258 protein-coding genes, 2 tRNA genes and 2 pseudogenes (2 of these 262 only partly in view) are annotated in these 217,550 nt (G+C 46.6%); 138 read left to right on the forward strand and 124 right to left on the reverse strand.

The annotated features are described in order from the left end of the window. The 12 genes from dcd to Q8P13_01655 form a co-directional block, all read left to right on the forward strand. Positions 1 to 500, forward strand: the 3' portion of a protein-coding gene (gene dcd / locus Q8P13_01600; GenBank protein ID MDP2671134.1) for a dCTP deaminase. It extends 1 nt beyond the left edge of the window; 500 of the gene's 501 nt are visible here — the last part of the coding sequence; its start codon straddles the left edge of the window (only 2 of its three bases are visible, at positions 1 to 2); it ends in the stop codon at positions 498 to 500. Beyond that, a complete protein-coding gene (locus Q8P13_01605) occupies positions 500 to 1,024 on the forward strand; it encodes a hypothetical protein (protein ID MDP2671135.1) in 525 nt (174 codons plus the stop codon). Before dcd ends, Q8P13_01605 begins: the two co-directional genes overlap by 1 nt. Beyond that, positions 1,014 to 2,579 carry a thymidylate synthase gene (locus tag Q8P13_01610; GenBank protein ID MDP2671136.1) on the forward strand — a complete coding sequence of 522 codons (1,566 nt, stop codon included), beginning with the start codon at positions 1,014 to 1,016 and terminating at the stop codon, positions 2,577 to 2,579. Before Q8P13_01605 ends, Q8P13_01610 begins: the two co-directional genes overlap by 11 nt. A gap of 102 nt (positions 2,580 to 2,681) precedes the next feature. Further along, positions 2,682 to 3,413 (forward strand): hypothetical protein, encoded by a 732-nt coding sequence (locus Q8P13_01615; protein MDP2671137.1) that lies wholly within the window; start codon positions 2,682 to 2,684, stop codon positions 3,411 to 3,413. A 788-nt stretch (positions 3,414 to 4,201) separates the two neighbouring features. Further along, entirely contained in the window at positions 4,202 to 4,630 is a 429-nt protein-coding gene (locus Q8P13_01620; GenBank protein MDP2671138.1) for a sigma factor-like helix-turn-helix DNA-binding protein, read from the forward strand. A gap of 106 nt (positions 4,631 to 4,736) precedes the next feature. Next, the gene (gene tmk, locus Q8P13_01625) at positions 4,737 to 5,399 is read left to right on the forward strand and encodes a dTMP kinase (GenBank protein MDP2671139.1); all 663 of its coding nucleotides are present in this window, start codon (positions 4,737 to 4,739) and stop codon (positions 5,397 to 5,399) included. A gap of 2 nt (positions 5,400 to 5,401) precedes the next feature. Further along, a complete protein-coding gene (locus Q8P13_01630) occupies positions 5,402 to 5,647 on the forward strand; it encodes a hypothetical protein (GenBank protein MDP2671140.1) in 246 nt (81 codons plus the stop codon). A gap of 294 nt (positions 5,648 to 5,941) precedes the next feature. Continuing rightward, entirely contained in the window at positions 5,942 to 6,676 is a 735-nt protein-coding gene (gene rpsB / locus Q8P13_01635; GenBank protein MDP2671141.1) for a 30S ribosomal protein S2, read from the forward strand. Position 6,677: 1 nt separating this feature from the next. After that, positions 6,678 to 7,139 (forward strand): translation elongation factor Ts, encoded by a 462-nt coding sequence (tsf, locus tag Q8P13_01640; GenBank protein ID MDP2671142.1) that lies wholly within the window; start codon positions 6,678 to 6,680, stop codon positions 7,137 to 7,139. An 85-nt stretch (positions 7,140 to 7,224) separates the two neighbouring features. Further along, on the forward strand, positions 7,225 to 7,779 hold the full coding sequence (gene frr / locus Q8P13_01645; protein ID MDP2671143.1) for a ribosome recycling factor: 555 nt from the start codon (positions 7,225 to 7,227) through the stop codon (positions 7,777 to 7,779). Then, a complete protein-coding gene (locus Q8P13_01650; GenBank protein MDP2671144.1) occupies positions 7,780 to 8,922 on the forward strand; it encodes a M50 family metallopeptidase in 1,143 nt (380 codons plus the stop codon). It begins immediately after the preceding gene. A 42-nt stretch (positions 8,923 to 8,964) separates the two neighbouring features. After that, positions 8,965 to 10,167 (forward strand): aminoacyl--tRNA ligase-related protein, encoded by a 1,203-nt coding sequence (locus Q8P13_01655; GenBank protein ID MDP2671145.1) that lies wholly within the window; start codon positions 8,965 to 8,967, stop codon positions 10,165 to 10,167. A gap of 71 nt (positions 10,168 to 10,238) precedes the next feature. Here Q8P13_01655 and Q8P13_01660 read toward each other — a convergent pair whose 3' ends face one another. Both Q8P13_01660 and Q8P13_01665 read right to left on the reverse strand, forming a co-directional pair. Further along, positions 10,239 to 10,475, reverse strand: a complete 237-nt coding sequence (locus tag Q8P13_01660) for a hypothetical protein (GenBank protein MDP2671146.1) — start codon at positions 10,473 to 10,475, stop codon at positions 10,239 to 10,241. Next, complete coding sequence (locus tag Q8P13_01665) at positions 10,472 to 10,843, reverse strand: hypothetical protein (protein ID MDP2671147.1); 372 nt, start codon at positions 10,841 to 10,843, stop codon at positions 10,472 to 10,474. Before Q8P13_01665 ends, Q8P13_01660 begins: the two co-directional genes overlap by 4 nt. A gap of 101 nt (positions 10,844 to 10,944) precedes the next feature. Here Q8P13_01665 and Q8P13_01670 point away from each other — a divergent pair, with 101 nt between their 5' ends. The 6 genes from Q8P13_01670 (at position 10,945) to pth (ending at position 14,286) form a co-directional block, all read left to right on the forward strand. Further along, positions 10,945 to 11,853, forward strand: coding sequence for a PHP domain-containing protein (locus Q8P13_01670; GenBank protein MDP2671148.1), 909 nt, complete (start codon positions 10,945 to 10,947; stop codon positions 11,851 to 11,853). Positions 11,854 to 11,901: 48 nt separating this feature from the next. Continuing rightward, entirely contained in the window at positions 11,902 to 12,213 is a 312-nt protein-coding gene (locus Q8P13_01675) for an HIT domain-containing protein (GenBank protein ID MDP2671149.1), read from the forward strand. 174 nt (positions 12,214 to 12,387) lie between these two features. Continuing rightward, positions 12,388 to 12,570 carry a 30S ribosomal protein S21 gene (rpsU, locus tag Q8P13_01680; protein ID MDP2671150.1) on the forward strand — a complete coding sequence of 61 codons (183 nt, stop codon included), beginning with the start codon at positions 12,388 to 12,390 and terminating at the stop codon, positions 12,568 to 12,570. A gap of 104 nt (positions 12,571 to 12,674) precedes the next feature. Next, positions 12,675 to 13,151: an rRNA maturation RNase YbeY gene (gene ybeY / locus Q8P13_01685; protein MDP2671151.1), complete on the forward strand. Its 477-nt coding sequence runs from the start codon at positions 12,675 to 12,677 to the stop codon at positions 13,149 to 13,151. 67 nt (positions 13,152 to 13,218) lie between these two features. Beyond that, positions 13,219 to 13,581, forward strand: coding sequence for a hypothetical protein (locus Q8P13_01690; protein MDP2671152.1), 363 nt, complete (start codon positions 13,219 to 13,221; stop codon positions 13,579 to 13,581). 180 nt (positions 13,582 to 13,761) lie between these two features. Continuing rightward, complete coding sequence (gene pth, locus Q8P13_01695; protein MDP2671153.1) at positions 13,762 to 14,286, forward strand: aminoacyl-tRNA hydrolase; 525 nt, start codon at positions 13,762 to 13,764, stop codon at positions 14,284 to 14,286. A 9-nt stretch (positions 14,287 to 14,295) separates the two neighbouring features. Here the strand turns inward: pth and Q8P13_01700 are convergent, their stop codons facing one another. Beyond that, complete coding sequence (locus Q8P13_01700; protein MDP2671154.1) at positions 14,296 to 16,929, reverse strand: hypothetical protein; 2,634 nt, start codon at positions 16,927 to 16,929, stop codon at positions 14,296 to 14,298. Between the two features lie 159 nt (positions 16,930 to 17,088). On the opposite strand from Q8P13_01700, the gene Q8P13_01705 reads away from it, so the two are divergent. Next, on the forward strand, positions 17,089 to 18,963 hold the full coding sequence (locus Q8P13_01705) for a CarD family transcriptional regulator (protein MDP2671155.1): 1,875 nt from the start codon (positions 17,089 to 17,091) through the stop codon (positions 18,961 to 18,963). 84 nt (positions 18,964 to 19,047) lie between these two features. Beyond that, positions 19,048 to 19,497, forward strand: a complete 450-nt coding sequence (locus tag Q8P13_01710; GenBank protein MDP2671156.1) for a GNAT family N-acetyltransferase — start codon at positions 19,048 to 19,050, stop codon at positions 19,495 to 19,497. A 33-nt stretch (positions 19,498 to 19,530) separates the two neighbouring features. Here Q8P13_01710 and Q8P13_01715 read toward each other — a convergent pair whose 3' ends face one another. Continuing rightward, positions 19,531 to 19,923 carry a DUF3465 domain-containing protein gene (locus tag Q8P13_01715; GenBank protein MDP2671157.1) on the reverse strand — a complete coding sequence of 131 codons (393 nt, stop codon included), beginning with the start codon at positions 19,921 to 19,923 and terminating at the stop codon, positions 19,531 to 19,533. 186 nt (positions 19,924 to 20,109) lie between these two features. On the opposite strand from Q8P13_01715, the gene dnaX reads away from it, so the two are divergent. The 15 genes from dnaX (at position 20,110) to Q8P13_01790 (ending at position 34,902) form a co-directional block, all read left to right on the forward strand. Beyond that, a complete protein-coding gene (dnaX, locus tag Q8P13_01720) occupies positions 20,110 to 21,699 on the forward strand; it encodes a DNA polymerase III subunit gamma/tau (GenBank protein MDP2671158.1) in 1,590 nt (529 codons plus the stop codon). 21 nt (positions 21,700 to 21,720) lie between these two features. Then, a complete protein-coding gene (locus tag Q8P13_01725; protein ID MDP2671159.1) occupies positions 21,721 to 22,002 on the forward strand; it encodes a YbaB/EbfC family nucleoid-associated protein in 282 nt (93 codons plus the stop codon). 80 nt (positions 22,003 to 22,082) lie between these two features. Continuing rightward, positions 22,083 to 22,997, forward strand: coding sequence for a hypothetical protein (locus tag Q8P13_01730; protein ID MDP2671160.1), 915 nt, complete (start codon positions 22,083 to 22,085; stop codon positions 22,995 to 22,997). 81 nt (positions 22,998 to 23,078) lie between these two features. Further along, the gene (recR, locus tag Q8P13_01735; protein ID MDP2671161.1) at positions 23,079 to 23,675 is read left to right on the forward strand and encodes a recombination mediator RecR; all 597 of its coding nucleotides are present in this window, start codon (positions 23,079 to 23,081) and stop codon (positions 23,673 to 23,675) included. 8 nt (positions 23,676 to 23,683) lie between these two features. Further along, positions 23,684 to 24,241: an AAA family ATPase gene (locus tag Q8P13_01740; protein ID MDP2671162.1), complete on the forward strand. Its 558-nt coding sequence runs from the start codon at positions 23,684 to 23,686 to the stop codon at positions 24,239 to 24,241. Next, entirely contained in the window at positions 24,238 to 24,678 is a 441-nt protein-coding gene (locus tag Q8P13_01745) for a GatB/YqeY domain-containing protein (GenBank protein ID MDP2671163.1), read from the forward strand. The genes Q8P13_01740 and Q8P13_01745 overlap by 4 nt, the downstream gene beginning before the upstream one ends. Positions 24,679 to 26,757: 2,079 nt before the next feature. Further along, positions 26,758 to 27,237, forward strand: a complete 480-nt coding sequence (locus Q8P13_01750; protein ID MDP2671164.1) for a DUF1003 domain-containing protein — start codon at positions 26,758 to 26,760, stop codon at positions 27,235 to 27,237. Between the two features lie 234 nt (positions 27,238 to 27,471). Further along, on the forward strand, positions 27,472 to 28,902 hold the full coding sequence (cysS, locus tag Q8P13_01755; GenBank protein ID MDP2671165.1) for a cysteine--tRNA ligase: 1,431 nt from the start codon (positions 27,472 to 27,474) through the stop codon (positions 28,900 to 28,902). Continuing rightward, a complete protein-coding gene (locus tag Q8P13_01760; protein MDP2671166.1) occupies positions 28,899 to 29,693 on the forward strand; it encodes an alpha/beta fold hydrolase in 795 nt (264 codons plus the stop codon). The genes cysS and Q8P13_01760 overlap by 4 nt, the downstream gene beginning before the upstream one ends. Positions 29,694 to 29,816: 123 nt before the next feature. After that, a complete protein-coding gene (locus Q8P13_01765; GenBank protein ID MDP2671167.1) occupies positions 29,817 to 30,698 on the forward strand; it encodes a type II secretion system protein in 882 nt (293 codons plus the stop codon). Beyond that, entirely contained in the window at positions 30,695 to 31,186 is a 492-nt protein-coding gene (locus tag Q8P13_01770; GenBank protein ID MDP2671168.1) for a type II secretion system protein, read from the forward strand. Before Q8P13_01765 ends, Q8P13_01770 begins: the two co-directional genes overlap by 4 nt. 12 nt (positions 31,187 to 31,198) lie before the next feature. Next, positions 31,199 to 31,768: a type II secretion system protein gene (locus Q8P13_01775; protein MDP2671169.1), complete on the forward strand. Its 570-nt coding sequence runs from the start codon at positions 31,199 to 31,201 to the stop codon at positions 31,766 to 31,768. Between the two features lie 4 nt (positions 31,769 to 31,772). Continuing rightward, on the forward strand, positions 31,773 to 33,563 hold the full coding sequence (locus tag Q8P13_01780) for a choice-of-anchor R domain-containing protein (GenBank protein MDP2671170.1): 1,791 nt from the start codon (positions 31,773 to 31,775) through the stop codon (positions 33,561 to 33,563). Positions 33,564 to 33,601: 38 nt separating this feature from the next. Further along, positions 33,602 to 34,150, forward strand: a complete 549-nt coding sequence (locus Q8P13_01785; protein MDP2671171.1) for a hypothetical protein — start codon at positions 33,602 to 33,604, stop codon at positions 34,148 to 34,150. Further along, positions 34,150 to 34,902, forward strand: a complete 753-nt coding sequence (locus tag Q8P13_01790) for a hypothetical protein (GenBank protein MDP2671172.1) — start codon at positions 34,150 to 34,152, stop codon at positions 34,900 to 34,902. The genes Q8P13_01785 and Q8P13_01790 overlap by 1 nt, the downstream gene beginning before the upstream one ends. A gap of 90 nt (positions 34,903 to 34,992) precedes the next feature. Here Q8P13_01790 and Q8P13_01795 read toward each other — a convergent pair whose 3' ends face one another. Together Q8P13_01795 and Q8P13_01800 are read right to left on the reverse strand one after the other, a co-directional pair. Continuing rightward, complete coding sequence (locus Q8P13_01795; protein ID MDP2671173.1) at positions 34,993 to 35,583, reverse strand: hypothetical protein; 591 nt, start codon at positions 35,581 to 35,583, stop codon at positions 34,993 to 34,995. A 162-nt stretch (positions 35,584 to 35,745) separates the two neighbouring features. Beyond that, the gene (locus Q8P13_01800; protein ID MDP2671174.1) at positions 35,746 to 36,249 is read right to left on the reverse strand and encodes a hypothetical protein; all 504 of its coding nucleotides are present in this window, start codon (positions 36,247 to 36,249) and stop codon (positions 35,746 to 35,748) included. Between the two features lie 192 nt (positions 36,250 to 36,441). On the opposite strand from Q8P13_01800, the gene Q8P13_01805 reads away from it, so the two are divergent. Beyond that, complete coding sequence (locus Q8P13_01805) at positions 36,442 to 36,867, forward strand: PAS domain-containing protein (protein MDP2671175.1); 426 nt, start codon at positions 36,442 to 36,444, stop codon at positions 36,865 to 36,867. Between the two features lie 144 nt (positions 36,868 to 37,011). On the opposite strand, the gene Q8P13_01810 is transcribed toward Q8P13_01805, so the two are convergent. The 3 genes from Q8P13_01810 to Q8P13_01820 form a co-directional block, all read right to left on the reverse strand. After that, the gene (locus tag Q8P13_01810) at positions 37,012 to 37,161 is read right to left on the reverse strand and encodes a hypothetical protein (protein MDP2671176.1); all 150 of its coding nucleotides are present in this window, start codon (positions 37,159 to 37,161) and stop codon (positions 37,012 to 37,014) included. Positions 37,162 to 37,275: 114 nt separating this feature from the next. Beyond that, entirely contained in the window at positions 37,276 to 37,767 is a 492-nt protein-coding gene (locus Q8P13_01815) for a VIT1/CCC1 transporter family protein (GenBank protein ID MDP2671177.1), read from the reverse strand. Positions 37,768 to 38,396: 629 nt separating this feature from the next. Further along, positions 38,397 to 38,807: an NUDIX hydrolase gene (locus Q8P13_01820; GenBank protein MDP2671178.1), complete on the reverse strand. Its 411-nt coding sequence runs from the start codon at positions 38,805 to 38,807 to the stop codon at positions 38,397 to 38,399. A 334-nt stretch (positions 38,808 to 39,141) separates the two neighbouring features. Between Q8P13_01820 and Q8P13_01825 the strand changes: the two genes are divergently transcribed. The 6 genes from Q8P13_01825 to Q8P13_01850 all read left to right on the forward strand — a co-directional run bounded on the left by Q8P13_01825 (position 39,142) and on the right by Q8P13_01850 (position 42,887). Next, complete coding sequence (locus Q8P13_01825) at positions 39,142 to 39,519, forward strand: hypothetical protein (GenBank protein MDP2671179.1); 378 nt, start codon at positions 39,142 to 39,144, stop codon at positions 39,517 to 39,519. Between the two features lie 97 nt (positions 39,520 to 39,616). Continuing rightward, the gene (locus Q8P13_01830; protein MDP2671180.1) at positions 39,617 to 40,174 is read left to right on the forward strand and encodes an alpha/beta hydrolase; all 558 of its coding nucleotides are present in this window, start codon (positions 39,617 to 39,619) and stop codon (positions 40,172 to 40,174) included. Positions 40,175 to 40,325: 151 nt separating this feature from the next. After that, complete coding sequence (locus Q8P13_01835; GenBank protein MDP2671181.1) at positions 40,326 to 40,595, forward strand: hypothetical protein; 270 nt, start codon at positions 40,326 to 40,328, stop codon at positions 40,593 to 40,595. Between the two features lie 28 nt (positions 40,596 to 40,623). Further along, positions 40,624 to 41,091, forward strand: a complete 468-nt coding sequence (locus Q8P13_01840; protein ID MDP2671182.1) for a hypothetical protein — start codon at positions 40,624 to 40,626, stop codon at positions 41,089 to 41,091. A 179-nt stretch (positions 41,092 to 41,270) separates the two neighbouring features. Beyond that, positions 41,271 to 42,122, forward strand: a complete 852-nt coding sequence (locus Q8P13_01845; protein ID MDP2671183.1) for an alpha/beta hydrolase — start codon at positions 41,271 to 41,273, stop codon at positions 42,120 to 42,122. A 393-nt stretch (positions 42,123 to 42,515) separates the two neighbouring features. Beyond that, positions 42,516 to 42,887 carry a hypothetical protein gene (locus Q8P13_01850; GenBank protein ID MDP2671184.1) on the forward strand — a complete coding sequence of 124 codons (372 nt, stop codon included), beginning with the start codon at positions 42,516 to 42,518 and terminating at the stop codon, positions 42,885 to 42,887. Here Q8P13_01850 and Q8P13_01855 read toward each other — a convergent pair. Next, positions 42,884 to 43,552 (reverse strand): Crp/Fnr family transcriptional regulator, encoded by a 669-nt coding sequence (locus tag Q8P13_01855; GenBank protein MDP2671185.1) that lies wholly within the window; start codon positions 43,550 to 43,552, stop codon positions 42,884 to 42,886. The genes Q8P13_01850 and Q8P13_01855 overlap by 4 nt on opposite strands. A 242-nt stretch (positions 43,553 to 43,794) precedes the next feature. Between Q8P13_01855 and Q8P13_01860 the strand changes: the two genes are divergently transcribed. Then, on the forward strand, positions 43,795 to 44,313 hold the full coding sequence (locus Q8P13_01860) for a hypothetical protein (GenBank protein MDP2671186.1): 519 nt from the start codon (positions 43,795 to 43,797) through the stop codon (positions 44,311 to 44,313). A gap of 4 nt (positions 44,314 to 44,317) precedes the next feature. Further along, positions 44,318 to 44,644 (forward strand): hypothetical protein, encoded by a 327-nt coding sequence (locus tag Q8P13_01865; protein MDP2671187.1) that lies wholly within the window; start codon positions 44,318 to 44,320, stop codon positions 44,642 to 44,644. A gap of 74 nt (positions 44,645 to 44,718) precedes the next feature. Here the strand turns inward: Q8P13_01865 and Q8P13_01870 are convergent, their stop codons facing one another. Next, on the reverse strand, positions 44,719 to 44,949 hold the full coding sequence (locus tag Q8P13_01870) for a hypothetical protein (protein MDP2671188.1): 231 nt from the start codon (positions 44,947 to 44,949) through the stop codon (positions 44,719 to 44,721). 141 nt (positions 44,950 to 45,090) lie between these two features. Here Q8P13_01870 and Q8P13_01875 point away from each other — a divergent pair, with 141 nt between their 5' ends. Both Q8P13_01875 and Q8P13_01880 read left to right on the forward strand, forming a co-directional pair. Next, positions 45,091 to 45,390 carry a hypothetical protein gene (locus Q8P13_01875; protein ID MDP2671189.1) on the forward strand — a complete coding sequence of 100 codons (300 nt, stop codon included), beginning with the start codon at positions 45,091 to 45,093 and terminating at the stop codon, positions 45,388 to 45,390. Between the two features lie 50 nt (positions 45,391 to 45,440). Continuing rightward, on the forward strand, positions 45,441 to 45,728 hold the full coding sequence (locus Q8P13_01880) for a hypothetical protein (GenBank protein ID MDP2671190.1): 288 nt from the start codon (positions 45,441 to 45,443) through the stop codon (positions 45,726 to 45,728). Positions 45,729 to 46,129: 401 nt separating this feature from the next. On the opposite strand, the gene Q8P13_01885 is transcribed toward Q8P13_01880, so the two are convergent. The 4 genes from Q8P13_01885 to Q8P13_01900 all read right to left on the reverse strand — a co-directional run bounded on the left by Q8P13_01885 (position 46,130) and on the right by Q8P13_01900 (position 47,391). Further along, entirely contained in the window at positions 46,130 to 46,360 is a 231-nt protein-coding gene (locus Q8P13_01885; GenBank protein ID MDP2671191.1) for a hypothetical protein, read from the reverse strand. A gap of 151 nt (positions 46,361 to 46,511) precedes the next feature. Beyond that, complete coding sequence (locus tag Q8P13_01890; GenBank protein ID MDP2671192.1) at positions 46,512 to 46,658, reverse strand: hypothetical protein; 147 nt, start codon at positions 46,656 to 46,658, stop codon at positions 46,512 to 46,514. Positions 46,659 to 46,679: 21 nt separating this feature from the next. Next, on the reverse strand, positions 46,680 to 46,931 hold the full coding sequence (locus Q8P13_01895) for a hypothetical protein (protein ID MDP2671193.1): 252 nt from the start codon (positions 46,929 to 46,931) through the stop codon (positions 46,680 to 46,682). Positions 46,932 to 47,082: 151 nt separating this feature from the next. Further along, on the reverse strand, positions 47,083 to 47,391 hold the full coding sequence (locus Q8P13_01900) for a hypothetical protein (protein MDP2671194.1): 309 nt from the start codon (positions 47,389 to 47,391) through the stop codon (positions 47,083 to 47,085). A 174-nt stretch (positions 47,392 to 47,565) separates the two neighbouring features. On the opposite strand from Q8P13_01900, the gene Q8P13_01905 reads away from it, so the two are divergent. The 4 genes from Q8P13_01905 (at position 47,566) to Q8P13_01920 (ending at position 49,932) form a co-directional block, all read left to right on the forward strand. Continuing rightward, entirely contained in the window at positions 47,566 to 48,147 is a 582-nt protein-coding gene (locus tag Q8P13_01905) for a hypothetical protein (protein MDP2671195.1), read from the forward strand. A 151-nt stretch (positions 48,148 to 48,298) separates the two neighbouring features. Then, positions 48,299 to 48,679: a Rid family detoxifying hydrolase gene (locus tag Q8P13_01910; protein MDP2671196.1), complete on the forward strand. Its 381-nt coding sequence runs from the start codon at positions 48,299 to 48,301 to the stop codon at positions 48,677 to 48,679. 98 nt (positions 48,680 to 48,777) lie between these two features. Next, positions 48,778 to 49,287, forward strand: coding sequence for a hypothetical protein (locus Q8P13_01915; GenBank protein ID MDP2671197.1), 510 nt, complete (start codon positions 48,778 to 48,780; stop codon positions 49,285 to 49,287). Between the two features lie 99 nt (positions 49,288 to 49,386). Further along, on the forward strand, positions 49,387 to 49,932 hold the full coding sequence (locus Q8P13_01920; GenBank protein ID MDP2671198.1) for a YbaK/EbsC family protein: 546 nt from the start codon (positions 49,387 to 49,389) through the stop codon (positions 49,930 to 49,932). A 243-nt stretch (positions 49,933 to 50,175) separates the two neighbouring features. Here the strand turns inward: Q8P13_01920 and Q8P13_01925 are convergent. Beyond that, positions 50,176 to 50,249 (reverse strand) — tRNA-Thr (locus Q8P13_01925). Between the two features lie 598 nt (positions 50,250 to 50,847). Here Q8P13_01925 and Q8P13_01930 point away from each other — a divergent pair. From Q8P13_01930 to Q8P13_01940, 3 genes are all read left to right on the forward strand, one after another. Beyond that, entirely contained in the window at positions 50,848 to 51,144 is a 297-nt protein-coding gene (locus tag Q8P13_01930; protein MDP2671199.1) for a hypothetical protein, read from the forward strand. Continuing rightward, complete coding sequence (locus tag Q8P13_01935; protein MDP2671200.1) at positions 51,144 to 51,419, forward strand: YdeI/OmpD-associated family protein; 276 nt, start codon at positions 51,144 to 51,146, stop codon at positions 51,417 to 51,419. Before Q8P13_01930 ends, Q8P13_01935 begins: the two co-directional genes overlap by 1 nt. Positions 51,420 to 51,482: 63 nt before the next feature. Then, positions 51,483 to 52,844 (forward strand): hypothetical protein, encoded by a 1,362-nt coding sequence (locus Q8P13_01940; protein ID MDP2671201.1) that lies wholly within the window; start codon positions 51,483 to 51,485, stop codon positions 52,842 to 52,844. A gap of 29 nt (positions 52,845 to 52,873) precedes the next feature. On the opposite strand, the gene Q8P13_01945 is transcribed toward Q8P13_01940, so the two are convergent. The 3 genes from Q8P13_01945 to Q8P13_01955 form a co-directional block, all read right to left on the reverse strand. Then, positions 52,874 to 53,293, reverse strand: a complete 420-nt coding sequence (locus Q8P13_01945) for a DUF1801 domain-containing protein (GenBank protein ID MDP2671202.1) — start codon at positions 53,291 to 53,293, stop codon at positions 52,874 to 52,876. Between the two features lie 29 nt (positions 53,294 to 53,322). Next, positions 53,323 to 54,537, reverse strand: a complete 1,215-nt coding sequence (locus Q8P13_01950) for a DEAD/DEAH box helicase (GenBank protein MDP2671203.1) — start codon at positions 54,535 to 54,537, stop codon at positions 53,323 to 53,325. Positions 54,538 to 54,708: 171 nt separating this feature from the next. Continuing rightward, a complete protein-coding gene (locus Q8P13_01955) occupies positions 54,709 to 55,572 on the reverse strand; it encodes a hypothetical protein (protein MDP2671204.1) in 864 nt (287 codons plus the stop codon). A 254-nt stretch (positions 55,573 to 55,826) separates the two neighbouring features. Here Q8P13_01955 and Q8P13_01960 point away from each other — a divergent pair, with 254 nt between their 5' ends. The 6 genes from Q8P13_01960 (at position 55,827) to ychF (ending at position 60,391) form a co-directional block, all read left to right on the forward strand. Next, the gene (locus Q8P13_01960) at positions 55,827 to 56,264 is read left to right on the forward strand and encodes a vitamin K epoxide reductase family protein (protein MDP2671205.1); all 438 of its coding nucleotides are present in this window, start codon (positions 55,827 to 55,829) and stop codon (positions 56,262 to 56,264) included. Beyond that, complete coding sequence (locus tag Q8P13_01965; GenBank protein ID MDP2671206.1) at positions 56,254 to 56,898, forward strand: thioredoxin domain-containing protein; 645 nt, start codon at positions 56,254 to 56,256, stop codon at positions 56,896 to 56,898. The genes Q8P13_01960 and Q8P13_01965 overlap by 11 nt, the downstream gene beginning before the upstream one ends. A gap of 18 nt (positions 56,899 to 56,916) precedes the next feature. Beyond that, on the forward strand, positions 56,917 to 57,114 hold the full coding sequence (locus tag Q8P13_01970; protein ID MDP2671207.1) for a ferredoxin: 198 nt from the start codon (positions 56,917 to 56,919) through the stop codon (positions 57,112 to 57,114). A gap of 257 nt (positions 57,115 to 57,371) precedes the next feature. Then, positions 57,372 to 58,322: an ATP-binding cassette domain-containing protein gene (locus tag Q8P13_01975; GenBank protein MDP2671208.1), complete on the forward strand. Its 951-nt coding sequence runs from the start codon at positions 57,372 to 57,374 to the stop codon at positions 58,320 to 58,322. Continuing rightward, positions 58,315 to 59,085 (forward strand): ABC transporter permease, encoded by a 771-nt coding sequence (locus Q8P13_01980; GenBank protein MDP2671209.1) that lies wholly within the window; start codon positions 58,315 to 58,317, stop codon positions 59,083 to 59,085. Before Q8P13_01975 ends, Q8P13_01980 begins: the two co-directional genes overlap by 8 nt. A 178-nt stretch (positions 59,086 to 59,263) precedes the next feature. Next, positions 59,264 to 60,391, forward strand: coding sequence for a redox-regulated ATPase YchF (ychF, locus tag Q8P13_01985; protein MDP2671210.1), 1,128 nt, complete (start codon positions 59,264 to 59,266; stop codon positions 60,389 to 60,391). 78 nt (positions 60,392 to 60,469) lie between these two features. Here ychF and Q8P13_01990 read toward each other — a convergent pair whose 3' ends face one another. Further along, complete coding sequence (locus Q8P13_01990; GenBank protein MDP2671211.1) at positions 60,470 to 61,807, reverse strand: hypothetical protein; 1,338 nt, start codon at positions 61,805 to 61,807, stop codon at positions 60,470 to 60,472. 410 nt (positions 61,808 to 62,217) lie between these two features. Continuing rightward, positions 62,218 to 62,532, reverse strand: coding sequence for a zinc-ribbon domain containing protein (locus Q8P13_01995; protein MDP2671212.1), 315 nt, complete (start codon positions 62,530 to 62,532; stop codon positions 62,218 to 62,220). A 159-nt stretch (positions 62,533 to 62,691) separates the two neighbouring features. On the opposite strand from Q8P13_01995, the gene rpsF reads away from it, so the two are divergent. From rpsF to Q8P13_02055, 12 genes are all read left to right on the forward strand, one after another. Continuing rightward, on the forward strand, positions 62,692 to 63,039 hold the full coding sequence (gene rpsF, locus Q8P13_02000) for a 30S ribosomal protein S6 (protein MDP2671213.1): 348 nt from the start codon (positions 62,692 to 62,694) through the stop codon (positions 63,037 to 63,039). 52 nt (positions 63,040 to 63,091) lie between these two features. Next, positions 63,092 to 63,649 carry a single-stranded DNA-binding protein gene (locus Q8P13_02005; GenBank protein ID MDP2671214.1) on the forward strand — a complete coding sequence of 186 codons (558 nt, stop codon included), beginning with the start codon at positions 63,092 to 63,094 and terminating at the stop codon, positions 63,647 to 63,649. Between the two features lie 5 nt (positions 63,650 to 63,654). Further along, positions 63,655 to 63,885, forward strand: coding sequence for a 30S ribosomal protein S18 (gene rpsR, locus Q8P13_02010; GenBank protein ID MDP2671215.1), 231 nt, complete (start codon positions 63,655 to 63,657; stop codon positions 63,883 to 63,885). Positions 63,886 to 63,981: 96 nt separating this feature from the next. Next, positions 63,982 to 65,031, forward strand: a complete 1,050-nt coding sequence (locus tag Q8P13_02015; GenBank protein ID MDP2671216.1) for a hypothetical protein — start codon at positions 63,982 to 63,984, stop codon at positions 65,029 to 65,031. Beyond that, on the forward strand, positions 65,028 to 66,086 hold the full coding sequence (locus tag Q8P13_02020) for a hypothetical protein (GenBank protein MDP2671217.1): 1,059 nt from the start codon (positions 65,028 to 65,030) through the stop codon (positions 66,084 to 66,086). The genes Q8P13_02015 and Q8P13_02020 overlap by 4 nt, the downstream gene beginning before the upstream one ends. Positions 66,087 to 66,088: 2 nt before the next feature. Continuing rightward, a complete protein-coding gene (locus Q8P13_02025; GenBank protein MDP2671218.1) occupies positions 66,089 to 67,318 on the forward strand; it encodes a S41 family peptidase in 1,230 nt (409 codons plus the stop codon). Between the two features lie 279 nt (positions 67,319 to 67,597). Continuing rightward, entirely contained in the window at positions 67,598 to 68,866 is a 1,269-nt protein-coding gene (locus tag Q8P13_02030) for a hypothetical protein (GenBank protein ID MDP2671219.1), read from the forward strand. Between the two features lie 108 nt (positions 68,867 to 68,974). Then, positions 68,975 to 70,123: a trypsin-like peptidase domain-containing protein gene (locus Q8P13_02035; protein MDP2671220.1), complete on the forward strand. Its 1,149-nt coding sequence runs from the start codon at positions 68,975 to 68,977 to the stop codon at positions 70,121 to 70,123. Positions 70,124 to 70,167: 44 nt separating this feature from the next. Beyond that, positions 70,168 to 70,704 (forward strand): dockerin type I domain-containing protein, encoded by a 537-nt coding sequence (locus Q8P13_02040; protein MDP2671221.1) that lies wholly within the window; start codon positions 70,168 to 70,170, stop codon positions 70,702 to 70,704. Positions 70,705 to 70,747: 43 nt separating this feature from the next. Next, positions 70,748 to 72,370, forward strand: a complete 1,623-nt coding sequence (locus Q8P13_02045; GenBank protein MDP2671222.1) for a hypothetical protein — start codon at positions 70,748 to 70,750, stop codon at positions 72,368 to 72,370. A gap of 41 nt (positions 72,371 to 72,411) precedes the next feature. After that, the gene (locus Q8P13_02050; protein MDP2671223.1) at positions 72,412 to 73,752 is read left to right on the forward strand and encodes a hypothetical protein; all 1,341 of its coding nucleotides are present in this window, start codon (positions 72,412 to 72,414) and stop codon (positions 73,750 to 73,752) included. Beyond that, positions 73,749 to 74,693 (forward strand): cohesin domain-containing protein, encoded by a 945-nt coding sequence (locus Q8P13_02055; protein ID MDP2671224.1) that lies wholly within the window; start codon positions 73,749 to 73,751, stop codon positions 74,691 to 74,693. Before Q8P13_02050 ends, Q8P13_02055 begins: the two co-directional genes overlap by 4 nt. On the opposite strand, the gene prmC is transcribed toward Q8P13_02055, so the two are convergent. From prmC to Q8P13_02075, 4 genes and pseudogenes are all read right to left on the reverse strand, one after another. Then, positions 74,690 to 75,418 carry a peptide chain release factor N(5)-glutamine methyltransferase gene (prmC, locus tag Q8P13_02060; protein ID MDP2671225.1) on the reverse strand — a complete coding sequence of 243 codons (729 nt, stop codon included), beginning with the start codon at positions 75,416 to 75,418 and terminating at the stop codon, positions 74,690 to 74,692. The genes Q8P13_02055 and prmC overlap by 4 nt on opposite strands. After that, positions 75,415 to 76,320 (reverse strand): peptide chain release factor 1, encoded by a 906-nt coding sequence (gene prfA, locus Q8P13_02065; GenBank protein MDP2671226.1) that lies wholly within the window; start codon positions 76,318 to 76,320, stop codon positions 75,415 to 75,417. Before prfA ends, prmC begins: the two co-directional genes overlap by 4 nt. 117 nt (positions 76,321 to 76,437) lie before the next feature. After that, positions 76,438 to 76,620: pseudogene (gene rpmE, locus Q8P13_02070) on the reverse strand (50S ribosomal protein L31). A 209-nt stretch (positions 76,621 to 76,829) separates the two neighbouring features. Continuing rightward, positions 76,830 to 77,750 carry a DMT family transporter gene (locus Q8P13_02075; GenBank protein MDP2671227.1) on the reverse strand — a complete coding sequence of 307 codons (921 nt, stop codon included), beginning with the start codon at positions 77,748 to 77,750 and terminating at the stop codon, positions 76,830 to 76,832. An 81-nt stretch (positions 77,751 to 77,831) separates the two neighbouring features. Here Q8P13_02075 and Q8P13_02080 point away from each other — a divergent pair, with 81 nt between their 5' ends. The 5 genes from Q8P13_02080 (at position 77,832) to Q8P13_02100 (ending at position 84,901) form a co-directional block, all read left to right on the forward strand. Beyond that, positions 77,832 to 78,377, forward strand: coding sequence for a hypothetical protein (locus Q8P13_02080; GenBank protein ID MDP2671228.1), 546 nt, complete (start codon positions 77,832 to 77,834; stop codon positions 78,375 to 78,377). Next, positions 78,377 to 80,869: a TraM recognition domain-containing protein gene (locus Q8P13_02085; GenBank protein ID MDP2671229.1), complete on the forward strand. Its 2,493-nt coding sequence runs from the start codon at positions 78,377 to 78,379 to the stop codon at positions 80,867 to 80,869. The genes Q8P13_02080 and Q8P13_02085 overlap by 1 nt, the downstream gene beginning before the upstream one ends. Before the next feature lie 28 nt (positions 80,870 to 80,897). After that, positions 80,898 to 83,873 (forward strand): hypothetical protein, encoded by a 2,976-nt coding sequence (locus tag Q8P13_02090; GenBank protein ID MDP2671230.1) that lies wholly within the window; start codon positions 80,898 to 80,900, stop codon positions 83,871 to 83,873. Then, on the forward strand, positions 83,870 to 84,202 hold the full coding sequence (locus tag Q8P13_02095; GenBank protein MDP2671231.1) for a hypothetical protein: 333 nt from the start codon (positions 83,870 to 83,872) through the stop codon (positions 84,200 to 84,202). The genes Q8P13_02090 and Q8P13_02095 overlap by 4 nt, the downstream gene beginning before the upstream one ends. Before the next feature lie 99 nt (positions 84,203 to 84,301). Next, complete coding sequence (locus Q8P13_02100) at positions 84,302 to 84,901, forward strand: hypothetical protein (protein ID MDP2671232.1); 600 nt, start codon at positions 84,302 to 84,304, stop codon at positions 84,899 to 84,901. Between the two features lie 86 nt (positions 84,902 to 84,987). On the opposite strand, the gene hisS is transcribed toward Q8P13_02100, so the two are convergent. The 4 genes from hisS to Q8P13_02120 form a co-directional block, all read right to left on the reverse strand. Then, entirely contained in the window at positions 84,988 to 86,196 is a 1,209-nt protein-coding gene (hisS, locus tag Q8P13_02105) for a histidine--tRNA ligase (GenBank protein MDP2671233.1), read from the reverse strand. Between the two features lie 110 nt (positions 86,197 to 86,306). Then, the gene (locus Q8P13_02110) at positions 86,307 to 88,388 is read right to left on the reverse strand and encodes a helix-turn-helix transcriptional regulator (protein ID MDP2671234.1); all 2,082 of its coding nucleotides are present in this window, start codon (positions 88,386 to 88,388) and stop codon (positions 86,307 to 86,309) included. A gap of 150 nt (positions 88,389 to 88,538) precedes the next feature. Beyond that, complete coding sequence (locus tag Q8P13_02115) at positions 88,539 to 89,249, reverse strand: DUF5666 domain-containing protein (GenBank protein MDP2671235.1); 711 nt, start codon at positions 89,247 to 89,249, stop codon at positions 88,539 to 88,541. Continuing rightward, positions 89,246 to 89,647 (reverse strand): hypothetical protein, encoded by a 402-nt coding sequence (locus tag Q8P13_02120; protein MDP2671236.1) that lies wholly within the window; start codon positions 89,645 to 89,647, stop codon positions 89,246 to 89,248. Before Q8P13_02120 ends, Q8P13_02115 begins: the two co-directional genes overlap by 4 nt. Positions 89,648 to 89,758: 111 nt before the next feature. Between Q8P13_02120 and Q8P13_02125 the strand changes: the two genes are divergently transcribed. From Q8P13_02125 to Q8P13_02135, 3 genes are read left to right on the forward strand one after another with little or no spacing between them, the layout of a single operon-like run. Beyond that, the gene (locus tag Q8P13_02125; protein MDP2671237.1) at positions 89,759 to 90,409 is read left to right on the forward strand and encodes an MBL fold metallo-hydrolase; all 651 of its coding nucleotides are present in this window, start codon (positions 89,759 to 89,761) and stop codon (positions 90,407 to 90,409) included. Between the two features lie 43 nt (positions 90,410 to 90,452). Continuing rightward, positions 90,453 to 91,808 (forward strand): replicative DNA helicase, encoded by a 1,356-nt coding sequence (dnaB, locus tag Q8P13_02130; GenBank protein ID MDP2671238.1) that lies wholly within the window; start codon positions 90,453 to 90,455, stop codon positions 91,806 to 91,808. A 13-nt stretch (positions 91,809 to 91,821) separates the two neighbouring features. Next, a complete protein-coding gene (locus Q8P13_02135) occupies positions 91,822 to 93,024 on the forward strand; it encodes a PQQ-dependent sugar dehydrogenase (GenBank protein MDP2671239.1) in 1,203 nt (400 codons plus the stop codon). A gap of 257 nt (positions 93,025 to 93,281) precedes the next feature. Here the strand turns inward: Q8P13_02135 and Q8P13_02140 are convergent. Continuing rightward, positions 93,282 to 93,367, reverse strand: a tRNA-Leu gene (locus Q8P13_02140). Between the two features lie 88 nt (positions 93,368 to 93,455). Between Q8P13_02140 and Q8P13_02145 the strand changes: the two genes are divergently transcribed. Beyond that, positions 93,456 to 94,310: a hypothetical protein gene (locus Q8P13_02145; GenBank protein ID MDP2671240.1), complete on the forward strand. Its 855-nt coding sequence runs from the start codon at positions 93,456 to 93,458 to the stop codon at positions 94,308 to 94,310. 98 nt (positions 94,311 to 94,408) lie between these two features. On the opposite strand, the gene Q8P13_02150 is transcribed toward Q8P13_02145, so the two are convergent. After that, the gene (locus tag Q8P13_02150; protein ID MDP2671241.1) at positions 94,409 to 94,708 is read right to left on the reverse strand and encodes a hypothetical protein; all 300 of its coding nucleotides are present in this window, start codon (positions 94,706 to 94,708) and stop codon (positions 94,409 to 94,411) included. Between the two features lie 84 nt (positions 94,709 to 94,792). Between Q8P13_02150 and efp the strand changes: the two genes are divergently transcribed. After that, complete coding sequence (efp, locus tag Q8P13_02155) at positions 94,793 to 95,386, forward strand: elongation factor P (GenBank protein MDP2671242.1); 594 nt, start codon at positions 94,793 to 94,795, stop codon at positions 95,384 to 95,386. Here the strand turns inward: efp and Q8P13_02160 are convergent, their stop codons facing one another. Further along, positions 95,387 to 95,833, reverse strand: coding sequence for a hypothetical protein (locus tag Q8P13_02160; protein MDP2671243.1), 447 nt, complete (start codon positions 95,831 to 95,833; stop codon positions 95,387 to 95,389). A gap of 139 nt (positions 95,834 to 95,972) precedes the next feature. On the opposite strand from Q8P13_02160, the gene Q8P13_02165 reads away from it, so the two are divergent. The 9 genes from Q8P13_02165 to Q8P13_02205 all read left to right on the forward strand — a co-directional run bounded on the left by Q8P13_02165 (position 95,973) and on the right by Q8P13_02205 (position 104,715). Next, a complete protein-coding gene (locus tag Q8P13_02165; protein ID MDP2671244.1) occupies positions 95,973 to 96,620 on the forward strand; it encodes a zinc ribbon domain-containing protein in 648 nt (215 codons plus the stop codon). Further along, on the forward strand, positions 96,535 to 97,668 hold the full coding sequence (locus Q8P13_02170; GenBank protein MDP2671245.1) for a Xaa-Pro peptidase family protein: 1,134 nt from the start codon (positions 96,535 to 96,537) through the stop codon (positions 97,666 to 97,668). The genes Q8P13_02165 and Q8P13_02170 overlap by 86 nt, the downstream gene beginning before the upstream one ends. A 49-nt stretch (positions 97,669 to 97,717) precedes the next feature. Next, positions 97,718 to 99,175, forward strand: coding sequence for a leucyl aminopeptidase family protein (locus Q8P13_02175; GenBank protein ID MDP2671246.1), 1,458 nt, complete (start codon positions 97,718 to 97,720; stop codon positions 99,173 to 99,175). A 12-nt stretch (positions 99,176 to 99,187) separates the two neighbouring features. Next, a complete protein-coding gene (locus tag Q8P13_02180) occupies positions 99,188 to 100,429 on the forward strand; it encodes an MFS transporter (protein ID MDP2671247.1) in 1,242 nt (413 codons plus the stop codon). Positions 100,430 to 100,434: 5 nt separating this feature from the next. Then, the gene (gene lgt, locus Q8P13_02185) at positions 100,435 to 101,262 is read left to right on the forward strand and encodes a prolipoprotein diacylglyceryl transferase (GenBank protein MDP2671248.1); all 828 of its coding nucleotides are present in this window, start codon (positions 100,435 to 100,437) and stop codon (positions 101,260 to 101,262) included. A 1-nt stretch (position 101,263) separates the two neighbouring features. Then, a complete protein-coding gene (locus Q8P13_02190; protein ID MDP2671249.1) occupies positions 101,264 to 101,602 on the forward strand; it encodes a TraR/DksA C4-type zinc finger protein in 339 nt (112 codons plus the stop codon). A 65-nt stretch (positions 101,603 to 101,667) separates the two neighbouring features. Then, complete coding sequence (locus tag Q8P13_02195; protein ID MDP2671250.1) at positions 101,668 to 102,060, forward strand: response regulator; 393 nt, start codon at positions 101,668 to 101,670, stop codon at positions 102,058 to 102,060. Positions 102,061 to 102,114: 54 nt separating this feature from the next. Continuing rightward, on the forward strand, positions 102,115 to 103,017 hold the full coding sequence (locus Q8P13_02200) for an RluA family pseudouridine synthase (GenBank protein ID MDP2671251.1): 903 nt from the start codon (positions 102,115 to 102,117) through the stop codon (positions 103,015 to 103,017). Further along, positions 103,018 to 104,715: a cation:proton antiporter gene (locus tag Q8P13_02205; protein MDP2671252.1), complete on the forward strand. Its 1,698-nt coding sequence runs from the start codon at positions 103,018 to 103,020 to the stop codon at positions 104,713 to 104,715. Positions 104,716 to 104,720: 5 nt separating this feature from the next. On the opposite strand, the gene Q8P13_02210 is transcribed toward Q8P13_02205, so the two are convergent. Continuing rightward, on the reverse strand, positions 104,721 to 105,419 hold the full coding sequence (locus Q8P13_02210; GenBank protein MDP2671253.1) for a hypothetical protein: 699 nt from the start codon (positions 105,417 to 105,419) through the stop codon (positions 104,721 to 104,723). A gap of 75 nt (positions 105,420 to 105,494) precedes the next feature. Between Q8P13_02210 and Q8P13_02215 the strand changes: the two genes are divergently transcribed. The 3 genes from Q8P13_02215 (at position 105,495) to Q8P13_02225 (ending at position 110,562) form a co-directional block, all read left to right on the forward strand. Next, entirely contained in the window at positions 105,495 to 106,514 is a 1,020-nt protein-coding gene (locus Q8P13_02215) for a LytR C-terminal domain-containing protein (protein ID MDP2671254.1), read from the forward strand. A gap of 276 nt (positions 106,515 to 106,790) precedes the next feature. Then, entirely contained in the window at positions 106,791 to 109,739 is a 2,949-nt protein-coding gene (locus Q8P13_02220; protein MDP2671255.1) for a type IV secretion system DNA-binding domain-containing protein, read from the forward strand. Between the two features lie 40 nt (positions 109,740 to 109,779). After that, positions 109,780 to 110,562 (forward strand): hypothetical protein, encoded by a 783-nt coding sequence (locus Q8P13_02225; protein MDP2671256.1) that lies wholly within the window; start codon positions 109,780 to 109,782, stop codon positions 110,560 to 110,562. Here the strand turns inward: Q8P13_02225 and Q8P13_02230 are convergent. Continuing rightward, entirely contained in the window at positions 110,559 to 111,386 is an 828-nt protein-coding gene (locus tag Q8P13_02230; protein ID MDP2671257.1) for a tetratricopeptide repeat protein, read from the reverse strand. The two genes, Q8P13_02225 and Q8P13_02230, sit on opposite strands and share 4 nt — an antisense overlap. A 126-nt stretch (positions 111,387 to 111,512) precedes the next feature. Between Q8P13_02230 and Q8P13_02235 the strand changes: the two genes are divergently transcribed. The 5 genes from Q8P13_02235 to Q8P13_02255 all read left to right on the forward strand — a co-directional run bounded on the left by Q8P13_02235 (position 111,513) and on the right by Q8P13_02255 (position 114,292). Next, a complete protein-coding gene (locus Q8P13_02235) occupies positions 111,513 to 112,256 on the forward strand; it encodes a YebC/PmpR family DNA-binding transcriptional regulator (protein ID MDP2671258.1) in 744 nt (247 codons plus the stop codon). After that, positions 112,253 to 112,549, forward strand: coding sequence for a hypothetical protein (locus tag Q8P13_02240; protein MDP2671259.1), 297 nt, complete (start codon positions 112,253 to 112,255; stop codon positions 112,547 to 112,549). The genes Q8P13_02235 and Q8P13_02240 overlap by 4 nt, the downstream gene beginning before the upstream one ends. Continuing rightward, entirely contained in the window at positions 112,546 to 112,857 is a 312-nt protein-coding gene (locus tag Q8P13_02245) for a MazG nucleotide pyrophosphohydrolase domain-containing protein (protein MDP2671260.1), read from the forward strand. Before Q8P13_02240 ends, Q8P13_02245 begins: the two co-directional genes overlap by 4 nt. A gap of 106 nt (positions 112,858 to 112,963) precedes the next feature. Continuing rightward, the gene (locus Q8P13_02250; GenBank protein MDP2671261.1) at positions 112,964 to 113,515 is read left to right on the forward strand and encodes a crossover junction endodeoxyribonuclease RuvC; all 552 of its coding nucleotides are present in this window, start codon (positions 112,964 to 112,966) and stop codon (positions 113,513 to 113,515) included. Then, entirely contained in the window at positions 113,516 to 114,292 is a 777-nt protein-coding gene (locus Q8P13_02255) for a hypothetical protein (GenBank protein ID MDP2671262.1), read from the forward strand. Between the two features lie 932 nt (positions 114,293 to 115,224). Here Q8P13_02255 and Q8P13_02260 read toward each other — a convergent pair. From Q8P13_02260 to Q8P13_02295, 8 genes are all read right to left on the reverse strand, one after another. Continuing rightward, the gene (locus Q8P13_02260; GenBank protein MDP2671263.1) at positions 115,225 to 116,013 is read right to left on the reverse strand and encodes a hypothetical protein; all 789 of its coding nucleotides are present in this window, start codon (positions 116,011 to 116,013) and stop codon (positions 115,225 to 115,227) included. Beyond that, on the reverse strand, positions 115,992 to 118,220 hold the full coding sequence (locus Q8P13_02265; GenBank protein MDP2671264.1) for a hypothetical protein: 2,229 nt from the start codon (positions 118,218 to 118,220) through the stop codon (positions 115,992 to 115,994). Before Q8P13_02265 ends, Q8P13_02260 begins: the two co-directional genes overlap by 22 nt. A 137-nt stretch (positions 118,221 to 118,357) precedes the next feature. Further along, positions 118,358 to 119,521 (reverse strand): hypothetical protein, encoded by a 1,164-nt coding sequence (locus Q8P13_02270; GenBank protein MDP2671265.1) that lies wholly within the window; start codon positions 119,519 to 119,521, stop codon positions 118,358 to 118,360. A 344-nt stretch (positions 119,522 to 119,865) separates the two neighbouring features. Next, positions 119,866 to 120,078 carry a DUF2292 domain-containing protein gene (locus Q8P13_02275; protein MDP2671266.1) on the reverse strand — a complete coding sequence of 71 codons (213 nt, stop codon included), beginning with the start codon at positions 120,076 to 120,078 and terminating at the stop codon, positions 119,866 to 119,868. A gap of 124 nt (positions 120,079 to 120,202) precedes the next feature. Then, positions 120,203 to 120,763 (reverse strand): DUF4352 domain-containing protein, encoded by a 561-nt coding sequence (locus tag Q8P13_02280; protein MDP2671267.1) that lies wholly within the window; start codon positions 120,761 to 120,763, stop codon positions 120,203 to 120,205. A gap of 168 nt (positions 120,764 to 120,931) precedes the next feature. Then, positions 120,932 to 123,376, reverse strand: coding sequence for an ATP-dependent Clp protease ATP-binding subunit (locus Q8P13_02285; protein MDP2671268.1), 2,445 nt, complete (start codon positions 123,374 to 123,376; stop codon positions 120,932 to 120,934). After that, positions 123,357 to 123,719 carry a hypothetical protein gene (locus tag Q8P13_02290; GenBank protein ID MDP2671269.1) on the reverse strand — a complete coding sequence of 121 codons (363 nt, stop codon included), beginning with the start codon at positions 123,717 to 123,719 and terminating at the stop codon, positions 123,357 to 123,359. Before Q8P13_02290 ends, Q8P13_02285 begins: the two co-directional genes overlap by 20 nt. 232 nt (positions 123,720 to 123,951) lie before the next feature. Beyond that, a complete protein-coding gene (locus Q8P13_02295) occupies positions 123,952 to 124,710 on the reverse strand; it encodes a hypothetical protein (GenBank protein ID MDP2671270.1) in 759 nt (252 codons plus the stop codon). Positions 124,711 to 124,786: 76 nt separating this feature from the next. Here Q8P13_02295 and Q8P13_02300 point away from each other — a divergent pair, with 76 nt between their 5' ends. Then, complete coding sequence (locus Q8P13_02300; protein ID MDP2671271.1) at positions 124,787 to 125,131, forward strand: metallopeptidase family protein; 345 nt, start codon at positions 124,787 to 124,789, stop codon at positions 125,129 to 125,131. Between the two features lie 3 nt (positions 125,132 to 125,134). Here Q8P13_02300 and Q8P13_02305 read toward each other — a convergent pair whose 3' ends face one another. After that, entirely contained in the window at positions 125,135 to 125,779 is a 645-nt protein-coding gene (locus tag Q8P13_02305) for a peptidase C39 family protein (GenBank protein ID MDP2671272.1), read from the reverse strand. A 189-nt stretch (positions 125,780 to 125,968) separates the two neighbouring features. Here Q8P13_02305 and Q8P13_02310 point away from each other — a divergent pair, with 189 nt between their 5' ends. Beyond that, complete coding sequence (locus Q8P13_02310; GenBank protein ID MDP2671273.1) at positions 125,969 to 127,348, forward strand: hypothetical protein; 1,380 nt, start codon at positions 125,969 to 125,971, stop codon at positions 127,346 to 127,348. Positions 127,349 to 127,597: 249 nt separating this feature from the next. Here the strand turns inward: Q8P13_02310 and Q8P13_02315 are convergent, their stop codons facing one another. From Q8P13_02315 to Q8P13_02350, 8 genes are all read right to left on the reverse strand, one after another. Further along, positions 127,598 to 127,807, reverse strand: coding sequence for a hypothetical protein (locus Q8P13_02315; GenBank protein ID MDP2671274.1), 210 nt, complete (start codon positions 127,805 to 127,807; stop codon positions 127,598 to 127,600). Positions 127,808 to 128,021: 214 nt separating this feature from the next. Continuing rightward, positions 128,022 to 128,882 carry a DMT family transporter gene (locus Q8P13_02320; protein ID MDP2671275.1) on the reverse strand — a complete coding sequence of 287 codons (861 nt, stop codon included), beginning with the start codon at positions 128,880 to 128,882 and terminating at the stop codon, positions 128,022 to 128,024. Between the two features lie 94 nt (positions 128,883 to 128,976). Continuing rightward, positions 128,977 to 129,168 carry a hypothetical protein gene (locus Q8P13_02325; protein ID MDP2671276.1) on the reverse strand — a complete coding sequence of 64 codons (192 nt, stop codon included), beginning with the start codon at positions 129,166 to 129,168 and terminating at the stop codon, positions 128,977 to 128,979. Positions 129,169 to 129,237: 69 nt separating this feature from the next. Beyond that, a complete protein-coding gene (locus Q8P13_02330; protein MDP2671277.1) occupies positions 129,238 to 129,537 on the reverse strand; it encodes a hypothetical protein in 300 nt (99 codons plus the stop codon). A gap of 101 nt (positions 129,538 to 129,638) precedes the next feature. Then, positions 129,639 to 130,181, reverse strand: a complete 543-nt coding sequence (locus Q8P13_02335; GenBank protein MDP2671278.1) for a DUF5317 family protein — start codon at positions 130,179 to 130,181, stop codon at positions 129,639 to 129,641. Next, positions 130,166 to 130,420 carry a hypothetical protein gene (locus Q8P13_02340; protein ID MDP2671279.1) on the reverse strand — a complete coding sequence of 85 codons (255 nt, stop codon included), beginning with the start codon at positions 130,418 to 130,420 and terminating at the stop codon, positions 130,166 to 130,168. The genes Q8P13_02335 and Q8P13_02340 overlap by 16 nt, the downstream gene beginning before the upstream one ends. Positions 130,421 to 130,565: 145 nt before the next feature. Continuing rightward, a complete protein-coding gene (locus Q8P13_02345) occupies positions 130,566 to 130,745 on the reverse strand; it encodes a hypothetical protein (GenBank protein MDP2671280.1) in 180 nt (59 codons plus the stop codon). A gap of 43 nt (positions 130,746 to 130,788) precedes the next feature. Beyond that, positions 130,789 to 131,937, reverse strand: a complete 1,149-nt coding sequence (locus Q8P13_02350; GenBank protein MDP2671281.1) for a hypothetical protein — start codon at positions 131,935 to 131,937, stop codon at positions 130,789 to 130,791. A gap of 160 nt (positions 131,938 to 132,097) precedes the next feature. Here Q8P13_02350 and Q8P13_02355 point away from each other — a divergent pair, with 160 nt between their 5' ends. From Q8P13_02355 to Q8P13_02365, 3 genes are all read left to right on the forward strand, one after another. After that, positions 132,098 to 132,508: a VanZ family protein gene (locus Q8P13_02355; protein ID MDP2671282.1), complete on the forward strand. Its 411-nt coding sequence runs from the start codon at positions 132,098 to 132,100 to the stop codon at positions 132,506 to 132,508. 137 nt (positions 132,509 to 132,645) lie between these two features. After that, the gene (locus tag Q8P13_02360; GenBank protein ID MDP2671283.1) at positions 132,646 to 132,858 is read left to right on the forward strand and encodes a hypothetical protein; all 213 of its coding nucleotides are present in this window, start codon (positions 132,646 to 132,648) and stop codon (positions 132,856 to 132,858) included. Between the two features lie 6 nt (positions 132,859 to 132,864). Continuing rightward, positions 132,865 to 133,242, forward strand: coding sequence for a type II toxin-antitoxin system death-on-curing family toxin (locus Q8P13_02365; GenBank protein MDP2671284.1), 378 nt, complete (start codon positions 132,865 to 132,867; stop codon positions 133,240 to 133,242). Positions 133,243 to 133,277: 35 nt separating this feature from the next. Here Q8P13_02365 and Q8P13_02370 read toward each other — a convergent pair whose 3' ends face one another. From Q8P13_02370 to Q8P13_02420, 11 genes are all read right to left on the reverse strand, one after another. Further along, positions 133,278 to 134,051 (reverse strand): hypothetical protein, encoded by a 774-nt coding sequence (locus Q8P13_02370; GenBank protein ID MDP2671285.1) that lies wholly within the window; start codon positions 134,049 to 134,051, stop codon positions 133,278 to 133,280. Between the two features lie 145 nt (positions 134,052 to 134,196). Beyond that, positions 134,197 to 134,652, reverse strand: a complete 456-nt coding sequence (locus Q8P13_02375; GenBank protein MDP2671286.1) for a heme-binding protein — start codon at positions 134,650 to 134,652, stop codon at positions 134,197 to 134,199. Positions 134,653 to 135,124: 472 nt separating this feature from the next. Continuing rightward, the gene (locus Q8P13_02380) at positions 135,125 to 135,772 is read right to left on the reverse strand and encodes a TetR/AcrR family transcriptional regulator (protein MDP2671287.1); all 648 of its coding nucleotides are present in this window, start codon (positions 135,770 to 135,772) and stop codon (positions 135,125 to 135,127) included. A gap of 86 nt (positions 135,773 to 135,858) precedes the next feature. Then, a complete protein-coding gene (locus Q8P13_02385) occupies positions 135,859 to 136,377 on the reverse strand; it encodes a hypothetical protein (protein MDP2671288.1) in 519 nt (172 codons plus the stop codon). 179 nt (positions 136,378 to 136,556) lie between these two features. Beyond that, positions 136,557 to 137,102 carry a hypothetical protein gene (locus Q8P13_02390; GenBank protein ID MDP2671289.1) on the reverse strand — a complete coding sequence of 182 codons (546 nt, stop codon included), beginning with the start codon at positions 137,100 to 137,102 and terminating at the stop codon, positions 136,557 to 136,559. 140 nt (positions 137,103 to 137,242) lie between these two features. Further along, the gene (locus Q8P13_02395) at positions 137,243 to 137,635 is read right to left on the reverse strand and encodes an SET domain-containing protein-lysine N-methyltransferase (protein ID MDP2671290.1); all 393 of its coding nucleotides are present in this window, start codon (positions 137,633 to 137,635) and stop codon (positions 137,243 to 137,245) included. Then, positions 137,632 to 138,036, reverse strand: a complete 405-nt coding sequence (locus Q8P13_02400) for a DNA-binding protein (GenBank protein MDP2671291.1) — start codon at positions 138,034 to 138,036, stop codon at positions 137,632 to 137,634. Before Q8P13_02400 ends, Q8P13_02395 begins: the two co-directional genes overlap by 4 nt. Beyond that, complete coding sequence (locus Q8P13_02405; protein MDP2671292.1) at positions 138,033 to 138,365, reverse strand: tRNA-binding protein; 333 nt, start codon at positions 138,363 to 138,365, stop codon at positions 138,033 to 138,035. The genes Q8P13_02400 and Q8P13_02405 overlap by 4 nt, the downstream gene beginning before the upstream one ends. A 100-nt stretch (positions 138,366 to 138,465) precedes the next feature. Continuing rightward, complete coding sequence (locus tag Q8P13_02410) at positions 138,466 to 138,636, reverse strand: hypothetical protein (protein MDP2671293.1); 171 nt, start codon at positions 138,634 to 138,636, stop codon at positions 138,466 to 138,468. Between the two features lie 11 nt (positions 138,637 to 138,647). Next, positions 138,648 to 139,211, reverse strand: coding sequence for a CAP domain-containing protein (locus tag Q8P13_02415; GenBank protein ID MDP2671294.1), 564 nt, complete (start codon positions 139,209 to 139,211; stop codon positions 138,648 to 138,650). Positions 139,212 to 139,450: 239 nt separating this feature from the next. Then, on the reverse strand, positions 139,451 to 139,930 hold the full coding sequence (locus tag Q8P13_02420; GenBank protein MDP2671295.1) for a DUF5680 domain-containing protein: 480 nt from the start codon (positions 139,928 to 139,930) through the stop codon (positions 139,451 to 139,453). A 223-nt stretch (positions 139,931 to 140,153) separates the two neighbouring features. Between Q8P13_02420 and Q8P13_02425 the strand changes: the two genes are divergently transcribed. Continuing rightward, entirely contained in the window at positions 140,154 to 141,947 is a 1,794-nt protein-coding gene (locus tag Q8P13_02425; protein ID MDP2671296.1) for an ATP-binding protein, read from the forward strand. A gap of 25 nt (positions 141,948 to 141,972) precedes the next feature. Here Q8P13_02425 and Q8P13_02430 read toward each other — a convergent pair whose 3' ends face one another. From Q8P13_02430 to Q8P13_02475, 10 genes are all read right to left on the reverse strand, one after another. After that, a complete protein-coding gene (locus Q8P13_02430) occupies positions 141,973 to 142,260 on the reverse strand; it encodes a GIY-YIG nuclease family protein (protein MDP2671297.1) in 288 nt (95 codons plus the stop codon). A 32-nt stretch (positions 142,261 to 142,292) separates the two neighbouring features. Then, on the reverse strand, positions 142,293 to 142,715 hold the full coding sequence (locus Q8P13_02435) for a GNAT family N-acetyltransferase (protein ID MDP2671298.1): 423 nt from the start codon (positions 142,713 to 142,715) through the stop codon (positions 142,293 to 142,295). A 193-nt stretch (positions 142,716 to 142,908) separates the two neighbouring features. After that, positions 142,909 to 144,261, reverse strand: coding sequence for a replication-associated recombination protein A (locus Q8P13_02440; protein ID MDP2671299.1), 1,353 nt, complete (start codon positions 144,259 to 144,261; stop codon positions 142,909 to 142,911). Between the two features lie 153 nt (positions 144,262 to 144,414). Beyond that, a complete protein-coding gene (locus Q8P13_02445) occupies positions 144,415 to 144,912 on the reverse strand; it encodes a hypothetical protein (GenBank protein MDP2671300.1) in 498 nt (165 codons plus the stop codon). Further along, positions 144,893 to 145,318 carry a hypothetical protein gene (locus Q8P13_02450; GenBank protein MDP2671301.1) on the reverse strand — a complete coding sequence of 142 codons (426 nt, stop codon included), beginning with the start codon at positions 145,316 to 145,318 and terminating at the stop codon, positions 144,893 to 144,895. Before Q8P13_02450 ends, Q8P13_02445 begins: the two co-directional genes overlap by 20 nt. A gap of 114 nt (positions 145,319 to 145,432) precedes the next feature. Beyond that, positions 145,433 to 146,110 carry a hypothetical protein gene (locus tag Q8P13_02455; GenBank protein ID MDP2671302.1) on the reverse strand — a complete coding sequence of 226 codons (678 nt, stop codon included), beginning with the start codon at positions 146,108 to 146,110 and terminating at the stop codon, positions 145,433 to 145,435. A 101-nt stretch (positions 146,111 to 146,211) separates the two neighbouring features. Continuing rightward, positions 146,212 to 146,751 (reverse strand): NUDIX hydrolase, encoded by a 540-nt coding sequence (locus Q8P13_02460; protein MDP2671303.1) that lies wholly within the window; start codon positions 146,749 to 146,751, stop codon positions 146,212 to 146,214. 3 nt (positions 146,752 to 146,754) lie between these two features. Beyond that, positions 146,755 to 147,150, reverse strand: a complete 396-nt coding sequence (locus tag Q8P13_02465) for a VOC family protein (protein MDP2671304.1) — start codon at positions 147,148 to 147,150, stop codon at positions 146,755 to 146,757. Beyond that, positions 147,143 to 147,604, reverse strand: a complete 462-nt coding sequence (locus Q8P13_02470; GenBank protein ID MDP2671305.1) for a pyridoxamine 5'-phosphate oxidase family protein — start codon at positions 147,602 to 147,604, stop codon at positions 147,143 to 147,145. The genes Q8P13_02465 and Q8P13_02470 overlap by 8 nt, the downstream gene beginning before the upstream one ends. 107 nt (positions 147,605 to 147,711) lie before the next feature. Further along, on the reverse strand, positions 147,712 to 148,410 hold the full coding sequence (locus Q8P13_02475; GenBank protein MDP2671306.1) for a hypothetical protein: 699 nt from the start codon (positions 148,408 to 148,410) through the stop codon (positions 147,712 to 147,714). 79 nt (positions 148,411 to 148,489) lie between these two features. Here Q8P13_02475 and raiA point away from each other — a divergent pair, with 79 nt between their 5' ends. Beyond that, positions 148,490 to 148,846 (forward strand): ribosome-associated translation inhibitor RaiA, encoded by a 357-nt coding sequence (gene raiA, locus Q8P13_02480; GenBank protein ID MDP2671307.1) that lies wholly within the window; start codon positions 148,490 to 148,492, stop codon positions 148,844 to 148,846. Here the strand turns inward: raiA and Q8P13_02485 are convergent. After that, positions 148,838 to 149,443 carry a histidine phosphatase family protein gene (locus Q8P13_02485; GenBank protein MDP2671308.1) on the reverse strand — a complete coding sequence of 202 codons (606 nt, stop codon included), beginning with the start codon at positions 149,441 to 149,443 and terminating at the stop codon, positions 148,838 to 148,840. The two genes, raiA and Q8P13_02485, sit on opposite strands and share 9 nt — an antisense overlap. Before the next feature lie 111 nt (positions 149,444 to 149,554). Next, positions 149,555 to 150,724 (reverse strand): hypothetical protein, encoded by a 1,170-nt coding sequence (locus Q8P13_02490; protein MDP2671309.1) that lies wholly within the window; start codon positions 150,722 to 150,724, stop codon positions 149,555 to 149,557. Between Q8P13_02490 and Q8P13_02495 the strand changes: the two genes are divergently transcribed. Continuing rightward, positions 150,708 to 150,872, forward strand: coding sequence for a hypothetical protein (locus tag Q8P13_02495; protein MDP2671310.1), 165 nt, complete (start codon positions 150,708 to 150,710; stop codon positions 150,870 to 150,872). The genes Q8P13_02490 and Q8P13_02495 overlap by 17 nt on opposite strands. A 32-nt stretch (positions 150,873 to 150,904) precedes the next feature. Here Q8P13_02495 and Q8P13_02500 read toward each other — a convergent pair whose 3' ends face one another. From Q8P13_02500 to Q8P13_02515, 4 genes are all read right to left on the reverse strand, one after another. Then, positions 150,905 to 151,045, reverse strand: coding sequence for a hypothetical protein (locus Q8P13_02500; GenBank protein MDP2671311.1), 141 nt, complete (start codon positions 151,043 to 151,045; stop codon positions 150,905 to 150,907). Next, entirely contained in the window at positions 151,042 to 151,404 is a 363-nt protein-coding gene (locus Q8P13_02505; protein ID MDP2671312.1) for a cupin domain-containing protein, read from the reverse strand. Before Q8P13_02505 ends, Q8P13_02500 begins: the two co-directional genes overlap by 4 nt. Positions 151,405 to 151,534: 130 nt before the next feature. Continuing rightward, positions 151,535 to 152,488, reverse strand: coding sequence for a Gmad2 immunoglobulin-like domain-containing protein (locus Q8P13_02510; protein MDP2671313.1), 954 nt, complete (start codon positions 152,486 to 152,488; stop codon positions 151,535 to 151,537). Positions 152,489 to 152,492: 4 nt separating this feature from the next. After that, a complete protein-coding gene (locus Q8P13_02515) occupies positions 152,493 to 152,867 on the reverse strand; it encodes a hypothetical protein (GenBank protein MDP2671314.1) in 375 nt (124 codons plus the stop codon). Here Q8P13_02515 and Q8P13_02520 point away from each other — a divergent pair. Continuing rightward, positions 152,866 to 152,988 (forward strand): hypothetical protein, encoded by a 123-nt coding sequence (locus tag Q8P13_02520; protein MDP2671315.1) that lies wholly within the window; start codon positions 152,866 to 152,868, stop codon positions 152,986 to 152,988. The two genes, Q8P13_02515 and Q8P13_02520, sit on opposite strands and share 2 nt — an antisense overlap. A gap of 275 nt (positions 152,989 to 153,263) precedes the next feature. On the opposite strand, the gene Q8P13_02525 is transcribed toward Q8P13_02520, so the two are convergent. From Q8P13_02525 to Q8P13_02560, 8 genes are all read right to left on the reverse strand, one after another. Beyond that, positions 153,264 to 153,653 carry a hypothetical protein gene (locus Q8P13_02525; protein MDP2671316.1) on the reverse strand — a complete coding sequence of 130 codons (390 nt, stop codon included), beginning with the start codon at positions 153,651 to 153,653 and terminating at the stop codon, positions 153,264 to 153,266. Next, positions 153,650 to 154,291, reverse strand: a complete 642-nt coding sequence (locus Q8P13_02530; protein ID MDP2671317.1) for a protein-L-isoaspartate(D-aspartate) O-methyltransferase — start codon at positions 154,289 to 154,291, stop codon at positions 153,650 to 153,652. The genes Q8P13_02525 and Q8P13_02530 overlap by 4 nt, the downstream gene beginning before the upstream one ends. A 16-nt stretch (positions 154,292 to 154,307) precedes the next feature. Continuing rightward, entirely contained in the window at positions 154,308 to 155,105 is a 798-nt protein-coding gene (locus Q8P13_02535; protein ID MDP2671318.1) for an ROK family protein, read from the reverse strand. Positions 155,106 to 155,125: 20 nt separating this feature from the next. Further along, positions 155,126 to 155,413, reverse strand: coding sequence for a GIY-YIG nuclease family protein (locus Q8P13_02540; GenBank protein ID MDP2671319.1), 288 nt, complete (start codon positions 155,411 to 155,413; stop codon positions 155,126 to 155,128). Positions 155,414 to 155,464: 51 nt separating this feature from the next. Beyond that, entirely contained in the window at positions 155,465 to 156,151 is a 687-nt protein-coding gene (locus Q8P13_02545) for a DUF4352 domain-containing protein (GenBank protein MDP2671320.1), read from the reverse strand. Positions 156,152 to 156,206: 55 nt separating this feature from the next. After that, the gene (locus tag Q8P13_02550) at positions 156,207 to 156,794 is read right to left on the reverse strand and encodes a hypothetical protein (protein ID MDP2671321.1); all 588 of its coding nucleotides are present in this window, start codon (positions 156,792 to 156,794) and stop codon (positions 156,207 to 156,209) included. A gap of 293 nt (positions 156,795 to 157,087) precedes the next feature. Further along, positions 157,088 to 158,269 (reverse strand): zinc ribbon domain-containing protein, encoded by a 1,182-nt coding sequence (locus Q8P13_02555; protein MDP2671322.1) that lies wholly within the window; start codon positions 158,267 to 158,269, stop codon positions 157,088 to 157,090. Between the two features lie 124 nt (positions 158,270 to 158,393). After that, positions 158,394 to 158,645, reverse strand: coding sequence for a hypothetical protein (locus Q8P13_02560; protein ID MDP2671323.1), 252 nt, complete (start codon positions 158,643 to 158,645; stop codon positions 158,394 to 158,396). Here Q8P13_02560 and Q8P13_02565 point away from each other — a divergent pair. Then, positions 158,633 to 158,950 carry a hypothetical protein gene (locus tag Q8P13_02565; GenBank protein MDP2671324.1) on the forward strand — a complete coding sequence of 106 codons (318 nt, stop codon included), beginning with the start codon at positions 158,633 to 158,635 and terminating at the stop codon, positions 158,948 to 158,950. The genes Q8P13_02560 and Q8P13_02565 overlap by 13 nt on opposite strands. A gap of 444 nt (positions 158,951 to 159,394) precedes the next feature. Here Q8P13_02565 and Q8P13_02570 read toward each other — a convergent pair whose 3' ends face one another. Beyond that, positions 159,395 to 159,829: a hypothetical protein gene (locus Q8P13_02570; GenBank protein ID MDP2671325.1), complete on the reverse strand. Its 435-nt coding sequence runs from the start codon at positions 159,827 to 159,829 to the stop codon at positions 159,395 to 159,397. A 37-nt stretch (positions 159,830 to 159,866) separates the two neighbouring features. Beyond that, positions 159,867 to 160,409: a hypothetical protein gene (locus Q8P13_02575; protein MDP2671326.1), complete on the reverse strand. Its 543-nt coding sequence runs from the start codon at positions 160,407 to 160,409 to the stop codon at positions 159,867 to 159,869. 121 nt (positions 160,410 to 160,530) lie between these two features. Between Q8P13_02575 and Q8P13_02580 the strand changes: the two genes are divergently transcribed. Next, complete coding sequence (locus Q8P13_02580; protein ID MDP2671327.1) at positions 160,531 to 160,917, forward strand: hypothetical protein; 387 nt, start codon at positions 160,531 to 160,533, stop codon at positions 160,915 to 160,917. 19 nt (positions 160,918 to 160,936) lie between these two features. Further along, on the forward strand, positions 160,937 to 161,284 hold the full coding sequence (locus Q8P13_02585) for a hypothetical protein (protein MDP2671328.1): 348 nt from the start codon (positions 160,937 to 160,939) through the stop codon (positions 161,282 to 161,284). A gap of 35 nt (positions 161,285 to 161,319) precedes the next feature. On the opposite strand, the gene Q8P13_02590 is transcribed toward Q8P13_02585, so the two are convergent. From Q8P13_02590 to Q8P13_02600, 3 genes are all read right to left on the reverse strand, one after another. Further along, complete coding sequence (locus Q8P13_02590; GenBank protein ID MDP2671329.1) at positions 161,320 to 161,739, reverse strand: HIT domain-containing protein; 420 nt, start codon at positions 161,737 to 161,739, stop codon at positions 161,320 to 161,322. A gap of 462 nt (positions 161,740 to 162,201) precedes the next feature. Further along, positions 162,202 to 162,552 carry a hypothetical protein gene (locus Q8P13_02595; protein MDP2671330.1) on the reverse strand — a complete coding sequence of 117 codons (351 nt, stop codon included), beginning with the start codon at positions 162,550 to 162,552 and terminating at the stop codon, positions 162,202 to 162,204. 191 nt (positions 162,553 to 162,743) lie between these two features. Further along, positions 162,744 to 165,764: an oligonucleotide/oligosaccharide-binding fold domain-containing protein gene (locus tag Q8P13_02600; protein ID MDP2671331.1), complete on the reverse strand. Its 3,021-nt coding sequence runs from the start codon at positions 165,762 to 165,764 to the stop codon at positions 162,744 to 162,746. Between the two features lie 500 nt (positions 165,765 to 166,264). Between Q8P13_02600 and msrA the strand changes: the two genes are divergently transcribed. Continuing rightward, on the forward strand, positions 166,265 to 166,804 hold the full coding sequence (msrA, locus tag Q8P13_02605; protein ID MDP2671332.1) for a peptide-methionine (S)-S-oxide reductase MsrA: 540 nt from the start codon (positions 166,265 to 166,267) through the stop codon (positions 166,802 to 166,804). A 369-nt stretch (positions 166,805 to 167,173) separates the two neighbouring features. Here the strand turns inward: msrA and Q8P13_02610 are convergent, their stop codons facing one another. The 8 genes from Q8P13_02610 to Q8P13_02645 form a co-directional block, all read right to left on the reverse strand. Continuing rightward, positions 167,174 to 167,431 (reverse strand): hypothetical protein, encoded by a 258-nt coding sequence (locus Q8P13_02610; protein ID MDP2671333.1) that lies wholly within the window; start codon positions 167,429 to 167,431, stop codon positions 167,174 to 167,176. Between the two features lie 123 nt (positions 167,432 to 167,554). Further along, a complete protein-coding gene (locus Q8P13_02615) occupies positions 167,555 to 167,737 on the reverse strand; it encodes a hypothetical protein (GenBank protein MDP2671334.1) in 183 nt (60 codons plus the stop codon). 31 nt (positions 167,738 to 167,768) lie between these two features. After that, positions 167,769 to 168,305 (reverse strand): hypothetical protein, encoded by a 537-nt coding sequence (locus Q8P13_02620; protein ID MDP2671335.1) that lies wholly within the window; start codon positions 168,303 to 168,305, stop codon positions 167,769 to 167,771. Positions 168,306 to 168,336: 31 nt separating this feature from the next. Next, entirely contained in the window at positions 168,337 to 168,534 is a 198-nt protein-coding gene (locus tag Q8P13_02625; protein MDP2671336.1) for a hypothetical protein, read from the reverse strand. A 22-nt stretch (positions 168,535 to 168,556) separates the two neighbouring features. After that, positions 168,557 to 168,760 carry a hypothetical protein gene (locus Q8P13_02630; GenBank protein ID MDP2671337.1) on the reverse strand — a complete coding sequence of 68 codons (204 nt, stop codon included), beginning with the start codon at positions 168,758 to 168,760 and terminating at the stop codon, positions 168,557 to 168,559. 207 nt (positions 168,761 to 168,967) lie between these two features. After that, positions 168,968 to 170,119 carry a CapA family protein gene (locus Q8P13_02635; protein ID MDP2671338.1) on the reverse strand — a complete coding sequence of 384 codons (1,152 nt, stop codon included), beginning with the start codon at positions 170,117 to 170,119 and terminating at the stop codon, positions 168,968 to 168,970. Beyond that, positions 170,088 to 170,645 (reverse strand): cob(I)yrinic acid a,c-diamide adenosyltransferase, encoded by a 558-nt coding sequence (locus tag Q8P13_02640; protein ID MDP2671339.1) that lies wholly within the window; start codon positions 170,643 to 170,645, stop codon positions 170,088 to 170,090. Before Q8P13_02640 ends, Q8P13_02635 begins: the two co-directional genes overlap by 32 nt. 388 nt (positions 170,646 to 171,033) lie before the next feature. After that, on the reverse strand, positions 171,034 to 171,678 hold the full coding sequence (locus Q8P13_02645) for a hypothetical protein (GenBank protein MDP2671340.1): 645 nt from the start codon (positions 171,676 to 171,678) through the stop codon (positions 171,034 to 171,036). Between the two features lie 80 nt (positions 171,679 to 171,758). Between Q8P13_02645 and Q8P13_02650 the strand changes: the two genes are divergently transcribed. From Q8P13_02650 to Q8P13_02660, 3 genes are all read left to right on the forward strand, one after another. Continuing rightward, positions 171,759 to 172,292: a mechanosensitive ion channel gene (locus Q8P13_02650; protein ID MDP2671341.1), complete on the forward strand. Its 534-nt coding sequence runs from the start codon at positions 171,759 to 171,761 to the stop codon at positions 172,290 to 172,292. 150 nt (positions 172,293 to 172,442) lie between these two features. Further along, entirely contained in the window at positions 172,443 to 172,856 is a 414-nt protein-coding gene (locus Q8P13_02655; GenBank protein MDP2671342.1) for a response regulator, read from the forward strand. Between the two features lie 60 nt (positions 172,857 to 172,916). Further along, positions 172,917 to 173,948, forward strand: coding sequence for a hypothetical protein (locus Q8P13_02660; protein MDP2671343.1), 1,032 nt, complete (start codon positions 172,917 to 172,919; stop codon positions 173,946 to 173,948). A gap of 292 nt (positions 173,949 to 174,240) precedes the next feature. On the opposite strand, the gene Q8P13_02665 is transcribed toward Q8P13_02660, so the two are convergent. From Q8P13_02665 to Q8P13_02690, 6 genes are all read right to left on the reverse strand, one after another. After that, positions 174,241 to 174,492, reverse strand: coding sequence for a hypothetical protein (locus Q8P13_02665; protein ID MDP2671344.1), 252 nt, complete (start codon positions 174,490 to 174,492; stop codon positions 174,241 to 174,243). A 242-nt stretch (positions 174,493 to 174,734) separates the two neighbouring features. Next, complete coding sequence (locus Q8P13_02670; protein MDP2671345.1) at positions 174,735 to 174,920, reverse strand: hypothetical protein; 186 nt, start codon at positions 174,918 to 174,920, stop codon at positions 174,735 to 174,737. A gap of 16 nt (positions 174,921 to 174,936) precedes the next feature. Beyond that, positions 174,937 to 175,698 (reverse strand): hypothetical protein, encoded by a 762-nt coding sequence (locus Q8P13_02675; GenBank protein MDP2671346.1) that lies wholly within the window; start codon positions 175,696 to 175,698, stop codon positions 174,937 to 174,939. 111 nt (positions 175,699 to 175,809) lie between these two features. Further along, the gene (locus tag Q8P13_02680; GenBank protein ID MDP2671347.1) at positions 175,810 to 176,328 is read right to left on the reverse strand and encodes a hypothetical protein; all 519 of its coding nucleotides are present in this window, start codon (positions 176,326 to 176,328) and stop codon (positions 175,810 to 175,812) included. Between the two features lie 427 nt (positions 176,329 to 176,755). After that, complete coding sequence (locus tag Q8P13_02685) at positions 176,756 to 177,577, reverse strand: hypothetical protein (protein MDP2671348.1); 822 nt, start codon at positions 177,575 to 177,577, stop codon at positions 176,756 to 176,758. A gap of 3 nt (positions 177,578 to 177,580) precedes the next feature. Beyond that, positions 177,581 to 177,877, reverse strand: a complete 297-nt coding sequence (locus Q8P13_02690) for a hypothetical protein (GenBank protein ID MDP2671349.1) — start codon at positions 177,875 to 177,877, stop codon at positions 177,581 to 177,583. A 527-nt stretch (positions 177,878 to 178,404) separates the two neighbouring features. Here Q8P13_02690 and Q8P13_02695 point away from each other — a divergent pair. Beyond that, positions 178,405 to 179,022 (forward strand): hypothetical protein, encoded by a 618-nt coding sequence (locus tag Q8P13_02695; protein MDP2671350.1) that lies wholly within the window; start codon positions 178,405 to 178,407, stop codon positions 179,020 to 179,022. A 104-nt stretch (positions 179,023 to 179,126) separates the two neighbouring features. Here the strand turns inward: Q8P13_02695 and Q8P13_02700 are convergent, their stop codons facing one another. Then, positions 179,127 to 179,702: a hypothetical protein gene (locus tag Q8P13_02700; protein ID MDP2671351.1), complete on the reverse strand. Its 576-nt coding sequence runs from the start codon at positions 179,700 to 179,702 to the stop codon at positions 179,127 to 179,129. A gap of 111 nt (positions 179,703 to 179,813) precedes the next feature. Here Q8P13_02700 and Q8P13_02705 point away from each other — a divergent pair, with 111 nt between their 5' ends. After that, positions 179,814 to 180,299: a hypothetical protein gene (locus Q8P13_02705; GenBank protein MDP2671352.1), complete on the forward strand. Its 486-nt coding sequence runs from the start codon at positions 179,814 to 179,816 to the stop codon at positions 180,297 to 180,299. A 34-nt stretch (positions 180,300 to 180,333) separates the two neighbouring features. On the opposite strand, the gene Q8P13_02710 is transcribed toward Q8P13_02705, so the two are convergent. The 5 genes from Q8P13_02710 to Q8P13_02730 form a co-directional block, all read right to left on the reverse strand. Continuing rightward, positions 180,334 to 180,924, reverse strand: a complete 591-nt coding sequence (locus Q8P13_02710) for a hypothetical protein (protein MDP2671353.1) — start codon at positions 180,922 to 180,924, stop codon at positions 180,334 to 180,336. Between the two features lie 87 nt (positions 180,925 to 181,011). Continuing rightward, a complete protein-coding gene (locus Q8P13_02715; GenBank protein MDP2671354.1) occupies positions 181,012 to 181,695 on the reverse strand; it encodes a DUF5667 domain-containing protein in 684 nt (227 codons plus the stop codon). Next, positions 181,692 to 182,237 (reverse strand): RNA polymerase sigma factor, encoded by a 546-nt coding sequence (locus tag Q8P13_02720; GenBank protein ID MDP2671355.1) that lies wholly within the window; start codon positions 182,235 to 182,237, stop codon positions 181,692 to 181,694. The genes Q8P13_02715 and Q8P13_02720 overlap by 4 nt, the downstream gene beginning before the upstream one ends. Before the next feature lie 169 nt (positions 182,238 to 182,406). Then, on the reverse strand, positions 182,407 to 182,748 hold the full coding sequence (locus Q8P13_02725) for a hypothetical protein (GenBank protein ID MDP2671356.1): 342 nt from the start codon (positions 182,746 to 182,748) through the stop codon (positions 182,407 to 182,409). A 16-nt stretch (positions 182,749 to 182,764) separates the two neighbouring features. Further along, positions 182,765 to 183,088: a hypothetical protein gene (locus tag Q8P13_02730; protein MDP2671357.1), complete on the reverse strand. Its 324-nt coding sequence runs from the start codon at positions 183,086 to 183,088 to the stop codon at positions 182,765 to 182,767. Between the two features lie 330 nt (positions 183,089 to 183,418). On the opposite strand from Q8P13_02730, the gene Q8P13_02735 reads away from it, so the two are divergent. The 3 genes from Q8P13_02735 (at position 183,419) to Q8P13_02745 (ending at position 185,014) form a co-directional block, all read left to right on the forward strand. After that, positions 183,419 to 183,772, forward strand: coding sequence for an STAS/SEC14 domain-containing protein (locus tag Q8P13_02735; protein ID MDP2671358.1), 354 nt, complete (start codon positions 183,419 to 183,421; stop codon positions 183,770 to 183,772). Positions 183,773 to 183,930: 158 nt separating this feature from the next. Beyond that, positions 183,931 to 184,314, forward strand: coding sequence for a hypothetical protein (locus Q8P13_02740; protein MDP2671359.1), 384 nt, complete (start codon positions 183,931 to 183,933; stop codon positions 184,312 to 184,314). Positions 184,315 to 184,618: 304 nt separating this feature from the next. Beyond that, the gene (locus tag Q8P13_02745) at positions 184,619 to 185,014 is read left to right on the forward strand and encodes a hypothetical protein (GenBank protein MDP2671360.1); all 396 of its coding nucleotides are present in this window, start codon (positions 184,619 to 184,621) and stop codon (positions 185,012 to 185,014) included. A 264-nt stretch (positions 185,015 to 185,278) separates the two neighbouring features. On the opposite strand, the gene Q8P13_02750 is transcribed toward Q8P13_02745, so the two are convergent. The 6 genes and pseudogenes from Q8P13_02750 to Q8P13_02775 form a co-directional block, all read right to left on the reverse strand. Then, positions 185,279 to 185,494, reverse strand: a complete 216-nt coding sequence (locus Q8P13_02750; GenBank protein MDP2671361.1) for a hypothetical protein — start codon at positions 185,492 to 185,494, stop codon at positions 185,279 to 185,281. 36 nt (positions 185,495 to 185,530) lie between these two features. Further along, a complete protein-coding gene (locus Q8P13_02755; protein MDP2671362.1) occupies positions 185,531 to 185,797 on the reverse strand; it encodes an RNA-binding protein in 267 nt (88 codons plus the stop codon). A 261-nt stretch (positions 185,798 to 186,058) separates the two neighbouring features. Then, positions 186,059 to 186,247 (reverse strand): annotated as a pseudogene (locus Q8P13_02760) (YwbE family protein). Next, entirely contained in the window at positions 186,240 to 186,494 is a 255-nt protein-coding gene (locus Q8P13_02765) for a hypothetical protein (protein MDP2671363.1), read from the reverse strand. The pseudogene Q8P13_02760 and the gene Q8P13_02765 overlap by 8 nt, the downstream one beginning before the upstream one ends. 70 nt (positions 186,495 to 186,564) lie before the next feature. Next, a complete protein-coding gene (locus tag Q8P13_02770; GenBank protein ID MDP2671364.1) occupies positions 186,565 to 187,197 on the reverse strand; it encodes a M23 family metallopeptidase in 633 nt (210 codons plus the stop codon). A gap of 17 nt (positions 187,198 to 187,214) precedes the next feature. Then, entirely contained in the window at positions 187,215 to 187,685 is a 471-nt protein-coding gene (locus tag Q8P13_02775) for a DUF192 domain-containing protein (protein ID MDP2671365.1), read from the reverse strand. 708 nt (positions 187,686 to 188,393) lie between these two features. Between Q8P13_02775 and dinB the strand changes: the two genes are divergently transcribed. Next, positions 188,394 to 189,665 (forward strand): DNA polymerase IV, encoded by a 1,272-nt coding sequence (gene dinB / locus Q8P13_02780; GenBank protein MDP2671366.1) that lies wholly within the window; start codon positions 188,394 to 188,396, stop codon positions 189,663 to 189,665. Positions 189,666 to 190,820: 1,155 nt separating this feature from the next. On the opposite strand, the gene Q8P13_02785 is transcribed toward dinB, so the two are convergent. After that, positions 190,821 to 191,984 carry a hypothetical protein gene (locus tag Q8P13_02785; protein MDP2671367.1) on the reverse strand — a complete coding sequence of 388 codons (1,164 nt, stop codon included), beginning with the start codon at positions 191,982 to 191,984 and terminating at the stop codon, positions 190,821 to 190,823. Positions 191,985 to 192,028: 44 nt separating this feature from the next. Next, entirely contained in the window at positions 192,029 to 192,598 is a 570-nt protein-coding gene (locus Q8P13_02790) for an HD domain-containing protein (GenBank protein ID MDP2671368.1), read from the reverse strand. A gap of 177 nt (positions 192,599 to 192,775) precedes the next feature. Here Q8P13_02790 and Q8P13_02795 point away from each other — a divergent pair, with 177 nt between their 5' ends. Further along, the gene (locus Q8P13_02795) at positions 192,776 to 193,159 is read left to right on the forward strand and encodes a hypothetical protein (protein ID MDP2671369.1); all 384 of its coding nucleotides are present in this window, start codon (positions 192,776 to 192,778) and stop codon (positions 193,157 to 193,159) included. A 171-nt stretch (positions 193,160 to 193,330) separates the two neighbouring features. Here Q8P13_02795 and Q8P13_02800 read toward each other — a convergent pair whose 3' ends face one another. Then, positions 193,331 to 194,425 (reverse strand): M23 family metallopeptidase, encoded by a 1,095-nt coding sequence (locus Q8P13_02800; GenBank protein MDP2671370.1) that lies wholly within the window; start codon positions 194,423 to 194,425, stop codon positions 193,331 to 193,333. Between the two features lie 162 nt (positions 194,426 to 194,587). Here Q8P13_02800 and Q8P13_02805 point away from each other — a divergent pair, with 162 nt between their 5' ends. Together Q8P13_02805 and Q8P13_02810 are read left to right on the forward strand one after the other, a co-directional pair. Beyond that, positions 194,588 to 195,511: a tyrosine-type recombinase/integrase gene (locus Q8P13_02805; GenBank protein MDP2671371.1), complete on the forward strand. Its 924-nt coding sequence runs from the start codon at positions 194,588 to 194,590 to the stop codon at positions 195,509 to 195,511. A gap of 2 nt (positions 195,512 to 195,513) precedes the next feature. Beyond that, entirely contained in the window at positions 195,514 to 195,789 is a 276-nt protein-coding gene (locus Q8P13_02810) for a hypothetical protein (protein MDP2671372.1), read from the forward strand. Between the two features lie 69 nt (positions 195,790 to 195,858). On the opposite strand, the gene Q8P13_02815 is transcribed toward Q8P13_02810, so the two are convergent. Next, the gene (locus Q8P13_02815) at positions 195,859 to 196,230 is read right to left on the reverse strand and encodes a hypothetical protein (GenBank protein MDP2671373.1); all 372 of its coding nucleotides are present in this window, start codon (positions 196,228 to 196,230) and stop codon (positions 195,859 to 195,861) included. A 94-nt stretch (positions 196,231 to 196,324) separates the two neighbouring features. Here Q8P13_02815 and glyA point away from each other — a divergent pair, with 94 nt between their 5' ends. After that, positions 196,325 to 197,557, forward strand: coding sequence for a serine hydroxymethyltransferase (gene glyA / locus Q8P13_02820; protein ID MDP2671374.1), 1,233 nt, complete (start codon positions 196,325 to 196,327; stop codon positions 197,555 to 197,557). Positions 197,558 to 197,964: 407 nt separating this feature from the next. After that, positions 197,965 to 200,415 carry an ATP-binding protein gene (locus Q8P13_02825; GenBank protein MDP2671375.1) on the forward strand — a complete coding sequence of 817 codons (2,451 nt, stop codon included), beginning with the start codon at positions 197,965 to 197,967 and terminating at the stop codon, positions 200,413 to 200,415. Positions 200,416 to 200,460: 45 nt separating this feature from the next. Here the strand turns inward: Q8P13_02825 and gyrA are convergent, their stop codons facing one another. The 3 genes from gyrA to Q8P13_02840 form a co-directional block, all read right to left on the reverse strand. Then, a complete protein-coding gene (gyrA, locus tag Q8P13_02830) occupies positions 200,461 to 202,956 on the reverse strand; it encodes a DNA gyrase subunit A (GenBank protein MDP2671376.1) in 2,496 nt (831 codons plus the stop codon). A 2-nt stretch (positions 202,957 to 202,958) separates the two neighbouring features. Continuing rightward, a complete protein-coding gene (gene gyrB / locus Q8P13_02835) occupies positions 202,959 to 204,896 on the reverse strand; it encodes a DNA topoisomerase (ATP-hydrolyzing) subunit B (protein MDP2671377.1) in 1,938 nt (645 codons plus the stop codon). A gap of 169 nt (positions 204,897 to 205,065) precedes the next feature. Beyond that, the gene (locus tag Q8P13_02840) at positions 205,066 to 205,701 is read right to left on the reverse strand and encodes a hypothetical protein (protein MDP2671378.1); all 636 of its coding nucleotides are present in this window, start codon (positions 205,699 to 205,701) and stop codon (positions 205,066 to 205,068) included. 148 nt (positions 205,702 to 205,849) lie between these two features. On the opposite strand from Q8P13_02840, the gene Q8P13_02845 reads away from it, so the two are divergent. The 13 genes from Q8P13_02845 to pilM form a co-directional block, all read left to right on the forward strand. Beyond that, positions 205,850 to 207,619 (forward strand): GspE/PulE family protein, encoded by a 1,770-nt coding sequence (locus tag Q8P13_02845; GenBank protein MDP2671379.1) that lies wholly within the window; start codon positions 205,850 to 205,852, stop codon positions 207,617 to 207,619. 97 nt (positions 207,620 to 207,716) lie between these two features. Further along, positions 207,717 to 208,784: a type IV pilus twitching motility protein PilT gene (locus Q8P13_02850; GenBank protein ID MDP2671380.1), complete on the forward strand. Its 1,068-nt coding sequence runs from the start codon at positions 207,717 to 207,719 to the stop codon at positions 208,782 to 208,784. 8 nt (positions 208,785 to 208,792) lie between these two features. Beyond that, the gene (locus Q8P13_02855) at positions 208,793 to 209,989 is read left to right on the forward strand and encodes a type II secretion system F family protein (GenBank protein ID MDP2671381.1); all 1,197 of its coding nucleotides are present in this window, start codon (positions 208,793 to 208,795) and stop codon (positions 209,987 to 209,989) included. Continuing rightward, entirely contained in the window at positions 209,979 to 210,542 is a 564-nt protein-coding gene (locus tag Q8P13_02860) for a hypothetical protein (GenBank protein MDP2671382.1), read from the forward strand. The genes Q8P13_02855 and Q8P13_02860 overlap by 11 nt, the downstream gene beginning before the upstream one ends. 2 nt (positions 210,543 to 210,544) lie before the next feature. After that, a complete protein-coding gene (locus tag Q8P13_02865; protein MDP2671383.1) occupies positions 210,545 to 211,444 on the forward strand; it encodes a prepilin peptidase in 900 nt (299 codons plus the stop codon). Positions 211,445 to 211,525: 81 nt separating this feature from the next. Beyond that, positions 211,526 to 212,059 (forward strand): prepilin-type N-terminal cleavage/methylation domain-containing protein, encoded by a 534-nt coding sequence (locus tag Q8P13_02870; protein ID MDP2671384.1) that lies wholly within the window; start codon positions 211,526 to 211,528, stop codon positions 212,057 to 212,059. 81 nt (positions 212,060 to 212,140) lie between these two features. Beyond that, positions 212,141 to 212,785, forward strand: a complete 645-nt coding sequence (locus Q8P13_02875) for a type II secretion system protein (GenBank protein MDP2671385.1) — start codon at positions 212,141 to 212,143, stop codon at positions 212,783 to 212,785. A 9-nt stretch (positions 212,786 to 212,794) separates the two neighbouring features. Then, positions 212,795 to 213,316, forward strand: a complete 522-nt coding sequence (locus tag Q8P13_02880) for a hypothetical protein (protein MDP2671386.1) — start codon at positions 212,795 to 212,797, stop codon at positions 213,314 to 213,316. 43 nt (positions 213,317 to 213,359) lie between these two features. Then, positions 213,360 to 214,274, forward strand: coding sequence for a prepilin-type N-terminal cleavage/methylation domain-containing protein (locus tag Q8P13_02885; GenBank protein ID MDP2671387.1), 915 nt, complete (start codon positions 213,360 to 213,362; stop codon positions 214,272 to 214,274). Further along, positions 214,274 to 214,933: a type II secretion system protein gene (locus Q8P13_02890; GenBank protein MDP2671388.1), complete on the forward strand. Its 660-nt coding sequence runs from the start codon at positions 214,274 to 214,276 to the stop codon at positions 214,931 to 214,933. Before Q8P13_02885 ends, Q8P13_02890 begins: the two co-directional genes overlap by 1 nt. Beyond that, complete coding sequence (locus Q8P13_02895; GenBank protein MDP2671389.1) at positions 214,930 to 215,703, forward strand: prepilin-type N-terminal cleavage/methylation domain-containing protein; 774 nt, start codon at positions 214,930 to 214,932, stop codon at positions 215,701 to 215,703. Before Q8P13_02890 ends, Q8P13_02895 begins: the two co-directional genes overlap by 4 nt. A gap of 64 nt (positions 215,704 to 215,767) precedes the next feature. Then, on the forward strand, positions 215,768 to 216,799 hold the full coding sequence (locus Q8P13_02900) for a hypothetical protein (GenBank protein MDP2671390.1): 1,032 nt from the start codon (positions 215,768 to 215,770) through the stop codon (positions 216,797 to 216,799). 76 nt (positions 216,800 to 216,875) lie between these two features. Further along, positions 216,876 to 217,550, forward strand: partial view of a type IV pilus assembly protein PilM gene (pilM, locus tag Q8P13_02905; GenBank protein MDP2671391.1) — the 5' portion only. It continues 360 nt past the right edge of the window; 675 of the gene's 1,035 nt are visible here — the first part of the coding sequence; the start codon lies at positions 216,876 to 216,878; its stop codon lies off the right edge, out of view.

Raw genomic sequence — 217,550 nt, forward strand, 5'->3', positions numbered from 1 at the left:
TGATACTCTCAAAGCAAACGATACAAAAATTACTTAAGGAAAAGAAAATTAAGATCAACCCTTTCTCAGAGGCTGATCTTGGAGCAGTCAGCATTGACCTTCATCTTGGTGCTGAGGGGTTGAACCCCGACAGTGGTAAAGAAGTTGATTTAAATGACTACCACCTTTCCTTGGATGAGTTTCTTCTCGCGAACACACAAGAATATGTCGCCCTTCCGGACAATATTGTTGCTCGGGTAGTTCCGCGGAGTTCTTTGGCTCGACTTGGAGTGCTCGCAACTTTTGATGCCGATATTTTGCCCCCAAACTATTCGGGAAAACCCTTGTTAACCTTGAAAAACCTTTCCAAAAAACCAATTTTACTGAAAGCTGGTCTGGCGGTGGCTCAAATCATGTTTGAGCAAGTCGATGCTCCAGTCGAGGGTTACGCGAGCCGTTACAACCACGAAAAGCCAGAAGAAAGCAAACTTTGTGAAGAGATGGTGGAGGAGAAAAACTGATGGCTGCCTTTGAATTTCGCTTGCAATTTCAAGATCCAGAAAAAGCAAAGGCAAGCGTTTCCCAAAAGAGTAAAGTTGTCGAGGAATACGAGATGAAAGAGAGTTTTTTTCAGCCAAAAGACGCCGGCTGGAAATTTAACGAGCAAAATATGCGCCTGCGTCAGTTTAAGGATGGACGAATTCAGCTTATTTATCGAAAAAACGCTTGGCAGGGGCAAATCAAGGAAGAAATCATTCAGTTGCGAGCAGATTTGAGAAGCCTTGCGCAAGGAGAGGAATCTTTGCAAGACTGGGGTTTTGTACCGATTATAAGCTATCAGAAAATCGGTCAGCGTTTTGAACTGGCAAGCGGCAGCGGTTTTGTTTGGGAAGAAATTGAGCATTTGGGCTCTTCGGTTGAGATCGAAGGGGAGAATGAAGAGGAAGCAAAGAAAATTCTCGAAGACGGGTTTTCCGGGATTGAATACAAGCTAATTTCGAAAACAGTTCCAGAGATGGTAATGGAGAAAATCAATGGCAACTAGAAGCCCCAAATGGCCAATTCTTTATGAAAACATCTTGCGAGTTGGAGATCCGGATCAATCTGTTGGGGTGGTTACCCTTTGGACTGAGCGGGATGTGATCAAGGATTCTTTGGAGAAGAAAGATTATGCCGCCATCGGCAATCTTTATTCGGCAGCTGGAATCAACCACATGATGCGCAACGTTCTCGCCAATCCGCACATCAAGCATTTGGTTGTTTGGGGAGCAGATATGTCGGGGTCAGCCTCGTCCCTGCGCAATTTTATGGAAAAAGGGATTGATGAAAACTACAAGATTCAAGGTGCTCCGGGCGAGATCGAAAAAGAAATACCTAGGCAGGCAGTTGAGGATTTTCGCAAAAACGTAGAGCTCATCGATATGCGCGGCAAGCCGAAGGAAGAAGTGGTCAAAGTGGTCAAATCTTTCAAAAAAGAAAAACCTTTTCGGCCTAAAGCGGAAGTCTTTCCAGCCTCGGAGAAGAAAGTTTCGACCTGGCCTTCGGAGCAAGTTAGTTATCGTATCGAAGCTCCAACTGTCGCACAGCTTTGGCTCAAAGTGCTCAACATGGTCACCAAGTACGGCCGGGTTAAAAGTACCAGATATGCAACGACCAACGAGCTCAAAGAGCTTTTAAATCTGAATGCGGTTGTGACTGAGGAAGACCCACTCAACGAGTATTTTCCCGAGTATTTACCCTTCACCATGCAGGAGTTGAAGGCTTATTACCCCGAATGGTTGACCGCTCGGCGAATTCCCGGGACTGCCTACAACTATGGTGACCGCATGCGCAACATGGATGGGATCAACCAAATCGAAGAAATCAAAAAACTTTTGCAGACCAGACCGGACAGCAAAAAGATGATCGCTTCTCTATACAATGTCAAAGTTGACTGGGCGGCTGCCAACACGGGGGACACACCCTGCATTACTCAAGTCATTTGTGGTGTGCAGGACAAAAAACTTTTCATGACCGTCCACGTGCGCAGTCAAGACATGTTCCACGGCTGGCCCCGCAACATGTTTGCTGCTCGCAAACTGCAAAAAGAAATCGCCGATTCGGCTGGCTACCCACTGGGGAAACTGGCGATGATTACCCACAGTGCTCATATGTATGCTGATGACTGGACCACTTCCCAGCAAATTCTTGAGGACTGGTATATCAAAGAAGCGAAGCACAAGGCCGGCTACCGCTTTGACGAAGATCCCCGCGGTAACTGGCTGATTGAGGTAGATCGAGTAAATAGTTTGATCACTGCCAAACTCTATACAGCTGACATGAGTACGCAGTTAGCAATGTTTCACGGCAAGACCGCTGAAGAGGTGGCCTACCAAATCGGGGACTGGGAGCTGATCACGATGACTTCACACGCCGAAATTGTTGGCATTGAGCTAGGCAAAGCCGAGATTGCCCTCAAAGCTGGTCTTGAGTATCGCCAAGATAAACCCTTAGATTTAAATAAAAAATACGTTGCTGAAGAGTTGATTAAACAAGAAGAAATTCCCGCCGAAACCCGTTACGTGCGCAAAGGTAAAAAAGTAATTCCTCTCAAAAACTAAACTTGATTTCCGTGCCTGAGTATACTATACTATGGGACAGAAAACTGAGCGTGGACAACACGAGTTCGTGCTCTTGCATTTGAACAAGAGAGGAAGAGGGAAATGTCGGATCTGTTTTACTACCTACGGTACAACACTGTGGCGGGTGAGGACTGGTGGCTCTTCCGTATCGTGGCCTGGTACTGCCGCAGCCGCAGGATTGACCTGCCGGCAGGACGGTGCCACTTCAGCGAGATCATCTGCCTCTACGTCCCGATCTACGTCGCTCTCGGTCTGCTCTTCAAGCTGATCGTCGGCGTCATCTGGCCGCTTCTTCGCTTCGTGACCCGACCGCTCTGGATGCCAGTTCTTTGGTATCTGAGAAGGTTGGATGAAGAGTTCAGCCATAGGGCAATCCGCAGTTTAACCCTTGCCACCGTGGCGGTCCTTGGGTTGCTCTTCTACACGGGCGTCTCAATCGGCCTCGATCTTAGGGATGGAAGCCTGTCTGATGAAGGCGACGATGCCTCTGCAATGGAGGTGGCTCTGGTAGTGTTGGCCTTCTTCGGCTTTCTGACGGCGGAGTATATTCTTGTCTGGATCTATGATGCCGTTCGGCCGAGATTACAGCCAGCTTTTGAACTCGGTCACGAGGCCTCGGAAGCACTGCATCGGCCCACGGTCCGCCAAGTTGGTGGTGTGGTTGTCTCGCCGTTCAAGATTGTGCCGGCGGGAGCTCGTTTCGGACGCGACTTCGGGGCTGTAACGTTCAGTACAGTCCGCGGAGGTTGGCGGCGGACGGTTTGCCCGCGCTTGACTTACAGGTTCGACACGAGCAAGTACCGGCAGCAATAAGGCGCGAACAGCCAAAGCTCGTGCTCTGAGCAAGAGAGGAGTCAGTCATGAGACAGGTGATGGCCATTCTTTACGCATTGCTGGGCGTAGCCATGGTCTTCGCTTTCTTCTGGGCAGTGGTCCAGGGAGGAAGGACAAGCTGGATCGCCTTCGCGGTCCTCGTCTTGGGGTTCGTAGTGCTGTACCCTTTCGTCGGTAGACTCGTTCCGAAACGGCGACGGGCAGCGGAGCACCACTACCTGCACAAGGTGATGGACTCGACCCACCGACCGCGGCGCTTTGGTTAGGAGGGCAAGCTTGGGCAAGTCTGAACCCGATGAATGGACCGGCGAGCGCCTAGAAAGGTTCCAGGAATGGAAGGAGGAAGTCTAATACGAGCGGGAACGTGAGCGCTACATGGTTTCCTGCTGGCGTTGCGATTTTCGGTTTTGCACCATTCAAGGATACGAATGTCCAGATTGTGGTTGTAAGAACGGAGGTTTATGACGCAGTGGTGGCAAGCTCGAAAGAGAACGACAGCAATATCTGTCTACCTCTTGCCAATACCCTAAACTAAGCAGCAATAACTGGTTAATTTAGGAAGAGAAACGACCTAGCAATGGGTCGTTTTTCTTTGCTTAAATGTCATTCTCGGTTTTGATCGAGAATCTTCCGGAAGATCCTCGTTTTCACGAGGATGACATGAGAAGTTACTCCTAACTTTGTATTCACACCTCTTAATTCAAAACTCATCACTGCTTGCTCGCTAAGCGTATAATATTCCTCAATTCGGCTAGTTTAGTGATCGAATGGAGACGATCATGAAGAAAGGCAGGATCCCCGACCTACGCAAGTGCAAGAACTGTCAGCGACTCTACCGCAAGCACAAATCGGTGAACTACTGCTGTTTTTGCGGGACGAGCTTAGGAGAGAGGCAACTTCCCAAAGTTCGCCTTTCCTGTAGCGCTGATCTGAGCCGGCTGACCCGTGTCCTCTATTACCGACGAGCCGGTCGCAACCAGTACTCGAATCGAAAAGCGGCTCGTTGTCTACAAGCACTGGCTGAAAATGACAGCAAGCAGCTCTACCGCATTGTGGTGCTTCATCTGGAGCTCAACAACCACGGACAGTCCTGGTCCTTTGCAAAGATTGGTCGGCAGACAGGACTCTCAGAATCAACCGTGCGGTCTCGCTATCACATTGCTGTGCGGAAGATGCGCGAGATGATCTGGCAATAAATAGGTAGACGAGATCGGGTGGGGCTTCGGATTAAACTAAACTAATCCCAGCTCCACCCAAGACGAACTTCCCCAAAATTTGTTTCCTATAGTATAGTAATGCAATATGTCAGCTAAGTTCATTGTTTTCGAGGGCTCGGACGGAACTGGAAAAACTACCCAAGCAAAACTTTTAAGAGACTTTTTGGCCAAAAAGGGTATCGACTCGGTTATTATCGATTTTCCTCGCTATTGGAGCAGTTTTCATGGACGTATTATCCGCCGCTACTTGCACGGTGAACTTGGTAAGCTTGATCATGTTAATCCTTATCTGATTTCCTTTGCTTATTCTCTCGATCGGGCCACCGCCAAAGAAGAAATCCAAGGCTGGCTTAACGAAGGAAAATTTGTTATCGCTGATCGTTACGCTCCTTCCAACATGGCTTATCAGGCGGCGAAGCTGCCACCCTCCAAACGTAATCAGTTCATTAAATGGGATTACGATTTGGAATACAAAGAGAATAAAATTGTCCCGGAAGATTTTGTCCTCTATCTTTACCTTCCAATTGATATCACTACCAAACTCTTGAAAAAAAGAAACCGTAAACTAGACATTCATGAAGTTAATGTTGATCTTTTGAGAGAGAGTCAAAAAATGTATTTAAAGCTTTCAAAAAGATTCAAACACTGGGTTGTTATCAACTGTGTCGATGAGCAAGGAAACCTCAAAAGCAGGGAAGAGATTCACGAGAAAATAGTTGCAACTCTGAAAAAGTTAAATATAATTTAATCATGGATCATAATCCTGCCGAAAACCCACTCAATCTTCAAGACGAGACGATCAAAGCTTACCTTGCTAAACACCCTGAAAAGACTGCAGAACTGACTTCAACTCTGATGAGTGCGGAAGAGGAAATTACTCCAAAACAAACAGACGACCCCTTAGGTATTTCCGGAACCAAAATCGGAGTTCTTGCCCTTTTTGGAGTGTTGATTTTAATTGTTGGGTTTGCAATTTTTAAATTACTTTCTGTTTAAACTTGCTTACCCTTGACTGTTTTGCTATACTGAGCCGCGTTACTAAATTTCACACACCTGAGCAAAGAAAAGCCCTGCGCTTTGTCCGTCAGTTTACGAAGTAAACCTGACGAGACGGGCGAACTTCAGGTGGAGGACAGAAAGGGTTTATTCTTTAATTTTAATTACATCGACCTAAATTTAAACCCTTCGGGACTATTTTCCGGAGAAATTAGCTTAGAAAAACTTTAGGTATTGTATGCGGTCGATATTATTCAAAACTAGAAATTGTAGGATTTAAGGAAGTTTTAAATTATGGCAAAAACACCGTCAATGAAAGAACTACTTGAAGCTGGGGCTCACTTTGGGCATCAGACCAGGCGTTGGAATCCCAAAATGGGTAATTATATTTTTGGGGCGCGCGCCGGGGTCCATATTCTCGATCTGGAAAAAACCGAGGAAAAACTCAAAGAGGCAGCCGAATTTGTGCGTGAAACAGTCGAAAAAGGCGGCAGCGTCGTTTTCTTGGCAACCAAAAAGCAAGCCCAGGAAATCGTTAAAACTGAAGCTGAACGAGTCGGGGCAATGTTTCTGGTCGAGCGCTGGCTCGGCGGGCTTTTCACCAATTTCGAGGCAGTCAAAAAGACAATTGAGAAAATTCCCCAACTTGAGGAAAATTTAAAACCGGAGAGCAAATTTACCAAAAAAGAGCAGCTTTTGATCAGTCGCGAACTGGCCAAGCTAAATCGCAATATTGGTGGGATAAAGAATCTTGAGAAGCTTCCTGAGATACTTTTTGTTGTTGATGCGAAGAAAGAAGACAACGCGATCAAGGAGGCCAGAAAAACCGGTGTCAAGGTCGTTAGTATCGTCGATACCAACGCTGACCCGACCAGTGTTGATTTTCCAATTCCCGCCAACGATGACGCGATCAAATCGATCAGTCTGGTTGTGAAAACCATTGCCGACGCCTTTGAAGAAGGGAAGGCAGCAAACCAGAAAAGAATGGAAAAAGAAGCTAAAAAAGTCGAGAAGGAAAAGGAGGATTAGAATGACAGACATTAACGCTGCACAAGTGAAACAACTTCGAGAAGAAACCGGGGCAGGGGTGATGGACGCCCGCAAAGCCTTGCTCGATTCTGATGGAGACATGGAAAAAGCCAAGGACATCCTCAAAGCCGCCGGAGCAGAAAAGGTTGCCAAAAGAGCGCGGCGTGAGACCGGACAAGGCCTGATTGAAACCTACGTCCACGCTGGTGGCAAGGTTGGGGCTATGGTACACTTAGCTTGCGAAACCGATTTCGTTGCCAAAACTGACGAGTTTAAAAATCTCGCCCGCGAAATTGCCATGCAAGTGGCCGCCATGAATCCAGCCGATGTTGACGAGTTGGAAAAACAGGACTACATCCGCGAGCCGGGAAAGACCATCAAAACTTTGATCGACGAGGTCATCGCCAAAACTGGTGAGAACGTACAAGTTAAAAAAATGGTTCGCTACTCGCTCACCGATTAAGCTGTAACCTTATAAAATGTCATCCTGAATTTATTTCAGTATGACCAACTGGATACTGAAACAAGCTAAGTAAAACAAGCCACAGATGGAACAACTTCTTACCCAAACAAAAGAAAAAATGAATAAAGCTCTTTCTCACCTTGATGAAGAGTTAAAAGGGGTTCGCACTGGTCGAGCAACACCAGCTTTGATTGAAGGGGTGAAGGTGGCTGTTTATGGCTCCCCACTAAATTTGCGGGATGTGGCCAGTGTCAATGCTCCCGAGCCAAGAATGCTTTTGGTCCAGCCCTGGGATCCGAACAATACCGACGCAGTCGCCAAAGCTATCCGTGAAGCCGGTTTAGGTTTTAACCCGATTGTTGAGGCAAACTTAGTTCGTGTTCCGGTTCCAGAACTAACAGAGGAAAGAAGAAATGAGTTGACCAAGCTGGTCAGCGAAAAGGCTGAGGGAGCCAGAGTTGCCCTACGCGCGATTCGTCGGGAAGCAATGGAAACAATTGACAAAGAAAAAAAGAATTCGCAAATCAGTGAAGACGAACAAAAACGTCATCAAGAGCAGGTACAAAAAATTACCGACGAGGATATGAAGACTTTAGAAGAAAGAGTAAAATCAAAGCAAGCGGAGCTGGCCCAAATTTAAATGTTACTCACCATTGCTATCATTGCCATTGGAATAGTTGTCACCGCCGCCCTGATCACTTTTCTGGTCACAATCCACGAATTCGGTCATTTTCTGACGGCCAAATTTTTTGGAGTAAAAGTCGAAGAGTTTGGGATTGGCTTTCCTTTTCCGGGGCGACTTTGGAAAAAGAAATTCGGTGAGACGGAATATTCAATCGGAACTTTGCCGGCCGGGGGTTTTGTCAGACTTTTTGGTGAAGAGGAAGAAGAGAACAAGCCCCGCAGTTTTTCTTCCAAACCGGCTTGGCAAAGAGCAGTCATAATAGTAGCCGGAGTTTTTGTTAACTTCGTTTTTGCTTTTGTTCTCTTTACCGCCTTACTTGGGTTTTCTGGCTGGAAAACGCAGATTCCGCAGCTTTTTGGAGTCAACCACTTTCCTTTTGGTAGTCAAGAAAACCAAGTTCTTGTCGTTGACGTTGAAAAAGATTCCGGTGCTGACACGGCGGGAATAGAGGCAGGGGATATCATCTTGAGTGTAAATGAGAAAAAGATTGAGTCAATCGAAGAGTTGAGAGGAGGAACCAACGCTTCAAAAGGACAGGCTTTGAATCTGACACTGGAAAACTCACAAACAGAAGAAAAGCGCCAAGCCCAAGTCACCCCAAGGTACAATGAAGAAGAAAAACGATGGTTGATCGGAGTTGCACCTTCTGAATTGACCGTGCTTTCTTATCCAAGTTTGGCCGAAAAAATCTTTGTCGGGCCACTGCACTCGGCTAACATGTTGCAGTACCAATACGAAGTGATGAAAAATCTCTTTTCCACTTCGGTAAAAGAGGGCAATGCAACCCCAATTACCCAGAATGTCTCTGGAGTTGTTGGTGTAGGTGGAGTCATCACCCAACTGATCCAAGTTCTCGGCTTTGGGGCTGCCGTCCCACTGCTGACTGTCATGGCTCTTTTGAGTTTGCTGCTTGCCATCATCAATGTCTTACCCATTCCAGCGGTTGACGGCGGACGACTCTTTTTTGTTTTGGTCGAGCTTGTCACTAGAAAAAAAGTCAACGCCACGGTTGAGCGTTGGGTCCATACCGCTGGCTTTGGCATCTTGATCGTGCTTTTCGTTCTTATTACTTTTAATGACATCCTTAAGTTTTTCTAGCAAAGCTTGACAGAGCCTCTTTACTTGCTAAACTAAATTCAGATGCGTTTTTCCGATTCCTTTATAAAAACCTTGCGCGAAGCACCGAAAGATGAAACCAGCGCTAACGCTCAACTACTAATTAAGGGTGGGTTTATCGACAAATTGATGGCTGGTTCTTATACGCTGTTGCCTTTGGGTAGGCGAGTTGAGCAAAAGATTGAGGAAATAGTTCGGGAAGAAATGAACGCTACGGGAGCACAGGAAATTCTCATGCCACTTCTTCATCCAAAAGAAATTTGGAATGAAACGGGACGTTGGGACACAGCAGCAGAGGTGATGTATCAGTTTAAAAAAGACGAAAAAGAATACGCTCTATCGTTTACCCATGAAGAGATTGTCATGGATGTTATTCGAAAGCACATCGGTAGTTACAAAGATTTACCCGCCAATCTTTATCAGTTTTCCACAAAATTCCGCTCGGAAAAGCGTCCAAAATCAGGAATCCTTAGGGGACGGGAGTTTCTTATGAAGGATCTCTACAGTGCACATATTAATGAGGAGGATATGTGGAAATATTACTGGCAGGTTGCTGACACATACCTAAAAGTTTTTAAGCGCATGAATCTTGATGCGATTATTACCGAGGCTGGTGGAGGCGTTTTTACCGATAGATTGACACACGAGTTCCAAGTAAAAAGCGAGGTAGGCGAAGACACCATTTATATGGCTGATGGTTGGAAATATGCAAAAAATGAGGAGATCATGACAGATGAGGATAGGAAAGCGAAAGGTTTAAAGTCAATTAAATCAATTGAGGTGGGGAACATTTTTCCATATGGGACTGACAAGTACTCAGATTCTATGAAAGTGCTTTACACGGATAAGAATGGAGACAAAAAGCCTGTATGGTTTGGAGCATACGGTATCGGTATTACACGTCTCATCGGCGTTTTGGTTGAAGTATTTCACGATGAGCACGGTATTATTTGGCCTGAGAGTGTGGCACCGGCGCAAATCCATCTCATTAAAATTGGGGATAACAAAGAAGCCGACGAGATTTACGACAAATTAATAAAGTCAGGCAAAGAAGTCCTATACGACGACCGGGATGTCTCTGCAGGAGTAAAACTTTCCGATGCTGATCTGATCGGACTTCCACAACGCTGGGTGGTTTCAGAAAAAACTCTCAAAGAAGACAGTGTTGAAGTGAAAAAGAGAAGTGAAGAAAAGGTAACTTTGAAGAAGATAAGTGAGTTAGTTTAAGTCCTCCTGCCGGTAGTTCTCGTTAGTTAAAATTTTAACCTTCAAGAACCACCGGCGAAGATCGTCTCTCCTCAAAAATGCGGGAAGAGAAGAATCAGTAGTGCTCCGAGTGCTCCCCCAGCGACAGCCTCCCTTGGCGACAAGAAACCGGCTAGCACCAGTGACGTGGCCACGGCAGCAAAGAGAGTCAGAGCTCCGATCATCGCTACCAAGTCCAGAACGGACATGTGCGGGAAGGTGAAGGTTGACTCTGGCCTTCGACTGTGGAAGAGGCCCCAGCCTTTCTCAAACTTTTTTGTTGGTTTCATGATCTTCCTCCGTTGTCAATGAGCTTGCCGATTCCGTACGAGATAGCGGCGAAGAAGAGCTCTGCGCCGATGATCCAGAGCAGTTCGCTGCGGTCGATGGTTGCACTGATTGCTCTCGCCCAAGCAGTGACCGCGGTGAACAGAATCATGAATTGTGCCGCTGCGGTCCATCCTTTGACTCCCAATCCCAGGAACTTGCCTGTTGTCGTGTCCAGAATCACCAGACTATCTTCGGGACCAAGCATGATCGCCAGGAATTCGAAGAAGACGACCACAACAAAATGAACAGTCCCAGCCGCCAGTCCAACAATGCTAGGAAGCTGCAAATCAGTGCATTCGCCAGAGTTGCTTGGGTAAGGACTCGCCACCGTAGGGAAACTGTTTCCCAGTAAGTCATGATCTGCCTCCTGCTGATCTCTTTTCCAGTTGACCCAAATTATACTTAATTGTGCAAAGATAGTACAATGTCATGATGGCAATTGACTTACACACCCATACAATTTACTCAGACGGTGGTTTGGAACCAGAAGAACTGGTGAGAAAAGCCAAAGAGATTGGTCTTTCGGCCCTGGCCATTGCTGATCACGATTCTGTTTCAGCACTTGAAGAAGGGTTAAAGATTGCCCAAGAAGTTGGTATTGAGCTAGTTCCAGCACTGGAAATCAGCTCTTACCCTGACGAAGAAAACGAGTTTCACATTTTAGGTTACTTTATTGATTGGCAGAACAGCGTTTTAGTTTCGACCCTGAAGCACTTTCAAGAAGTCAGAGATAAGCGGGCGCACAAAATTGCCGAGCGCTTAAACGAGCTTGGCTATCAGGTTAGCTATGAAGAGATACGCAAACAAGCCAAAGGAACTATAGTTCAACCCCATGTCGCGGCGGCCGTGATTGGAAATCCCGCCAATGAGAAAAAGTTAAAACAAGAGTTTGGAGTTTCACCCAAAACCGGAGATTTCATCCGCGAGCATTTGATCCAGGGCAAAGACGCTTACATCACGCGAGAAGCTCTCACTCCCAAAGAGGCGCTTGATTTGATTCACAAGGCAGGTGGAATTACTTCTTTGGCCCACCCATGCTGGAACTTGGTGAAAAAAGACTCAGCAAGCGGAGAATTAGTTTTTGACGATGCGGGCTTGAAGGAACTTGTTAAAATAGGTTTAGACGGGATTGAAGTTTATGCCCATCGGGAAAACGAAGCCGATACGAGAGCGTGCGTTGACCATTACTTGAAACTTGCTACCGAGTTAAATTTGGTTGCGTCCGGAGGAAGTGATTTTCATGGTTATGGATCGGCGGGGAAGAAGCTGGGTTTTGAGGATTTTTACCTTAAGGTGCCGGATGCGGTGTTGGATGAACTTAAGAAATTCAAACGATAGTTGTACGATATAAGATATCCTAAATCTTTTATCTTTAATCTTAGATCTATGGAAGAGTGTTTGTTTTGCCAAATAATTAGAAAAGAAATACCCGCCAAAATTGTCTATGAAGATGAAAATATTATCGTTTTTCCGGATATTAATCCCAAGGCGAGAGTACACTTGCTTATTGTACCTCGCGAGCACATAAACAGTGTTTTGGATTTGACGGACAAACAAAATATGACATTGACAAAAATGTTAAAAGTGGTACAAGAGTTAATAAGGGGTCAGAAAATCGAGGGTGGTTACCAACTTCTTTTCAACGGCGGTAAACACCAACACGTACCTCACCTCCACTGGCATTTGCTGGGAGACTAGTTTGTTAAGTACTAAGTTGTAAGTTTTAAGTTAACTGCTTAAAACTTGCCACATAAGACTTAAAACTCAAAGGGAGGTGTGTTAAGTTTAACGATTTTTATATTGAGCTATTAGGTTGTTTCTGAGAAACCAAAAATCTATATGCGCTCAATATAATTTTCGCAAGCTCAAACTATGACTATTGTTAAGGCTCAAGAGGGCGAGTCAGTTGACGTCTTGATACGGAAATTTAATAAAAAAGTTCAGGCCGATGGTATTCTCACCGAGCTAAAAAAGCGGGAGTTTTACGAAAAACCCTCAGTTGTTCGTAAACGTGAGAAACAAATGCGCGGGCGCAAGCGCCGTGTTGAATATTAAAACCAGATAGCAATTTCTCCCTGTTCATATCTTTTGTTCAGACAAAAATACAGTCTTGAAAAGCAAGTATACTTTTCCTCACTTCTAGTGCATAATAGCCACAAATGCACAAGATTGATGTCTACATAGAACCACACTATCCACTGCGCAAAAAACAGCTCTCGGCTCCAGCATTGGCTACTTTGGAGGAAGCAGGGGTCAAGGGAGACAGTTTGGTCTCGGTTTCAATCGTGGGAGACCGCAAGATGCGAGCCTTGAACAAAGACTATCGTGGTCTTGATCAGACGACCGATGTGCTCGCCTTTCCCTACACTTTTTCATCTGGAAAAGAGAAGTTTGTCGAAGCTGAAAATTCTGAGTATTTAAATTTGGGCGATATCATCATTTCATACCCCCAGCTCCTTGAAAGGGCGGCGAAAGAGGATATGCTAGTTGAGGAGATGGCCGCTTTTCTCGTCATCCATGGAACACTACACTTGCTTGGTTATGATCACGAGCGGGATGAAGAGGCAGCCAAGATGGAACCACTGGAAGACGCGATCCTTTCCAAACTCTTTCCTGCAATACAAGTAGTCCATTAATTGACTTTCAGAAGTATAATTTCAATAACTCCAAATTCGAGAGACAAAGGGAAAGGAGGTTTGCTAAGTGGAAGACAAGTCTGAATTCAGTGGCTGGGTTTACACCTTTCGCTTCACTATACCCATCCAAGCGGGTAAAGGGTTTCGAGAAGCGAACAAACTGGTGGCTGAATGGGTGTGGGACGCCGAAGTGGTCCGTTTCGTTCATGATCACGCCAACCACGTCATGGTCATCACCGATCAGTTCGACCAGAAGTTTTGCGACCAACTAGTTTCTCGGTTGGAAGGTGGCGAGTCAGTAAAACTTCCGGACCAGGTGGTTCAGGACAAAGTCAGAACTTTTGCTCGTGACAAAGCTGTCACGCCACACATAAGGAGGAGGACGAGGTCTCTGCAGAACTGCGCCGGCTTTTCTTTCAGCCGCAACTAAAGTGGGACACGATACAGGACCCGCGTCCCACTTTCACCCCAACTTGCATTTAATTATTTCTAGCTGGTAAGCTCAAGAGGTGAAGATTGTAGTCGGTCTCGGTCCCACCTACCTTGCTTTTCGCCTTTTCAGTACTATTCGTACACGGCTCAAAGGGCGGTTTGGAGGGACCAAGCAAATATGAAATTAATAGTGGGGCTTGGAAATCCAGGTGAAAAGTATGCCAGAAACCGACACAATCTCGGCTTTATGGTCGTGGACGAAATGGTCAAAGGCCAAATTGTTTCTCCCACAGTGGACAAAAAATCCGAATCCAACGTTTACAAAGTGGGTGAGACTATCCTGCAAAAACCGATGACTTTTATGAACCTTTCCGGTAGGGCAGTCAAAGTCATGGCTGACTTCTACAAAATTCCAGCAGAAAATATTTTGGTGATCCATGACGAAGTTGATCTGGAATTTGGCGATATCAAACACCAGTTTGATCGAGGTGCTGCTGGTCACAATGGGGTAGACTCAGTGATTCAGTCTCTTGGTACACAAGAGTTCCACCGTTTGCGGGTCGGGGTTGGCCGAGGGGAAAATCCTAATATTGAAACCGCTGATTGGGTCTTGCAGGATTTTGCCGAAAGCAAAGAAGAAGTGGAAAAACTCATTACTCGCGCTGCCGAAGTAGCGGAAAACTGGATCGGTAAACCGCGTTAAGATCTCTTGCTAAGGAATAAACTTCCCTCGTAGCCAGTTCAAAGTCTTTTCTTTGACAAGATCAGTGTCGGTGTAGTCAGTAGTTGTGGAAACACCCAAGACAGAATTGTAATTGTTGATCTCATCCTTATCAAGTAATTTGTCGATTGCTTCTTCAGCTTCTTTCTTTTCGGGGCCTGGGAGCTCAACAATTTTTGCAAAAGTCGAAATTGAGTAGACGGAGTCTTGCTTTGTGACCAAAGTTCTGATGCTTTTTAGAGTCTTTAGGTAGCCTTTGTAGGCAGTTTCAGTGCTGCTGTTTAAATAAGAAGTGTAGCTAGAATCAAAAGATTTGATGTAATCAACTAAACCCCAAAACTGTATTGGCTCGATAAAAGCAAAACCGCCAATTTTTTCTTTGACTTGAGAGAACTGATCCTTCCAGGAGTCTGACTCCAGAAGAGTTTTGCCACCCTTAGTCTCAAAGTCAATCAATTCCTTGATAGATTTGTCCGTGACTGAAAAATCAAGAATTACTTTCTTTTTTGTGACCGCAAAGTAAAGGTTCAGTTTAAGCTCACCGTAAAAATAAAGTTGAAGGGTGTAAATTTTGACTCCGGAGTAGTCAGAAACTTTTGGAGTGATCCTTCCCGCGGATTTACTAATTTCTCCCGAAAAACTGGAAGCTCCATTCAGGATTGAATAGATCCGACCGTCTTCTAGATTTGCCTTGAGGGTGTAGGTAGAACCGGTAGTAGTATAGGAGTAGTTTGCCTTGGTGGAAGGGTCTTTGGGGATGGTGCGCAGATAGGTGGTAGTTTCAGAAGTCAGAGCTGAAAGAGAGCTGGGGTATTTCGAATGCTTGATAAAATAAACCCCCAAGGCGCTGGCAAGACTGCGCAAATCTGATTGACGAGCATAATCTCGGGATTGGGCTGCATAATCTCGAATAGCCAATTTCGATAGTGAGTTTTCTGCCTTGCTTTGATCTTTGGTGGTTGCCAAGATGATAAACTCTGGGGCAGTCTTGGCACTTCCGGCATTGAAAAGCATTGCGTTTTGACCTTCGAGCCAACTTAAAATATCATCGTCGAAATCCAAGTTAGTAGAGTCTTTGATAGTTTTTTTGTACTCTTCCCAATCTTTGAGAGCTTGCTCAAAAGCTTTGCGTTGGTTGCGGGATTCCGAGTTTTCTGCCAGATCTTTGATTTTATCAATCTGGTCGTTGACGATCTGCTTCAGGTTGCGGGTTTCAGCATAAAAAGCGGGACTGATTCCGTTCAAGGTAGCGGGTATTTGGTTGGCGAGAGACTCAGAAATAAGGAAAGGATCTTTCAAGTTTTCATTCTTAGTTTTAGTCGTATCGAGTTGGAGGGAATCTATCTTAAAGCCATCTTTTTCGGCGACGACAGATATTCCACTGACTACGTGGTCGGCTGTTTTTGAGTTTTCATCAGTTGTGATAGTTAAATCTGTAGCCCCAATACCGAGGTAGGATTGGCTCAGGCCCTCAGCCGGCAAAAAGCTATTGTAAGGTGTAGTCGGTGTGTTTGAATAGTATTTGAGGAAGCTTTGCGAAGGGAAAAACTTAGCGACAGCCTGGTGATCAGGATCATCTTTGATGCTTTTGAGTTTGTTTTTGTTGGAAAGGCCGAAGCTAGCCTTGAGTTTGGCAAGGTCAGAAATCTTTTTGATGTCATCTTCCTTGGGACCGGCGATGATAAATTTGTTGATAGCTTGAGCAAAAATCGTGGGTGGTTTCGCCTTTTCTGGACAAGGAGTCCTTGAGGGGCTATAGATTCCACAGTTAAAATTAGTACTGGGCTGGGCAGAGGTTTCCGCCTCTTTCAAATGCAGATCTAAATAGTTCTGATCCCCATATTTCTTTTTTGAAACAGCGTAGGCATCGTCTTGAGTGAATTTATCAAGTCTTTCTTGCGCTTTTGCCCCGGTCAGTAAGTCAGTGAAGCTGACGATATTCTGCATAGCAGGGTAGGAGGTAGCACCCTTTTCTTGCTTGGAAATTTGGGTGAGAAAAAGCTCGTTTTTTGAGAGGCGGAGAAAATCATCAAAGGGGTTATTCGAGTTACTTAGAGATTGGGTGATTGATTTATCAAGGCTAGTAATGACTTTTTCGCCATTGGGGAATTTCTTGATTAAATCTTTGGCCGCTAGAGCTTGGGGATTGTTTTTAACCGAAAGAGAAAGATAAAACAAAGCGTCATCAGGAATAAGATCAAGCGTGGTGACTTTATCAAGAACAAAGGTTTTTACTCCGAGAAAACCCGCTCCTCCGATTAAGACCAACCCCAAAGCAGCGACTATAAGAAAAAGAGGACCTTTTCCGAACAAACCCTTACTAATTGTGGAGGAGGGAGGGGGTGGCTCTGGTGTATTACTTGAACTAGTTGGGCTCGGTATTGGGGAGGGGGTTACAGTTTCAGGTTCCGTCGTCGAGGTGGTTGCCGCGTTTTCCCAAGGTGTAGAGTAAGCGCTTGGGTCTGTGCTTCTGGTGAGCTGATTAGCTGTTCCAACTGCTGTTTGAGAAGTTTTTTCTGGTGCGAGTGTAGGTGGGTTGTTGACTGATTGGGTGGGAGCTAAGTCTGGGACGGGTTTGGAATTAGTTCCTTGATTTGGGTCGGTGACTTGGTTTAAGTTTTCCATTAAGGCAGAAGTAATTAAATTATTGCACGCTGACTTGAGCAAAAGCAAGCTTTGGCAACTGATATATAATGAGGGTTTGAAAGGAGGCTTATTACACAGCTAGTGAGGAAAAACCAAAAAGATTCACCCACCCCCAAAAGTGCTTTGGGGTCTTTTGTCGTGGAAAAGAATCAAAAACTCTCTTCACAGGACTTTACTAGAAAATTAACTGAACTCGATTATGAGTTTCAGGGGATCAGTCAAGTTTCCAAGACCGGGCAGTTTTCAGTGCGGGGGAGTTTGATTGACCTTTGGCTGGAAAGATACAAAATTCCGGTCCGCTTTGATTTGATTGGAGAAAAAATTGAGGGGATTTACTTGTTCAATCCAATTACTCAAGAAAAGGTAAAAAGTTTGAACAAAGTGTATATCTTTCCTTATAGTTCTTTGCCGGTTTTTGCGCCGAAATGGGCAAAGAAACAAATCGGGAATAGTGAAAAACTTTTTCTTTCCGAGGTAGAAATCGGAGATTTAGTAGTCCATATTGAGCACGGAATCGCCCGTTTTTCCGGGATTGAGTTTCGAGAGCTGCAGCCAAAGGAGGGGAAGACCTACTTAATTTTGGAATATGCTAAGGGTGATAAACTTTTTGTGCCGATTGAGCAGATCGAGCGCGTCACTAAATACCTTGGAGTGGCAGGTAGAAAACCAGCCCTGAATTATTTAGGGACAGGAGCTTGGGAACTGACCAAACAGCGGGTCAAAGAGCAGGTCGTTAGCTTTGCTGTGGATCTGCTTAAAGTTTATGCCAAAAGGGAAGTTTCGGCTCGTAAAGCATACGAAACTGACAACCCTTGGCTCAAAGAACTGGAAAGCAGTTTTGAATTCGAAGAAACTCCCGATCAGCTTCAAACTATTGAGGCAATCAACAAAGACCTGTCTTCAACCAAACCGATGGACCGTCTGCTGGTTGGTGATGTCGGTTTCGGGAAAACCGAAGTGGCGCTTCGTACTGCCTTTAAGGCTGCCGTCGAGGCTCGTCAAGTCGCTTTGCTCGTCCCAACGACTATTTTGGCTGAGCAACATTTTCATTTCTTTCGCGATCGGCTCGCGTCCTTCCCAGTCAAAGTAGCCCTTCTTTCACGCTTTCAGGAAAAAGAAAAGCAAAAGGAAGTTTTGGAAGGGCTAAAAGGCGGTTCAGTTGATATTGTCATTGGGACGCACCGCTTGCTTTCCAAAGACGTGGAGTTTAAAAACCTAGGACTAGCTATCATTGATGAAGAGCACCGCTTCGGGGTCGATGCCAAGGAGCACTTCAAAAAGTTAAGGCCCGAAGTTGACATCTTGTCTCTGTCTGCCACCCCGATACCTAGAACTTTGCAGATGGCGATGGCCAAAATTAGAAAAGTTTCGAGTCTTTCGACTCCACCCTCGGGTCGTCAACCGATCAAAACTTTGGTTGGGTCTTTTGATCAGGACAGAGTCATACAAGCTGTAAAAGCAGAACTGGATAGAAAAGGGCAAGTCTATTACGTTTACAACCACATTCCTCTGCTCGGCCAAAAATCTGCTCAGTTGCAAAGATTATTTCCAGAAGCACGGATCGTCTATGCGCACGGGCAGATGGGAGATCGGCAGTTGGAAGAGGTGATGGATCAGTTCTACTCTCGTGAGGTTGATGTTTTGGTTTGTACCACGATCATTGGCTCGGGACTCGACATGCCCAACGTTAATTCAATAATAATTGAAGATGCACAGAACTTTGGTCTGGCCGATCTTTACCAACTGCGTGGTCGGGTCGGTCGGGCCGAGAGGCAGGCCTTTGCCTTTCTTTTTTACCCGGGGAAGTTTACTCCGAAGGGCTCAGCTTTCGAAAGGTTGCTCGCCATGGCCGAAGCAACTGACCTTGGGGCCGGGTTTAAAATTGCCAAAAAAGATCTAGAGATTCGTGGGGCAGGCAATTTACTGGGCAAAGCTCAGCACGGCAGTATTGCTCTGGTTGGATTTGAGCTCTACATCCAACTACTTGCCCAGGCAGTTGAGCAGCTCATATAAGACTTTACTTTTCTTGATCCAAGATTTATATACAAGTTACCACAAGGCTAATTGTTGGCTAGGAAGCCATTTCAGGAGGGCAAGATGAAGAACAGGGAGCTAATAGTAGAGATTGCCAATGATGAAGGCAAGATGGCTGATGCACTAGCGGTGCGGCACACTGTCTTTGTTGTTGAGCAGATGATTGATGAGGTTCTCGAAAGAGATGAGCTTGACGCGGAAGCGATTCATGTTGTTGGCTACCTTGAGGCTGAGCCCGTCGCCGCCGGTCGTGCAGTCATCGAAGGTGGATCGGCCAAGATCGGTCGGATGGCGGTGCTAAAGGCCCAGCGGGGCAAGGGTTTTGGAGTTGATATTCTTCAGGCCCTGGAGGAGGCCTGCAAGGATCAAGGAATCTGGGTCGCGCGCCTCAACGCTCAGGAACACGCCGCCGGATTTTACTCTCAGGCTGGCTACCATCGAGTTGAAGGAACGCAGCCTTTTCTTGAAGCTGGCATCAGACACATAATGATGAAAAAGGACCTCTCGCGGTAAACATCGGAGTAGAGATCGATCTGAGCCCCCAGTTTAGTTTTGACTGTGGGGCTCTTCGCGTTTTGTTGGTGCATTGACCAGATTGGGATTGTTTTCTCCCATGAAATTGATATAGCCGTCTTCGTGAGGCTCACACTTGCCGTTTTGGCATTCCCCACCATAGTGATGAGTGTTGTGGATCAAACCGCCGTATTTGTTCCAAACATAGCTGCCGTGAACTTCAACTTCTTCTTCAACTTTGACTGGAACCCGATAGGCCCGCTTCAGGTTGTGGGCGACCAAAACCGTGTGCCCACCTTCAGGCTCAATAATGAAACGTTGGTGAGGTGTATCATCAGTATCGTCAGTCAAGATACGAGTGACTTTACCGGAAACGGTGAGTGGGACTCCATGAAGGCGGCGAGCGAAGGCTTCTTCAACTGTCATTACCTTAATTATAGTATTTTTTAGAGAGCTAAGTCGAAACGACGCAAAGATCGAAGAAATTTATATCAAAAAAATCCTGCGACCACTTCGTGGGCTTTGTACCTAAGGGGGAGGTGTCGGGTACCAAGTTTGAAGGGTATTGGCCGGTTGTCTTTAGGGTAAGTTACATTTAGAATAGTTAGCGCAATGGCTGTGCTTTACCGCAAATATCGACCTCAAAAACTCTCCGACATAGTGGGCCAAGATGAGATTACTTCTTCTCTTCTCAAACAGTTGCAATCGGGAAAAATCTCTCACGCTTACCTTTTTTCTGGACCGCGCGGAACTGGGAAAACTTCTACGGCACGGATTCTGGCCAAGGCGCTGAATTGTGAAAAATCGAAAGAGGATAAATATGATGAGCCGTGTGGAAAATGCCAATCTTGTCTAGCCATTGCTGAAGGACGTTACTTAGATTTGATTGAAATTGATGCTGCCTCAAACCGGGGTATTGATGAGATTCGGGAACTGCGGGAAAAGATTCGTCTCGCTCCGACAGAAGGTCGTTTCAAAGTCTACATTATAGATGAGGTCCATATGCTCACCAATGAAGCTTTCAACGCTTTGCTCAAAACTTTGGAGGAGCCTCCGGAACACGCAATTTTTATTCTCGCTACCACTGAACTACAAAAAGTTCCCTCGACTATTCTTTCGCGGACGCAAAGATTTGCTTTCAAAAGACCGAGTGTGAAAGATATTACTCTTTGTTTGCTGCCCATTGCTAAAGCAGAGAAATTTGGTTTTGACAAAGAAGTCTTGGAAGAGATCGCTAGGGCCTCCGATGGGGCCTTTCGGGACGCCCTAGTTTTGCTGGATAAAGTTTCAGCGGTAGATACCAAGGCAGACTTGGCTCGCGTCCGGACTATTCTTGGGAAAAGCCAAGAAAGATTGACTCTGATCGAACAGCTTGTCAGCTCGGATAGCCAGGGGGCGATCCTTTGGCTGAACAATTTTTTGAACCAAGGTGGAAACCCAAGGATTCTCGCGGAAGATATCTTGCAGGATTTGCGAGTACTCCTTCTTTTTAGGCAAGGAGTTGGGGAGAAGATTTTTGCTGACTTTGATGAAGAAAAGACTGTTGAAATTGAAAGATTGGCGGGCAAAATTGCTAAGGAAAAAACCCTCAAATGGGTCAATCTTTTTACAACTGCCTTGGTGGATCTGCGCCAAGCCAGCATTCCTCAACTACCTTTGGAAATGGCGATCATCGAGGCCTGTGGTTTTGAAGCCGAAGTTAAAGAAGTTAAAACTGAAGCTGAGGTAAAAGCGGGTGCTAAGCTAGAGACAAAAGCTGCGCAAGAAGCTAAATTGGGCTCGTCCGAGATGAAAAACGGAGAAACAGGCGAAGTTGGAGAGAGAAAAACTGAGATAGATGTGGATCATCAAAATCTTGTCGCGGTGGATTTTAAAGCGGATATGAAAAAAGTTCTTGGAGCCTGGGATACAATTCTTAAAGAACTCAAACCAAAGAACAATTCGCTCGAGATTTTTCTCCGTGGAGCAACACCAAAAGAAATCGATGAGGGAATTTTACTTATTGAGTTTGGCTACCGTTTTCACAAAGACAGGTTTGATGAGCCCAAAAACCGAGCGATCATCGAGGCGATTTTGCTCCAAGTACTTGGCGAGCCTGTTAGAATAAAGACAGTGGTGGGAACACCAAAACCAAAGGTGATCATTAAGGAAAAGATCGTCGAAGAGTCTGACCCGGTGGAAGTTTTTGGAAAGCTAGATTAAATTTATTTTAGGAGGATAAACATGTTAGATAAATTAAAGCAGCTCTATGAACTAAAAAAACAAGCCGACCAGATGAAAAAGGAACTCGAAGTCGAAGTTCTTGAAGTTGAAGTCGGAGATGTGGTAGTGAAAGTCAACGCCGCCCAAAAAGTACTTAACCTTAGTTATCCGGAAAATACTCATCCGGATCGAGTGCGGGACGCGATCAACAAAGCTATGGACGAAGCGCAAAAAGTCGCCGCCAAAAAAATGCAGGGGATGATGGGTGGCATGGGTGGTATGGCAGATCTCCTCAAGGGTTAGGAAGCCCAAAACTTGTTTCCTAGTAATATAATCTAATTAACCAAAAAGCTATAGGTCAGCTGCTGCAGTGGAGGTGAGAGATGAAGCAGTTATTTGCAAAGGTAAAAGCAGGGTTGACCAGCATAGCTCTCGGCAGCATTGTTTGGCTGCTTCGTGCTGTGATGCGCTGGTTCCCAAAGAATCTGCGCGCCGTCATCCTATTCCAGCTTGGCTTGGGTATCTTGATCTTCGGTTGGTTCTGGATCGGGCGGCGAATGAACAGCAACCTGAGGCTCTTGCGTCCGGACCTGAACTGGGCTCAGAGACTGATGGTGACAGTACGAAATATCTGGACTCTGACTCGGGCTTGGACTTTCCTCTTGAGCAACGAGGAGATTGCTCCTGAAGATATGCAGGCGCGGGTCGAGGGGGCCGAGCCGCTGCTCGAATCCTACAATGCCGGAACCAAGACTATCGTTGCCTTTGTGCACATCGCGGTGAACGAATTGGTACCGGCAGTTTCGGCTCTGGGGGTGAGAGCATTTGCGCCGGCCGAAGCAATTCCGGAGTTACTCTATCAGGCTATGGCGCGACTGCGTGCTCGCCACGGCAATGTTGAGTTCACGCGGATTAGTCGTGGCCAGACCTTGCCAGTCTGTCGGCAAAAACTAGCCGAAGGCTGGATTGTCGTTTTGGCGCTGGACATGATCCGCCAGGCCGGTAGCGGTGGAGTTCTCTGTCGTCTAGGGACTGCCAAAGGGTACTTTCCAGTTGGAGCAGTCAAACTTGCTCTCGAAGAAGAAGCTAGTCTTTGGCTTGCCCTACCGTACTACGACCAGAAGGGTGTGGCCCGACTGCGCATCGAAGGTCCGTTTGAGTTGACTCGTACTGGAGAGGTCGTCGCCGACATCGAGTCCAACACCTGTCGGCTAGTTGCTGCGTACGAGAGTTTCATTCTCGAGCGTCTTGCGGATTGGTGGCAGCTGCCTTGGGTGAAGTTGACGAGGAAGGAGTGATCGCGGGGCGCTCAACGGTTGAAAGACCGGCGAGTGCCCCTTCGCGTTTTCTTCGCGGATATTTTTTGTTACACTAGTAAGGTGCAAATTCCCAAATCAGTTGCCAATGTCATCGCTGAATTTGAAAAATTACCCGGTATTGGGCCGAAGTCAGCACAAAGGCTAACCTACTATTTACTTCACGCTCCGAAGGAACAGTCCGCCGCTCTTTCAGCTGCGGTCGCCGAACTCAAAGACAAAACAGTTCTTTGTAGCACTTGCTTCAATGTTGCGGAAGTTGATCCTTGCGAAGTTTGCAGCTCAAAGATGCGGGACCGCGCGGTCATTATGGTGGTTGAGGAACCGCTTGACGCTCTAGCCCTCGAGCGTTCCCGATCCTTCAAAGGGCTTTATCACGTTCTTCACGGAGCCATCGCCCCACTCGACAACATTGGTCCGGACGAAATCTATCTCAAAGAACTTTTGCCAAGACTAAAAAGTGGCGAAGTCAAAGAAGTGATTCTGGCGACCAATCCGAATATCGAAGGGGAAGCAACCGCGATGTACATTCAACGTTTGATCCAACCTCTTGGGCTGCGGGTGACTCGTATCGCCCGCGGTCTCCCAACTGGTGCAGACCTTGAGTACGCTGACGAAACGACTCTTTCCCGCGCGGTTGAAGGTAGAGTTGATTTTTAAATCCTGTTATGGCAAAAATAATCATTGGTCTGGTTGGTCCTCCTGGATCAGGGAAAACCTCAGCCGCAAAGTATTTAGAAAGCAAAGGCTTTGTGAATCTACGACTTTCTTCTGCTTTGGAACCTGAAATAAAAAAAAGGGGTTTGCCTTTGATTCGTGAAAGTTACCAAGATCTTGGGAACGAATGGAGAAAAGAAAAGATCGATTACCTCAGTGAGATTTTGTTTACGCAGATTGAAAAGCTACCAAAAGAAGCAAAAGTAGTGGTCGAGGGTTTTCGTAACCCAGGAGAAGTGGTACCGTTTAAAGAAAGGAGCAACTTTTTTCTAATTGGACTAGATGCTGGGGTTGAGGAGCGTTTCAAAAGAGTTAACTCATTGGGACGAGATCCTCAAAGTTGGGAGGAGTTTTTGGTACTTGAGAAACGTGACCAAGGAAATGATGAGCCTGAGTGGGGCCTGCAGGTAGCGAAAACTCTAAGTTTGGCTGATATCATTATTGATACTGGCAAAGACAAAACAGCTGTATTTACAGAAATAGAAAATTTTTTGAAAGGAATAAAATGAGTTTAAACGAAAAACTACAAGCAGACATGAAAGAAGCGATGATTGCTAAGGACGAGATGAGATTGTCCACGATTCGCTTTTTGCTCTCCGACCTTAATTACTTAAAAATCGAGAAACAAAGAGAACTGACCGACGAGGATGTTCTGGGTGCGATTGAAAAACAAGTCAAGCGCCACCGCGAAAGCATTGAAGGCTTTGAAAAGGGTGGGAGAGCCGAGATGGCGGAAAAGGAAAAAGCCGAGCTAGCTATCCTGCAAACTTATTTACCCGCGCAAATGAGTGAAGAAGATATACGCAAAGCGGTTGGTGAGGCGATTGCCTCATCTGGGGCTTCTTCAATTCAAGAGATGGGCAAAGTCATGGCTGCACTTTCTAGCCTTAAAGGCAAAGCAGACATGAGTGTTGTCAGTTCCATAGTTAAAGAAAAGCTTTCCTAGATTGTTTTGTTATTTTAAGCCTATTTAGAATTCTTTCTGTCACTTTTTAGAAAAGTGACCAAAACTTCCGCCAGGCTGCGTGCGCTAGCAAGATTTAAGTCGCTCAAGCAAAGTTGTTAAACTCGCCTTCGGCTCAAACAAAACAACTTGTGCTAGGTCGCTTGGTTAAATCTTGCTTAAACGCGTACTCGCAATGGCGGTATAAGAAAATTTTAACTTCGCATTCACAATTCTTAATTCTGGACTCACTTGTTTCCTTGACCCGAAAGGGTACAATTTTAGATGAGACATGGCAGTGTCTTCCGACTTACTTCGTTTTTGGCAGGTTTGCAGTATCACGAAGAAGCCCTAGTTAAAAAAGTAGGTCGGTTGAAGGGGTAGAAGGGTAGGGCAGATTTCCAGAGCAGCTGGTTTCTTGTTCTTTCCTAGGGGAGAACACGTCTGTTCGGTGTACACTCAATCAGCTGTTCTGTCGCATTGGTTTTCCCAAGGTTCAACTATCGGGTTCGAACGGGCAACCAAGGCAAAATGCGGCGAAGTGGGGGTTTTAGTGCTCAATTAGCCTTTGCTTCGCCGTTCCCCAAGGCAAACAATTGACCGCTTGCTTTTTCATTTTTCTAGTAGCATTATCTCAATAACGGTTTGTGGAACGGCCTCGAGTTCCGATTGGAAAAAGACTGATGTCTCTGTCCAAGTCCACGATATCAAGAGGCAAGGAGGTGCTGTCTAGCCAAGTTCTCGGCATAGGCGTGTCCTGACAGGACGTGACTGTACTTCAGGACAATTCCCCCACCAGGGAATGGGCGGAACTGAATGACGTTTTGGGAGAGGCGTTGTTTGGTGCCCCAGAAGATGGTGACTGGAGAGGGCGGCTTTTCTCGAAAGTTACCATTGACTGTTCCTTACCTGACCTGATTTTTGCTTACTTTGTGGGCAAGTCTCAGATCAGTTTCAATACGGTGAATCGGAGGGAGAGATGGATCTTATCTTGGGACTTTGAGCAAGGATGCTCCCGCGCGTAAGTTCCGAGCCCTCCATTCAGGCGAGAGCGAGTGTGTCCACGGATCCCCGAAATTCTTGACCACACCGCTCTCGCCCTCGCTCCTTTTTCCCCACTTGAATTTAAACAAAAAAGGTAGCATATTTAATTTGAAGGTCTGGTTGGGATCCGCATAACCGCACCAAACCTTTACCGTGTCCACACCTTGTGGCTAGCACGGGTGGATGCTCCTGACGGCCAGGAGCGTAGGTCTCAAGGAAGACAGGAGGCAGGGAAGAGTACGGCATTCGCGGAGGCTTGAGAGTACCAGTCAGGGTTTGATGGGATGCGGACCTTTCCCTGACGCTTTCCAGTTGGTGGAGTTTGGTTGCGAAGAAGAAGCACCAAAGCCATGGTGAGACTCCACCCAACTGCCAATTTCCTGATTCGATTTCGCTTGTCCGAAAAGCAGATCGGTCAGTGCGCAATAATTTCGGTTCCTCAAGGACGAGGAGTTTGAGAGCAGACGAAAGAAGGGCCAACCCTGAAGTCCCACCCCGCCACCTAGGACGTTTCAGGCCCTTCCTGCGGTTTCAAGCTGGCAGAAGCTGGCCCCCGCATATCCCCCCTCAAGGCGTCTGGTCTCAACCCCAAACCTTCAGGACAGGGGAGCGTGGTGTGACGATTTTGCGAATCGTTGCTTACGCCCCACGCTCCCCCTCGTCTAGTCTAAAAGCTTGCAATTTCCTTTCACAAAAGTTAAAATTCAAACTGACAAGGGCATCTACGCCGCATCTCGCCGAAAGGGCGGGACCCGACGTTGCTTAACTAAGGTCGTCTTGGAATAGGACGAGCCGACAAAGAGCAGGGAAACCAAAGCAGGCCAGCCTCGACTAGCTCAGCTAGTCGAACTGAATTACCACAAAATAGATGCCTTTTTACGTGCCCGCCAATTTTGGCGAGGTACGGTCAAAATCCCTGTGTGATTAATTTAAAAGTACCCTTTGAAAGGTTTTTAACGTGGCGATTTGTGTCATCCTGAATTTAATTCAGGATCTTCTGAAAACGCCAGGTTAATTGGGTTCTGAAACAAGTTCAGAATGACAGAAGGAGCAATAAAAATGGCTATGTTTAGTTTTTTCGGAAAAGGGTTTCGTGATCTCGAAACCAAAATAGCAGAACTCATTACCAGCTTCGCCGGAAGTATGGCTTTTGTTTACATACATATTATTTGGTTTGGAGCCTGGATAATTTTCGCCAAGCAAATTGGTGATACCTTTCCTTTTGGTTTGCTGACAATGATCGTCTCCCTTGAGGCAATTTTCCTTTCTACCTTGATCATGGTCAAACAAAACCGTCAGGCTGAGATTGATGCCCAAAGAGCTGAAGAAGAGGATGAAGAAAGAGAAGACATTGAAGAAGATATTGAGGATATTCAAGAGGATTTCGATGAGCTACAAAAAGATCTTAGTGAAGTGCGTCGTCTCATTGAAAAAATTGAATCTCGAACTACTAGTTACGACCCTGTTTCCAAACCAGTGCCTTCTAGCATTCGAAACAAGAAAAAAGATTCCGCCTAAACAAACGAGGTTAGTTAAACTTAAATCTTGAGTAGTACAAATTGTACGATCGTGAACTTTGTTCTATCTAAATGCCATCCTGAACACTTCGCTCTCTCACTCTGAAAGTAGTGAAGAGTCTCGAGTTCAAACCCAGTGAGAGATTTTCTGATCTACCCCTAAGTTAATCAAAGAGATTCTTCAGCAGTTTTGGCTGGTTGTCCGGCTCTCTGAATGTGATAATATGATTAGCTAATGTCAGAAATATTTCTCACCAACACTTTGGGTAGAAAAAAGGAAAAGTTTGAGGCGACTAATTCGTTGGTTACTATTTATTCCTGTGGGCCGACAGTTTACCGCAACGTTCATATCGGCAATTTGCGTACCTACATAAGCGTCGATCTTCTTATTCGAGCTTTGAAATACAATGGTTACGAGGTGCGACACGTCAAAAATATTACCGATGTGGGGCACATGCGCAGTACCGGAGCAGACACCGCTTACGATCCGATCATTAACGAGGCCCTCAAAGAAGGCAAGACTCCAGCTGAGATTGCGGAGATTTATACTCAGGCTTACTTTGAAGATCAAAAGAAGCTCAATATTCTCGATGCGCACGTCAATCCCAAAGCGACCGAGCATATAGCTGAAATGATTGCACTGACCGAGGAGTTGGTTAAAAATGATCTTGCCTACGAAGTAGAGGGAACAGTTTACTTCGACGTCAAAAAGTTTAAAGATTACGGTAAGCTATCGGGTAATACCTTGGACAAAATGGGACAGTTGCTCGAAGCGGTGCGAGTTTCAGTTGAGACCGACAAAAAAGACAGCGTTGATTTTGCTCTTTGGAAGTTGTCTAAAGATGACCGCGCCATGGTTTGGGACAGCCCGTGGGGGAAAGGCTTTCCCGGCTGGCACATTGAGTGTTCGGCGATGTCGCTCAAACACCTAACCAAAGCCTTTGAGAGTGGCAAATTTGATCCAGAAGAAGTTAAAACTATAGATATTCACTCCGGTGGAGAGGATTTGATCTTCCCACACCATGAAGACGAGATCGCTCAAAGTCAGGGAGCAAGTGGAAAAGAGTTTGTAAAATACTGGTTTCACGGTGGTTTTCTGACAGTTGATGACAAAAAGATGTCTCGTAGTGCAGGTAATTATCTTGTTCTAAATGATATAGAAAGCAAGGAGTACAAGCCACTTTCGTTTCGTTATTTAACGCTAACTGCACACTACCGCAGTAAACTAAATTTTACTTGGGAGTCTCTGACTGCGGCCCAAATTGCCCTTAAAAATCTTTATCGTGAAATTTCCCGTTACTATCAAGAATCAGAGGCAAAAATCGGTTGTGCTGAATACGAAGAAAGGTTTTTGGCGGCTGTTAATGACGATCTTGACACTCCAAAGGCACTTACGGTTGTTTGGGAACTGGTAAAGAGTGATTATCCAGCTTCAGCAAAGTTAAAAAGCTTACTTAAATTTGATGAATTTTTAGGTTTGGATTTGCATACAGTTTCAAGCGGTAAAATTTCCGACGAGGTTGGCGCTTTGGTTGAAGAACGCGAAAAAGCACGAGCCGCGAAGGATTTTGCCAAAGCTGACGAACTTCGCGCCGAGATTGCCAAAAAAGGTTTTGAAGTAGTTGACGAAGAAGCTGGCCCGAAACTAAAGAAGATCATCCAATGAGCGAAAAAATCGTTAATTTTTCCGACAAACAAGGCAGAAAAATCGTGGGCACTTTGCTTCTTCCTGAGGGTGCAGGCCCCTTTCCCGCGGTTGTAATCTGTCACGGTTTTCGTGGTGATAGAAACCAGGAAAACTTAACTGAAATAACAGAGGAAACAAGCAAAAAGGATATCGTTACTTTTCGCTTTGACTTTACCAAAGTGCCCGGAGAAAGCGATTTACCACTAGAAGATATGACGATAACTTATGAATTGGAAGTTTTGGATTTAGCTCTAGATTTCCTTCGAAAAATTCCAGAAGTTAACAAGGATAAAATAGGTTTGGCCGGACATTCGTTAGGTGGGCTCGTGGTTGCTTGGTACGCTGCAGCTCATCCAGAGATCAAATCTCTAACACTTCTTTCGGCCGTTTACAACTTTTTAATCATGTGGAACCACCGTTATGGTGAAGAAACTGCCAAAGAGATGCAAGAAAAGGGCTTTGCCATGATTTATTCAACCAGGTTTAAAAGAGATTTAAAGATGAAGGTTGGTTTTTATGAAGATGCGCAGAAGTATGATATTGATCAGGTGATTGATACTTTGACTTGCCCAATACTTGTAATCGCTGGAACTGAGGATGAAGCAGTAACTTTGGATCATGCCCAGCATTACTTGGATCGGGCTCCAAGCTTACAAAAAGAGTTAAAGATAATTCGGGGTGCTGATCACAACTACACAGATCCGAAAAATTTGGAAGAAGTCAAAACCGCAGTGGCGGATTGGTTTGAGAAAACCCTGAATAACCCTTAAAAGAGATCTAGCAAGCTAGACTGTTTCCAGTGTCACTGAAGGGAGCAAAGCTACTTGTTTTCAAAACGAAATGAGATGCAGGGGCCTACCATTTTTTGGTAGAATTAAAGAAAGAAACTGCCAATGACCATTTCTGCAAAAAAACTTTCTAGATTTACCTACCAAAGGGGCTTCACCCTCATTGAAATCTTGATTTCCGCGACGGTTATTATTATCCTGAGTTTGATCGCTCTTGCTTCCTACAATACATTTGCTCGGCAAATCAACCTGGATACCACTACCCAAAATGTCATCAGTACCTTACGTTTGGCTCAGACAAGGACGAAAGCTTCAGAGGCAGATACAAGGTACGGGGTGCACTTCGAAACAACAAAGTATGTGCTTTTCTCAGGAGATACTTACACGGTCGGGGCGGTCGGAAACAAAGAGTACCTTCTTAGCTCGGTGGAAATTTATCAGATAAATTTGAACGGTGGTGGTAGTGAAGTAATCTTTGATCGCATTCGGGGTACCACCTCAAATTTTGGTTCGGTTGATCTTCGTTTGATTGACAATCCGGCTCGAAGTCAACAGGTTTTGATTGGCATTAGTGGGGAAGTTTCCCTTGAAAATCCCGTTTCTCCGACAGGGACGAGACTGACGGATAGTCGTCATCTACACTTTGATTTGGGTTGGAGTATACAAAGCAAAACTACACTGACTCTTACCTTCACCGATACACCGAATCCAACTGTTGTCAAAAACATTCCTATGGCGACTTATTTTGACTCTGGAAAAACTGTTTTTGACTGGTCCGGAACAGTCAATGTTAACGGTTCAAATCAGGTTCTGCGGGTGCATACCCATCTTCTTGACGCTTTTAGCACTATCTTGAGTATTCAGCGCGATCGTCGTTACAATGATAAAGCCCTGAACCTGACAATTGATGGTTTGGATATCGTTACTTATACCGCTGCCGGAACGGCCAGCGTTGGCGCTTCCGGTGGCACCATGACTGCTCAATGAAAAAATTTGAAAGAAACAAAAAAGAAAAAGGTTTTGCACTACTTGAGATTCTGATTGCCTTGGTGGTGATCACCATCTCTTTTCTAGCGGGAGTCAGCTTCCTCTTTTTTGCGCGTCAAGCTTCTTCCAAAGCGATTCAAAAAACCGAAGCAGTTTCACTTGCGGAAGAAGCTCTTGAGGCCGTGAGAAATTTACGAGACGAGAGCTGGTCTGGCAACATTGAAGCGCTGGCAGCCGGGACCACTTACTATCCGACTCTTTCTGCGGGGAAGTGGACTCTTTCAACGACAAACCCCTCTAGTAGTTCAACCTACACGACGACGGTTGTTTTTTCCCTAGTAAATCGAGATGCCAGCGCCAATATTAGTGCTGTCGGTAGCAACGACCCCAACACTAGAAAAATTGTTGCTAGCGTCAGTTGGAAAGAAGCAAATACGACCGAAACAGTTGCTTTGACGGCTTATGTGACCAATTTCTTGGGCAATTGAGCGGGAAAATTTATGAAAAGATTGGTTCCAGACAACTTAAAAAACAAAAAAGGTCGACTCCGAGCAGGAGAAGAAGGGTTTACTTTGATAGAAACCCTAGTTTACGTCTTTGCTTTGATTTTCATCATGAGTGTTTTGATAGTGGTTCTCTTTCAGCTCATTGCTTTGAACGAAAGCTCGCGTCGTTCCCGAGAGGCGGTTTCGAACGCCCGTCTTGCTTTGGATGCGGTTGCTCAGGAAGTCCGTCACGCCAAAGGAATTTACACACCAACAAGTGTTTTTGGAACCAACCCTGGACAGTTGAGCTTGGAAACGACTCGGGATCTACCGGCAGAGGAAGACACTACCTACGTAGATTTTTATATTGATGACTCTGGTCTTTATCTTAAACGTGAAGAACAAGCAGCAGTCTTGGTTACCTCAGAAAAAATTAAGATCACCAACTTTGCTGTGACCGAGTTAAACAGTGCTGCGACTACTCCGGCGGTGCAAATTCAGTTGACCGCTGAGTACGACTCACCGGTTTCAGGAAGTAAAAATACAGTTAGTTTAGAAACGACCGCTTCTTTGAGGTCTTATTAGAAAAATGAGAAACAAAAATTTTAAAAAAGAAAAGGGACAAGCCGCGCTCATCACTATTTTGATCATTGCCTCGGTTTTGGCGATTTTGGTGGCTGCTTTTGGAGCCCTGACTGTTAATGATTTGAAGACAATCGACAAAGTAACTTCTTCGTCGCAGAGTTATTATGTTGCCGAGTCTGGCATTGAGGATGCCTTGGTGCGCATCGCCAACAAACTTCCTTACTCGAACAACTATACTTTGGCAGTCGGCAACGGCAGTACCGAAGTAGAGGTGAGTGGGACAGTCAATGCCTTGGTAGTTACTTCCAAGGGTAATGTCAGCAACCATTTTCGAAAACTTTCTGTCAATTTGGACGCCACCACTCACAGTAGCCAGATTGCCTTTAACTACGGTCTTCAGGTAAATTATGGTGGTTTGATTATGTCGAACAACTCAGGAGTGAACGGCAACGTCTATTCCAACGGAGATATTTTGGGTTCAAACGGTGCTTTTATTTCCGGGAGTGCCTATGCGGCCAACTCTCCAGCGTTAGCAGCAGATCAGGTCAATGATTCGCCCCTTCCACCCGGAAGTTCAATTGTTTTTGGCAATGCGACCGCTAGTCAGGATTTGGCCCAAAGTTTTCAAGTCTCAGTAACAGAACCAATCAGCAAAATTCAACTTTACCTCAAAAAAACAGGTTCTCCTACGAATGCTACCGTCAGGATCGTAAACAATAATTCGGGTAGTCCCGGTACCATCACAATCGATTCCGGAACTCTCGCCTCTTCGACGGTAGGCAGTTCCTATAGTTGGATCGATGTCAACATGAACTCTGGAGCTCAACTGAGCAGTGAGACTACCTATTGGTTGGTGGTTGATGCCTCAACCGGCAGCGGAACGAAAAACTTCACTGTTGGAGCAAACAATACCTATAGCCTTGGTCAAGCCAAAATCGGACAATTCTCCGGAAGCTGGAACAATACCTCTCCGTCTGGACTGGACGCCTATTTCAAAGTTTATCTGGGAGGCACCACCGGAGTGATTGACAACGTTAACATTGGAACTTCAGGAGTTGGGGACGCGCACGCGCACGTGATTACAGATTCGACCATAACCGGCAGTGTCTACTGCCAAAGTGGTTCTGGAAACAACAAAGTCTGTGATACTTCCCAACCAGATCCAACTCCCCAAAACCTTCCAATTTCTCAGGCCAACATTGATGATTGGCAGGCAGAAGCGGCGGCGGGGGGAACTTTGAGTGGAAACTATACTCTTGACAATGGCGCCGTTGGTTCTTTGGGGCCGACAGTTATCACCGGGGATCTAAACTTATCGAACAACGTGACGTTTACGATGACTGGGACAATTTGGGTGCAAGGAAAGATCAATTTGGAAAATAACGTCACTATGAAGCTTGATCCGGGCTATGGTTCAAGCGGGGGAATTCTCCTTGCTAGTGGCTATATCAACTTGGTCAACAACGCTATTTTCCAGGGTTCTGGGGACCCAAACAGTTATTTTCTTTTGCTGACGACCAATGATTGTGTTGGTTCGGGGAGCCCGACTGGTCTGACTTGCACCGGGTCAAACTCAGCCATGGATGTTTCCAACAATGTCGGCTCAGTGATACTTTATTCTTCGCGGGGACAGATAAATCTAGCTAACAATGCTGAGGCCAAAGAAGTAAATGGTTACAAGGTTTTCTTGTCCAACAACGCCACCATTAATTATCAAAGCGGATTGGCGAACGCCAATTTTTCTTCTGGTCCTGGAGGTGGCTACAATATTAGCAATTGGATTGAGATTAGCTGATAGAGCTGGTATATTAGAAGAGCTACTTTTATCTGCCTATGCTGTTTTTTGGAAAAAACAACCGACAAGACATCAACCTCATTCCCGAAGAGGAACAGATTCTAAGAAAAAAGAAGAATTTTCGGCTCTTGCTTGGTTTTGCAGTGCTCGTTTTTAGCGTAGTTGCCTTGACACTGGTCGCTATTTTTATTTTGCTCCTCTCTGAGAAGAGCAAAGCCAAGGATGTTCAAGTCAAAACAGAGACTGAACTTTTGAACTGGCAGAAAGTTGCCAGTGCGGCGGCTAGTTTAAACAAAGTCAGCCAGCGTTACAATTCTTACAAGTCTTTTTCTTTGGCTCAATCCAAACTGGAATTAAAGCTGGAAAAATTAGCAAAGAAACTACCGAACAAGGTACAGCTTTTAAACCTCTTCGTAGACAACAGCGGTAAAGCCAAAATTGCGGGCAAAGCTGCCTCTGCCGATGTCGCTTACCAGCTCTTGCAGATTTTCCAATCTCAAAGTGACTTTGCTTCAGTAAGTCTATCTGCTTTGACCAAAGGTCAAAGCAATGATGTGACTTTCAGTTTGGATTTGGTGATACATTAATGGACAAAAGATTACGGAAGCTAGCTAAAGATATTCAAGCAAGCGGTGTTTTTTTTCTCCTTGGTGGGACGAGCAGCTTAGTTATCGGGGTTCTCTTGTTTTATTTTGTTGGGATGCCTCTTTTGAGACAAGTGAATGATTTAAAGGAAAAAAACGCCCAAGCCGATCAAGTTTTGGAAACAATCCGCAACAATGTTGCAGCGGTTTCATCAGTTGATGCGCTGGAAGTTGCCGAGCTAGACGTAGTTACCAGTAAGTTGTTACCCTCGAGCAGCGACCATGTTCGGGTCGCGGCCTTGCTTGATGTGATTGCACTTGCTTCTGGTGGAAGAATTACCAACATTCAAGCAACTGATACAAGTTCGCCTCGTAGCAACCCAAGCACCCCAGTCACCTTGACTCAGGGTAGTGGGACGGGGACTTCAAGCTACACTATGACGGTGAATTTTGAAGGCACCTTTCCTTCTCTACTAAAGTTTCTTACTTCTTTGCGCTGGGCCGATCGTGTCTTTGGGGTCGCTGATTTGACCGCGGCTGGTAGTCAAAATGGTACAAATTTGGTGCAAGTCAAACTGAGTCTGAAGCTGCCTTTAACGCTGACGCAGACCCAGGAACTATCGCCCCAACAAGAGGTTTTACTTCTTTCTAAAAATGACGCCGACGAAATAAAAGCCTTACAGAAAAACATTCTTTTCAGGGTGAAACCAGCTAGCCAACCTCTTTCACGAACGAATCCTTTTGCGAGTTATTGAAAAATATCAATTGAAGAGAAAGGGTGGCTTGGGGTCACCCGGGTTGGAGGATTTCAAGACCAGGCGACCCCAGTTTGCGAAAGCAAACCTTCAGTATCCCCGACTGCCGTTGTGGCGGTTTCGGTCGAGTTTGAAGGCTTCTTCAAGGGTGGTTTCTCTTCTTCTCCGTGAATTGAAGCTGCCGTTGGTAGTACCCGGCCGAGGGTATTCGTTTTGGCGTCTTGATGGAACAACCAGAGACGACTCCCGGGTAAAGACCTCGTAACGGTGTCCGTCTGCAACAGTTGTCCCTCTGCGGCTTGCCTCGGTTAAGCGTTGACCATCGACCCAAACCGCGGCTAGCATCCGCTGCCTGATTAGAAAGCGGACCGCGGTTGGCAGATAGATCAGGTCCAGACCGAAGACTGGAAACTCCTGTACTTCCGTCTGCCCACCTGCTTGGTGAACTACTACTTCTACCTTGCGGGTGAAGAAAAGCCGGTCACCTTCCTCGACTTTCCGTCTGACCACCTCACTTGATGGGGTAGAGAAGGAATCGAAGGCAACGACTTGGTCCAGGTCACCTGGGACTCTCAGTGGTTTGAAGAGTCTCCCGATTTCGACGCCGGCGCTGATTCTCAGGTCCACTCCAGGGCGCTCCGGTCCGAAGAGAACCGAGATGTTGACACTTGATCCAGACATAGATAAGCCCCTCTCTTCTTTTTTGTGAGGCTATTTTAGAATTTTGCAGCCTAGTTGTCAAATTTTTCGTGGGTAAAACGAAAAGATGAAGTGGGCCAGATTCCAGGGTGGTTTCCGGCCCAGAGATGAGTGTTGATCAGATTTGGTCTGGACCCGAGGGTTTTAGGGGTCCCAGGGCTCAATGACCGTGTCGTCGTCAGCGACATAGGTGGTCGACATCTGCTCTTCGGTGAGAACTACTCCGTCGACTCTCACCTGGTTGGTCAGGTGGATTCTGGTTGCCTGCTCGATCGCCGGCACCATCTCCGTGATGGTAAGCCCGACGACAGGTACACTGCGGGCTGCGACCAGTTCCTCCCCGAGAATACCCATGATCCTCACTAGTCGTTTCTTGGTGAGGAAGACGAGATCCCCCTCAGTGAGGACCCGTCTTGATTCGGACAGGGTCACCGGGTTGGCGTAGTCGCCGTTCAGAACAACTACTCGAAGATCGCCGCTATCAACGAAACGAGCGTTGACGAAGTCCGGCAGGGTTGTTCCTTCAGGAATGTTGAGGTACTGCAGCGGCCCGCGTTCGACACGCACCCGAACACAGATCTGAGTCGGTACCCCGGGTTTGGGCGCAGCTGAGCTGGGTTTGGCTCTTGATAAGGTAGCAGTTCCCACAATCTTCTCCTTTGAACTAACTTGCCTGTGGTTGTTACCCCAGTTTGCTTTTGTCTTCCCTCCTTTTCACTCCCGAGCCTTGTTGTGATTTTAGGACTCTTTTTATTTGCTTGTCAATTCCAAAAAGGAAAGCCTCCAGGCGAATTTTTGGTCTCGTTTAACTAATTAGAAAATTTGTGCTATAGTTTTTTTATGGATGAAAAAAACTGGCAAGAGTCAGTTTTGGCTAGCATTCCGGATATTGCTATGGTAGTCAACAAAGACGGCAATATTCTTTACATCAACCACATCTTGCCGCAGTTCACCCGCGAAGAAGTCATTGGCTCTTCGGTGAACAACTATATTCCATCAGCCTATCACGAAACTTACAAAGAGGCTCTCAAAGAAGTTTTCGGCTCAAGTGCTAGTAAAGACTTCATCGTCACCGGCGCAGGACCGAACAACTCGACTTCTTGGTACTTGACGAGGATCGGACCGATCAAATCTGGTGAAACTGTTGAGGCAGCCGCTATCATTTCTACAGATATCACTCCAAGAATGATGATCGATGACGATCTCAAGGCTGCCAAGGCTGAGGTTGACCGACTTCAAACTCAACTCAACGAGCTCCAAAAATAAATTAATTTCCTGATTAGTTAAAAGTGAAAAAGTTTAGGAAAAAGAGGTCTGAAGGCCGGCTAGCTGTGTGTGCTGTACCAGGGAGGGTGCATACAGACACAGACTAGCCGACCCACACCTCATCGGTCTATCACGGCAGAGTGATCAGACCGAAGAAGTCTCGCCGCAGGCCATCCAGTACGGGGATGAGCTGACGGCTTTGGCCTCGTCGGTGGCGACGTGCTTCATCGCGATCACATCGATCGTCGACGAGTTAGTCGGAGAGCCGCGAGGGCCGTGGATGGTGGTCATCATGACCGACCTCCTTGGAACGTTCTCAAGCACGTAGGTTTTTACGTGTGAGAACTCTTGCCGATACTAGAAATTATTAGGCAAGCAGACAGTATTTGTCAATAAAAAGGCAAAGAATTAAATTTTGAGGATCTGGCCGACAATGAGTCCAATGCAAGTAGCGATAGCACCAATGACAAAAAGTTCGACTGCACTTCGCAAAGGAGAAACCCTGACTAGTTTTCCTTTGATATAGCCAACAGCAAAAAGGCCGAGGAAAGCAAAAATTATACTCCAAATTCGTCCGGTGGTTGGGTTGGCAAGGATAAAAGGCATGATTGGTATCAAACCGGAGAGAAAGTAAGCAACAAACATGATCGTCGCCCCCAAAACTAAACTGTCAGTATGTTTGCCACTAGTATCAAGTTGGTGAACCGCCTTTTCAGAGGAATATTGTCCAGCGGCCATTGAAGTGGCTTCGACTGTTACCGCCACGAAAGCTGCCAAAATTATTATCGCTTTTGAATCAACTCCGGTGCTGATGCCGACGACCACACCAGTGGTCGAAACCAGACCATCTTGCAGCCCAAAGAGGGCACTGCGCAGGTAGTCTTCGTGAATTCCGTTCATAATATGATTGTACTACAAAGTTATTAACGTAAATATAAAACCTATAGTGGTTGACTTTTAGCTTCATTTCTGCTATAATTCGTCAGGATTACATTCCGTCGTCTTGTAGCCTTGACAGGATATAATTTCTCTCTAGAAAATTCGAAAACGGCAAACTGTTTATTTTTCCTAAAGTAAATAGCTTGGCGCTTCTGAAAGCGACTAAAGTCAGGGAAGGAGAAAACAAGGTGAAACGTATGTCCATTTTCACGCCTTTTGAGATCATGAACTAAGAAGGACAGCGATAGGGATTTTGTTTTATCTATTTGGGCCAAGCGTCAAGCTACCACCCCCTCGGGGATGACCTAATGGAGGAACAATGTCTCTGTCAAACGAAACTCTCATCGGTCTTGCACGGGTTGAACTGAGCAAGCGGCGGACCAAGACAACAACTAGGTCCAACGCTCTCAACTCGACCATCGGCTGGCTCTGCGTGAACTACCCGGGCTTCAAAAAGGACTGGGACCAGGCCACCAAGGACGAGCGCCGTGCGTGGATGAGAACTGTCGCGCCCTAGACAATCGCGCCACAAGGTAGGTACCCTCCCGGGTTTAAAGTGGTTCTATTCCACGCCTACCACCAACACCAATTTACCCGTTAATTTTTTGTAGATACCTTTCTAAGGTTACTTTAATTGCTGGATCGCACTTTGCTAGTGCTTCCTGAGGTGAAAACCATTTAGAGTCGGTCAGTTCTTCTTGATCAAGCTTGGTTTCCCCGGATTTGATCTTTGCTAAAAAGTGAAAATAGACCAGATGAGCTTGCTTATAAAAAGTGGCTGGGTTGATACGCTCACCAAAGTTAATTAATTCACCCAGTTCAATATCAAGGCCAGTCTCTTCTTTGGTTTCGCGAATACAGGCGTCTTTCGCTGTCTCACCATACTCAACATGCCCGCCGGGCATCATCCAACCCTGCCATTTAGTACTTTTGAAAAGCAAAACTTCGTTTTTGTTGTTAACGATGAGCGATGCAGCTACAACACCAATTTTTTCTTCCATTAGACTTATTCTACCAAAATTTGCACTCAGAGGTTAAAATGTTTTAGTTCGGATAGCGGACGAAGCTCATGGAGAGTAACTGAAACGATCTTGGTGAAAGTACTCACAGCCGTTACGTGTGGGGAGGATAAATCCTTGGGAGGAGTAGGAGGTTGGGTTCGAATCCCAACGTCTGATCGAGAGAAACCCTTGATGTCAATTGTATAGCAAGGAGGGGGACCTGGACGGCAGTGTGGTTGAAACTGAACACCACCCCTGAGTCTAAACTGGAAACCTCCCGGTCAAGGTAAGGTCTCGGTCTCCGAACACTTCACTGTACAGCAAAGGAGGACACATGGAAGAGCCCAACCCAGAACTGATTGGCTACAAGGGAGAGCCAATCGTCAAAGGAAGCGAGACCATCTACGAGATGGTCACAGCCGAAGATGGTTTCGGTTTTGGTGTGGCTTTGGTGCGGATTACGGATCAGCCGAACGAGGGGCACTGGCACGAACACACCCGCGAACTCTATGTCGTGGTTTGGGGTGAGCTCTCGGTTCGTTCTGGTCCGAAGGGTCGTCGAGAAAGTATCACTTCCTCGATCAGGGAAGGTGGGTCGAGATCGATTGAGCCGGGTCATGTCCACCAAAGTCATGCACTTGGTTCGCACGCCTGGTTCTACGTCTTCACCTGGCCGCCCTTTGATCCAGCTGATTACCACCCCGTGGACTAGGTTTCCTTGAGTGAAACCCTTTGGAGGAAAGGGGAGATCACTCAGATTTTTTAGTTATCGTTTGCTTTCCGGAAAACGAAAAAGTATATTTGAAATAATGAAGAAAGTTTTCATTGTTCACGGTGCTGGCGGAGGACCGCACGAAAATTGGATTCCTTGGCTTGGCTCTGAACTAGAAAAGCTTGAGTGTGAAGTGAGCGTTCCCCAATTTCCTATCAAAGAAGGACAAAATCTCAATAACTGGTTAACAACTCTGCAGCCATTTCGGAGAGATTTTGATGAAAAAACTATCTTTGTTGGTCATAGTATCGGCGTTGCTTTCATTTTAAACATCTTAGAAACTCTCAAAAAGCCAGCTTTGGGAAGCTTTCTAGTTTCTGGATTTATCAGAGATCTAAATTTGCCTGAATTTGACACCCTGAACCACACTTTTTATGAAAAAAACTTTGATTGGAACAAGATCAAAGCCAACGGCGGCAAGATCTACCTTTTTCACGGTGACGAAGACCCCTTTGTTCCGCTGGATCGAGCTACGGAATTAGCCAGCCGGTTGGAAATCAACCCGATTGTGATTCCGAACGGGGGGCATTTGAACGAGAAAGCCGGCTTCAAAAAATTTGAACTCTTACTCGAAAAGATCAAAGAAGTCCTCTAGTCCCTGTTTTCCAACACCTAAATTTGTTTACCAAGAGTATAATTGTAGTTAAGAAGAATCATTATAGGCCTTATGGCTGAGCTTAGGAGGAAAGATCGCGATGGTGACAACAGCAAATCCGGCATTCGGTCAGGTTGTTCGTGGGCGCTTGATGCATCGACTGAGTTTCATGCCTGAGTACGGGATGAATTTCCTTCGGGCAGGAGATGAGGTTGAAGTACGTAATGAGTTTGGCAGGGGTTTTCATGCAACTGGCGTGCTGGCTGAAAACCCAAATAGGGGAAGCCATGCCCCGAAGGCCTACAATGTCTTGCTCATCACGATTTACGAGGAAGACAGGGGGCCGCTAACTATTGAACATCCAGAACCGATGCGTGAGGGTAAAGTCTACCTCTTCCCGCCCGAAAGCCTTTGGCGGTAAGCTAGCACTGACTGGAAGGAGAGTCAACGTGGCAGATCGATTCAGCTTTTTCAGTAATCCAAGAAGTAAGAGCATCGTCCTGGTCGCTGACGAGCAGACGATCAACCAACTGACCTTACAACTCGCGGCTGTGGTGATAGGCACAGCGGAAGCTCAGTACTTCGCTGGTAGCGGCAAAACGACTGCCAACTCTTTCGACAAGATCATTCAACTTTACCCGTTGGTCGAGTTTATCCTGGGAGTGGTTGAGACGAGAGTCCTAAATCCTTCGACCATCGTCTTGAGGGATTCTTGGGATCGAATTACGGTCGCCGAGGCCCTCAAGGTCTTTCAGGCCTGGAAGGAGAGAACGCTGGAAGAAAACGAGAAGGAGAGTCCGGGTTGGAGGACTGATCGGGCTCCTCAGGTACCTACCTACCAGGTGTTCTTGAGGGACTGGACGTGCTTGAACGAGCATCTGCTTGCGCAGGATCAGCAGACAGCCGTCTCGTCCTAGCCTGCAAGACGCGAGGGTGGAGAGAAGATCAATTCCTGTTCCACACGGGCTCAACCCATTCTCAATGGTTTGAGCCTTTCGCGTTTTCTTTTCCCCTTTAAGAAAATATATTTGTCCTATAGAAGTATAATATTAAGCGATACAGTGGTATTTCGGCTCGATTAGTCGAGGAGGAGATCATGTCGATAAAGGCCAGTAATGTGCGGTACTACTATGGTAGTAGCTTTGTCCGCCTTGACTGTTTCAGGGTTGAGCGCGCTGAAACAGAAACCTATGACAATTGGTGGATTGAGACGCCGTATGTGGAAGTGCCGGGAAAGGGCGTCGGCGTTTTGATTCAGGGAGGGATTCATTCTTCGTTTTCCCAGCTCTCGCACAAGGTGCGCCGCTTTGGTTCTGAGGGCTTCAAGGTCATCTGCCTCTCGCAGTCAGGAGCTGCCAATGTTCGCAAGGCGCACTTCTATCGTGAGGAGGGCTTCAGAAACTTTATCTCGCGTGATCGGGAGGCGATGAACCGGCTGCGCACTCCCAAGGTGATCCTCTACGGATCTTCCCTTGGGGCAGCGGCTTCGATTGCACTGGCGTCACAGCAGTGGGGCAAAGTGCACGCTGTCATCGTGGTCAACCCGGCTTCACTGATGCGGCAGTCAAGTCTGCGGATGGAGTGGAATTTCCTCTTGTCCGGACTGCGCGACAAGGTGGAGAAGGACTTCGAACCGCCGCCGACTCGAGGTCCTGGACTCTTGAACGCTTTGCGCGAAGAGCTCTTCGGTCCGGTCAGTCGGCTCATGGCCAGCGATGCCGGACTGTGGTATCTAGAGAGAGTTCAGTGCCCGGTCCTGATTTACACTGGTGAGCAGGACCGCGTCTTTCCGGCTGAGAGGTTGATGGAGCTAGGAGAGCGCTACTCTCACGTGGAGGTGATCAAGGTGCCGGACTTCATCCACTCGGATCCGAACAGTGAGGCCAAGATCGACTTTGTCGTTACCGATGCGCTGAAGAAGCTCGCGGAGAAGGGTGTGCGCTTGTGAGGTGAGAAGATCGAAATTGCCCGACAGGGTCACGCAGCAATTACGCTCGTGACCCTTTCGCGTTTTCTTTTCCAAAAAAAGTCGTCTTCAGCTCGGAATCTTGGCAGCAGGTCTGTCGCCCCGTCTGGTCGAGTGACTAACCTTTTCGTCGAATATAGTGGAGGCCTGTCTCAAAACCCACGGGTTTTGGGAACTCCAGCCCCCGAGACAATTTATAGTAGTTAGTTTTCCTAACTCCACTCGGGGCGACTCATCCTATTTTGTAAAGGTCCTCACCTGCTCCTTCCAAACTAAAAATAACACTCGAAGGAGACCCTTGCAGTGACTGTTAAAACGTAAATTCTGTGACTTAAGTCACCGCAAAATTGCTTCTGGACTGCTAACTTTTTCTTGGTGATCAAACTTGAAAGAAGCGGCAACTACAAAATCATAGAAACCTCGGAAGAGACCAGAGTCCTGGCTTTGGATGAAAGTGAAAACTACGCTTGGGTTTACGCCGGTGGTGAAATTGGGGAGATTTTGGTTGCAACCAAGAAAAAGTTTGTCGGGCACTATACCTTGGTGCGAGGCAAATATCGGCTCTACGAAGTAGAAGGAGAATTGGGTTTGAGCACTGGTTTTCACTTGGAGCTTTATGTAGGGGAGGGGTCTTGGCAGGGTTATCTTTTGCCAACCGGTTTGCCCAAAAACAAAAACATTCGCAACAAAATCCTTCCGAGTAGTCAAATCATTACTCAGACTAGCAATTTACATCTCCTCGCTTAGAGGGATTCACTTTCGTGGTAGTGCTTGAGCTCTTCCTCGAGTTTAGCTTTGTCCTTGACAACAATTAAGTGTTTTTCCACTCCGATGATACCGTCTTTTGTTAGCCTTTCTATTTGGCGGCTGACAGTTTCGCGCTTGGCTCCGGTCCAAGACGCAATATCGGTATGAGTCACCGGCAAGCCAATAAGAATTTGTCCGTCCTTTTCTTCTCCAAACCTAATTACCAAATAGGACAAAAGGGAGATCACTTTGGCATAGACGCTACCGATAGAGAGAGTCTCGATCCGTTTGGAAAGGCCGATCACCGCTTGGGCAAAGCGCTCGGATAGATCAAACAAAACGTCCGGGTTTTCTTTCAGAAAAGCAACGACCTCTTCAGGAGGGAGACGAAAAGTCTCGATCGGGGTTTGGGCCTCGAAATAGTAGCGGTTGGGGGTTCCAGCGATGACAAGCATGGTTGGGAAAAAAGCGAGCGGTCGGTAAAGATGAATGGTCACCTCTTCACCTTCTTCAGAGATGAGGTACTGGCGAACGAAACCTTTTTTCAAAAAGAAAATACCAAAGACTGGTTCTCCGGCTCGGAGAATGATTTCACCCTTTTTGTAGCTGACAGTTTTCCCTTGAGAAAAAAACTGATTAAGCTTTTCGACAACTTCGTTTTCCACAGCTCGGAATTATACTGGCTTTGAAGGCAAAAAGAAATGGTGATAAATATTACAAAGGTTTTTGGGATTTTATCACTGTTAGTTCCTTTTTAGCAGGTTATAAACAGGTTGATACCTTAAAATTGCACAGACCCAAAAAAAGTAAGGGCTTCAAAAGGCGCCCCACCACAAACGCTCGCTTCATTTAGCGAAGGGGGATTTACCTTTAAAGGTACTGTGAACTATCCTTAAATAAGAGAAAAATGGGTGAGTTAATTACAAAGCTAATAGAATTACCGTTTTGGGAAAAATTTGCCGACTTCCATGGTTTTCTGGCAATGTTGGCTTTGGTACTCTTCGGAGCTGCTTTTGTACTTTTCTTCATTTCCGGAAAACTTTCTTCGGTCATCAACACTTTCAAAACGATTCTGACCCTCTTATTTCTAAACATACTGGTTCTTGATATCGCTGGAATGTCTGTTTATGTACCTTATCGCGCCGCCACTGGTGGGCCGCGCAAACTATTGTTATCTAGTGAAGATACTGCTTGGTTGCACCAAATAGTCTTTGAGCATAAGGAATTTCTGGCGTTTGCGCCTTTAGTGCTAAGTTTTACGGCCTTGCTAGTAGTAATAAAGTTGGGTGACTCGTTTGGCGACACCGCCAAATTTAAATGGCTGCGTTTAGCCGTTTTTGCCGCTTTGGCCCTATCATTAATATTTGTTTTGACGGTTGCGGCTGAAGCCGTTTTGGTGACCAAGGCAGCGCCAGTGGGTAAATAAACTTATGGAAGAAGCAAGGCTCTACAAGGCAAATGCGATTTTGTGGGCGGCGGGAACCAGCCTTTGGTTCTTTGCTATTCTGAATATTTTTAAAGAAGCGTTTGCGGCGGTGAAAGGTTTCTTAAATTTTTTTCCATCCGTTGGGCCTTTACTTGGGCTGTTTCTTTTTTCTAGTTTAGTTTTGCTTGCCAGTTACTTTTTGTTTCAGGCTCTGAAACCAAAATCCCAAAAAGCGGCTTTTTGGTTTTTCCTTGTATCTTCAATCTTGTTCTTTTTCCTGGTTTTCCCACTAGTTTTTGAGCCAATAGTCGATATTTTGGCAAATAAATAGACGAGGCGACCCCGATTCTGTTTTCCATTTCTGTATTTGTCCCGAAATTTGCTTGTCTGCGGAGGAAAAATTGTTTAAGTGACTTCTAGTTGGGCGAGGCGTTCCTCGTGTTTGTCTACCCGTTTTCTTTCGATATCTAACGCGTCGTTGTAAATTCCTATTTCTTTTTCTAAGTTCATTAGAGAAGTGTTATTTGCGTTTGTAGTTTCTTTAACTTCTTCTAAATCATCCTTCATAGGAGCAAGCTCGGTCTTCAACTCTTTTCGAAGTAAGCCTTGTATTGCTTGTAAATCTTTTTCATCCATGAAGGTAATTAAACATTTAGTTCCAGAAACTGTCAAGAAGTTTTGATTACTACAGGGATTTGCTTTCAAAAAGAAGAAAAAGTACAATCTGCGGTATCGGAAGGAAGTTAATCTGGCGGAAAGCCGGGGAAGGAGTGAGTCGTGTTTGTTAAAGTGGTGAAAGTCCCTGCAGGGGAGGCGCCGTTGCATGTTCGTGAAGCCTGGGTTGGAGCTGTTTTCCCGGCTTATGGTCCGCATGAGCATCTTGTGGAGGGAGTTGTCACTGGAGAAAGTGTTCCTCCCCGTCTCCGCTTCAGTTACGCTGCACCGCAGAGATCTGCGCTGGATGCACTCGAGCAGTTGAACCCGGTGGCAGCTAGTTGGTTTAGAGAGCATCTTCTGATAGCGTCCGACTTCATCTTTGGAGCAGACGAGGTCGAAGAAACCCACAACGAGGTCTAAAGGTGGCGAAAGCCAGGGAGGGATTTGTTGTGTCGCAGAAGCTGGTTAGAGTGATCAAAATTCCGCGTGGAGAGGCACCAAAACAGGTTCGGAGGCAGTGGGTGGGGGCTATTCTCGACGCCACTGGTCCGGCCCATCCGCTTTGGGAGTCGGGGCTTCTGACCCACGAGGACATGCCGGAACGTACTGGATACAGTGTCCCATCCGGAGCTGCTCTTCAGGTTCTGGGGGAACGAAGCCCTGCAGCTGCCGACTGGTTCAAAGAGAACATTCGGCGGATGCCTCCTTACCTGACCTTTGGGGCGGACGAGGTTGAGGAAATCCACAATGAGGTTTAAAGCTGGCTAAAGCCAGGGAAGGAGTATTGATCGTGAGTCCTCAGCAAGCAACGGTACTGCCGACCGTCCAGGTTCGCTGGGCGATCAACAGATCCGCTCAGACCCGACGGTTGTTGAGAGAAGGAGTGCATGTTTGGCGGGAAGAGCTGGTGGGAAACATCGCCTCGCTGGTCAGAGTTGTTTCGATGGGTTCCCCGCGTCAGACGCGTTGTGTGCAGGCGGAGATCGGTCGTATGTTCGAAGCCTTCGGACAGGCCCAATCCACAGAAGCAGCCTGAAGATCGACGCGAAGGGTGGAGAGACGATTCATTTGCCCATCGAGGGTCGTGGAATAACCATGTTCACGACCCTTTCGCGTTTTTATTTCCAAAACGATTGAGTTTAAGTGTCGGAAAAATGGTTTAGTTGGTTTCGAGTTGATTTATGCGTTCTTCGTGGTCTTTGACTTGGGTTCTCACTTCCGCAACATCTTGTCGTAGTTCTAGCGCAGCGTTGATTTTTTGTTCAATTCTCATCACACTTGCGGTATTACTGTCCAATTTTTCTTTTATCGGTTCGAGTTCGCTCCTTAATTCAATTTTTAGGTTTTTCTTAAGTAGGTTGTCGATTGCTTGTAAATCTTTTTCATCCATGAAGGTAATTAAACATTTAGTTCCAGAAACTGTCAAGAAGTTTTGATTACTACAGGGATTTGCGTTCAAGCGAAGGAAAAAGTATTAAAAAAGAGAGAAGGACGGCCAGTGTTGGTCGTCCTTTGTTGTGATCACTCTCGCTATTCGGTTTTCAGAAGATAAGTCCTGGAGGACTGTCGCGTCCGCGAAGGATTGCTTTCAGATCAGCGTCGAGGCGTCTGAGTTCTTCGTTGATCCACTCCAACGTTTTCCCCCTCGCCTCGGCTTCTTGGGTTGGTTTGGTGTTTGTCTTTCTCATCGCTTCTTCCCAGCCTTTCGGCTACGCTTCCTTAGGTCTGAATAGGACGGCGGCCTCTTCTTGGGTGATGGCCACTACTCCTCCAGTTTGCTGACAATCGAATCTATCATGACTGTGCCGTTTTGGCAGATCTGGGTCACAGTTCAGGTAGTGTACCCGGATGGCAACCATACCTTTAGGTGCTGTTCCCTCGGGAATTCCCACTGTGGAAATTGTCCCGAGTCTACGACTTTTGGCCATTTCCTGGATGAAAGACGCGCCGTCACTTGGCATGATCCCTCCTTAGCCTTTCGGTTACTTCTCCCGCTGAATTGCCAGAAGTATACACCTTTGTCAAAAAAGATTGAATTTAAGCGAAGGAAAAAGTAAACCGACTCTCTGTCTGTTTTCCAGAGAGCCGGTCGGGTGCTAACGCGTACGAACTTTATCCGCACAGCGGCAGATTCCAGACGCCGGACGAAACTCGATGTGAGTACCTGTAAGCGGCATCTGAAGGCATGAGTAGGTGTATTTCCGTGGGATCCGGGTACAGGTAGACATTGTCCGGGATCGGTGCCTCGGGAAAGAACCTCTTCGCAAACTCCTCTCGTGCCCGTTCGTGGACAAAAACGAATGCGTCTGCTTCGTACTCGTCTGTGTCACTGACATCGACCTGCAGTCTAAGGTTTGTGTTGCCCCGTATCGTCGAGACTTCCTTGAATCGGAAACCAAAGCAACGGATCTTGTCCACCATGACCTCAACCTCCTAAGTTTGATAGAGTTATTATAACAAACTATATCAACATTTCCTAAAGATTGAATTTAAGTGAAGGAAAAAGTAAACAAGTTTGCATTTACATTGCAGTAAAAGTAAAATCCGAGGTATCGGAAGGAAATCAGCCGGCTGAGAAGCCAGGAGGGGGATTAGATGCTCAGAAGGTTCAGTGACCTCCGGTTCGCTACCTGGTTTTTCCTGGTATTCGTAACGGTTGTCTGCACACCGTTCGGGTTTGTCATGGTCAACTACTTGGACTACACGCGCAAGGAGGCTGTTTTCTACATGGCGCAGCCGTTCGTGATCGGTGTTTGGGTCCTGATCACGGCGTACGGTATTAGAGGACTAAGCGGTCAACATAGCTGGCGGAAAGCCAGAAGGGAGGTCATTGTGGCTGCCCAAACTGAGGTCAAGGTCAAGTCTTTCAGTTGGTTCGCCTATATGGAGTCGGATGGCTCAAAGGCGCGTGCCATCTCTCCAATGCTCGGCCTGCTAGTCGTGCGACCAACGGTGCGGGAAGCAGTTGACGAGATGCTCGGTCTCGCCGAGGACTACCTCAAGTTCGCGATCGAAGCTGGTGATGAGGACGTTTCACGCCCAACCCCGGTGGAGGCTGTGGAAGCGCACCTTCTCAAGTTCATCTGGCAGTGCAGTTCTAGGGCGGAGATGCAGGGACAATTTTGGTCTTGTGGTGTGATTCAGAAGGATCTCTCCAAGGCAGAGTGGGACGAGTAACAAACACATAGTAGTTGGATTTCATTTCCAACTCGAGGGTCGTCGCAGTCATGCAGCGACCCTTTCCAATTCCAAAAAGATTGAATTTGAGCGAAGGAAAAAGTATTATATTTTAAAAACTAAGAATTATAGAATAAGGTTGTTTTAAATTATGAAAACAAAAGTTGAAACTGACGAAGCGCCAAAGGCACCTGGTTTACTTTCCCAGGGAATCGTCGATGGCAATATGATCTACGTTGCTGGGCAAATCCACAGCACGCCCGACGGAAAGGTGATTGAGGGAACCACTGAAGAAAAAACTCACCAAGTAATCAAAAATCTATCCGCAATTCTGAAAGCTGCTGGTGCCGATCTGACCCACGTCGTTAAAGTAACTATTTACGTTACCGACATTGCCGAATTGCCGAAACTCAATGAAGTCTACAAAACCTATTTCACCACTGAGCCCCTGCCGGTCAGAGAAGCAGTCTGCGTCAAAGCCCTTCCTCTCGGTGCAACAATCGAAATGAGCTGCATCGCCTCCAAAGACTGATTGAAGTCTTTCACCCCAGCCAAAAACTAACAAATTCTTGAAGACAAACCCATAGTGTTGTATAATCCTTGGCATCTATACCTGTGTTGGGTGTAGAAATGAAAGGGAGTTGTACTCCCAGAAGGGGAAGAATCGTGAGTAAGATCAGTGTGGAACTGCAGACAGTTGACCTCGGTCATGGTGATGTACGGCCTATACCGGCGGAGTTCGTGGTGAAAGCCTTCCGCGCAGCTCACTTGTGCCAACACCAGTGGTTGGGCAAGTTCGCCGACTTTCTGGAGGCGATCAAGATTCATTGGGGAACTCACTCAACCGAGGTTCAATTCACCTTCTACTTCAAAGGGGCCGTTGCGGGAGGTGGCAAGACGGAGATCGAGGTAGGGTGGAATCGGGCCGGTTGTTTCATCAACGAAAACTACATCAACGATTGGCCTTACCGGAAAGTCGTTTGGGAAAGGGACACACCATTGGACCTATCGTCCCTGCTGGCCTTGCTGGTGAAGCGAGCCCTTCGGCAGGCTTTCGAGGAGCGGGTTCAGAAGGGCAACGATTCACTAGAGATCGTCGAGACAATTCCAGTCACCGACTGGACACCGTCTAACCCGTAGAGTTCGAAAGACTGCAACACACAAGCGCTACGAGCAATCGTGGCGCTTCCCATTTTCAAAGGTTGAATTTAAGCGAAGGAAAAAGTTAAAATTTATGCGATGGAAACAATCAACTTGGGTAAACTTAGTTTCATTCCTTTTGTAGAAGAACCAGAGCTTGTGGCTGCGACTGTAAAAGACCTCATTGAAAAGAATAACCTTGCCGATAAAGTTTGGGTTAGCAAAATTGACCCTGGGCTAGCTGATACGGCTGCTTTTTGTGAGCATTACGAAATTGGCATGGATGTAGCGGCCAACTGTGTGATAGTTGAAGCTAGTCGTGCCGAGCGGTCTTGGTACGCTGTTTGTCTTGTTCTCGCTACAACTCGCGCTGATATCAACGGAGTAGTCCGGAGAAAACTTGATGCAAGAAGAGCCTCTTTTGCTCCGATGGAGACTGCAGTGTCCTTGACAAAAATGGAGTACGGGGGAATTACACCAATAGGGCTACCAGAAGAATGGCCAATTCTGATTGATGAAGCAGTATGTAAACAAGAGCGAGTAATAGTTGGAAGTGGCATTCGCGGCTCGAAACTTTTGGTGGCAACAAGCCTATTTACTGAACTTCCCAACGCTGAAATACTTCCTATCACTAAGACCGAATAATTCACAAGAAGTTGAATTTAAGCGAAGGAAAAAGTGATTACTAATAGTTTGTGTCGATAATGGTGTTGACGTTGACAACAATGTTGGTGTTGTCACCAGTGTTGACAAAAACGTCTATACTGGTAATACTAGAAAAAGATCTGCCTTATGAATTTTCTAACTGTCCAAAAACTCTCTGCAATGTCTCTTTCTGGAATTTCAACTTTAAAAAAAATAAATTTGTGGGCTGACAAGGCAAACCACTGGGGTGGGGTACGGGTTCTGACCCCGTTTCTACCGTTTACAAAACGGTTGCATCACCATTATGCTAACCCCACCGTAAGGTTGGTTTGCCTCGCCAACTCATAAATCGAAAGCTGGTTGACAACCTCAACCACGTCATTAGCTTACTTATTGGCACTTGTCGGGATTAAAAATCCTGATTTGTGCCAACGAAATCCCGCTGGAGCGCGCCGCTTTTTGCGGGATTTCTTGATTGTAATTGATACAATCATTTCAACATCACCTTACCTTTCCGCCCTGTTGGGCTAATGGCTAAAGACCCTTTTAGGGGAAGGTAGGTTAGACGGATTGAGGTTGCCAAGCAACTATCGACTTTTTAAAGCGCAAAAGCCACCCTTTTTTGCGAGTGGCTTTACAGCCCGTCGCAAGAATTTCTTAGTCCTCTTGTTTTGCCGCTTTCTAAAGTTATTCAACTTCTTTAGCGACGGGGCAATCGTTAGATTGCTTCTTTTATTAAAGACATTGAAACTGAGATTGTCAAGGCTAAGGTAGAGTAGTAATTAGGTTCTTAGAGTTGAATTTTCGCTGAATGGGCAGAGTAAATAGTTATGTAGTAAACAGAAAATTTTACTTCTTTTAGACCTAAGTTTTTTGCTCGATCGAGCATCTTTTCTTTTTGCTATACTTTCCCAAATGACAGCTGAAGTGCCGCAAATTTATATTCTCGACAGAAAAGCCTGGAGAGAGTGGCTTAGCCAAAACCACGACAAAGTGGGAAGTATTTGGCTCGTTCACGACAAGGCCTCCAAAGGTGGAAAACTTTCCTACGACGACTTGGTCGAGGAAGCGCTTTGTTTTGGCTGGATTGACGCTACCCTCAAAAGTTTGGATGAAAATCGTTCCATGATTTATGTCTGTGCCCGCAAGCCGAAAAGTATCTGGGCAGCCTCCAATAAAGCTAGAGTTGAAAAGTTAATCAAGAAGGTTTAATGACAAGGCCCGGCCTTGCAGTGGTTGAGAGGGCCAAAGCAGATGGCTCGTGGTCAGCCTTTGATGTGGTGGAGGATCTAGTCTTGCCAGAGCAGTTGCAAGCAGCCTTCGCGAAAAACGCTAAGGCCGCCGAGAACTTTGAAAAACTTTCCCTGTCCGTGCGCAAACAAATTCTCTACTATATTTATAGCGCCAAACAAGAAGAAACGAGAAAGCAGCGGGTGGAGAAACTACTACCTAGTCTGGCAGAGGGCAAGAATCCGTTTATTGGATAAATTTTGAAGTTGCGCAAAGTTTTCAACGGCTAAAGTTTGTGTTACGATAAATGCAGTCTGCCCATGACTTACCTCAGGAAATTTCTTCACAACAAAATTTATTTAGGCTCTGCTCTAGCCGCGGTTCTCCTCTTAAGTATCGGGGGCGGCTACCTTTTACTCGCCAAAAATTCTGCCAACCCCAAAACCAATTCCGCCTCTTCCAGCTCGGCACAAAAAGAAACCCAAGGCGGTTCACGTATGGGGGACCCCAATTCCACTGACCCAGTTGAGAAAGGAAAAGCTTTGTCTGGCGGTAATTGTTCTGGTACCGGAAGCAAGAAGTTAAACTCGGCCCCAATGAGAATCAAGGATATTAGTTACATCCAACCCTACGGACTTTTGGCCGGCCCTCACGTGACGCCAATCGATCACGGTTATTACTGGGGCAAGGTTCCTTTCGGAGATCCAGATCTGTACGACGTTCTAGCACTTTCGGATGGGAAAATCGTCAATATTGGCTATCGGGATCGCAGTGGCGAGGGCAGGAAAGTAAAAGGGGATTATCGGGTTGTGATCAGCTACTCCTGTACGTTTTTCAGTTACTTCGATCTGGCCACCAGTCTGGATCCAGCAATTCGCAGGCAGCTGCCAAAGGATTGGGAAAAAGCTGACAACAAAGTCGTTAATACGGATATAAACATTAAAGAGGGACAAGTTTTGGCGAAATTTGGCGGGCAATCCCTAGATTTTGCAGTTTGGGATACCACCAAACAATTAAAAAACCTGCTCGTTCCAACTGCCTACAACAATGCCGAGCCTTGGAAGATCAACACGGTTAATCCTCTGGAATATTTCTCAGACTCGGTTAAATCACAAATACTACCGTTTTACTTGAGAAAAGTTGAGCCGCTTGATGGGGTGATCGATCAGGATATCGATGGCAAGGCCGCCGGAAATTGGTTTGCCGAAGGGACCAATGGTTACGCTGGAGTTTTTAGCTATGGTAGTGCCGGTGGAGGACAAAACAACTACTGGGCCGGGCACTTGGCTTTGGTACACGATCTTTACGAGCCGAGCGGTTGGGTTTTCTCGATTGGGAATTTAAACGGTGAAGCGAAGCAGTTTGGCATTAAAGCACCAAGTCCAACCCCGGACAAACTTGAAATTGCCAGCGGACTGGTAAAATACGAAATTGGCGCGTGGCAACACGTTGAAACAAACGGCAATGTTTGGCTAGGTAAGGCCTTTCCAACTGGTGGTCTAAAAATGAAAGTGGGGAATAGTCAGGGAACGGTGTTAGTTCAATTATTAGAAAAAAGAAAGCTAAAAATTGAGGTTTTCCTCAATAAGACCCCTTCCCAGGTTTCTGGTTTCACTTCTGCTGCTCGGATCTACGACCGCGGCGACAACGCCAAAATGATTAAATCCAACACTGCCACGTAGCGAAAAGATTCAGACTAAGAGTCTCCAGATCACAAAAGCTTTCTCTTTTTCATTTCTTGCAGATTGTGCTCGATTATCTTTTTGAGAACGGATCCATCCACATCGGAGAGCTTGTTGATGTAGAGACAACCCTTGCTGGTCTTGTGTTTGCCAAGTTTTGCTAGCAGGTTGGGATCGTCCAGACCTAACATTATGTATAGCGTTAGATTTTGCTTGCGGGGAGAAAAGCCGGTCAGTGGCCAGTCGCCCTCCTGAGCGCTGCGTTCGGATTTGTAGTGGTATTGCCCAAAACCGACAATGCTTGGACCCCACATTTTGGGTCTTTCGCCGGTTACTTCCTCGAAAATTTCCAATAGTTTGAAACTGTCTTTTCTTTTGATTTCTTCCGGAACAGCGTTTAAGAAATCTCTGACACTGGCATCATTTACCTTTGTCTTCAGTTCGGCCATCTGCAGAGATTATATTAAGACAAGGGAAATTATTCAACAAAGGTTAAGGCAATACCTTTTTTGTTCGCTCTTCCAGTTCGGCCGATACGGTGAATGTAGTCCTCGTAAGTCTCGGGAAGTTCGTAGTTAATGACGTGAGAAACGTTGTCAATATCTAGTCCGCGAGCGGCCACGTCAGTTGCCAAAAGAACATTAAACTGGTTATTTTTGAAATCTTTCAGAGTTCGTTGTCTTTGACTTTGCGAGCGGTTGCCGTGAATAGCTCCGACCTTAAACCCGCGAGTTTCCAGTTGGCGGGCGAGTTTTTCCACACCGTGTTTGGTACGACCGAAAACCATGACTTTGTCAAATTCCTCTTGAATCAAAAGATCATGCAAACGCTCCATTTTGGTTCCGGGAGTAACTTTGACCACATTTTGGTCGACATTTTCACTAGTTGGTTGAGTTTGCACTGAAACTGTGACCGGATCAGTCACGAAAGCCTGCAGAACTTGTCTGACTTTGGGGTTAATCGTGGCTGAAAAGAAAAGCGATTGTCGAGGACTTGGCAAAAGGGAAATAAAGTATTTCACATCATTGATAAAACCAATATCAACCATGAGGTCAACTTCATCAAGAACAATAGTTCGAAAGTTGCCCAGGTTAAGGATTTTTTGCTGCAGAAGATCTTTCAGTCTTCCGGGAGTGCCGATAACGATGTTTGGATTGCGCTCCAAGTCCCAGCGCTGACGGTTGAGAGAAGCTCCCCCAATACAAACTGCTGAATAAATTTTTAAGCCAAAAGAAAAGCTGCGTAGCTCCTCATTGATTTGGGTAGCGAGCTCTCGAGTCGGAGCCACGATCAAAGCTTTCTGGCTTCGATCACGCCAAATTTTGTTGATGATTGGGATCAAAAAAGCGGCTGTTTTCCCCGTTCCAGTGTTGGCTAGACCAATCAAGTCTCGGCCTTCAAGCATGGGGCCGATGGCCTTGTCTTGAATTGAAGTAGGTTGAGTGTAACCACGATGCGCGATATTACTTTTTAGTTCTGGGGCAATCGGGAAGCTTGCGAAAGAGTTGCTCGCTTGATAGCTTTCCGCCTGCAAAACTTCAGCGGCTTTTTTGATAAAGATACTGTGATCAGCACCAATCAATTTACTTTTGTTTTTTCCAGCAAAGCCAACGGCTTGATTGCCGGCAAATTTGTTATAAAGTTTTCGGCCCTGGTTTGGACGCCCGAATCTACTTCGTTTTTGTCTATACATATTGTTTTTTTGAAAAGAAAAACTAAGTTGTTAGATGCTTGGTAAAAAGCAAAAGATATCTTAGGAGCTAGTGACCAAAGATATCCGCTAAAGTGGGGATTGAAAGCTTTGTTTAGCTCTATTTCTGTTTCAACGGGCAGTATATCACGTCTCGTCCAAGAAAGCAAATTACTATCGGTCGTTAGAAGATTGTTTTGGTGGGTTTAGCATCTTAAGAAATTTTTCTAGTGGGTCATTTTCTTCGTAAAAGAAAGGATCTATCCACACTAGGGAACCATCTTCTGTCTCAACAAAATTGCTTTTCTTGGTTTCGTGAACCAAAACTTCATCAAGATCGTCTGCCCAGATTTTTTTCCAAAGATCTTGGTCTTCCTTCGTTGAAAGATATCTGTTTGCAATCGCAGCAAATTGTTTAAACCTTTCAGTATCAAGGAGAGAATCTTCTGGTATGTTTCCTTCCTCGAATCTTACTAAAGAGACCTGTCCTGAAGCAAATAAAAAGTCCGGCATCCGCATGTTCAATTTTTCGAAATCTTCTTTCAAATCTGCAGCCATTTCTTGTGTCTGCAGCATTTCGTTTATATAAGGCTGTCGTGCATCTTGATAGTGTGGTGCCGAAACTCTGTGGGTTTTTAAAATGTATTTTTCGCCTTTGACTTCGAGTAAATAAACATTTGATTGGTTGCCCTGAGAGTAGCGAGATAAGTGATTGCCCTTTGGTAAATCAGTAGAGTCAAAATATACTGGGTTAGATCCTTCATCTCTTGCATACTCTAACTTTAAAAGACCCTCTTCTATATCCTTAAGGATTCCTGGATTTGATTTAATAAATCTTTCCCCTTCTTCCGATACCAAAAGAGCAGCTCTCACCTCATCATTTTCTCGATCAAGATAGCCCAGTTTGGGGGATTCAAAGACTCTATTTCCAAAGCGATCTCTAGAAGAACCTTCGACAGGAGTAAAGTGCTTTACTGGTGCATCAGTTGGTTTTAGTTCTTCTTGGGCATATCTTTCCGGAGTAAAGAACTCAGACATAAAGTAAGTATAAGACCAAACTCACCACTAATGGGTTTATTTTATCTTGTTTCTCTCCTGCTAACAAGTTAAATCAAACTTATGCTAAAGGTAAGACTTTCTTGAGAGCTAAGTTGGACAACGCAAAGCTCAGAGAGATTTATATCAAGAAAGATCTTGCGTTCTGCGGACCAAAGTTTTACTGCTGCCATCTTAAGCCTGGTGCTGTGATAAATATCACTGCTTGAGTGGTGGTGTTGGGATAAATTGTTTCTATGACAAAAACAGGACGGCTTCACAACCGTTTAATTTTTTTGCTTTCTCTGGTTGGGTTGACTATTTCAGGCTATCTTTTCTACACTTACGTGAGGCAAACGCCAATTCTTTGTGTCAACTCTGGTTGTGAGCTAGTGCGGGCGAGCGGCTACTCCTACTTTTTGTCTGTCCCCCTGCCAGCTTATGGTGGGCTGATGTACCTAGGAATTTTTATCACCAGTTTTTCACGCACGCTTTTTGGGGCGCGTTTTTTTCAGACCTCTTCAAAAGTGATTCTCGTTTTAGCGAGCGCTGGCGTGGCTGTCTCAGCCTACCTGACCTATCTCGAAGCGTTCAAAATCAAAGCTTTTTGCATTTGGTGTCTGGCATCCGCGGTTGTTATCTTATTTTTATTTTTAACTTCTGCTTTTGAAGTTCGGAGGCTCAATGAAAATTAAAGGGGAAGTCTTTGTTTTTTCTGCTCTCACTGCTTTGACGATGCTTTTTGTTGTTGGTTTGCTTGCCTTCAATCAGAAACCGACTCAGGTGAGTGCTGATAAAATAAACAGTTTGGTCAGGGAGGATAGCCAAGTTCTTGGTGTGGCCGATGCCAAGGCGACACTAGTTGAATTTGGGGATTTTCAGTGTCCGGCTTGTGCCACGGTGGAACCTACCTTACAGGAATTGAGAACTTTGTACAAAGACAAAGTCAAATTTGTCTTTCGCCATTTTCCACTGCCAAGTCATGACAACGCTCTTCCAGCTGCGAGGGCAACGGAAGCAGCTAGCGCCCAAGGCAAATTTTGGGGCTATCATGACCTCCTTTATCAACACCAAACAGAGTGGTCAGCGCTATCTGATCCGACGGCGAAGTTTGAGGCCTATGCAGTTGGGTTGGGTTTGGATTTAGAAAAGTTTCAAAACTCTTACCAGAGTGGGGATTTTGATGAAAAAATCCAAGCAGACAAAAAAGATGGGCTGGGATTGAATGTTGCGGGAACACCAACCTTTTACCTCAACGGCAAAAAACTGGTTGGGAATTACAGCCTCAACTTTTTCAAAACTGAAGTAGAAAGAGCCTTGGAGAATTGAAAGAAAGGCCCCTTTTGCATGGCTAGTTACAAAATATCAGTTGATCGTGCTCTCTGCATTGGATCTGGTTCTTGTGTTTTGTTTGCCGGACAAACCTTTGAGCTTGACAGTGAGTGTAAGGCTGCTGTCTCCCCTGGGCAGGGAGACGACATTGAAGATATCAAGCTTGCGGCTGACAACTGCCCCACCCGTGCGATTTTTGTCAAAGAAGAGTAAGTTCTTCTTCGCCAGGTTAGTTTTTCACGCCTTTAACTACAACCCCCAAATCCATCTAGCGGACTAACCTCTACCCTTCTGGCAATGGGCGCGGTCATCGGCTACCTTCGCTAAAAAGTAAATCCGCCTGCGGCGCGACTGCTTTTTTGAAAAAAGGTAAACCAAGGTTGGGCTACTTAAAAGAAAACCCCGGGTTCCGGAGTTTTCTTTTTTGCTTGCCTAAAAGTAAAATTTCAGCTACAATAACGCTTCCGAAAATGGAAGCAATCATCTCAGTCAAAGACATCTACAAAAAATACGGTAAGACCGAAGCTCTCAAAGGAGTCAGCTTTGAAGCTGAAAAGGGCAAGGTTCTTGGTTTGCTTGGGCCGAATGGGGCGGGGAAAACTACCTTGATAAAAATTCTGACTACTTTGCTTAATCCAGATTCAGGAAGCGCAACTGTGGCTGGCTACAACGTTGTCAAAGATGCTGCCAAACTGCGCAGTGTCATTGGTTTGGCTGGACAGTACGCGGCCGTTGATGAAAACCTCACCGGAAGAGAAAATCTGGAAATGGTGGCTCAGCTTTATCATTTGGGTAGTAAAGAATCTAAAAAGCGGGCAGAGAGTGTTTTGAAAGAAATGAGTCTGGAAGAGGCGGCCAACCGGCCGGTGAAAACCTACTCCGGGGGGATGCGTCGCCGACTTGATGTGGGAGCAAGTTTACTTTTTGAACCAAAAGTTCTTTTTCTTGACGAGCCAACGACTGGGCTTGATCCACGGACGAGAAGTGACCTTTGGGAATTTGTTCGTAGTTTGGTCGCCAAAGGAACTTCTGTGGTGCTGACGACCCAATATTTGGAAGAAGCCGACGCTCTCGCCGACGAGATTGTTCTCCTCGATAAAGGTAAAGTCATTGCCGCCGGAACTAGCCGTGAACTGAAACGACAGCTCGGTGGTAGTATGGTGGAAATTGAACCAAAGAGTTGGGTTGACCATGAAAAAATTCGCGATCTCCTCAAAAACAAGTTTGGTGGCCACCAAATCCACGTCAAGGATAGCCACCAAATGATCACTTTCCCGGCCCCGAACGGGCCCGCGGATCTGCGCGATGCTCTCAATCTTCTCGAAGGGGCGGGGATTGAGCTGGTTCACATTAGTTTGACTCAACCAACTCTCGATGAGGTTTTCTTAACCTACACGACGGAGGGAGCAGGCGATGAATAGTTTTCTCAATGCAGTTAGTGACGTCTTGGTGATCACGGAGCGGAATTTGATCCGCTATCGACGCGTGCCTCAGCTGCTCATTTTCTCAACTATTCAGCCAGTGATGTTTTTGCTGCTTTTCAACTATGTTTTCGGGGGAGCAATTCAAACCGACCAAGCAGGAGAATATATTAACTTTCTTTTGCCTGGAATCATCGTCCAAACCGTTCTTTTTGGAGCCTCCCAAGCCAGTGTCGGTATGGCCGAAGACCTATCTAGCGGCATCATGGACCGCTTTCGTTCGCTGCCAATCGCGCGTTTTGCGGTCATTGCCGGCCGAGTTCTGGCTGACACGATCAGAAATATTTTTGTTGTCCTGATCATGCTTGCCGTTGGCATGTTGATTGGTTTCCGTTTTGGAGACGGAATTGCCAATGGACTGATCGGTCTTTATCTTGCTGTTCTTTTTGGATTTGCTTTTTCTTGGATTTCCATGAGTGTGGGTTTGCTCGTTCGTGATCCGGAAGCAGCTTTACCAGCTGGTTTTCTCTGGATTTTCCCCCTTGTTTTTGCCTCCGGTATCTTTGTACCGGTGCGGACTATGCCCGAGTGGCTCCAAGTTTTTGCTCGCAACCAGCCCGTGACCAAAGTGGCTGAAGCCGTTCGTAGTTTTATGGTTGGTGGCCCCCATGATAGTTTGGGTCCAGCCCTGCTTTGGATGGGTGGAATCACCTTGGCCTTTTTGACTATCAGTATTTTCCTCTACCGCCGCAATAACAGTTAACACTGTTGTACAATTCTTCTCAGGCTAAAGTCATTAACTTTTGGAAAGTTCCTGCTTTCATGTTGAAAGTAAGACTTTTTTGAGAGCTAAGTTGGACAACGCAAAGCTCAAAGAGATTTATATCAAAAAAGATCTTGCGAACTCCGTTCTTTGGATTGTTCTCTGTTATAATCTTGGGATGTTAAAAGTTGGTATTGTAGGGCTTCCAAATGTGGGTAAGTCCACTTTGTTTAACGCTTTACTAAAAAAACAAGTTGCGGCTAGTGCAAACTATCCCTTTACCACCATTGAGCCCAATGTTGGTGTGGTTGAGGTTCCGGACGGGCGTCTAGAAAAATTGGCTCAAGTCGTTAAAACCGAAAAAATCATTCCGGCGGCGGTTGAGTTTGTTGACATTGCCGGCTTGGTCAAGGGAGCCGCTGAGGGAGAGGGGCTGGGGAACAAGTTTCTTTCTCATATTCGTGAGGTTGATGCGATTGCCCACGTAGTGCGGGCTTTTGAAGATCCCAATGTTTTGCGCAGTGATTCGTCAACAGATCCGAAGAATGACGTGGAAACAATTAACACTGAACTCATTCTTGCTGATCTAGAAACTGTTACGAAATTAATTGATGGAGCAGAGCGAGAATTAAAGGGAATGCAGAATGCAGAATTAAGAGCTGGGAATGAAAAGTTAAAAACCTTGAAGAAAATTAAATCTGGGCTCGACCAAGGGGTTTTGGCCAAGGGGGCTGAACTAACCAAAGAAGAGCTTGAAGCAGTGGGCCCGCTGCCACTGATTACCATCAAACCTACTATATATGTATACAATGTCAGCGAAGCTGACTTGAATGAAGAATTAAACCCTTCACGAGCTCAGGGACTGCTTTCTTCGAAAGTAAGAATTGAGAATTTAAAAAAATTCACTCCAAGTGTGGTTATTTGTGCCAAAGTTGAGGCCGAACTAGCAGAACTGAGTGCTGCTGAGCAAAAGGATTATTTGCAAGAGTTGGGTGTAGATCAGTCTGGGTTGGAGCGGCTGATACGGGAAAGTTACGAACTGTTAGGGTTAATCACTTACTTCACTGCCGGAGAAAAAGAAGCGCGGGCTTGGACGATCAAAAAAGGAACCAAAGCCCCGACTGCGGCCGGAGTGATTCACACTGATTTTGAACGTGGTTTTATCAAAGCGGAAGTGATCAATTGGGAAAAACTGGTTGAAGCTCCCGGCTGGAATCCTGCTCGGGAAAAGGGTTGGGTCGCTCTCGTTGGTAAGGACTATCTCTTCCAAGACGGGGACACCGCTATTTTTAAGTTCAATACTTAAAAACGCGGTCCTTGCGACCACTGTTTCAAGTTCAATAACTGACTTTTAGGTCGAAAGGGCCGAAGCACGCAAGTGCGTTCAGTCGGCCCGTCTCGATCTCTCCGTAGTCTCTTCCTGGGGTTGGACAAAGAGTAGCGACCCAGCCCCGTTGCAAGAAGACGATTGCTCTCGGTGCGATTCTGTAGCCAAAGTACGCAGAGCGTCCTTCTTCAGCTTCTTGGTTTGGAACTTACCCCTTTTTTCACAGCGTCGACAGTGCCAGGTGTAGCGTAGGATCCGTGGTGGGCGGCCAACACGGAGAGTCTGCAACCACTCTTCTTGCCGAGACAGAAAACGCTCGCTGAGACGGGGTTGGTAGGGTAGGTCTTTGACTTCATGCTCCCAACAAAGATGGCCAGCACAAAAGCGCCGTGCGCAGGTCCCACAGCGCCGTCCGTAAGCTTTGCTACACCAGCCCCCAAAGGAACAGCTTGTGTTCTTTCCCAGTGGGTTGTTAATTGTTAGCGTACTGACATGCGGTTCGGTTGTCGGAACAGTTTCTCTGTTTAGGTTAACTAGCCTGCGTAGGCTGGCGAACTCATCGACTGGAACAAAAGACCGTCCCCTTCGGTAAGACTGCGGAGAACTCTTCACCACCTGTCCCACAGATTCTGGTTTTCTGTTTTGTCCCAGGATTACTGCCTTGGCGCGCTTCTCAGAGGCTAACCCTCCGTGAGCTGCAAAGCCAATGACCAGCCTGCGTTCAAGCAATTTCTTGTCATCCCAACAGAGACGACACTTGTCGCACTTGGTGCCGTGGGTTTGTTCTCGACAGGGAATAACCTTCAACCCAGCCATGTCGTAAACACTGTTTGAAGCGTGTTCAGTGACGACGATGGCTGCTGCATAACCTCTTTCCCAGGCAACTTCGACATCGGCCTTGGTTTCGCAGGAAGCCAGGACCGAGACTGGACCCCAGACCTCACTGGGGACGAGATGGGAGGCGTGGGTGTAAGTCCAAACGGCAGGCATCTCTTCCTTGGCTAGGTAGCCACGAAGACGATAGCGCTGCACGGCTTTAACCAAAAGACGAGTTCCGGCTACGGTAGTTGAGTCTCCAACGACGTGAAGTCGCAGAGCTCGCAAACCACTGAGCTTATCAATTGCGGCTGCTTCCTCGACTGCTAGATCAAAGGTTGTTGCCTTTGGGTTGGCCGCATTGAGGCGGCGAGTAGTCGTCATCCCAATGTAGCCGTTTTCGGCATAACAACCGTTGTTCAGAAGGGGGCAAGTTTTTGGGCAAGAGCCTTGGGAGACGTTGGTAGTAGAAACCGGACCGATCTTGTTGTTGGCCGTCACCTCTTTGGCGAAAACTGAGGGCAAAGGGGCTTCGGGAGTGTTTGGAACCCCGACCAAGTTTATGGCTTGATTGACCACTTCCGAGACCTCCTTTCCTTCGTTCTCTCGTCTTCTCTCGAGCCGATAATATTATTTGTCAGGATAAATTGCAAGATTGTTTTAGGGTTGGCTAAAAATTTGGGGTGGGACCGGTTGCTTGAGAGCGAGAAAAGCAACCGGTCCCGGGCGGTGGGTAGGTAGAAAGCGAACTTCAAGTGGCGATGCCAAACTCTTGAGCAAGCGTGACCGCGTTGGTCCAGAGCCGGGTTCCAAGACCATCAGGACATGAAAGAGCGTTGCGTCGGTGGGACCGCAGCAGGCGCGTGATCAGGTTCTTGCCCAGACTGAGCTTGCCACTACTCCCACACCGATAACAGCTCCACCGCGCGCAGCTTTGAATCTCCTCCGTTTGCGCTAGCATCATGGTAAGCCTTTCTTGTCTTTTTCAGCTAGACACCTCTAGGCATCGGGGTCCTGGTTTGGAAACAGGAGCTACAGTAGACCGGCAGACCTGGCTTTGGTACGAAAGGGACTTTGGCGAGCCCTCCGCAGTCAGTGCAGGTTGTCTCGCTCAGTACTCTGTCCCCAGATCGGGAAGCCTGCTCCCACTCTTCGAAACGTGCTCGTTTGGCCACTCTGCAGCCAGGACACCGCTTGGGAGGGTTGTTTAACCCCTTATCCCGGTAAAACTCTTGCTCGCCAGCTGTGAAGCTGAAGTCGTCCCCACAGTCCTTGCAAGAAAGAACCTTGTCTCGAAAACTCACCGTTCTCTCCTTTTCACCTTCCCGGATTCTTAGGCGGGATAATATCTCGAAAAGACAAAAATTGCAAATTACAAAAAAGCTTGAAGGTGCTTGCTCCCGCATGTTATACTCGGACTCGGTTTTTAAAATACCTGAAAACGAAAGGAAACCAAAGCAAAAATGGCTGACTATGAGCTTGCTTTAGTAACTTCTGACGATTTGCCAGAAAAAGACAAAAAAGAGTTGCTTTCGACAGTCGAAAAGAAAGTTGCTCTCGGCGAAGGAAAAGTGGGAAATATTGAAGAGTGGCCGAGAAAAAGCCTCGCTTACCCAATCAACAAAAAAACTACAGCCAATTTTACTTTCGTTGAATTTAGTGGAGATGCCTCTGTTCCAGCGGCGATCAGACGAGAACTGAACTTGTCCGAAAACATTTTGCGTTCCCTTTTAATAAAAAAAGAGGCAGTCAAGGCAAAAGCCAAAGATAGGAGAGCAAGGATCAAAAAGGCCAAGGAGGATCTGAATTAATTTAGAATTAATAATGAAGAATTCTGAATTTTAGCTACGGAGGTTAAAAACTATGTCTAGTAGAAGTTTGAACAAAGTGATGCTGATTGGTAATCTGACCCGAGATCCGGAGTTGCGCTACACCCCGCAGGGAACTGCGGTCTGTTCTTTTGGACTAGCTACGAATCGTAGCTGGATGCCATCAGATGCCTCCGAAAGACGGGAAGAAACTGAATTTCACCGCATTGTCTCCTGGAACAAACTAGCTGAGCTTTGTAGTCAACTGTTGACCAAGGGTCGTAAAGTTTATATTGAAGGTCGGCTCCAAACCCGGAGTTGGGAAGGTCAGGATGGAGAAAAGCGCCAAGCAACTGAAGTCGTTGCTGAGGATATGGTCATTCTTGATTCAAAAAGAGAACGAGAAGGTGGTGAGGCTGAGTTTTCTGAGTCTGGGAGTCAGGAAGTAGCTGCCGAGGCAGCTGGCGAGAAGAAAGAGACCAAGAAAGCCACCGCCGAAAAAGAGGAAGACTCTTCTGAGAGCAAAGTAGAAAAGAAATCAAAAGACGAGAAAAAAGAAAAGGAAAGTAAAGAGGAAGACGACGTCATTGACCTCGACGATATTCCCTTCTAAAAACTATGGCACAGACAAATTCACGAAACAAGCGCAAGGTTTGTAATTTTTGCAAAGAAGAGACAAGCGTTTCTTACAAAGACCTTGAAACTTTAAAAAAGTTTACTACCGAAAGAGGAAAAATCGTCGGTCGAGCTAAAACCGGAACCTGCTCAAGTCATCAACGGCAGCTTACGAATGCAATCAAAAGAGCCCGCTATTTGGCTCTGCTTCCGTTTTCCACCAGAAGCCGCTAAAGAGATAACAAAAAAAAAACAAGCGGCATCTTTTCATCTTGGGCAAGCCAGTTTTAATGGTATAATTTTAAGACCGGAAAAGAAAAACTTGCTTCAATGAGCGTACCAAAAGGCAAACTTGTCACCATCGATATTGGTTCTTCCTGGACAAAAGTTTTTGTCATTGATCATGACCGTGGCAACAAACTGGCGATTGGGGGTAGCTACAGTCTTCCAACCTCGAGCGGAGACCTGAAACTCTCTATCGAAGAAATTTTTCAAAAACTAAAAATCATTCCGAAAGAAAATGTTTTGCTTTTCTCAAGCAGCTTTGAAGAAGCTGATAGTCTTGCCAGCGACTATAAGGGAATTTTCGTTCCTTTGGCTGAAATAAAGAAAAACTTGGGAGTGTGGCTCAAACAGCAAGGCTACCCAAACTGCAAATTTTTTGACGCGGGTAGTGATATTTTTAAAGCTGACTACAAAGTAAACGAACTTGGGGCTTTCCTTTCCTTTTCGTTTGGAGAAATTGATCTGGAAAACCATCTTGCCAATCGAGCCATGCATTTTCATACTTTAGCTGAAACTCAGAAGGAAATGGAGACGGACCGGGCGGTAATACGCTCTGCTCTCGCGAAACTCGAGGACAGCCTGAATGAGGCGAGCAACGTCTTGATGACGGGAGCTTTGGTTGCTGCTCAGACCAAGTTTTCAAAACTTGCCTTGGTCATGCTTGACGTTTTGAGTCCACACAAAGTGGCTGAAGTTTTGGTTGATACCAAAAACTTTGCGAACAGTTGGGGAGCGGCAATTACTAAATATAAAGAACTGCTCGATTTCGAAATCGATTTTGTGGAAAAACTAGGTAGTTTTGTTTCCTTGGGTGGGGAGGGAACAGTTGGCTTGGACTACGGACTGAAAAATGTGCAGGAAGTCAAGGTCGCCGAAAATGAGATTGCTTTGATCCCAGCCAATGAGGAACAAGAAGTTCAGGTTGAGTTTTCCATTGGCAAAGAAAAGCGTAAAGTGGAAACCGGTGGAGGACACTACGGAATTTTGCTAGACGGAAGAAAAAAACCTTTACCGCTGATTTTTGGACAGTCGTCTTCCCAAAAAGCAATGTTGAAATGGGAAGAAGCAATTGAAAAAGTGGAGCTGATCAAATGATCAATCCCACTATCTTGCGTATCGGGTCGAGTTCTTATGATCTGGTCAGAAAATTTCCCGGAAAGGGTAAGGCCAGTGTTAAAGTTGGGGACAGTGTGGCCGCAGCTGATATCGTGGCCCATTGCGAAGTTTCGGCGGGACAAAGACTAGTAAAAGTGGCACACAGTTTGGGAGTGGGCGCGCGCGAGGTAGAAAAATATTTGATCCGTTCGGTAGGAGACAGAATTTACCAGGGGGAAGTGATTGCCCGTAGAACTGGAGTACTTGGCTTGGGTAAAAAAGAGGTCAAGTCGCCAGCCGATGGTTTGATTTTTGGTGTCGATGTCAACGGAGACTTGATCATCAAATTCATGCCGACTTCGATTCGCCTCGCAGCCGGAGCAAGTGGTAAAGTGACTGATGTGTCCGAAGACGGTGTGACGATTTCAACTAATGTGACTGAAGTTGCCGCCCCGATCGCTTCCGGAAAAGAACGGGACGGAGCGCTAAAGGTGGTTGGTTCCCACAATGATTTTCTTTTGCCTCAGCACATTGATGCTTCGGCGAGTGGAAAAATTATCGTCGGTGGAGCCCTAGTCGAGCGGGCGACGATCGAAAAAGCACTGACTGTAGGTGTGCACGGTATCGTTGTCGGAGGAATAAACTACCGTGATTTTTTAAGCCTTGGTGTTGGTAGTGATGTCGGTTTGACGGTTTTAGTTACTTGCGGCTACGGGGCCTTTCCAATGGGGGAGGATATTCACGATAAGCTCAAAGCCCTCGAGGGTTATTTTGCTTTTATTTCTGGAGAAAAGGCTAAACTGGTAATCCCCGATCTTAATGCCAAAACAACCAAAGCCAATCAACCTAGTGTGGAGAGCTGGAAGAAGCTTGGTGTCGGGGATAAAGTTAGGGTTCTCCATGAAAAAGAAGAAAAACTCCTCGGCAAAGTTTTGGAGTTGAAAGAAAACCAAGTGCTTCCTTCGACCGTGATCGCCGAAACTGCTCTTGTTGAGTTGACTGACGGAAAAAAGGTTGAAGTGGCAGCAGCCAATTTGCAAATTGTTTTTAGCTAAAAATGAAAGAAAAAATCAAAAGCCTAATAGTTAAACATTACGTTCAAGCGGTTGGGGCCCTGGTACTTTTTGCTCTTGGAGTTTGGATCGGGCAAAACTTTGACATCAACGTCGGCCAAAAAACTACCCGTGGTGAGTTCAAACCCCTGATCAGTCTCAGCAATCGTCAAACTCCGACAAATACTACGGTCAGTTTCAACCAGTTTTGGGAAGTTTGGGATCATCTAACCAGTGAGTACCTGAACAAAAATGATATTGACCAACAAAAACTTCTTTACGGAGCAATCTCAGGTTTGGTTGAAGCGGCTGGAGATCCCTACACTGTTTACCTTGACCCAGAGTCCAACAAAGACTTTGATTCGCAGCTCAACGGTACTTTTGAGGGGGTGGGGATTGAGATTGGTTCCAAGGACGGCAAACTTGTCGTCATCTCACCAATTGAAGGCACACCAGCGATGGAAGCTGGGGTACTGGCGGGGGATATCATCACCAAAATTGACGGTAAGGACGCTTCCAGCCTGTCACTAGTAGAGGCAGTCAAAACTATTCGTGGGCAAGCGGGCACCCCCGTCCATTTTGTTTTTTCACGAGCCGGGAAACTAGTTAACAAGACCATCACTCGTACCAAAATCACCATCAAGAGTGTTGAGTTTGCCAACAAAGGAGAGGAAGTTGCTGTGATCCGGATTAATCGCTTCGGAGACTCAACTCAGGAAGAGTGGGACAGTGCGGTGAACAAATTTACTTCGGGGAAGTTCCAAAAACTTATTCTCGATCTGCGCAACAATCCTGGTGGCAGACTGGATACTGCCATTTACATTGCCAATGAGTTTGTCGCAGCCGGAACTAGTGTAGTTTTGGAAGAAGACTCGGGTGGAAACAGACAGGAATTTAAAGGTGAGCGTAACGGGCGCCTGCAAGAGATTACCCCAGTAGTTTTGCTCAATAAAGGCAGTGCCTCAGCTTCTGAAATTGTCGCCGGAGCCCTAAGAGACTTGAAAGGTGCACCTCTGCTCGGGGAAACCAGCTATGGAAAAGGGACGGTCCAAAAAGTTGAAGATTTGGAGGCAGGTGCAGCTCTACATATCACTATCGCTAAATGGCTTACCCCCAAAGGAATTTGGGTTCATGGTAAAGGGCTCAAGCCCGATACCGAAGTTAAACTAACCGCCAAAGACATCAAAGCAAACAAAGATCCCCAACTAGAGGCAGCCCTCAAACTGCTAAAATAAGATTTCTCCCAGTTTGACAAAAAGAGGCTTCTCCTGTTAAATTTCTAATATGTTTTCCAGCCTGAACCAGAAGAAGCAAAAGATTTCCAACTAAGTTGGCGGTCTTGTTGTGCCTTGGTTTAAGCTTTCTCCCCAAACAAATTTCCAGATAAACAAAGACATTATTAGGCTAGCCAAGAGGTAGTTAGTCTGGTGAAGGGAGGAGTTAGCTTGACTTCTGGTTGGGCAAAGGCTAATATCAGCCTCAATTCGTTAAGTGCGGAAGAAAGAGAGGACGAAATGAATAAGGAGATTCTCGCTGGTATTCAAGAGCGTGGGTTGAACTTGCTTGATGAGATGAGACAGCACCTCGCGAACAAGTATCCTGGCCTGCCTATCCCCCCGATTGTTGAAGAAGTGGTCATCGACACTACCACCCAAGGACCAGCGATCGTTGGTGTTTACGACCATTTCCTAGCCCTACAGGAACTGGAGGAAATGCCGATTGCCTTGTTGAGAGCCAGTAGCGCAGTCGGTCTACCGGTGGTCATTGCTCACGGTGAAGGTTCGCTGCTGCTGGAATCACGTGCCATCTATGTCCAGTGGGGTTTGCGGGAGCGTGAAGGCAGGTGGGAAGTGGTTTACTACGAGCACCCTCTCTTAGCTGGCTATGTTCGCCTCTCGCCCTTCGACCTCTTTCTGGAGTGGCGAGATCTTTTTCAGCGGGGGATCCCCGGCATCTTCAACCAGAAGTTCGAAGAAGCGACTATGGATAAATTCGCCAGCCTTGAATTCTTTGCGAAGGCAAAGGCGCCCTGTCCTGAAACCGCTCATTTTCGGATGAGTCTCAGGCGGGTTGAGAACCGAGACGAGAAGGTGAAAGCCAGGTTAGTCGAGATGGAGGCTAAGGGCATTTTCACTACCGGCGCGGTTGTTAAACCAGTCGGCTCTTCCCTGGGAATGGGAGTAGTGATGTTCCCGGAGGGTGTGAGGGTGGAGGAAATCGCCGTCGATATACTCGCCCGTAATCACGATGTTATCGTTCAACGCCGCATCAATCCACCACCTCTAGTCATTGAGGGAGAAGATTTCGACTGGAACTTCCGGGTCCTTGTTGCCCGCAACAGCTTGAACGAACCCGCCGTGGTTGCTATCGAAATTCGCTACTCCTCAAAGGGTGGTGTCGTCAACGCGGCCCAAGGTGCTAAGCGCCTGACCTTCGAGGATTTCATTTCCCGGATGGGTTGGGATCTAACCAAGGTTCGTCAGGCGATAGAGGCCCTAAGCCTGTCGATGTTTCGGGCTATCGAAGATGGTTTGGGTCTGGTCGATCCACAGCAAGATGCAGTGGGGTTGGACATCATCGTCGATCACGATCGTAAGGCCTACGCCATGGAGATCAACGGTAGCTTGGCGATGGGCTATTTGGGTTTAGACGAGCTTCAACCAGATGCATCCAGCAGCGCGCTATCCTTGTTGAAGTTGATGGAGCTGCGAGCTCGGGTCTATGTCCACAATCGAGTGCACTTGCTTGTTTATCAGCCCGAAGTGGTTGGGGAAGGAGGTTGAGAGACGAGGCGCCCCTTTTTGAACTTCGGTTCGGGGGCGCTTCATCGGCCTTAATATCCTGACAGAGAGACTTGAATTCCCTAGATTATTTGTTTAGAATAAATTTTCATGCCCGAAGAAAAAAAGAGACTTTACATCAAAATAGGGGTTTTGCTGGGAGCGGTTCTACTCACTGGGCTGATCGGTGGGGTGGTCGCCTCTTCTTACCCAAACTGGTACAGTTCCCTTCCTTTCAAAAACTCTCTACCAAACTTTTTAAAACCCCCCGACTCAGAGGTCAACTCAAGTAAAGAAGTAGTCCGCACTGTTGAGGAATCGGCCGTCATCGACGCAGTTGAGGAGGCTTCTCCTTCGGTCGTTTCCATCATTGCCAAGACAGTAAACTTTGACCCGGCCCTTGGAGTCGTGACTGACCAACAAGGTATTGGGACCGGCTTTATCGTTGATTCTTCAGGAATTGTCATTACCAACAACCATGTCGTTTGTGAAACGGGAATTGATTACAACGTCCTGACCAAAGACGGCAAAAGCTACGCCGTGACAAAAATTGATACGGACCCAGCTAATGACGTTGCTATTCTCAAGATCAAAGGTAGCAGCTTCCAAGCACTTGCCCTTGCCGATTCAGACCCAAAGATCTTAAAAGTCGGACAAAAAGTCATTGCCATTGGCAATGCTCTAGGACAGTTTCAGAATACAGTCACTGTTGGAGTCATTTCCGGTATTGGTCGGGGAGTGACTGCTCAGGGAGGTTGCGGGGGACAATCGGAAGAAACATTGCAAAATGTGATTCAAACTGATGCTGCTCTCAACCCGGGGAATTCTGGCGGACCCCTGCTCGATTTGAGTGGAAAGGTGGTTGGCGTGAACTTTGCCGTTTCCACCAGTGCCCAAAACATCGGCTTTGTCATTCCGATCAACCGGGTCAAAAAAATTCTTGATCAGTACAAAAAAGAAGGCCGCATCATCCGTCCTTTCTTGGGGATTCGTTATCGTTTGATTGACCCTCAGGAATCTGCGGCCCGCAGTGTTCCGCAGGGAGCGTTTGTTTCTAGTGTGGTGGTGGCTTCACCCGCAGCCACTGCAGGTATTGAGGTAGGCGATATCATCACCAAGCTCAACAAGCAAAAGGTGAGTTTAAGTAACGATATTGTTACCATTTTGAATGATGTGGTTGTAGGTAAGGAAATTTCAGTCGAGGTCTACCGGAATGGGAGAAGCATTGCTCTCAAAATTGTTCCTCGAGAAGCGGACTAAAATCATTTGACAGCAGCAGGCATTTCACGCTTTAATATAAATTGATGTCTGACAACGGTTTATTTGGACTACCCAGCTTCCGACGTAGAATTGGAGTAGTCGCCTCTTTGTTCATTCTTTTTGCTATTCCAGTCACAGTCATTGCCACTTTGCAAGGCCGTTCCGATCTCTCCCGGGCCGCGGCTTGTCTGGATATCAGCAATGACGGTGGCGTTGACTCAGCTGATAGCAGTCTCTTGAAGAATCAAATTGAGACCAAGATCTATTCAAAGGCAAGCGACTTTGATAGTGATGGGGTGGTAAACGAAACTGACCAGCTGATTCTAAACGAAAGTTTGGGCGAAACCTGCTCACCACAAGTAACCTTCTTTGCTAGTCCGGATAGTATCAAGATAGGTGAAAGTGCTGTTTTGACCTGGACGGTTGCTCACGCGAGCAAAGTCGAGATTGAGGGGGTCGGAGAGGTTGCTAAAGAAGGCGAAATCAAAGTTAACCCAACTGAAAGTAAAACTTACCAATTGAGCGCAAGCGGCCCCGGTGGGCAAGTAGTTGGGGCCTCAACCCTAAAAGTCACCCATTAATTCTCTTTGACAGGTTAGATCCGTCTTGTTAGCATATTAATTAATGCCCAAGATTCAAGTGGCGAAAAAACTTTGGTTCTCTCTTTTTGTTGTTCTAGTACTTTTTGTCTCTGTCATTTTTACCCAACTGGCGAGTTTGAACAGCCGTGATACACGCACGCAAGCAGCCTCGGCTCCAACTACAGTGACTTGGACCGATCCGATCCGCTTCCGCGATACTGTTTGTTTGCACGGAACCAGTGTTTGTCAGCCTTTTCATACAACGACCTCTACTTCAGATACTTGGACGGTAGCTGACAATGTCAGCTATGATCTCCACGTTGATGTGAGTAAAGACGGCTCAACTTGGTACGGTTGGGAGCAAAACAACAATTTGAGCAAGGATTGTCCCGGTTCGACCTGCTCAAGAACCTTTAGTTGGGCTCAAGTGGACTTTGTGGTGCGCACGACAATCGACAACATTGATCACGCGGTGAGAAGACCGACAACAAGCTATACTTACAGTTCAGCTCCGCCGAATTTTAGCTACACTGGTAGTGTAGTTTTCCACTATTTGGACAATTTAAGTCCTCAGGGAATTACGATCAAGAATTTGTCGGGTAATACCGGTCCTTGTACTGTCAGTTGTCCGGTTCCACCACCAAGTGTTGATATCAAGGCAAACAATTCAGATAGCTCAATTACGATTCCCTACAACTCAAGTGTGACGATAAAATGGACTTCCTCCGGCTCACCAACCTCTTGTTCAGTTTCACCGACCGGTTGGACTGGAACGAGCGGTCAGCAGAGCCAAACTCTGACCTCAGCGCGTACTTACAAGGCGACTTGTAGTAACAGTGGCGGAAGCGATTCAGACTCAGTGACTGTCAATGTAAGTGCTCCGGGTGCTCCTTCAGTCAACATCAAAGCCAATGGCTCCGATGGCCCAATCAAAATTACCAAAGGCAAAACCGTGACGATCAGTTGGACCAGTGGGGCCAACACCACTTCATGTACGATTGCGCCGTTTGGTTGGACCGGGTTGAGCGGGTCAAAAAGTAGTGGGGCATTGAGTAAATCGACCACCTTCAAAGCTAGTTGTACTGGTCCTGGGGGGAGTGGGTCAGATTCAGTTGTAGTCAATGTCGAGACCGCCTCAACTAGTCCAACTAGCGGTAGTTCTGTTCCGATCATCAAAAGCACGACTCCGAAGACAACTTCAATAAGTAAAGACGCACTTGCCGGGTCAAAAACCAAGGTTACTTCGAAGACAGCCTTGGATATTGTTTTAAGCAGTGGGACCAACCGCTTTTTGATTGGAGCTAAAGAAGTTAGGGTTTCAATCACTGCGACCAAAGTCAGCAAAAAACTGGTTATCAACCACGACAACGAGTATTTTAGAATCAGTGCCTCTGAACTGAAGGTTGGTAAAATTTACACTTTGGAAATTTCTGGAGACTGGCTTGTTTCTCAGACCCAACGTTTCAAAGTAAACGCAAAGGGAACCAATTTAAAGCTAGAACCACTTATTATCGGGGATTTGACCGGCGAAGGTCGGATCAATGACGATGATATTTTTGAGTTTTTGAACGGCTTTCTCAGCGATAAATTTTATGATTTTAATGTTGATGGGGTAGTCAACAGTTTTGATTACTCTATTTTGATTGGCAACTCGGAAGGAACCTAAGTTTTTGACAAGGGGAAAACCCCCTGCTAGCATGTATTTAAGTGAGCAAGTTTGGAAAATTTCAAAAACGAAGAGTTTGGCTCAGCCTTATTACTACCTTTGTTCTATTGGGGGCAATTGTGTTTACTCAATTTGCTGCTAAAAACTCTGGCGATTTGCGTATCAAAGCAGCTACCTGCGCTTCAGGAGAAAATTTGGTGAGTCTACGTCCAGTTGCCAACAGCTACGTCAAGCTTTGGTCCCAAAGTCCCAGTAGCGGTACAGAGTTTGACAAGGTAGATGAGGCAGTTGCTGATGGAAATAATACTTATATCTGGGATGATACGAAACCTTCCAATTTCGTGGCTTTTTCTCACCAAAGCCTAAGTTTGAGTTCAGACAAAGCTGTCAAAAGGGTTGCTGTTTACCTCGTCGCCAGAAGAAGCGGTAATGCCGCCAGTGTGGCGCCCGGACTTTATCTGGGAGGTAATTTTTACTCTGGAACTACAAATTCGGCTGGGCCCAATTACTCAGAGTACAGCAACACTTGGCTTTCCAATCCAGCTGGTGGGTCTTGGACCGCCAGTTCGGTAAATTCGGCGGGTGTGGCTGCCCGTTCCAGTCGAGTCAATCAGGGAAACGCACTCTCGATCACGCAAATGTGGATGGATGTTTGTTGGGTTTATAAAGCTCCGATGGTTAATATCAAGGCCAATGGTTCCAACGGGCCAATTACTATTCCCTACAACAGCGCCGCAACTTTGAGTTGGAGTAGTAGCTACGCTACTTCTTGCCCTGGTTTTTCAGCTACGAGTGGTTCCAAATCAATCGGTAAACTGACCTCGTCGCGGACTTTTAGTATTACTTGTACGGGTAAGGGGGGAAGCGGAAGCGACTCGGTCAGAGTCAACCTTTCGGCTCCTCCTACTTCGGGTGGTGGCGGTTCTGATTCTAGCCCCCCACCCTCGTCTGGAGGCGAAACAAAGGCAAAGCCGACGGTTGCTAGTATTAGTCTCCGAACCTCAGCCAACGCGTTTTTGATAAATGGTAAAGAAGTCGAGGCAACCATCAAAGGTACAAGCGTCACCAAAAAGGTTACCTTTTCCAAAGATGCGACTAGCGTTAGTCTTAAGACCTCGGCTTTAACCGTGGGTAAAACCTATATTTTGGAACTCAAAACTCCGTGGTTACTTACACAAAACTTTAGTTTCAAGCTAAAATCAGGGGTGAAATTGGCTGCAGGGCCTTTGATTTTTGGGGATGTAACCGCAGACAACAGAATATCGGAAACTGATATAGTAGAGTTTTTGGCGGGTTTTATCAACGATCAAAACTACGATTTTAACGCAGATGGGGTGGTCAACAGTTTTGATTATTCAATTTTGATTAACAACCTAAAATGAAAAAACAGAGACGACAATTTTACTTTTTTAACAAAGTCATGACCGCAGGCTTTTGTTTACTGGTCTTTTTGGCTTTGGCCAAGGCAGCTTCCGCTGCGGGTTTATCGCTTACTCCAAGTTCAGGCAACGTGAAATCAGGAGAAGAGCTTAAAGTTCAACTTGTTCTTGATACTGACAGTACTGAGACAGTTGATGGAGCTGATGCTATCCTCACTTTTGATGACAACCGACTCAAGCCAAAGGAAGTAAAGTCAACTGGAGAATTTAGCAATTTGATTACCAAAGAAAGTCCAGGGAGACTACAAATCACCGCTTTAGCTTCCAAAGAAGGGCAAAATTTTGAAACCTCGATTCCTCTCGCCGAAGTGACCTTCACTATTCTTCAGTCAGGTGTAGCTGCGGTTGGTTTTGATTTTAGCGAAGGCTCGACGACTGATTCAAATGTAGTCCAGCACAAAACCCTCAAAGACATTCTCCAAAGCGTCAACGGCGGAAACTATTCTGTGACAGCGACTCCTGGGCAACAAACGGTCAGTCTTTTGAAAAGGATTTTTCCAATTTTGATCATAATCTTTGTCCTGTTCTTAATCGGGTTTGGGGTTTTCTGGTTCGTCCGAAGAGGGGGTTTTGGTTTCTTTGGTGGAGGAGGGCAGGATGAGGATGTCTTTTATCCAGAATCAGTGCCAATGGACGAAGTTCCAAAGGATGTAGAAATTCCAAGTGGGCAGCCTCTGACAGCTCAGGGCCAAGAAGAGCAGACGGCTGCCTCACTACCAACTGAGACCGCGGCAGCTGACTCGCAACCGCCTGTTTCTGTCCCACCAGGTCCTGAGGAAACTCCCGAACAACAGTCATCGGACCAGCCCTACAACGCCTGGACCGCCGCCCCACCGCCAACAAATCAGCCTCCGACTCCGCCGGTGAGTGGAGAGGGTAGCTAAAAAACTTTGGTCAAAAGCTGTCCGTCGATTTCGTAGACTAGCTTGCAACCCTTCTTCAGTTTACTTTTTGCTTCTTCAAAAAGCCGTTTGTAAAAAGTCATTTGGGATTGACCGGAGTCAAGAGCACTTCGTGGTTCGTAGTTTCTCACCTCTTCTTTTAAGTTCAGATAATTCCTTGTTGGGATGTAGGGTAGGTTGGCCACAATCAAATCAAGTTTTTCCTCTATTCCCTCGGTTAAATCAGTTTGGATAAACTCAATTCTGTCTAAAACTAAATGAAGGGCGGCATTTTTCCGAGCCACAAAGAGAGCAGCCGTGGAAGTATCAGTAGCCATGATTCTAGCGGAAGGAAGACTGAGGGCGAGAGAAACCGCGATACAGCCACTGCCGGTTCCAACGTCAACTAGAGTTGGGTTTGGGAAATTTTTTACTGACTGAATTACTTCTTCTACCAAATCTTCACTTTCCGCACGAGGAATCAAAACCTTTGGGTTGACCAGAAACTTGAAGCCAAAAAACTCTTTATAACCAAGAATATAGGCTAGGGGTTCGCTTTTGGCTCGTCGGTCAACTAAATTCTTGAAGTTCGTTGTTTGGGTTTTGGTTAAATCTTGTTCCGGATGAGCAAAAAGAAAGGAACGATCTTTTTTTAAAAGCTCAGCGAGCAGAATCTCAGTTTCGGTTCGATCAATCGTTGAGGCAGCCAAGGTCCACTTAATTGTCATTGGTCTTGAGATTGGAAGGCGGTGATGATGGGTTTTAAATTGCCTTCAAGTATTTCTTCGATGTTGTGAAAGCTTTTGCCGAGACGATGATCAGTGATACGGTCTTGTGGGAAGTTGTAAGTACGAATCTTTTCTGACCTATCCCCAGAGCCGATCTGCTCTTTTCGAGTAGAATCTATATTACTTCGTTTTCTCTCTTCTTCGGCTTGATAAAGGCGGGCGCGGAGAACACCTAGTGCGCGCTGCCGGTTTTGCAACTGACTGCGCTCTGAAGAACAAGTGGCGACTAATCCAGTGGGAAGGTGGGTGATTCTTACCGCGGTCTCAACTTTTTGAACATTTTGTCCACCATGGCCCCCGGCGCGGAAAGTGTCAATTTTGAGATCGGTTGGGTTAATTTCGAAGTCTTTTTCTTTTATTTCCGGTAAAACTGCCACCGAGGCAGTGGAAGTGTGAATCCTTCCGCCAGACTCAGTTTCAGGTACTCTTTGAACACGATGGACTCCGGACTCGAGCCTTAGATCTTCGTAGGCCGCAGGGTTGCCAATTCGAAAAATCACTTCTTTAATATTGCCAAGCCCACCTTCGTTGATGGAAAGTTGCTCTACCTTCCAGCCTTGGTTGTCGGCAAAACGAGTGTACATTCGGTAGAGAACACCGGCGAAAAGGCCAGCCTCGTCACCTCCAGCGGCAGCTCTGATTTCAAGCAGCGCTCCTGAGGCGGTTTCGACTTCGCCGGGGTTTGAGCCGGTCAATGCTTTCTCAAGCGCTTCCTTCTGCTCTTGGAGAGCCTTAACTTCCTCTTCTGCTAGTTGTCTCAAACTTTCATCAGAAGCAATCAGCTCTTTGAGATCTGCAATTTTTTTGTCTAACTCTTCAATTTGGGATTGGAGATAGTCCATCTAACTTATAGAATAGGGGAAAATTTAAGAAGCTTCAATCAGTTCCAGCATTTCTTTGAGAGATTTTGGTCTCTCCGCCGCCTTGGTTTCGCTAGGCTTTTTTGCTTTTCGATCTTTTTTAGCAGTCAGACGGCGCTCAAAAGCTTCAACTCGACCCTCAGTATCGACAAATTTTGCTTGCCCGGTGAAGAAGGGATGGCATTTGCTGCAGACTTCAACGTGAATCTCGGGTCGTGTGGAACCAACCGTGAAAGTTGTGCCGCAAGAGCAAGTTACTTTGGCGTTTTCGAAGTACTCGATCGGCCCAAGTTCGCGCTTTTCTAGACCTTTTTCTTTTTTGACTGGAGTTTCGGCCACGGCTTCGCTAGCTTCTTCTTTTTCGAGAACTGCAGTTTGGACGGAGTCTTGAGTTGTTGCTACTTGTTTCTGCTCTTCCATAAAATTAGCTTCAAAATTTTGTCCCAATGATTCTAACACAGGAATTGTGATTCTACAAGTTCAAAATCAAATCAATTGCGCTGGTGTTTACGCAGGTGGTGGTGCGGTTTGTTCAAAGTTGAGAAGTAAACTCCGAGAAGAATTATTACTCCGGCCAGGAGAAAGAAGGGATCGAGCTTTTCATGCAAAAAGATTGCTCCGAGGGCAATCGACACAATTGGCGTGATATAGCTGAGCGAGGAAACCAAGTGGACTTTGATTCGTGCTAGCCCCCAATCGAAAAGAAGATAGGCGAAAAAGGAGGCAAAAAGAGCAGAAAAGAGAATGGCGAGGATTCCGACCAAAGTTACTTCCCGAATCCAAAAAGGGTGGGTGGCGGTTTCAACTAGAGAAAAGGGAAGAAAAGCTAGACTGGAGACAAAGAAGGCAAAGCAAGTGACAGTCAACGAAGAGTAGCTTGCATAGAGTCTTTTCGAGCCAATGATATAGACCGAGCCAAAAATTACTGATAAAACAAGCAGAAAATTCCCGAGCAGTGGAAACTCAAAGTCACCTCCGTTGGTCAAGATAGGTCTGATCACGAGCAAAGCGGTGCCCAAAAAACCAAAGACAATGCCGGCTTTGTTGAGCAAGGAGATTTTTTCTTTCAAAAACCAGCTAGCCGCAACTAAATCAATGATTGGTTCCGTTGAAATCAAAAGAGCTGCAGTCACGACAGTAGTTAAGTTCAAACCGAGAACCAAAAAGCCAATATGAAAAGCGAGCCCGAAGAGGGAAACAAAAATTAACGAGACGGAGTCCTGCCGACTGACTTTTTGAGGAGGATGCAAAAGTAAGATTGGGGTGATCAAAAGAGCTGCAATCGCAAAACGGATAAAAACAGCTGAAAAAGGAGGGATTTCGGACAAAGCAATTTTTAAAGCCGGTGTGGTCAGGCCCCAGATGGTGGAAGCGAGAAGGACAGCGAGAAAGCCGGCAGTTTCTTTCTTCATTACCAATTAGTTTAACAAAAACGTAAAAAGAAAGTTTCCGCTTGCCAGGTTAGGATCTTTTCCTCTATAATTTATGTAACTATGAATGAACCTGCCCAGGCTGCTTCGATTGAGCATGGCTTGCCCAAAGGAGCAGAAACAGCTTCAACCTTTTCTACTTCTCTGGAAACAAATCCCCCGCAACCCCAAGTTGAGGTGAGACCACAACTAAGCAATGAACAGCAAGAGGCTGACGAAGCACGAAGAATTCAAGAGTTAACCAGCCAAGTTCGTCAAGCTCAAGAACGGACGGAAGAACCAGTAAATTTTGCTCAGAGCCTCGAAAAAAGAGCTGAGGTACTAAACAAGCAAGCAACTGGTCTGCGGGCAGAACACGAGCCAGTAGACAAAGGACCCAGTGTCAGTCCAGCCACACACTTCCTTTTGGAGGCGGAAGAAAGAAGAGCCGCTCACTTAGCTGCCTTGGTTGGGGTAGATGCCACCGAGCCAGTCAAGCAAGAGAAACAAGTGCCCCCTCCGACTCAAGACAGAGGGGAAGCTGCTCCGAGCACCCCAACTAACTTAGAAGATAAAGCTAGAGCACTAGAAGCGCAATTTGAAAGTGGCGGAGGGCAAAAGGCTGCCTGATGTTTGATTTTACTGTTTACGCACAGACTCCAAATTCTCCTGATCTGGGCCAAAGTCTTTTGGGTTTGACGGTTTTGGTTTTAAGCCTACTTTTTGGCTTGGTTCTCTTTGCCCTTTTACCCTTTGCTTTTATCCTTTTTCGTCGTTACCAAAAAAGAGAGAAGCGTAGTTGGGATTACGTGCTCTTGCAGGTAAAACCGACCAAGTACAACGAAATTAAAATCGAAGCCGCGGAAGCGATGTTCGCTTCTTTCTACGGACTTTTTCGGGCGGGTGCCCAGGGTTGGATAAAGGGGCAGGATCACATCGGGTTTGAGATTGTTTCCAAAAATGGCGAAATTGTTTTTTATGTTTCTACCCCCAATGAGCTTTCCGACCTAGTTGAAAAGCAAATCCACAGCTTTTACCCTGAAGCAGAGATTGTCCCAGTTCCGGACTACACAATCTCAACTGGAAAATATACTGATATCGTGGAGCTGTCTTTAAAGGCCAAAGCTTTCAAGCCAATCCGGCGCTTTAAAGAGTTTGGGGAGGACGTTGACCCGATGAACTCAATCACAACGGCTCTCTCCAAACTTGAGCAAGGAGAAGCAGCAGCTTTACAGATACTGATTGCTCCGGCGGGAAGTGGCTGGCAAGGCCGCGGTTTTCGTGAAATTCACAGAGTCCAGACGAGTGCCTCAAGCTCAATTACTGCCCAAATCGGCAAAAGTATTACCAGCCCCGGGCAACCCCAACAGCCTGATCTACAACAACCCGAGGCTAGAACCAATTCAGTGACTATGGACCCTTACAAAAAAATTGAAGAAAAATCCTCAAAGCCTGGTTTTGACACCGTGATCCGTTTCGTGGTTTGCGCGAACAACAAATACAACGCTGAAGTTTATATCAACAATATGATTGGCTCTTTCGCGCAGTTTGCTGATCCGGTAGGCAACGGTTTTCGGCGCCGTCGTTGGCCTTGGACTCTGACCAAAAAACAATCTCTTTCTGATTTCGTCAACCACATCATGCCCCTATTTTTTGGCAAAATGATTCTTAATACTGATGAGCTGGCAACAGTTTTTCATTTTCCCAGCAAAAAGGTCATGACCCCGAACATTATCTGGGCACTAGCCAAAAAATCCGCAGCCCCAACCACCGTTCCTAGCCAAGGTTTGTACCTTGGTAAAAGTGTCTTTCGGGGAGTGGAAACCCCGATCAGAATTACCGAGGATGATCGCCGTCGCCATACTTACATCATCGGGCAAACCGGTACTGGAAAAAGTGAGCTGCTCAAGCACCTGGCTTACCAAGACATTGTTGAAGGCAAAGGGGTGGCTTTTATCGATCCTCATGGGAGCGCAATTGAGGATTTGATCAATATGATTCCAGCTTCTCGAGCCGAAGACGTGATTCTTTTCGACGCGGGCGATACAGAAAGGCCGCTTGGACTCAATATTCTCGAGGGTGAAACTGACGAACAGAAAAACATGGTGGTGAACTCTTTTATTGCCTTGCTCTACAAACTCTATGATCCAAAAAAAGTTGGCATCATGGGACCGAGATTGGAGCGGGCCATTCGCAACGTCATGCTTACGGCTATGGTGGAGAAAGGGAACACTTTGGTAGAAGTTTTGCGCTTGCTCATCGATCCGAAATTTGTTCAGGAGAAACTGCCGCTCATTACCGACCCCTTAGTACGTAGATATTGGACCGATGAGATCGCTCAAACTTCGGACTTTCATAAAAGCGAAACCATGGGTTACTTCGTTTCCAAATTTGACCGTTTCGTCACTGACAAACTGTTGCGCAATATTGTCGGTCAAAGTCAATCGGCTTTTGATTTTCGCAAATTGATGGACGAAGGCAAGATTTTGCTTGTTGACCTCTCCAAAGGAAAAATAGGGGATGAGAATTCCAATTTCTTGGGACTGATCTTAGTTCCAAGAATCCTCATCGCCGCCATGAGCCGGATTGATGTACCTGAGGAGCAACGCCGTGACTTTTATCTCTACGTGGACGAGTTTCAGAACTTTGCTACTCCTGACTTTGCGGTCATTCTTTCGGAAGCGAGAAAGTATCACCTCAACTTGACTGTCGCCAACCAGTTTATTGCTCAAATCGAGCAGGATATCAAAGACGCGGTTTTTGGTAACGTTGGAACTACGATTGCCTTCCGAGTCGGTATTGATGACGCTACTTACCTGGAACATCAGTTTGAACCGGTTTTCAACAAGCAAGATCTGATCAACAACCCGATCGGGCACGCCTACATTCGCCTGCTCGTCAAGGGTCAACCGACGCCACCGTTTTCTTTTTCAACTGATTGGAACCAGATTCAGGGAATTGCCAGAAACAAAGAAACCGGCTCGGCCATTGCTGAGCTCTCTCGACTCAGATTCGGAAAAGATAAAAATATTGTTGAAGCTGAAATAAATCGGCGGGCGGAGCTGGATAAACCAGTCCCCCTACAAAAACCAAATCCAGAGCCGATCACAAAAAATGTTTAGGCAAGTTTTGTTATTATTAAAGTAACTTATGTTAAACCCTGAATCATTCCGACCAGACCTGGCCCCTCAAAGTGGTGAGGGCGGTGCTTCTGGTGGGAAAGAAGTTTCTTTAGATGCGGCAAAGTTTACAGCCTGGAAAGAAAGGTACGAGGGGGGAAAATCCTTCACCAAGAAAGATGTAGCTAGCATGGCTAGTTATGTCTCTCGAAGTGGTGGTACTGGTGAACCCGGAGCACCAAACCCAAACGATTTGGACCCGCGTCGACTCTTTGAAAAAATTGTTGAGAGAACAGAAAAAGAAGAGGGTAGCCCTACAAGAATTTCTTTTAGGGAAGAGGCGGTTGCACAGGATTCAGATGAGACTAGACCAGCTACTGAGGAGGATTTAGAAAGACTAGCCAAAAATGGAATTGGAGGGCTGCGCGAGGAGGAGTCTCCAAGTCCTCTCGACACAAGTCGCCCACCCGTTGAGCTCGAGGATGCTTCCCAAGGTCGAGCTCCAGCAGCAGAAGATGTCGATGAAACTGAAGAAGAGCCACAGGGTGGCGTGGTTAAGCAACCTTCCCAAGGTCGTGGCAGAGCGAGAAGAGCTGATGAGGCTGATCTAGAAGCTGGACAGCCAGGAGGACGAACCCACCGAGCACCGAGAATTCCAGCCCCACCTGAACCACCAGTCGAAGCCAATGCTGGTGCGGTAGGACCACCTCCAATTGACCGCCAACCTCCAGCTCCACCTGCTCCTGAAGATGATGAGCGGAGACAAGAAACTACTGCGACTACACCGCCTGCGCTTCCTAGAGTTGAACAGAGCCAGCCTGATCCGGAAGACCTAGAAAGACACCAACAAGGTCTAAAGACTTACGGAGATTTGAAATTTGGTGCTGAGTTTCAGTCAGTTGATGGTAGAAATTTTAAAGTAATGGAAACAAAGTTTGTTGATGTTAGTAAGGAAGAAGCAGAAAGACTCCATAGTATAGAAGTAGAGAAGGGTTTGAGGGGAGTATGGGAAGAAAAGCCAGGGGTACAAATAGAGCTTGCTTTGGGAGAAGAAGGTGGGAAGCAAAGCCGTCATCGCTACGATGCTAGGGTTGACGGAAATGAGTCGATGAGAGAACTACTAGGTATCAGCGCTCTTGATCATCAGGGAAGAAGAACCGCCGCAGTAGGTGAGCCAAGACAAGAGCAACCACCTGGGCCGCCAGGACCACCGTCCCGAGTGCGGGTTGTCCCGCCTCCCGAGACTCAACCACAGGCCCCTCAACTAGAAGAGCGGCTACCACCTCTCTTGGCGAGATTTGATTATACCCAACTGAGCGAAGTCGAAAAAGCTGACAAAGTCGAAGAATTCCGGCAAAGAATTCAGGCAGTGGAAGAAGAAACCAGAGAACTGCAACCAGGCGATAAAGATGCAATTGTTGACCTGAAGCGAGACTTTCTTCGGGGTGGAGGAGAAATGTTTTGGGCCAGGCCACTAAATCAAGAGGGACATTGGGGGGACACCCCAAATGAGGCAGCACGAGATTTTGTTAGTTACCTTGGACAGGGAGGCATTTTTACTGATGGGGTAAATACCTACCGAGTTAACGAGCTTATTCTTACGGGTAGTGACTTGAGTTCGTTGACTCCGGAGCAATTAGAGGCTCTTCGGGAGGATGTAAATCTTTTCGGTTACCGAGCGGTTTTACATGCGTTTCCGGGTAAGTCTATCAGCGTCCAGTACGCGGTCAGTAATGCAGAAGACCAAGAGCAGGTTTTTCCTCGGAAAGACGTAGTTGGAGCCGTGCGAGGAACATTTTCTAGAACTGCCGCCCAAACAGCTGCGGAAACCGGAGTTGGTGGAGTAGCAGCGGGAACTGGACCGACTGGAACCGAAACTGGTGGAGGAGGAATTCCACCGGAAACTCCACCGACGACAACGGCAGGTGGGCCTGAAGGGGAGCCGCCTTCAGAGCGAACGAAGCAAGCTTATGACGCGCTTCTCAAAGAAGCTCTTGAGGACCTCTCCCGGCGCGGAGTGGGGGCAGGAGCGGAAAGAGAGCCTATCAGCGAAGATTTGTTCAAACGAATTTTGCAAGTACAGAATTTTTATTTAGCCAATCACCGTCCTGAAGTTTTCAAAGATCCGAACTTTAACCCGCTGGAAGACCCGGTCATTCAAGCGATCATGACTTTGCGGCAGCGGGAGAGCTTTGGTTCAGGACAGAACCTGGTGCGAGCGATTTTGATGCTTGAAGGTATGAAGAGTGACGCCATCGGTACCGGAGGAGAGGGAGGAAAAGTCAGCCCAACCCAGCAGGATCGTTTGAACGAGCTCAACAACCTTCAAAAAGAACTGGAGAAGAATTTGCGCGCTGAGCCACGACGGGGCCTCGTCAAGAGCATGGCTGAGTTGATGAGAAGGGCCAACCCACTCAAATGGCGGGAGATTGGAGTCGAAAGAAGATTTCAGAGGGCAGCAGCTTTTGGTTTTGATTACGATCTTTTGCAGGTGCTCGAAAAGGCTGACTATTCCAGAGAGAGAATTGATGACACACTAAAAAGAAACCTGACTAAGTGGGAAGATGAGCTGATTGCTGCTAGAGCAGCCGGTTCCGCTCCACTCCCGGTTGCAGCCGAAACTAACGCACAAAGTTCAGGAACGCAAACTGGGGGAGGGAGCGAAACCACTTCCAGCCCTGAGGCGGCAGCGGCGGCCAAGACTGCCGCAAGTGCTTTTGCTCTTGAGCTGATGAGGACTTGGTTGCGAACCGGCGGAAAAATGTCGCAAAAGGAGATGAATGGTTTGCTGACTAGGGGAGTAGCCATCTTGGCGGGAGCAGCCAACACCAATCCAGCCCTGGCACCACTTTTCCAAGAGCTTTCAGCAGAGTCACAGGAAAAAGGTAGGAGAATTGCTTTCTGGCGCTTTGGCAAAAAAGCAGCGGCGACAACTGGTATACTTATGTTAATTACGGTTGCGGTGATCGGTTTAACCAGCTATGAGGCCTTTCAACAAAAACAATGATCGACAATCTTGAATTTACCAAATTTGTTTTGAAAACGAAAAAAATGACTCCCGAGCAGAAAAATCTCTTTTTGGAGGCGGTTCCGAACATGACTGAGGAAGATAAAACGAACCTGATTCTTTCCTTGGGCTTGCAAAATTTGGCCGCAATTTATGAAGATGTTTCCGATACCGAGGACAAGGCTGCCCTTTCCGGAAAAGACATTGACCAGGAAGTGGATAATTTTCTGCTCAAAAGAGGAGAGAGTATCGACAACGACCAAATTGAGCAGCTGCGTGATCAACTGAAAAGCGCGAGTGACAGAACCCCAAAACCCGAACAAGTTTAAACCTCTTGAACCTCAGTTTAAGTTGACATCCAATCTCATAGTGTGATATATCATGCCTATTCAATTCGGTTGGTAAGCCATGGATAAGGAGAGTGAAACATGGATACTTCCCTAGGCCAAAGAATTCAGGACTTCATCCTGTCTTTGGTGGGAGTTCGGCCTGAACTGGTCAAACACTTGCAGGAGGCCGCGGATGGGGATCAGGGTGAGGTCATGAAGATCTCACGGGCGATTTCCGCCATCGACAATACCTCCGAGCTTCCGCAGCGTTTCGAGGCACTTTCGCCGAAGGTTCGTTTAGCTTTGGAATTCGCGGATGCATCTGCGACAGTTCGAGCAGATCTGGATTCGGCAGACGAATCGGTTCCAGATTCGCGTGGGCGTCCTCAAAAAGCAGCTGCGAAGAAGACCGCCCGCAAGACCGCCAAGAAGACGCCGAAGAAGGCGCGCAAGGCGGCCAAGAAGAAGACTGCGGCGAAGAAGACTGGGACACGCAAGAAGGCAGCGAAGAAAACCGCTGGCAAGCGTGCTGCCGGGGAGACTGCGTCCAAGAAAGCGGCGAGCAAGGGCAAAGTCGACCCCGACACTCGGGTCAAGATCGCGGCGGACTTGAAGAATGGTCACTCGCCGAAAGATATCGCCGCTCGCTATGGGGTCACGGGTCAGGCTGTCGGCAACGTCAAGCGTTTTGGACCCTAGTCGGAATCAGACGGAGAGAAAGAGAGCGATCGCTTTTCAGGACCACAACTCCACTTTGTGGTCCTTCTCCGTTTTTAGATTGAAAGTTACTTAATTTTTTTGACGAGGTTGGCCAGAGTGAGGGTTTCCTGTTTTTGGGTAGAAAAATCTTTGAGAGTAATTTTTTCCTCTTTGATTTCCTCAGGTCCGAGAAAGGCTACAAAAGGAATTTTCTTTTGGTCGGCATATTTGAGTTGTTTATCAAGTTTGGCGTTTGGATCCAGGTAAATTTCCGAATTAATTCCCCGTTTGCGCAGTTCGTTGACCAGTTCCAGTGAATTAACCAAATATTTTGCTTCAAAGATGGTGACGAGAACTTGGGTTGACGAGCCAGCCTTCGGTAGTAAACCGTTCTCTTCGGCAGCCTCAAGCAGGCGATCAAAGCCAAAGGAGAAACCAACCGCCGGTACAGTTTCTTTACCAAAGATACCGATTAGTTTGTCGTAGCGACCACCACCACCGACACTGCCAGAGCCATAACCCTCAATTTCGACTTCAATGATTGCCCCGGTGTAATAGTCGAGTCCGCGGGCCAGAGTCGGGTAAAAAGCAAAATTTTCTTTTGGTAGCCCGCAAGCTTCCAAAAGATCGAAAAGTTCGTTAATTGCCTCAGTAGGTGCGGCCCCCTTGATTTTTTCGAGAGTTTCGAGAGCAGCGCGCTGGTTAAAACCTTGTTTCTTGATTTGTTCAACCACTCCAACCTCACCGATTTTGTCTAGTTTGTCTAGGGCGACAACTATTGCTTTTGGCAAAGAAGTAAAAAGGCTGCGATCGTTGATTTTAAAAGTAAATTTTTCAAAACCAATTGCTTTGAGTACTGAGGCAGCAGCCAAAATCACTTCGGCATCGGCCAGTAGAGAAGTGGTGCCGACAGTGTCGATATCGACTTGGAGAAACTCACGGAAGCGTCCCGCCTGCGTGTTTTCCGCTCGCCAAACGGGTTGGATTTGGTAGCGTTTGAAGGGTTTAGTTAAATTCGGATATTGAGCCATGACTCGGGCGAGGGGAACGGTTTGGTCGTAGCGCAGCGCAACTTCCCGTCCACCGCGATCCTCAAATTCGTAAATGAGTTTTTCTTCTTCGCCGTACTTACCTTTGAGAATTTCAGCGTACTCCAGGGCTGGGGTTTCCAGGGGTTCAAAACCAAATTTAGCAAATTCAGCGACCATTTTTCCCAGCAAAAAAGACCGCTTGCGCGCGGCTTCTGGTAAAAAGTCTCGAAACCCTTTCGGGGTTTGCAAACTTGATTTGTTCATGGTCGCAATTATAGCGCAAGTTAGGGCTATTTGGAAGTTGTTGGTTGGGACAAAGGGGTCGGGGGAGAGGAGCTCACAGTTGTGAAAACTCCTCTCCGGGCCTTGGTTGTTTAGACAGCGATCTCTACTCCTTCCCGTTTGTTCGATCTGTCGCTTTCCCGGATCAATTCGATCAGCTCATCTACCTCCCATCTGCTACCGTAGCGTTGAGAGAGACGGATCATCAGGGTTTTGGCAGTGTTGTCGAGCACTTCTCCGTTCTTTTCCGCTTCTCGTGCTTTCCCGAGCTCTTCAAAGGCAGTGGGTAGAAGCTTCGGGACAAGACCTGCTGGGATACCGCAGCGGTTGTCGATCAGACGAGCATTGAAGGTCAAGTCGCGGTTGACGACACTGGCTAGAAGAAGTTCCCAACTCGAGGTTGTGAACTTGAACGGAGGTTTGTTGCTCGGCTTGGCACCATTGGCCCCGACTAGCAATGGGATCGAGCTGATCGTGGGCGTCTGACCTTTGGGGGTCAGATGGATGATGACCTCAGCGATACTTCCAAAGGTCCCAAGCCATTGGGTCCTAAAGCTATCCAGGAATTGCGAAAATTCCGGAGAAGTGCTCAAGGATGGATCATACAGGGCGTCATTTACCTTCCTCACCACCGAGTTTAGGTACATATTCGCATCGTCCGGCTTGGTGGGCCCACCTACTGCTTGAGACAGTTGGTACGGGTTCAGGTTTTTTCGGGTAAGAAAGGCAAAGCGCGCAATCTTGAGCTCTTCGGCGCTGAAGTTCAGATCAAAGCCTGAGGCCGCGACTTCTTCTTCTTCTTCTTCCTCGTCTGCCTCCCCAGGATCTTTACTCTCAGCAGATAATCGAGCTGCGGCCGCTGCCTGCTCCCTTTCTCTCTCAAAGTCCTCAAACCCAACTGAGTTTGCCCTAACTCTTGGTACTTCCCTGGGATCAGCTGTGCCTCGGGTGAAGCGCGTGGCGAAAGCTTCAAGAGAAGAGAAGCGGACGGTCTCTCCGAATTTCTCGCGGATATCGGAGAAAAGAGTGCGAGTGGCTGCATCAAGTGATTCTTCGAGCGTGCCCCACACATGAACCATTTTCTTGATAGCTTGGTCTCGATTGATCCGGGCTGTACCGCGTGACCAACCGAATTTTTCGTCGATCCCTGACAGAGTAGTAGTGGTTGAGACGAGGAGAACCTCCCGCATTGTCTCAACCTCACGCCCGGTCAGGCTCTTCGAAGAGTCGGTTCGTTGCCTTGACGCAGGTTGTGATCGGGGAGTAGCCGGTGTAGCAAGGGTTCGCCTACTCAGAGGTGGAGACGGTGGTCTCTGAACCGGTTCTTGCGAAACGGAAACAGAAGCGGCCATTTCCTCCGTGTCTTCGTTATCACCCCGAATACCCCCTTCCGAGGGAAAAGGAAGAGCTACTCTGTCCAGAATGTCGGGAAAGGTCTGCCTGAGTTTGGAGATCAGATCCTCTCGGCTGCTTACTCCCAAGACGCGCATGACGTTAAGGATGATGCTCCCAACTGCCAGCACGGATCTACCGGTTTGCTCGGCGATCTCAGCGTTTTCCAAACCCGCAACGATGAGTTGTGCGACTTCCCATTCTTGGGCGGCTAGAGTCTTGCCGTAGAAGACATGAGAGAGCTTGGGTTCGGTCGAAGTAGAGGGCTCAGCTGTTCCTTGAGCGTTCTTCGAACCCTTGGGTCGACCGGCTCGTCTGGCCTGAACGACCGGAAGGGTTGCTTCGGCTTTGGGTTCTGTCGAAGCAGGAGTTGGCGTTTGTTCTGGCTCTGGGTCAGCAGATGGGACTTCCTTCACCGCCGAAGGCTTATCGGCTCGAAGAGCCTTTTTGGCGGGCTGAAGTCTTTGCTGTTCCTGCCTAGGAGCCTTCAAAACCTTGCCTTCTCGGACCAGCGGCCGTAGTCTGTGGTAGAAGAGCAGCTCGGTAGAGAGTTGCGCTCCGGACAGTCCGTCTGGGTTGCGTAGAGCCGTTTCAAGGCTAGCCTGGAAAAGCTCATCAGCTTGGTCAGGGTGTTTGCCGAGCCGCGTCAAGAGACGTTTGCGTTCCCGCAGACGCTCCAGACAAGCCTGATCTGGATTGGCCTTTCTTTTCTCCTGTTTCTCTGCCTCAGAGAGGAAGCTGAGAAGGGCATTTGCAGCAGTTCTGAACTCAATACTGGTCATGGGGTCTCCCTCCCTTTCATTTCCAGAATCCATTCAAAAGGTTAAGGTGCCAAACAAACTAGCCTAGCGGCTAAGCAGGCGAGATTATATTTGCACATCGGGAGGTAAAAATCCAGACGCTTGTTTAGCTCGTGGTTTTTAAAAGGAAGCTCAGCGAGCGGAGGGAGTTGCTGAGGCAGTAGAAATTTTTATTTTTGCCAAAGAGGGGAGTGAATAAATTAAATTGGCAACTAAATTGCCTCCACTCTCAAGAGTTCCGGCAACAACGACAATGTCGCCAACTTTCAGATCCGAGACCAGTAAATCCTTATTTTTCTGCTTGATTTTGGTTTTGGTGGTGAAGAGGGCTGTTGCCAGCTTCTCTTCAGTTTTTCGGATGTGATTGACCACCAGTCCAGAAGCGTTCAGCTCTCTGATAAAACCAAAAACCGCTCTTCGTTGCGGCTCTTTAGAAAGTTTGCCGATCAAAAGAGCAGTTCCGGAAGAGTCTTTTTTCCCGACTCCGTAGACTGCGATTCGGTCACCAATTTTTAGATTGGGGAGTTTAATCTTTGTTTTCTTGCTGCCGAACTGAAAGTATTTGGTGCTTGAGAGAGTCAAGACTGATTTTTTGCTTTTTCCAAAAAGGACAAAGATAGTCGAGCCATCAATTTGGTCAATCAAGCCAACGAAGTGGTCTTTGCCAAAACCAACTCTAGTTTCGGCGTTACCTGCTGATTTGCTCGCGAGGCGTCTTTCAATCTCTTCAAGCCTTGATTTGGCCCGGCTTTCCACTGAGTTGTCCGGGTCCTGTCCAAAAACAACTCCGACCGAAGAAACGGTAAAAAGGACAAGCAAAGTAGTGAAAACTAGTTTAATCATAGATTTTTGATCTCAGGAGAATAAAAAACTTCTCGGGAAAGAGTTTTGGCCTCACCAGTCTTTTGGTCGAAGGCAATGATGTTGATCTGATTTTCGCCTTCGGTGAGAGTATAGGTGAGACTAAACTTTCCGTCCGTGGTTTCGGTACTAGTATCTTGCGCCCCACCGCTGACCACGACAACTGAGTCGCTACCGGTTGAGCCCTCAATGACAACCTCTTTCTCAAAAGTTGAGGAACCGTCAGCGGGGGCATCAGTCAGAATTAGGGAAAAGCTTTTAGCACTGTTTTGAGTTGAAGTGTCCGAACCTTTTGAGAAAAAGCGGAAATAAACAAAGGTGCCAAGGGCCAAAATCACCAAAAAGAAAATTAGAAAAGTGATTAGACTGCGTTTGTTCATAGAATGATTAGAAAAAGAACTTTACGAAATTAGCACCTTTTCAAAAATTTTTCAAGTGGTCCTTAAGGCATTGATCTAAATAAAAAGGAGTGTTAATATCTCTCTACCTTTATGGATATTACTTTTTTAGGACACGCGGCTTTTAGATTGAAAGGAAAAAGCGCTAGCTTGGTGACTGATCCCTTTGACCCAAAAGTGGGCCTGAAATTCCCCAAAGTTGAAGCTGATATCGTCACCGTTTCCCACGAACACTTTGATCACAACGCTTCTGGTCTTGTCGGTGGTGCGCCCTACATAATCAACGGCGCGGGTGAGTACGAGATCAAAGGAGTCAGTGTCGTGGGGGTGGATTCTTTTCATGATGACAAAGAAGGCGCGGAACGTGGCAGAAACACCCTTTACAATATCCAGATGGATGGAGTAAATGTCGCTCATCTCGGAGATTTGGGCCAGGCAAGTTTGAGCAATACTCAAGTGGAAGAGCTGGGAAATGTGGATATTTTGCTTATTCCGGTTGGAGGTTTTTTTACCATTGATGCTTCTAGTGCAGCAAAAATTGCCGCCCAACTCGAGCCAAAAATTGTCATTCCGATGCACTATCAAGAGATCGGTTCGCAAATCAAGGAGCTCGAAGGACCAGAAAAATTCTTCAAAGAAATGGCCAAAGAAAATGTAGAAAAACTCGACAAACTCTCAATTTCCAAAGAAAAATTTCCGGAAGAACTCAAAGTCATTCAGTTAGTTCGGCCGGGAAGCAGTTAAAAGCTTACCAACCAACAACTGCATTACAACTTAGTCAAAACTCATGGTCCAAGGTAGAGCAGGTTTAAAAACAGTCGAAATAAAATCAGTGGCTGGAAAGATTCCTCCCCAGGCCCTTGAAGCTGAGCAGTCAGTACTGGGGGCATTACTTCTTGATAGAGACGCGATTGTCAAAGTGGCGGAGTCTCTCAAACCAGGACACTTTTACAAAGAAACCCACGCTGAGATCTATCGTGCGATTCTGACTCTTTACGAAAAAAGATTGCCCGCTGATCTGGTCACTATCACTGACGAGCTCAAAAGAATTGATAAGTTTGAAATGGTTGGTGGAGCGGGGTATCTTTCTAGTTTGGTGAACCTGGTTCCAACCGCAGCTCACATCGAACACTACGCCAACTTGGTCAAAGACAAAGCGACCAAAAGAGCCCTCATCTCGGCGGCGAATGCCATTTCGGAAGAAGCTTACAACGAAGAAACCGAAGTAAAAGATTTGCTGGACAGCGCTGAATCGACTCTTTTTGGGATTTCTCAAAACAATTTAAAACAGAATTTTTTGGCGATCAAAGACGCACTGGCTGAAAGTTTCGACCGGCTTGACGAGCTCCACAAGCGCGGTTCTGGGATGCGAGGCATTCCTTCTGGTTACACGGAGCTCGACAAAAAGCTTTCCGGTCTGCAGGACTCGACCTTGATTGTTCTCGCGGCTCGACCTTCGATGGGTAAGACTACCTTGGCAATGAATATGATTCAGCACATTGCTACCAAAGAAAAAGTTCCGGTGGGAATTTTCTCTTTGGAAATGGGCAAAGAACAGTTGGTTGATTTGATGCTTGCTTCCCAAGCTGATGTTGACGCTTGGAAAATCACCACGGGAAATTTGGAAGAGAAAGATTTTGAAAAAATTTCCGATGCGATGGGGGAACTAGCTGAAGCACCAATTTATATTGATGATACGCCAGGAGCTTCAATCATGGAAATGCGCACCAAAGCACGAAGACTGCAAATGGAAGCAGGGTTGAAAGTCCTTTTCGTTGACTATCTACAACTGATTCACGGTCGAGATTTGGAAAACCGAGTCCAGGAAGTTTCCGAGATCTCCCAAGCTCTGAAAAACTTAGCGCGCGAACTCAAAATTCCGGTGGTGGCGATCAGTCAGCTTTCACGGGCGGTTGAATCGAGGCAAACTAGAAATCCTCAACTCTCCGATCTACGAGAATCAGGCGCAATTGAGCAAGACGCCGATGTGGTCATGTTTCTTTACCGAGAAGACGTAGATGATACCGAAAACGTTAAACTCAATATTGCCAAACACCGCAACGGTCCTTTGGGTGAGATTGACCTCAAATTCAAAGGTGAGCGCCGACGTTTTTACGCAGTAGAAAAAGCTAGACTTTCTTAAAAAAACAGATCTCATGAGGTATTTTTTCAGGCCGAAAATCTTCATCCCTCTTTTTATCTTGATTCTAACCCTGGGCGTTGCTATTTTTCTCTTTCTTCTCAAAACCAAAGTTGGGGATTTGCGCCCAGCTCTTTTTCCACCGAGCAAAGATCTTGTCTCTGAAATTGAGAAACAAAAAATCGGAGAGAATGTTTCTATACCCTTAAAATTTGATACTAGTTTTAAAATTGGAGTCTTTGCCAAAAAACTTGGGCCAGTGCGGGATTTGCAGTTTTCCCCAGGTGGGACTCTGCTTGCTTCTGTACCCGCTCAGGGGAGGGTTGTTGCTTTGCCTGATGTCGATAATGACGGGAAAGCTGATAAAGTTGTAAACCTGCTCACAGGACTTAACAAACCTCACGGTCTAGCTTTTTACCAGGGGAAGCTTTTTGTTGCTGAACTTACCAAAGTGAGTCGGTATTCTTTTGATGAGAAGAAATTGACCACCTCTTTTGACAAAAAGCTTTTTTCTTATCCCTATCAAGGCGGTCACAGTACGAGAAGTGTTGTTATTGATAAAAATGGCGTGCTTTTCGTGACCGTGGGTTCGAGTTGTAATGTTTGCGTGGAAAGCGAAGAATGGCTGGCCGGGGTAGTGGTTTCTGATACTGAAGGAAGAAAACCAAGACTTTTTGCTAAAGGTCTACGCAACAGTGTCTTTCTCAAAATTAGCCCGGAGACAGGTAAACTTTGGGGAACAGACATGGGTCGAGACCTTCTCGGAGACAATACTCCGAAAGAAGATATCAACATTATTAAAGACGGTGGGGACTATGGCTGGCCCTTTTGCTATGAAAACAAAGTTCACGATGACAAATTTGATCCAGGCAACAACCATAGTTGTGAAAGTACTTCTGCTCCGGTTTGGAGTATGCAGGCTCATTCAGCTCCCTTAGGCTTAAATTTTATTGATTCGCAGCAGTTTCCGGATTCCTGGCAGGGGGACATGCTCGTTGCCTTTCACGGTTCTTGGAACCGCACAGTTCCAACTGGTTATAAGATAGTTAAACTGGATGTAAAAGGTAGTTCGGTCATTTCACAAGAAGATTTCATCACTGGCTTTCTTGCTGGTTCTTCTGCTCTGGGCCGACCAGTTGATTTGGAATTTGATTCCAAAGGCAGTCTCTTTATTTCCGATGACAAAATTGGGGCGATTTACAAGTTAGTAAAAAAATAGTTATTTCGAAAAATACTTAGTAAGTTTAATAACAATTTCAGATACTCCAACCATCAAGATTAGAATTAGAAAAGAACTCAAAAACCAAAAAGGCCAAAAACTTTTTATAAACAAAGTTTTACCCATTATTTGGGTTATGGTCATTGGCTCAAAATTCTGATAGTCATAGTAATTAATGATTGAAGAGAAAAGGAAACCCAGGAAAAGGGAAGCAAGTATATAGACTGCAATTTTTAAGTAAGGAGTTTTCATTTCTTTGGTGGGCAAGGAGGGAGTCGAACCCTCATGAGTTTGAGCTCACAGGTTTTTGAGACCTGCGTGTCTACCATTCCACCACTTGCCCAGTGAAACCCGATTATATAGTTTTGAGCCTGGTTTTGCAATTTAGTCAATTGACACCCTAGCGTTTCTTTGCCATTATAGATGGGCCTATGTTTGACCCAAACGGAGATTCTAGCCCGGCTCCGTCAGTGCCGGGAGCAACTCTTTCACAAAACAATCCAAACCCACCCGAGCCTAGCAGCTCTTTACCGACTAATTTACCTGACTCGACAGCAACCGTTGTCCCACAACAACCTTCTTGGGTAGTTCCTTCTCCGCTTGATGGATCGGGGGTAGAGCCTTTACCAGTTCAGGAAAAGCCGCTGACTGTCTCAGATGCAGCTCAAGTTGCCTCACCAGACAGTTTAGGGGTGGCTATTGATGCGCCACTAACTGGCGAAACACCCGACTCGTCAGTCGAAGAGGAGCGGGTGATTTCTTCACCACCGACACTGGACAAACTGGCCGATACGGCGGTGGAGGTAAGTAAACTTTCGAGTGAAGAAACCCTGAAAAAAGCTTCCTTTGATGTGACTATTCTTTATTTGGATTATCGGCAAAAGCTTGCCTTGAGTGGCGAAGCAAACACGGCGCAGTGGGAGGAGGTAGCCAAAGCCTATCCAGACTTTGCTGGTAAGATTCAGGAACTAGCCGCTACCTTGCGGGAGGTGGAAAAGGTCAAGAAAGAGGCTTATCCGGAAACTGATCAGATCTTGCAGAAAGTGAGTTTTCACAACGTTGAAGATGAGGCTAGTCGAATGCTGCTAACCGATTTTCTCTGGAGGCGAGCGACGAACCAATCAGGAAAGTTTGATAAAGAGATGAGCTTTGCCAAAGAAGCAGTTTCGATTCTGCGAGAGCTTGGAGTTTCAGAAGAAAAACTGCGTAGCAAAGTTGACCTATCACCCGTGCAAATTCTTGAAGAAGTCCTCAAAGGCAAACTCCGCCTGAGCAAAATTCAATAAATTTTAAGCAAAACAAAATGTCTAGGCCCCGGCAGTTTTTGTCAGGGCCTATGGGTAAGTCCAGGAATTGTTCTCACCTTTCTTCTTGTCAGAGGCTGTCAGCTACTGGTTGGTCGGCTACTCAAGCTGAGGGTTAGCCGAACATCCTTCAGGATTTTCCTGGCTGCGGCACCCTCATCAATGTCCACACAGTCGCAGTAGGCAGCAAAGATGGACCGATCAAGGAGCCGCAGGCCTTGTTCATTCAGCTCGTCGAAATGATCTTTGCGCAGTCGCAGGAGACGGCGTAGGCGGTTGAGATAGCCATCGCGAACCTGGCCCCGGCCTGGTGTGTGGGCTATCTCTTCGACCCCCAGCTTCAGTTCCTTGAGATCTTCTCTCGTCCTTGTGGTACTCATGCAAAGGCCTCCTTTCTCAAGTTAATTTTACTCTGCTCGAAGACTAAATTAAACACCTTTAAAATAAAGAATAAAGCTTGCGAAATGCCCTCGGAAATGGTTAAATGGCGACCAATTATGATTAATGTTACTGACTTACGGTCCGGAGCTGCTTTCAAAGACCAGGGTAACCTTTGGGAAGTGCTCGAATACCAACATATTAAAGTCGGTAGGGGAAGTGCGAACATCAAGGTCAAAGTGCGCAATCTTCGTAGCGGGACAATTACTGAAAAAAGCTTCATGTCTGGGGCTAGGGTTGATCCAGCTGAGGTTGAAAAGAAAGAAGCTCAGTTTCTTTATCTTGATGGAAGTTTGGCTTACTTTATGGACCCGAAAAGCTACGAGCAGTTTTCTTTACCGCTATCAGCTTTGGTTGGTCAAGAAAAATATCTCCAGGAAGGGGGAAATTACAACCTAGTCTGCGTAGATGAGGAAATTTTGAGTGTTGAGATGCCCCGAACAGTAGAGTTGAAAGTAGAAGATACTGGACCGGGAATCAAAGGCGACAGCGTTTCGAGTGCCTACAAGGCAGCTACTCTTGAAAACGGAATGACGGTGCAGGTGCCTCTTTTTATCAAAGAAGGAGAGAAAATTCGTCTTGATACGCGTAGTGGTGACTACCTAGAGAGAGCAAAATAGCTAAACTTTTACCAAAAGGAAAATTGCCAGCCCGACCGCGACTGCGGCAGTCACAAAACCGCTCGCCGGAGGTACGTTGCTTTGAATCCCACGGTGGAAGTTGTTCAGCTTTTTGTACCAAGCCCACTTGTTCCAAGGGAGAAACTCAAAACCTCGAAAGCTAGCCAGCATAAAATCAGGAGCTGTACCAAGAAAACCACCAAACATTATTAACGGAAGCTGGGGATTACTTCTGGCAAACCACCAAATTAAAAACAAACCAAAAAGATAATCGAGCCCGACCCAAAAATAAAACTTTTTCCCAAAGGGTGGGTGAGGCGAGCCGTCCCAATGAGGAGTTGCGTCCAGAACGAAATGAGAAGCAAAGGCGGCCGGCAAAGAAATTGCCGGATTGGGTATGGCTTTGACAAGAGCGGCACCGATAAGTAAATGGGGAGTCGAAAGCATAAGAGTTAGTCTTTCGCTAGACTAACAACTAAAAATTCTAGGCCAAGAAAACGTTTTTGTCAAACAAATGACTTCTAAGCAAACCTATTGCCAAAGACAACCAAGTTTAGTATAACTGTTCCACTTAATTTTTTTATCTATGGCGGATTTAATTAGCTTATTGACCAACATAACCGTTTTGGTGATTTTGGTCTCCTACATCTTTCTTATTTGGCTGGGACTGATTGTTTGGACCTGGGTTGATATCAGCCGGAGAAGTGACAATTGGTTTTACCGGCTTGCAATGTTGCTTTTGGTTGCTCTGGGAGCCTTTGTGGGCTTTGCTTTTTATCTGATGATTCGACCGAGTCTGACCAAAAAAGAATCTGAAACCCAGGAGCTAGAGGAACAGTTTCTTCTTGCTAGTTCCTTAGCTTGCCCGAAGTGTGGGCAGATTACTCCTGAGAACTTCCTCTTTTGTATTCGTTGCGCGACCAGTTTAAAGAATAAATGTAAAAACTGTGGTTTTTTGGTTCATGCCAGTTGGTCAGCTTGTCCTAACTGTGGCAATCTTCAAGCTGAAGTACCCTTGTTAAATGTGATTGAGGCCCAGACTAAATCAGTCGAAACTAAACCCCTACACCTAGGAGTAGATTTTTCTGGGGTTTTTCAAGTGATCAAAAATATGCGTTCAATTGCTCCTGAGCTCAGAAAGGAAAGCAATGGTGAGACCCGCAAGCAAGTTAGAAAAGCCAAAAGAGCAAGATCCAAGCCGAGAGCAAAAAAGGCTGAAGTGGCTGCAAAGTAAACTAGATAAAACTTCTCTCGACGGCTTTTTAGTTTCAAAAACTGAGAACAAAACCTATTTAACTGGTTGGGAAGCGGACCCGGAAAGTGGTTATCTTTTAATCACACCCGGCCAAGCCTTTCTTTTTACCGACTCGCGTTACACTGAACAAGCAATTCAGCTGGTAGACGGTTTTGAGGTAGTTGAGGTTCCCGGGAATTTTTCCTCTTTTGCAGTCGAGTTTATCAGCAAAAAGAAGCTAAAAAGAATCGCATTTGAAAGCCACAATCTTTCCGTTTTTGACTTTAAACGCTTTAAGAAACTTTTCCCCTCAAAATTGATCCCTCTTGCCCACTTGCTTGAAGAAAGACGAGCGACCAAAGACCAAGATGAAATTGAGGCGATCAGGGCAGCAGTTCGGCTGGACCAAAGTGCTTTTGAATACATTTTGAACTTCGTTAAAACCGGTCAGACAGAAGCAGAGGTAGCTTGGGAGTTGGAAAGAAAATTAAAAGAGCTTGGGGCGCAGAGAATGGGTTGGCAACCTTTTATTGTGGCTTCTGGAGCAAACTCTTCTATTCCGCATTACGGAAATAGCTCAAAGGTAAAAATCAAAAAGGGAGACCTTTTGCAGCTAGACTTCGCTAGTGTAGTTGAAGGTTATCATTCAGACACTTCTCGGGTTATTTTTATTGGAAAACCAGACGAAGAAAAAATCAAAATTTACAACTGGGTCAGAGAGGCCCAAGAACTAGGGGAGAGCTTGGTTCGACCAGGTAAAAGTGGAGAAGAGATTGACACAGCGGTACGAAATTTTCTTAAAGAAAAAACCCCAAACTACTTCCAGCATGGTTTGGGTCATGGTGTTGGTTTGGAGATTCACGAGCTACCGAAGCTGAGCTTGGCAGGGAAGAAAAAACTCGAAATTGGAAATTGTTTTACGGTCGAGCCGGGGATTTATCGTCCTGGTTGGGGTGGGGTTCGGCTAGAAGATATTGTTGTTTTAGGAAAAAACGGGGCCGAGATTCTCACCAAAACTACCAAAGAGATCAAAGACGTAACTATTTAAGGCCAATCACTCTTTGACTGAACTCAAACTTGTGTTAAAATTGCCAGCAATGCAAGTAAGAGTCTCGAATCAAAATTTAAAAAACATTGAAGCTGACGCTCTCTATTTGGCGGTTTTCGAAGACAAAAGCCTTTCTGAAAAGATGGTCCAGCTAGACAAGCAACTAAATTCTGCTCTCAGTGATTTTCTCAAACTCAAAGAATTCAAAGGGAAACTTTACGAAACTGCAGTTCTTTATCCCCAAGGTTTGAATTTCCAAAGACTCATATTAGTTGGGATGGGCAAAGAAGAGGATTTTGAAGCTCCACGAATGACCAAGAATGTGGCTGGTGCTGCGGCTAAACGGGCAATCAAGTTGGGGGTGAAGAAGCTAGCGACACTGTTGAACCACCCTGAAGAAACGGCTGGTGTCGTCGAAGGAGTCGGGCTTGCCAGTTTTGATGCCGGGATGCACAAAACCAAAAAAGAGAAACTGGAAATTCAAGAACTTATTCTTGTCGGTGCAGATGAAAAAGTCGTTGGAGAGGCTCAAGCAGCGGCCGAAACAATTAACTGGGTTCGCCACCTTATTGCCGAGCCAGCCAACCTGATGACTCCGGCTCGTGTGGTTGAAGAAGCAAAAAAGATCGCCAAAACCTACAAACTAGGGATTGAAATTATCGACGAGAAAGAAGCAAAAAAGAGAAAGATGGGAGCCTTTCTTGCGATTGCGCAAGGGAGTGATGAATCATCCTATATGATCGTTCTGCACTACAAAGCGCCAAAACCAGGTAAGACTGTCCTTGGCATTGTCGGAAAAGGTATTACTTTTGATAGCGGTGGCATTTCGATCAAACCTTCAGCCAAAATGGCGGACATGAAGATGGATATGTCTGGGGCAGCCGCTATGCTCGGAATCATGAAATTGGTGGGGGAGTTTAAACCCAATCTTGATATCATCGGCATTGCCCCGGTGACTGAGAACATGCCGAGTGGAAAAGCGGCCAAACCGGGAGATGTCTTTAAATCTTTGTCCGGTCGGACGATTGAGATCCTCAACACTGACGCTGAGGGTAGGGTAGTGATGAGCGATGCTTTTACTTACGTTCAAAAACTGGGGGCGAAGAAGATTTTTGAACTCTCGACCCTGACCGGAGCAGTGAACGTTGCTTTGGGTCCGGAAGCTACGGCTATTATCGGGTCTTCGCAAGAATGGGTTGATACAGTTATTTCTGCTGGAAAGAGGGCGGGGGAGAGAATTTGGCAGCTGCCGATTTACTCCGAGCACAAAGAAATGTTGAAAAGTGATATTGCTGATCTTGCCAATATACCTCCAACCCGGGCAGCCGATGTCATTGCAGGAGGAGTTTTCCTCGGAGAGTTTGTTGAAAAGGAAAATGATTGGGCGCATTTGGATATTGGAGCAACTGCCTGGTTGGAAGGGGACAAACCGTATTTGACTAAGGGCCCGACTGGAGTAGGGATTGAAACTGCGCTTGCTTTGATAAAGGCTTTGGAAGGAAATTAAGGTTAAAAGTTTTTGTGGGGGGAACAGATTAAAAGATTCTTTCCGAGTATTGTCACGAATATAGATTTTCTCAAGCTCTGGTTGGCGCAGATTACTTCGCAAATAGGTTTGAACGCGCTCTATTTTATTTTAGCTCTCAAAGTTTATGAGCAAACTCAGGGCTCTAATACCGCGGTTAGTTTGTTGATTTTAGCTTTTACCGTTCCTTCCGTGTTCTTTGGTTATTTGGCCGGAGTCTTGGTTGACCATCAAGATTTAAAAAAAGTTTTGATTTATACCAATCTTTTCCGTGCTTTGGTCGTCTTCGGTCTTTTGTTTGTTTACACCAATATTTTTTTCATCTACGGCCTAGTCTTACTTTTGGCTTTGGTGACTCTTTTCTTTTTGCCAGCTGAGGGATCTGCTTTGCCGGCCTTGGTAAAAGAAAAAAAGGATCTGATTTCAGCAAATTCTCTTTTTACACTCACTCTTCAAGGAGCGCTCATAATTGGCTTTGTTGCCGCCGGCCCTTTACTTTCTTTACTTGGAGAGACAACTACTTTGATCGTTCTGGTCGCTTTCTTTTTGATTGCACTGGCCTGTGTTTGGTTTTTGCCTGATTCAATCAGATCGATTGAAGAAAAAGAGGGAGTGAGTTCGTGGCGCAGTTTTCTTGATGGTATCATCTTCTTTTTCAAGACTCGTTCCGTCCGAGACGCTATTTTTTTCTTGACCAGTACACAGGCGATTACTTTGGTTTTGGCAACAATCGCTCCGGGCTTTGTTGATCGAGTTTTGGATTTGGATGTTCGCTTGACTAGTCTAGTTTTGGTAGCACCGGCGGCAGTGGGAATGATTGTCGGGTCGGTTTTTTTGAGTCATCGTGCCGGCAAACACAAAGAGGCAGTTTTGGTGACTTGGGGACTATTCGTGGCTGGTATTTCCTTTTCGGCTCTGTCTGTGCTGGAAAGAGTAAAGCTGAGCAATTTCATTTTTCTCTTGGCAATTTTGTTCATTGTTTTGCTTGGTGTGGCGGCGTCTTTGATCACTATACCAGCAACAACTGAGCTTCAACACGACACTCCTGAGCGGTTTCGGGGGCGAGCCTATGGGATACTAGGAACGTTTGTTAGTGGGGTCTCGGCCCTGCCGGTGATTTTGGCTGGAGCGATTGGGGACACTTTTGGTGTGCGCTCGGTGATGATTGCTATGGCTATCGTCACCATCGCGGCTGGTGTTTACCGTTTGCGGGGAAAAAGTTATACTGAAGGTTAGTAAAAATGTTACCAATACTTTTTAAGCTCGGACCGTTTTCAATTTACTCTTACGGATTTTTTTTGACACTAGCTTATTTGGCCGGGACTTTCTTTTTCTGGCGAGAAGGAAAAAAAAGGGGCTTTAGCGAGGAGAAACTTCTGGATCTTTCGGTCCTGGCCCTTTTGGCTGCTCTCGTTGGAGGGAGGATTCTTTACGTTTTAATAAACTGGAATCTTTTCTCTTTAGATCCAAAATCAAGCCTTTTTCTTTGGCAAGGAGGCTTTGCCTATTTTGGGTCTTTGTTCGCGGCTGTGGTTGTGGTTTGGTATTTTGTGCGAGCCTGGAAGTGGCCTTTTTTTCAGATCGCTGATCTGGGAGCAATTGCCGCGGCTCTGAGTTTTACAATTGGTAAGTTCGGGACCTTTCTGGCGGGAACTGATTATGGTAGCCAAACCAATTTACCTTGGGGTGTAGTCTTTCCAAACTTAGTTGGTTCGCGCCACCCGGTCCAACTTTACGAAGCTTTTGTGAGTTTGCTTATTCTCTTTTTTCTGATTCGTCTTTACTTCAAAAATATTGAAAAAAGCGGGAGCATGCGTTCGGGAGTGGTCTTTTTTGACTACTTAATACTTTCCGGGGTCGCTCGGCTCGTTTTGGAGTTTTTCAGAGCTGACTCAGACTTTGTTGCCGGAGTTGCTTTAGCACAAATTCTTAGTTTAATCGTTGCAACAGTAGGAGCAGTTTGCTTATACTATTTCGGGTTGCGCAATCTGCGGACCGATCTAAGGGTCGTCCTGAAAAGATTGAGCAACCTTGATTTTAAATTAAGAGGAGTTCTAACAAGGAGGTAGTGTGCAAATTCCGGTCCAGAAGAGCAAGCTAGAGAGTGGAAAAGCCAAACTGCTAAAACAACTTGATCACTACAAAAAGGAAGACCCATATCTGATTCCCGATCGGCAAAGCTCGAACACTGTCGATGATGATATAACTGAGATAGAGGGTCACGACCGTATCACGGCGACGAGAATTGCTTTGGAAACAGATCTGAAGGCAGTTGAAGAAGCTTTGGGACGTATTAAAGACGGTACTTACGGAAATTGTCAGAATTGCGGGAAAAAGATCGAAGAGAATAGATTGAGTATTATGACCACCGCAAAATTTTGCTTGGATTGTCAGGAAAAGCGCAAGTAGGTCGTTAGATAAACTTGTTGGTTTCCGCAGAGTTTGTGGTAAAATTCCTTATGAGGAGGATTTAAATGGCACAGAAGATATTGGTAGTTGAAGACGATCAATTTTTGAGAGAACTCTACGACGAACTTCTTTCAGGAGAGGGTTATGAGGTAAGTGTGGCCGCCGACGGTCAAGAAGGTTTTGATAAAGTTTCCGCTGGTGGTTTTGACCTAGTTTTACTTGATATTATGCTGCCAAAAATTGATGGTCTGGAAGTACTACGCAAACTAAAAGAAACTCCTCCAAAACAAGCAAACGGTCCCACGGTTTTGCTGACCAATTTGGGTCAAGACTCGATCATCAAAGAAGGTTTTTCTTTGGGTGCGGCGGGTTATCTAATAAAATCAGCTATGAACCCAGACCAAGTTCTCAATGAGGTAAAAGTATTTTTAAGTAAGAGTAACATCAGCCACAAATGATACTTTTTCAGGTCTTTTTAATGTCTACCATTCTGTCAGCCAAAGAATAAGAAGATGCAGATTTTTAAAGTTCGAGTTAAGCCTGTCGAAGACAGACTAGACCGTTTTTTGGCTTCGCAAACGAAAAACCTCTCCCGTTCCAAAATCCAAAAGCTGATCGTTGAGGGAAAAATCTTGGTGAACAAAAAAGGGGTCGGCCAAAACTACAAGATTCATTCAGGAGATACCATTACCCTGAATTTACCTCCCCCAAAAGACACTGAGATTAAAGCTGAAGATATGCCCGTAAAAGTTCTCTATGAGGATTCAGATTTGCTAGTTATCGAAAAAGAATCTGGAGTTGTTGTCCATCCAACTTCTGATCACACTTCCGGAACTATTGTAAACTGGCTTCTTTTTCACACAAAAAATTTGGCTGTGGCCGAGGAGGGGATTCGTCCTGGTGTTGTCCACCGCCTGGACAAAGGTACCTCAGGGCTACTTATTCTTGGCAAAAATTCACAAACAACGCAGGAGCTTAAAAAACAGTTTGCGGCGAGACAAGTGACCAAAAAGTACACCGCCTTGGTGATCGGAGAAATGGCTAAACCTTTTGGTAGTATCAAAACTAATATTGGTCGCCATCCGCGCTCTTTCCAGAAATTTGCTGTTCTGGAAGCGGGAAAAGAAGCTGAAACAGACTACCGTGTTGTGAAACAATTTCAAGGCTTTACCCTTGTCTCTGTTTTTCCCAAGACTGGTCGCACCCATCAAATCCGTGTTCATCTTTCTTCAATTGGCTTTCCGATCGTCGGGGACAAGCTATATGGGGCGCCGGCGGACTTGGGGAGACTATTTTTACACGCCAGTGAAATTGAATTTAGCCACCCAAGGACCGGAAAAATCTTGAAATTCTTTTCCGAACTGCCAGACGCTTTGCAAGCTTATTTAGATGGGTTATCATTAAAGAAAGACTAAATGGAAACTTCCTCTGCCTTTTTCTTGATCGGGATCATTATTGCTTTAGCTGCCTTTCTCGGGGCCTGGGCTAGTTTCCTCAAACAGCCAATCTTTATTGCCTATATAGTGGCTGGTTTGATTGCGGGGCGTCTTATTTTTGGCAGTGCGCAAAATGTCGAGATCTTCAACCTTTTACGTGATTTAGGCTTGTCCTTTGTTCTTTTTCTGGTTGGTTTGGATATACGGACCAAAGAGTTGCGACGTTTTGGCTTTCCGGCCTTTAAAGCTGGTCTTGGTCAAGTCTTGGTCACCGCGGTTGGGGGTTTTCTCGTTGCTAATCTTCTTGGGTTTGGCGGAACTTCTGCTCTTTATATTGGAATAGCCCTCGCTTTTTCAAGTACGATTGTGACGGTAAAACTTTTGCTTGAGAAAAGGGATTTTGACTCTCTCTACGGCGGTTTGACCGTGACAATGCTTTTGCTGCAGGACTTACTCGCCATTTTCACCCTTATTTTTATTTCAAGTTTTTCGGCTGGAAGCTCTTCTTTTCTTGATATTTTCATCACTGCCACGGTTGGGGCAATCTTTTTGGGAGTTGGGTATTTTCTCAACCAAAATATTTTGCCCTATATTTTCGAAAGAATTGCTTATCACAGTGAGCTGCTCTTTATTGGTGCCTTGGCTTGGCTTTTCATCGTCGCTGCCGCAGCCTCCTTCGCTGGGTTTTCTATTGAAATTGGGGCTTTCTTGGCCGGAGTTGGTTTGGCGAATTTGCCGCAAGAGCATCAAATCGCGGCTCGGGTACGACCTTTGCGTGATTTTTTCATTCTAATCTTCTTTATTTTGATAGGGGCTAGGCTTGCTCTAGTTGATATAGGTTCAATAATTTTTCCCGCGGTGGTACTTTCACTTTTGGTTCTTCTGCTTAAACCTCTCTCAACAATGTTTTTTCTATCTCGTCAAGGTTTTCAGGCTAGAACTAGCTTTTTGAGTGGTATTTCGATTGCTCAGGTCAGTGAATTTTCTCTAGTGATTCTTTATTTAGGACAGAAGGTCGGTCAAATTTCGCAGGAAGTGGTTGGAGTCGTGACACTTTCCGCGCTGATCACGATTGCCGTGAGTTCGTATTTAGTCAAAAATTCCAATCGGGTCTATCGCCTTCTGATGAAGTATTTGACCTTTTTTGAACCCAAACACAGGCTTGTAGAGCCTAGAAAGAGTAGTGAGTTACGGGAGCATTTTGTTTTGGTTGGTTTAGGACGGCTGGGGTGGGATATTTTGAAGACTTTGAAAAAACACGGGGAAAAAGTTTTGGTAGTTGATTTTAATCCAGCGGTGATTGAGAAACTCGATGAAGAAGGAACTGACTGTCTTTTCGGGGATATAACCGATCCGGAAATTCAAAAGGGCGCCAATATCAGTTCGGCCAAGATGGTAATTTCTACTGTCTTCGATCCAGAGGACACAGAGGAACTTCTTGATCTAGTGAGCAAACTGGAAATAAAAGTTCCGGTAGTAGTCACGGCAGCTACGGAGATCAAAGGTATTGATTTTTACAAGTCCGGTGCTTCCTACGTTATCGTTCCTAGAGTCATCTCAAGTAAGGTCGTTTCAAGTTTACTTTCCGGAGAAAACTTGAAGGAAATTGTTTCTGGTGAAGCTAGGATTGAGCAAATTGAGTTGCTTTCTGATCGTATCAAGGATCGTACTGGTTAAAAAGTTTACTGCTCTTTTTTGATAAGGCTTTGGTATTCGAATTTTAGAATCGAGTTGATTTTGTTCACGTCTAGATTTTTTGGATAAGTTTCGTAGCGGAACTTGTTTTGTTCCCAGTTTACTTTTTCAGCTCTCGAGCTAGAAATCTCTAAAGTCATTGCTGGAGTAGTGGATTGGCCTTGAGAATCAATGATACCAGTAGCGTAGAGGATTAAAGTCAGCTTTTCTACTTCTTTGATATTGAAAACCCTACCGGCGAAATCTGCAAAATTTTGATAGCCAGTCTTTAAAATGGTCAACTTGTCAGTTTCGTTGATAGTGTAGCGAAAGGTGGCTGTTCCATCAATCAAGGTGATTTCTTTGAGGAAGTCAGGGGCACCAACGATTTCATTGTAAGCTTTGTTTAGTTGAGCTTGAGGGGTTTTTTCTCGTTGAGCAGCCTCAGAAGCTTCTTTTTGCCTTTGTTTTTCCAACTCAATATTTTGTTCAGGGTTGGTATCAGGAAGAGTGTCAGGTGGAGGTTTTAAGAGTAGAGAAAGCAAAGACCAAATGAGAATTACCACCAAAATGAGGATAAAAAATAGCAAAGAAGCGGCGAGACCGATCTTTAATGTGTCCGGCTTGGAAATTGGCTGTTTGGTGGCAGGGTCGACTTTAGCCTTATAAAAGTATTTTTTTAACAAGATCGACCAAGTACTAGGCATTGCTTCTATGTTAAGTTCTTCTGCCTTTGGCTGTCAAGCAAACCTGTGCTAAACTAAAAGCCTTAAAGGAAAGAAGTGGAAAACTCTCCCAGCGAAAAAAATTTAAAATCAGTAAACCCGGTTAGAAATAGGAAAAAAATCTATTGGCGGGTCTTTCTTTTTATTATCCTGATCTTTTTCTTGGCCAATCTGGTTCTGCAGGTACTGCGTTTGGTTGGGGCGATCCAGAAGCCCTTTCCCTCTTTGGCAGGTGCTTTTGCCAGTGAAAAAAGACTCGATCTAAAACAGAAATCGAATCTTTTGCTTCTGAGGTATTCTGCGGAGAAGACCCTACAAGAAAGCTGGGTATTAAGCTACGAGAACTCCTCAAGGCAGCTCCACTTCTTCAAACTTCCTCACCAAGCTTCTTTAGCAAATGAGGAAAAGAGTTTGAGTGAGGTTTTTTCCGCAAGTTTCGACCAAAACTTCTGGCTCAGCGCCAACCTGATTGGTGCACCGCTCGATGGTTATCTGGCCTTTCGAGATCTTGAAGCGTTCTCAAAAGAGGCCTTCTTAGAATCGAGAAGGGAACTTTTCTCTTTATCCTTCTTTTTCAATTTTTTTGGACAAAAGGCTTGGCTTGATCAGCACCTTGCGACGAACCTGTCTAGCAGCCAACTGATCGGTGTCGCTCGAATTTTTAAAGCAGTCAGTCTGGACAAAATAGATTTTACTGATTTGTCCGGTTTCGCCGAAAAAGGAGTTGTCGAAGCAGAGAAGATTGATCGGGAAATCGGCTCTTTATTGATTGATCCGGACATCGCAGAGGAAAATTCCTTAGTAAAGATTGTCAACGGTAGTGGGGTTGCTGGGTTAGGCAGCAACTTAAAACGGATTGTAACTAATTTGGGTGGAAGATCTTTGACAGTTGAGTCCGGTAATGAAAAAATGACAAAAGTTTTGGCGGTTGATGAAGACAGCAAGCTAGCCAGAAGAATAGCGGGATTTTTGGGAGTTGGGGTAAGCAAAACAAACCAAACCTCTGAAGCCGAGGTGGAGATATTTCTAGGTTCAGATTTGGCTGAAAGACTAAGCCTAGCTAGCCTCAAGAAGTAAAACAGAAATATTGACTTTTTGAGCTCTTTGTGGTAGTATATTAAACGATCTCTCTCCTTTCTTCCGAGGAGGGGCCAAAATAGCCTCTCCTAATTTGAGAAAACCCCTTCGGGGGTTTTCTCGTTTTTAGAGGCAAAAAACTCGAAATTTTTCTGAAGCTGAGACAAAGACTTTCAAGATTGACTCCGAACGTGATTTAGGTTAAAATCCTTCTCATGAGGAGAAAAATAAAAAGGGAGGGTCGCCTGTCAGCTTGGCAGGGAAAGAGACAATAAAATGGCTCCATTGTACTTTCTTGCGATCATAGTGATTTTGGCGATTTGTTTCTTCTTTGCTTGGAGAGCGGCGCGCAGAATTGAGATTGGTGACCGCAAGTCGCAAATACAACAAGGTATTCTACTTTCAATCCAACTCCCAAAAGAAAACGAAAAACTTCCGGTGGCGGCCGAACAGATGTTCGCGTCTCTTCATGGTTTGTTACGGTTTACCCCGGATGCCCAAGAGCATATTTCTTTGGAAATGGCTTCGTCGGTGGATGGTTTACGATTTTATGTCTATACTCCAACTGAGTTTAAAAGTTTTGTTGAGAGTCAAATTTACGCTCAATACCCAACTGCTGAAATTCGCGAGGCTGTCGACTACACCAAAAGTATCGGGGACAACTCCCACGTGGCGGCTTCTGAGATAACTTTAAGCAAAGACTTCATTTTTCCCATTAAAACTTTCCGAGATTTTGAAGTTGATCCGCTCGCAGCGATTACAAGTGCCCTTTCTTCCTTGGGAAATAGTGAGCAACTTTGGTTACAAATACTAGTTCGTCCTGTTGATGACTTTTGGCAGGACCGCGGCCATGAATACGTAAAACTAGTTAGAGAAGGAACTCACCCGGTTAGTATCAACCCACAAGACATAATTATTGATGTTGGAAAACAAATAGTTTCTGTTGGAGCGAATATTTTCCCTTATATCGCCAAAGGCCCAACTCCAGTCGACCCTCATCCCGGGCCGGTCCGGACACCACCGCCTCCAAGGCTCTCCGCCGGCCAAGAACTCGAGCTCAAAATGATTGAAAACAAACTTTCTAAGATAGGTTTTGAGACCAAAATACGAGCTGTGGCTGTAGCGCAAAGTGAAGATTCCGCCCGCCAAAAACTAGGAGGAATACTTGGCGCCTTTAAGCAGTTTACGACGGCAAATTTGAACGGGTTTATAGCTGACTCAGATTCTCCTTCCTCCTCTGCTGTTGTCACCAGTTTTCAACAGCGCTCTTTCCCAGAGAAAGAGAGTGGAGACTTTATTCTTGACATTGAGGAGTTGGCCTCTATTTTCCACTTACCGAACTTGTCAGTTGAAACCCCGACTATTTCTTGGACCCGAGCCAAGAAGGGGGAGCCACCACTCAACCTCCCAACAGAAAACGCTACTCTCTTGGGAGAGACTATGTACCGCGACTTAAGTACTAGATTTGGAATCAAAAAAGCAGATCGTCGCAAACACATGTACTTAATCGGAAAAACTGGAGTAGGGAAGTCCACCCTGATCAAAAATATGATCATTCAGGATATGCGTAATGGTGAAGGTGTTGCAGTCTTGGATCCTCACGGGCAACTTATAGAGGAACTTTTGGAATTTGTACCGGAAAATCGAATTGATGACGTCGTTATTTTCAACCCAGCCGATGCAGATTATCCGGTCTCTCTCAACATGTTGGAGATGGTGGATCCAAGACAACGAACCTTAATGGCCGACTCCTTGGTTGATGTCTTTAAAAAATACTTTGCGAACTCTTGGGGACCGCGACTTGAGTATATTTTAAAAAACTGTATTTTGACCCTTCTTGAGGTTCCGAATACTTCTTTGCTTTCAATTACTCGGCTTTTGACCGATAAAGACTATCGGAAATTTATCGTTGATAAAATTAATGATCCGCAGATGAAAGCTTTTTGGAGGGACGAGTACGCTCGGATGGAGCAAAACGAAAGATTAATTACTGAGGCTATCAGTCCGATTCAAAATAAAGTAGGGCAGTTTTTAAATTCAGAGTTAATCCGCAACATTGTGGGACAAGCCAAGAGTACAATTAAAGTCGACGATATCATTAACAGACGCAAGCTGTTTTTTGTAAACCTAGCCTCGGGTCGTATTGGAGCCAACAACACGTCTTTGTTGGGAGCGATGATTGTTTCCCAGCTTCAATTTGCAGCCATGCGACGGGTTGATATTCCAGAACAGCAACGAGTCGATTTCTTTCTTTATGCCGACGAGTTTCAGAGCTTTGCGACTGAGAGTTTTGCCGTTATTCTTTCTGAAGCACGTAAATACCGCCTAGATTTGACTATTACCCATCAATATATTGAACAAATGCCTGAAGAAGTGCGCGACGCCATTTTTGGTAACGTTGGTACCTTGATTTGTTTTGGGGTAGGAAATCAAGACGCTCATTTCCTTGAGAGAGAGTTTTCTCCAGTTTTTTTGGAAAACGACTTTATCAACTTGGGTCGTTTTGAAATGTATTTAAAACTTCAGATTGATGATTTTTCCTCAACACCGTTTTCGGCCCGCTCTCTGGCTCCTTATACTGATGCAACCAACCTTCACGAGCGAGCGGTTCAGATTTCCAGAATGAACTATTCCAGACCAGTTGAGAGGGTAGAGAAGATGATTAAAAAATGGACTGAAACCAAGTTTCGTCTTGGCCAGCCGCCACTTCTTCCGGCCTGGGCAGTTGAGGAGGAAAAGCAAGCTCTTATTTCCGGACGGGAAATAGACTCTCCGGTTGAAGGAGAAGTTATCCCAACCCTAGAAACTACCACTCCTCCAACGGAACAATCTTTATCGATCCCGGTTCCTTTGCAAGAACAGCAGGTTAGACTAGAGACGATTCCTGAAACGGGGCCGCTGGGCGTTCCTGAAGTTTCTCAGACACCAGTTTCTGAACCAGCGGTGAGTCCACCACTGCCCGTAAGCGAACTAGCTGATTCGGACCAAGAAGAAAAAGTCGAAAAGGCTCCGTCCGTGGGGGCCCAAGTCTCTCAAACCAACTTAGAACCTCAGCTCCCAGCGCCTGCAGATCTAGCACCGCCTGTTTTTTCGCGGGAAAATACTGGCCTTGGTTTAGGACAGAGCGTTGGTTCAAGTGGTGAAGTGGAAATCTTTCGTTTTCCTATCCAACAACCAAGCCAAAAAGAATCAGAGTCAGGCGAAATTTTGATGCCGAGAAGATAACTTTAATAAAATACAAAGCGCCAAACTATAAGGAGGTAAAATGGCCAAAAACAACAATAAATTTGATTTGATCAGACAAGCCTTGGGGTCAGCCGAGTCCAGTATCAAGCTAGCCAAGCAGCTCTTGGAGGAACTGGAAAGCCCTTCCGCTGGTAGCCACCACCAAAAGACAAACCCTAGCAAAGAATTGCCGGGTGTAGTTGGTATTTTTGATGGCGAAAAGATGGTCGCTGAGAGTGGGGAAAGCTTTCCCGTGGCAGAAAACTATGCCTCCAAAAGTTTATTGGTTGCTGGGGACACTCTAAAATTGGTGGAGGAGGGGGGAGAAAAGAGGTTTAAACAAATTGAACACGTAAAAAGACACAAATCAGTTGGTATTCTTACCAAAAAGGATGGAAAATGGAGGGTCGTCACTTCAGAAGGATCCTACAAAGTTTTGCCCGCAGCGGTGACTCATTTTGACGGTGAGGTTGGGGACGAAGTCAGTTTACATTTACCAGCAACCAACCTCTCGACCTCCTTTGGTGCGATAGAATCGATAAGTAAAAAATCCACGAGCGTTTCTGAAGCCCCTCCCGTACCAGAAGACATTGTTTCACAGCAGAGTAAGCAAAAGGTTCATAATGAGCCAAGGAAAAAGCCAGGCAAGCCAAAACCGTCTGGTACCAAAAAAGAAATTGCCAAGGAGACAAGCAAAAAAGAAGCTCCCAAAAAAGAAATAGAGTACAAAGAGGTTGAAATAGCTCAGGCAACAGTACCAAAGGCAGAAAAGGTTGAACTCCCACCAGTCAAAGAAGTCGTCGATGAGGACGAGTTGACTTAGTTTTCTTCCATTTCGTTAAAACCAGGACCATTTTCTTCAATTTCTTTGTGGTTCAAGTTGTCAAAACTTGAGTTCGCCGCAGGGATGTCTTTGATTTCGACTTCTTCAATTGACTCATCAGATTCGGTTTGAACCGGGTCTTGGTTGGAGAGTAAACCCAAAGCCTCTTCTCTGACGTAGGGAGTGAAGGAATTGTCAATTGGAAAAATTGGTTGAGAGAGCTTGGGACTTCGCCTGGTTTCACGAATTAAAACTGAAACACTAGATTGCTTTTGAATTGTAACCGCCTTTATTACCGCTGAGAATTCGGCCCCCAAATTTATTGCCTCCGCGATTTTTTCGCCCCAGAGGTTGTTTAATTTACCAATTCTTTTCCCAGCTGAAGAAACAACAGTCACGTCTTTTTTGCTAGCCTTGAGATCGACGGGGTCGCCGGTTTTGAGGGTTGCAAGAAGTTGTGTCATGGCTAGATCTTCAACTTCGATAACTTTAGTTTTACCGGGTTCTTCAAGAAAGGTGTCAAGATTTACCACCGGTGAGGGAAGATTTTTTAAATCTTCCGCCTTGACACTGGAGAGACGTTTTAGATTGTTGGTCGCGATTCCATTGTAGGGATCCAGCTTCAAAACTTTTTGATAAAAAGATTTGGCTTTGCTGATGTTGCCGGTTTCGGTATAGGCTTTGCCCAGGCGATTTAGGGTATCAACATCGTCAGGATAATCGTTTATTATCTCTAGGTTCAATTTCAAGGCTTGGTCCCACTTGGCTTCGAGAGCGAGTTGGATGGCCTGCTCGGATCTAGGATCAAGTAAAGCTTCGTTCATAGTTACTAGTATAAGAATTAAAGGGCGAGTTTTGTCAAGACCTTGACAGAGGAGCAAAAAAGACGGCTCGATTTCATCCCAAGCCAGCTTCAAAGCCAAAGGTTGTTGTGTTAAAATGAGGTGGCAATGTCCGGTCATTCCAAATGGAGTACTATTAAAAGACAGAAAGGGGCCAATGACGCTAAACGAGGTCAAGCTTTTACTAAAGCCGGGAATGCGCTGACAGTTGCGGCTCGTGAGGGGGGAGGAAACCCCGATTCAAACTTCAAATTGCGTTTGGCAATTGATGCAGCGCGGGCAGTCAATATGCCCAAGGAAAACATAGAACGGGCAATTACGCGTGCGACCGGTACCTCTGGAGAGAAAAGTCTTGAAGAAGTTATTTATGAAGGTTACGGACCGGCCGGAGTGGCGATCATGATTGATGCTGTGACCGACAACAAGATAAGAACTACCTCGGAGATACGAAGCCTTCTCGAACGGGCTGGGGGTTCTCTTGGAGGCCCAGGAAGTGTAAATTACTTGTTTAAAGCAACCTCAGCAATAGATGTCAAAGCAGCAGATCCAGACCAAGTTTTTTTAGCAGCTGCGGACGCCGGGGCTGAGGATGTTGAACAAAATGGAGAGTCAGTCACTGTTTACACCGTTCCTCAAAAATTAGAAGAGGTCAAAGAAAAGCTTCGTGCAGCTGGTTTTGAAGTTACAGGTTGGGAAGTCAGTAAAAAGGCAGCGAGCCAAGTGGCGGTTAATGATCCAAAACAAGCTGAGACAGTGCTGAATTTGGTTAACAGGCTTGAAGATCTCGACGATGTCCAGAAAGTTTATGCTAATTTCGATATATCCGAGGAGATTTTGGAGAAGGTTACATGATTGGTTCTACTAAAGGGGAGGTTTCCTATACTAAAGCTATTTTCTCAGCCTTAATTGGTGGGGGTTTAGTATTTGTTTTTCTTGGTTTGTGGTTGAGTCTGGAAGAGGGTAAACTGGTTTTTGATCCCGGAGCGCACCTTGTCTTTGCTACGGCTAAATTCTTTCATTTCTTACCGTTCTTGCACACAGAGGTGTCAGTAGTTGATTTGCTTCTTCTTGCTTTCCCTACGATTCTGGTGGCCTTGATAATAGCCATTTTGGCTAAGGTAATTTATAAACTAATTAATCGATGAATCTAAACGAAGCAGTTATTAAGACAAAAGAAGTTTCAGACTCCATGCCAGGAAAACAGTGGGAGATTTACCAAAGATTCAATGATTTGGTCGAGGAGGTGGGAGAGCTGGCCAATGCTATCCAAGTTAAAGAGGGATGGAAGAGTCCTAAGCGCTCGAAAGCTGATTTAACAGACTCAGTTTGTGATGTCCTTTACTCAATTTTTTGTGTTGCCGCAATTTACAATTTAGATTTGGAGGAAGAGTATCCGAAAGTCCTTGCCCAAATAGAGGAGCGAAGAAAAAATGGGGACTTTAACCATTTATGAAATGGGTTATTCGTTTTCTCATAGTTTTGTTTATCTCGATAGTTTTTTGGTTCCTGTATTTTGTTATTAACTTTAAAGTTTGCTTTGGGTTTGGGTGTTAAAATTTATGCTAATTTTAGGTATTGATCCAGGTACAGCGACGACCGGTTGGGGAGTCCTTAAAGTAGACGGGGCGAACGGCCGGACCAAATTCATTGCTCGAAACTTCGGGATAATTGTTACTGATAAGGAAAGGGAAGCCCAGTACCGCTTGCTTTCTTTAAAGGAGGGGATTAGTAAGTTGATTGCCGAGTACAAGCCCGATGTGATGAGTGTTGAGCAAATTTTCTTTGGGGTAAATCATCGGACCGCGATTGCAGTGGGTCAAGCGATTGGAGCGATTTATTTAGCCGCAGCCGAGAAGCATTTGCCGATTTTTGGCTACACTGGACTAACGATGAAACTGATGGTTGGGGGTAGTGGGCGAGCCGACAAGGAACAGGTTCAAAAAGGGGTTCTCAAATTCCTTGGAGTAAGAAAATTACCCAGTGTCAAAAGTCAGGCTGGAAAAGAATATTTTCGTTTTCGTGATGATGCTTTTGATGCTTTGGCACTTGCCCTCTGTCATCACTTTAAGACAGCTGGGCTTGACACGGGAGCAAAGATAAAGCCAAAGTAAATGTTAAGCCTTACCAAAAGACAGAAAATTGCTATCAGTACCTTCTTTTTGGCAGCAGCAATTTTTTTGCTGCCCAATTTGACTCCCGACTACAAACTTTATGCCCTGGGGGCGATTATTCTTTTAAGCTACTTGTTGTCGGCCTGGTCGATCTTTTCTGATCTTTCTGGTTTGGAATTTCTGACTCTATTTGTTTTGCCGGTGACTTTGACCTCTAGTTTTGCTCTCTTTGTTTTCAAATTTGATCCTGAGCCGTTTTTACGCTTGTTGCTAGTAGGAGTTTTCGGGACAGTTTATTACACTATCTTGCTCGCGGAAAACATCTTTAACGTTTCGGCAGAGCGAAACATTCCTTTGCTGCGGGCGGCTACTACGGTTGGTTATCTGACAAGCCTTTTTGTCTCTTTCGCTTTCTTTTCCTTGTTGTTTAGTCTGGGGCTGTGGGGTTGGGCGTTTAGTCTTTTTGTTTTCGGGGTTGGTTTTTTCCTTTTCGGACAGGCTTTTTGGCAAATAAATCTTGAGGAAACAGACAAAAAGACCCTTTTTCGTGATTGTCTAGTTTGTGCCTTGATTCTAGCGGAATTTGCTTGGGTGCTTACTTTTTGGCCCCTATCTCCAGCAAAAGTTGGTTTAGCTCTGGCAGCCTTGGTTTACGTGCTGTTGGGGATAGTGCAGCACTTGGCCAAGGAAGATCTTTCGAGCCGAGCTTTTGTAGAATATCTTTTCGTCTCACTCTGTGTTTTCTTTCTTTTGTCAGCGACAACTAGTTGGGGATAGAAGAGAGCAAAAGTCGAGTAGAGGAGTAGAGTCAAAACGGAAGAGGGGTAGATTTTTTGGAGCGCAAAAGTGATGCACTATGATATAGTAAGTTTCCACGTGTGGAAAGTATTAATACTATAGGGTCTTAAACAATCTTTACAAATCCCTGACAAAACCAAAAAAACCCGAAAGAGACTTCGTCTGACGCCCACGCGGAGAGAGTGCTAACCCCTTCTCTGTGGATAAGTGGCTCTCTTTTTACCACCTTCACAGTCTGTTTGGCTAGAAAATTTAATTTTTAGCCTGGTCTAGTGGGCTATTTTTATCCCCAACAAACCTAGCTGGTAATTATGAGTTTAGCCTGAAAATGAGGCTAAAAGCAAGGCGCTGTAAGGGCCCAGGACGGCTTTTAGATCCAAGAGATGCATCAGTAGTCGTCCGGACTTTAAATTTTAAACAAAAAAGACAGTAGGAGTTTTAGAAGTGTAGTGTCTCCTTGTTTTTCGAAGGTCTAATCTTCCACACACTCTTCTCTCGAAGCCGAATAAGCCTGGCTGAGGCTAGAGAGGTTCAGATTGTGATTACGTCGCACAATGTATCTTATCCGACGTAATCTAAGGCCCCCTGCCGAGATAGATTTTTATTTTCTTCTTTCTTCCCTTTCGTTGATTGAACTAAATTCTTCAGTAAAATCTAACGCGAATCCCCTCTAAGTTCATTCTCTAAAAATCTCTTAGTTTTACTTTAGATAAAAATCGATATTCTGGCTGACAGAACGGTCTTTATTTGCTTATTACTTTGGGTGGGTATCCTCTACCACCCCGCTTTTGTCAGACTAAAACTAGAAAATAGATTGATAAATCAAGAAAAAAGCTCATATTTAGCCTCAAGATTAAATTAAAGGGATAATTGAGAAAAAAAGCCGCGGAGGCCTAAAGGGCAGGTTTGCTTTAGGCGAGGAAACGAGTTCGCAGTTTTCCTTCAGAGCTTCTTAACAAAAGTCCTGCTGCAAGGGTCAGTAAGACTGGAAGTACGGGAAGGCTGCTACCAGTCACAGGTAGACCACCGACATTTTCTCCGAGGACTGTCCCGGGTGTTTTAGGAGTTCCCGGCTCTTCTGGATTAGTTCCTGGTGTTGGAGTAGGTCCGACGTTGTTGTTATTGCCAGTATTTCCGATCCCGATAGTGAAATTGATATCACCAGTGCTGATCGTTGCTTCCCCAGTATTTTTATCAGCTTCGTTGTTACCAGTGTTCAGATCAACCTGGGCTTGGTTGTTTATGTTCATCACGTTACTCTGATTGAGAGTCAAGGAGTTGTTTATATCAACCCTTGAAGTGTTGGTTGAGTTAGCACCGGTCTGGGTATTGGCGGATGATGACGCTTCTGAGCTTCCACAACACGTTGGTGGGTTGATGTTGCTGCTGTTGAGTGTGTTATTTACAGTCAGAGAACCGTTGATGTCTCCGGTAGTGATCGAGGCATCCCCAGTGTTTTTGCTAGCTTGGTTGCCTCCAGTGTTGGCGCTGATTTTGATTGTATTAACTACATTTGCTTCATTGTTTGAAGAAATAGTAACTTGGTTTGATGTTTCAACAGAGGCGGTATTTTCAGAATCAGCTCCAGTAGTGTCGTTGGTAGCGCTGTCAGCCAAAGCTAACGGTGCGGTCAGCAACAGGGCTGCGATCGTGGAGCCGATAAGGGAGCTTTTTACAACTAGATTTTTCGTATGTACCACCTCCCTCTGACCAATTTCAGAATTGTTTGGGCAGAGGCGGCAGTAATAATCAAGATAAAGATAAGGTTGCGCAGTGAGAGTCCACCCGAGGCTTGGTTGACGACCTGAGTAATATTTGGTGTTCCAAAGTTGTCCGAAACACCCATGACTAAGGATTTTTTGTCTTGGCTTTCGGCACTGGCGCTCTGCTCGCCCGTGCTGCCGGGGTTGGAACCTGTATTGGAAGATCCTGTTGTGGTGTTACTACCCAGGATAGAGTTGATCACTTTATTGCTTGGGTTGTTTTTTCCGTGATCTAAGCCAGTAGAGCCAATGTTTTCTGCTGGCTTGCCGTCAGGAAAGATATCCCCATTGAAGCTTCCAAAAATATTCACAATACTTACGATCATACGAGAACCTAGAAAAGTGTTGTTCAGTATATTGAGGACGTTGGCAGCGACGTTGACGTCTCCGGTCTTGATCGAAGCATTGCCGGTGTTCTTGCTAGCTTGGTTGCCTCCAGTGTTGGCGTTGATCTGAATATTGTTGTCAACAGTACCTGAGTTGTTGACTTGAACAGTATTTGTGTTGTTGGCGCTAGAGTCAGCACTGTTGCTGCTGTCAGCTCCTGTTTGGTTGTTGACTGCCATCAGAGAGCCGTCAGGACCAACTACAAAGCTAAAGAAAGGAGAAGCTACTCCATCCTCATTCAGACTCATCAACTGACCAGTCCAGTTACCTAAATTGTTTACCAAAACGAGCCAGAGAGTACCGTCACTTCCAGCGGTGGTAGTGTTGGCGATGGTTGCTGTTTTAAGGTTGGCGTTGACATCCCCAGTTTGAATACTGGAGGTCCCAGTGTTTTTGTCAGCTGTATTATCACCAGTGTTGGCGTTGAGATTTATTCCGTTCAAGACGTTGGCGGTGTTGTTTACTCCAAGAGTTGAGCTGTTGTTAGTTGAGCTATCGGCAAAGTTGGCTGAATCGGAACCAGTAGTTAAGTTGGCGGCATTGAGGCTTTCCGGTGAAAAGATTGTCGAAGTTTCTCCGACTGGGGGTGGATTGAAGACAATATCTCCATTTAAGTTTCCGAAAACGTTGACTACCCCAAGCAAGAGTTCACCGGCTCCACCCAGAAAAGTGTTGTTCAAAAAGTTGATCACGTTGACGGCAACATTGGCATCTCCCGTAGTAATCGTCCCGTCACCGGTGTTTTTACTGGCTGAGTTGTCACCGGTGTTGGCATCTAGAGTCGTAGAGTTGACCAGATTGCCGTTGTTGTCGATAAAGTAAGTGTTTGAAGTGTTGGAAGTTGCGGAAGCAGTGTTGCTACTCTCAGCTCCGGTGGTGTCGTTGCTACTGGCTTGGCCAGTTCCAGCGGCAGTTTGGAGAACTTGAAGATCATCGAAATTCAAGATTAAGTCTCCGCTTTGATCATCCATGACATTGAAAACTTGAGCTCCCACGTTAACATTGTTACCAACGTTGATGGCGGTGAGAGTCAGGTCAGCATCCCCAGTAACAACCGAGCCGTCGCCAGTATTTTTGTCGGCAGTATTGTCACCAGAATTGGCTGTCAAAGTGGTCAGATTTTGTACATCGAGGTCGTTGTCAATATAAACATCAGTTGTGCTGTTGCTTTCTGAAGAAGCGTCGTTTTCCGAACCTGCTCCAGTGTTGGAATTGCTTGCCTCACCACTGACAGCGAGACAAGTTGAGATCGCACAAATGCTTGGATCCATTGCTCCAATTGAAACTTTGTTTGCATCTGAGCTTAGGTTGGCGACCAAACCTGCATCTCCGCTGACAACCGAGCCGTCGCCAGTGTTTTTATCTGAGCTGCTCTCACCGGTGTTCGCTTCCCCACTTGTAACGTTGAGGAGACTAGCGGTGTTGTCGACGTTGACCGAAGTATCAGAGTTAGTTGTGGTACTAGCGCTATTGGTTGAATCTGCTCCGGTGTTGGAATTGGTAGCGGCCGCGGCGGCCGCGGCTGCCTCGGCGGCGGCAGCTTCGGCTTCAGCCTTGCGGGCAGCTCTTTCGGCGGTCCATTTTTCGTACCAGTTGTTTGGGTCATTCCAATCGATTTGGCTGCTGTCAGTTGTCGTAGTCGTAGTAGTGCCCGTCTCTCCTTCTGCTAGTACTGGGGCAACCAAACCAAAGCTTGAATAAGCTACCAAGAGTAAGCTGAGTAAAAGGCTAATTGTTTTTTGACTAAATTTTTTCATTTGTTTTTCTATTCTTTCCTGGGCGGTTAAAAACCCACTTTTCCTTTTGTAAAAAATGTACTTTTAACTACCCGACCTCTTCCCGGCTCCCTGTCTCTCCGGAAAACCCGGAGAGACAAAGGGATCGGTAACAGACATTAGTTGCTGCTGTTTACATTTACGTCTACATCGACGTTGTTGTTGCTGCCATCAGCCTCGTCTCCGTTAACGGAGTTTTCGTTGGCACTGCTGGAAACTTCAACATCAACATCAGCATCACCAGTGTGCTGGTCGTCAGCTGTGTTTTTGTTGGTTTCGTTGTCACCAGTGTTTGCACTGATTTTTCCGCTGTTCTTCACGTTGGCCTCGTTGTCTTGATCGATGTCAAGATCGTTGTCAGCAGAAGCTTCAGCTTTGTTTTTTGAATCCGCACCAGTTTTTTCATTGGCGGCTTCGAGTTCAACATCACAGCAAGCGTCGACGTTTGCTGAGTTGGAGTTGGCATTGTTTTCAATTCCAACCTCAACTTTAGCGTCACCAGTGTCGACAGAGCCTTCACCAGTGTTTTTGTTTGCTTCGTTGTCTCCGGTGTTGGCTTCAACGTCTACGTCATTGCAGAGGTTGGCGTCGTTATCTTGGTCGATATCGACATCGGTTTCTACAGATGCGTCGGCGTAGTTTTCAGAATCAGCTCCAGTGGTGTCATTGGAAGCAGAAACACTTCCACCGTCACCCCCGCTGATGCTAACTGAATTCTCGTTTACCATATTGGCGATGCTGACAACTACTTCAGCGTCTCCAGTGGTGACGTTACCTTCACCAGTGTTTTTGTTTGCTTCGTTGTCTCCGGTGTTTGAGCTGACACTTACGCTGTTGAAAACGTTGGCCTCGTTGTCTTGATCGACATCGATGTCGTTGTCAACTGAAGCTTCAGCAATGTTCTTGGAGTCGGCACCAGTTTTGGTGTTAGAAGCTGAGACATCACCAGTACAAGCTCCACAGTTGTCAAGACTGACAGTGTTGGAGTTGGCGGTGTTGCTCAAAGAAACTGTGACGGAAGCGTCACCAGTGGTGACGGAACCTTCGCCAGTGTTCTTGTTTGCTGTGTTTCCACCAGTGTTTGAAGAGACGCTAATGTTGTTTACAATATTAGCTTCATTCTTCTGATCGATATCTACATCGTTATTAGTGCTGACTTCCGCTTCATTGTAGGAACCGTAACCCGTAGTGTCGTTGCTAGCAGTTCCCGCCAAAGCTGGAGTCAAAGAGAAAGCAAGGGATGCTACCGCAGATGCTGCAGCAGCAATTACTTTTTTGTTCATTTGTGTTTCACCCCCTTTCGTGTTTAGATTTACTAAATTCCTAATAAATTTAGTCTCAACAATTTAGAGTGTTAAACAATTTCACCAAACAAAAACCGGAGGCAGAAAACCCTGAGAACAAAATAAATTTGTTCAGAGTTACCTGCCTCCGGTTGCGGTCGGCAAAGAAATAAGTTTTGGGCAATTACTTGTTAAAAAGGAGCAGAAGATGTCGATCTCTCGTTAGTTTGTATTATGCCGCACTGTGTTCGGCGTAATCAGCGAAGAAGTTAGTCACTTCTTCTTTGATTATAAGTTGCTTTCAAAAAACTTGTCAAGACCCAACGGGTCTACCATAAAGCTAGCTATTTTAATTTGTTAATAGGCCTTGAGTAAACGTAATTAGGTCTTTTTGCTTCGGGTTTATTTGTTTTCCTGATGATTCTTTCGGTGATTTGGACGACTCGGCCTGATTCTATGTAGATTTCAATTGAACCAAATTCTTTGTTGGCCACGGCCATCTTTATCTCTTCGAGAAGACGGTCGCTTATTGGACTAGTGGAAAACTCATCAATCATAATTTTAGTTTACAAACTAAATTTGTTGACTAGCTTTTTTTAATCTCCTTCGGACTCAGGTCCTTCGGTCCTTTTCTATTTCTATATAGACGGGCCGAAGGCGCTTTCGTTACGGGCTAGCTTACTATCTAAAGTTTATTTGTACGGCTTGTTTTTCCCCACGTATTTCACCTAGTTCGATGGTGAAGTTTTTTTCATTACGGTCGATGACGAAAGCAACGTTGCTTCTTTTGACTGAAATTGGTCTGACTTCGACGTTGCCTTGAGAAACACTCGGAGCGATGCGTTTGCCATCAGAGCGGACGAGACGAAACAAGTCTAGTGGTGTGGTGTAAAGTGGAACTTGATATTTGTTTTCTACTTCAAGGTAAATAACGATAAAGGTCTTGCCGTTTCGGGCGGTGGCGTTTTGGCCCTGAACCAAAACTTTGTCGGTGATTTGGGCGTTGGTAAGTTTAATCGGAAGAGTTCCGTCGGTTGGTCGCCCATCTTTTGTGCGACCAATACTGTCAAAATTTTTCCCAATGTTGACTGAGGTTGAACTTGAAGAAGATCCGGTGTCACTTCCGATTGCGCCAAGAGCGGTCTTGCCAATGAAAAAGACGATGATGAGCCCGACAATTGCCAAAACTATTTTGCCGCGTTTTCTTGATAGAGTTTTTACTTTTTCGGTAAGTCTTGTCATTTTAAAGATGAAAAACCAGCTTCTGACAAGCTGGGCAATTTCGTTCGGTTATTATGCGGAACGAAAAAACATTTGTCAAGTAGACAAAGGGTTCTCTATCAGCCGTAATCCTTTAACTATAAGTTTTTGGCTTATTTAAACAGCGGAAGAAGCTATAAGATAATGTATTTAAGAATTTGGAACAGTGGGAAGGAGGCTTAAATTGTCGTTTTGGAAATCAAGAATGACACTGCTCCCCCGCTGCAAGGACCCTTCCAAAAGTTTTTTGGAAAGAAGAGCCTCAACTTCATCCTGCATGAGGCGGCGCAGGCTGCGGGCCCCATAAGTTGGATCGTAGCCTTTTTTGGCCAAGAACTCGAGGGTTGCTGCTGTGACTTGGAGTTTAATATCTTGTTGCTCCATTCTTTTGACTAGGTCAGCAAAAAGGAGTTTGACCACTTCAACTACTTCAGTTTGGGACAAAGGTTTGAAGACGATGACATCATCGAAGCGGTTGAGGAATTCAGGTTTAAAGGTGCCTTCTCTTTGGAGTTTGTCGAGCAAGGAAGTTTTGATTTGTGTGAGTGGTAGATTTGCGTTGACTGATTCGCGGATGTACTCGGCCCCCGCGTTGGAAGTAGCGATAATGATAGTATTGGTAAAGGAAATGATACGCCCTGAAGAATCAGCTGCCTTACCTTCGTCAAAAATAGCCAAAAAAGTCTCTTGAATTTTTTGGTGCGCTTTTTCCATTTCATCAAGCAGTATCAAGGAAAAAGGTTTTGTCCTTACCGCCTCCATGAGCTGTCCCCCGCTCTCAAAACCGCTTTGTCCAGGCGGTGGACCGATGAGACGGTTGATCGAAGTCTCATTTTCAAATTCACTCATATCGAGACGAATAATTGCTTTTTCATCCCCAAAATAAGATTGCGCAAGAGCTTTGGCAGTTTCGGTTTTTCCGACTCCAGTTGGTCCGAGAAAAAGGAAAACCCCGATCGGTCGTGGGCTGGTTCGGACCATGGTGCGAGCCCGCCGAACCGCTTCAGCAACAGAAGTGATAGCCTCGTTTTGGGAGATAACCCTCTGGTGCAGCGTTTTTTCAAGATTGAGCAGTTTCTCCGCTTCTTCACCAGAAGCTAAAGCGATTGGAACCTTGGTTTTTGCAGTTAGAACAGATTCAACATCACCTGGCTCAACCACAGCTTTCTTTTTGAGGTTGACGGCGGCCGCAATTTCGTCGAGTAAGTCAATCCCTTTGCCGGGGAAAACCCGATCAGTCAAATAACGGTTGGCAAGCTCAACACAATAGGTCAAAGCTTTGTAAGTGACAGTGACCCGGTGTTTCTTTTCAATCTGAGCAAGCCTTCCTTCCAAGATACGGATCGTTTCTTCCTGGCTTGTTTCGGGAATGTCGGTTACCTCAAAATGCTCTGAAAAGGCAGGTTTTTGTTCGATATATTGGTGGTAAGCGTTTCTTGTCGAGGTAGCAATGATTTGTAAAGCAGAGTTGGCGATTTGGTTAAAAATAAGTCCAGAAAGATCATAAGTCGCTCCAGCAATGCTTTCTATTTGGGGAATGTAAAGGACGACGTTGCCGGCATGTGAAAGCTCGTCAAAGATACTTTTGATTCTGTCTTCCAGCTCCCCACCTTGTGCTTGCGCAACTAAAGAAGTCAGGTCGAGCTGCAAAAAGCGCTTGTATTTGAGCTCTTCCGGCAGGGTTCCAACCAAAGACTTGAGGGCGAGACCGTAGATCAGAGCTTCTTTACCAATGCCGGGTTCCCCAAGCAAAATTAGATTGCGTTTACTGCCTCGACCGAGAACCTCTTCGATTTGGGTGATTTCTTTGTCGCGCCCGATCAAGGTCCCGTCAAAACTACCTTTGACCAGACCTTTGCTCAAATCGAGAGTGTACTGCTCAGTCCAGTAGGTCCAGCCTCCACTCCAGAATTCTCCCATACCCTGGCCCATACGTTTGGGAGATTTTTCCCAGAAAGGGACCGACTCCTCCCCGCGTATCCAAAAAGCAATATTGAGTAGATCGCTGCTTTTGAGCTTTTTCTGAAAAAGAGCCCGCGCCAGGAGTGGACTTTTTTCAAAGAGAGTTAAAAGTAAATCGATTTCATCGACAAAGGAGCGTTTTTCTTTTTTTGTATACTCAGCAGCGGTGGTCATCAGTTGGTTGAGGTCAGTTTTTTCATCGGCCAAAGACTTTTTCAAAGAAGCAGTTTCTTCGCGGCTAAAATCAGCCCTCGTCAAAACTTCAGCAACAAGTTTTGCTGAATCTAGAGAAGAAAAAAGTGAACCGACCGCTTTCCAATCTGAGGTTTTAAGCAAGATTTTTGCTAGAGAAAGGCTGATAAATTTTTGGTAGTCCCCTACTTGCCCAACTCTGGCAGCTGGTTTCCAAAAAGAAAGTTTGTAGCGGTAAAAAGCTTCAAACATGACGAAGAGAATGAAAAGGGAAAAGGCTAAGTAAGGCGGTTTTTCGGTTTGTTGGGTCAGTGGCAGGATCAGCAACAAGAAAAGCACTACTCCCAGTCCACCACGGGCGACTTTGGCTGGTAGGGAGCCGTAGAAAAGGTCGAAACTGGCAATTTGAAAGATAGAAGCCTTAACGGAAGATAGATGCATAAATTCCCCAGAAAAAGATAAACGGTAAAACGACCCAAACTAAAAAGAGGCTGGCCTCGATTGCGATCAACCCAACCAAGAAGAAAGCATCAAAGACCAAAAGTAAGCTTTTCAAACCTACTCCGAAAAAGGTCGCAAAGCGCGTCAAACCTTCTCGGTACTCATTTTTCCACGGTTTGAAGAAAGTTTTGAAGATCGAATCAATGGAAAGCAGCTGGAGAAAGGCGCGAAAGATGTAAATGAGGATTTGGATGAGTTCAACAGTTGCTTCGAGAAACCACCAAACGACGAAATCAATCGGGAGACGAAGCAAATAACTAGTAAAAGAAACGGCAGGCCGCATGAATTTAATTTTAACCTAATTACCCTACCGCAGCAACAAGAGCAAAATAAAAAGCTGTCATTCTGAAGCGAAGCTGAAGAATCTTGAGATCCTTCACTAGTCGTTCAGGATGACGTTAGGGTGTTGAATAAGACTATTTAAGTAACTTTCGGGTGAGTGTTCGGGAGTTCTTTCGGGTCCTTCGGGTGCGAGCTAGGTTGGTTAAAACCGTTTGTGCTCGCACCCTTGACCTCTACTCGATTCTCTGGAATTCGCATGGAATCCAGCCAAGTTCTACGTACTGACCTTGGACCTCACACCAGTAGTGACCATCGTTGCCAAGGACGGGTTCGGACATCAGGGTAACCCTGTCTCTTCCGTAAGCAAGGTCCGTGCGTCCATACTCATCGATGTGGAGAGGTTCACCGTTCGGTGACGCCCGAAGGATGAAGTTGTAGCCGACGAGCAACTCCTCTCCAATCTCGAAATCGGGTTTGCGCCGCGAAGGTAGTTCGGGGAAAGGACCGTACAGCTGATCGCTGTCCGAAATGTAGAAATCCAACCCTTCGACATAGACGCCGCCGCGCAGAACTATCACCGGCCAAAACCAAAAGCCGGCCGGGTACTTCTCGCTCTTACCGAGAATTTCTGGCTCTCCACGAACCTGGACGAAGTCGCCCTGATGAACGTGAAGCTGTGTCAGACAACGTCCAGGAAGATCAGGAAGGACTTCACAAGTCCAGTAAGTGGCCGGTACACGCAAAACATCCCCAACCTCGTGTTGTTGAGTCAGAGTCGGTGTGTCAACCTGATTGGCCGAGACATCTGCTTGGTTCTGACCTGTGCTCGCAGTGTTTTCCGCTTCCTCGTCACTCCCAAAGAAGAAGACGAAGACGGCGACGAAGGTAAGCGAACCGATTACAAGTAACAACCCAAAGAACCAGTCTCGCTTCCACCACGGTGTTGAGGCGGAAAGCGGAGTTTCCGGTACGCCTTGTGATACTTTACCCATGAGATCCCTCTCTTTTGAACTCTCGCTCTTGCTTGAGTGCATTATACAACTGGTAGGCCAGTTTATAATGAAGATGATGACAAACCCCGAATTTGAAGCCCTTGTCGTAGAGGCGCTGGAAGAAATACCGGCTTTCTTTAAAGAAAAACTGGACAACGTTGATTTAGTTATCGAAGATTGGCCAGAGAGAAACCCGCCGGGTCAGTTTTTGCTCGGACTTTATCAAGGAGTCCCCCAAACTGCTTGGGGACGTGGGAGTGTCACTGTTCTTCCTGACAAAATCACTATTTATCAAAAACCGATTGAAATAGTTTCAGCTGGGGATCCGGAAAGAATTAAAACTCAGGCGATTGAAACAGTCCAGCACGAGATCGCTCATCACTTCGGGATTTCTGACGAAAGATTAAGAGAACTGAAGTAGTAGTTATCGTCTAATTTTAATCAAGCAAGGGTCTTCCAAATCGCTGTAAGTAGTGGCATACATCCCAAAGATGAAGTCAGAAATTAAATATTTGTGTTCTCCTCCCCTTTTATCCCAAAGGGGGTCGTTGACGTAGATATGTGTTTCGTCTATTCCAGTGACTACGTTAAAATGAAAATTGAATCTTGGTTTTTCTGAAGTGAGAAACTGGGAAGTTAGAAGTGCAATTGGCGGTTGAGCCTTTTCCAATTCTGCTCGTATATCTTCGACTGTGGGGACTCGAACGGTGACTTTCCCACCCTCTTCGAGAAATTTGAGGGTAAATTTTAGCGAGGCTTTCTCTTGTCTTTTCTTCTTCTTTAAAAGCATCTCTTCTAATCTTTTGCGTATTTGATCTTTACTCAGATCAACATCTTTTAGAGTGTAAAGAGCGGGGTTGAAAGTAACCATTTCGACCTTAAAACCAAGCTTAATTAAATGAGAGCCAAGTTGAGCGCAATAAGTACCGTTTTTGAAAACTCGAATGGACCTTTTTAAATCTGAAAAAGTGGTTGGCAATTTATAGTATCTAGTCAGCATATTTAGTACTGCTAGACCACAATCTTCAGAACCCTTTTCTTGTCGAACCAGAGGGACATTAAATTTCATAAAATGATTGTAACACTAAAGGGAAATAGGTTCAGAAGTGGAAAAATTTTTGACTGATTATAAAGACAATAACACAAAAAATTACCGGCAAACAAGCGGTTGATTTTTCCAATTCCCCACCGGGATAATCAAGCTAGAAAGTCGCACGTTACCAACCCGTAACGTTCTGTACCCATTTAAGGAGGGAGTATGGGTAACTCTGGCATAGCCGCGGCGAAAAGGAAAGCCTCGTCATTAAACTTGGCCGAGCTTCTTGACGATGGTAACTACGAATACAATTTCCAACCCAGTAGCCTGGAGTTGTCGAACATCAATGTCCTGGCCCAGCCGAGGAAGACTTTCGAGAACATTGCGCTTCTGGCTGAGGACCTCGCTGCTCACCAGCTACTTCACCCGGTGATTGTAGCTGAATTCGACCGAGGCTATTGCGAACGCTACTTGTCTGCAATCAACGATATTTGGCACTCTGACTACGACATAGACCAATTGACTAGTACCCAGACAGCAGAGGGGGAACGTTACTACGTCTTGGTTGCTGGCGAACGGCGTTATCGAGCCTTCAGCTACCTTTGGTTTGAGGGCTGTATGGTTTGTCGTGAAAAAGGGCGAATCACACCAGGCAAGTGCTTTAGGAAGCACTTTCGGACTGGAAAAATTGAAGTCAGGCTCGCCCGAAACATTCCTCCGCTACAGGCACTCTATCGGCAACTAGCCGAGAACACGCACGAGAGAGTAGCACCGCATGAGGAGGCGATCGCCATAGGTGAGACCTATGCCCTACTCAAGCAGAGGATGCCGGAGATAAGTCCTTCTGCTTTGGCCCGTGAGATTGGTATGGGTGTAGGTAAGGTCAGCGCTGCAGTTGCCTACTTTGCTCTGCCGGAATCGATCAAGATTGCGACAGCAGCCGGAACGATTTCCTACGGGATCGCCTTGCAGCTGGCAAGACTCAACGAAGACGGTGAATCAGAAGACTCTCTACACCGTTGGGCGACTCATGCCATCGTGAATGGCGTTCATCGACGGGTTGTTGACTTCAGAGATCTAGTCGATGCCTACCTGCTGAACAAACACTCTGGGCAAGTAGGTCTGTTCGACGAGGAGACTGAAGAGCAGACCAAACGACAACGAAATTACCGTCAAGTGGTGGCGCGAAATTTCGTTGCTAGTTATCACTTGGTCATCCAATACTTCACCACTGTTGAGGATCGGTTTGACGATGGGACATTGGGGGCTGCCGACTCCCCTTTCTCGATCAGCAGTCCTATCAAGGCGATTCGTAAAGCGCTCAACCACTTCGAGAGGGTGCTTTTGCATCTCAAGCGTTATCTTCCTGCGAAGGAGCGCGTCCGGGCAACGGTAGTTGTGGCAGAATTAACCGAAGCCTTGGTTGTTCAGGAGCAGGGGCGTTTCGCAGAGGAGAAGATCGACGAAATTCTACGCTCTCTGTCCTCCGAGAGTCGTATCCAAGCCGAACTGCACATTGAACAGCTGGTTCAGCTACTCTCGGGACAAAACGAACGAAGAGAAGCACAGGAAAGGGAGCTCGCAATCACAGCGGTTGGATGAGGCAGAGGAGACAGGTCGGTAGCCGTGGGAACAATTACCACTACCCACGGCTACCCTCGCCTAGTTTATCCTCTCTAAGTCAGGATCTTTTTGTCATTCTGAATGTAATGAAGAATCTCTTTTCCTTCTATCACCCTTGCAGCCAATAGTGACAAAGCTTCTAGATCCTCGTTTTCACGAGGATGACGACTATCATTATTAAAAATAAGTAATTGGAAGATGAAAAGATCTCCCTCCTTTGAGTTCTTCTCATTTGACAAAACCGATGATACAGCCTTCTTCCCCGTAAACCGGCACATAACCCTCGGTTCGTTTTGGAGAATTGGCCCCAAGTTCACGGTTGCAATCACGGTGCATCACCCCGTCGTAAAGCACTCGCCCACCGACATAGACTGGTGAGAGGGTCAGAACCAAGATGGTTAACCAGAGTCTTAGTAGGTCTTTGCCGGAGTTGAACAAATTTCTCCCTCCTTACTCTAGACTGGGTGTTGCTGTTTGCTGGACAGTTGGACTTGTCTCAGGGATAAGGTCGTCTGTTGGCGAAGTCACTAGCAAGACCAACATCAAGGTCAGTCCCACCAACAGGGTCACGCTCAGACCGAGGCGGTATTCCTTCTTCAAATCCCCTCCTTAACTAACATTGTTATAGGTCATTATAACACTTCGTCGGTGGTTAGGCACTGAAGATTGAAAGGAGAACGATACCAAAAAGAGTGATCACAATACCAAAGATCTCTTTTTTTCGCAGAGGATCACGAAAGACAAAATAAGCTAAAACTGCGAAGAGAGCGCTGTAGGCTCCAGCAATCGGAGCAACAACCGCTACCAGTCCCCTTTCAATACCGAGGTTATAACTAAAAGAACCAATGCCAAGAATCAAAGAATTCAAAATTAAAACTGGCAAAATTCCCTGAAAAGTGGGTTTAACCAGCTTGATTCTTCTTACTCTCATAAAAAAGTAAACAAAGACATACATGAGCTGGGAGAGAACAATCGGCCAGTACCAGCCGAGCTCTTGGACCGGAATTTTCAAAAAAGCCCAATAGACTCCCCAACACACCATGGAGACAAGAGCAAAAAGAACCGAGCGAGAGGAAAGAAGTTTTTGAGCTTTTAAATCCTGGAAATCCAGAGATGAAATCACGATCCCGGCAAAGATAATGATAATCGAGAGACTTTGCGGCTGGTTAATCTTCTCACCGAGGAAAATTAAAGAGAGGATGACTGTCAGAGCTGCAAAGGAGCCAACCAGGGTTCCAGCCAAAGAAGCGCTCCCTTCTTTCATCGCTTCATAAAAAGTAGTTGAAGCGGCGGCGGCGACGAGGCCGAGAGCCAGATTCAGAAGCAAAAGCGCAAAAGTTAAGTTTTTTAAATCAGAAAGAAAAAAAGGAGCAAAAACGATAAAGAGAAGAAACTGGAAGACAATAAACCAGATCGTAGTTGAGTAGGGTCCGATTTTGCGGGTGGCGACCGCCCCAAAGATGTCCCCCACTCCCCAGCCAAAGAAAGCAAGAAAGGCAAAAAGAATGGCCATTAAAGAAAATTGTACGTTCGGATGAGGATAAAGTCAAAGACGAATGATCTCTCCCCCAACTACCAAATTGATCACCCGTCCTTTGGAGCACTTGTCAGCTAGCTGAGTCGTTGTCCCACCAGCTTGGGCGGTGCACACGGAAGCGTCTCTTCTTGAATTCTCGGCGGTGCTTGCGTTCAACCACGTAGAGTAGGCCGAGTGTGACAGGAATGAGCGGTAGCCAGGTAGCGATGAAAGCCTCAAACCTGCTCAGTGAGGTCACGTCGAAGAACACCGAGGTTATCATGGCAATGGTAGAGCTCAAGACTACGGCAACGACGAAGATCTCGATGTCAGTCCAGCGGCGCTTCATGACTTATCTCCCGCTTTTGACAGGTTCGAACTTGATGAAGAGCGGTTGGATGGCGTTTGGAACACGTCCGTGAGTTTTGCAGGTGACTTTCTTTTTTTCTCCGCAAAACACGCCGCAGCTGGGACAGGCAAAGCCGCGTTCCGCTCCCTCGTCGAGAAACTCGATTGTCGCTTGAGCGATCTTCTGAGCTTGTACCTTGGAGATCCCGGCTTTTTCAGCCCACTTCTCGACCTTTTCTAAAGCGGCTTGAACTCGCAGATTGGGAAAAGCCAACGGCTTCCAAGAGTTGGTGGTGGCAACCATTATCAGTCTCCTTTGTGAGTATTGAGTTGTTGTTTGTGATTTTAAGCTGAGGTTGATCGTTTGTCAAAGAGGTGGTGGCGGGGTGAGTGGTTTGGACTCCACTACTTGGATTTACCCCGCCTCTTTTCTCTCTTCTTTCCTCTCCAAACTTCTTCGGTGACGAGAAGGAGGAGTCCGGAAAGGACTACGATATCTCCGGGACTGGCTATCACACCACCACGAATTAGTTTGATGACGATTTGATCTCTTAGCGCAGTAAGGTTGCCCTCACCCTCTTCGACGACAACGTTTTTTGTTTGCGGCGCCCACGCCCCAGCTTCATAGTTTAGAGCGTAATCTGAGTTGATCGCTCTAGCTAGGACGGGTCTTTCTACCGGCATGAGCCCACCGTTGGCGAGTATCACGGAAAGATTCGTAGCCAAACCCACAAACATAACCACTACTCCGAGGCGATCGCGGTAAATCCAGAGCACTATCGGAGCGCAGGCAATGGTCAAGGGGACAAGGATCCGAACCGTCAGGTCTGTGTCCGCGAGGCGGATAGCGGCAAACTGAACTACAAGTAGTAATAGCGCCGCTACGGCACTGCAGCCCTTCAACAGTTCTCGATCTACCGCCTGTTTCTTGGTCAGAGATCCTTGCATTGGCCGTTTCCTTTGCTCTCACCGCGGATTTTCAGGTAGCCGAAGACCAAAGCCGTTGGCAGCCAGCAAGCCAAGAACAGTAGCAGAATTGCCCCTGTGGCTGCCGGTCCGGTCCAGTTGACGAAGAAGGACCAGCTTAGGGTTAGAGCATACATGAGGATTAAACTTAGAAAGGTGCTCCAGATGAAAAGAGGCACTTCTTTCGCCCACTCAATCCATTCCTTGAACCAGGTTTTCATGTGATCGACCCTCCTTGGTTATTGAATTGTTCTTGCTCATTATACAGTTTGTGGGGAAATTTTGATTAAAATAATAAAGGCGGTGGGCAGGGGTTAAAAAATGATTGTCTCTCCCCTGCCCGCACCTTTCTTCCAAATTACCGGTTTACCAGTCGAAGAGGAGATCAGCGATTGGTTCTCGGAAGGCGACGACTGCTGCCACGACGACGGCGACGGCGACAACTGCTATGATCAGACCGTACTCGGCAAGCTCTTGACCACCTTCCCTCTTCAGTTTCTGACCGAAGAGTGTCAGTTGTACCCAAAGACCGAGAATCAAGTTCATCCGGTTTTCTTCCTTTCCTTTTCCTACCTGCTTGTCTGCAGGGCTATTCGCTTCGACTGTCTGTGGGCGGGTCGAAGTTCGGATGCTCTTCTCCCACAGGTACTACAGTGACGGTTATCTGGTTGGGACGCAGGTTCTCAGCCAGAGCTTCAGCGAGAGCAATAGCAGGGGCAACCTCGGATGGCCCCGTCACCTTATCATCGATCCAAACTTTGAGGACAGCTTTGAAACCGTCGTAGTCCACTAATGCAAGGTCACGGACTGCAGGGTGTGCTCCGATGGTATCGTCTACGATCGTAAGATCGATGGGTTTGCCACTGTTGCTCTTGATCTGGAGGCGGAAATCGACGAGACTATTTTCCTCAGTGCTTGCGGTCTCACTTTCGTTCGCAGCCTCTACATGCACTTCCCGCAAAGCTTCCAGCAAGGTTTCACCAAGTGGACTGAGCCCTTCGTCTTCGGCCGGGTCGGAGTCAGCCTGATCTCTTTCTCTTGATAGAGTCAGGGGTAGATCTTCTTCGCGCTGTAGTTCAGGGTCGACCTCTGCCTCAGCGGTCGGGCCAGACTCTTCGCCTGGAGACTGAGAGCCGTGTTCGTGTCGAAGTGACGGAAAGAGTTCGTCGAATTGGCCAAATAGCTCCTCGAGAAACTCTAGTTTGTCGGAATTCTCCATGACCACGATGAGGGCCTCAATATCCTCGTCTCTGACACCAAAACGCTGCCCGTCGATCTCGAAGTAGAGAATCATCGAGTCGAGTCCGTCTTCCCAAAATACCCCAGCTTCGATACGGCGCAGACGCTTCTTCAAGACGCGTTTCAAGGCTTTCACCTTGAGGTCTGTTGGGCCGCGGAGCAATTCCGTCTGCTCGTACCGGCGCTTTTGGCGTCGAAGTCTCTGCGCCTCGTCCTGTTCTTTGAGTCTCTTCTCTCCTTCAGAAGTGAGTTCGTGGAGAAACTTCATGTTTCCACCAACGACTGCTGAGGGAAAGCGCTCTTGGAGTAATCCTGCAGCGGTGAGCACGCGCACATGCTTTTGGCAAGTGCGCAGATAGATCTTTACCCGCCCTTGCGTTTGGGTTGGTAGGATCTGACAAACCATTGAAGTGGTTAGTGGCCCGAGCTTGAAAGCGGCCAAGACTTCGTAGCCAATTTCCCGCATCGGCTGGACTTGTGGTAGGCGTTTGCCGTTCATGATCAGCTCTCCTTCACTTCACTCTTCCGTTCTTTTCGAAGTGGATCTTAGCATTTTTGGGCACAACAGGCAAATATTTACTCGCTTGGTTGCTAAAGAGAAAAGTGGTATAAATGAACAAAAGCTCGAGGGAAGGATCCCAAGAAAGGGGAGGCTTTGGATGAAGACCAAAATGTTGGCTGTCTTTACGGTCGTGTCGGTGTTCTCAGCTGTGCTTTTGGTGGTACTCTCGATGGTTCCAGTCAGCTGGACGTTCATCAGCCCAGAGCTGGACCCTCTCGCTCACATCGCGGGCGGTTTGAGCCTGACGGTCATGGTGGGATTGGGCCTATCAACAACAACGAACCACCGGGACAACCCGCTCATCACTACGCTAAGGATTTTGGCGGCGGCTGTTTTCGCATTTGCGGTTTGGGCGGCTATTGAGGCGCTTCAGTCTTTTGTTCCCAACCACGGCCCGGAAATGGCAGATGTGAGAGCGGATCTAGCCGGAGTGTTGATTGGCTTGGCGATTTTGTTTCTGCTTGAGCCAGCCATCGCCCTTGTACTCAGGAGACAGATCGAGTCGTGAGTTGGCACGGTTTCCTGAGCTTCACCGTGCCCTCCCCTGTTTTTGACGTCGGTAGTGAGTTGACTTTCCCACAGTTTTGTTAGAACATTGTTATAACGTAAACGTTACACTCGTCTTTCTAACAGGAGGAAGTTTTTATGCGACAAAAAATTATTAAAGTTGGCAATTCGGCTGCAGTTACCATCCCAAAAAATATTCTTGAGGAAAAAAATCTTAAGATTGGTGACTTAGCTGAGTTTGATATTCAGTCGATTAGCAAAAAAACAAAAGTTACCCCAGAATTTGTTGAATGGGTTGATAAGTATATCGAAAACAACCGCCCAGCACTTGAAGAGCTAGCCAACAAATAAAGCAACATGAAATATCCTTCTTTGGACGAAGTAGTTGCTTTGCATTTTCGTATTACTGAAAAGACAGGCGGTTCTCAAGGAGTTCGAGACTGGGGCCTTTTAGCCTCGGCTTTAGGTCGTCCCCAAGCGAGTTTTGCTGGTGAAGATCTCTACCCTTCTTTGGAACTTAAAGCAGCGGCTCTAATCCAGTCTTTATCCTCCAACCATCCTTTTGTTGATGGTAATAAACGAACAGCTTTAGCAACACTGGAATATTTTTTGTTTTTAAATAAAGGTGAATTAAGAGCAACACAAAGAGAAAGGGTCGACTTTACACTTTGGGTGGAGAACGAAAAACCAAGTCTCGAAGAAATTTCACTTTGGATCAAGAAACACTTTAAATAACAAAATTGGGGTTGGTGGACTAGATCCCTCTCCTTTCAACTAGTCCAAGTGTAGTGACCGCTCGTACACGTAAAGCTTCTCTTCCCGTCTTTGTTTGTTTCGGAAAGCTCAGAGTTGCAGCTGGGACAGAGAGCTTTTCCGGAAGAAAAGATCGGCGAGATGACTCGGATCCCTGACCGCGGCGGAAGATCACTTTCTTCCCGCTGTCTTAGGGCTGATTGGGCCGGGCTTTTTGGTACGGACCGACGAGGTCGCGGTTCTGGCAGGCGCTCTCGAGGTGGTGTTGGAAGTGCGAGACTTTGCTCATACTTGGGCCACGGCTTTTTTCGTACAACCGGTTTTTTGGTTGGGCGGCGCCAAATGTGGTAGCCGGTGTATCTTTTCAGTGGGCCGGTGACTTCGAGTTCTGTAATTTCAGGACGTGACTCGAAAAGAAGCTTGGCTACTGCACCTATTTGACGTAAGGCGCGTTCCCGAGGAATTAAGAACTCTTTGTTTAGGTCGGTTTCCAGGTCAGCCGAAAACAGTAGATCACGGAGTCGCACTTCTGAAAGAAGCGGTTTTCCGTACCAGTCTGCCTTTACTTTTCCCCCGCCGTTCTCGAATGTGAGGCGGTAGTCCCCTTCCCAACGAAAGGCTCCCTTTCCATTCAGAACAACTTTGGCGGTTCCGTCGCCTAGACGTTCAATACCAAAGAAAGTCATTCCCAGACTACCGTACATCTCGAAGTCGTGCCAGAACAACCACATCATAAAGGCAACAAAGCCAATTAGAGCGGCTGGAACGGTAAGACCAATCAGAACTTCCATAACCCTCTCCTTGTTTAGTTTGGTTTGGATTGTAAGTTTCTTTTGGGTTGTTGTCAAAGTGAAAAATTTGAGAAAATTTGCCAATGAAAAAGGGAAGTCCTTTGCTGGGGCTTCCCTTGTTCGTGTTGTTCGCGCGGTTCGGATCTCAGGACTGGGCGAAGAGTCTGACACTGTTGGCCGCCTCGACGACGAGTTCGACGTCCTTCTTTGAATCGGGAACACCGGAGAAGGCAGCGACGCCGACGAAACTTTCGGGGCTGCAATCATCCAATGCGAAGAGAGCAACACCGCCTTCGAAGGTGGTCTCGATGTCCTTGCCGTGCCCGTTGCGGATCTTCTGTTCCAGCGGGCCGGTGTTGGCCTGCAGGAAGAGGGCGGTCCTAGCTTTCTTGTGCGCGGTTGCGTTGTGGCGCGGCTGCCAGTCTCCCATTGGAGTTTGAACGAGCACCTCGCCGGCCGGGTCGAGCACAATGAAGGCACCACGTCTGGGTTGCTTGCCGATAAACTTCTCGCGAAAGTGTTCCCGTACGTAGGTTGCCATCTCCATCGCTGTCACGTCGCTGATCGAGCGTCTGATCCGAAGCTTGGACGGGTCAATCATGTCTCTTCTCCCTCTGGAAAGCCAGATAGACTGGCGAACAAAACGTTATCGGAAATTATAGCAAAAATTGAGGCTAAAGTCAAATACTATAAGTCACTCGTAGCTGATATTTCCTACCGGAAATCAGCTACTGCGTGTCTTGCGTTCAAGCATAGTCTGACGACTATTTGCTTGATCTTGGGATTTTCAAAAGAAGTTGAGTTTTAAAGTCCCGCAACCACTGCGTGGTTGTAGGCTAATCTTTGAGGGCTCTATCAAGAAAAGCTTGCGTTCTACGAACTTGGGATTTTCGAAAGAGAATAAGTTTTAAAGTCCCGCAACTGCTGCGCAGCTGTAGGCCTCTTTGAGGGCTAGATCAAGAAAAGCCAGGGATCCTAAAAATTGTTTTGATTGGAATAAAAACTGAGGTGTGAGGAGACTCCCGTTGTTTGTTGCGCCAACGGGAGTCCCTGGTCCTGTCTGGAAGAGCTCTTCAGTACTCTTTCAGGACAGCGCCTTGGGCAATCGAGAAGAGAGTCGCAGCGATCTCCCTGACGCTGGGTTCGGTTTCCCTGCGCAGGTGGTCAAAGGCCGCGAAGTTTGAGAGTTGGTTGAAAGTGCCAAAGCTGCAGAGCAGACAGAGCGTCCGAACCGCTTGGGCTTGGCTGACTCCCTTCTTCAGTTTTCCGGCAGAGAGGCGTTTCACCAAGTTTTCGATTTGGTGGCGCTGAAGGATCTCGAGCTCTTCTTGCGGCTGGAACTTCTCGCCCCGCAGAGTGAAGAAGCCTTCGAGACTGCGCATGATCTCGTAGTATCTGCACCAGACTCTGACCCAAGTCTTCAGCACTTCTCGGAGTGCGACCACTGGGTCAGCGTGGAGAGAAGCTGTTTCAGTGCTATGAAGATCCCCTTCCTTGATTCGCCCGACTTCATCCTCGAAGATCGTGATGAGAAGAGCTTCCAAAGAGTGAAAGTGCTGGTAAACAGTGGGGCGGGTGAAACCGGCACTTTTGGCGATCGTCCGAATGTTGGCTGCGCAGAGACCCTCGTCTATGATCAGGGCTAGAGCAGAGTCAAGAATACGACGACGCGTCCGTGTAACAGTCTCGAGACGTTTGACCGAGTGATACGGTCTTGGCATTGCGGGTCCCTTTCTTTCCCTGGTAGTGGGTGGGAACTCCCGTTGTTTGTTGCGCCAACGGGAGTCCCTGCTCTTTGTTTTTCCGCTTAGTCGACCAAACGCACTCCGTCAAGTGGTGGGGCGATGATCTGTCTGGCGCGAAATTCCAGGGTTACCGCTTCTTGCTCGACATTGTCAGCCTCGGAACGTTTCTTTCGTGCTTCTTCAGCCTTGACGGAGATTTGGGCGAGAAGAACGGTCCGCAGGGTCTGAAGTGTGAGAGAAACGTGAGCGTCCCAGTTGTAGGGTAGATTCTCAATCCCGCTTTCCATCCGGGCAATTCTTCCTTCTCTTCTTGAGAACAGGTACGAGAAGCTAGAATCGCTGGCGAAAGCGATCTTTAACCAGAACGACCCTCCCAGAAGTGTGAAGTAGAGCTGGTAGACTGTCGTTGCCTCAGCAGGAGGATACCGGTCCTCGTAGAAATTGATGCGGTGCAGCTCGTTGCTGAGACCAGAGAGATTGAAGATCTTGGTTCCAGCTTCCAGAGCACCTTTGTTAACGCTCGGATCAACTTCGCCTAGCGGCAAAGTGATACGACAGCCCCTTGTCTCTTCCTGATCCATGACTCATCCCTTTCTTGCGGACTATCCGCAAAAACTTGTTCTGACACGACTATCGTGCAGATCAGAATGGATTTTACTAAAAATGGTTGGGTGATGCAACTATGGGTCTTGTGGAATAAAAATGTTGGTAGAGACTCCCGTTTGTGGGCGAAACGGGAGTCCCTTGATCTCTGCTTCTTCTAGCGGCGCCGTGTCAGCTCGCCCAGATCGATGACGTGGACTCCTCTCAGGTTGAGACCAGGTCGATGATCCTGTTGACAGGGGCGGATGTGAAGGTGGCAGTCCGGCGCGAAGCTTGGGTGTTCCTCGATCCACTTTCGGTGTGCTTCACGAACTGGCTCCATCAAGCCGGCGACGAACTCCTTCTCGAGGTGGTTCTGGGCCACATGCTGGAAGTGAGCGAAGACGTTGGTGTAGACGGTTTGGAAAGCCGGGGCTCCATCTTCCCTGGTCCAGGCTTCTTCCACCATTTCGCGTACCACGATTCGGTAGAGGGCCAAGATCTCCCGGGTCAGGGCTTCTCGATTCTCTGCCACCACGAAGTCACCTATCTCGGGGTCATTTTCGACCGCCTCCCTGACCGCGTCGATGTGATTTGTGACTCGGATGTCGCGGATAAGTCGTGCGGTGCTTTGCCCAGAGAGTGTGGGAAAAAGACCTCCCACCTCGGCCTCAACGGTGTCTGGGTTGTCCAAGAGGTAACCAAGACTGTAACCGGTTGTCACGATTGATCCTTCCTTTCGATCGCTAGGTTCCTTTTTGTGTTTAAATTTTAACACACTGCATCAACTATAGGGTAAGATGGGAGGTGGAAAGGAATTTATTTTAGAACTTGGGAGTGGAGTTGGATTTCGCTTCTGGAAAATTAGGAAATTTCTTTGATACTTCTCTTACAGTTCTTACTTCCGCAGTTGCAGGCCATCTCCATACCTGGAGGCATATCTTGAGAGTAATCGCTGGTTATTTCTTCACCTTTTTGAATAGTTCGTGTTGCTATATCAGAAAATTCTCTAGGTTCGGTATTGGCATCGCAAGAATGGTTGACGTATCTTTCAGGCTCTTGCATAGCGACATACTTACCGTCCTTGAAAGCAACATATTCTTGGTCTTTGTCTGAAAGTTGGGCAAACTCTTTTTTAGTCAAAAGGTGTGAGGTGTCCCACTGCAGCACCACTTCGCCTTTGTGGAAGTTGCGAGCGGCGAAAACTCCCTGACCATCGATGTTTGAGTGTTCAAGAAAAACTTGGTCTGTTTTCATTTTACCTTGACTACAAGTTCTTCAAAACTAGTTTCGGGGTCTAGTTCTCGACTGAAGACGCGGTCTTCAAACTCGACTAGAGTCACCTCGGCGGTGATGCGCACAGTCCCTTCTTTGAGGTGGCCGCCCACTACTGAGCCATCTTTGCGGGAGACGCTGATGTGGATGTGAGACTCCCCTTCTCCGAGAGTTCCTTCGACAGAGACGATCTCCAAGTCTTCTTCAAAAACTTTTTTATCTGCCTTTTCCGGAGTGGCTCCGGGCATCCGTAAAGTTACTTGGTTCAAGCCGCCGACAATACTTATTATAGTAGAGGCCGTGATCGAGTTGTCCGCACAATATTGGAGCAAAGAGGCACGAAGTTTTTCTCTCGGGTGGAGTCGGAAGGTGTGGAATTTCAAAAAAGCTTACCCCCAATTTTGGCGTCTTTGTCTGGTCGGACTAGTACTACTCTCCCCTGCTCGTCTGGGACACCTAAAGTTAAACATTCGGAAATAAAGGGGCCAATTTGTTTGGCTGGGAAGTTGACGACACCGAGTACCAACGTTCCGGTTAGTTCTTCTTTTTTGTAAAGATCGGCGACTCGAGCGCTGGATTTTTTAATACCAATTTCCGGACCAAAATCGATAGTCAACTTATAAGCCGGTTTTCGAGCCTGCGGAAAATCCTCAACTTTAATTATCTCGCCGAGCCGAATATCGAGCTTAGAAAAATCTTCGTAGGAAATCATAAAAGGAGTTTAACACTGAAAAAAGAAGCTGACAAATGGGTGGCTTTTGATCTCTCTCCTTTTTCAGAGATCGAAAACCTTTCAACCAGTCTTTGATTCACTAAAGTCGGGGTCTTGTGACTGGAAGATAGTACCAGCCCAGACCCAGAACGACCAGACTAACCCCGACACCACAGAGAGCAGCGGGATTATCAGGAATCTGGGTCGATAAAGCCAGTGTCACGGCCAACCCCAGAATAAATGCAGCCACAATAAGCTTCACCGCAGTCATGACCACCTACTTTAGGGTAGAGACCCTTCGTAGATGACAGCGTAAGTGTAGCGACCGCTCTCGGCGATGACAACCCCAATTCCGATCCGCTCGTAGTGCGGATTGAGAGTGTTGGCCCGATGAGGCAGACTCTCCCAGAGCATCTTTGCCGCACGAGTGGCCGTTCCTTCGATTGGCCAGTTGTTCCAAGCCAGATTCTCCCCCGCCCAAGCGTGTCCTATTCGCGCTTGGTCCATGAGACAGACGAAGTTGCAACCATCCGGTGGTGCGTGACCGAAGTAGTGATTGAGCGCCATGTCTTCGGCTCGATACTGAGCTACTATACTCAGAGTTGGATCGAGTCGGAGCGCGTTTCTACCAGTCCTCATTCTTTGTTCGTTGAGTAGAAGAAAGAGCTGGTCGGCCGGGTTTGCGGGTGGTGCTGGAGTCGCTGTTGGTAAGACAACCACAGTTGCGGTTGGTACCGGCTCGACTGTTGCTCCCGCGACCGCAGCTTCTTTCTTGGCTTCAGAACGGCAGGCCAGAGTCAGGAGCATCAGCCCCGTTGCGACGGCAACTATAAGTTTAGAGCGCATGATCTCACCCTTTCAGTTGGTTGAGTCCTCACACAAGGAGGAGACTCAGACAAAACCGCCGCAATACGCAGACAGTCAAGCCTTGATACGATCTTTCTGAGTTTCTTCACGATCGACTCCTTCAGAGCCCGCTTGCTTGTTCGAAAGTGATTTTAACACTAAAGGTAAAGTTTGGAACTAGTTAAAAAAGGGAAAAGTGGTCGTGACCTCTCTCCTTTTCAGAGATCTCGACCTTATTGTCAGTTCTTGATCCAGCCGCCGGCGAAACTGCTCTCGTAGAAATCATCAGGTCCCATATAGATCCCGGCAGTTTCGTAACCGGCGAACTTACCGAAGCCGGAGTTGAACATCTCGTAGGTTTGGGAGTAGTAGACCATACCACCGTCTTCGAAGTCGATTTCTCCCCGACCGAGTCTGACTGAGTGCAGCAGTTGTCGTGAGACTTGTCTTAGAAAGGCATCCGCATCGCGTCTTGTGGTACGGAGTAAACCTCGAAGTGTCATCCCCCAGATCGGCTCTTCATCGGCAAAGACCAGTTCTTGGCTTTGGGTTACTTTGCTCCCAACAGACCAAATCTCGAAGCGGAAGCGCTTTCGGCTGTAAACCCAGACTTCGGCTCGCGGAAGCAGCACTGCCGCAGGTCGCTCGCTTTCTTTTCCCGACAAGTGGTGGTAGCGAGACTCAATGACGAAGTCGCGAACTTCTTTTACTCTTAACATGAGTCCAACTCCTTTACTTAAGCCCGAGTTCGGTAATCAGCTCTGGCTTGACCTCTGACATTGAAGTTGCGCAGGAACCGCGCAGCCGAAAGGTTGCGCATGTCCGCTCCTGAGCCAAGATTGACCGCTTTCATCTTGATCCCCCTCTTTCTTGATTGGAGCTATTTTAGCAGAAACCACCAAACAAGAGTGTTATACTAGAAAAATAAGTTAATTTCAAAAAATGTTTGCTGATCTGTCCATCATTTTTGACTTTCGTTTTAACCTCTACGCTCTACCTTCACTTCTGACGATCATTATTAATATTGTCCTTTTGCTTCTGATTCAGAGGCGTGGAGCAAAAAACCAAGCCAACCGTTGGTTCAGTTTGGTGCTCGGAGTTTTGGTTCTTTGGGGGATTTCGGAATTTCTCGATCGTTCCAGTGCCAACCCGACGACCTCTCTTTTTTGGGATTACGTCGGCCGTCCAGCTTGGATCGGACTGCCGACACTACTTTTTACTTTCGTTATTCATTTTACCGGCAGAGAAAGTTTTTTTCGCTCCCGCCTCAACCAGCTTCTGGTCTTTCTCCCTAGTTTGGTCTTTCTTTTTCTCGCCTGGAATACCAATGTCATTCTCAACAACACTGTCAGCGATAACCACCCAGCTTTTTGGGGCTGGCAAATCTCACCACAAGCTGATCTCTACTCTCTTTTTCTTGTTTGGTTTAGCTTTTTGACGATTGCTTCAGTAGGACTGTTGACCCGTTTTTATTTGCGTACCCCAGATTTGATCAACAAACGCCAAACTCTTTTTATCATCATCGGTACCTTGATTCCGATTGTTGGTGGTTTGGTGACTGATGCGATTTTGCCAGCCTTGGGTGTAGAGACTGTTTTGCCCATTGCGGTTCTGCTTTCTTGTGGTTTGAGTCTGTCGATTTCTTACGCGATTCTGCGTTATAGTCTTTTTGTGGTCAACCCAACACTGACTTCGGAAACAGTGCTGGATAACATGTCCGAGGCAATTTTTGTCATCCGTCCGAACAATATCGTCGAGCAAGTCAATAAAGCCATTTCGCGGCTTTTGGGTTTCAAAAAAGAAGAACTGATTGGAGCCAATGTCAGCCGAATTTTTTCTGATCAGGAGACTTGGCAGAGATTTTCAGAAGAGATTTTGAAAAAATTGCCAGAGAAGGACGTGATCGCCAATTTCGAAACAAAATTTCGCAGCCGTCAAGGAGACAAAATACCAATCAGTTTTTCCGCAGCCGCTTTGAAGGAAGATGGACAAGTCCAAGGTATTGTCGGAATTGCTCGTGATGTGCGAGAAGAAAAACAACTTGAGGAAATGAAACTCGATTTCGTTTCTATGGCAGCGCATCAACTCCGCACTCCCTTGACCGCTATCAGAGGCTATCTGTCTCTTCTTCAAGAGCAAATTGCCGACAAATTGAGCCCGGATGAAAGAGCTTTTTTGACGAAAACTTCAATTGCTTCAAACCGGCTCGCTGCTTTGGTCGAAAATCTCCTTTCCGTTTCCGGAGTTGAGCACGGAGAAATCAAGATTTCCAAAAGCGAAGTCAACTGGGAGGATTTAATTGCCGAAGTGGTTGGGATTTTCAAACAAGAAGCAGAAACACACAAAGTTGAGCTGGTTTTCCACAAACCGGAGAAGGAACTAGCCAAAATCTCGGTTGATAAATTTCGGATGAGTGAGGTTCTTTCCAATTTAATTAGCAACGCTGTCGCTTACAACAAAGAGGGTGGCAAAGTTGAGGTCTTCGTGCGGGAAAAGGACGACCAAATCGTTACTTATGTTCGCGATACCGGCAGTGGAATACCAGCTGAAGATCTACCCAAACTTTTTAGCAAATTTTTTCACGTCTCCCGCTCTCTCGTGCAAGGAACCAAAGGTACCGGCCTGGGTCTCTACATTGCCAAAGGTTTGATTGAGGCACACGGAGGGAAAATTGAGGTTGAGTCAGAGCTAGGCAAAGGCAGTACTTTTTCTTTTTCGCTTCCGATTGGTAATTAAAATCGTGTTATGTCATCCTGAGCGATTAGCGAAGGATCTCGTCCCCCAAGTCTTTCCAAACCTGATTGTTGGTTTCTATTAAACTGATCTTTTTTGATCTCAGCCAACCTTTTATTCTCTTCTCGCTTTCAATAGCTTGACTTGAATTTTCAAATTCTTCAAAGAAAACAAGCTTATTCAGATTGTACTTTTTGCTAAACCCATCGATCAGTTTATTTTTATTCTCAAAAAGTCTTCTTTTTAGATTGTTTGTAACACCTGTGTAGAGAACTCTGTTTAGCTTGTTGGTAATAATATAAACGTAATAACTCATGAGATTCTTCAGCTCCGCCTCAGAATGACAGGTTAGCCAATGTATTTGTTGAATTCGACGAAATCTTTTTTGTTGTAGTAGTAAGGAATTTGGGCGGTCAGTTTGTAGCCAAGGGACTGGTAAAATTTGACCGCCGACCAGTGTTTGCCAGTGACCAAATCAATGTTGTGGCAACCCTCTTCTTTGGCAATTTTCTCAGCCTCTTCCATCAGAGCACGGCCGACACCCTTGCCTCTCTTGCCCTCAGCGACAATCACGACTTGAAGATCAGCTACCCCAGCCTCTATTTTCATCTTTAGACTGCCAGCTATTTCTCCGTTCTCCTCTGCTTTCAAAACGACATACTTTTCTCTCCACTCAACATCTTGCCCGTATTTTTCCTGATCAACCTTCGCCCATTCGCGGAGATTGAACTCCTCAACTTCTTTTTCAGTTGTTGGAGTCACTTTTACCATAAAGCTCTACCTGGTCAGTGTAGCACGGAGTTTTGGCTAAGACAACTTAAATAAATTTCTTTTCAAAGATAAAACTGTCATTCTGAAGCTAGCTTCGATTACGAAACTAAGCGAGCGGAGCTGAAGAATCTCTTGTTGCAAACTTAACTTCTTCTTTTTGCTTGTCCAATGTAAGTTCTTAATTCTGAATTCATCATTCTCCATTCTTCGTTCTTAACTTTTCCAGGTGCTCCTTGATGTAACGTTCGTAACCGATCGCTTTTGGTTCATAATATTTTCTGCCTTTTAACCGCTGCGGCAGAAAGTCTTGTTTGACCCATCCACCTTCGAAATCATGGGCATATTTGTAGCCCTTGCCATAGTCAATCTCTTTCATCAACTTAGTGACGGCGTTGCGTAGATGCAGTGGAACCGGCTCGTTGAGAGTAGCTCGCACGTCACGTTGGGCCTTTTGGAGAGCGATGTAGGAAGCATTGCTTTTTGGGGTTGTTGCTAGGTAGGTTGCTGCCTGGGCAAGGTTGAGAGCAGCTTCAGGTAGACCTACATATTGTAGAGCGGTAGCGGCCGCCACCGCGATGGTGAGAGCTTTCGGATCAGCATTGCCCACGTCTTCAGAGGCAAGAATGATCATCCGTCGGGCGATGAACTCCGGGTCTTCGCCTGCTTCCAGCATTCTGGCTAGCCAGTAGACCGCCGCATCGGGATCAGAGCCACGCATGGATTTGATGAAGGCGGAAACCACGTTGTAGTGTTCTTCTCCGGTTTTATCATACAAAAGTTTTTTATCTCCCAGAGCTTGAGCAATTTTTTCTTCGCTAACTTTGCGCTCGCCGTCTCGTTGTCCGGTCAAATTGACCGCAATCTCCAGAGCATTGAGAATTGTTCGAGCGTCCCCGTTGGCGGTCCCCAAAAGTAAATCAAAGGCTTTGCTTTCAACTTTGGGATTCAAACTACCCAGGCCCTTGGCCTTATCCCTTAAGGCACGTTTAACTAGTTCTTTAATATCGTCAACTTCCAAGCGTTCTAAAATTAAAACCTTAGTGCGGGACAAAAGTGGAGCGATGACTTCAAAGGAAGGATTTTCAGTGGTAGCGCCGATCAAAGTAATCGTTCCGTCCTCAACGAAAGGAAGAAGGTAAGCTTGCTGGGATTTGTTCCAGCGGTGCATTTCGTCAATACAGAGAACGGTGCGCTCCCCCTTTTCCTCAGCGCGAATCTTGGCTTCGGAAATTACTTTCTTGATATCATTGACTCCGACCTCGACCGCAGAGTGAAACTCAAAGAAACTTTTGGTTTCGGCAGCAATTATCTTTGCAAGAGTTGTTTTCCCACTGCCTGGTGGCCCCCAGAAAATCAAAGAGGGAATTTGATCTTTTTTGATCAAAGTTGAAATCAATTTGCCCGGCCCAACTAGGTGATTTTGACCGACAAATTCAGCTAGAGACTCCGGGCGCAAGCGCTCGGCCAAAGGTTTTTGGTCGTTTTGGTCTTGGGGTTGGCGCAGAAGTTTTTTGGTGCGAGCTTTGCTGACAAGTTTCATACCCATTGGTATGAGCTATCTTACTTCGGGAAAGGTTTCGGGTCAACAAAATTTGAGGATAGATTCTTCACTGTGCTCAGAATGACAAGAGAGTTGGTTAAAGGCTAGAATTAGAGAGACCTCCTTTCTTCCGTTTTGGTCTCTTTCCTAGTCTTGCAGTTAGTCGTACAGACGCTCGATGCAGCTGACGATTTCACCGACTTTGCGGTCAGTGTAGACGTTGATTCCGTAAGCTTTCTGCCACTGCCGTTGCGTAGTTTTGGGCAAGATCTGGTGAACAGCGAAAGCAATCAGCTTGCGTTGGCCAACTACTGACTCAAGATGTTCGATGGAATTGCGAATTAGGACCAGATCCGTTTCGTCCAACTGGTCAGTGATGGCGACGAAGAGAGTCCCGAGCGAGAGCTTGAGACTCAAAATCGAGGCTCGTGGGTAGTTGCCCCAGTAATGAGTCTTAAAGCCAAGCTTCTTGAGTCTGCGCCCCACTTCGCTGACTCGGGCCGGCAAGGTCAGCGAGTCCGGCAGACCTGGGATAGCCAGGATTAACTGATTGAACCAGTGCATGATCTTCTCCTCCTTAACCATGATCGTTGCGCTTCGGTGAGTCTTCGCTTCAGGGAAACCCTGAATGCTGAATTTAGTTTGGCCAGGAACCACAGCGGGACTCGTTCGCTTTTTCCTTAAGCCAGTGAGCAATCTCTTTTGGTTTGGAGCCAAACACCAAAAGAACCTTTTGTTTGAAGGCATCCTGAATCAAGAGTTCGTCAGGAGCTTGGTTGGAAACGAAAAGAACACAAAGGTAGTCTTTTCCGGCGTAAGCCCGCGCGAAGCTTCTGATTTGTTCAGGTGCAATGCTCGGGCGGATGGCGATTTCGATCCGACCTTTGAAAGGGAGAATGTAGAAGTCACTGCGGAAAGTACCAACCGGAGCGCCCCAAGAGCGATTGACGTCCAGACCAAACAGAAAGCACTCTTCCATGGCTCGCTTTGCCAAGCTTCGACGAACGGTTTCTTCCGAAAACCAGTTGCCGAAAGCGAGGATGACTCGATCAGCGATGGTCATGACTCTGTCCTTTCACTATTCAATTAATGGTCATTTTATCACGCCAGGGGAAATTAAATTAAAAAAAGGGTGAACTCTGAGGGGCTCGTGTCTCCTTTCAAAAAAAGAGCACCCTCAGAGTGAGACGGTTCTTGGTCCACGACGGCGTAGTCTCCTGTTAGTTAGAAGATCCTCAGAGAGGGTTTCCACCGGGGAGGTGTCTGAGACAGTAAAGGCCCAGCCGCAGGAGAAACAATTCCAGATGTCTCTATCTTCCCGATCCTGGATAATTCTTCCCGCGCAGCGCTTGCAGTTCTTGGGCGGGGTAGGTCCGCGGTCGATGAAGACTGGGTCGCCAAAGTGTTGACTGACTATTTCAGCAACAGCAGCGACGACTGGTTTTCTACCTTTGGAAGTCTTGGTCTTGTCCTCGCGTCGACTTTTGGACTGCGGAATAAGGCCTTGGTTGCGAAGAGCACCTCCAATTCGCCGCTTGATGCGGGCGATTTTCTCTTCTTCTTCCATGGGGGTGCAAACCAGTAGCTGAATCTGCTCGACCATAGACCCATAACCGGTCGTTTTCGTTTGGGGATTCGGAACAATCGTTTCAAAGACACGGTCAATATAGCCCGAGATCTTTTTGACGACATCTTGGTTACCGTAACCATAGAGAGTTTCAGCAATAACCCGCTTACTCATTCCCAACCCGTGATACCAAGCAAAGCAGGTCATCTCGACTGCTCCCAAACCCCACGGGTTCTTCAGTTCCAAGAGCCGGACGTGCTCTTGAAGTTGGTAAGTTCTCGCAGACACGTCTCGCCTCCTTTCTCTTCGAGGTGGATCTTAACAGTTTTTTAGCTTTAAATCAAACCTGGAGATTCGTGTCACCACGACGGATGGTCCTGGTATCTTTCCTAAAGACCTTTTAGCCGAGCAACCTTGAGGATTGCAGTTACGGAAGCAGAATGAGTGATTTCTCCCCTGTCTACCATCTCTAAAACTTTTTCAAAGGGAAATTTCTCAATTTTGATCAAGTCTGTTTCTTCGTCGGTAGGTTCCCCTTCATCGAGACCTTCGGCGAGAAACATGTGATTGGGGGCATTCAGTAAAACAGTAAGTGGGTTGACGATGCCAAGAGTAGTCCAGCGTTTGGCTATAATTCCAGTCTCTTCTTGCAATTCTCTTTTGGCAGCGTTAAGGGCAGTTTCTCCTTTATCAATACCACCAGAAGGGAGCTCATAGCTGGAATCTCCAAGCGCATAATGAAACTCTTTAATCAAATAAACTTCATTTTCTTCTGTCAAAGCAACGATTGATGAGCCACTTCCCCCAGTGACAACCCCGAAAAGACCTTCTTTGCCGTTTGGCCGAATGATTTTATCCTCTCTTACTTCAATCCAAGGATTTTTGTAAACTATTTTTGTTGTCGTTACTTCAAAAGGCCCGCGTTTCATAAATTAATTTTGATAAAGTTCAACCAAGATTCCGTTACAATCTTTAAAGAAGATATATCTTCCACCAAAACCGGCATCGTCTGTTTCCATCACAAACTCAACTCCTTTACTCTTCAAATCTTTAACTACTTTATCTAAGTTTTCTACCTCAATACAAAGATGCTTAGTACCAACTGTGTGAAGATCTTCCATTAAAGTTTGCCTGTAGTTGGGTAAAGGTTTTGTGCTTTCCTCGAAGCTGAAAAGTTCAATCAGCACTTCTTTAAGTCGCAAGAGAATAATCTCCATACCTTGTTTTTTGTAGTGGTGCAGAGTTTGAAAACCCAATTTTTCATGGTACCAGCGGGATGATTCTTCGACATTATTTACGGTTAGTGCAATATGATGGGGCTTAAACATTATTTAAATTGAGTTCTTGTCTAGAGTTTTCCGGAAAGTTGACGACGTCAAAAAGGACAAACTGAGTTGGTTTGATTCGGTAAAATTTGTGGGGGCGATCCGGGTTGTTCATAAATTCTAGAATCTGCTCTTGAGTAAAAATTCGATCAGCGTAGACGGAGATTGCTTTGTCGATATCTTTTTGATCGGTGAGAAGTTTTGCTACACCTTGGAGCTGCAGTCCTCTAGCAGGATCAGCTGGGGTGTGTGGTAGAACGATAGCGGCCGCTACCTTGTTATTTTTAACAACTTCAGCAGAATGACGACGAGTGGTTGAGGAGAACCAATAAAGGTTTAGGTCTTCGTCAGCGGCAAACCAAACACTGCAAGCCCAGGGCTGCCCGTCAACAGAAGTTGCCAGCTGCATCAGTTTCGCTTCTTTCAAATACTCTTCGATCAATTTTCGCAGGTCCATCGGAAAGATTCTACCACTTTCAAAAAGAAGCTGACAATTGAGTTATTTCGTCATCCTCGCGTAGGTGAGGATCTAGATTCTCAGTCAAGCTGAGAATGACAGCCTTACTATTGAACTTGGGTGACGTCGTGAAGGATGATTTGACCAACTTGCAGATCGACTTGGCGGGCTGGAATCGGAGTGTTTTGCAGATCAAAGCCCACTTTGGCAAAGGCGGTGTAGATGACGTTGTTGGTCAGAAGCGGTGGTAGAGTTTGCTGACCAAAAGTAGTTTTAAGAATATCAAGCTTAAAGACACCACTATCTACATTTATAGTCCCTTTTACTTTGATCGGAGCTGAGGTTGAAGATAGGTTGCCGGTGAAGACAAAGTTGTTGGAATCAAGGGTGAGATGAGGGTTGATGATATCAGTTTTAGTTTTCTCAAAATTCTCAGTCAGTAAAGCGTTGATTTCAGCTTCAGTAAAAGTGATTTCCGGTATTGATTGGCCGGCAGCAAGAGAGGCAATTTGGTCAGCTTTTTTTTGCGCGCTCTTGAGAGAATCGGCATTCGTCTCGACTTTGGCCGGAGTTTTAAACATAAGATTGGTTAAGACTGGGACTCGTACTAGTCCAGTGGAAGCAATAAAGTAAATGGTCAGCAAACCGATGATCGAGCCAAGGATGAGATTGCCGAGTAGCCAACCGGCGAGCATGAGGCGCAAAGTACGAAAACGTGGGGTTTTGCCTTTCTCACTTTTCGTAGTTTCAGCACTGGTGGGATTTAAAATGATTGGCTCAAGAACTGTTTCGGCAGAGTTTTCCATTCTCGTCTTTAATCCTACCTTTCAAGGTCTCGGCCTGTCAACTGCTTGATAAAAGTTGCTAAATTGTTACTATATAATCATGCATGTTGCTGTTCGAGGTAAACATTTGGAAGAAAACGAAGCTTTGGAAAACCACGCTCTTGAAAAAGCAAAAAAGCTTTCTCGTTTCGCCAAAGACATCACTCGTCTGGAAATCGAGTTGATCAGTGAGCCGGCGCATCTAAAAAAAGAGGAGGACTATATTGTTGACGTCACTCTTCATGTCAGCGGGCATACCTTTCAGATCCGGGACTCAGAAAATGATATGTACAAGGCAATCGACAAAGCAATCGAGCGCATGATTGAAACTCTGCGGCGAAGAAAAGAAAAGGAAGTTTTGGAGCCTCGGCGCAAGCAGAGCCAAGAAAAAAGGAAACTTCCAGTTGATTTAGCTTAGTTCAATATAATCACTCTCAACTAAATTGCAAGCCTCGTCCAAAACAATTTTGGTGATTGAGCCGGTAGCTTTGTTGATCGCCTTTATTTCTTCAAGGGGCTGGTTTTTTAGTCTTAATTCAAGAGCACTGATCGGAAACTCGTGAGTAACACAGATAATTTGCCTGCCAGCATGCTTTTGGCAAATGCCGGCCGCGACTTGTTTCATCCGTTCGGAAATTTGAGTCAGGTTTTCCCCTTGTAAGCTCGCCAGGCTATCGTTCATGAAATGCTCGTGTTCTTCGTTTTTTAAAGCTTCGTCGTACTTCAGGCTCTGCCAACCGATCATATTGACTTCGATCAAATCGTAGTCGTGAATAATATTTACTTTGGGCAAACTTTCCGAGATGATGTTGGCGGTTTCGTAGGTACGCTCCAGGGGCGAGGTGTAAATGATTTCGATTGGTTTGTCTTTGAAATATTCACCGAGTTTTTTGGCTTGCTCCCTCCCCTCACTACTTAAATGAAAACCAGGCATACGGCCATAATAGATTCCATTGGGATTTTCAGCTTGCGCGTGACGAACGAAATAGATTGTGGTTTTTGGTGATTCGGGCATTGGCTAAATTGTCTCAGCAAAGTAAGCAAAAAGCAAGAAGACCAAAAACCGCGTGCAGTGCATCTTTCCTCAGTTGTTGCATCGATGCAGTGCACACGGCTATTGGACAGGTTAGTTGTTGTTCCTCCTCCTAAATTGCCTCATGAAAACATCTTCCGGCCGACCGATACGACGGCGAGGGCCCGGTTCTGGCAGAGGGTTGAGCATTTCACGTAGGCGTTTGTCGTTCCGTCGTGCTTCTGGTGAATCTTGTCCTGTCACCACGAAGTAAAAGACAGGGTGACCGTTTTCCGGTATCAACTGGGCCAGGGTTGACTCGAAATGCATCTCCCGAAAGGTGCGTAGCGCGTCCACCAGAAGACCCTTGCGATCCTGAGTTTTCAGGAACTCATAGCGGAGACCACCGCCAGTGATATCGCCATCTGCCTGGGCAAGCATCCGGAAGCGTCGACGCAGGGATCGGCGTGGCCCTCTCGGCATTTTGGGAAGCCGTTTCTTGATTCTGCGTTTGAACTCCTCGAGCCCAACACTCTCGACCAAGTCGTTTCTTATTCCCAGCAGAGCTCCGATTCTCTGGTCAATGATCTTGATTGTCTCCGGCCCTTCATAGAGACCCTCTAGGTTGACATCAAGTTGGTGAGGGTCGAAGTAGCCTGACATAGCGTACTCACCTAGAAAGACCAGAGCGGCTGGGCCACCTGCCACTTCAATGGCCTGGTGGAAAGGAAAACCGGCGTGTTTTTGCACTTCTGCCGATTCCAGTGCCCCAAGCCACTTTGAGTTCTGGGAAGCTCCGGTGAGAACGTTGTGGATCTCGAGATCAACATCGAAGACTGTCATCACCTTTCTCGCCTGGAGGTACAAGATAAAGTGAATAACCTCCTCTGGTGTTGGGCCTCCCTTCTGGACTTTGGGCTCAACCAAGTAGCCAAGTAGTCCAGGTCTGCCTCGTGGTTTGGCTCCAGAGCCTTTGATAAGGTGACAGAATGCCAAACCAACTCCAAGTTCGCTAGCCAGATCAATTTGTTCGTCAGCCAGAGCCATGACCGAGTTTGGAACCGGAACGGTGGATCCAATGACGATGACCGTACCGGCCCGTACTACTGGCAGAATATCAGCAATGATGTGCCAGGTTTCTGCCATTGGCATGACAAAGATCCAGATCAGATCCGCACCCGCAGCAGCTTCGCGATTGCTCAGAGAGCTGCTGTCAGCTGGATCCGACTTGAACAACGGTATCCCGAGCTCTTCATGCCAGGGATTGATGTCTGCTTTTGCCATGGAGCTTGAACTGCCGATGACAGCAACAGATTTGGGTATCCAGGTTGGAACCTTGAGTGCCAAGGATCTCCTCCTCTCTAGTGAGTTTCACACTCACAGTTTAAGCCATCCTTGGCTGATTGGCTCGTTGGCCGGAAGTTTACTCTAGATTCGATTGTCAGTCAAATAGGGAGAGGATAGTTAGGTATTGGGAAGAAGACGAATGCTCAAAAAAATTCCACCGAAGATTAAAATCAAAAGACCAAGGAAAATTAGGAGTCCCCAAAAAAGTGGATGGGCAAAGACATTGTCACTCCCAGAAGAGTGGTGTTCTGAGCTCATAGCCGTCCTTCTTCGCTCTTAAAATCCTTTTCTGGTCCGGAAGGAGAGAAAATCCAGAGTTGAGTAAAATTTTCAGTTGAGTTGTTCTCGTGACGATGGGTGGTACCAGCAGGTAAATGGATACAGTCCCCTTCTTCAAGTTGAAAACGCTCTTCATCGTTCACTACGACGGTGGTACGGCCTTCAATAATATAGAGAGTTTCATCTACTTCTCGGGTGTGGTTTTCAGTTTTTTGACCTGGTTGGAAAGTGATTGAGCCGATACTGAGAGACTCTACCTCATCGACAAAAATTGCCACTTCAGTTTCAGCAGGGCCAATCGCTTTTTTACCCTGACCGCGCTTAACTACTTTCACCATAACTTTATTATTAAAAACTTTAGCTGCGAAAGCAAGTTTGGTTTCTGAACCAACAAAATAATTAAATTGTTCGCTATATCGTGTTAAAACTAAAGGAAAAGGAATAATTAGTTTGTCTTAAAGAAGAAAACTACTTCCCTGTTTTGAAAATGACGGGAATAACGATTTTGTTTTGCTCCTTACCATCCTTGGCAGAGATTGTGAAAATTTCTATACTCCCCTGCTTTGTGCTTGGCTTTTTGTATTTGACAGTCTTGGAAAAATTCGACAGTTCCTGACCGACGGCGGTCTTGGTCGTGGTGCTGATGAGAATATTGCCGTCTTTATCTTTGATACGCAGGTTGATAACTGCCTCGAAGACCTCGCCTTGACCACGAATTGTGACTGGGTTGGCGATAGTGTCTCCTGTCCACGGTGTCTCGACGATGAACATGCCGCTGCTTGACCAAGGCGGATCAGAGGTTCCTTCCAGGAAACGAAGGTTGTCCAAGAGAGCTTGGAGAAAGGAAGAATCAGTCGCGAAGTTTTTGATTTCCGAAGTAAATTTAAAACTAAAATGTCTTTTGAACTTGGTTAGGCTCACTACTTCAGTGCGGAAGCCAGGTTTTTTCGGGGTATTGTAAACAGCCTTTTCTGCCTCAGTTCCAGCAACTTTTAGGCTTTGCGTTTTGACGATATCAAGATTGCTGCTGACTTGGACGAGTGCAGGAGGCGCGACTTCAATTGAAACTGCCGAGGCAGAAGCAGTTGCCTGCTTTGCGCTTTGCGTAGCGACAAAAACTGATTTGAGCTCTAGAGTCAAACTTGTTCCGTTTTGGGCTTTGGAGGTGTCTTTGATTTCCTCGACACTACGTAGACAGAGCTGGTAGCCTTGTTTTTTGTTTTGGTAAACTACCCCACCTTGGCAGTAAGGCGTTGCTGAGTCGGTTGCGGTTTTGGGTGATTTGTTTTCCGGCAAAACCCTTTTGTTTTGCACAACATCAATAGCCCAGGCGAGAGCACCGACCACCAAAAGCATGCCGAAAGCGATGATCACAATTTCACGTTTGCGCAGGCGGATATTTTGTTTTGGTGGCGTTTCCATTTGTTTAGACGACCCAACTTTCCAGTTTAAAGAAAATTTGAAAAAGACTGCTTAAAAGCAAAACTACCACTGGAATGAGGAGGTAATAAAAATAAAACGGATGTTCAAGAATCGGAGTTAGGAAAGGCACGACACTGAAGGCAAAGAGCAGAAAAGGCAGGACCAAAAGAATGATGGCAAACTGGACAGCCGCACGTAAGGTCGGGAAAGTGCGGTGAATGAAACTTTCAAAAACGAGCCATTGTAGTAGCGTCCGGCTGAAAAGAAAAACGAGAATAAAAGCCCCCAGATTGGGCTGATAGTTGGTACCAAACTGCAAAGCAGTGGCTGAGGCAAAGATAACTGTCAAACAGTCAATAAAAACAAAAATATATTTCATGGCAGTAGTAAATGTCATCCTGAACTTGGTTCAGGATCTAGAGATTCCGAAACGAGTCTTCGACCGTGAGCTCAGACCGAATCGGTTCGGAATGACACAAGGACGGGATGACAAGTATTAAGCAAGTCCCTTTTTATCTTAAACTAAGAAGTCCAAAACAAGCAAGAATTACAATCTTTCTGGAAACTTTGCTATCTTTCTGTTGCTTGTTTGTTGCAGGCTTTTGAAAAAAGGTGTAAAAAATTTCTCGCAGCTCATCTCTGCACCAAACCGCAAGGTTTGGAGGACAGAGTAAAATCTGGACGGCAAGGTGGGCTGCATCAAGAAAACGATCTGAAAGTTTCGTAATAGCAATATTATGAAAAAAGAAGGTCGTTTTCTTTTGTTTTCAATGACTCACTTCTGAATTTGTGGGATAGAACTTTGAGGAATTTTGCGGACTTTGACTTTTTTAAAGCCCAAAGAGCTTAGTTTAGCGAGTCGATGCAGACCATCAAGTAGGAGCCACCGATTTTTCCAAAACATGATATCAAGTGGGTGTGTTAAATCCGCTGTTTCAACTCTAGCGAGGTGTTCTTTGTGCTTCTCGGGATGAGCAAGAACCTCACTGGGTTTCAAATCATAAAACCCATTAGTTGAGCCCCAAAACGGTATTTCGAAGTGCCAAGAAAGTTCGCCTATATCCATTTCTTCTACTGGTATATTTAAGGTCCAGACTTTGCCTTCGTCCCAAGAAAAATCAAAGCCAACTTCTTTAATTATTTTTGGTAGTTGTTTTTCAGTCATGATTGCCAACCGTACTTGCCGAGAAGAGGGACAAAATAAACTAGACCATGGCTAGTTTTTTCCAATCCGCCCGCGGTTTTAACTACTTTGGTGAGTTCTTGCTCCTGCCTACTTCCGACAGGAATGACGAGTCGGCCACCAACTTTGAGTTGTTCGACGAGATTTTGCGGGATTGTTGGAGAAGCAGCAGTGACGATGATTGCTTCGTAAAGTGCCTCAGGATTGTAGCCCTCCGAGCCGTCACCGACAACTACCGTGACATTATCAATTCCTAGTTTCATCAAACGCAATTCGGCGCTCGCTGCTAGCTCTCGTTCATACTCAACAGTAAAAACCTGCCGAGCTAGTTGGGCGAGAATCGCAGCTTGGTAGCCGCTGCCGGTGCCAATTTCGAGGACTTTGTCGCTTGCCTTCAAATCCAGAAGATCCGTCATCAGAGCAACGAGGGAAGGTTGGGAGATAGTTTGTCCTTTGCCAATGCCCAGGGCTTGGTCAGAATAAGCAGCCTCTCGCAGCTCTGCGGGAACAAATTTGTCTCTGGGGAGGCGCGACATCGCGTCAAGGACCGGCTTACTTATCGGTAAGTGAAAAGAACCGACCATGTACTGTGCTTGTTTAACTTTGGGAAGAACTCTCATTTCTAAAAATAACTTTTTAAGAATCTTGACTAGCTAGTTCAACTGCGCCAACGAGGGTCGAATCGGCACCAAGAGCAGGGATGGCGATCAGAGGCAGCGGGTAAATTGTCAGAAAATCGCGGATTTTTTCTACCAAAGGCTCGAAGAAAGCCTCTTTGTTGGTGGTCAGTCCCCCGCCAATTATTACAACCTCCGGTGAGAAGTGAACGATTGAATTGGTAATGCCGCGGGCGAGTCGTTCCAAGACTTTGTCCCAGTCGGGAGTACCAACGATTTCGGCTGGGTCTTTGCCGTAAAGCTCTTTTAGGCCTGTACCAGAAGAAAGTTTTTCCAAATTTTTGTTAACACCGGTGACGATTTGCTGACCACCTTCAGGATTGTAGACTCCTTTGTAGATTTGGCCGCCCGCGACTAGACCAGTACCAATTCCGGTACTGACGGTGTAATAAAGGACTGGATCCTTCTCTTTTCCAGATCCGTAAAGCGATTCCGCCAAAGCTGCCAAAGAAGCGTCATGCTCAACTTTGACTTCAAGATCAAGTTCTTGGGAAAGAATTTCGCGCAAAGGTTGGTCGCGCCAAGTTGGGAGGTTCGGCAGGGCGCGTAGCAAACCAGTTTTGGTTTCGATCGGTCCAGGAATGGCCACCCCGACTTGAGCTTTTTGGTCCCCCGCCACTTCTCGAACACGACTGACAATTTCTCGTAGAGTTTCTTTAAATTCGAGAGTGGGAAAATCAAACTTCTTGTCAACTTTTCCAAGATTTCCAGTCGCTATACGAGTGTGAGTGCCACCGATGTCAATACCGATGTTCATAGTGCTGTCATCCTGAGTGACTAGCGAAGGATCTCTTCTGCTAAGTCATTCAAATTAGGGTTTTTAGCTTGAATTAAATTTATCTTTTTAATTCTTAGCCAGCCTTTAATCTTCTTTTCTGCTCTCAAAGCGTCCTCAACATTGTTAAATTCTTCAAAGAAGATCAGCTTAGTTAGATTGTACCTCTTTGTAAACCCCTCAATCAATTCGCCTTTATGCTCCAAAACTCTCCGCTCCAGGTTGTTTGTTACTCCTGTGTACAGGGAAGTATTAGTTTTGTTAGTTAAAATATAAACGTAATAACCCACTAGATTCTTCGCCTTTAGCTCAGAATGACACCCCTTTTTTACCAGGGGAGTTTATTTCACGGTAATTGGAAAGGTTTGCTCTTCGTAGAAAAAGGTGTAGTTTTTAGTGCTTTTCGGTAGAGACCCAAAAGCTATCTCACCACTGATAGTCTCGCCTGGTTGCACACCTTGGTCCGGAATTCGGGTGAACCCAGTCGGTTTGGTGGTGCAATCGGCGGCTCCACCTTCAGTACAGACGGTTGTCGGTGGGTCGTAAGGGTTGCCGTAGGTGTGGTTTTGGGCATCCTTAAGCTTCATGGCGAACTTTGAATAGTAAAGAGGTTGGTCGGTGTTGTTTTTGATGTCCAAAGACATGATTATCTCGAGAGTGTCATCATCAGCCAGGTTCATAGGATCATCCCATTCTTTGACACTGTTTATTGTGATTGTTAGACTGCCTATTTCCTGATTGGCACTAGCGGTTGCCTCACGCAAGGCTTTGTCGAGGAAAGCGACTTTGGCAGCTAGATCGGCGTTCTTTTTTTCAACTTTGTTCAGCTTGTCGAGCTGTGAAGTGAGAGAGTCAACTTTGCTGTTGAGGTCCTTTTTGTCTTGGCTCAAACCAGCGACAAGCCCCTGCTGCCAAAGATAAACTGCAATCGCAGCTATTAAAGCGAGAAAAATTGAAACAGCAGCGGTGATGAGAAGGGGTTTTTTGTTCTTGGGAGTTTTGGGCTGGCTCAGGTCAACTGTCTCCATGGGCAAAAACGATTATGCTTTATTAGCTAAGTCTTGTCAATGGAAGTTGAGAGTCTTATTCGGGTTGATCAACTTTAAGAGCTCGGTGCTCTTCTCGGATGTGATGACGATCTTGCCGCAGATCAGCAATCAGACCGCCGATGAGCTTGTCAGGATCAGTATCGTAAATGATAGAACACTGATGTTTGTGGGCGATTTCAGTCAGTTCTTTGATTTCGTCAGCCATGCCTCCAGTCTCTTCCAAAACAGCCAAGGGTTTACGGTCTTCAAAGGCAACGGTAAATTCGTTCAAAGTCCCCATCCGCCCGCCGATGGTGACGACCGCATCAGCCGAGCGCGTCAAAATCAAATTTCGTCCAGAGTAACCAAAACCAGTGTAAACAATGAGATCGAAATAATTGACCGGCAGGTGGTAGCGGTAAACGTGGTCTTGGTAAGTTGAAGCTGGTGAAAAGCCGATGCTAATACCCTTCGCTTCTTTGCAGCCAACGGCAGCGTAGTGCGGTAGGCCGGTAGTAGCACCGGTGATGAGGATACAATCTCGGGCAGCAATGGCACGGCCAAGTTCTTTAGCCTTTTCGGCGTTGTCGCGGTTTAGAGTTTCTCCGGCGGCAGCACCGGAAACGCAAATCTTGAATTTCATGGGCAGTACTTAAAATAACTTTACCACAATTTGGCTTTTTGGGAAAAACTAAAGTCGTAGCTGTCACTCTGAGCGTTGAGCGAAGAATCTCTTTCTCTACTTCTTTTGCTTGTCCAAAAAGAAGTAGACAAGAAAAAGACACCCTAGAGCTGCGTCAGCTGTTGCACTAAAAGCAAAAAGACTTCGGGACTTCCTCTGGAATTCTCTCACTTCGTTCGGTCAGTTCCAGTTTCCTCTTTGTCTTTTTGCTAGTTCAAAGACGCTGTCTTCGCTAAGGCAATTTAACTTAAACGTTATTTGATTCCGACCCAAGAAAGGAGAAAGAGGTTGTTGTTTTTTCTTTCAACCTCGAGTTTGTCGAGAGCGTCGTTTTGCTTACCGGCAAGAAACTCGAAGCCGGAAAGTGCTTCATTGCCTTTCCAAAAGCTGACTTGATCTGTTTGCAGACGCAAGGCTAAGGACTTTTCCTTTTCAAGCCAATTCTCAGCCGCTTGTGTCACCTTGCCTATTTTGTTCTTGTCCGAGCCAAAAGTAAGCTCTGTGAAGCTGTCAAGAAAATCGACTGCTCCGTTGACTTCCTCCAAAATATCCTGATGAAAACTCGCCATCGCCACTGGCAAATTAGCCTCATTGATCTTGTTTAAACTTTCCGCAATAGCCTTGGCTTTGGTTAGGTTGCTCTTTGCCTTTTCTTGGCTACTACCTTGCAAGGATTCAATGATCATAGAAGATAAATCAACATAGGAGTTGGCGTAGGTCAGGTAGTACTGGGCAGTTTTTTCCGCTTCATTCAAATAATCTTGGGTATCTTCGCGCACATTGTCCAGGCTATCAGCAACTGGAGCGAGACGCGCACTAGTTGAGTTTTCTTTGACCAAACTCGAGAATTTATTGACCGAGGTGAGACCATCCTCACTGACCCGTTTAGCCGCTTGGGACAGCTCCAAAAGATTGCGGTAGCCCTTCAAAGGATCCAAATCTGGGGTTGAAAAACCCTTAACATTTTTGTTTTTGGCACTAGCTGTAGCTTCGTTAACTGCTTTTTTCAAAGCTAGAAAACTTAGCTCAGCTTTTTCCCCTCCTCCCCCACCGTTGGCAGTAAGTTCGATAGTACTAACTGTGGTTGAACTTGAAGAGTTGGTTACGTAGCTATAGATTGCTTCGAGAGATTGGTTGACTTTAGCAGTCTTGTCACTGGTTTCGGCTAGAGCCTGCCGAGTAGTTTTGATGAAAGAAAGAGCGTTTACTCGAGGTAAAATAGCGAAGAAAGTTATCCCTGCGCCAAGAGCCAAAACAAAGGCACCTGAGGCAAGGAGAACTTTGTTGATTCCGAAGACTTTGCCGCGCCCAACCACGGTTGGAACGGTGCCCTCTCTCTGGTGAAAAAAACTGGAAGGGTGGTCCATGGGAGTGCCACAGACGTGACAGAAGTGATCAGTCGGGGCGATTTGAGTTCCACAATTGCGGCATTCCATAAGCTCATCTAATTTAGACTAAAGATTGGCTGCTTGTCAAAGATTAATTAAAGAGTTGGAGATTGGTTGGGAAGGAGTGTGCGAGGTCCTTCCCGGTTGTGTGTTGTTTTGGTTACCTTCGCACTTAGGTATCTGAATCGGCTTCATCGATCTCGCCGCCGCCTTCTAGGAGGTTAAGCAAGATGAGTTCCGGCAAGAAGAAACCGACCGTACTTCCTACTCCAAACCACAGCAAGATCTCATGTAAGGCAGGTAGCTGTCGGGGCTGGGCTGGATTGATCCAATGCGCTCTTACCAGAGCTGCGGCCAAACCCGGACCAGTGATTGCAGCTCCGCCCAAATGGAGACCCAGAATCACACGGAATGGTTTTTTCAAAGTCGTCCCTCCTAACCTTTTCTTGGCTGGCTTTAGCGGTTGATTGGAACGAAGAGGAAAAAAAGGCCCAAAGCCAAAATTACCCCTCCGATGGCGGTGAAGCCGAAAGCAAAACCGCTTTCCTGCCCAGAGCTGATACTAAGGTAGATGACGACGCTTCCGACTACCGCAGCTACCAAACAGGTGAGACTGAAGAGATTCCTCCGGTTCAGGTCACTCTGTCGGGTTCGACCAAGATTGCGATCCATGCACTTGCTCCCCTTCTGAAAGTGAAATCCCTTTCCGATATGAAAATTATACTCTAGGGAAGCAAGGTTTATTTGTGAATTATGTGTGAAAAACAAAATGTCCACCCGACGGGTGGACAAAGGTTATCAGGAGTGTTGGGCAGGTGTTGGACGGGCCCTCTACTCCTTTGTCCTACTTGTTAACACTTTTCCGAATGGTGTCCACGATCGAAAAGGTTGCATAGAGAATCGTTAAGAGGAAAAAGGATGCTCCTGCAAGAACGATCACCGAGTAACCGGGGTTGTCGAGGACGATAGCTGCGGAAGTAACAAGAAACCCATATGAAACAAGGGCGCTTCCTAGTACTATGTCGGCGACCGGAGACTCTTTTCTGGACCCTGAGGTCCTACTTTTCTGAATCACGATCTTTCTCCTTGAGGTAGTAGCAGAAAAAGAGGTGCGTGCTCTTTTCCTGCCTTGGGTTGTTGGAACCTATCAGACGACGCACTAGATTTTCGATCTCACTCCTTCCGGGCTGCGGTCTTCTTGGCGGCGGGCTTGGTTTTGACCGTCATCGAGCTGAAGCTCTTGGGCCGTCCACGTCTCTGTACTGCTTTGGTCAGGTAGCCTTCAGCCGACTGACGGACGAAGCGGCGCACCGCGGTCGAGAAGGTAAAGTGGACTCCACAGCTTGGGCAGATGAAAACGAAGCTCCAACGCGACCTTCTGAAGGTGCCGTTCAGGTCTTCGAATAGCGCATTAAGCTCCTTGGCGCGGAGATCGCTGACCTTGAGACTTTTCTCCTCGTGACCTAGCCGCAGATAGCTAGCTATATCGTAGCGGATTTTGTCCCAGCCACGGCAACCTTCGGCTTGGCGTGGACAGCTGATACGGCCGTCCATCAGAAGACCTGCCTCATCGTACTTTGCGTGTAGGGTCAGAATAAACTCAAGCATGATTCTCCTTCTTCCTCCACCGATCAGGTGGGCTGAGTCAGTCGTTGCCTGACGGTGTTGTGCTCAAGGATCGCTCAAGCGTACGGATCTCATGGCGTTGCGCCAGTATTGTTCGGCCGACTCGGTACAAGGACCGATTTCCTTGCTCGTGGATCTCATCGAGGCGGACTTTGACAAGCCCGTTTGGAGACAGTTCCCGGATCGTGGCACGTGCAACCAGGTGATACTCACCAGTGCCTCCGACAAACTTGATTCGGTCTCCAACCTTCATGGAAAAGCTCAACCGAGCTTGTTCAAGAACGTACTCCTTTAGCCCTTCAAGTTGTGTTGGTTGTCTCAGTCCCCTTGAGACGACACAATAAATGAGAGCGAAGGGTGTTAGTGCCGCTGCCATTGAACTACCAAAGAAGATGGTGGGTATGGCTAGAGGCGTAGGTATGGCCGGACCATGCTTGTCAGGCCTCATTAGCTCCCCTACCTTTTCTGGGCGAAAGATAAGGAGGTGGATAGTCAGGCCCATACCTCCCAGAGCTGACAGAGCGAGATAGACTTTTGCTGCTCGGGCCAAAAGCCTTTTCAAGAGATCACCTCCATAGTTTCTTCCGATGATACTACTCCCGTTTCAGTTAGGAGTATTATACGTCGAGCTAGCAAACAAGAGTTATAATGAGAGCAACGAAGAGTGAGAAAGGAAGAAAGCAGTGAACGTGTGGATTGTGACCCAGGGACGAGGTGCAAGACGGTTCATCGAAAGATTGGCTGCTGATGAAAGCATTCACGTCAATCCAGCGATGGAAAGAAAGGGCTTGGAGACGATTCTCAAAGACCCAAAGCTCTGTGCTGAGATGGACGCGCTCATCATTCATGGCGATGTGCTTGTGAGGGCAACTTGGGTTGATCCAGAACTGATCGGTCAGTTGAAACTCCTCTCTTTTTGGAAAGAGAAGGTCGAGGTGATCCTCTTTTTCACCAACAAACGTACTGAGTCAAGTCTGCGCCGTTTCGCGTCAGGCTTTCGTTTTGTTGCCCATCCGGCTGATCCAGGTGATCTCTACGAGCAAGTGAAAGCACTCGCGGTGCGGAGCTGAAAGAAGGAGAAGAAGAACCATGGTCAAGACCGCGACGAAAAAGCCTGTTGGGAAGAAAGCCCGCAAGGCAGTCTCTCGGGTAGCGGGAAGAAAGATCCGTGTCCAGCGCAAGCCGAAGGTCTACCTGAACGTAGGCATTGAGGTTTTCTCCGAGGAAGACGGGAGCTTGGTGAGAGCGGCTCTTCCAAAACCAGTTCCCGAGGTTTTAGCTGCAGGCAAGATTCTTCGTAGAGCCAAACAATATGCAAAGAAGCTCTGCAAGGAAAGAGGACGCACCTTCGCTAAGGTAGGCATCAGGTACATCACGCCAGTGTCCAGTCCTTCAGGAATTGTGCGCAGTCCTCGTTCCCACAAGGGTGGTCCCTGATCACCCTTCCCCCTCCCTTTAATTTAAGTACGGGTTTAGTCGTTGAGGATTTTAAAAAGCCTTTCCCTTTCTTCTTTCGGTAGATCTAAATAGAGGGGTGTGCGGTGCTTGTCGATTTTCTCATAAATCTCATCTCCGAGTTCTCTGGGAATGATATGAAAGTGAAGGTGGTTGACGTGGATGCGGCTTTCGGCCATGTAAGGTTTAAAATTTTGACGTATCTCAGTCCCACTTGCCAATTTATCAAGAATTCTCTCTTGAAAGAGAGACAAAAAGTCTAGAATCTCACTTTTCTCTTTTTCCGAAAGTTCAATGAGTTTTTCAATGTGTCTCTTGGGGATGACCAGGAGGTGTCCGGGAGCGACGCGGGGGTTGCTGAAAATCACGTAGGAGAATTCCCCTTCTTTCAAAGTCCGGCTTTGGGTTTCTGGACTACAAAAAGGACAAATAATCATTTGGGTAAATAATAACGGAACTGGAGGTAAATGTCATTCTGAGCGCTTAGCGAAGAATCTAAAAGAGATCTTTCACGGAGCCTGCACTTGAGACTCTTCACTTCGTTCAGAGTGACAGAGTCGAAGTGTTCAGGATGACAACTTGGGTTTCTAGGTAATAAAAGAAGGTGAGGGTGAGGTTGCCGCCTTGAGAAATGATTCTTGGTGGCAACCCCAGTTTGTCTCTCCGCTCCTGATACCAGCTAAGTTCAGGTTACCTCGAAAGGTGCCCGACTGCGGTTAACTCCGCGATGACAGGAACGGAGGAGACGGCGGGTGGTTGTGGCAGCGTGTCAGTGCAGAACCTTGCGGTCACTTTTGCTCATAGGTAGGGTCACCGTGAGGCGTCTGCGAACACAACCACCCTAAGACGAACGGAAGGATCCCTCTCCCGCTATCCTCCTTGCGATCCACTTCTCCTTCTCAGCACTTGGGCCGACTGCGTTTACCGGCCTTACTGAAACGCTTGAGCGTCCCGATCACCGGATCTTCGGCTTCTTCCGTGTTGAAGATGATGCGGCACTTCCTGCAGTAGGTGTCGGATACATTGAACGGGTCGCTAAACATCCGTAGACCTGCCAGTAAGTCGCTGACTGCCTGCGGTAGAGAAAAGACTCGGACGTGAATTGCCAAGTCGTGTTTCCCTCTATCGACTGGACAGGGCCAGTCCGGAAGTTTGGCCATCCGTTGTTGAAGAGCCTTGCCGACTTCTCCGGTCGGGGTGATGTTTGTATCCCCACCCATTCCCCGGTTCAGCTTGGTTGCTAAAACCATGATCCTTCCTCTCCTTCTAACTACCGTTGATTAAAAAGATTATACTGCGAGATCGCAAACAATGTGGATATTTAAAAAAGCTTAAATTTTGCCATGAAAAAGCCCGATGATCAGTGGTTGCTCACGTTGCAACTTGATCGATCGGGCTCCGCGCTTTTGGAATGAGGTGCGCGTTTTCCTCTTTTGTCTCTCTATTTGGCCGAGGTCACCTGTAGGTGATCTGGTTCTTCCATGACTTCGAGTAGGATGGCGACTTTCCGGTGAGGTCGATCAGAGATCGTGTACTCTTGCGAGACACAACCCCAATAATCGGAAACTCCGTCCGGAATTGCCAGGAAGTTGTCCGTATCGAAGTGGTAGGTCGCACTGTCTCTTTGGAAGGCAAGAGGGTTGCCCTTCAAGTCGAGCTTGAAGCACCAGAGGCCGAACTCGTGGTAGGAGCGGTACTCTTCCTCGAGGCGGGTTTTGTTGGCTAGATAGGTCTCCCACTCCTTCTCCGCTGCTTCTTGCACTCGGCGCTCGGCTAGGGCTTCTTCGCTTGCTCGCCGGGCCTTTTCTCTCGCTTCGTCTTCCCGTCGAGCTTCTTCAGTACGGCGTGTGGCCCTACGCTCTTTGAGGTGAGCATAGTTCTGGAGCTTGCCCTCGATCGCCTCGAGACTTTCAAAGATCTCCTTCTCAAAGAAAGTCTCGTTCAGCTGAATCTCGAGGTGAATAAGTTGGGAGCGGGTGCGCGTTATTTCCGTTTGGGAAGCGTTCCAGCTTTCCCAGTCAGTACGCAGTTCCCTCTCAATCTCGAGGTGTTCGTCCTTGAGTTCTCGGATCCGCTGTCGAAGCTTTTCGACGATAGGGACAGCTTTCTCTGCTCGGCTCGGATCCCACAGAGGAGATCTTGGGTCGAGACAGATGCTGCCCCAACGTGTTAAAGCTTGCTCCCCGACGAAGTCGGAGACTCGCAGAAAGAGCTCTTTGTCCTCGGTTTCTGCCACACTGGTTGCTTCTCCGAGAGCTTCAAGATAGAAAGTCTCGAGTCGGGTGGGGAGGGGAGTCGAAATTACTCCTCCACTACGGCGGTTGATCAGCTCCAGCTCCCTGAGAATGATACGGTTGTGCTCTTGACAAGGGTGGAGGTTTTGGTAACCGGCCAGATCGCGAGCAAAGCGTGCGACCACCTCTGGTCCTTGCGCTCGAGCTTCGCGACTCGTGATCGCCGTGCCGCGGAAATAGAGACTTTCCGTCACCACGTAGGCCTGATGCTGAGCCGACCAGTAAGGGTCGCCCTCAGACTTAGCGCGAATCATGTGCGGAGCGATCTCAACAATCCAGTCCGGCTTGATCGCTGTGTTGTTGCGGGCGTAGGTCTTTGCTCCCCGCTTGCCGATGGACTCAACCACATTTTCGCAAACCAGAAGGTTTGGTCCGAAGTGGAAGAGGACGCTGCCGGGGTGAATGAAGACACTGCCACGCTTGGCCATGCGGTAAGCGTAGTTCCAGTCTGCCTTGGCGATGTTCTGGATCAGTCCAGCGGCGATCGCCTTGCAGATTTTGTCGGCAACTGCCCTTTCTTCGTCAGTGCGGTCGCGGTTTTCGAGAAAACCGAGGCGGCTGAATTGGATTGGGCTGCGGTCGATGACCTCCAGCAACTGGTCACGGATGTTGATGATCTCGTCCAGTGATCGGCTGTTGAGGAAGTTTGCTTCCGCCACTTGCCGATTGCGCCCTTCCCGTTCGTACCAGTAGATGGCGTTGAGACGGGTGAGCAGATCGCTGCGCGGGTGAAGGAACTTTCTTTGGGACTCTTTCGCCTCGTACTTCTTATCGTCTTGGGGACGGAAGAAGATTTCTTTGGCGGAAAGGGCGGCGGCAATGGTGACGATTTCCTCGACACAACCGTAGTCCTCCGCTGCCAAAATCATGCGGCCGATACGCGGTTCCAAAGGAAGATCGAGCAGGCGCTCCCCGATTTCGGTAAGCGTCCTTTCCGAGGTGATCGCCTCGAAGTCGGTCAAAGCCTCCAGTGCGTGCTGGATGTTTTCCCAACTTGGGTTGTCGACGAACTCGAAATCCTCCGGCCGCGTGATTCTCAGACCGAGCATCCGCAAGACGACTCCAGAGAGATCCGTCCTTTGGATCTCTGGCTCGGTAAAGTCGGGTCGTTGGTAGTCAAATTCTTCCTCGCGAAAGAGTCGCCAACACACTCCCGGTTGCGTCCGTCCAGCTCGGCCAGCTCGTTGCGCCAGCCCAGCTTTGCTGTGCTTGCGCGGCTTGAGCGAGCCGATACCAGTGATTGGATCGAAGTTGGTCTGGTTGATCAGACCAGAATCGAGGACGTAGACGACGCCATCAATGGTGATTGAGGTTTCGGCCACGTTGGTCGCGACGATGACCTTGCGGACATTCGCCGGTTCCAAAATGCGCCGTTGTTCCTCCACTGACATCTCACCATGAGCTGGAAGACACACTAGCCCGGAAAGTTCCAATCGACCAATCAACTCGATGACTCGGTTGATCTGAGCCTTGCTCGTCATGAAGACGAGGATGTCCCCGGCTTTGCCCGAGCGGTGGATTTCCGCCACCTTGAGCGCGGCCAGGCCTTCGGGTAGAAACTCGTAGCCGAACTTGTCGCGGGCGTTGCTGCTGAAGCTTTGATCAATGTAATTGACCGAGACCTCATACATACGACCCTCGACGTTGAGAACGGGTGCCCTGTTGAAAAAGTCCGAAAACTTTTCCGCATCGATGGTCGCCGACATGACGACGACGCGCAGCTCTGGACGTACTACCAAGGCCCTTTTGACTAGGCCGAGACAGAAGTCGGTGTTGAGACTGCGCTCATGACATTCGTCCAGCACCAAGACGTTGTAGGCGCTGAAGTTTGGGTCGTTGCGGGCCTCTTGAAGAAGGATGCCGTCGGTCATGAATTTGACCAGGGTTCCCTCTGCGGTGCGGTCGTCGAAGCGAATCTTGTAGCCGACATCTTCACCGACTCGGGTTCCCAGCTGTCCGGCGACATATTCGGCTACTGAAGTAGCGGCCAGACGACGGGGTTGGGTGACTCCGATTTTGGTGAAGCCGTCCCCCACCAAGTAGAGTGGAGTTTGAGTGGTCTTACCGCTGCCGGTTTCGCCGACGATGATGACCACCTGATTGTTTTTCACCGCCTCGATGATCTTGTGGCGGTGAGCTGCAATGGGTAAATCAGTGCGTCCTAGCACGTGCACACCCTTTCTACACTGCTTTCTTCTAGGTTTCGTTTGTCAACACAAGCAGAGTCCCCTTTCGGGAAGACCCACCCTGCCTGGTCCAGATTTGGCTGGACTTGCGCGCCATTTTGTCGGCGAGCCATTCTTGTCGAGCAGGGTTGCTCGGTTGCCTCTCGATTCTTTTAGAAAGAGAGCAAAAAGGTTGGCGTTGCTAAGTCATCACTTCACTCCTTGACTATTCGTTGGTTGATTTCCTCAACTTGAGGTAGCTACCTACTTTTTATGAAAAATAGACAATTACCTCAAGAGAGGAGTTTTTCAAAGTGCGAGTTTTCTAGCCACAATTTTAGCACAAATTTAAAATAAAGTAAAGACTATAAGCCACTTTGTGGCTTGCGTAGTTACACAACTAAAGCTGCTTCTTGGCTTGTATTAACTTGGCTAACTAAGGACCTTCTATAGTCTGTCTCTTTGCTTGAAGTTGGGTCAGGTTTGGGGGATAATTGGAATCTATGGAAACTGCAACTCTGGCAGGCGGGTGTTTTTGGTGCACCGAGGCTATTTTCAAAAGGCTCAAAGGAGTGGAAAAAATTATTCCGGGCTATTCTGGTGGTAGCGTGGGCCGGCCCACCTACTATAATGTATCTGAAGGCAGGAGCGGGCACGCTGAGGCAATCCAGATAGAATTCGATCCGAAGGTTATCACCTACGAGAAACTGCTTGAAGTTTTTTTCAAACTTCACGATCCCACTACTCTCAACCAACAAGGTAACGATGTTGGGACTCAATACCGCTCGGTGATTTTTTATCACGATGAAAGGCAAAAAACAGCGGCGGAGAAAATAAAAAAACAAATTGAGAAAGAGAAGATCTATTCTAAACCCCTTGTCACTGAGGTTGTCGCCTTTGAAAAATTCTTCAAAGCTGAGGATTACCACTTGGACTACTACGCCAAAAATCCTGAGCAGCCCTACTGTCGAGTCATCATCGATCCGAAGATAACGAAGCTGTATAAACTTTTCGCTCCCGAAATCAAAGAGAAGCAAAATTAGAGGGTTTTAGGCTTGCGAAAGTTTGCGAAAAGACTGTACTTGTCTTAGAAATTTTTGAGTAAATGGTTAGCCAAGTATAAAGAATTCAAAGATATGGTCAAGGAATGAAAAGTGTCCACCCGTCGGGTGGACACTTACGAGGCAACAAAAAACTAGCCTTCCTCTGTCACCCTCGAGAAATCGAGGATCTAGATTCTCAGTAGAGCGCTACACACTCTGCGCTTGATTACAATCTTCAAGCTGAGAATGACGATTAATAAGCTAGTTGCTTGTCCAAAAGAAACCTTAAAATTAAAAAGACTTCCTTTGGGAAACGGTCTTCCAGGGGGTGGAAAACCGGATCTCTCTTCCTGTCACAAGCGGTTTGGTTCAGGTGGTAGTGCTCGTCCCCAATCCCTTCTCAGTGTGTTGACTGAAGAAACGAACACCTCTACCGAGACTTACCGTCATGATGATCATGAGGGTCAAGCCGCCCAGCCAGTAAAAGGGTAGGTCTGTCGGCTGCTCGTACCGGCCGTGATCCATGGCAGTGTCAACGAGCCATAGCCAGATTGCGATGACGCTGGTAGCAAGAGCCAGGCTCCCCCAGATGAGCCAGAAGCGGATCAGCTGGTTCTTGATTGGCACGAACGATGCACCGAAGACGACCAGAACCAAGAACAACGGCATGTAAGCTACCATGAAAATCCTCTCTTTCCTGAACTGACCTTCCAGTAGTCAATTATACATCTTGATCCACCTTTCCCGTCGTTAGCCGATCCTTGTGAGCAAGAGACCGCCGGAGGCAATTGCTCCAAAGCAGAGCATGAGGACCAGCGAAACTACTGATCCTTTGAGTCTTCCCTCCTCGTTGAACTTGGTAGCCAGGCAGAGACAACTCGAGGCTACCATCAAACTGATCACCAAGATTGTTAGTCCAAGAGCGTTGAGCATCCTCGTTTTCTCCCCAGGATTTCTTGGTTGATCACTGGTACTTGATCTGGTCTTCCCGTTGGAGGTTTGCTCCACACTCGAGACAGCGCACCAAGAGATTTGGGTCGAATTGACCAGGTATGCTCACCCAACTTCCAGTCGGAGTTCTCACCTCAGTGGGATGTTTGCTCCCGTCACCGTGGACGTGAGAAAAAACGATTCTTCCCAGTCCGGGCGCGGACCCGTCGGGGGCGTGATCGATCCAGTATGGTTGCATGTTCCCTCCTTGATCTTGCTGACCAGCTCTAGCAACTGCTAGTGGGGTCTCCCACATTCGGATAAGCGTTTGCCTTTCACACTTGCGGCAGTAGGTGCTAGAGTTATTTTCGCAGGAGCTGCAAACAGCAACAGCAGGAATTAGGACAGAGCCGCAAACTGGACAAAGATCAAGCTCTTGCACAGCAGGTTCTTCCCTGCAGCTACCGCATGGTCCCAAACCAGAGTCAAGGACCAGCGTTTCTTCGAGTTCGTCCCAGAGAACCTCATCACTGTTGTCCCGGTCGATGAGGTCATCATAGTCCTCGCCCATGCTACTGCCTCCTTCGACTAGTTCAAGCGGGTTACTCTCGGATGACGTCGACCTTCTGGGTAGGGTCAAAGTCAACTTGTCCCAGAACCGGTAGTTCAACGCTGACGCTGTCGGTCCTTTTCTCAACCGTGAGAACCTCTCGAGTGCTTCCATCGAGACGGTCAACGATTTGATCCCCCGCTTTGAGTTCAAAAGCCGGGATCGTCTGCTTGGTTTCAGGAAAGGGCATCCTTTTACCTCGATTCTTTAAGCTAGTTTCCCAGTGTGGGCCAGATCCAGCAGAGCTCGATCGAGGCTGGCAAACCAAGAGCCAGGCCGATGGTCAGGGCGAGGCGGTTTCCTTTGTAGTTAAGGTAGCTCACCACCCAGCCGATGATCAGAGCGGCGCTGATGACCCCAATCACAGATATTACCAGCCCGCTCAGGTTCTCGGTTTCGAGTATTGTGTCCAACACGAGGACCGACTCCTTTCGAACTTGAGTTGGATTTCTCTCCAGTTGAGGACATTATACAATAGGTTGCGAAGCAAGAACCTACTATTGTCATCCTGAGTGTTAACGAAGGATCTCTGAGGTTCTAGCGGAATATGAACTTGAGACTCTTCGCCCTGCTAAAAGTGACAAAGCTGGAGTTCAAAACGACAAGGCTAAAGAATCGGAAGGCTATTTGGCTAGTTTTTTCGAAGAGTCCACCATCTGTTTGAGGATTTTAGTAGCAGTTTTACCAGTGGCAAAAAAGGGCTGGTATTTGATGCCAACCTTGATCGGAGTGTAGTGAACACGAACTAGCTCACCCTTATAAAAGGAATAAGTTCCCACTACCCCTTCTTGGGTTTCTGCTGACCAGGTTTGGTCAAAAATAAAATTGCCATGAGCATAGGTGATGAGCTTGCCTTTAGCGCTTGCGCTGGGCAAACCTTTCGGTTGGTAAATTTCCACTCCCTGAACCCAATGGGGGTGGTTGCCGACCACTAGGTCAGCGCCGGAATCAATCATCAGGTGTCCCAGCTCAACTGGGTCATCTGGGGCAATGTTGCCATCTGTCATGGGTAGAGACTCATACTCTTTGCCCCAATGAACGGAGACGACTAGGATATCAACTTTTGGTTTGGCTTTTTTTATTTCAGAGGCCAGGGCAGCTCGATCAATTTTGACCCCGATGCCGTTGTAGGCAAGGAAACCAAAGCTGACTCCTTTGACTTTCTTTCTTCCCAGGTGCCCAAAGCCGGAATACTCAACCTTGGCCCTTTCTAAAATTTCAATCGTTTCGCTGATACCTTCGGAGCCAAAATTGCCAATGTGGTTGTTGGCTAGGCTAGCAACATCGACCCCGGCCCAGACTATTCCTTGTATATGGCGGCTGTCACCGCAGAAAGTAAAACCAGTACTGATCAAAGGACAACCTTTGATGATTGGCGCTTCAAGGTTGATCAAAGTGATGTCCCCTGCTTTGAGAAAAGCGCGGGTCTTTTCCCAGTTGTAGTGAAAATTGCCTGATTTAACCGGTGGATAGTTGGCCCCGCGTGCCGGAATGACATCACCAGTGGCAATCAGGGTAACAATTTTACTTTGGTCAAGATCAGACAAAGAAACAGGTTGCCCCGCAAAAATGTTTTCCAAAGTTAAATCAGGTGGTTTTGGCTCTGCCTTGGTGGCGACTTTAGCCGAACTAGAAGAATCGCTATTTGGGCTCAGCATGGGAGCGGTGGCAGTTTTTTTAAAAACGAAAAAGAAAACCGCTAGAGCAGTAGAAGTTAAAATAATTAAAACCCAGAGGGCAAGGTTACTTTTTCTTCCAGGCAATATCTTGACCATGGTTTTCGGCTCGAGCCAGAACAAAAAGAAGATCAGAAAGGCGATTTAAATAAGCAACTAAAATTGGGTTAATACTGACACTTTCAGAAAGGCTAGAGACTTCTCTTTCTGCTCGCCGACAGATGGTGCGAGCAAGATGGAGACAAGAAGCAGAGGGGGTACCGCCAGGCAGTATAAATGTATGCAGCGGGGGAAGACTTGCGTCAAAGCTATCAATACAAACCTCCAACTCAGTTAGTTTCTCCGCCTTCAACTCAAAATAACCGCCAGAAGCAGAATTCTTCATTTTTTTGGGACTAGAAAGCTCAGCCCCAATGTTAAAGAGTTCGTTTTGGATTTTCATTAAAATTTTTGCAATCTCAGGATTTTTGGCAAAACTAGTAGCGAGACCAAGAGCTGCGCTGAGCTCATCGACACTGCCGTAAGCGCGCACGCGAGGATGGTTTTTTTTGACTCTTTCACCGCCAAGCAAGGAGGTTTGTCCTTTGTCTCCGGCTTTGGTGTAAATGGTAGATTTTTTTGTCATTGGCAAAAGGGATTATAGAAGTGTTCTTGCCTACAATTCAAGAGGTGCTTGTTTGTTGTTTGAAGAAATGGTCGGCGTATAATCAACACTGCCCCGGACGGGATTTTGGTACCAGATGCGGAGTCTCCCACGACACGCCCCTTGTTCCAAAATTAACCACGCAGCTCCTTATTCCCGGGCGGGAGGGAGGCTAGCTTGTCGGTGAACCTGAAGGGGCAAAAACAAAAGCAAACCTACACGCGCTGCGCATCAAGTGGTCGACGTGTACTTGCTTCTTGGGGCCAAAGGTCAGTCTCTGGATTTGAAGCACACCTCCTTGGAAGATCCGCGGCCCCACCCTCCTATTTTCCCCGAACTTAAACCAATTTGCATCTTTGTGTTGTATTTTTTATTTAAATTCAAAAGAATTAACGATTTTGGTGGTCAGATCGCGAGCTTCGCTGTCATCAGCTGAAACCCAAAAAGTAACTTGGACGGTTTTTTCTGTCGCGGGCAGGACGATGATGTTCAAGAAGTTTCCCGCCTTGTACTCATAAGTTGTCAAAATAGCCGGCTGACCCTTGATTTCCAAATTTGTCGTCTCCTGTTTTTTTAAACCTTCTTTTTGTTCCGTTGAAAGCTCCAGCCTCTGATCAAATTTGAGCCAGAGCTCGACCGAATCCACTCCCTTTTCGAGGCGAACTCCGGCGGGAGCAGTTCTTTCATGAGCAGTTGCTTTCCAATCCTTCGGGTAGCCAATTTGATACTTGCTAGCCTTGTCTGCAAAAGTTTGCCAGTCCTCTGGTGTTGCTGAGGAGGTGGCGACTAGAGCTTTCTTAGTTGTCGCTTGGCCGAGGTTTGGAACTAGACTTGAAACTAGAATACCCCCTCCAAAACTAAAAACTCCCAGGGTAAAAAGGAAAACGAGTCCAATCAAGACGGCTCCCCAGTGAACGTGCTTTTTCTCGGGAGAAACCATTTCAATGATTTGCGGTGAAAAAATGCCGGGATGAGGTTCGGTTGGTAGACTTGAATTGGGCTGTTCTTCGTCCATGCATTTCAAAGCATAGTAAAAACTTGTTGTTAAAGCAAGATTCTTGCTTGTCAGTCACCAGCTCTGTTAAGATTTAGCAAATGGTTGGCGACCCTTTCAACTTTGACCAAAGAACTCTCAACATCCTTGTTTATTTTGTAGTTGCGGTCTTTCTCTGGATCTTGGTTCAGCTCCTCAACAAAAGTTTGGTAAACGCAGTCACAATCGGCACACCCAGAGGTAAAAGACTGCGGACTCTTTCCTCGATCATCAAAAACACCCTTTCAACTATCATCATCGCCTTTTTGCTGATTGAGATTCTTTCGCAGTTTGGAATTTCTTTAGCTCCAATCCTTGCTTCGGCTTCGATCATTGGCTTGGCGGTGGGCTTTGGTGCTCAGACTTTGATCAAAGACGTCATTTCCGGCTTCTTTTTGCTCGCCGAAGACCAGTTCGATGAAGGAGATGAAATTTCGGTTAACGACAAACGTGGTGTAGTTGAGAAAGTGACCCTGCGCACAGTTTGGCTGCGAGACAAAGAGGAAGCCCAGCACATCATTCCCAACGGCTCAATTGCTGTGGTTTCCAACTACTCACGCAAGAAAAAGATAGACAGGGCGGACAAAGATTCTTAATCACATTCCGATAATAATTCTGTCATTCTGAGGCGAAGCCGAAGAATCTCTTGAGATCCTTCGTTGCACTCAGGATGACAAGGAGGACGGTTAATGAGACTACTGGACACTTAGCAACATGGTAGCTATGATTAAAAAAGGAGCAAATTAATGTCAAGAAAAATCCTTTTGATTGAAGACGATGTGTTTGTCAAAGATATTTACATGCGCGAGCTCGTTAAAGGTGGCTACGATGTCATCCCGGCCGAAGACGGCCAACTCGGAATTGATAAGGCCGAGTCCGAAAAGCCAGAGCTGATTTTGCTCGATATCATGCTTCCGAAGAAAACCGGGATTGATGTTCTCAAGGAAATCAGAACTGAAGGATCTGCGGCCAAGGACATTCCTGTTTATTTGCTTACCAATCTTGGCCAGGGTTCAATCATCAAACAAGCTCTAGAAATTGGTGCGCAGGGTTACCTTCTTAAGGCCCGTGTCCTACCCTCTCAGGTTCTAGAAGCGGTCAATGAGTTTTTCGAAAAAGGCCCGATGAAAGTTGATCTCAAAGAATTCGGTCTTGAATGATGAATTCGTCATCCTCAACTAGATTACCGATCAGGTCGGGAATGACAGGTTAAAACTAATATGTTCCCAATCGGCGAACCAGGCGAAAACCCAGTAACCCCTGAAGAAATTGTTGGTATCCCCTCCCCTGCTCCAAAAACTGAAGATGAGGAAAAAAGAAAGTCCCCGGATCGAGTCGTTCCTCCTGAAGCCCAAAAAGCTTTTGAAGACTATATCAAGACAGAGCTAACTAGAAAAGATCACCCCTTTTACTTTTCAGACGAAGAAGAAAAAGACACAGCTAATTTGTTCTTTGCTCAAAGGGGTAGCAACGGAGAGGTGGCAAGGCGTTATTTCCGTTATCTTAAAGATGATGAGTCTGATGAACCTATTAAATTTTTTACCCAAAGCACTATGCATATTAACAAAGGTTATGCGGCTATTTACAAAGCAGATGTAGCACCAAACTCTCAAAGAGGTTATTTCCAAGGCTATATGGATAGTGACGCTACTGTGTTGAGAGCAACTCCCAAAGGACTGGATTTTGTTCGCGTCTTTGATGATCAGACCATGATACTCAACCACAATCCCGAGAATCAGCTAAATTACCTAGCTTTCCACAAGGTTGGCAATATCAAAAGTTTGAGTGAAATAATAGAGCAAGCTGATTCAACAGATGCTCAGCCAGTGGCGGCAGAAGCCCCTTCTTTTGCATTGGTTTTTTCTCCCGATACTCTGAACACAATGGTTTATGACGAAGCGGGAAATCGGAAAATTACTGAAGTGAAAATGGTTGAGGAATTCGCCGTCGATGGCAGGCGTGTTCAAGTAGCCAATGCTGGTGAAACTGTTAAACTCGTTTTTTACCTACCGGATGATCCGAACAAAGTTGACTATGAGATTACTCTACCAAGAAAACAAGAGACTGAGGAGTACTGGACTGGTGATATGAACCAGACGAAGCCAATCAGGAGATACACTTGGGAAAAGGATCTTATTCCCGAGCCTTTGCGGACGAACGTGCATGCCCCTCAAGAACTCGATGATGCTTGGAAGCGGGCCGATCTAGCCCGAACTATTGGAATAAAAATAGAAAAGAATTTAGCTGCCTAGAAACCGAAAGGCGTTCTGAGGGAATTGCTTCCGTACTCAGAACGCCTGTTGGTCTCCTCCTACTTCCACTACGGATACTCGTTGTAATTGCTGTTTGGGTCGAGGCCTTCGATCATGAGCCACAGACCGACCAAAGCGAGCACAAAGAGCGAGCCGATGAGTAGTTTCTTCAAGACAGCCTCCAAGCCAATGTCTGGGCATCTGTTCCCTTAGTTTGGATCTTCACAGATGAACCAGATCACGAAGATGGCAAGAGCTCCAATCACAGCTCCTAGCAGGAACTTCTTCATTTTCAGCTCTCCTCATCCCGGTCGATTGGGTAGCGCCGGCGGTCGTCCTCCAGAGCAATGATGACGATGGTCACGCCAATTGCTGCACCGATCACTAGTGCTAGTGCTTTGATCACGCTGCCAGTCTCCTTTCTTCCCTCTCTGTGTGGGTGTTCACTATCAAGCGGAGTCTGCTCCCACCCTTCGGTCCTGGTCGGGTCGGACGCTCTTGTTTTGGGTAGAGGTAGTGGAAGAGCCAAGTTCCCCTGAGCCAACCACTGATAGTCGTTATTACGAGGAGGAGATTGGTCATTCCACTTCTCCTAGTCTCCACATTTCGCGGTGGAGAGCCGAACGGTTCCCTAATTGCGTCGCAATGAGCTTGCCACGGTGGAGAAGCCTTTCGTGCTCATCTCTAGGCGACTCGGGTTTCGGTTTCTTTCTCTCGAAGGGCCAGAAAAGGCCGAGGACTAGGGCGATACAAATGACTTTCCAGATTTTCAACTCGACCTCCTTGTCAGAGATGCTGTTCTGGCTGCCAGACAGTGTTAGCAGCACCTGGTTCGGCGGCCGTTTCCGTTGGAGATTTCCTTTTCGGATTGGGACTTGGTCCCGAAGGCCTGAAGGGCGGGTCTCCCCAGAATTTGCCGATGACGTACCAGACACTGCCAATGATGAGCAGGGCTTGGAGCAGGGTTTTCATCACCCTCGGACTCCTTTCAGTCGATGCGGTTGCCGATGTGCCGTACTTGTTGGTCAGGCTTTCCGCTGTAGAGAGCCAGGTAGAGGATCTTCCATTCGTCTTCGGGACGGAAGTCAGTTCGTGCAGACCTCTTAATTTTTCTCATCCGTCCTTGGTGTGGTCGGTTTTGACCAGAAGATTCGTCGAGAAACTCGAGAAGCTTCCAGACGAAAATGCCGATGAAGACAGCCACTGCCAAGAGTGCAGCAGCCGGGTTGAGTATTTCCGAGCCGCTGACAATGACAAGAAGCGAAAGGCCAAGAACCAAGATTGCGGTGGCCAGGTCCCCGATCAAGTGGGCCTCAAGGATCCTTTTGCTTGGGTTTTGGTCCTCGTTCTTTACTAGAGCAAAGATGAGGAGGTAGAACCCCAGACCTAGCATCGGTGCGAACCAACCTAGAAAGCCAGTTGCTTTTTCGGGGTCCTTGAGCTGCTCTAGGCAGATAATTGAGCTGATTCCAACTCCGAGCGCAAGTAAGCCAAGGCTGAAGGCTCCGGCCAGTTGCTCCTCCGGATGGCCATGAGTGTGGACTCTGCCCTTGCTATCGCGGTACCAGGAGAAGGCAGCAACGAGCAGAACGAGCAAATAGAAGGACAAGTCCGAGATCACATCAGCCAGTTGGGTGAGAAGGACGAGATTGCTAGAGTTCGCAAACCCGTAAACCTCAATTCCTACGAGACAACTCAGGAGCAAAACTGCGAAGATCATTCGCCAGGTTGTTGAGCGGTGAGTATGCACCAAACCCCCTTAGGTAAAGTGCACAAGAAGTGCAACGCTAGCCACTCCGATATAGAGAACCAGGGTGGCGATGAAAGGTCGAAGGAACATTGCGAACTCCTTTCGTCGGCTTTAGGGTGCGAGTTGCCCAACCAAAATCCGGCCGTTTTCACGTTCGGGAACTGGAAGGTCAACATTGATTTTCAGCACTTCTCCACTGGGGCGCGTCACTTTCATGACCGCCTGACGGGAGAGACAGAGATTGGCGAAGCGAATGACGTCTCGTCTGAAAAAAGTCTCAATGAGAACGAGCCGAGGTATTACAGGGAACCCTTGGTTTTCGAGGTGCATCTCGATTTGTTCTGGATGAGCTTCGTCTCGACGGACAGTGTCCCAGACGTAGTCGCCCTGACCTTGGTTGCGCAGTAAGCGCAGGTGGGGCATCAGGGTTGCGATGGTTGGTTCTCTACCCACTATGGTCAGGCCTTGTCCAAGTTTCTCTCTTGGGTAAAGGGGTGATCGAACCGTGACTTCGAGAAAGGGAAAGGCTGCCTCAAGAACGACATGGCAGTGTTCTTGTTCGTCTTGACTGATCGGAAGCATAGGTTTCCTCCAGGAAAAAGTTAAGGTGCTAGCTTGATTGATTGGCATTTTACGACTTTTTACAAAGAGAAACAATTGAGAAGAAAGGGGTGGTCGGGAGACGGCCTGGTTTACAGCAATCCGTCTCCCGTATGGAATCCTGTGAGACTAAGCAGCCGGTACCGCTTCAGGAGCTCTTGCTCATCTGCAAGGTAGTGGTATTTCACTTATCGACTCTGCGTTGCCCGAGCAGCCCGCTTCATCGTCTCCCACCTATTCTACGCCTCAAGCAGATGCCTCACCAAGACCAACGGTAAGGATTCGAACCTTACTTAAGCCACTCTCGTGACTTGTCCACAGTTTGAGCCAGTTTCGCTCGCCCCGTCGCTGTTTCCACGGTTTGGATTATAATTATTTAGTTTGCTTTGTCAAGAAGGCTGAAATTAAAAATTGTGGCATCTCTCTCCCCTCCTCCGTTTGGTGAGATGCCAGAAGTTCAAAAGCCGGCGGTGGCAGAATCGATTGGGTGTTGTTCAGCTCGGCGCCAGAAACCGTGTTCCCCGCTCCGGATCAGCAACAGGTGCGCGAGCATTTCGTCTGAGGGCACCATGATGCCAGCGTAAGTGCGACGGTAGTACCCAAAGGGATGCAGACACAGACCAGCCAGGAACTCAGTCTTTTCGACACCGGGCTCGACCTTTTCTTCTCGGTAAGCAACGGTGGGGCGACCGTGGCGTACCAGGTAGCGAACCGCGCTTTTGCCGATTTCGACAAAAGAGTTGGTCAAGGTAAGCTGCCGTCGTTGCTCTCGATTCAGGCGGGTGAGAAGCTCTTTGCGCGCTTTTTTCTCGGCGGCAACACTGGCGGTCTTGAGGACAACCTTGTTGGTTCTCATCAACAGCTCATAGCTGCGATCCCAGCGATGGAGAACGAAATGCACGTACTTTTCCCCGGCACCTTTGTAGACCACAACCATGACCCCTGGTTTGGGGAACCAAGTGTTGATCCAGAGCCAGAGGTTGTTCTCCTCCTTGAGAGCCATCCAGCGTGCGAAAAACTCATTCCAGAATCGAACACTCATCGCCCCGTAGTTGAAGTTCCGGCTTTGAACGTCGTCTTCCTGACCCCCGATCACTCCAGGATGTGCGTTGATGTCGAAGACATTCTTTAGCCGTCCTTTGGCGTGTCCCACAATCTGGTAGCCTCTGATTCGGCGCGGTGTTCCGTAGCCGTCTGGACCTTCCAGCGCTTGCCTTTGCACTTGCCGCTGGACAAACTCATCAAACGCTCTCAAGAACTCTTGGGTCGTGGGAGGCATTTTTCACCCTCCGGCATTCGGCGGGACGATCTTGATCGAGGCGCCGTTGGCCGGGACGTTGAAAGTCTGGCGCCCACCACGCTTGAAGCTGTTCTTGCGCACGATGAGCTCGTCTTCAGCCTGATCGTAGCCTTCGACTTTGAAGTCGTCACCGTTGACAGAGATGAAGATTACCGCTCCGTCACGACGCTTCTTTTCGATCAGCTCGGCGACTTCGGCTCGATCCTTGTCAGTGTCCGTTTTGATCTTGCGCCGTCGATCTCCTGCCTGAACGTTCAAACTCTCGACTTCAAGACACATGATCCCTGCTCCTTTTGCAAACCTCTTTTGGAGGTACTATGAACTTGTTAGAAGGGATTTTAGCACAGAAAAGCTAATTTAAAGAAAAAGGAAGTAAAAAAGGGTGAAGGCGACAGGTTCTGATGGGGCTGTCGCCCGGAGAGAACGAACCGTAGTGTCTAGAGCTTGCCCAGTGCTGCAATCGCGAAGAAAGCAACTTCTTTCTACGGTCTTTTGGCACAGTGGGGTTGGTTCCTACCTGGTTAGCAGGTTTCCGCACCACCGTTCTCAGGAAGCTTACCTTCAGAGTTGGGCTGCTTACTCTGGCTGGAATGACCAGGCGCTTAGAGCTGCCCCTTCCAGCGCGGACTTCCCTGATGCTCTCAACCAGTTCTCTCCTTCCTTCAAGCAAGTCAGTTTTCGTTGGCCAGGACTCAATCTAACCAATCTAGCTCTCTCGCCCGAACGATAAGAAAGATTATAGCAGAAGAAGGAAAATATAGTGTTCTTGACAATAAACTATAGGACTAGTATAATAATCAACCAACATGAGAAAGATACTCATTATAGGTCTATTAGTTATTGCTTTTGCATTTCTGAACTCCACCTCTGCTCTGGCTAGCAGCAGACACAGTGGTAGACATTTCTCCTATTCAAAAATTGAAAAAAGTGAAACCCGCTCTTGGAACCAAGGGAAGGCCCAGTCTGATCCAGACGACAACGGCAAAGGTCCGGACCGTTCCAACCTCGGTTTTGATAAACCAGGCTACAGTGGTGGAATAAACGATGATCGTGACGGCAACAACGGTTGTGGTAATGACAGCGATCGTGAAGACGACAATGAGGGTTGGTGCGGTCACAAAGCAAAGAAAGATAAAGAAAACAAAGAAGATAAAAAGGAAAACAAAGCTTGCACTGAAAAAGCAAAGGACAAGCCTGAACCAAAAACCACTTCTGATCCCAAGCCAGAACCAAAGACAGAGCCAAAAACTCCCAGAACTGAAAAAGGAACTGTACTCTCGGCAACAACTTTGCCAAAGACAGGAATTGTCGAAGATTTATCTTTGCCAGCTCTTTTAGTGGCTGGGTGGGGTTTGATCGCTGCTGGCCTTGTGCTAATGGCGGCTTCAGTAGTTTACAAAAAAACCTTTTCCAAGAAAGCTTAAAGCTAAAAAATTCCACGACAACGCCTGGGTTTTCGGGTCATTCAAGCTTCGTTGAATGGCCTTTATCCCCAGGCGTTCGTTGTCTCTCCCCTGACTTTTTCTATTCAAAATCCGGCTGTGGCCAGACTGTCTAAACCAGCTCTGGTCGATGGGACGAGAGGCATAGTGCTCTGACCGATCAGAGAGGGTACCTCTTCAAGTTGCCGCACGAGACGCATTTTTGGCTTTCTTCGTGCAGGTTTTTCCGGCTTCTCAGCCTTGAAGGCTCCAAGGACCACAACTTTCTCAACCCAGCGCGGTTCTTGTCGCCTCAGCTCCTCTCCCAGCAGCGCGGCTTGGTTGTGGCAGAGAAGGTTGAGTTTCTCGCCAAGCTTGGTTGAGAGTTCTCTGACCCGTCTGCGTAGCAAGGACAACTCTGTCGGTCCGTTGTCCTGGTTGACTGGAAAATCCGAGAAATAAACCCGGAAACCACGTACACTCAGATCCCACCAGAGCAGTTGCAAGGATGAGTCCGAACAGTGCAGGTCAGGAATGAGCAGAACCGCAGACCCCTTCTCGGAAAGTTGCCGGCGATAAGACTGCTCAAACAAAGCTAGCAGTGCAATTTCAGTCAGAGCTCTGCCTTCCTGCCAGAGGAAGGGAAGCACAGCCGCCAAACCAAGTCTTTGTGAGCCAATCATGTCCCCCCTCCTTTCAAGGTGGTTTGCTGCCCGAGACAGGCTTTCAAAATGATTATCCTCTCCTCCTTTCTTTCTTGTCAATGGCAAGCAAACAGGTTAAAATGAAAACAAATGCTTCTGTCCATGCTCTGGCCTGCCACACGCTTCAAGATTTATCTCAAAGTTACTTTGGTTTTGGTGGTCAGTAATTTCCTTTTTTCTTACTTTTATTTTTTAGGTGTTGATACAAATAAAGTTTGGCAGGATCTTTTCTTGCTGCCCACTCTGGGTCTTCTCATTTTTATAGTTTCTTTGGCGCTGATTTCTCGACCGCACTTGAGTCGATTTCCCGAAAGTTTGATTTTGGCTGTTCTCCACCAAGATTATTTGGACACGCTTTACCAGATAATTAGAAAGCAAATTTTGCTAGTGAGCTTTCTTTTGCAAATTTTAGTGGCCTTTGTCAATTGGGGAGCCTTGAGTGGGGTTTTTGCTGACCCTTTGAGCTTTGCTTCTTATCTGCTTTGGGTTTTGGTCGCCGCTGTTTTGGTGAGCACTTTTTACTATGTCTACCTTTTGTGGAGAGAAGTTTTTCACCATCAGCTTAAAAACAGATAAGAAAAGAAAGGGGCCGGCCCGGCCCCATCCTTTTTTAGTTCTTCAGAATAGTTGGAGCTTCAAGTCTCTCTTCGAAAACGCCACAGATTGGGTACCAAATTCGCCAAAGAGTAATTTTCCAATAACCTGAATAAGTAGTTGTTCCAGACCCGCTCAGATTTACTTTGCCCGTGCCAATAAATTTGATTTGAAGGGAATTACTAGAAACTGAAAGCTCCCCGGCCCCTTTGAAGATTCTCCAGCCTCGGTTGGTGTGGGCTTCCCGGAAGCCCTTCTTCGAGATGATCTGTTTGCTTCCTTTCTTGATTAGAACAATCCCCTTTCCTTTGAGGCTGACGGTAGCGTTGTTCAAGCTAGAAAAGATTGTCCCTTTGCCAAAGGCTTGTTGTCGACTCTGTCCGGTGATTGTCACTGGACTAGACGGTTTTGCTAGGTAGTCTTCTACTTGAGGTAGAGGGGCAAAAAGACATGGACGAGGCAGCAGAATTGGCTGTGGCAGAGGTAAAGGCAGGGGTTCTGGAATTGGTAAGGGGCCAGGAGCAAAGCTCAGCGCAGGAGTTGCTGCGTAAGCCCCAGTTGGAAGAAAAACCAACAAGGCAGTACTGACTAAAATTTTCTTGAACATCTTTGTAAAAAGTCACCCCCTTGCTTGTTATTTGATTAGACGGCTCGGGCTTAATTCTGTTACAAAGATTTTTTTCTGGTTTAATTCTTAGTTTGGATTTAAAGTATCTGGAGAGTTGTTTCCCTGAGGAGTTTCCGGCTCTTGGCTGATCGTTTGGCGGATTTCAACCTTGAGTTGCTCCAAGGAATTGATGATACTGACCACTTCTTTTTGGTCTTCGGGTCGTAGGGACGCCTGAATAGTGGTGAGGTCTTTTTGGTTTTGCGTCAGAGAAGACGGTAGTTTTTTTAGAGCTGAAGCAATTTCAGGATCGTCCTTGGACTTACTTTTCGCGCTAGCCAACTCAGTACTGACTTTGGAAACTGATTTTTTTACTTCGGTCAGAGCCGCGCCAACAGCCGTATTTTTGACTACAACTGTTTTTTTCAGCTCTTCGATACGTTTGGAAGTAAGGTTCTGTTCGAGCTGGACTTTGCCTTGACTATCAGAAGAACGCAAAGCGAGGTCTTCATAGCTACGTTTCATGTGATAGAGACTGTCTCCCGGCAAAGATTGAGCGGAAAAATAAGCAGTTGTCAGAAGCAAAGTAAGGACGAAACTTCCCACCAAGCTCAAGCGGAAACTCCAGTGAAAGCGTGGGTAAATATAGTCTTCTTTTTCGAAACGAGAAGAGATGATCGTACGCAAACCAGACTTCCACGCTGGGTTTGGTTGTAAACCTTTGAATTTCAAAAGTCGCTCTTCGATTTTTTCTAAACTTTCTACTTTCATAAATTAAGGGCTTTTTTCAGTTTTTTTAGGGCCCGAAACTTAAGGATTCTTAGAGAGCCCTCGGACCGGCCCAAAATCTTGCCAATTTCTTTGAAACTGTAATCTTCGATATTGCTGAGAACAAGAACTTGTCGTTCTTCTTCTGGAAGTTTGTTGATTTCGACCAAAGTTGCTTTCAGTAAGTCCTTGTTTTCAAAGTCCTCGGTGTGGTCGAGACCTTCGAAGTCCTCAAACAAGGTCGATTCAGTGAGGCGATCCTTGTTGCGGTAGTGGTCGATGATCAAGTTGCGCGCAATGGCAAAAAGCCAAGAGACAAAGCTAGACTTTTTTTTGAACGTGCCAAGTTTCTCAAAAGCCTTGAGAAAAATAGTTTGGGTCAGATCTTCGGCGGTTTTCCGATCTCCCACTTTGAAATAAGTAAAGCGGTAGATCTGGTCCACAAAATTGTCATAAAGTTTTCCGAAGGCTTCTGTTCTCCCATTTTGGGCAGCTGCAACCAAGTTCTCGACAGAATGCTCGGTCTTATTTCGGTTGAAGAGCATAGAGCTATTGTAGCGCGTCCTGCAACCCTTGTTTCTGCAGCTATAAAGTATTGACGAGATTGTGGGTGAGTTGTTACAGGAAAGCGGACGAGAGTTTAAAAGGTTGTTTCTCCCGCCGCCTCGTTTACCGGTGAGGTGAACGATTTTTGGCGGCGGGAGTCTTCTCTCTTCAGACGAAACATCTGATCGCGGCAGCACTGCTTGTCACAAAGAAGAGCAGCACGACTGCGAAGGCGTCGAAGAGAGCACAGAGCAGCAAAAGGCCTACCGTGGTCTCATTGGTTCTGCGGTAGATCTTGGCGTTGTCTGTTTTGCGCAATACTGCCTCGAGTGCGTAGGTTGCGCCAATCCCAACCACGACCGCAGTGAGGATGAGGCTGACTTCGGCGACGAACCCAAGGTTGTCTACCCTTAGATCAGCCGATATGATGGCCAGCGCCCAAGCACCGAGAACGAGAGCGACGGTGCTGGCTAGAACGGCTCTCAAGGTTATATTTGAGAGAGTGGTCATTTGCCTTCTCCTTTACTTACAGAGACCAAACTCCAACTAGGAGCAACAGCTCTAGGACGAAAAAGAGTGCTCCGAAACACAAAGTAAGGGCCGTGGTGTCGTCGTTTATGCCCTTTTCTCTGTCAGAGAGGTAGTCCCTTTCGGGAAGATTCCAAGCGACAACCAAGGCGACCACGCCAACAAGGACGGAAATCACCCAGGCGAGGACAAAGCTGGTGTCTGGATCGAATCTCACCTTTGCCAAGAATGCCCAGTCGAAGAGAGCGAAGACTGGAGCCGAGAAAGCAATCCAGCGAATCCAGCGGGTCCGGGTGTAATGACTGTTGTCTATCTTCGACACCGGTTCTCTCCTTCTTATCGTCTGTCGAACAGAATCGTCGCCAGTGCCATCACAACGAGGACGGTCAGTACGACGACCCAAACTGTTAGGTCATTTGGAAGGACTGAAAGTAGTTCCATTGTCAGTTCTCTCACCTTCTGCGCAGTCCGGAAATGATTGCGCCCAGGCCGAGAGCGACAAGGATGCCTCCCAGCACCCAGATTGTGCCTGAGTTGGCGACCTCGTTGGCGGCAAGAAACGTTTCAAGCATGATCTGCCTCCTTGATCGCTACCATTATATTACTCAGAGTAAAGATTTACATTGTCGAAGAGAAGTTTTAAACTTGGTTTATGCCTTATTCAGTTGAAGAAACACGGGATTTTACGGTTTATAAAGTGGACAATTTTTTTACCTTTCAGGATATGGACGCTCTTACCGAGCAGTTCGATCAATTGCTTGAGAAAGACCCGGCCGCGCGCGTCCTGCTTGATTTCTCGGCGCAAACTGGCTATGAAGAGGCAACAATCAAGGCGGCCTTCCGCCGTATCGACAAAGGTTTTCCCCGGAGCCTAAAAATGGCGATTCTCTACGCCGGCGAAGGCGGTATTTACAAACACGTTCTAGCAATGCTGGCCGCTGCCATGCCGGAAGTAGCTAAGTTTTTCTCCAGTCGCGCCGAAGCTGAAGCTTGGCTCAAAAGTTAAATCCCAAAGTAACAATACTATAGGTTGATAGAATTGCACTTTTGTGCTAGAATTCTTCTCGCTGACGGATCACAGCTCTCGCCTCTTGGTGAGTGCCTTGAATGGTCGTTGGTGAGTGAAAGGAGTTGGCAGAGATGCCAGCAAGAAGTGCGCACGTAGTGCGGGACCTCATGGGGGAGAAGGTCGCTGGTCTCACGGCCAGTGAAACAGACCCTCTCAATGAGGCGTTTCAGCTGGTGGATGTGATTACCCATCTCAAAGAGTGGGGTTTGTCGCAACTGACAGCGTCTGGTAAGGGCTTGCAGGTAGGTCAGTCTGAGGGGAAGACTCTCTACTTGACCGCCAATGGCCGCTTCCTCTTGCGGGTTGTGGACTTGGAAATTCCGATCGGTGTGCAACAAGCCATCGATATCTTCGGGTTCCATAGCCTCAACCACGCGATCGGTGAAGCCATCATTGCTAGCTTGCAGAATTGCCGGGCCAACAATGAGTACTGGGCAGAGCTTTCAAAGCGTGCCGAGGAACTCTTGAAGGCCATCTAGCCTGTTGTCCTCTCAACTAGATATGTAAGAGATCAGAGAAACACAAAGGCATCCTAAACTTTCCCGGGTTTTTGGTGCTCACTCTTCAGCAATGGAGAAAAACGGGAGCAAGAAAAGGAGAGGTTAAGACCAACCACAAGAAGTGGAACTACTGGCTTAACGATCAACAGGCAGCATTAATGGAGAACATGTTAAATCTCCAGAATCATGTTGCCGAATCCTAAGACAATCAAGAAATTGGTTGGTTTAGGAAGTTTCATGATCCAAATGTGTTCGTGGGCTTTAGCTTCTGAAAGGAGTGGGAATGGATCTCTATTTAATGCCGGGTGAACCTGGGTATTTGTGGACCTTTCTTTGGGAAGCACTTCCCTATTCGGTCCAAGTACGAAATGGTAAGGTCCTTCGACTGGTGGGAATAACTGACCATGTTAAACCCAAAAGGGATGGGCGTGACCATTTTATTCTCGCAAAAACACTCGCCAATCTGGACATTACTCGAGTAACAGTCAGGCTCAACGAAGCAGCCCTGGAAAAGTTTGCGGCTTTGGAAGAGCAAGCCCCTGTTTTGATGGGGTCCTTCACACTAACCTCGGTTTCTGGTTCATCGTCGGCCAGTTTGACCAGAATAGTTCGTGCAGATGGAATTCTTCCAATCACCGATGTACTTTCGGAAGCCGAAGCGCGAGACCGTTTTAGGTAACGACAAGGCCCGACCCCTTTTTTGCCCTCAAAATCCTGTCTCGCGAGAGAGAGGTAGTCACGGTTACCACTGGAGGTTTCCCGTCGACTCAATTAAAAAAGGTTATCTAAAAACCTCCAACTCCCTAAGACAATCATTTAATTGATGGTTGGTTTAGGAAGAGACGCGAGCTGAAAGGCTCGTTTTTCTTTGGCCAAAATGTCATTCTTGACCTGCTTGAGAATCTAGATCCTCATCTACACGAGGATGACAATCATGAAACTTTTAACTAACTGCTCTTGGGGCTTTTTTGGTTTGGAGGAGAAGTTTTTTTGCAGCTTTTGCAGCCAGTTCTTCTTCGACAATTTTTTGACAATCTTTGTCAGGACACACGTAGACATAGCGTACGGTGTTGACAGTATTCATGATGAGAGTTTTTTCTTTCCCGCGCACCCGTTCTTTTCCACAACGAATACATGGATTGCTGATTGTATCAGTCATTTAAATCAATTCTGGGCAGTTGGGCAGGTCCAAGCCTTATCGGCTTGGTCGTTCTTCACGAGGTCTAGCCTCGTTAACGACGATGGCTCGGCCATCAACTTCTTTACCATTAAGCTCAGAGACAGCTTTGGTAGCTTCCTCATCGCTAGACATTTCTACAAAACCGAAACCTTTGCTTCGGCCAGAGAACTTGTCCATGATAACGTTTGCTGACTCGACTGTGCCAGCAGCTGAGAAAATCTCAGCGAGTTGTTGATCGGTAACGGTATAAGGTAAGCTACCGACGAATAATCTTTTAGCCACTATTATGGCTCCTTTCACACTTTACTACCAACTATCTAACTTTCACTACACAAGGGAAAACTTGGAGATTTGCTAGAGCGGAGTAAAACTTATTTATAATAAGGGAATTATATACATAGTTGAGGGTACTTGTCAAAGTTAGCAACCTTTTCAGAACGAGATAACCAAAGTTTAAACTAAATCATCGGGACTTGGCGTGTAGGGTTTTGGTGTTTGGGCAGTTGGTTCTACTTCGGTTTCTGAGCTGATTTGGTCTGAGAACTGCTGGACACGGCCAATAATTCCTGAAGTGAGTCTGACTTTATGGCCTCGAGGATGGACTTCTTTGCTGGTCAGGACATCTTTGACGGTTCCACTGGTAAGTTCTCCACTGCCGTAGTCTTTCTTCTGAACTACAAGAACTTTCTCCCCCACTTTGGGTTTGCGTGAGCCAACGATATAATCACTCATGATGTTTGGTTTTCTTGCGGTGGTGGGCTTCTAGCTCCTCATCATGAGAAATGATAAAGGCGAGAAAAAGGGCTGCTGAAGCAAAAGTAAAGAGGAAAAAAGTCGTTTTCAGAAGTGGTGAACAGGATACTAGGGCCGGGTTTCCAGCTGGAACAAAAGGAGCTGAACAGGCGGTTACCAGCGCGTAGTTGATAAAAGCTGCAAGAGCCAAAACCGCGGCTCCGGTAAAAAAGAACCACTTCTTCATCTTTCAATTTTACCAGATTTGGGAACCCGTTGGGTTGAGGGAGACTGGGCGGGGCGTTCCCAGTCTCCTATTAGGGCAGATATTCCAAAGGATCGACTCTCACACCATTGACGATGACTTCGAAGTGCAAGTGTGGGCCAGTTGAGTAGCCGGTCGCACCAAGTAAGCCGATGACTTGACCTTGAGTTATTTTTTCTCCTTGCTTGACCTTAAGACGGTTGAGATGAGCGTAAAGAGTTTCTACCCCTGGTGTCATCTCGAAGAAACCGTCACTGAGAAGCGGGCCAGTTTGCTCGAAGATGACGATGTAGTAGCCGTAGCTGCAGCAAGGGTTACCTCCAGAGAAAACCACTTCCCCGTTTGTGGAAGCGATGACTGGTTCCCAGGCTCGCTCGTTGCCGTCGATGTCAATTCCCAGAGGATGACTTGGTCCGTAAGGCGAAGCAAGCGGACCTTCAAAGGGCCAGACAAGACCTTCCTCGGAAACTCCTTTTGGTGAGGAGTAAACGGTGACCTCTTTAGTTTCTCCGAGGTTGGAGACTAGGTAAACAGTCTGGGGATTGCCCAGTTTTGTCCCTTCCGGTTTTGGCGCTGCAATCAGCCCGATCAGCGAGAAGCCAAAGAGGAAAGTCCCGACCGCCATACCGAGCACTTGCCTTCCAGTTGGAACGTGAGCGTTCCTCACGAGAATCTCTCCCTCCACTCTCTTCCTTGAATTGTCTAGTTGATTAGTTTAACAGGATCTTGCAACTGCAAGTTCTTTTGATCAAAAAACCCTGCCGGGATTTCAAGAACCTCAGTTACTTTGTCTGGAGAAGAAAAGATCGGAATTGAAGTTCCGGTTGGGACAGGTGCAGACTTTTCTACCCCGATGACCTTCCCTTGATCAATCCAGATGATATCAATCGAAAAAAGCATGTCTTTCATCCAGAAAGTCTGCCGGCTTCTTTCTTTGAAAACAAAATACATGCCAGTATCTGCTTTTAGCTCGGCTTGCCCGCTCAAGCCGCGCACGATTTTTTCGTGGCTATCAGCAATTTCGACGGAAATTTGTTGGCTGCCAATTTTCAGTAGGTGAGTTTCGCCCTTCGTAGTGGTGGGTTTGCTCGTCTGGAAAGTCAAATAGAGACTAACCAAAACAGTCAGAATCAGAAAAAGGCCAAGAAGTATAGTCAGGAGGCTAGGCTTCATAAAAATATTTTACCTCAGAAAACGGAGAGGCGCACGAAACTGAGATACTGTGGTTGATTTCCTGTACCAAAGCTCGTGCGCCGTTTTCCCTTCTTCCACATTTTTACCCTATCGAGTGGTCCAGGGAAGCTAGCCTTTCTGCAAGGGGCTTTCAGTCTCGACAAAGCAGTTGATCTCTTTGATGCTGAGGGGGTTTCGCACCAGTCGTTTAGGCGGCGGGTACTAGTTCGGGTGCTCGGTGCGAAACCCAGAAGGAACCTCAGCGCCTTAATTTTAGAACTGCTTGTTCGGCAAATGCAAGATAGTATTTGGGGTGGGGGGGGGAAACAGAGAAAGCGCACAGTGAGAAGTCCATCCAGCGTTTAGCTTGACAGCACTGTGCGCTTTACTCTCTCCTAGTGGGTGCCGGGTGGTTAGTTAGCCAATCTGTAAATCAACTAACCCTGGTACTTTTCAGGGGGTGGAGTACAAGACAAAATCACCCGGCTCTAACTTTCTTCTTGGCTCTGCGGACCATCAGACAGTGTTGATGGAAGAAGATTCAAGGAGGAGAGACGTGCGCCTCACGCGGAGTTGCTCGCCTTTCCAGAGAACGATGGCCGTTTGAACGCGAACCATGGGGATAAGCGAACACAGAGATCAGTCCCTCTCCAAGTTTGATCTCTCACAGAGCTTGGTTATTTTACAAATTTAAACTAAATTTAGCAAGTGATACACTTTGTCCGAATTGACTCTTTCGCTCTTCTTTCGGATAATATAAACATGTCTGCTCGTAGCTACTGGATGCATCTCGATCTCGATTGTTTCTTTGCTTCGGTTGAGATCAAACTTAACCCATCGTTGAAAGGTAAACCAGTCTTGGTTGGTGGTGTCAATCCCCAAGGAAAAAGTGTTCCTCGGGGTGTCGTCGCCACTGCCTCCTATGAAGCGAGAAAATTCGGTTGCAAGAGCGGGATGCCTCTTTTCCAAGCCTTAAAACTTTGTCCGGGGGCTAGCGTTGTCGGTGGTCATTACCAAGACTATATTTCTGCTTCGCGTCAAGTCATGGCGATTGCGGCTCGTTGGGCCCCAAAAGTTGAGCAGATCGGTATTGATGAAGCTTTTCTCGACTTTTCAGGAACCGAGGTTATTTATCCAGATTTAAAGACAGTTGCCGAAAAAATCCGTGCCGAGATCAAAAAAGAAGTTGGAATCATAGCTTCAATTGGTTTGGCCGCGACCAAAGTAGTCGCCAAAGTCGCTTCAGATTACGACAAACCTGACGGCTTTACTTACGTTCCCTCTGGAACCGAAAAAACCTTTCTTTCTCCTCTAGCCGTCCGCGATTTGCCCGGAATTGGGCCCAAAACGGAGATTTATTTTCTGGGTTTGGGAGTGAAAACTCTAGGCGAAGTGGCGTCTTTACCAGCAGAAAAAATTAAAAGTTTCGATAAGGCTCTGACTGGTCTGTGGAGAGCGGCGAACGGTTTCGATAACGTTTGGTACACTCCCCGCCTGACGGCTAAGTCAGTTTCTCGTAGCGAGACTTTTTATACCGATCGAGATGACGAAAAGTTTATTTTGGCAATGCTAAGGAAGTTAACTGAGTCAGTTGGTGAAGAGTTGCGAGCCGAAGGGTTTTCGGGGCGTTGTGTTTCAGTAACAATTCGTTATTCTGACTTCCGGTTTATTTCTCGACAGCGTGTTCTCCCCTATCCAACCAACATAACTAAAGAAATTTATGATCTGGGAGAAATACTGCTGGAAGAACTTTGGGATTCAAAAACGCCGTTGCGTTTGGTTGGGATTGGGATTTCTCAGTTTGAAGACAAAAAGCAGCCGACACTTTTTGAGGGTCTGCGAACAAAAAGACTTGAGCTTGAAGAAAGAATTGATAGCTTAAGAAATAAATATGGTAAAGATGCGGTCGTTCCAGCTAGCCAAATGCTCCTCAAGGGAAATTCCAAAGATTTTGAAGAAATAAGTTTCAGAAGAAAATAGGTTCTAAAAACGAGAGCGGCGCGCAGGGTGATCGTCATCGAGGGCGATGTGACGGTACTCACTTACTACGCGCCGTTCCAACACAGAACTGGGGGAGCTCTGGTGTTGGTAAATTTGCCTGGCGACTGGGCGTATCCGGACGGGTGTCCAGACTGAAGAACTCTCTGGCGGAGAACGCATCAGCGCTGTACAGCTTCCCGAATCACCAGGCCCTCCCAGAGTCGCGCACGTGAGTGGCGAGCTGTAGAGGCAATTTAAACCCGCTTCAGACCGCAGCAATTGCTTGCGCTGTCCAAAGAAGGAGTGATCTCAGTCTCCCCTTTTGTACCGTGCTACTAGAGGGGATTCCGGGGGCGGTTTTGCCGACCCAATTAATTAAGGATTACTCATTCCCAAAGTCTTGGTACACGGCCAAGACAAGCTAATAGCCAAGGTTGGGCGGGACTTAAGGGGTACCCTCCGTGCTCCAATTTTCTGAAGATCACGGACTATAACCATCCCCTCTTTCGGCCTTGGCGATTCCCCAGTACGGCGGTCAGGAGAAGTCGACGCCCGCAGTTACCGACTGCACGTTCACTAGGTAGCTCGCTTGCGCGGCACCAGCGACGAGTCGGCAGACACACAAAGGTATCAACGCGGGGCGTGGTTCGAAGCTGTCGGGACTATTACCTTTACGCGTGCAACACGCACCGAAATGCATGGCCGCGAGGAGTTAACCCTTGAGAGGGTACCCGACTCTACGTCGTTTGAACGACGCTGCTGGACGCTACCTGCCGCCGTACTGGATGAATCCGAGAGTTTCCCACCGAGGTGAGCTTTCCTTGCGGATGTTCGCCGCTAGGATGCCATTTAGAGGCCGGACCGACACTGCCGGATCCGTTCTGCCCCTGTTACCTCGGTGGGGTCCCGAAGGACAAACTACTCTCTAGTTTCCTAAAGAGCGGATTGTCCGTCAGGACATCTCGTTTCTCTACTTTCTAAATAGTCAAAGTACGTATGCAAATTTAAGACAAAGATTTCTTTTTGTCAATAAAGCTGCGCTATATTAGCAAAAAATGAAAATAATGTCAAGACTATAGGACGCTCGTATTTGATATCTCCTGCCGGAGATCAAATACTGCGCATCCTGCGCTCATCGATCTTGGGATTTCAAGACTAAATATTCTTCTCAGTATCGGGGATGGTTAGTTTGTAGCGAATTTGTTGGTAAGCAAAGCGAATTGCGGCGTTGATCAGGTAAGTTAAAGCTAGCAAAATTAGGAAGTAAATGACCCCAAAACCAGTGATAGCCGGAAAAGTTTTGTTGGTCATGTAGCTAAGGATGCTAGCCACGACTCCGATGGTGGTAATCGCGGTCAAAGAGGAAATTTGTTTGCCGGTACTTTTCCCTTCGAGCTCAACTAGAATTTGGATGGCGCTGGCCAAGTAATCTTTGGTCATCGCCCAGAGTTCTTTGATGTAAGCGTGAGTATCATCCAAAGTTTCAAATTTGTACTGAAAGAGAGTGGAAAGTTTTTCCTCCACCTCAAGTTTTTTGGAAATTGAGCTGCGAGTTGCAACATAAATACCCATTTGGTTGATACGGTTGTTGATCAAATTAATCGTTTTTTGGTAGCGGTCGAGTTGACCACGAATTTTCTCGACCTCAGCTCCTTTGACCACCTTGCGTTCTTTGATATCGGCAATTTCCTCCCAGACTTTGCGGTGGATATGGAGATACTTTTCCAGCTGGTCTTTGAACTCGCGAAAGAAAATCTGCATCTCAACCAGGTCAGAGGCGGTTTCAGCTCTCTTCGCAACGATAAAGATAAATTTGTGAGTTTTGTAGACAGTCACGTCTGGTGAATCAATTTTGCTGTAAACCTCTCCAAACTGCTCTTTGTCAATGGTAAAGCTTGCCGGTTTTGGGTCTTCAAAAGAAACTACCGTTGGATGGCTGATTTTGATGTTAGCTAGGACTTTGGGGGTAGGGGCGCCTAGGGAAAAAAGATAGCTGAGGGCGGGGTTAAAAACATTTTCAAAGTAATCCTCGAGGAGTTTTTTGCTCGCCAAAATGTCAGTTGAGGTTAGTTCCAGAATGTAAAGACCGTCTTCATAATAGCGAACTTCAATCCCCTCCCCGCTAGTTGCTTTGACGTATTCTAAATAGCCTACTTCACGGCTGACGTGGGTCAGTTTCAAACTTTCTCGCAGTTTCTCTAGTTTTTCTTTTGGAAGCTCGGTATAGGTATGAGCATGAGCAAAAAAATTGTAAATTTCCGAGAGATGTAGTGTGGTGCGTTGGTACCAGCCACCGTAAGTAATTTTGTAGTTGGGCATGCATACAAATATTGCCTGAAAGAAAAATTGAAAGCAAGGGGCTTTTAGACTTCTTTTTCGGTTCCGGAGAGAACCCGGGGTCGGATTTTTTGCCACCAAGAATAGTCGAGGTTTTTGAGATCCTTGAGAATACGTTTGTAAATTTCCTCAAAATAAGAATTTCCGGCTTCGATTTCTTCGAAACATTTGCTGATCAAAGATAAACCGTCGGCAACTTTGACCACCTGCGATTCGAGGCTTTTTCGAGATTGTTCTTCATGCCACAAGGCGACAAAGTCTTTTTTGAGTTTTTCGTCTAGATCCTCAAACATCATCTCAATAGTTTGGTTGTTGACTTCTCGGATGGCGGCGGCGACTTCTTCATTAAAATATTTAAACGGAGTCAAGATATCCCCGGAAAAGCCCTCCTCTTGATCATGAATGAGGGCCATTTTGACCGCCCTTTCAGTGTTAACTTCAATTTTTTCTTCTCCCAAAGCCCAACAAAGAATTTGGGTAAAGTAAGAAACATAAAAGCTGTGCTCGGCGACGGATTCGGGAAAATGGACCGGGCGGTTGTTGAAGCGTTTGACGTGAGCCAAATCACGCTTGAGTAGATGATCAAAAATAGACATAAATTTTCCAAAGTATAGTTGAGAAGAAAAATCTTTGCAAAGTCAGGATTTTTCTTGAGGAAACAGCCTATAGACTATAGGTTGTAAATTAGATTCATTTCTGCTATAATATAGACCCAATAAACCAGTTTAATACAGCACGCTTGCTGTTCCAGTCAAGGTTCAAGGAGGAATCTGATGGAGTGTCAATTTGGACCAGTTGGTGTTGATTGCAAACACCGAGCTGACGCCCACATCTGCAAGTACTGTGAACGACGCGGTTGTGGCAAGGGAGGTCATCCCCACATCATCAAAAGTAGAGGTGTGTGGGTTTGCAGCAAGGTCGACCAGATTTGTCGAGATGCTCGCAAGACCTTCCTTCGTGAACTCACCAGGGTCAAGCCTGGAGACACGATCGTTGTCGATGGGCACAACGCTGTGGTCATGGACAAGCAGCCGGTTGAACGCGAACACTGCTATGCCCACCACGGGACTCCTGTTCCGATGGTTCGAGTTCGTGTTCGCAGGATTCCGCGCTGGGGTTGTCCTAGATTTTCTGAACACACTTCACGGGCACGTTAGGAAGAGACACTGGTTTTAATTGAGCGGGTGGTAGGGTTTTCAAGGACGCAGCCTGTCTACCCTCCACCCGCTTCGTCCTTTACACCCCAAGTTAACCTATACTTATTCACTTTAAAAACAGAGAAGCCGCGCGCTTTGAAAAAAAGCAGGCGGCTTGTCTGATCGTTTCTCCTAACGCCATTCTTCCTTGGGCAACCACTCTCCTGACTCCAGCTCGATTTTCTCCCTATGGTAGAGGAAAGTGAAGGCAGTTGCCGGATCGTAGGGAGTGCAGAACCAGCTACCGTTGGGTTCGCCCTCTTCTCCTCTGACCTTGGCAATACCTTTGGAACTGCGGCAGTGGTGCTGAATCTCAAAGTGAAGATGAGTTCCAGTACTGCCAAAGCTAGAGCAGACGTAGCCAGAGTTGCCGATCTCAGCGATTTTCTCCCCCTGCTTGACCTTTTGTCCTGGCTTGACTCGAGCCGAATCGGCCTTGAGGTGGAGATAAACCGTGTTGACGTCTCGTTCCGTTTGGATGACGATGACGTTGGCAGCGTTGTAAAGCTTGCGACTGCAGCTGCCGGGCCCAAACCTGTCTTCAACCCAAAGAACCGTGCCTGCAGCACTGGCAAGTACATCTGGATTTTTGGGGACAAAGTCCCAAGCAAGGCGATTTTCGTGATCGCTACCCTTCTGGCCAGGAGCCTGTTTGACAAAAGTCTTTGCTCCTTCTTGCCAGGGCACTCGATAGGTAGGATCTGATTCAAGGGCTACAGTCTGCTTTGCGACCGGTGGCGAAGTACAAACCTGAAGGAAGACATCGTTGTAGTCACTGTCAGTGTAGTCTTCCCAGGAGATTTGGTAGCAACCCAAACTTCCCGCCTCAATACGGGCATGGCGCCAGTCGTCGGAAAAGAAAGCCGTTCCTGAGCAAAGACTCGAGCTAGGAATGATCTCGAAAACCAGCTTTGAACCTCTCTCGTAGGTGCCGATGTTGATGGTTTTGGGACTTGAATCGTAGCGCCCGATGAGCCTTTCGGCCATCTCAGCAGGAAGAATTGAGGCTTCAGGTTCCACCCGCAATGCCGGGGTTTCCAGCAGAAGCAACCCTTCCGAACACGAGGCTTCCCCGAGCTGCACTTTGACGGAAACTTCTGATTTTTCGGTCAGGACTAAGCCTCCAGACTGCAGAAGCAGGCTTGCAGGCTTGCCAGTACTTGCCGCCTGAGTTTTACTCTCTCCAAAGGCAGCAAGCAAGAACAATAGAACCAGTAACCAACGCATTGATCACTCTCCTTGCGCTGTGGTTTTGGCGGTTTGTTAAAGAACTAGCTAGTTGTAGAAAAAGATTTTTGCTTGGTCAATATAGAATAATGAACTCTAGGATAAAGTGGCCGCGTCGTACAATATTTGCTTTTTGTGCCTAAGTGAGCTAAAATTAAAGCAATGACTCTGTCCAAGCACATTACTGACTTTCTCGAGTATCTAGAAGTTGAGAAAAATGCTTCCCAACTGACAATCCGCAACTACGACCATTACCTCAAAAGATTTTTAGGTTTTGCTGGCGATGTTGATCCCAAAGACATTACCTATGAGCTGGTTCGCAAATACCGGGTTTTTCTTGCCCGTTGGGTCGATGAGAACTCTGGTTTGCCACTAAAAAAAATCACCCAAAACTATTTCATTATCGCTTTGCGCGCTTTCCTGCGCTATTTAGCTAAACATGATATCGAAACTTTAGCTGCTGAAAAAGTTGAGCTTGGAGACAACGAGCCCAGACCAATCAAAGTTTTAGACCCAGAGCACCTAGAAAGATTGCTCTCCGCACCAAACATCGAAAAGATTGAAGGCTTGCGCGACAAAGCTATTCTCGAGGTTTTGTTTTCAACTGGATTGCGGGTCAGTGAGCTAGCCGGTCTTGATCGAGATCACGTTAACATAGATAAAGGTGAGTTTGGTGTGATTGGGAAAGGAAGAAAAGAACGAATTGTCTTTTTGTCGGATTCTTCAAAAGAATGGCTTGGTCGCTATATCGCTCAAAGAAAAGATCTCTTCAAGCCAATTTTTATTCGCTATTCAGGTAAAGAGGATCCGAGTAAAGGTGGAGAAAAAATGCGTCTGACAACCCGTAGTATTGAAAGAATCCTCGAAAAATATGTTCGGCAAGCACATATTCCGATCAAAGCGACACCCCACACCCTGCGTCACTCTTTTGCTACTGATTTGCTAATTAACGGAGCGGATATCCGCTCGGTGCAGGAAATGCTAGGGCACGCCAACATTTCCACGACTCAAATTTATACTCACATCACCAATAAGCAATTGAAAGACGTCCACAAAGCCTTTCATTCAGGAAATAAGTTGGATTGAAGATGAACGTCTCAAACGGGTTTAAAAGAACTATTAGTCTTATTCTAGCTTTAATTGGAGCCTATTTTTTAGGCTTGGGAGTACCAATGTCGATTGGTTATGGACTTGGACTTCTGGTTCCTCACTCAGGATATGGAGGAAACCCCGGTGGTTTTGTTGTTTTTGTTGGAGTGGCCGGTTTCTTAACTATCTTCGCAGTGCCCTTTTTCGGAATAGTAACTTATTTAATTAGTTCCACACTAATAAGTAAGTTTCTTCAAAACAAACATATAAATTGATTTAAGCGTGGAAAGAGCCACAGCCCTGGTTTCTGTGGCTCAGTTGTGCTCGATTCGCTGTGGTAGCTCTTACGGCGTTTTCGGGTCGCGATAGGGACTGCCGTCTGGGGCATCGGGATGCGAGGGTTGAAAACTCCTTTCTTTTTCGTCTCGAGCTTGCTCCGAAGATCTCAGGATTTCCAGAAGTCCATCGAGATAGTCGTTGATGAGCTTGAACCAAGGACCGGTGTTTTTGTCTCGTAGCACCGCCGGTAGGGCTTGGGTTGACCCCGAGAGTTGCGCTCTCTGACCAAGAGAAAGGATACCGACCAGGAATGCCTCCTCAATTAAATCGAGAAGCCTGTCCACTACCATCCCCGGTGTCTCTCTCCCGTTACGAAGGCTTTCCAGTACTCTTCCTGCAGAGAGGAAGAGCTCGGCCTTGGCTTGGTGACCGTCCATAACTCTCCTCCTTTTTTTCTTGGTTCGGATTATAACCGAAAAGTTGTTTGCAAGCTAGAAATAGAAAAAATACTAAGCTATAATCACAAACAAGATGGAACTAGAAAAAACTGATAAGGAAATTGCCGACTTAATCAAAAAAGAAGAAAAGCGGCAAAACAGTGTCCTAAACCTGATTCCTTCCGAAAACTACGCTTCGAAGGCGGTTCGGGAAGCTTTGGGAAGCGTTTTGACGAACAAATATTCTGAAGGTTATCCCGGCAAGCGCTACTACGCCGGCAACCAAGTGGTTGACGAGATCGAAAGTCTAGCCATTGAGCGAGCCAAAAAACTTTTTGGAGTGAGCTTTGCCAATGTCCAAGCTTACTCCGGTTCCCCGGCCAACCAGGCGATTTATTTTGCCCTCGCTGAGCCTGGGGAAACGGTCATGGGTTTGGCTTTGCCGGACGGTGGGCACTTGACTCATGGTTGGCCGGTGAACTTTTCGGGAAAATACTACAAAGCGGTTCAATACGGAGTTGATCTGCAAACCGGGCTAATTGATTTTGAAGACTTGGAAAGGCTGGCAAAAGAACACAAACCAAAAATGATTTGGACTGGGGCGACCGCTTACAGCCGCATTTTTGATTGGGAAAAATTTCGAAAAATTGCTGACAGCGTTGGAGCTTACTTAATTGCCGACATTTCCCATATTGCTGGGCTTGTTGTTGCCGGTGTCCACCCTTCACCGATTGGAATTGCCGATGTCACCATGACCACCACTCACAAAAGTTTGCGAGGTCCACGGGGGGCAATTATTTTGACCAACGATGAAGAGCTGGCCACAAAAATTGATAAAGCAGTTTTTCCTGGTTTACAGGGTGGGCCCCACAACCAGACCACGGCGGCCATTGCAGTCGCCCTTGAGGAAGCCTCTCGGCCAGAGTTTCAAGAGTACGGAAAACAAATAGTTAAAAATGCTCGTAAACTGGCCGAAACATTAGTTGCCGAAAGATTAAAGCTGGTTAGTGGTGGGACGGATAATCATCTGATGCTGATAAATCTTGGCTCTGAGGGTCCAAGCGGTAAAGAAGTTCAAGAAGCTCTTGAAAAAGCCAAGATTATCGTCAACAAAAATACAGTTCCAGGTGAGAGCCGAAAACCCTTTGTTACTAGTGGGATTCGTCTTGGGAGCCCGGCGCTGACGAGCCGAGGTTTTAAAGAAGGCGAAATGGAAAAAGTTGGCAGTTTGGTCGCCAAAATAATTAAGAACTTAGAAAGTGAAGAAAATATCAAGCAAGTTGCCTCAGAAGTAAAAACTTTGGTTGAGGAGTTTCCTTTAGACTAAAAAGGTAAAAAAGCAGACAGAGCCCGGACACGCAAACAGGCAAACTCCCTTTTTCAAGGAAAGTTTAAAAGTTGCGCGTCCGGAGGTGCGTTGTAGTTAAGTCCAAGTCAAACCAGGTTTCAGCAAAATTTGAAATCCCCCGAAAGCATTCCTACTTTCTCGCTGCTGAGGTTCGGGTTGAGGTGGCTTCCTCACACGCGCCATCGTGGGCGTTTTCGCCCAGTCTCTCTGTTTGGACAAAAACTTATGCTGCAAACCCGAAGGGTTTGAGCCTTCCACGAAGCTAGACAGTAATAACATAAAGTTACCCTATAGTCAACCGACAAGCAATAAAATGTTCGAGAAACTATTCTTGTCCGCAGTTAAACCTATTGACGGGAAAGCCCGAAACCAATTATTCTCAAAGAGTGGTAATCCTTTCTGCCAGTCCTGCGACTATTTTTGATTTTGTTCTGCGTCCCTTTGCTTTGCTTTCACTTTTTGCCATCATCATCAACGTGGGGCTGATTTTCTTTATCGCTTCCAAGGGCTTAAAAGTTTCGGTCAACCGTTGGTTTATCCTCTTTGTTTCTTCGGTTGTTCTTTGGGGAGCCTCAGAATTCTTTTCTAGAATCAGCAACAACCCAACGGCAGCGAATTTTTGGTCCTCAACTGGAGCTCCGGGTTGGATCTTTGTGGCTTCTCTTTTTCTTGGGTTTACCCTTACTTATGTAGGGAAAGAGGAGATTTTGCAGGGCTTTCTAAACAGAATTCTGATTTTTGGTTTTGGCTTTCTCTTTCTTTTCTTTGTTTGGACTACAAATGCAGTTGTTGTGCATGACACGGCAAGGTTTAAACTTGTTTACTGGGGTTGGAACGGACCTACTGGAACTTATTTCCCCATTTTCCTTGCTTGGTTGGAGACTCAATTTTTTACTTCTCTAGTACTGCTCTACCAGTTTTATCGTCGGGCCAAACAACCAGTAAAAACCCAGACTCTTCTCTGTGTCATTGCTTTGTTGGTTCCCCTGGTGATCGGAACGATCACCGATGGGCTTTTGCCTATTTTCGGGCTCGACTTCCCCGGGACCGCGATTCTAGCTACAAGTGTGATGGGGATAATCATCACTTACGCGATTCTCAAATACAATCTCTTCACCTTCAACCCGGCAACTTTTATTTCCAATATTGTTGCGACGATGAGCGAAGCGATTTTGGTCTTCGATAAATTCAAAATTATTCAGTTCGCCAACGATGCAATTGAAAATTTTCTTGGTTACAAAAAAGAGTCCCTGGTAGGTGAAAACGTCAGAAAGATTTTCTCAGATGAAAAACAATGGCGGGATTTTGAGTATCACGTCATTGGTCCTCTGACTCAAGGGGATAGCGTCAAAGGAGTCGAAACTACCTTTGTGGCCAAAAATGGAACTAAAGTGCCAGTCAGTTTCTCCGGGTCGTCTTTGAAGGATGAGCAGAACAATATCTTGGCCTATGTTGGAGTTGTGGCAGACGTGCGGGAAATAAGAAAGCTGGTGACTGATTTGGAGGCAGAACGCAACAAACTCAGTGTTGCCTTGGCAGGTATTGCCGATGGGGTTTTCGTGGTTGGTAAAGACGGAAAAGTTTTGATTTTTAACAAGGCTTGTGAAGAAATGCTAGGGGTCAAATTTAGTGATATTGCCGAAAAGGATATTGATAAAGTCATTCAATTTTATGAAGGTGATCAACTCCTGAGTGTGCGTGATCTCTTCCCAAAAAAACACGCCAACAAAGATCAGGTAGTAGCGACCAAGTCCAACGTCAAGGCAACTGGGCCGGCCGGGAAGGAGGTTTACGTTGACATGGTTAGCTCGGCGATTGCGGAGGGAGACATGGTCAATTTGGGGGCAATCATCACTCTACACGATGTTTCCAAGGAAAAAGAGCTCGAGGAAATGAAACTTGATTTCGTTTCGATGGCGGCTCATGAATTGCGTACGCCACTGACTTCAATTCGGGGTTACCTTTCAGTTCTCCAAGAAGATGTGGGAACAAAATTGGACCAAGAGGAAAAAGCTTTTCTTGATAAAGCCTTTATTTCCTCTAACCAACTGGCCGCTTTAGTAGAAAATCTGCTTTCTGTGTCGCGTATTGAACGCGGAGCGCTCAAAGTTCAAGCTGAAAAAGCCGACTGGGCGTCAATCGTCAATGAAGTCTATACCAATTTTCAAAATTTGGCGGAGCAGAAAAATATCAAGCTTAGCTATTCTCCGGGGAAAGATTTGCTGCCGGTCATGGTCGATAAATTCCGCATCGGTGAAGTCATTTCCAATCTTGTCGCCAACGCTCTGCAATATACTAAAGCCTATGGTAGTGTCGAGATCATTACCCAAAAGGAAAAAGATGGGGTGCTGACCCAAATCAAGGATAATGGTCAGGGAATCCCAGAGACCGCCATACCCAAGCTTTTTACCAAATTTTTCCGCGTTTCTGGAGCTCTCGAGCAGGGTTCGAAGGGAACTGGGTTGGGACTTTATATTTCCAAAGCCATCATTGATATGCACGGGGGGAAAATTTGGGTCGAGTCTGAGCTTGGAAAAGGCAGTACTTTCAACTTTATCGTACCTTTTGCACCCAAAGATGCGCCCGACAAAGAGCCAATTGCGGTTTCCACTTCAGCTTTGATTCTTAATGCCAAGAAAATTCAGGAAAAACAGACCGCTGCTTCCGCACCAGGCAAGGCTGTGGTGGCCAAAGTCGCTGACCCAGAGCCATCTCTTGTCATTGCTACTGCAACTGAAGCTAAGGAAGTTGCCTCTGCAAAAACTGTTTCTACAAAAATTTCTGCCCCAGGCCCCGCCCAAAAACCAAAGAGAAAATTTGTGATAAAGTCAAAATAGGTTCCGTTATTCTCTTTTATTTCAAGGCTTTCGCAATTAAAACAGTTATTTTTCTGCTTTTGTCTCGGGAGTCTCTTGTTTTTCGACTGCTTTCTTCACCAAAGTAACTGCGGCAATATAATCTTCTTTTTTGGAAAGGCGCATGAGGATTACTCCCTGAGTCTGACGAGTTAGGGTGGGAAGATCTTTGACCGGCAGTTTGATCACTTGCCCAGCCTTGGAAGTGATGATCAGGTCTTGGCTACCCCCACCCATGATTTTCGCGGCCATGACCGAGCCATTGCGGGTGGCAATTTCCGCTGCTTTGACGCCAGACCCAGCTCTCCCCTGCAAGGGCCAATCAGAAACTTTACTTTTTTTGCCGAAACCTTTTTCGGTAACGACGAGTAGAAATTCGTTATCCCCGGCTTTGTCAGTAGAAATGACATGGTCTTCCTTGGAGAGTTTGATACCACGTACTCCGGCAGTGGGTCGGCCCATGGGCCGGACGTCCTTTTCATTGAAACGGATTGACATACCTTTTTTGGTAACCATGAGGATGTTGTTCTTCCCACTAGTTACATTGACAAAGGAGAGCTCGTCTCCGCCTCCAAGGTTGATCGCAATCATCCCGTTGCGGCGGATATTGGCAAATTCAGTCAGGGCAGTCTTTTTGACCACCCCCATTTTTGTGGCCATGAAAAGAAAGCTGCCAGCAACATTTTTTGGTGCTGCCAGTATTGAGGTAATTTGCTCGCCTTGTTCAATATTGATCAAATTGACCACGGCCTGACCTTTGGCCGCGCGCGAGCCTTCGGGAAGCTCATAAACTTTGATCTGAAAAACTCGACCTTTGTTCGTAAAAAACATGATGTTGTCATGGGTATTGGCAGTAAAAATGTCGGCAACTGCATCCTCGTCCTTCATAGCGACTCCGGCGACACCTTTGCCTCCTCGGCCCTGGGTGCGGAAGGTATCTAGTGGGCTGCGCTTGATATAACCCGTTTCGGTGACAGTGACAATGACATCTTCAGCAGGGATGAGATCCTCTTCGGAAAAATCCCCGACCGCTTGTTTGTAAACTCGAGTTCTCCGCTCATCCCCGTACTTATCTTTAATTTCCTTCAGCTCAGTTTCAATGACCCCCAAAATTTTCTTTGGTGAAGCAAGCAGCTCCTCCAGCTCTTTGATCAATTTTTGAATAGCTGTGTACTCGTCTTCGATTTTCTTTCTCTCGAGAGCTGCCAGACGGCGCAGCTGCATGTCGAGAATTGCCTGAGCTTGCAGTTCTGAGAGTTTGAAAAGCTCCATCAAATTGGTCTTGGCCTTATCAGCATCTGGGGACTCTCTGATGGTCTTGATGACAGCATCGAGATGATCAAGGGCAATTTTCAATCCTTCGAGGATATGAGCGCGAGCCTTGGCAGCATCAAGATCAAACTGAGTGCGGCGAGTAACGATATTTTGGCGATGCCGAATGTATTCTGTCAAAATTTGCTTCAAAGTCAAAACCTGAGGAGTACCGTCAACTAAAGCCACAGTGTTGACGTTAAAAGCAAGCTGCATACTAGTATATTTATAAAGTTGGTTGAGGATATATTGTGGCCGGCCGTCTCTCTTCAGTTCAACCACCATGCGCATTCCGTCTCGATCCGACTCGTCGCGGAGATCAGAGATTCCTTCAAGTTTTTTGTCCTTAACTAGGTCCGCGATTCTAGCAATAAGCAAAGCTTTGTTGACCTGGTAAGGTAGTTCAGAAACGATAATATTGAAGCGTCCGCCTTTTTCTTCCTCGATTTCCGCTTTAGCCCGCATGACAATTTTGCCTTTACCGGTGGCGTAGGCTGCCATGATCTCATTAATATCAAAAATTGCCCCACCAGTAGGAAAGTCGGGTCCTTTGATAAATTTCATCAGATCTTCAACGTTTGCCTGCGGGTTGTTGATTAAATGAGTGATCGCGTCACAAACCTCGTTGAGGTTGTGCGGCGGAATGTTGGTTGCCATTCCCACGGCAATTCCTGAGCTACCCATCAGCAAAAGGTTTGGTAGTTTAGCTGGCAGGCGGACTGGTTCTTTTCTAGTACCATCAAAGTTTTCCACCCAGTCAACCGTGTTTTTTTCAATGTCTTCAAGCAACTCATCGGCAATAGCAGCCAGGCGGGCTTCGGTGTAGCGCATGGCGGCCGGTGGGTCGCCGTCGACACTACCGAAATTTCCTTGACCATCGACTAGCGGGTAGCGCATCGCGAAATCTTGAGCGAGACGAACCATGGCATCATAAACCGCTGTATCCCCGTGAGGATGATACTTACCCAAAACTTCTCCTACTACAGTGGCACTCTTGCGATACTTGGCTGGGTAATTCAGGCCCAGTTCCTTCATAGCATAAAGAATGCGTCGATGGACTGGTTTGAGACCGTCTCGAACATCCGGAAGAGCTCGGGCGACAATGACACTCATCGCGTAGTCAAGGTAAGAACGCTGCATTTCGTCAACGATCTCAACAGTTTGCAACTCGCCGATATCAAATTTTTCTATTTCGAGTTCTTCGTCAGCCATAATTAAATATCAAGGGTGGCAAATTTTGCCCGACTTTGAATAAACTTCTTCCTTGGGGGTACTTCATCACCCATGAGCATGTTAAAAACCTCATCAGCGGTTGCAGCATCTTCAATATTCACTTTTTTTAGCAAGCGGTGGTTGGGATTCATCGTAGTTTCCCAAAGCTGTTCTGCGTTCATCTCACCGAGACCCTTGTAGCGTTGAATACTGACCGCTCGAGACTCTTTTTTATGCTCGGAAACGAGTTTGTCTTTTTCCCCATCGTTGTAAGCGTAAAAGTCCTCTTTCCCAAAAGTGAGTTTGTACAAAGGCGGACAGGCAATATAAAGGTAACCTTTTTCAATCACTTGGGGCATGTAGCGGAAAAAGAAAGTAAAGAGCAGTGTTCGTATGTGTTCCCCATCGACATCGGCATCGGTCATCAGAATGACCCGGTGGTAACGTACTTTCTCGATATTGAAGGTATCCCCAATTCCAGCGCCAAGAGCAATGATAAGATCCTTGATTTCTTCAAACTGGATGACTCGGTCCAGGCGCGCCCGTTCCGTGTTAAGAATTTTTCCGCCCAAGGGTAAAATCGCCTGAAATTTACGATCACGACCCTGTTTGGCAGTTCCGGCGGCTGAATCTCCTTCAACGATATAGAGTTCTGATTCGGAAGGTTCGCGGCTCTGACAGTCAGCCAGTTTTCCTGGCAAGGTCATCCCTTCAAGAGCCCCTTTTCTGATGACTGCATCCTTAGCTGCCTTGGCGGCTAGTCTTGCTTTGGCAGCCAGAACAATTTTTTCCATGATCCGGCGCGCTTCACTTGGGTTTTCCTCAAAAAAGATTTCGAGTTTTTCTCTGACCGCAGAGTTCACAATTGGCTGGATCTCGGCATTGCCCAATTTGGATTTGGTTTGCCCTTCAAACTCAATCTTATCCGAGTTCATTTTGATAGTAACTACCGCAGTCAGTCCTTCACGAACGTCCTCACCAGTCAAACCTTCCTCGTTTTCCTTTACTGCTCCAATTTTGCGCGCATAATCATTGATTGCCCTGGTCAAAGCCATGCGAAACCCAGTCAGGTGGGTTCCCCCCTCAATGGTGTTGATGACATTGGCGAAAGACTCAACTGTTTCGGTGAAAGAGTCGCTGTACTGAATGGCGACATCGACAAAAACTTCGCTGACCTCCTTTTTGATAGTGATCGGCTGGTGCAGAGGGACTTTGTTTTTGTTCAAATGGGCAACTAGAGAAGTGATTCCCCCTTCAAAATAAAAGTTCTTGGCTGTCTCAGTACGAGCATCAAAAAGAGAAAAGGCTAGTCCGGCAACCAAATAGGCCCTTTCGCGAATTTGCTTTTCTAAAATGTGAAAATCAAGTTCGAGGGTCGAAAAAATTTCCTTGTCCGCTAGAAAAGTTGAGGCGGTTCCGGTGTTGAGATTGTCCCAAACCTCCTTGGTTTTCCCTATAAATTTTGTCGTAGAGATGACTTCGACTGGTTTGAGCGCCCCACCTCTGCGGTAGTCCTGGTGAAAGATTTTTCCATCTCGACGCACTTCGACCTCCATTTCGGCTGACAGAGCGTTGACGACGCTAGCTCCAACTCCGTGCAGTCCTCCGGAAACTTTATAACCCTCTCCACCAAATTTACCCCCGGCATGCAAATAAGTCATAGCTACTTCCAGAGCGCTTTTTTTGGCAGTCGGGTGCATCTCAGTTGGGATACCACGGCCGTTGTCGATCACAGTTACTCGGCTGTCGTCATGAAGAAAAACCCAGATTTTGCTGGCGTGACCGGCCAAAGCTTCATCGACAGAGTTGTCAACGATCTCAGTAACGAGATGATGCAAACCTCTTTGGTCGGTTGAACCAATATACATACCCGGTCGTTTTCTGACCGGTTCGAGACCCTCGAGAACCTGAATATCTTTTGCGGAATATTTGCTCGCCATAAATAAAAAAGAATTACGAATTTAGAATGCAGAATTCAGAAAGGGAAAAGGGAAAGAACAATCCTGAACTCTGAACTCTTAATTATTAATCCAGCCTTACCATTCTAGCAAACAAGGTAGGGATAATGCAAGGAAATTTGAATTCAGGCGGAAGTTTATGCTTGTCCTCTCAGTCTAAATTTGGTACGTCCAAGATGAGGTTGATTTTAGCCAGTTTTGGACTTGCTCTTTTGAGCAAAAACTCCTTGGTTTTCTGAATTTTCCTTAAATACTGAATGATTTGGGGCAGGCTTTTTCTTCCAAGATTGGAAAGAAGAACTTCTCTCCAGAGACTTTCCCACTCTTCTAGATCTAGGTTTTCAGCAAAGTCGATTTTTGAAGCCAAAGTCCTCCTTCCGAACTGCAAAAGCCCTTGCAACCTTTCCTCTGCGATTTCTATTTTTGGTAATCCCAGATCAAGTTTTTGGCAGCGTGAACTTAAGGTAGCCAGGACGGAAAATTCACTTGGGGCAGTGAGAATGACTTGGCTAGTTGAAGACGGTTCCTCTAGGGTTTTGAGAAAAAGATTTTGAGCTTCATGGCTCAAATTTTGAGCCTCAAGAACAACTGCGCTGGTTAGCTTACTGTTGAAAGGTTTTTTGGCAAGTTTGCCGAGAAGGTCACGTACTTTTTCGATGCCTGGGTCTTCCTCTGTGTCGAGAATTAAAGTGTCAAACTGGCTTGAGTTCTCGCCGGCCTTTTTGGCAGCTGACTCAACCCTTTTGTCTTGAGTTGCGCCCGAGATAAGCAAAGAGTGTTGTTGCATCAGCTCTACATTATAACTATCAAAGGGCAGATATCAATTGACATTGCTGCGGATAAGACTATAAAATGAATTAACGCCTGCTACTACTTTGTTAGAGAAGTTTTCTGCCCCTTTCTCAAGGGCAATTCCAAGCAGGTTCGCCTTTGAAATGGAACAAACTGACGAAAAAGGTATAGAAGACATTTTGGCCTCAAAAGGAAAGCTAACTGCCGATAAACTTTCGCTAGTGAAACTTGAGGCGATTAACACCGGCAAGCCGGTTGAAGATGTCATTTTGGAACACAAATTTGCTACTAGCGATGACATTATTGCGGCTCGTGGTGAGCTGCTTGATATCCCCTTTGTTGACCCAAACAAAAAACCAATTTCTGCTGAAGTCCTCAGTCTCCTTCCAGAACCAGTTGCTCGGCGCTACACTTTGATTCCGATAGATTTTGATAAAACCACCAACCAACTTTCTGTTGCAATGGCTGACCCGCTTGATTTGCAGGTAACTGAGTTTGTCGAGAGGAAAAGCGGCACAATTGTTAAGCCGTTTATTTCGACCAAAGAATTGATCAATCAGGCAATAGCTGATCAATACTCCCAGAATTTGACCACAGAAGTGACGGCTGCTCTCGAAGAGCAAGGTACGGTTCAAGCCAAAGAAGAGCTTAAGGATTTGAGTAAGGTTGAAGAGGTGATCAAGGAAGCTCCGGTGGCAAAAATCGTCTCCACCCTTCTTGAGTACGCTATGAAAGGTGGGGCTAGTGATATCCACATTGAGCCACTGGAAGACAAGACGCGTGTCCGCTACCGAATTGACGGGGTTTTGCTGGAAAGACTGGTCTTGCCCCGGAAAGTTCATGAAGCTTTGGTGAGCCGAGTCAAGATCCTTTCGGCTTTGAAAATTGATGAAAAAAGAATCCCCCAGGATGGTCGTTTCACTTTTAGGCTTGGTGAGCAGTCAGTTGACTTACGTATTTCCACTTTGCCGACAGTTCACGGAGAAAAAATTGTCATGCGACTTTTGCCCAAAGCCGCTTCTGCCCCAACTCTACAGGACTTAGGTTTGCGGGGTACAGCTCTTAAAGTTTTTGAGGATAATATTCAAAGGCCACACGGAATTATTCTGATCACCGGACCAACTGGTTCGGGAAAGACAACCACTTTGTTCTCGGCCTTATCAAAAATAAATTCCCCCAAAGTTAATATTGTGACGCTGGAAGATCCAGTTGAATACCAGATTCCTGGGGTAAACCAAGTTCAAATTAACCCCGTGGCCGGATTAACCTTTGCCTCTGGTTTGCGCAGTTTTCTGCGCCAGGATCCAAATATAATCATGGTTGGTGAGATCAGAGATGCTGAAACTGCTGAGCTGGCGATTCAAGCGGCTCTGACGGGACACTTGGTTTTCTCGACTTTGCATACAAACTCTTCGGCTGGAGCTCTACCGCGACTTTTGGAAATGGGTAGTGAAACCTTTTTGCTGGCTTCCTCGATGAGTGCAGTTGTGGCTCAGCGGGTTTGTAGGAAAATTTGTGTTGCTTGTAAGGAAAGCTATGACCCCCCGACTCCAATCAAGGACGATCTCAAAAAAGTTTTGGGAAATTTGGTGGATGGTGTGGCTGCGGGTAAGCTTTCTCAGGAAGAAGAGGCGGACGTGGAAGAAGTTCAAGGTAAAAAGAAGCTTGTGCTCTACCGTGGCAAAGGGTGTGACAAATGTGGGGATTCAGGCTACAAAGGTCGGGTCGGAATTTTTGAGGTTTTGCCTGTGACTGATCAAATTGGGAAATTGATTTTGGAGCGCTCCCCTTCGACAAAAATTGAGGAAATGGCTGTTGATCAAGGAATGGTGACGATGAAACAGGACGGTTATCTCAAATCAATTGAGGGTTTGACTACGATTGAGGAAGTCTTGAGGGTCGCTCAAGAATGATTTTAGTTTGCGACAAGGAGTTAATTATATGCTGCTAGAGCACCATATAATTTCAAAACAAGTAAATTTATAATTAGAAAGAAGGAATTTTGAAATTATGGAAATTCAAGAATTATTAGAAGAAGCACTACGTCGCGGGGCCTCAGATGTCCACCTGATGGTGGGTGCCTACCCAACTTTGCGAATTGATGGGGCTTTGGTACCAGTCACCAAGGGACCGAACCCAACACCAGAGGTGGTTGAAAAACTGGTCCTTTCTTTGACTTCGCCAGAGCAGAAGGAGCTGCTTTTAACCAATAAAGAAATTGATTTTTCTTTTGCTCTAGGAGAAATCGCCCGTTTTCGTGTCAACGCTTTTTATCAAAAAGGCTACTTGTCAGCCGCTCTGCGTTTGATTCCCTCCAAAATTCCGAGCCTTTCGGAACTGCACCTGCCGAAAGTTTTGGGGAATTTTTCAAAATTGCGCCAGGGTTTTATTTTGATGACTGGTCCGACAGGACACGGAAAATCGACTTCGATCGCCTCGATTATCAATGAAATCAATGAAAACCGCTCTGCCCATATCGTGACGATTGAGGATCCGATTGAGTACGTTTACCCGTCTAGGAAATCCCTGATCGCCCAGAGGGAAATGCATTTGGATACACACAGTTGGGAAATTGCACTCCGCTCTGTTTTACGTGAGGATCCTGATGTAGTTTTGATCGGAGAAATGCGAGACTACGAAACAATTGAGGCGGCGCTAACTATTGCTGAAACTGGACACCTAGTTTTTGCCACCTTGCACACCAACTCAGCCGCTCAAAGTATTGATCGTATCGTTGGGGTCTTTCCGGAAAATCAACAAGAACAGGTCCGCCAACAACTTTCTCAAGTCTTGGAGGCGATTGTTTCAATGAGGCTGATACCAGGTGCAAGCAGTGGCCGTTGGCCGGCGGTAGAGATTTTGCTTGCCAACTCCGCGGTCCGCAACGTCATCCGAGAAGGAAAGTCGCATTTGATCGACAATATCATCCAGACCTCAACTGGAATTGGGATGGTGATGATGGATAGTTCTTTGGCTGATCTAGTCCGCTCCAACAAGATTACTTTGGAAGTAGCCCAAAGCTTTAGTTTGCGACCCGAAGAGTTGATGAGGGAGCTAAAAAAAGTGACGAAAGAATGAAAATCTAAATGGAACAATATACGTACTTAGTTAAAGACGACAAAGGCCTAACCAAACAAGGCATTATTGAGGCAGCTGATCCTCGGGCTGCTAGTGCGATTCTCCATGAACGTGGTTTTGTCGTCATCAGCATCGAGGAAAAAAGCAAAGCCCTCGCTTTTAGCTTCTTCAAAGGGGTTAGTCTTTCCGTGCAGGCCAACTTTACTCGTCAACTGGCGACAATGATCACTTCGGGACTGCCTTTGAGTGATTCTTTAGTGGTACTGAAAAAACAAACTGAAAATCAAAAAATGCTAGAAATTATCACCAATATTGCCGATGATATCCAGGCTGGTAGTACTTTTTCTGCTGCTCTGGCCAAACATGCCGACGTTTTCTCAGCCGCCTACATAAATATTGTCAAAGCTGGTGAAGCCTCAGGTACTCTGGACAAAGTTTTGCAGGACCTTGCCGACAATCTTGAGAAAGAAAGAGAGTTTCAGGGTAAAGTAAAAGGAGCCTTTGTTTATCCAGTGATTATTTTGATCGCTATGGCTCTGGTGACGGGCATAATTATGATTTTTGTGGTGCCAAAGCTGACCGATCTTTATGTTGGTTTGAATATTTCTCTTCCTCTACCGACTTTAATTTTGATTGGACTGAGCAAATTTTTGGCTACCTTTTGGTGGCTTTTGATTCTGGTTATTGTTGGTTTGGTGATTGCCTACCGGCGTTATCGCAGAACTCCTCAGGGAGCTCTAGTCATCGACCGGATTTTGATGCGTCTGCCGGTAATGGGTAAGCTGAACCGAGAAACCTCGTTGACCGAGCTGACACGGACTTTGGGTGCACTAGTAGCCGCCGGAGTGCCGATTTTGGAGGCCCTAAAAATTTCTGGTGAAGTGGCTACCAACGCGATTCACCGCCAAGCCGTTAAGCGCTCGGCGACTTTGGTTGAAAAAGGAGCTGCTCTTTCCAAAGCGATGGCCCAAGAACCCGAATTTCCGGCGATTTTGCCCCAAATGGTGGCTGTGGGTGAAGAAACAGGGAAAATGGATGATGTTCTCGGAAAACTGTCTCACTATTTCGAAGTTGAAGTTGAACAGCAAGTCAAAAATCTGACCACTGCTCTAGAGCCAATCATTATGGTGGTACTGGGTATCATGGTGGGGTTGCTTGTGATTTCGATTATTCTGCCAATTTACTCGATTACCAGTGCCTTTTAAAATGGTCCTCCAAAGAGAAAGAGGCTTTTCACTACTGATAATTTTTGTCTTGCTTTTTGTTGTTGTTCTGCTTGGTTCAGTCGGTATTTATTTGATTAATCCTTTGGAAAAGCTGCGTGAAGACCGTGATCGGAAAAGAATTTCTCAACTCGATGAGTTGCAAAAGGCAGTCAAACTTTATTTGCGCAATAACCCCTCGGAAGCGAGACTCTGTGACAACTGTAGTCTCGGTCAAACAGTTTTTGCGCACCAGGGGGTCAGAATCGGTGCCAGCGAGGCTTTGGTGATAAACTCCCAATCTGTGGGTGGCCCGGGCTGGGTACCAATTGATCTATCTCTGAACGCTGGTATTGGCAGGACTCCCCTACTTACTCTGCCGATAGATCCGCTCAACAAAGACCCGTTTGTTTATACCTTTACTCCCGGGCAGGATGGTAAGTTTAAAATTACCGCCAGTTTTGAAAGTAAGGCTTTGCTAGCAAAAATGGCGACTGACGGCGGAACCAGAGTCGATCGTTATGAGATCGGAACCGATTTATCTTTGGTTCCCTAAAAATGATGACTACAGAAATGCTTTTACTACCCTTTCTTTTTGTTTTTGGTGCTTGTATTGGCTCTTTTGTCAACGCTTTCAACTGGCGCTATACCGAAAACAAAAGCTTGCTTGGCCGTTCGCAGTGCCCCAAATGTGGTCACAAACTTTCTGCCTGGGAGCTAGTTCCTCTTGTTAGTTACTTGCTGCAGAAAGGTCGATGTTTGGCCTGCAAAAAGAAGATCTCGCCGCGCTACCCTTTGGTCGAGCTAATTTTTGCGCTAAGCTTTGTTTTTGCTGGACTTTGGCTTCTCCCCCGTCTCAACCCAGACTTTCTCCTGCCCGTTAATGTCGGCTTTGCCATCTATACTTTCTTCATTGTTTCGGTTTTTCTCGCCCTCGCCGCCTCTGACTTGTCGTGGGGAATTATTCCTGACCGGATTGTTTTGCCAGCGATTGCTTTCACTTTTATCTACAAAAGCCTTGATATTGCTTACCGAGCAACGACAACTTACTTTACTCTCAAAAATGACACTGGTCTGGGACATTATTTATTGGAGAGTGGTTATTTTGGCAATTTAGTCAAGGACGATCTTTTGGGCTTGGCCGCCGCCCTTCTGCTTGGAGCGGGCATTGCCGGCTTCTTTTTGTTGTTAATTTTCTTGACCCGCGGTCGAGCCATGGGCCTGGGAGACGTCAAACTTGGTTTTCTGCTCGGCCTTGCTCTTGGTTTTCCGGCAGCTCTGGTCGGGCTAGCACTAGCTTTCTTGACAGGTGCGCTAGCCTCTGTTATGCTTATTTTAGCTAGCAAAAAGGGCTTGAAAGAGACGATTCCTTTTGGTCCATTTTTAGCGCTAGGAGGTCTAGTTGGGCTCTTTTATGGTGACCAGTTGCTAAACCTTTACTTGAGTTTAATGAAATGAAAATATCCTGCCCGAATTTTCCCAAGATTTCCCAAATTGAAAAAATTGGATACTTGCTGTTGAAAGGGGGTGAGAAACGTAATGATAGATAAACTACGTTCTCATCTTGAAGGTATGAGGGGTGCAAAGAAAGACAAAGGATTCACCTTGGTCGAGCTTTTGGTCGTCATCGCTATCATCGCAGTTTTGGTTTTGATCGTCATCGTGGCCATCAATCCAATCCAAAGACTAGCTGACGCGGCTGACAGACGGGCTTCGGCCAACGTTCGTTCGACCGGGACCCTGATTCAGACTTGTATCACTCAACGAGCACCAACGACTAGCTCAGCAGTACTTTATTCCGCGACCGCAGGCACCGGATGTGCTGATATCGCTGCTGGAGGAACTCTTTCGACCTACGGTACTCCTGCTAATGGAGTGACCATTGAAGCTAACGCTGGTACTACAGATATTTGTGTTTCCCAGCAAGGGGCGACTAGTGGTGCGACTCCGCACTGGTACAACTATCGAGCCTCAACCAACGGTACTCCGACTGGTGGGGTTTCGACAGCTGCTGGTTCTGTCCAGGAGCAATCCGGAACCATGCCAGGTAGTGTTGCGGGACGCTGTCCGTAATCTTGACAACTAGTTTGGTTTTGGGTAACACCCAAACTAGTGGCTATAAGCAGGAGAGGTTTGTAGTCAGCAGTTTTCAAAATGAAAACAAAATTTTCTTTACTCAAAAGACTCTTTCAAGGTAGTGACAATGCAAAAGGCTTCAATTTGCGCAAGCAAAATAGTCCCGCGTTTCAACGTGGGTTTACCCTAGTTGAACTGCTTGTTGTCATTGCGGTGATTGGAATTCTGGTTACTCTCGTCATCGTCGCCGTGGATCCAGTTCAAGTCATTCGTAAATCGCAGGATACACGCCGCCGCAGTGATTTACAGGCGATGCGAGTGGCCCTGCAGCAGTTTTACAATGACTACAAGTATTACCCGAGAAACAATAACGAAGGTAAGCTTTACTGCTGGAGTCTTTCCGGTTCCGACGGAACTCTCTTGAGTTTTACTGGCACGACCGCCTGGAGCTCGAATGGAAGCTCGAGCTGCACGACCTCGGACACCTCCTATATCAAAGCTTTGCCGAAGAACCCTACTTTTACCACGGGTGGCTACTATTACCAAGTTTTTGATGGTCCCTACCCGTATCAAAGCTACCGTCTGTTGACCAACCTTTCCTACCCGAGCACTGATGATACTAATTCTTACACGAAATGTGGGGCGATCAACACTGGAACTAGTGTCATCACGGTCAACAATCCCTCGGTACCAACCGTCAATTTTGCTCTTTGTAGTGACTAGGATTTTCCCATGCTGACTCATCAAAAAGAAAAAGGTCTTGGTTTGATTGGGATTATAATTTTGCTTGCCCTGATTTTTGCAGCCCTCAACGTTTACTCCTACTACAACCCAAGTTTTTCTCTGTCCAAGTACTCACTTTTTAACTTTATCCGAGCTAAAAAAGATGAGACTAGAAAAAACGATTTGAAGAGACTACAAGAAGCCCTGCAGCGCTACTATGACAAAAACGGCAACACTTACCCAGGAACGATTGGGGTTTGCGGTCGAATTGTTTCCGTCCTGCATAGTGAAGTCATCACTGTTTTGAAACCTTATTTTCCGGAGAACGAATTTCCCGCCGACCCTTCTTTTAGCGGCACTTACAAAGACTATTTTTATACCAAACTTCCCAACGAGGGTTATGCCTTGATGGCGGTGCTGGAAATTCCACCGACTATTGCTGCGGATGAAAAAGATAGATACAATTTTGTTCGTTGCTATGATTGGCCCGGGAACGGGGTCTACAACTACCGGCTCGACAACCCTCAGTAAGAGATTTGAAAGAGTCAGGGAATTTTGTTACTCTTAATATTAGATGAATCTGCCCTCCCCGACGAGCTTGAAATTTAACTATAAAAAAAGTTTTCCTGAGTTTGGGTTTACTTTGCTCTCAGCAAAGCAGTCGCTTGCGCAGCAAGGGATTACTTTTCCTAATGTGAAGAGGAAAAGCAGTCGAGCCGAAGCGGGGTTTAATTTTCTGAGTGGAGCGAAGAAAAATAGCCCAGAGACTCAGCGAGGGTTTACCCTGGTCGAACTCCTTGTAGTGGTGGCGATCATCGGTATTCTGACCTCGGTTGCGGTGGCCTCTTACAACAGTTTCAACCGTAGCCAGACGGTCAAAATTGCTGCTCTCAACATTAAATCAGATCTACGGGCTGCCAAAACCGATTCCATTGCCGGGCGCAAGGACGCTACCTGTCGGGCCGACTCTTTTAACAACGACACCGGCTCTGTTGGAGCCGATGGTAAAGATGATTACACTTTGATTGGCTATTACGTTACTTTTAGTACCTCAAACCTTTCTGCAGACCGCCCCAACCAAAACTATTATGTTATTAACCAACGCTGCAAACTTGACGGTGTTATCACTCCGAACCCACCGGTTACTCCACAGTACCGCGCCGGGACAGATGTAATCAAGGCTCTGCCAGTTGGTTCACGTTTGCAGTCTATTGATCTGCTAAATTCAGCCGGAGGGGCTTGTTCGATTGGTAATATAGCTTTAAGCCTTGAATTTTTGACGGTCAACAAAACCGATACCACTATTGCCGGCAACGTTGGTTTTTACAACTTCGTTTTGACAACAAGCGCACTAAGCACCTTTCCCCCTCCGTCGGGGAATATTTTTACTTGTGCTAAGGTTCGCTTAGTACTATCTGGAAACGCAACCAACGTTGTTTATTACGTTTACATTGAAAATAACGGTAATATTTCCGAGGCAAGAAAATAATGGATTTAAAAATCTTTAGAAAACAAAAAGGGCAAACCTTGATCGAAGTGGTGGTGGCGATTGCCTTGGCTTTAATTATTATCACTGCGTTGGTTAGTTTGACTTCTCGTACCAACCAAAATGCGAACTCCTCAAAAATTGCTGAGGTGGCTGCCAAATTTGCTCAAGAAGGACAGGAGGCGGTCAGACAAATTAAACTTAACGATGGGGATATCCGCAACTCTGGTGTTGCCGGGGTCTCAAAGTGGAGCGACCTTTACAAGGCCGGTGTCGCTGGGACACTCAACCCTCTGCGTCTTGATCTAGTTCAACCCCTCGGTACTCACGGTGGGACTCTGACTCCTGCTTGTGGCGCCGTTGTTTGGTGTTTGGACGGAGCAAGTTTGGGAACTGCTGAAGCTGGGAGCACAACCGCCCCGGGAACTGGAGGGATTGTAGTCAGCCGTCAAGTAGAAATTTATGATATTGCCGGTGCCTCTGGAGTCAACGGTTGTTTCCAAAATAGCGGCTCAGGAGGCGCAGTCCCGTTACCTGGTTTCACGGCTCCCCTAGTGTTAAATGCCAATGAGGTTAAAAGTGTTTTGGTCCTGGTCACTTGGACTGATCAGTCAGGTACCCACAAAATTACCTTGTATGATTGTGTCACCTCAAGAATATGAAAAAAACTGCACTGGCATTAAATAAAGAAAACGGGTTCAATTTTTCGAGTTTTGAGAGAAAAAATAAACCTTCACTACGTTCAGGACTGCATTTTGCAGAGGCAAAAAGTAGTCCCACCGAAGGTGGGTTTACACTGATTGAGATGCTGGTCGTGACGGCAATCCTCGGCTTGTTGCTGGGTATTGCTGCCCAAGTTTTTATCACCATTTTGCGCAACCAAAACAAAACTAACTTAACTACCGAAATCCGCCAAAACGCCGCTCTGGTGATTGACACCTTCGAAAGAGATGCTCGTAGCGCGATACAGGCAGAAACAATGTGTCCGGGCGGAATCAGTGCTTCTCCACCTTGCTCACTAGATACTAGCAATGCGAGCTTAAGTTTCCTTCTTTCCTCGGCTGGTTACACCGGAGCGGGTCTTACTTCTTACGGAGTGCGCTTTACTTATCGAAGTGGAGATCAAGTTTACTGGCTTTGTTTGACGGAGGATGCTTCTGTCAGCCCACGCCAGAACGGGCGCTTCATGCGTGGAAGCAACCCTTCGGCTACTTCCCTAGCAGTAGCACTGACCAATACGAGTAGTACTGACGGAGTCAGCATTACCACTCCTTGCATTATCAGTGTTGAAGATACCAGTCAAGTTCATCTTTTGAAACTTGATTTTCAAGCACGAGAAGGTGCCGATGCTCACGTCAATCAAGGCAACAAAACCGACCTGTCCCAAACCGACGTGCGTTTCACCACCACAGTTGGTTTGAGGTCGTACTAAATTGCCAGAGAGCTTGACAGAGACAAGCCAACTTCATTACAATTTTTAGAGAAAGATCATTTTGATGAACCTGCCAGAAAAAGAAACACAGAAGCAAAAAGGCCAAATCCTCATCGTCTTCCTTTTAGTCTTGGTAGTTGGGATCGCTATTGTTCTTTCGGTAGCGAGTCGAACTCTGACTGATATCAGAACTACTACTACCTCAGAAGAATCCAACCGTGCTTATTTCGCGGCTGAGGCTGGAGTTGAATCAGCTCTAAAAAAGATTTCCCAATCGGCTGGTAGTGTCGCCTTTAGTCTGGATTTTAGTGCGGTCAACCAGACCAATGCTGTTGTCAGCGGCAAACCTTTTCAGAGCGGGACCGATGGATTTTATGCTTTTGCCGACAACATCGCCAAAGATGATGTGGCCCAATTCGTTCTCCTGAACAATTTTAACAATCTGGGAGGTGGGGCTTACGGAACTTGCGTTTCGGGACCATGCAGTCCGGCAACAGTTGATATTTACTGGCAGGACCCAGCCTCAGCTGAGCCTCCGGCGACCGCCATTGAGGTTTCACTGATTTACTATTCTTCGGGAAATTATTCGATCACCAAGTGGGCTTTTGATCCAGACAGTTCTCGAGCTGCTGGAGCATCCGGCAACAACTTTTGCTCTGCCAACGTGATTGTTCTGGACCCAGCTCAACCGACTGGCAATCCAAACTCACAAAACCAACTGGCAGCCAACCTCGACAACCAACTCAAAAAATTTAAATACAAAGCTACTATCAACGTCAGCAACGGACTTTATTCTCCCAACAGTGGCACAAATTGTGTGAACACCGCTGGTAGTGTTGCTGTTGATACGGTTAAAGTCATGCTTCGCATCAGGCCGCTTTACAACCATACCGCAGGAGTATCGCGTTCAGAACCGATTGGCGTGCGTCCTCAGGCTGGGGCGGCTTTGCCACCACAAGGTTTTGTAGTTGAATCAACCGGGCGCACTGCTTCTGGTGTCACACGAAAATTGCGTGTTATCCAGCCTTACCCCTCGCTACCGGCAATTTTTGACTACGTACTTTTTAACGGTAGCAACCAACCCCTGACCAAGTAAGTGCACGAAACTCTTGCGCACTAGAAGCAAAATTTGTTAAACTTAATTTTAGTAATTAATGGCTAATTATTGAACTATGTCTGCCCTAAATCACTTCGGACTCGATATCGGTACACACAGCATCAAAGCAGTTCAGCTTGGTGGTAGTAGTGAAAGACCAAGTTTTGTTGCTGCCGGACAAGTCAACACACCGGTCAGTATTGCTTCTGCTTCCGAAGAAGACCATCAAAAAATTGCCGAGGCTATCAAAGCCCTTCACCGCGAAACCCACATTTCGACTGATAAAGTAGTGACTGCTTTGCCGGAATCCCAAATTTTTACTCGGGTGGTTGAGCTGCCAGTTCTATCCGAAGCTGAAGTAAAAAATGCCATCAAGTGGGAGGCTGAGCAGTACGTTCCGATTCCAATTAGTGAAGTAAAACTTGATTGGCAAATCCTTTCCACTATCAACACCCCGGACAAAAAACAGAAAATGGAAGTTTTGCTGGTGGCGGCTCCGACTAGCCTGATTAACAATTACTTACAGATTTTAAAAATGGCCGGTTTGTCAGCGATTGCCCTTGAGACAGAAATCACTGCCGTGGTTCGGGCTCTGGTGCAAAGAGTTGCTGGAACTCCAACTACAATGGTGGTTAGTATTGGTGCTTCAACTACCGATCTTTCGATCGTGACCACTAATCAAATAAATTTCACTCGTTCAATCGCCACCGGTGGTAGTGCTCTAGCCCGTGGGGTTGCCCAGGACCTTGGT

The organism is bacterium (genome assembly GCA_030704665.1).
Taxonomy (GTDB): Bacteria; Patescibacteriota; Microgenomatia; order Woykebacterales; family RBG-16-39-9b; genus JAUYID01.

Excerpts from the sequence above, each read along its gene's own strand:
- Q8P13_02440 (MDP2671299.1), bottom strand. The coding sequence starts at position 144,261 with ATGGGTATGAAACTTGTCAGCAAAGCTCGCACCAAAAAACTTCTGCGC.
- Q8P13_02245 (MDP2671260.1), top strand. The coding sequence starts at position 112,546 with ATGAATCTAAACGAAGCAGTTATTAAGACAAAAGAAGTTTCAGACTCC.
- Q8P13_02320 (MDP2671275.1), bottom strand. The coding sequence starts at position 128,882 with ATGGCCATTCTTTTTGCCTTTCTTGCTTTCTTTGGCTGGGGAGTGGGG.
- Q8P13_02005 (MDP2671214.1), top strand. The coding sequence starts at position 63,092 with ATGTCTAGTAGAAGTTTGAACAAAGTGATGCTGATTGGTAATCTGACC.
- Q8P13_02875 (MDP2671385.1), top strand. The coding sequence starts at position 212,141 with ATGAAAACAAAATTTTCTTTACTCAAAAGACTCTTTCAAGGTAGTGAC.
- Q8P13_02525 (MDP2671316.1), bottom strand. The coding sequence starts at position 153,653 with ATGACTGAAAAACAACTACCAAAAATAATTAAAGAAGTTGGCTTTGAT.
- Q8P13_02595 (MDP2671330.1), bottom strand. The coding sequence starts at position 162,552 with ATGGTTTTAGCAACCAAGCTGAACCGGGGAATGGGTGGGGATACAAAC.
- Q8P13_02100 (MDP2671232.1), top strand. The coding sequence starts at position 84,302 with ATGGATACTTCCCTAGGCCAAAGAATTCAGGACTTCATCCTGTCTTTG.
- frr (MDP2671143.1), top strand. The coding sequence starts at position 7,225 with ATGGAACAACTTCTTACCCAAACAAAAGAAAAAATGAATAAAGCTCTT.
- lgt (MDP2671248.1), top strand. The coding sequence starts at position 100,435 with ATGTTACCAATACTTTTTAAGCTCGGACCGTTTTCAATTTACTCTTAC.
- Q8P13_01910 (MDP2671196.1), top strand. The coding sequence starts at position 48,299 with ATGAAAACAAAAGTTGAAACTGACGAAGCGCCAAAGGCACCTGGTTTA.
- Q8P13_02495 (MDP2671310.1), top strand. The coding sequence starts at position 150,708 with ATGTCTGCTTTTGCCATGGAGCTTGAACTGCCGATGACAGCAACAGAT.
- Q8P13_02425 (MDP2671296.1), top strand. The coding sequence starts at position 140,154 with ATGTTTGCTGATCTGTCCATCATTTTTGACTTTCGTTTTAACCTCTAC.
- Q8P13_02035 (MDP2671220.1), top strand. The coding sequence starts at position 68,975 with ATGCCCGAAGAAAAAAAGAGACTTTACATCAAAATAGGGGTTTTGCTG.
- Q8P13_02435 (MDP2671298.1), bottom strand. The coding sequence starts at position 142,715 with ATGGTAAAAGTGACTCCAACAACTGAAAAAGAAGTTGAGGAGTTCAAT.
- Q8P13_02410 (MDP2671293.1), bottom strand. The coding sequence starts at position 138,636 with ATGACTGCGGTGAAGCTTATTGTGGCTGCATTTATTCTGGGGTTGGCC.
- rpsB (MDP2671141.1), top strand. The coding sequence starts at position 5,942 with ATGGCAAAAACACCGTCAATGAAAGAACTACTTGAAGCTGGGGCTCAC.
- prfA (MDP2671226.1), bottom strand. The coding sequence starts at position 76,320 with ATGGACTATCTCCAATCCCAAATTGAAGAGTTAGACAAAAAAATTGCA.
- Q8P13_02090 (MDP2671230.1), top strand. The coding sequence starts at position 80,898 with ATGTTAAACCCTGAATCATTCCGACCAGACCTGGCCCCTCAAAGTGGT.
- Q8P13_01745 (MDP2671163.1), top strand. The coding sequence starts at position 24,238 with ATGAGTTTAAACGAAAAACTACAAGCAGACATGAAAGAAGCGATGATT.
- Q8P13_02475 (MDP2671306.1), bottom strand. The coding sequence starts at position 148,410 with ATGGAAAACTCTGCCGAAACAGTTCTTGAGCCAATCATTTTAAATCCC.
- Q8P13_01795 (MDP2671173.1), bottom strand. The coding sequence starts at position 35,583 with ATGTCTGGATCAAGTGTCAACATCTCGGTTCTCTTCGGACCGGAGCGC.
- Q8P13_02075 (MDP2671227.1), bottom strand. The coding sequence starts at position 77,750 with ATGAAGAAAGAAACTGCCGGCTTTCTCGCTGTCCTTCTCGCTTCCACC.
- Q8P13_01805 (MDP2671175.1), top strand. The coding sequence starts at position 36,442 with ATGGATGAAAAAAACTGGCAAGAGTCAGTTTTGGCTAGCATTCCGGAT.
- Q8P13_02015 (MDP2671216.1), top strand. The coding sequence starts at position 63,982 with ATGAGCGTACCAAAAGGCAAACTTGTCACCATCGATATTGGTTCTTCC.
- Q8P13_01960 (MDP2671205.1), top strand. The coding sequence starts at position 55,827 with ATGACAAAAACAGGACGGCTTCACAACCGTTTAATTTTTTTGCTTTCT.
- Q8P13_02355 (MDP2671282.1), top strand. The coding sequence starts at position 132,098 with ATGAAGACCAAAATGTTGGCTGTCTTTACGGTCGTGTCGGTGTTCTCA.
- Q8P13_02360 (MDP2671283.1), top strand. The coding sequence starts at position 132,646 with ATGCGACAAAAAATTATTAAAGTTGGCAATTCGGCTGCAGTTACCATC.
- Q8P13_02095 (MDP2671231.1), top strand. The coding sequence starts at position 83,870 with ATGATCGACAATCTTGAATTTACCAAATTTGTTTTGAAAACGAAAAAA.
- Q8P13_02715 (MDP2671354.1), bottom strand. The coding sequence starts at position 181,695 with ATGAAAGTAGAAAGTTTAGAAAAAATCGAAGAGCGACTTTTGAAATTC.
- Q8P13_02170 (MDP2671245.1), top strand. The coding sequence starts at position 96,535 with ATGGTGAGACCCGCAAGCAAGTTAGAAAAGCCAAAAGAGCAAGATCCA.
- Q8P13_01865 (MDP2671187.1), top strand. The coding sequence starts at position 44,318 with ATGGAAGAAGCAAGGCTCTACAAGGCAAATGCGATTTTGTGGGCGGCG.
- Q8P13_02295 (MDP2671270.1), bottom strand. The coding sequence starts at position 124,710 with ATGGGTAAAGTATCACAAGGCGTACCGGAAACTCCGCTTTCCGCCTCA.
- Q8P13_02270 (MDP2671265.1), bottom strand. The coding sequence starts at position 119,521 with ATGAACAAAAAAGTAATTGCTGCTGCAGCATCTGCGGTAGCATCCCTT.
- Q8P13_02900 (MDP2671390.1), top strand. The coding sequence starts at position 215,768 with ATGAACCTGCCAGAAAAAGAAACACAGAAGCAAAAAGGCCAAATCCTC.
- Q8P13_02615 (MDP2671334.1), bottom strand. The coding sequence starts at position 167,737 with ATGCTCAACGCTCTTGGACTAACAATCTTGGTGATCAGTTTGATGGTA.
- Q8P13_02680 (MDP2671347.1), bottom strand. The coding sequence starts at position 176,328 with ATGCCAATCAATCAAGCTAGCACCTTAACTTTTTCCTGGAGGAAACCT.
- Q8P13_02045 (MDP2671222.1), top strand. The coding sequence starts at position 70,748 with ATGCCCAAGATTCAAGTGGCGAAAAAACTTTGGTTCTCTCTTTTTGTT.
- Q8P13_01920 (MDP2671198.1), top strand. The coding sequence starts at position 49,387 with ATGGAAACAATCAACTTGGGTAAACTTAGTTTCATTCCTTTTGTAGAA.
- prmC (MDP2671225.1), bottom strand. The coding sequence starts at position 75,418 with ATGACAATTAAGTGGACCTTGGCTGCCTCAACGATTGATCGAACCGAA.
- Q8P13_01835 (MDP2671181.1), top strand. The coding sequence starts at position 40,326 with ATGCATCGACTGAGTTTCATGCCTGAGTACGGGATGAATTTCCTTCGG.
- Q8P13_02265 (MDP2671264.1), bottom strand. The coding sequence starts at position 118,220 with ATGAAAAAATTTAGTCAAAAAACAATTAGCCTTTTACTCAGCTTACTC.
- Q8P13_01630 (MDP2671140.1), top strand. The coding sequence starts at position 5,402 with ATGGATCATAATCCTGCCGAAAACCCACTCAATCTTCAAGACGAGACG.
- gyrB (MDP2671377.1), bottom strand. The coding sequence starts at position 204,896 with ATGGCGAGCAAATATTCCGCAAAAGATATTCAGGTTCTCGAGGGTCTC.
- ybeY (MDP2671151.1), top strand. The coding sequence starts at position 12,675 with ATGCACAAGATTGATGTCTACATAGAACCACACTATCCACTGCGCAAA.
- Q8P13_01940 (MDP2671201.1), top strand. The coding sequence starts at position 51,483 with ATGACTTACCTCAGGAAATTTCTTCACAACAAAATTTATTTAGGCTCT.
- Q8P13_02705 (MDP2671352.1), top strand. The coding sequence starts at position 179,814 with ATGCTTCTGTCCATGCTCTGGCCTGCCACACGCTTCAAGATTTATCTC.
- Q8P13_02020 (MDP2671217.1), top strand. The coding sequence starts at position 65,028 with ATGATCAATCCCACTATCTTGCGTATCGGGTCGAGTTCTTATGATCTG.
- Q8P13_01710 (MDP2671156.1), top strand. The coding sequence starts at position 19,048 with ATGAAGAACAGGGAGCTAATAGTAGAGATTGCCAATGATGAAGGCAAG.
- Q8P13_02545 (MDP2671320.1), bottom strand. The coding sequence starts at position 156,151 with ATGGAGACAGTTGACCTGAGCCAGCCCAAAACTCCCAAGAACAAAAAA.
- Q8P13_02275 (MDP2671266.1), bottom strand. The coding sequence starts at position 120,078 with ATGATTGATGAGTTTTCCACTAGTCCAATAAGCGACCGTCTTCTCGAA.
- Q8P13_02330 (MDP2671277.1), bottom strand. The coding sequence starts at position 129,537 with ATGGTTGCCACCACCAACTCTTGGAAGCCGTTGGCTTTTCCCAATCTG.
- Q8P13_02700 (MDP2671351.1), bottom strand. The coding sequence starts at position 179,702 with ATGATTGGCTCACAAAGACTTGGTTTGGCGGCTGTGCTTCCCTTCCTC.
- Q8P13_02285 (MDP2671268.1), bottom strand. The coding sequence starts at position 123,376 with ATGCATCTATCTTCCGTTAAGGCTTCTATCTTTCAAATTGCCAGTTTC.
- Q8P13_01820 (MDP2671178.1), bottom strand. The coding sequence starts at position 38,807 with ATGGAAGAAAAAATTGGTGTTGTAGCTGCATCGCTCATCGTTAACAAC.
- Q8P13_02160 (MDP2671243.1), bottom strand. The coding sequence starts at position 95,833 with ATGCTTTCGACTCCCCATTTACTTATCGGTGCCGCTCTTGTCAAAGCC.
- Q8P13_02800 (MDP2671370.1), bottom strand. The coding sequence starts at position 194,425 with ATGCGTTGGTTACTGGTTCTATTGTTCTTGCTTGCTGCCTTTGGAGAG.
- Q8P13_01815 (MDP2671177.1), bottom strand. The coding sequence starts at position 37,767 with ATGAACGGAATTCACGAAGACTACCTGCGCAGTGCCCTCTTTGGGCTG.
- Q8P13_02795 (MDP2671369.1), top strand. The coding sequence starts at position 192,776 with ATGGAGTGTCAATTTGGACCAGTTGGTGTTGATTGCAAACACCGAGCT.
- Q8P13_02660 (MDP2671343.1), top strand. The coding sequence starts at position 172,917 with ATGTTCCCAATCGGCGAACCAGGCGAAAACCCAGTAACCCCTGAAGAA.
- Q8P13_02865 (MDP2671383.1), top strand. The coding sequence starts at position 210,545 with ATGATGACTACAGAAATGCTTTTACTACCCTTTCTTTTTGTTTTTGGT.
- Q8P13_01610 (MDP2671136.1), top strand. The coding sequence starts at position 1,014 with ATGGCAACTAGAAGCCCCAAATGGCCAATTCTTTATGAAAACATCTTG.
- Q8P13_01750 (MDP2671164.1), top strand. The coding sequence starts at position 26,758 with ATGACAGAAGGAGCAATAAAAATGGCTATGTTTAGTTTTTTCGGAAAA.
- Q8P13_02625 (MDP2671336.1), bottom strand. The coding sequence starts at position 168,534 with ATGCCCTTTCCTGAAACCAAGCAGACGATCCCGGCTTTTGAACTCAAA.
- Q8P13_02895 (MDP2671389.1), top strand. The coding sequence starts at position 214,930 with ATGAAAAAAACTGCACTGGCATTAAATAAAGAAAACGGGTTCAATTTT.
- Q8P13_02620 (MDP2671335.1), bottom strand. The coding sequence starts at position 168,305 with ATGGGCGAGGACTATGATGACCTCATCGACCGGGACAACAGTGATGAG.
- Q8P13_01605 (MDP2671135.1), top strand. The coding sequence starts at position 500 with ATGGCTGCCTTTGAATTTCGCTTGCAATTTCAAGATCCAGAAAAAGCA.
- Q8P13_02655 (MDP2671342.1), top strand. The coding sequence starts at position 172,443 with ATGTCAAGAAAAATCCTTTTGATTGAAGACGATGTGTTTGTCAAAGAT.
- Q8P13_02370 (MDP2671285.1), bottom strand. The coding sequence starts at position 134,051 with ATGGAAGTTCTGATTGGTCTTACCGTTCCAGCCGCTCTAATTGGCTTT.
- Q8P13_02340 (MDP2671279.1), bottom strand. The coding sequence starts at position 130,420 with ATGAAAACCTGGTTCAAGGAATGGATTGAGTGGGCGAAAGAAGTGCCT.
- Q8P13_02365 (MDP2671284.1), top strand. The coding sequence starts at position 132,865 with ATGAAATATCCTTCTTTGGACGAAGTAGTTGCTTTGCATTTTCGTATT.
- Q8P13_02870 (MDP2671384.1), top strand. The coding sequence starts at position 211,526 with ATGATAGATAAACTACGTTCTCATCTTGAAGGTATGAGGGGTGCAAAG.
- Q8P13_02470 (MDP2671305.1), bottom strand. The coding sequence starts at position 147,604 with ATGGACCTGCGAAAATTGATCGAAGAGTATTTGAAAGAAGCGAAACTG.
- Q8P13_01825 (MDP2671179.1), top strand. The coding sequence starts at position 39,142 with ATGGAAGAGCCCAACCCAGAACTGATTGGCTACAAGGGAGAGCCAATC.
- Q8P13_02550 (MDP2671321.1), bottom strand. The coding sequence starts at position 156,794 with ATGAAATTCAAGATTTGCGTTTCCGGTGCTGCCGCCGGAGAAACTCTA.
- Q8P13_01975 (MDP2671208.1), top strand. The coding sequence starts at position 57,372 with ATGGAAGCAATCATCTCAGTCAAAGACATCTACAAAAAATACGGTAAG.
- Q8P13_01895 (MDP2671193.1), bottom strand. The coding sequence starts at position 46,931 with ATGCCAAGTGACGGCGCGTCTTTCATCCAGGAAATGGCCAAAAGTCGT.
- Q8P13_02415 (MDP2671294.1), bottom strand. The coding sequence starts at position 139,211 with ATGCGCTCTAAACTTATAGTTGCCGTCGCAACGGGGCTGATGCTCCTG.
- Q8P13_01740 (MDP2671162.1), top strand. The coding sequence starts at position 23,684 with ATGGCAAAAATAATCATTGGTCTGGTTGGTCCTCCTGGATCAGGGAAA.
- Q8P13_02205 (MDP2671252.1), top strand. The coding sequence starts at position 103,018 with ATGGAAACTTCCTCTGCCTTTTTCTTGATCGGGATCATTATTGCTTTA.
- efp (MDP2671242.1), top strand. The coding sequence starts at position 94,793 with ATGCCCTCGGAAATGGTTAAATGGCGACCAATTATGATTAATGTTACT.
- dnaB (MDP2671238.1), top strand. The coding sequence starts at position 90,453 with ATGGTCCAAGGTAGAGCAGGTTTAAAAACAGTCGAAATAAAATCAGTG.
- Q8P13_01655 (MDP2671145.1), top strand. The coding sequence starts at position 8,965 with ATGCGTTTTTCCGATTCCTTTATAAAAACCTTGCGCGAAGCACCGAAA.
- Q8P13_02235 (MDP2671258.1), top strand. The coding sequence starts at position 111,513 with ATGTCCGGTCATTCCAAATGGAGTACTATTAAAAGACAGAAAGGGGCC.
- Q8P13_02645 (MDP2671340.1), bottom strand. The coding sequence starts at position 171,678 with ATGGACGAAGAACAGCCCAATTCAAGTCTACCAACCGAACCTCATCCC.
- Q8P13_01730 (MDP2671160.1), top strand. The coding sequence starts at position 22,083 with ATGAAGCAGTTATTTGCAAAGGTAAAAGCAGGGTTGACCAGCATAGCT.
- Q8P13_02775 (MDP2671365.1), bottom strand. The coding sequence starts at position 187,685 with ATGAAGCCTAGCCTCCTGACTATACTTCTTGGCCTTTTTCTGATTCTG.
- rpsR (MDP2671215.1), top strand. The coding sequence starts at position 63,655 with ATGGCACAGACAAATTCACGAAACAAGCGCAAGGTTTGTAATTTTTGC.
- Q8P13_02150 (MDP2671241.1), bottom strand. The coding sequence starts at position 94,708 with ATGAGTACCACAAGGACGAGAGAAGATCTCAAGGAACTGAAGCTGGGG.
- Q8P13_02230 (MDP2671257.1), bottom strand. The coding sequence starts at position 111,386 with ATGAACGAAGCTTTACTTGATCCTAGATCCGAGCAGGCCATCCAACTC.
- Q8P13_02855 (MDP2671381.1), top strand. The coding sequence starts at position 208,793 with ATGGAACAATATACGTACTTAGTTAAAGACGACAAAGGCCTAACCAAA.
- Q8P13_02815 (MDP2671373.1), bottom strand. The coding sequence starts at position 196,230 with ATGGACGGTCACCAAGCCAAGGCCGAGCTCTTCCTCTCTGCAGGAAGA.
- Q8P13_01700 (MDP2671154.1), bottom strand. The coding sequence starts at position 16,929 with ATGGAAAACTTAAACCAAGTCACCGACCCAAATCAAGGAACTAATTCC.
- tsf (MDP2671142.1), top strand. The coding sequence starts at position 6,678 with ATGACAGACATTAACGCTGCACAAGTGAAACAACTTCGAGAAGAAACC.
- Q8P13_02465 (MDP2671304.1), bottom strand. The coding sequence starts at position 147,150 with ATGTTTAAGCCCCATCATATTGCACTAACCGTAAATAATGTCGAAGAA.
- msrA (MDP2671332.1), top strand. The coding sequence starts at position 166,265 with ATGGAAACTGCAACTCTGGCAGGCGGGTGTTTTTGGTGCACCGAGGCT.
- Q8P13_02040 (MDP2671221.1), top strand. The coding sequence starts at position 70,168 with ATGTCTGACAACGGTTTATTTGGACTACCCAGCTTCCGACGTAGAATT.
- Q8P13_02720 (MDP2671355.1), bottom strand. The coding sequence starts at position 182,237 with ATGCTCTTCAACCGAAATAAGACCGAGCATTCTGTCGAGAACTTGGTT.
- Q8P13_02490 (MDP2671309.1), bottom strand. The coding sequence starts at position 150,724 with ATGGCAAAAGCAGACATCAATCCCTGGCATGAAGAGCTCGGGATACCG.
- Q8P13_02220 (MDP2671255.1), top strand. The coding sequence starts at position 106,791 with ATGGCTCCATTGTACTTTCTTGCGATCATAGTGATTTTGGCGATTTGT.
- Q8P13_02210 (MDP2671253.1), bottom strand. The coding sequence starts at position 105,419 with ATGCCTAGTACTTGGTCGATCTTGTTAAAAAAATACTTTTATAAGGCT.
- Q8P13_02195 (MDP2671250.1), top strand. The coding sequence starts at position 101,668 with ATGGCACAGAAGATATTGGTAGTTGAAGACGATCAATTTTTGAGAGAA.
- Q8P13_02750 (MDP2671361.1), bottom strand. The coding sequence starts at position 185,494 with ATGACTGATACAATCAGCAATCCATGTATTCGTTGTGGAAAAGAACGG.
- Q8P13_01965 (MDP2671206.1), top strand. The coding sequence starts at position 56,254 with ATGAAAATTAAAGGGGAAGTCTTTGTTTTTTCTGCTCTCACTGCTTTG.
- Q8P13_02250 (MDP2671261.1), top strand. The coding sequence starts at position 112,964 with ATGCTAATTTTAGGTATTGATCCAGGTACAGCGACGACCGGTTGGGGA.
- Q8P13_01780 (MDP2671170.1), top strand. The coding sequence starts at position 31,773 with ATGAGAAACAAAAATTTTAAAAAAGAAAAGGGACAAGCCGCGCTCATC.
- Q8P13_02690 (MDP2671349.1), bottom strand. The coding sequence starts at position 177,877 with ATGTGTCTTGAAGTCGAGAGTTTGAACGTTCAGGCAGGAGATCGACGG.
- Q8P13_02200 (MDP2671251.1), top strand. The coding sequence starts at position 102,115 with ATGCAGATTTTTAAAGTTCGAGTTAAGCCTGTCGAAGACAGACTAGAC.
- ychF (MDP2671210.1), top strand. The coding sequence starts at position 59,264 with ATGTTAAAAGTTGGTATTGTAGGGCTTCCAAATGTGGGTAAGTCCACT.
- Q8P13_02120 (MDP2671236.1), bottom strand. The coding sequence starts at position 89,647 with ATGAACAAACGCAGTCTAATCACTTTTCTAATTTTCTTTTTGGTGATT.
- Q8P13_02030 (MDP2671219.1), top strand. The coding sequence starts at position 67,598 with ATGAATAAGGAGATTCTCGCTGGTATTCAAGAGCGTGGGTTGAACTTG.
- Q8P13_02535 (MDP2671318.1), bottom strand. The coding sequence starts at position 155,105 with ATGAACATCGGTATTGACATCGGTGGCACTCACACTCGTATAGCGACT.
- Q8P13_01660 (MDP2671146.1), bottom strand. The coding sequence starts at position 10,475 with ATGAAACCAACAAAAAAGTTTGAGAAAGGCTGGGGCCTCTTCCACAGT.
- Q8P13_01885 (MDP2671191.1), bottom strand. The coding sequence starts at position 46,360 with ATGGATGAAAAAGATTTACAAGCAATCGACAACCTACTTAAGAAAAAC.
- Q8P13_02350 (MDP2671281.1), bottom strand. The coding sequence starts at position 131,937 with ATGAACGGCAAACGCCTACCACAAGTCCAGCCGATGCGGGAAATTGGC.
- Q8P13_01930 (MDP2671199.1), top strand. The coding sequence starts at position 50,848 with ATGACAGCTGAAGTGCCGCAAATTTATATTCTCGACAGAAAAGCCTGG.
- Q8P13_02555 (MDP2671322.1), bottom strand. The coding sequence starts at position 158,269 with ATGGAATGCCGCAATTGTGGAACTCAAATCGCCCCGACTGATCACTTC.
- Q8P13_01905 (MDP2671195.1), top strand. The coding sequence starts at position 47,566 with ATGCTCAGAAGGTTCAGTGACCTCCGGTTCGCTACCTGGTTTTTCCTG.
- Q8P13_02685 (MDP2671348.1), bottom strand. The coding sequence starts at position 177,577 with ATGCCTCCCACGACCCAAGAGTTCTTGAGAGCGTTTGATGAGTTTGTC.
- Q8P13_02405 (MDP2671292.1), bottom strand. The coding sequence starts at position 138,365 with ATGATTTCCTACGAAGATTTTTCTAAGCTCGATATTCGGCTCGGCGAG.
- Q8P13_02290 (MDP2671269.1), bottom strand. The coding sequence starts at position 123,719 with ATGCGGCCTGCCGTTTCTTTTACTAGTTATTTGCTTCGTCTCCCGATT.
- dnaX (MDP2671158.1), top strand. The coding sequence starts at position 20,110 with ATGGCTGTGCTTTACCGCAAATATCGACCTCAAAAACTCTCCGACATA.
- Q8P13_02325 (MDP2671276.1), bottom strand. The coding sequence starts at position 129,168 with ATGATAACCTCGGTGTTCTTCGACGTGACCTCACTGAGCAGGTTTGAG.
- Q8P13_01890 (MDP2671192.1), bottom strand. The coding sequence starts at position 46,658 with ATGAGAAAGACAAACACCAAACCAACCCAAGAAGCCGAGGCGAGGGGG.
- Q8P13_01725 (MDP2671159.1), top strand. The coding sequence starts at position 21,721 with ATGTTAGATAAATTAAAGCAGCTCTATGAACTAAAAAAACAAGCCGAC.
- Q8P13_02395 (MDP2671290.1), bottom strand. The coding sequence starts at position 137,635 with ATGAAAACAGACCAAGTTTTTCTTGAACACTCAAACATCGATGGTCAG.
- Q8P13_02785 (MDP2671367.1), bottom strand. The coding sequence starts at position 191,984 with ATGCCCAACTACAAAATTACTTACGGTGGCTGGTACCAACGCACCACA.
- Q8P13_02225 (MDP2671256.1), top strand. The coding sequence starts at position 109,780 with ATGGCCAAAAACAACAATAAATTTGATTTGATCAGACAAGCCTTGGGG.
- Q8P13_02450 (MDP2671301.1), bottom strand. The coding sequence starts at position 145,318 with ATGACCATCGCTGATCGAGTCATCCTCGCTTTCGGCAACTGGTTTTCG.
- Q8P13_02765 (MDP2671363.1), bottom strand. The coding sequence starts at position 186,494 with ATGAAGAAGTGGTTCTTTTTTACCGGAGCCGCGGTTTTGGCTCTTGCA.
- Q8P13_02885 (MDP2671387.1), top strand. The coding sequence starts at position 213,360 with ATGAATCTGCCCTCCCCGACGAGCTTGAAATTTAACTATAAAAAAAGT.
- Q8P13_02460 (MDP2671303.1), bottom strand. The coding sequence starts at position 146,751 with ATGAAACGCGGGCCTTTTGAAGTAACGACAACAAAAATAGTTTACAAA.
- Q8P13_02145 (MDP2671240.1), top strand. The coding sequence starts at position 93,456 with ATGTTTGACCCAAACGGAGATTCTAGCCCGGCTCCGTCAGTGCCGGGA.
- pth (MDP2671153.1), top strand. The coding sequence starts at position 13,762 with ATGAAATTAATAGTGGGGCTTGGAAATCCAGGTGAAAAGTATGCCAGA.
- Q8P13_02055 (MDP2671224.1), top strand. The coding sequence starts at position 73,749 with ATGAAAAAACAGAGACGACAATTTTACTTTTTTAACAAAGTCATGACC.
- Q8P13_01915 (MDP2671197.1), top strand. The coding sequence starts at position 48,778 with ATGAAAGGGAGTTGTACTCCCAGAAGGGGAAGAATCGTGAGTAAGATC.
- Q8P13_02135 (MDP2671239.1), top strand. The coding sequence starts at position 91,822 with ATGAGGTATTTTTTCAGGCCGAAAATCTTCATCCCTCTTTTTATCTTG.
- Q8P13_01870 (MDP2671188.1), bottom strand. The coding sequence starts at position 44,949 with ATGGATGAAAAAGATTTACAAGCAATACAAGGCTTACTTCGAAAAGAG.
- Q8P13_01860 (MDP2671186.1), top strand. The coding sequence starts at position 43,795 with ATGGGTGAGTTAATTACAAAGCTAATAGAATTACCGTTTTGGGAAAAA.
- Q8P13_02110 (MDP2671234.1), bottom strand. The coding sequence starts at position 88,388 with ATGACCAGTATTGAGTTCAGAACTGCTGCAAATGCCCTTCTCAGCTTC.
- Q8P13_02530 (MDP2671317.1), bottom strand. The coding sequence starts at position 154,291 with ATGAGAGTTCTTCCCAAAGTTAAACAAGCACAGTACATGGTCGGTTCT.
- Q8P13_02635 (MDP2671338.1), bottom strand. The coding sequence starts at position 170,119 with ATGGTCAAGATATTGCCTGGAAGAAAAAGTAACCTTGCCCTCTGGGTT.
- raiA (MDP2671307.1), top strand. The coding sequence starts at position 148,490 with ATGCATGTTGCTGTTCGAGGTAAACATTTGGAAGAAAACGAAGCTTTG.
- Q8P13_01785 (MDP2671171.1), top strand. The coding sequence starts at position 33,602 with ATGCTGTTTTTTGGAAAAAACAACCGACAAGACATCAACCTCATTCCC.
- Q8P13_01760 (MDP2671166.1), top strand. The coding sequence starts at position 28,899 with ATGAGCGAAAAAATCGTTAATTTTTCCGACAAACAAGGCAGAAAAATC.
- Q8P13_02520 (MDP2671315.1), top strand. The coding sequence starts at position 152,866 with ATGGCAGTAGTAAATGTCATCCTGAACTTGGTTCAGGATCTAGAGATT.
- hisS (MDP2671233.1), bottom strand. The coding sequence starts at position 86,196 with ATGAACAAATCAAGTTTGCAAACCCCGAAAGGGTTTCGAGACTTTTTA.
- Q8P13_02345 (MDP2671280.1), bottom strand. The coding sequence starts at position 130,745 with ATGAACTTGATTCTCGGTCTTTGGGTACAACTGACACTCTTCGGTCAG.
- Q8P13_02725 (MDP2671356.1), bottom strand. The coding sequence starts at position 182,748 with ATGACCACTCTCTCAAATATAACCTTGAGAGCCGTTCTAGCCAGCACC.
- Q8P13_02300 (MDP2671271.1), top strand. The coding sequence starts at position 124,787 with ATGACAAACCCCGAATTTGAAGCCCTTGTCGTAGAGGCGCTGGAAGAA.
- Q8P13_01775 (MDP2671169.1), top strand. The coding sequence starts at position 31,199 with ATGAAAAGATTGGTTCCAGACAACTTAAAAAACAAAAAAGGTCGACTC.
- cysS (MDP2671165.1), top strand. The coding sequence starts at position 27,472 with ATGTCAGAAATATTTCTCACCAACACTTTGGGTAGAAAAAAGGAAAAG.
- Q8P13_01945 (MDP2671202.1), bottom strand. The coding sequence starts at position 53,293 with ATGGCCGAACTGAAGACAAAGGTAAATGATGCCAGTGTCAGAGATTTC.
- Q8P13_02380 (MDP2671287.1), bottom strand. The coding sequence starts at position 135,772 with ATGCCAAGACCGTATCACTCGGTCAAACGTCTCGAGACTGTTACACGG.
- Q8P13_02485 (MDP2671308.1), bottom strand. The coding sequence starts at position 149,443 with ATGCCCGAATCACCAAAAACCACAATCTATTTCGTTCGTCACGCGCAA.
- Q8P13_02590 (MDP2671329.1), bottom strand. The coding sequence starts at position 161,739 with ATGATTATTTGTCCTTTTTGTAGTCCAGAAACCCAAAGCCGGACTTTG.
- Q8P13_01765 (MDP2671167.1), top strand. The coding sequence starts at position 29,817 with ATGACCATTTCTGCAAAAAAACTTTCTAGATTTACCTACCAAAGGGGC.
- Q8P13_02515 (MDP2671314.1), bottom strand. The coding sequence starts at position 152,867 with ATGAAATATATTTTTGTTTTTATTGACTGTTTGACAGTTATCTTTGCC.
- Q8P13_01620 (MDP2671138.1), top strand. The coding sequence starts at position 4,202 with ATGGAGACGATCATGAAGAAAGGCAGGATCCCCGACCTACGCAAGTGC.
- Q8P13_01950 (MDP2671203.1), bottom strand. The coding sequence starts at position 54,537 with ATGTATAGACAAAAACGAAGTAGATTCGGGCGTCCAAACCAGGGCCGA.
- Q8P13_02510 (MDP2671313.1), bottom strand. The coding sequence starts at position 152,488 with ATGGAAACGCCACCAAAACAAAATATCCGCCTGCGCAAACGTGAAATT.
- Q8P13_02850 (MDP2671380.1), top strand. The coding sequence starts at position 207,717 with ATGGAAATTCAAGAATTATTAGAAGAAGCACTACGTCGCGGGGCCTCA.
- Q8P13_02280 (MDP2671267.1), bottom strand. The coding sequence starts at position 120,763 with ATGACAAGACTTACCGAAAAAGTAAAAACTCTATCAAGAAAACGCGGC.
- Q8P13_02240 (MDP2671259.1), top strand. The coding sequence starts at position 112,253 with ATGATTGGTTCTACTAAAGGGGAGGTTTCCTATACTAAAGCTATTTTC.
- Q8P13_02710 (MDP2671353.1), bottom strand. The coding sequence starts at position 180,924 with ATGTTCAAGAAAATTTTAGTCAGTACTGCCTTGTTGGTTTTTCTTCCA.
- Q8P13_02505 (MDP2671312.1), bottom strand. The coding sequence starts at position 151,404 with ATGGTGAAAGTAGTTAAGCGCGGTCAGGGTAAAAAAGCGATTGGCCCT.
- Q8P13_01810 (MDP2671176.1), bottom strand. The coding sequence starts at position 37,161 with ATGATGACCACCATCCACGGCCCTCGCGGCTCTCCGACTAACTCGTCG.
- Q8P13_02640 (MDP2671339.1), bottom strand. The coding sequence starts at position 170,645 with ATGACAAAAAAATCTACCATTTACACCAAAGCCGGAGACAAAGGACAA.
- Q8P13_01955 (MDP2671204.1), bottom strand. The coding sequence starts at position 55,572 with ATGTCTGAGTTCTTTACTCCGGAAAGATATGCCCAAGAAGAACTAAAA.
- Q8P13_02255 (MDP2671262.1), top strand. The coding sequence starts at position 113,516 with ATGTTAAGCCTTACCAAAAGACAGAAAATTGCTATCAGTACCTTCTTT.
- gyrA (MDP2671376.1), bottom strand. The coding sequence starts at position 202,956 with ATGGCTGACGAAGAACTCGAAATAGAAAAATTTGATATCGGCGAGTTG.
- Q8P13_02080 (MDP2671228.1), top strand. The coding sequence starts at position 77,832 with ATGAATGAACCTGCCCAGGCTGCTTCGATTGAGCATGGCTTGCCCAAA.
- Q8P13_02125 (MDP2671237.1), top strand. The coding sequence starts at position 89,759 with ATGGATATTACTTTTTTAGGACACGCGGCTTTTAGATTGAAAGGAAAA.
- Q8P13_02810 (MDP2671372.1), top strand. The coding sequence starts at position 195,514 with ATGAACGTCTCAAACGGGTTTAAAAGAACTATTAGTCTTATTCTAGCT.
- Q8P13_02385 (MDP2671288.1), bottom strand. The coding sequence starts at position 136,377 with ATGGATCAGGAAGAGACAAGGGGCTGTCGTATCACTTTGCCGCTAGGC.
- Q8P13_02845 (MDP2671379.1), top strand. The coding sequence starts at position 205,850 with ATGGAACAAACTGACGAAAAAGGTATAGAAGACATTTTGGCCTCAAAA.
- Q8P13_02735 (MDP2671358.1), top strand. The coding sequence starts at position 183,419 with ATGCCTTATTCAGTTGAAGAAACACGGGATTTTACGGTTTATAAAGTG.
- Q8P13_02585 (MDP2671328.1), top strand. The coding sequence starts at position 160,937 with ATGGTCAAGACCGCGACGAAAAAGCCTGTTGGGAAGAAAGCCCGCAAG.
- Q8P13_02670 (MDP2671345.1), bottom strand. The coding sequence starts at position 174,920 with ATGAAAACCCTGCTCCAAGCCCTGCTCATCATTGGCAGTGTCTGGTAC.
- rpsF (MDP2671213.1), top strand. The coding sequence starts at position 62,692 with ATGGCTGACTATGAGCTTGCTTTAGTAACTTCTGACGATTTGCCAGAA.
- Q8P13_01980 (MDP2671209.1), top strand. The coding sequence starts at position 58,315 with ATGAATAGTTTTCTCAATGCAGTTAGTGACGTCTTGGTGATCACGGAG.
- Q8P13_01935 (MDP2671200.1), top strand. The coding sequence starts at position 51,144 with ATGACAAGGCCCGGCCTTGCAGTGGTTGAGAGGGCCAAAGCAGATGGC.
- Q8P13_02565 (MDP2671324.1), top strand. The coding sequence starts at position 158,633 with ATGGTTTTTTCAAAGTCGTCCCTCCTAACCTTTTCTTGGCTGGCTTTA.
- Q8P13_02805 (MDP2671371.1), top strand. The coding sequence starts at position 194,588 with ATGACTCTGTCCAAGCACATTACTGACTTTCTCGAGTATCTAGAAGTT.
- Q8P13_02790 (MDP2671368.1), bottom strand. The coding sequence starts at position 192,598 with ATGTCTATTTTTGATCATCTACTCAAGCGTGATTTGGCTCACGTCAAA.
- Q8P13_01845 (MDP2671183.1), top strand. The coding sequence starts at position 41,271 with ATGTCGATAAAGGCCAGTAATGTGCGGTACTACTATGGTAGTAGCTTT.
- Q8P13_02745 (MDP2671360.1), top strand. The coding sequence starts at position 184,619 with ATGGATCTCTATTTAATGCCGGGTGAACCTGGGTATTTGTGGACCTTT.
- Q8P13_02430 (MDP2671297.1), bottom strand. The coding sequence starts at position 142,260 with ATGAGTTATTACGTTTATATTATTACCAACAAGCTAAACAGAGTTCTC.
- Q8P13_02335 (MDP2671278.1), bottom strand. The coding sequence starts at position 130,181 with ATGCAAGGATCTCTGACCAAGAAACAGGCGGTAGATCGAGAACTGTTG.
- Q8P13_02310 (MDP2671273.1), top strand. The coding sequence starts at position 125,969 with ATGGGTAACTCTGGCATAGCCGCGGCGAAAAGGAAAGCCTCGTCATTA.
- Q8P13_01675 (MDP2671149.1), top strand. The coding sequence starts at position 11,902 with ATGGAAGAGTGTTTGTTTTGCCAAATAATTAGAAAAGAAATACCCGCC.
- rpsU (MDP2671150.1), top strand. The coding sequence starts at position 12,388 with ATGACTATTGTTAAGGCTCAAGAGGGCGAGTCAGTTGACGTCTTGATA.
- Q8P13_01770 (MDP2671168.1), top strand. The coding sequence starts at position 30,695 with ATGAAAAAATTTGAAAGAAACAAAAAAGAAAAAGGTTTTGCACTACTT.
- Q8P13_01650 (MDP2671144.1), top strand. The coding sequence starts at position 7,780 with ATGTTACTCACCATTGCTATCATTGCCATTGGAATAGTTGTCACCGCC.
- Q8P13_01900 (MDP2671194.1), bottom strand. The coding sequence starts at position 47,391 with ATGGTGGACAAGATCCGTTGCTTTGGTTTCCGATTCAAGGAAGTCTCG.
- Q8P13_02500 (MDP2671311.1), bottom strand. The coding sequence starts at position 151,045 with ATGAGCTCAGAACACCACTCTTCTGGGAGTGACAATGTCTTTGCCCAT.
- Q8P13_01790 (MDP2671172.1), top strand. The coding sequence starts at position 34,150 with ATGGACAAAAGATTACGGAAGCTAGCTAAAGATATTCAAGCAAGCGGT.
- Q8P13_02175 (MDP2671246.1), top strand. The coding sequence starts at position 97,718 with ATGCAAGTAAGAGTCTCGAATCAAAATTTAAAAAACATTGAAGCTGAC.
- Q8P13_02695 (MDP2671350.1), top strand. The coding sequence starts at position 178,405 with ATGAGAAAGATACTCATTATAGGTCTATTAGTTATTGCTTTTGCATTT.
- Q8P13_02085 (MDP2671229.1), top strand. The coding sequence starts at position 78,377 with ATGTTTGATTTTACTGTTTACGCACAGACTCCAAATTCTCCTGATCTG.
- Q8P13_02840 (MDP2671378.1), bottom strand. The coding sequence starts at position 205,701 with ATGCAACAACACTCTTTGCTTATCTCGGGCGCAACTCAAGACAAAAGG.
- Q8P13_02115 (MDP2671235.1), bottom strand. The coding sequence starts at position 89,249 with ATGATTAAACTAGTTTTCACTACTTTGCTTGTCCTTTTTACCGTTTCT.
- tmk (MDP2671139.1), top strand. The coding sequence starts at position 4,737 with ATGTCAGCTAAGTTCATTGTTTTCGAGGGCTCGGACGGAACTGGAAAA.
- Q8P13_02890 (MDP2671388.1), top strand. The coding sequence starts at position 214,274 with ATGGATTTAAAAATCTTTAGAAAACAAAAAGGGCAAACCTTGATCGAA.
- Q8P13_02420 (MDP2671295.1), bottom strand. The coding sequence starts at position 139,930 with ATGTTAAGAGTAAAAGAAGTTCGCGACTTCGTCATTGAGTCTCGCTAC.
- Q8P13_02025 (MDP2671218.1), top strand. The coding sequence starts at position 66,089 with ATGAAAGAAAAAATCAAAAGCCTAATAGTTAAACATTACGTTCAAGCG.
- Q8P13_01715 (MDP2671157.1), bottom strand. The coding sequence starts at position 19,923 with ATGACAGTTGAAGAAGCCTTCGCTCGCCGCCTTCATGGAGTCCCACTC.
- Q8P13_02375 (MDP2671286.1), bottom strand. The coding sequence starts at position 134,652 with ATGATTGACCCGTCCAAGCTTCGGATCAGACGCTCGATCAGCGACGTG.
- Q8P13_02880 (MDP2671386.1), top strand. The coding sequence starts at position 212,795 with ATGCTGACTCATCAAAAAGAAAAAGGTCTTGGTTTGATTGGGATTATA.
- Q8P13_01830 (MDP2671180.1), top strand. The coding sequence starts at position 39,617 with ATGAAGAAAGTTTTCATTGTTCACGGTGCTGGCGGAGGACCGCACGAA.
- Q8P13_01970 (MDP2671207.1), top strand. The coding sequence starts at position 56,917 with ATGGCTAGTTACAAAATATCAGTTGATCGTGCTCTCTGCATTGGATCT.
- Q8P13_02305 (MDP2671272.1), bottom strand. The coding sequence starts at position 125,779 with ATGAAATTTAATGTCCCTCTGGTTCGACAAGAAAAGGGTTCTGAAGAT.
- Q8P13_02650 (MDP2671341.1), top strand. The coding sequence starts at position 171,759 with ATGGTTGGCGACCCTTTCAACTTTGACCAAAGAACTCTCAACATCCTT.
- Q8P13_01615 (MDP2671137.1), top strand. The coding sequence starts at position 2,682 with ATGTCGGATCTGTTTTACTACCTACGGTACAACACTGTGGCGGGTGAG.
- Q8P13_02570 (MDP2671325.1), bottom strand. The coding sequence starts at position 159,829 with ATGCTTGAGTTTATTCTGACCCTACACGCAAAGTACGATGAGGCAGGT.
- Q8P13_02165 (MDP2671244.1), top strand. The coding sequence starts at position 95,973 with ATGGCGGATTTAATTAGCTTATTGACCAACATAACCGTTTTGGTGATT.
- glyA (MDP2671374.1), top strand. The coding sequence starts at position 196,325 with ATGGAACTAGAAAAAACTGATAAGGAAATTGCCGACTTAATCAAAAAA.
- Q8P13_01670 (MDP2671148.1), top strand. The coding sequence starts at position 10,945 with ATGATGGCAATTGACTTACACACCCATACAATTTACTCAGACGGTGGT.